Consider the following 230,686-nt stretch of genomic DNA (forward strand, 5'->3'; position numbering starts at 1 on the left):
GACAGCCACCTTGTCACAGATTGCCTGGATCACATGCATTTCGTGGGTTATCAGCAGAATCGTAATACCCAATTCCTTGTTCACTTTTTTTAGCAGCCGGAGAATATCCCCAGTCGTATCGGGATCAAGCGCCGAGGTGGCCTCATCACAGATCAGAATATCTGGTGAAGTAGCCAAAGCCCTGGCGATACCCACTCGCTGTTTCTGCCCTCCCGACAACTGCTCCGGGTAATTCTTTGCTTTCTCCGAAAGGCCGACGAACCGCAACAGTTCATCCACCCTTTCTTTAATTTTCTGTCGCGGCACTTTTGCCAGTTTCAAAGGATAAGCGATATTTCCAGCAACAGTACGCGAGGTTAGTAGATTGAAATTCTGAAAGATCATCCCGATGCCCCTGCGCACCTTCCGCACTTCTCTTGGAGAAAGTTTGGCTAAGTCGACTCCCTGTACCTCAATACTTCCTGCAGAAGGAATCTCCAGCACATTGACCAATCTCAGCAATGTACTCTTGCCGGCTCCGCTAAATCCGATGATGCCGAAGATCTCCCCTTGCTCTATCGTCAGATCCACATTTCGGACAGCGTGTACTTCACGTTTTCCAATTGTGAAGGTCTTTGATACATTCCTGAACGTAATCATCACTATTCCTCCCTTGCTACACAAAAAGCCCTCTTTTTCCTTATCCAGAAAAAGAGGGCTTCAATATGAAACTTCCTCATTCTCATCTTCCAAACACAGCTGTGTTTGCAGGAATTGGCACGGTATTTGTAATAAACCCGTTGCCGAGACGTCATAGGGCCTGATCCCTCGATCTCTCTGGATAAGAATAAATCAAGTATGTAGTTGTTAGATTTGATTACCATGTTATGGGTTTTCTAATTGAATGTCAAACTATTTTTTAAAAATTATCAATCACTTCTAAAAAGTCTATCACTCGTGCGCTCCGCCAAACTCTTTCTTGCTGGAACGCTGCAACTCGAATCAAGCACTCACCATTTAGTAAAAGAAAAAACGGCATAAACAGCCGTTTTCACTTTGTCATCTATTTATCATCTATCACGATATAAGCTGCTTTCACAGGACCATGGACCCCTACAACCAAGTTCATCTCAATATCAGCCGAGTTGCTTGGTCCGGTGATGAAATTGATACAAGAAGCGATGGATTTCCCTTCCTGTACTTGTTTGGATATTTGCTGCGCTGCCTGGGTCATGCGAGGGACAATGGTGCTTTTCGGTATAAGTGCGATATATTTATTCGGCAGCAAACTCACCGTGCGGCCTTTGCCTTCCCCTGAAAAGAGGACAACCGTCCCGGACTCCGCAAGCGTGATATCGCTGAACGTAATCCCGATATTGGATTTTTCCACAATACTGATATTGTCATAGCCGATGGAAGGATTCCATTCATGTACATCGATCCCTTGTTTCGGCCACGATTGAAGCTTTTCACGCAAGCCGAATGCTTCGTAGCGGGGATCCTGCCAAATGGCCAGTGGGCCGCCACCGTAGGCAGCCACGGCTTCTGCCAATACATTCGGCAAAGCAGCCGAATCAGTCTCAATCAGCTCGGTGTGGATAAGCCGGCATTGATCGCGGAGTATGTCCACTAGTTCATCCTGGGTTTTATCAGTCAGTGTTTTATCCTGCGGGCGATAATTCCAATTCCGTTCCGGCCGCTCTGTCAGCACCTTTGTGCGGCTTAGACGACTGGCGACATTTGCAAGGAATGCTTCCCTATTTTGTATCAAGCTTTGCCACTCTCCTTTTGATGCTGCTTGAACCAATCGCGGAAACGCTCTTTGTTCGGAGCCGGAAAATCTCGGATTTCCGTCCAAGCCTTCAACGGACCTGGTCCTTTTGAAATGGTCTCATCCTTTGTAAAAGGCTTCATGACCGAGCTTGCCACCTTTGATCCAGCTGCATAAAGCGGGTTGGATGAAGCTCCTATCCCGAATGCTTTCATCGCCATTTTCTCCGAAATCGGTGCCCGTCCTTCCTTTTCCACAATCACTTGTCGATGACGATGAAGCAGCTGATGCAATGGAATTTTTACCGGACAAGCATCCGTACAAGCCGCACACAGCGTCGAAGCATATGGCAGCTCTTTAAAATCATCATATCCACCCAACAGCGGAGTCAGCACGGCTCCGATCGGGCCAGGATAAATCGAATTATAGGAATGTCCGCCGATATGTCGGTAAACCGGGCAAACATTGATGCACGCCGCACACCGGATACATTGGAGGACAGATTGGAATTCGGTTCCAAGAATCCCGGAACGCCCATTATCAACGATGACTAAATGAAACTCTGATGGTCCATCCACTTCCCCTGCGGTCCGCGGACCTGTCAAAGCGGTAATGTAGCTCGTAAGCTTCTGACCGACAGCACTCCTTGTCAGCAGTCCTACAAGTACCTCAAATTCTTCAAATGTCGGTACAATCCGCTCCATCCCCATGACACAGATTTGTGTATCCGGTAAATCGGATACCATGCCAGCGTTTCCTTCATTCGTCACCAATCCTACCGAACCTGATTCGGCAATGGCAAAATTGCATCCTGTAATGCCGATGTCAGCCTGCAGGAATTCCTGACGGAGCTTTTCCCTTGCATGCAGAGCCAGTTCCTCTGGCTCGGAAGTCTGTTTGTATTCCAGCTTCTCGGCAAAGACATCCTTGATCTGCTCTTTATTTTTATGCAGTGCTGGTGTGACGATATGCGAAGGCGGATCATGATCATCCAGCTGCAGAATATATTCGCCAAGATCTGTCTCGATGACATCACAGCCTTCCTGCTCCAATACAGCATTCAAGCCGATTTCCTCTGTAACCATCGACTTCGCCTTCAAAATCTTCTTGGCCCGCTTCTCTTTCACGATACCTTTCACATAGTCATTCGCTTCTTCTGCAGTGGCGGCAAAAAATACATGACCACCGCGCTTTTGCAGATTCTCGGAAAGCTCCTGCAAGTAGTAATCCAGATGATCAAGTGTGTGCTGACGTATCTCTTCCCCATGGGAACGCCATTCCTCCCAGTTCCCGAGCTCCTCTGCTGCATCCAGTCTTCTCGTCCGAAGACGCTCCTGGGCCCCGGCAACTGCCCCGCGCATGAATGTGTCTTCCATTTGCTTATTCACATTATCCTTGAACTTCTCATTCCCGATCTTCATCGCCATGGTTGTTCCCCCTTACCGACTGTTTAGCACTTCAGCGATATGCATCACTTTGACTGGTTTGCCGCGCCGCTGCATTCTGCCTCCAATATTCATCAGACAGCCGCCATCCGCCCCAATCAGATAGCTGGCTTTCGTTTCGGTTACTGAATCCACTTTCTCATCAACCATCTGTTCTGAGATATTTCCCATCTTCACGGAGAACGTCCCGCCGAATCCGCAGCAATTTTGCGCATTCGGAAGCGGTTGCATTTCCAAGCCCTCCACATGCGAAAGCAGCTTCATCGGTGCATCCTTCACTCCAAGCAGCCGTGTCATATGGCAGGATGGGTGATAAGTGGCTATCCCCTCAAGCTTCGCCCCGACATCCTCTATTTTCAAAACATCCACGATAAACTCTGTCAGTTCATATGTCTTTTCGGCTAATCGCTCTGCACGTGAACGCCAATCGGGATCATCCTGGAAAACGTGCTGATAATCCTTGAACATGGTGGCACAGGATCCTGACGGAGTGACAATCACCTCGGCATCCTCGAATGCTGCAATCATCTTCTTCATCGCTTTTTTGGCATCTTCCACATAGCCGGAATTGTATGCCGGCTGCCCGCAGCACACCTGCTGTGCCGGAAATACAATCTCACAGCCGAGTCTTTCCAGCACTTCGACCGTAGCTATCCCCACATCGGACTGGAACATATCCACAATACATGTCGCAAATAGTGTAACCTTCATGCTGTCACCTCACAGATAAGGTCATCAGATGACCTGAATAATGTCTTACTCCATCATACTACAACCGCTTACATTTTCCAACTCCTGCATAGGAAGAAAAAGCCACCTCAGTTGGCGGCTTCTCCTAATCTAAATAGGCACGGATTACTCCTTCTACATATTGCAAATGTGTCACCATTGCCAGCCTTGCTTGTTCTGGCTGCTGCAAACGAATAGCATGCAATATCGCTTCATGCTGCTTGTTCAATTCCTCAGGAGCTGCTTCTTCACCAAATAAGCAAATCTGTCTCGTTTCGCGCATGGATTCCGCTGTCAAATCCGATACATGATGCATGAGACGCAGAAGCAGCTTATTATTCGCTGCGCCGGCGATAATCATGTGGAATGCCAGATCAGCTTTCTCCCCCTTCTCCGGTTCTCCTGTGTATGCCTTCATCTCCTGAAGCGCTTTTTCCATTTGTTCCAAATCCTCTTCAGACCGGTTCAGTGCGGCCGATGCTGCAATACCCGTTTCCAGTATATGACGAACCTCCATCAATTCTGCCCGGTCCTCTCCGCTCATGAGCAGTGCATGCTGAAGCGGATAAACGATTTCCTCTGGTTCGAATGCTTTCACATAAGTACCTTCGCCCTGCTTCATTTCCACCAAGCCCATAGCACGAAGCGTTGCCAGTGCTTCCCTTATTGCGGAACGACCGACTTGGAAGTTCTCAGCCAGCTGCGTGACGCTGGCCAATTTCTCCCCTGGCTTCAGATTGCCATCCCGTATCATCGAAAGCAGCTCATCCGCTACTTGTTCATATATTTTTTTCGGTTTGATTTGTTTGTATTTCATTGGGTTCTCACCTCCCCCTCATTATAAACGGAAATTTCCCAAAATTTCATTGCATTTTCAAAAAATCCCCCTTTATAATGTAAACAGGTCATCAGATGACCATATTTTTACTATCTGATTGAAAACGCTTACTAAAAGGGGATGGAAAGGACGATGAGTTTACTTATATTATCATTGATCGCTTTAGTACCAATCATGACGATTTTATTATTTCTTGTTATCTTAAACTGGCCCGCCAGCCGGGCAATGCCAGTTGCACTTGTTGTTACAGCATTGATTGCCATTTTCGTTTGGGGGACGAAAACCAATGTGGTGGCAGGTGCTGCTTTTAATGGCCTGATCACTGCTCTTGAAGTCATCTTTATTGTATTCGGCGCTGTTCTGTTGCTGAATACGGTGAAGGAGTCTGGTGCTATCCATACAATCCGCCGCGGCTTTATGACCATTTCACCTGACCGGCGTATCCAAGCCATTCTTATTGCTTGGCTGTTCGGATGCTTCATCGAAGGTGCAGCTGGCTATGGGACAGCTGCTGCCATTGCCGCACCGCTGCTTGTTGCTGTCGGATTTCCTGCCATGGCAGCCGTTCTTGTTTCCTTGATTATCCAAAGTACTCCGGTATCCTTTGGTGCCGTCGGAACACCGATTCTTATCGGAGTCAATACAGGGCTTACTGATCAGCAAACAGTTCTGTCTGGGTTGCAGCAGACTGATATGAGCTACTTTGAATACTTACTTTATATAACATCGGATGTGGTACTCGTCCATGCTATAGTCGGTTCCATCATTCCGCTTTTCGTCTCTGCCTGCCTTACGCGTTTCTTCGGTCCCAACAAGTCCTTCTTGGAAGGACTGCGAGCGTGGAAGTTCGCTTTGTTTGCCGGATTTGCTTTTACAATCCCGTATTACTTGATCGGCATACTGCTCGGACCTGAATTTCCTTCCCTGCTTGGCGCGCTCATTGCCCTGTTGATCGTTATCCCGGCAGCTCGCCAAGGCTGGTTTATGCCAAAAGATAATACCTTCGATTTCCCGGAGCAGAATCACTGGGAAGAAGAATGGATAGGCAAACTCAATCAAGTATCTCTAGAAGAAGAACCCATACGCACCATTCCGATGTGGATGTCCTGGCTTCCTTATGTTTTGGTCGCGGGTATACTTGTATTATCCCGCTCCTATGATCCATTCAAACAGTTACTTGAATCATGGAAGATTGTTTTCACGGACACTTTCGGTTCGGGAATAACTACTACCTCCACTCCGCTATATTTACCTGGATTCTTATTCATTGTTGTCTCTGCAATTTCTTTTTTCTTGCATCGAATGAAGTTAAATGAGTACAAAAATGCATGGAAAGATTCGTTTAAAACAGCTGTCGGTGCTGGGATTGCACTGCTGTTCGCCGTACCAATGATCAAGATTTTCCTTCATACCTCATTAGCCGCTGACAAAGTAAACGCTGCCACAGAAACACTCGCTGGGCAAAATATGCCGCTCATTCTGGCTGAATCCGTTGCTATGCTTACCGGAAGTCTATGGCCGATCGTTGCACCAACAGTTGGAGCATTGGGAGCCTTCATAGCAGGCAGTAACACATTCAGCAATATGATGTTTTCCCTGTTCCAATTCGGAGCTGCAGGAAATATCGGTCTGGATGTCCATCAGGCAGGAACAGTTGTCGCCCTACAGGCAGTGGGCGGGGCAGCCGGTAATATGATTTGCGTCCATAACATTGTTGCCGCTTCTGCCACTGTAGGATTGGTAGGCAAGGAAGGGTCGCTCATCAGAAAAGCAATATTGCCAATGTCCTATTACGTACTGGCAGCGGGATTCCTTGGCATGGCCATCATTCACGGCATCCTCAACATCTGGCTCTTCCTGTACGCAGTCATCGTAATGCTTTATATTCTGCGTCTTGTCACTGCTAAAAGCACGTTACAGCCCGCTAATTAAAAAAGCTTCCCACTCGGGAAGCTTTTTACTTAATCACAAGTCCAATCAATGATGCTAATTGGATTGCTTGATGAGGAGAAACGATACAGCCTTTCAGATTTTCAATAGATACGGTCAACTGCTGGAAACTACTTGTGCTCAGATCGATTCCTTTGAGAGATGTCTGCTCAAAATTCGCTTCATTCAAATCACAATCAGTAAATTCCAGCTTTTTCATCCGGTTCGCATAAAAGTCCGCTCCTTGCAGTCCGCAGGAGGAAAAAATCACTTTCTCCATCTTGGACCTACCGAAAGATACTAGATTCACTAATGAATCATGGAAATGGACATTGCCGAGGCTAGACTCGGTCATATCGGCTCCAAGCATTTTACAGCCTTGGAATTCTACTCGATGAATCGACGACTTGCTCATTTTTACATTCGAAAAATCACAATTCTCGAATCGAACATCCAGCAGATCCATTCCGGTAAAGTCTGTGTTGTTGAAACGGCTATTGCGAATCACTACTTTCGATAAGCGCAGCCGGTATACTGATTCATTAGCGAAATCAGCTTGCTGCACCTGACATACTTCCAATTCCGGTTCTTCTTCAAAGAAGATGTCGTGCATTCTCTTTTCAGGCAATTCCATCGCTAATTTTGGTTTATCAATCTGCATGAACTCTATCCTTTATTTTCAATTTGCTGCTTACAGTCTATCATACGGTGTCAATAGAAAAAGCAAGCCTGTGAGAATGTTTTTAAGGTAAAATCACGAAATCTCCTTCTTTTCGTTTGTATCACTACTTCCAACCAAAGTTATAGCTGTCTCACCATGTTTTAGAAACTTTTTGGATTCAGGTATGACTTCTTGGTAGTTTAATGCATTCGTTATCACAATCGGTGTCGTGCAGTCGAAGCCTTTTTTTCGAAGGGAATCCAGATCAAATTCCGCAATCAAGTCTCCTTTTGTCACGCTGTCACCTGTTTTCACGTAAGAGGTAAATCCTTCTCCTCCCAGCTTCACCGTATCCAGCCCAATGTGTATCAGCACTTCTCCGCCGTCAACTGTCCTAAAGCCGTAGGCATGCTTTGTCGGAAAGGCCATTTCCACTTTCCCGTCGATTGGTGCATACAGTTTTCCTTCTGATGGAATTATCGCAATCCCTTGTCCCATCCCTCCTGATGCGAACGCAGGATCATCCACTTCAGCAAGTCTCAATACTTCTCCAGTCATCGGACTTACAACAACTTCTCCCTTGTTTTTGTTGTAGGAAATTTCTTCATTTCTTTGCTTTTCCCGAGCAGGGTCTGCTTCTTCCTTGAATCCAAATAGGTAAGTAAGGACACATGCCAGAACCAGCGCAACAAAGTAACCAAGTACATATCCGATAAAACCTGGGCCAACAAAGATAGGAAATGTCAGGATACTTTTCGTTGCAGTTGCGATTGCGCTTGCTCCGAATGCACTTGAGATACCGCCGCCGATTGCCCCTGCTATACAAGCCAAAAGGAATGGACGCTTCAATTTTAAAGTAACCCCATAAACGGCTGGCTCCGTTATACCGAATAGACCTGTAACGAATGCTGGCAAAGACAACGCCTTCATACCTTTGTTTCGTGTTTTCAGGAAAACTCCCAGCGCTGCTCCGGCTTGTGCAGCCACAGCAGGGCCTGTCATGGCGCTTAATGTATCCCTTCCGTATACGGAGATATTGTTCAGCATGACCGGCACCAATCCCCAGTGCAGTCCAAAAATGACCAATACTTGCCACATCGCACCCATGATCAATCCGGATACAATAGGGCTGATTGTATAAATAGCCAGATATCCTGCTGCTATGGAACTGCTTGCAAATGTTGCAATCGGACCTACAACAAGCAATGTCAGAGGAACCATGATAACCAAGCAGAAGAAAGGCGCTAGTAAATTCCTGACACTCTCGTGGAATAGTTTTTTGAAAAAGCCCTCTACATAGGATAATACCCACACAGCTAAGATGATTGGTATGACCGTACTGCTATATTGGGCAAGGACAACCGGAATGGACATAAAATCGACGGAGATTCCTTCCTTGAATGCTGTGGCAAGATCGGGGTATATCAATGCTCCTGCTAAAGCAACAGCCAGGAATTGATTCACCTTGAACTTTCTAGCTGCCGTAAAGGCCAAAAAAATCGGCAGGAAATAGAAGAAACTGTCTCCGGCTGCATTCAGCACTTTATACGTTCCGCCGGTTTGATCAATCCAGCCGAAACTGACGAGTACAGCATTCAAACCTTTAAGTAAACCTGAAGCTGCCAGTACACCTAACAGCGGGCTGAAAATCCCCGAAATAAGATCGACAAAACGATTGAATAGATTCTCTTTCTGTCTTTCGGTTGCACTCTCCGTTGAAGAAGTGGACAGAGATGTGATTTGGAGCAGTTCATCGTAAACATCACTGACGTCATTTCCTATGACGACTTGAAACATCCCCCCGCTTTCTACAACAGTTACAACACCTGACAAGGATTCTATCGCCGACTTGTCAGCTGCAGAACGATCCAGCAGTGTAAAACGCATTCTTGTTGCACAATGGTACACGTCTTTTATATTTTTCTCGCCGCCTACTTGCTCCAATATGTTGGCGGCCAATTCCTTCTTATCCATTTTTACACCTCCATTGAAATAGAAAAGACTCAGATCATAGCAGAATAAAGCATTGCTACAATCTAAGTCTGGCCTCCTAAAAGAGTAACGAGCTTAGAAATCATCATTCAGTTTTCCTTTCCAAAAACCTTTGCAGATGCACTGTCAAATAGGTGACTTCAATATCACTGATTTCATAGTTATACTGATTACTGATATAATCCTTTACCTTTAGCGCCACCTCGAATGCTTTTTGATATTTCTCCCGGATGATGTCATACAGGACCGTATCTTCCCGCATCTCAGGAGGTTCTTTATTCACGACACGATGGGCAAAGAATTTGAGATGCGTCATAAACCGGAACCCATTCATGGAATGCTCATCAATACAAACTTGAAGATTGTAGGTGACTAAGTTCACGATCTCCTTCATGAACCTTGTTATCTTCGTGATGGCATTCATTTCACTATTCAGCTCGGCACTGACAAAATGAAAGGCGATGAACCCCATTTCATCTTCTCCTAAATCAACTCCGAATTGATCGTTAATATAAGCCACAGCTTTTTCTGCTATTTTGAACTCTTCTTTATACATTCGCTTGATTTCCCATAGGAGACCATTTTGCAGTTGGATTCCATCATCGTAACGCTTGATAGCTGCATGGATGTGATCCGGCAAAGATATATAAATACTTTCATTGAAATCCCGTTTCAGTTCCCTGCGTGCCATGCTGATAATATCGTCCGCTATGTGGATTTCCTCTAGCGATACTTCCTGCAGCATTTTCTTGAATTTCGCATAAAGCCCTTTATCCTCGAGATAGAATCTTTTTTCGACTCGCTTATCTTGAATTGAGTCGCCTCGCTTTAGTCCGAATGCAAGCCCCTTTCCAATCAGGATGACTTCATCTCCTTGCGAATCTTCACTTACGACAATATTGTTATTGATCACGCGATGTATCTCCATGTCTGCCCCCTTTCACGAAAAAAGAAAAAACTCCAACAAACGACTAAGAGAGCCAAGGATAGCCCTTCTGATCGGATGTTGAAGTCTTGCCTGATCTAATCAGTAACAACCTTCAATTAAGTAGGATGCAGTTATGTTTTCTCCTTACATTATAAGATGTTCCCATACCGAATGCAACCGCTTTCAATGTTGATTGACAAAAAGACCCGCTCCGCAGAACAGGTCTTTCCATCAAGCTGCTTCCAGCTCATCTTCTTTTTTCGGTCTGTGCTGCAGATGAGAAACAATCCATCCGATAACACCGACGACAACTAGATAAATCAACAGATCAACAAGCTGATTACCTAATATCGACCAGTCACCTAGTGTGATTGCTTCCTGCAAGCTATGCAAAGAATGCGCCATCGGCAAGTATTTGCCGACAGAAGCCAATGCGGAAACAGTCAGTTCGCTCGGGAATGTCCCGCCGCATGTTGCAAGCTGCAGAACCAGCAATACAATTGCGAGCAGTTTCCCTAGGTTTCCAAATAACGTCACGAGCGTTAGAATGATCGTCATGACTGTCATGGACACGATGATACTGGATAAGAAGAATAACGGAATACTCTTCACATCGACTTGGAATCCGAATAAGAAGATCAAATCGAGTATCACTGCTTGAACAATGGCCACGACATAAACCAATGTCAGTTTACTGAAGAATTGCACCGTTCCGGATACTTGCATATCCTGTCTTCTGCCAAGCGGCAGGATGTTGGCGGCCATCAAGCCCCCGACGAACAAGGCAAGTGACAAGAAGTACGGGGCAATACCAACACCATAATTCGGCACGTCCGACAGCTGTTTTTCTGTCAGCTTGACCGGATCAGCGAACATCGTGGTCAAAGCATCACTGGACTGGATGTCTGCTGTTTTGTCAGCTGCATCCTGCAAGCTAGTTGCAAGCTCATCCGAACCGTCAGAAAGCTTGGTCATACCATCACCTAGCTGAGTCGCTCCATCTGACAGCTTACCGGTCCCAGCAGCAAGTTGGGCCGCCCCACTCTGCACGGATCCAAAGCCTTCGGTGTAGTCAGCAAAACCGCTATCCAAATCGGACGCACCGCTAGCTAGTTTATTGGCCCCACTAACAGCTGAGCCGAATTTTTCGCTGAAGCTATCCATTCCATCCGCTATTTTTTCTTCACTTGATGCCAACTTATCGGCACCTTCTCCAAGCTGCTGCTGACCATCAGCCAATTTAGCTGATGAGTCCGCCAGCTGTTCGGAGGCTGCTGCGATTTGCTGGAATGTCTTATCATCCTTGAGTTCCGGATGCTCTTTCATATAGGAAGCAATCAGATCGCTCAGATCCTCAGATCCAGATGTGAAGCTATCCTGGCTTTCCGATAGTTTCTCACTTTGCTTATTCCAATCAGACAAGCCATCCGCAATTTTATCCGTATTGGATTTCAGTGTCGCTGCACCATCATCCAACTGGCCCAATCCGCTAGCCAAATCAGAGGCACCTGTATGCAGACTGCCGATGCCATCAGCTAGTTTGCCGTGAGCTGCAGCTAGCTGCTCTGTGCCATCCGCCAAATCGGAGGCACCACTATTCACATCACCAATTCCATTTTGCAAATCCTTCAATCCGCTCTGTTCATCGGTGATACCTTCGTGCAGATCGCCCGCACCATCACCAGCATCCTGCAACCCTGCAGCTACTTCATGGAAGCTGGTGAACACACTATCAGCATACGATTTCGTAATGCTGCTCGCGAGCTTGGATTTCATTTCCTCCATCGCTGAAGAACTGATTTGAGCTGCTACGAAGTTTTTACCCGGATTGACTTCATACGTCAATTCCGCTTGTTTTGGTTTATCGTCCATCAGCGTTGTCACTTTCTCGGAGAAGTCTTTCGGGATGGTCACTTTCATATAATACTTCCCATCATCCAGTCCAGCTTCTGCCTTCTCTTCTGATACAAAATCGAAGTCCAGCGCCTTGCTCTTCTTCAATTCCTTGATGAAATCATTCCCGGCATGCATTTCCTCTCCATCCATGGTGGCACCATCATCCTGGTTGACCACTGCCACCGGTAAATCTTCGATATGACCGTATGGATCCCAGTAGCCGCCAAGGAAAAGCGCGGCATACACGACCGGAATAATCAGCAAGAAAATAAGTGCAATTCGTCCGTGTATATGCTGCCACATCCGCTTTATGTCAAAAAAGCCTAATTTTAATCCTTTCATAATTTCCTCACCTTTACCTTTGTGAAATATTGAACATCTAAATAGCATAACGGCTTCAGTGCATAATGTATAATACATATATCATTATAAATAATAGTCTTTAATCTATCCGAAAGAAGGATGAACGTGGAATTATTACAGCTGCATTATTTCAAGAAAGTTGCTGAACTAGAGCACATGACACATGCTGCCGAAGCATTGAATATTGCCCAGCCTTCCCTTAGTAAGGCAATCAGTCGTTTGGAGGAGGATTTAGGTGTAAAGCTCTTTGAGCGATACAATCGACAAATAAAATTGAATGAAAACGGCAGGATATTCCTTAGGCGTGTGGAGGCTGTCCTTCATGAGCTGCGGGAAGCACGGCGTGAACTGGATGAATCGAATCAAAAAAACGACCACACGATTCGGCTTTCTGTCACGATTCCCCGGGTATTACCCGATTTGATCAGCGGCTTCTTAAAGGAAGAGCCACAGGTTCATTTCAAGCAATACGTACAGTCCGTCCCGAAAATGACGGAAAAACTGCGCAGCGGCGAACTCGATTTCTGCATTTCTTCTGTTCCGATTCAGGCTGAGGACATCAAATGGCGGCCGCTTATGACGGAAGAGATCCTGTTGATAGCCCCTCCGGGTCATTGGCTTGAGACAAAAAGTCATATCTCCCTTTATGAACTCCGCGATGAAGCATTCGTCAGCATGAACGAAGGCTATGGCATACGTAATTTGACCGATAAATATTGTCAGCTGGCAGGTTTTAAACCTCATATCGCATTTGAAGGAGATGAACCCGGTGTCATCGGGGAACTGGTTGACAAGGGGCTTGGAATTGCCTTCATACCCTCTGTATCATTAATCGGCAATAAAACAGCCCACTTACCGGTCATTCGCCTGCAGGATCCCATCTGTGAACGGACAATCGGCTTGGCTTGGTCCACCAGAAGGTACCTTAGCCCAATAGCTGAAAAGTTCCAGGGTTTCTTGTCTGATTACTTTAAGGTTCTAGAAGAAAAATTGCGAAAAACTGTCGCTCATCGAAGCAGCGAAACATAATTTGGAGGTTTTTAGGAGATCAACGCAGAAGTGTAGAATAAAGGGAGTGAAGACAATGGAAAAACGCCAGGAAATACTGCTCGGACAAATGAGAACGTATCGCAATGAACTGCTACAGTTAGCTAAGAGTTTCACCAAAGAAGAGGCTGATATTATTCCGCGAGGCTTCCGTAATAATGTCAGGTGGAATCTGGGGCACGTTTTTCTGGATCAATATTCTTGGATTCAAGCATTAACCAAAGAAGAAGCCCCCATCCCCGATGGTTTTAAGAATTGGTTTAGTTATGGCACCACTCCTGCAGATTTCACAAACAAAACCCCTGAATTCAATGAACTGCTTTCCTTGCTACAAGCACAGCCAGATCGAATTTTTGAAAGGTATGCTGACCGGATTGATGAAGAGTATCCGGCTATCGATCTTGGAATGCAAACTATCGAGCAAGTGCTCGTAAGGACAATATTTCATGAAGGGATGCACTTGCAGGCGATAATGGATATAAGGAAGGCTTTGAACAGTTAAGAATAGACTAACTCATTTCTTATGGTTGACTACGGCATCATTCACGTCTATTATAGACTCATCGAATCTATAATAAGGAGTATGGGATGATGAAATACACCAAAGCCACTAACTACGCACTTCATACTATCGCTTATTTGGGTTTACTACCATCAGGAAAGGCAATAGGTGTTAAACCTTTGGCCGAGATACAGAAGGTGTCTCCTACTTACCTTTCCAAAGTATTAACCACCCTTGTCAAAGCTGGTTTGATTATCTCTGCACCTGGTGTAAAAGGCGGCTATAGATTGATAAAGGATGTCGAGGACATTACCTTTTTGGATGTTATTCAAGCAGTAGAAGGCTTGAACCCGTTATTCCACTGCAGCTTGGATAATCATGTCCATGATAGGGAGAATTGCTTCATTCAGCAAACCATGAACGAAGCCGAGAAGAAGATGGAAGAACATTTGCACTCCCAAACGATAGCGCTAGTATTGCAAAAAATCGACCAACGCGTTTCGGATTATCTTAAATCTGAAGCAGGTTGATTTTTTCTACAACTATTGTAGATATAAACAGTCTTTAATATCTATTAAAATAAAAGGAGGAGTAATTATGTTGGATTGCGCTATTATCGGCGGTGGACCTGCGGGCTTGAATGCAGCACTTGTATTAGGAAGGGCCAGGAGGAATATCACAATATTTGACAATGATAAACCGAGAAACGCAGTAACACAGGAATCGCATGGGTTTATTACTAGAGATGGAATATCCCCGGCTGCGTTTCGGGAAATGGCCCATAAGGATTTGAACAAATATCCATCCATCGCCATTCAGAATGCCGAGGTTGTGGAGATAAAAAGATCAAACGGAACTGCTTTTCAATTAATGACTCGGGATGGCGGTGTGTATACAGCTAAAAAAGTCATTCTCGCAACAGGTCTGAAAGAAAACCTACCTGATGTACCGGATATCCATGATTATTACGGCAAAAGCCTATTCAGCTGTCCTTATTGCGATGGCTGGGAATTACGAGATAAACCCCTGATTGTAATATCCGAAAACAAAAATGCCGTTCATATGGCAAAAATACTCTCTCAATGGAGCAAGAATTTAATTGTTTGTACCAATGGTCATTCTGTTATTCCTGAAAGAGAGGCACAGCTGCTTATAAAGCATGGGATACGCATCATCGAAGAGAAAATCAGTCAATTGCACGGACAAGATGGCCACTTGGAAAAAGTGACCTTCACAGATGGAACTGAAATAGCACGATCAGGTGGTATTGTTACAACAGAATTGGGACAATCTCACAGATTTATCATTTCCCTCGGCTGTGATATGAAGCAAAATGGCGGTATCCTGGTTGACGAGTTAGGCAGAACGTCCGTCAAAGACGTATATGCAGCAGGAGAAGCATCTATTATCGCTCCATCTCAGCTGATCATAGCAGCAGCACATGGATCCCGAGCAGCTGCAGGCGTGAACAGTGATTTAACGATGGAGACGTTCCAGTAGTCTTAAAGCTCTCCTTACTTAATTGCTGTATCTTTTTATCTTTTACGTCAAAACAGTTGGGATTGCTCGGGCATGTCAGGGCATGGATGGCACAATATCTATAAGAAAAGGACTCAGCTCTTTTGATGAGCTGAGTCCTTCATTTTTTACAATGCGCGGATAATGCCGCCTTCTACACGCTGCGCGGTACCATTAATCGCAGATGCTTGTTTGGAAGCCAGAAATACGACAGTGTCCGCAACTTCCTCCACAGTCGCATAGCGCTGGATCAACGAAGTCGGTTCGCTATCCTTGAAATAATCAGCAGTGAACTTCTCCAGCTCTTGATTGGCAGCTTCTGCTGCTCCTTTCATGTAGCTCTCCACCCCTTCTGTCCATGTCGGACCAGGCAGTACACTATTCACCGTCACATTTGTCCCCTTCGCAAGCTCCGCCATCCCGCGGGAAAGGCTGATAAGCGCTGACTTGGAAACAGAGTATGGAATCATATGCGGCAGCGGCTTCACACCCGCTTCACTGGAAATCGTAAGAATACGACCGCTGTTTTGCTCCAGCATATCTGGCAGGAATGCACGAGACAGGCGAATGACACTCAGGACATTCATGTTGAAATAATGCATCCATTCTTCATCCGTTACGTTGGTGAAATCCATCACCTCAAAGATACCCATGTTATTCACCAAGACATCCACTGCCCCGTATCCCTTCACTTTACCGATAAAGACATCTGCTTGCTCCCCATTTGAGAGATCCGCTGCAATACCATGTACCTTCCCGATTGCAGACAGTTCTTCCGTTACTGATTGGACACGTTCTTCACTACGCCCATTGATGATCACTGTCGCACCTTCTCTTAAGAAAGACGTCGCAATTCCTTTCCCGATTCCGCCAGTCGACCCTGTGACCACGACCAATTTATCCTGTAGTTGTAAATCCATATGTAACTTCCTTTCTTACGGTTGTCTGCTGCATATTATACAAGTCATCCCCAAGAAGTGGTGCAGATATGCTTGAAATAAAAGAAACTGATTGGCTTTTACCGGTCAGTTTCCTCTAAATATCGCTTTTTATATGTAATTGAATCATCACCGTCATTACGCAACTAAATAATTTGTTAAAGTTGTAAGAATACCATGTCAAAAGACAGATTATTTTGCAAAATAATAGGTAATATTACTTACCAGGGAATTTGGAGGCCAACTAATGTTCAGACATACTGCTATCATCATTCTTATCTTCTTCCTCCTCGTCGGATGCAGCCATAAACAAGAACACGCTTCTGTCACCGCCCCCGAAAATGAAACGGTAAATTCTCTCATGTCCGCTTATTTAAGTGCACGGGAAACGTATAACGAGACTGCAAAAGAACAAGATGCTTCGTTCAGCTATGCTGATTATTACAAAATCCGAGATAGCTTCACATCGTAGCTTATGCTGCCGGCAGTGATGATTCTATACAATCACCTGATGAAATCCGCTCCATGACAGAAACACTGCATCAAGACCTGGAAGCGATGACTGAAGCAGAAACAAATGAAGCATCTAAACTGTTGGACACAGCACAGCCCTTATATCAGGCTGCCATCGGTCGCAATGTCCATGAACTTGTGGAAAAGATTCGCTTTCCCGGTAAAGAGAATAAACTTCGGGCTTTCATGTCAGCAAATGAAAACAAATCCAGCAAGCGAATCCTCACTCAATCCGATGTCACGATCCGCTCCATCAAAGAGGATGAATACGCGCAGCTTCACCAAGTCGAAAAGCTGCTCGATAAGTATCCGGATCACTTGACAAAATCCGATACAAACAGCGTCCCGTATATTACGAAGAAGCTGCGAACATCCCTCGATATGCAAGTAAGCACGCTAATCAACTATGCAACAACCAACAATCCTGAAAGCATGGATGAAAAGATAAGCAGTTTCGTAGAGGATTTCAACCAAGCAGAATGGAAGTTGGAGGAGTTGGATGACGCAATGAAAGAACAAGAAAACACACCAGGTTCCATTTAAGGAATCTGGTTCTAGTTGTGGAATATAGGGTCATCCAAGCCTAGTCATTCACTTCTATCAGAAAAACTTTATCTTCAAACCCTCCCCGTTCTTCCCGCTTTTGCTGGCGCACATGCTCTATATCCTCTAAAGATATACCTTTTGCATCGAGAAGAGCATATAGTACCTCCAACAGATCAGCTGCTTCCTCTGCTATTTCATTTTGTTCATCAGCTTTGAGGATTTCGTTTGCTTCCTCCAATAGCTTGACCTTTAATGCTTCTACATAGCGTATTTGATCAAGTATTGTTGTTTTAGGTACTTTCCCTGCTTGCTGAATGATGGTAGGAATATGATCTCGTACAAGCTTGTTGTAAGTTGGCATATTCTCTTCCTTTCCTAAAGATTAGGACTTTCCTGCCCGGATGGCGTAAGCATCCAGCAGTATTCTCGATATCACCTGAAGCGGAAGTCTCGACCTCACCTCATAATCAGGAAAATAAGACGTCTCGGATTTGTAGCCGATCAACGTCAACTCAGCCAGCGAGGCAAGCGGACTGTTTTTGTTACATGTCAGGGCAATTGTACCCGTCTCGTTTTGCTGACAGCTCCTCGCTGCATCTACCAGTTCTTCTGTATACCCATTCAGCGAAACAAAAATGACCAAATCCCCTTTTGCAAGTCGCTTGCTTTTCGTACGTATGATATTTGGATCATCATGTAGCTCTGCATACTTGTTCAGCAGCTGCAGCTTCACTTGCATCTCCTTTGCTATCAGTTCAGAGAATCCCCTTGCGAAAAGGATCACGCGCTGGCTATGCAACATTTTTTGTACAGTATCTTCAATCAATCCACTATTGAGCATTTCGATCGTTCTCATCACTTCTTGTTCATTTTTCAAAATCGCATCTTTTATTTCTTCGTCCACTTGCTCGATGATTGTAAAGTTTGGATTCTGATCATTCTCATCCTTAAGCCGAATTTTAAAATCGGTGAACCCATTATAACCAAGCTTCTTCATTGTACGAACAATGGTAGCAGTGGAAACATTCGCATCTTCACTTAAACGTACGATCGACAATTTAGGGATTGTATTGAGATTATCCCGTATATAACGAATCAAATACAGCTCTGCTTCACTCATCTTTTCTGTATATTGGCTGATCCGCGCCAGAAATGTTCCGTTCATGGTGATCCCCCGTGTAAACGTTTACCAATATTGTACCGAAATAAGCGGATGTTGAAAACATTTACAACACAGGGCGTGCCATAATGAGGTTGTAAGAAAAACACAGATAGGCAGTGATGCGGATGATTTATACATGTACGATGAATCCAGCGATCGATCTTTTTTCCGAGTTTGACTCTTTTGATCCTTTCGTCGTTAACAGAAGCATATTTGAAGAGTATCAGCCGAATGGGAAAGCCATCAATATCTCTTTCCTATTGGAGAAACTAGGCATTCCCAATAAGGCAACCGGATTCCTCGGTGGTTTTACCGGTAATTTCATTGAACAAGAGCTTGAAGCCGCCGGAATTGAAACCGCATTCATCAAAGTGGATGGCATTACCCGGATCAATACCTTTATCCGTGCAGAAACAATGGAATACAAAGCAGTAAATAGAGGCCCTGTCATTTCGGTGCAGGCCCAGGAACAGCTCCTGGAGCAATTACGCCGCCTAAAAAAAGAGGATTGGTTATTTGTCTCAGGCAGTCTGCCACGCGGCGTTGATGATCACATTTATATCGACATCGCCCGTATTGCGCATCGGCAAGGCGTCAAACTGGTGCTTGATATCAGCTCTCCAGTGCTGCTGGACTGTCTCGCGTATAAGCCTTATCTCATCAAGCCAAATGATGAGGAAGTGGCCAAATGGTTCGGTCTATCGGACCATACAAACTTAGCCGAACTCCAAACTGCTGCTCAACAGCTGCTCAAGCGCGGGGCTCAGCGAGTACTATTATCCCGCGGGGCTCAAGGTGCCTTGTATTGCGACACCAAACAAGAACTCGCCGTAAACGCTCCCGCTGGCAAGATTGTGAACACAGCCTGTGCTGGGGACACGATGCTGGCAGCTTTTGCAGGCAAGCTGATGCACGGTGCTCCAGAGGAAGAGGCTTTGGTTTTTGCAACCGCTGCCGGCTCATCGACAGCTTTTACTTCTGGATTGTCTGAACTGAAAGACGTTCCTTACTTGGCAGGTCAAATCCAATTAAAAAGAAATTGGGGTGTGAAACATGACGTATAGAATCATAGCCGCAACTGGCTGCCCTACAGGTATTGCCCATACTTTCATGGCAAAGGAAGCCTTGGAGGAAGCCGCTCGGAAACGCGGCATATCCATAAAAGTGGAAACCCACGGACAGGATGGTGTCCAAGGCGCACTCACACAAGCCGAAATTGATGCAGCCGACGGCGTCATCATCGCCGCGGATAAAGATGTAAACCGTGACCGCTTCATCGGCAAACGAGTTGTCAACGTGGCCGTCAGCAAAGGCATTAAAGAGCCAGATAAACTTATTGATGCCATCGTCAATCAAACAGCACCTATTTATAAGGATGGACAGCCGCACACTGCTTCTGCAGGCAGCTCCGAACCGCAGCAGAAAGATTCCATTTTACGCAGTATTTATGTATCGCTCATGAACGGCGTTTCCCACATGCTTCCAATCGTCGTAGCGGGCGGTGTCATGATTGCCATCTCCCTTATGTTCGGTATCCACTCTGCCGATCCAGAAAGCTCGCAATACAACGAATTCGCTTATTACATGAATACAATCGGCGGCATTGCGATGAATCTGATGGTTCCGGTGCTCTGTGCATATATTGCCGAATCCATAGCCAAACGCCCCGGCCTCATCATCGGCTTTATCGTCGGTATGATTGCTTTCACAAACGGAACTGGTTTCCTCGGCGGTATTATCGGTGGTTTTATGACAGGTTATATCATCCTTGGACTCGGTTATTTGTTCAAGGCATTGCCAAAACAGCTTGACGGCTTGAAATCCATCTTCTTATTCCCGGTCTTCGGTATTTTCATCGCCGGTTTCGCTATGTGGTTCATCTCGGCTCCAATGGGCTGGATCAACCAAGCCATGATGGATTTTCTGGCAAGCTTCCAAGATTCAAACCCAATCGTTTTAGGTCTTGTCGTAGGAATCATGTGTGCATTCGATATGGGCGGTCCAGTCAATAAAGCAGCTTACGTAACAGGAACAGCTTTGCTGTCGGATGGTAACTTCTTCTTTATGGCAGGTGTATCTGCTGCTTGTATCGTTCCGCCGATTGCTACTGGATTTGCAACATTATTTGCAGGCAAAGCTTACAGCACAAGCGAGCGCAGTGCCGGTCTGGTGAACTTCCTGCTTGGTTCGACTCATATTACGGAAGGAGCCATTCCATTCGCAGCCAAAAAGCCGCTGAAGGTCATTCCGTTTCTCATGATCGGTTCATCCATTGCAGCAATCCTTACCTATCTATTCAAAGTGCAAGTACCAGCTCCACATGGCGGATTCATCGTTCTGCCGATCGTGACACATCCATTCCTTTGGGTGCTGGCCATCCTGGCCGGTGCAGTCGTGAGCGGTTTTTTGATCGGTATGGATCAGAAGCGTACTGCTGCTAAAAGCAACACAGAACAAGCACCACTTGCAGAGACGGCAGCTGTAACAGAGCCTGTACACGATGTCAGTCAGATTATGTCTGTCGACACCATCAAGATAGATGTAAAAGCAGCTACTCAAACAGAGGTATTCCAGCAAATCGCTGCAACAGCAAAACAACATGGGATCATCACAGACCAAGCTGCTATTGTAGACGGCTTTATCCAGCGGGAAAAGGAGAGTACAACCGGAATGGAACAAGGCATCGCCATTCCTCATACAGAACGGAATGAAGTACAGAAACCAGCGATCATCATCTTCAAACTGGCTGACGGTGTCGAATGGAAAGCATTGGACGGACAGCCGATCAAAGTCGTCATTGCCATGCTTATCCCTAAAGGAACAGCATCCAACCATCTGTACTACTTATCGGAAGTATCCAAGATGCTCGTTCATCAAGAAACGATTGACCAGCTGCACCATGCGATGAAGCCAGAAGATATCCTCACCCTATTTTCTACCAAACTAACTGCTTAAAGGAGCTGCTACAATGCTTAATCTAACACCTGCTAAACGAGAAGCACTGGAAAGACTATCAGACGAAAACGGAATTATCGGAGCACTCGCCATCGACCAGCGAGGCTCCTTGAAAAAAATGCTGCAGCAGGAAAGTACAGCAAATCAAGGAGACGATATCATCATTTCCTTCAAAGAACTTATCTCCGAAGAGCTCACACCATATGCCACTTCCATTCTGCTGGATCCGGAATATGGTCTGCCTGCAGCAAAGAAACGGGATAAGAATGCCGGACTGCTTCTCGCCTATGAAAAAACTGGCTACGATGCGACACAACCAGGCCGCATGCCGGATATCCTGGACGATTGGTCTGTTCAGCGAATCAAGGCACAAGGCGCCGACGCCGTGAAATTCCTTCTGTACTACGATGTGGATGAGGATCCAATCATCAACGAGAAGAAACACATTTTCGTAGAACGGCTTGGATCTGAATGCCAGGCAGAAGACATTCTCTTCTTCTTGGAACTGGTATCCTATGATGCTGACAATGATGACGTTAAGAGTCGGGATTACGCTAAAGTCAAACCACATAAAGTGAACGAGATGATGAAGGAATTCTCCAAAGCCCAATACAAAGTTGATGTGCTGAAAGTGGAAGTACCAGTAAACATGACCTATGTAGAAGGGTTTTCTGAAGAAACACCTGTTTACTCGCAGGAAGAAGCAAAGCAATATTTCAAAGAACAAAGCGAAGCCACTGATCTGCCATTCATCTTCTTGAGTGCAGGCGTTAGTGCAGCACTGTTCCAGGACACCCTTCGTTTTGCAAAGGATGCAGGTTCAAACTTTAATGGTGTGTTGTGCGGCCGTGCGACTTGGAAAGATAGTGTAGCTATTTTTGGTCGTGACGGAGAAGCTGCCGGTAAACAATGGCTGCAGCAAAATGGAAAAAAAAACGTGGAAGACCTGAATGCATTATTGAAAAAAACGGCAACATCCTGGAAACAAGCAGAAATACTTGCATAAAAAGAGGAGCGTATGGGCTATCCCATATGCTCCTTTTCCTTATTGGTTCAATATAAACTGCTGAAATACCTTTATCGCATCCCCAAATACATCCTCATCGATATCGAATTTCGGATGGTGATGCGGATACTGGCTTTTCTCCCCTTGCATGCCGACTTTGACGAATACCCCTGGAATTTCCTGCAAGTAGTAAGAGAAATCTTCAGAGCCCATGACCGGATCCAATTGTTCGTAGTGCTCTTGGCCGAATGTCTTTTGCAGCAGCCCTTCCGCAAAAGCTGCTTCTTTTTCATCATTGATAAGCGGCGGTGTGCCAATGATGAAGTCTACTTCGGCTGTGGCGCCGAATGATTCACAAATGCCTTTGGTCAGCTTGGCAATCTGCTCTTGAATCGTCTGTACTGCTTCTGTAGAGAAGGAGCGCATTGTCCCGATGATTTTGGCTGAATCTGGAATGACATTATATGTGTTGCCAGCTTCGATTTTCCCAACAGAGATAACGCTGGCATCCATTGGATTGAGTTTACGGCTCACGATGCTTTGCAGCGCTTGAATGACATGTGTCGAGATATAAACCGGATCTACTGTCAGATGCGGTGTCGATGCATGACCGCCAGAGCCTTGGATTTTGATCTCAAAGTCATCGACAGAGGCCATCATCGCGCCGGGACGAGTACCGAATTGCCCCTTTTCCAATCCGGCATCGACATGGATGCCGTAGATGCTGTCGACACCTCTCAAAACACCTTCTTTGATCAGTTTATCGGCGCCGCTCGGAGAAGCTTCTTCGGAAGATTGGAAGATGAGTACAATATTCGGCTGTACTTCCTCTTTATGCAGGGTAATCCATTCTGCCACTGCAAGCAAGATAGCTGTATGGCCATCATGCCCGCACATATGGGAAATGCCAGGACGCTTGGAGATATAAGGCTTCTCTCCTTTCTCTATGATCGGGAGCGCGTCCATATCCGCCCGAAGCGCGATTGTCTTCTCCCCTTTTGTGCCTTTCACATACCCGACCACACTCGGCGGCTGAAAATCAAGAATCTCGATACCTAGCTTTTCCAGTCTGTTACGCACATATTTCCCGGTCTCGTATTCTTCCCCTGAAAGCTCAGGATACTGATGAAAATGCCGGCGATCCTGGATCGCCTGCTCTACTAATCTCTCTAATTCCATGTTACATTACTCCTTCTATTAAAACGGTCCGTATTGAATCAATTGTGCTACAATCAGCGCGATAATGGCAATGCCGATCTGGATAAGGAAGAATGGCAGGAACCACTTCACCCATTTACCGTAGCCGATGCCTGCAATCGCAAGCAGTGCGATGATATTACCCGTCGGCAAGATTGTGTTGGAGATACCATCGCCGAACTGATATGCCAGTACAGCTGTCTGTCGCGTTACACCGATCATATCAGATAACGGTGCCATCAACGGCATTGTCAAAGCAGCTTGTCCGCTTCCAGATGGTACGAAGAAATTGATGCCCATCTGCATAAATAACATGCCGACCGCAGACAGTGCAGCCGGAATTGCACCAAGCGCACCCGAAGCATAATGCAGCAATGTATCCATCATGCCTGAAGTATTGAAGATTACTAGAATCGCTTGTGCAAAACCGATAATCAGTGCACCGCCAAGCAAGTCTTTCGCTCCAAGGATGAAATTATCGGCAATACGAGAGAAAGAAATGCCGCCAAGGATACCCATCAGCACACCGAACAACAGGAACAATCCCGCAATCTCCGTAATATACCAGCCGTATTTCAATACACCAATGATCAATACAATGTAGTTGACCAAAAAAGCTGATAGAACAAGCTTATGACGAGTAGTCATCTTGTGGGACTGAAGTGCTGCTGTATCAGCTTTTCTGCCAAATTTCCCGTATACCCCAAGCTCTGGGTTCTTTTTCACTTTACTCGCATACCGCATCACGTAGAGGACAGCTGCTACATACAAGATAACGAAAATGATAATCCGGAAGCCGATTCCGGAGAAGGTCGGCAACTCGGAAATACCTTGCGCGACTCCTACTGTGAATGGATTCATTACCGCTGCCGTAAAACCGACACCAGCACCGAGTACGACAATCGCAAAACCGGTCAAGGCATCAAATCCAAGTGCTATCGCCATCGGAGCCAAGATTGCAACATAAACAATCGTTTCATCCGACATTCCCATCAATGCTCCTGCTGCCGCAAAGAACAGCATCAAGACAGGAATTAGTAACTTCTCCTTATTTGCCATCTTTCTGGACAACATATAAATAAAAGCATCCAATGCACCAGTCGCTGTGAAAATACCGAACGCACCGCCGACAATCAAGACGAAGAAAATGATATTGGCACCATTCACCATACCGGTGTGAATGCTATTGAATATGCCAAGCAATCCGACATTTTCTCCATCAATGTAATGGAATGTTTCCGGCAAGATGACACTCCGTCCATCCTGCTCCACGCGGTCATACGCACCGCCTGGGATGATATAGGTTAAAAGTGCCGCCACGACGATGAATGCAAAAATCATCACGTAGACGTTAAATTGCTTTGGTTTCTTTTTCTTGTTTGGCTGCTGCTGCAAATCTTGTAAGCTGTTCATCTGGTTGTACTCCTTCAGGGATGAATCCTCGTTGTATATTGTTTAATAAATATACAACGAAGGATATAAAAATACAACTGTATATGAATAAATTTTATAGATTAATTATACAAAACACATAATAATCAATCGGTAGACATAAGGAAGGAGAGGTTAACGCTAATGGAAAAACACTAGAAAAATAGTAGAGCCACTTATCGGGGCATAGCTTCACTAACATAAGCAACTTCTCTGTTTGTAAATCAATTCATCCTTGATTCACGACTGGCATAATGATCATTATCATTGCCTCAGGAGTCACTTTATGAGTTATTTTGCACTATAAATACAAAAATCCAATTTCTCAACATAAAATTAAGAAATTGGGTTTTTATCATTACTTCGGAATAGCGCCCTATAGCGGTACAATGAAATGTAAGTTGCCTCATTTAATCCCCATTAATATTTAGTTTTCCAGCTTTTTTGTAGCTTCCGAATGTAAACGATTTGCCCAATGTGGTAGGCGTTGTGCGTGGACAAGTTTCCTAGAACTGCCCACCACTTTGCGTTCTCAGGGAAACCATTCACATCATTTTCTACCTTTTCTTCAGTCAGTACGTCTTGCCATTGAAGCAGGACCACTATGAGGCACTTTTTTAAATCATCAAACGTTTTATGTTCTGGAATAATAAAGCTTTCATTATTGTCACTTATGGGCGCAACAGCATTCATATGAGATTTTTTGTATCTCTTTTGCCAAGTTTCATTCCAGTAAAGGAGATGTTGTGCAATTTCTGCAATACTGTTGCTTTCATCATTCGGTTTCCAAAATGCTTCTTCCTCTGATAAGTTTGCAACTGATTCTGAAAACGGAACGTACCAGCTAAGGTCGTTCGCATTTGCTAACAATTGATCTTCCAAAACATCTTTAGCGTGAGACATACCAATCACACTCCTTCTTATTATAAACTTTCTATTTCGACGCCCTTCTGAAATCTCCCGCATTATTCCGTTAAATGGCTAAGTGACACCTTAGGCTTTTTTATAGAAAAACTTGTAACCAAGGGGTTGTTTAAACGAGTAGACGTTTTCGAATTACTTTTGCCTTTCAACAATTAAAAAAGCTAGAATCCTAAGATTCTAGCTTTCCTTTCAGCTTCGGAAGAAATCTACCAACGGTTTGAAATCTTTACGCAAATCCACTTCATTCGGTTCTGCCTTCATCAACTTCTCTACCATTTGTTCCAACAACTCCACGTCTTTGGAATCTGTATACTCAACAAAGTTAATGGAATCCAGCCAGTCGCGGTAGGAATGTTTGGCTTTTCCGTAGCTGTTGCCGAATACAAGACACGGTGTCTTCGTAATGATGGAGAAGATCATCGTATGCAAGCGGTCCGTGATGATCAATTTCTTTGAGCCGATCAGATCCAGCATCTCGATGAAATGCCTCTCTCTGTCTGCATAATCAATGGTTGGAACGACATCCTCGTCCAAAACCGTATCGGTACGATCAACTGATCCAAATTTCTTCGTCCATTCCATCAGCTCGGAAACGAAGTCCTCCTCCATCACCTTTTCTTTATCAGCTCTCAGGAAGAACATGACACCTTCCCGCTCCTGCTCCCGAGGAACAACATCAAGTGACATCACCATATCGGGCGTATATATCACTTCCGTATCAAATGTATCCCTTACAACATCCAAGGTTTGCGATTCTCTGGCCGCAATCGTCAGTTTTTTATTCTGATGATACGCTTCTTGTGTTTTCTTCTTCTCCTGCTCACCATGTTCATTGTCTTCGAAAAACACCGATTGCGGCATGGAAATAGATTTATAATCCCTGAAAGCAGCGAAAACCTTGCGGCGATCTTCTTCAATATCCAAATACAAGCTACCAAGATTCCCACCCCCGGTGAACATGACAATATCATCTTCCCGGATGATGCCTTTTACGAATTCAATTCCCTCATCAGTCGCATAGTCCATGATTTCTATGTACTCATAATAAGGGAAGCGGCTCTTGATGAATTTCTCGATGCTATAGGCGATCGCCTGATCCCCGATATTTGTATAACTCGGCGAACCAAATAGGAAGACTTTACGTTTATCATTTGTGAAAACCTCCGGTGAAACATTTGGTCCAATGCCTTTTGCAATATTATTTGTATCAATTGTTTGTATCGTCATATGAAATGCCTCCTCAGCACAACTTTTTTCGGCTGTACTCTTCCATACCCCGATTCAAAAGATTGTATGCCTCAGGAAAGCGACAATTTCTTCCATGACTACAGAACTTCTGTGATGTCCTCCTTCTTATTCCAACGATACTGATAAACGAAATCCAACGCACCATCCGGCTCGGATACTTTATAAAGCTTGCCGGCAGCTTGCACAAATGTAGCATCTTCCATTAAAAAGACATCAACCGGGGTTTCGCCTGGGACCTCTTGATAATCATAATCAACTGCAACCTTCCATCTTATGACGGATTCCTCAGTCGAAACACGTGCAATTATAACCTGATCTTGATTGCGTTTTTCTTTATACATCAGCAGCATACTGCCATCTTTATTTGAGCCAGCAATCGGCTGAGCCTCGAGCAAATCCGGGTACAACTCCTGAACGGTCTGCTGCGCCAGGTCTGCTTCCCCGTTTTCTTCGTCACCAAAGAAACCTTTCTGTACTTCTTTCTCATAAGCCGGATCCTCTGTTAGTCGGCCATCGGCAATACGATAATACTTACCGTTCAATGCATATAAATAGATGCCGCCTTCTTCATCGATGAAATAATCAGCTTGCTCGTAGCTCAGATTATCGGTAAGCTCCGGGTACTTTTCTGTCCACTCCTCCTCTTTGAAATGGACTTCCCCAGTGGCAGCGTCAAGAAAATACAGTTCCTCAGCTTTTCTATTCATGATCATGATACCATCCTCCGTGCGCCCAAGAACATACACCTGCCAGCTGGCTTTCCGGCTCCATTGCATTTCTCCCGTATCCAAATCTACGGCTATGATCTGGAATCGCGAGTCGCTTAAGGAGATACCGTTTTCGTGTCCATTCGGTATCTTCATCCGGATTTTATTAATGGCCAAATTGCTATCTTTCGATATGATTGTGGGGGAATCAAGACTCATCGTCACCGAGCGGCCTGCTGCATGAAAGACAGTCATAACGAATGATCCAATGATGAATTCACCAACAAGCAGAAAAATAATCATACCGATTACCTTCTTTAACGAACTCGACCTTTTAATCCCACGCACAAGGAATAGCATACATAATACGACGAACAAACCACCAAGAATCCATAGCGTCAAATCATGCCAAAACCAGCCTGTAAACGTCCAATCATTAAAGAAATCGCCTCCCAGCAGCCAAAGAAGCAACGTTCCAAGCACTGCATGGACAAGCAAGAAACCTGCGAGTGAACCAATCGTCCTGTGCTTGTTTTGCTTGATCTTATCCACTGCCCATTTGCCGATAATGGTCAAAATCCAAATATAAATCAGTGTCAACATGGCATTATGTGCGAAATCATCATTGAAAAGCCAGTTACGAAAAATATCGGTCATGTTATCCTCCTCCTTTCATCAGCTGCCATTGTACAAATGAAATAGCCTACCTTGTTCGAGTGGTCCAACACGAATTGGCTTGCTTCATTTCCTTACGCATAAACTGCATTTTCGTTTCAATAATTTAGGACATCGGTTTGACTGTATTGCTCACTGGCAATACTGGAAAGTAAAAAGGAGCATCTTCATGCCTGAATTCATACATGACAATCTGATTGTCCTCGTTCGGATCATTACCATCATCCCGCTGATGCTCATCGTGACATTATTCATGGGAAAACGCGCAATCGGCGAGATGCCAGTATTCGATTTTCTGATTATCGTCATTTTAGGGGCGCTGGTCGGCGCTGATATTGCCGACCCCAACATTAAACATCTGCCTACAGCTTTTGCTATCATCGCCATCGGACTTTTTCAAAAAGCAATCGTAAAGTGGAAGATAGCTAACCGTAAAATTGGTAAGCTGCTTACACTCGATCCGACTATCGTGATCCAGGATGGAACTTTTCTGTATGATAATATGCGAAAAATCGAATATTCCATCGATAATATTTTATTCATGCTGCGACAGAAGGGCATATTTGATATATGTGATGTAGAAACTGCTGTCATTGAACCGAACGGTACACTGAGTGTCTTAAGAAAACCTGCCAAACTGCCAGTTACCAGGGAAGATCTCGAACTTCAGCAGCCAAGCTCCTCTATTGCTCTGCCTGTCATTTCAGATGGATTCATTCATTACGATACACTGTCCTATTTCGAACTGGATGAAGAATGGTTAAGAAAACAGCTAGCTGAGGAAAACATCGTCGGAATCAACCATGTATTCTTCGCATCCATTTCACATCAACAGAATCTCCACATCAATTTAAAGGATAGAAAACTGAACATTCCCCCGATCAAACATTAAAAAGAGCACTACCCTGTCAAGGTAGTGCTCGCTTCGTTTTAAGCCTCTGCCACTTTCATTTTTGGTTTCTTCTGCATCGCTTCTTTTTTCTCTTTGAAAGTCCAGCCGGTTAGACCATATAGCAAGGTGAACAGCGGCGTGATAAAGGCTAAGAAACAGAACGGCAAATAAGTGACTGTCGCAATGCCAAGCGCACCTGCAGTATAGATACCGCCGCCAGTCCAAGGAACCAAAGGTGCTCCCTGGGTTCCTGTATCCTCAAGGATACGCGATAGGTTTTCTGGCTCCAAATTCAATCGATCAAAGATCGGCCTCATCAGGGTACCACCCATGACCGTCGAGAAGTAGACCGAACCACCAACAGCAAGCATGACATAACTCACGATGATAGTCACTACAGTAAGTACACCTGTATGATTGATTTTCATCGCAAAGGAAGCAATCAATGCTTCAAGAACACCAGCATCAGCCAGCATGCCACCTACTCCGAGAGCGAATAGGAATAATGCTATCAGCTCAAGCATACTCGTCAATCCCCCCCGCTGCAGGAGTTCATCAACAACAGGAATACCAGATTCCACTGCATAACCGCTATAGAATGTAGATAATGTGTCCACAAAGCTGAAGCCTTGATAAAATACTGCAATGACTCCGCCTATGGCTGCCCCTGCAAAAATAGCCGGGATTGCCGGTTTCTTCATCGCGAGCAAAGCAATCAATACAACAATCGGAATCAACGGAATGATTCCCAAATTGAAGTTATCCGCCAAGTATGATGTCAGCTGATTCACATCATCCGATCCCGCTCCGCTACCATGGTAGCGCAAGCCGATGAAGGTGAAAATACCAGCAGTAATGAGATAGGACGGCACTGTCGACCAAAGCATATGCTTGATATGGCGGAATAGCTTTCCTCCCGTAACTGCCGGTGCCAGGTTTGTCGTATCTGACAGCGGGGACATCTTATCCCCGAAGAATGCACCACTGACAATTGCTCCTCCTGTCAAACCTACCGGAATGCCAAGTGCCGTACCCACCCCCATCATTGCCACACCTGCAGTACCTACCGTTCCCCAACTGGTACCTGTCGCAACGGATACAAGGGAACAGAACAATAATGTCGTCACCAAAAAGAACTGCGGTGTAATTGCCTGCACACCATAATAAATCAAAGTAGGCACAGTTCCAGATGCGATCCATGCACCGATTAAAATGCCGACGGTCAGCAAGATGATTCCCGGCATCAGCGCCTTGCTCATGGATTTGACCATGGACTTCTCTATCTGCTGATAGTTGAATCCAAGTCCCATCATATAAGGGATGATGACCAACATGCTAATGAACATCAGTATTTGAATCGGTGCATCAAATGCTAAAATTCCTACGGATACTACTGCCACGATTGACAAAAGCATCATCAATGCATAAATAAAAGACGGTTTCTTAATATCGGTTTCCAACCAACCACTCCTTCAACCCGAGGTTACTTATTTATTTTGCTGAACAACGCATAACTTTTATTTCTTACCCGTTCAGCCGTTTATCAAAACTCACCTTTATAATGGTACAGTAAATCGACATTGCACGAAAATAGCATCAGCAGCAGTTAAAAAGGATAAAAACGACTCAGCTTGGCAGACTCCAAGATAACTGGAGTGTTCTTAAATATGCTCCAATATGGTGCCTTATCATCCATATACAAAGCCTCGTCATTCCCCTGACGCTTTTGGGCACAAAAAAATGACCTGCAAACCTGCAGGTCATTCCTCTCATATCGAACAATTATCGTCTGTGCATACACCAGCGTCACCAGAACCAAAATTCTGGAACTTCGGCTGCTCGTTTTCTTCTTTCCATACCTGATTCAACGCACCGACGAATGTTTCCATCGGCTGTGCACCAGAGATGGTGTACTTATTATTGAAAATGAAGAAAGGAACACCTGTGATACCATACTGCTGTGCCAGCTGTTCATCTGCTCTTACCTCATCCAGATGTAACGTCTCATTCTCCAGAATCTCTCCTGCTTCGTTGCGATCCAAGCCTGACGCTTCTGCTATATCAAGCAGCGTTTCTCTCTCGCTGAGATTCTTGGATTCCGTGAAGTACGCATAAAGAAGATTCTCGGTGATCGCTTTTTCCTTGCCTTTTGTTTCAGCAAATTTAGCCAGCCGATGTGCATGTAATGTATTCGTCGGCTTCATCTCATCAAAGTTGAATGTAAGCCCAACTTCAGCTGCGTGCTGACCAATTTGCATGTTGTTCACCTTTGCTTGCCCAATTGTCATGCCGTATTTATCAGCCAGAGCTTCATGGATGTTTTTTCCATTGTACACCCCAGCATTCGGATCAAGCTCAAAGCTTTTGAACACCATCTCCACACTGTCCTTATGTTCAAATTGTTCCAACGCAAGCTCCAGCTTCCGTTTACCTATATAACAGAAAGGACAGACAAAATCTGACCATACTTCAATTTTCATCGTGACACCCCTTTTCACATTAAGATGATTTTAGCACAGACCCGACATTCCACAAAAAACGATGCCTGCATCCACCCATGACATATGCATGAGGACATCCATTACCCGCATAAGATATAGCGTTTTTACCTATTAAAGGAGCGATCAGCATGAATCAGCCTCAGCAAACAACCTACATCAGCACTGTCGACCCGCATATCTATCAAACATTACAAGGAATCCGGAACAAACAGATCATTGTGGAAACCGTTCGCGGATCCGTCACAGGGAAATTGACAACTGTCCGTCCGGATCATATTGTCGTCGAATCAGGGGGATCACCTTTCCACATTCGTACCGCGCAAATCGTTTGGGTCATTCCAAAAGGATAAGGAGGAAAACTGATGTTCAAACGGGAAAACAGACTCGCAATTGAATTACCCGTCCCAGAGCACGGGGATCCAAACGCTGCTGCGGCGGTCCAAGAACTGCTAGGTGGCAAGTTCGGTGAAATGTCGACTTTGAATAACTATATGTATCAATCATTCAATTTTCGCAACAAGAAAAAACTAAAGCCTTTTTATGATTTAGTCGCAAGTATCACCGCAGAGGAATTCGGACATGTGGAGCTTGTGGCCAATACCATAAACCTTTTATCCCGCGGCAATACATTTTACACCGGAGATCCTGACGCCACACCTCTTCGTACAGGCAAAGACAGCCGCAATACATATCACTTCATCGCTACCGCACAAACTGCATTAGCCGGAGACTCCATGGGGCGTGCCTGGACCGGAGATAATGTCTTTTCAAGCGGGAATCTCGTACTGGATCTCCTGCATAACTTCTTTCTCGAATGCGGCGCCCGGACACATAAGATGCGCGTCTATGAAATGACCGAACATGAAACAGCCCGGGAGATGATCGGCTATCTGCTTGTCCGCGGCGGTACACATGTACTCGCTTATGCCAAAGCGCTGGAAATTGCGACAGGAGTAGACGTCTCAAAATTGGTGCCTGTCCCTGATTTATCCAACACGAAGTTCGACCATGCCCGAAAATTTGAGAATCAAGGACTAGGCAATATTCTCTTCACTTGGAACGACACGGGCGAATATGCAGACATCCGAAAAATCTGGAAAGGGAAGAACCCCGAGAATGGCAGTCAACTTGTCGTAAAACAAGGCGCGCCATTGGGCGGACCAATCCCGGATTTGGAAGAGTTGCCCGAGGAATTTGCTCCTGGTATCGATCGGGATGATTATGAGCGAATTGCGAAAAGACTAATGGAAAATTTATGAGAAGCTGCCATCGTGCAGGGGAAGTATCTCTAGCCTGCACGGTATAAAATTTCCCTATAAGTCCTTTGACACAACGTTCTTCATAAAAGCACGATATAACCAATCTAAAGGACTATGAAATCCCCCCTTTTCTTTTCAAAAATAGCTGCTTCTATTACTAAACACTCCAGTAAAATCCAAACACACACCACATATTCAATAAAATGGTATTCGATATGCTATGTTATAATCCGCTGGAATGCTATAAAAGGGGCCATATGATGAAAAAAATCTTGTTCTTCTTATTATCATGTATCTTATTAACGGCATGCAATTCACATGAAAACGCAAATGAGGAAGGAGCTGTACAAAAAGAAGAAACAAATAATGAAACGACAGCAAACGAGACCAGCCAAGATGCACAGAAAGATGGACAGCAACGTTCCCCAAATCAAAATGCTTCCAGGTCAAATGCCAGTAAGGATCTGACTGAAATCATCATTCCCACCATCACCATTCCGTCACCATTTGGAGATGACGGAAATATCCGTTATAAGCATGACTCCATGGAAGAGTTCAGAAATGAGTACGGAGACGAAAATGACATGATCCACTTCAGCCTTGAGGACGGACCTATTCGCTCTGTTAGCACCGGGGATAATATGAAAAACATCGTAAATTACGGCGATGCTTATATCAATATGCTGGAGGCACAAGCTTTTGCATTGGAGAATGAGGCAGACATCCATGCTGCTTACGACCTTTTTATCTCCAATCCTCCCGAACAGCTGAAGGATTTGACTCCAGCTGATTACAGATCATGGGAAGAAGCAACGAATGTGGAAAAGGGAATTATGCAGATGGTATTTCTTATCGCTCCAGCTGTCGGAGACACAAAATACATAGTAGAAAACGACTTGTACGATGAGGAAGCATTACCAGCCTTACAGAAACAATTCGAGCGGCTTGGATCTCCGAATGTATTGATACCTGCTCCTCAAACCGCGCTCGACCTGCAGCTTTATGATAACGCTATGATGGTGCAGACTCTTTGGGGAGAGCTCGGTCAATTTGAAGATCCCCAAACCAACAAAGAAGAATTTGCCGCATTGTATAAACAAGTGAATCAGGAAACGAACAATCTGCTTGTCCGGGTAAACTATACATTAAGTGAACCAATCGAATAAATAATAATAGGCTGCCATTGTTCGGCAGCCCTTTTTATGCTTCATATATCCATACACGCATCTCCCCAGCATCATCTCGATTACACCATGCGTAATAAGGAATTGCCCGTAATCTGCAAGGCTCAAGCAGCGGCGCGTCTATCTGGTAAAGCTCTTCTGTCTCTGCCACTCGCCACCCTTTTGCCTCAAGTGCTACCACACCGTTCAGCAGATCCTCCTCAAATGCTGCGGTGATATCACTCTCCCGCGGAAGCCTCAAACTACCAAGGCCTTTACCATTATCCACTTCCTCCAGGCAGTAGACGACCGGTCCGCGCTGTAAAGCAACTTGCCCCTGATTCATTCCAATTTTGGAATTGCTATAGACACGCATCACCGAAATCGGCAGTTGCAGCTCAATTCGATCGCCAGTTTCCCATATTCGATCCAACACAAGATAACCATTGACCAAATCATCAATTACAGCAGCTTCTCCATTCACAGAAGCTGTCGCGCCCAGACACCAGCCTGGAATACGGAACGCCAGCTTGAATCGTCCTTTTCCTTCCACTGTAATCGAAATATTGCCATTCCACGGGTACTGGTGACTTTGTATCAATTTAACTGCCTTATCACCAATCATCGCTTGCACACTGCCTGCCACATATAGATGTGTGTACAATGCAGCTTCTGTTTGTGTATAGGCATAATCTTCAATGGATGCAATCAAACGTGCAAGATTCGGCGGGCAGCAGGCACACGCAAACCACTTCTGCCTCTCCTGTTTCACATGCTCCTGATCCTTACGCCCGGCTTGATACGCATTCACCTCTAGCGGATTCACATAGAAAAAACGCTTCCCATCCAAATCCATACCACTGATCGTCCCATTGTAAAGTGCCCGTTCGAGCACATCGGCATATTTCCTATCAGGTGAAAGCAACAGCATCTGCTTCGCCCAGAAAACCAGTCCGACAGATGCACATGTTTCACAATACATACTGTCATTGGGAAGATCATACGCATCTGTAAACGCCTCTCCGTTGACAGCCGATCCCAAGCCTCCGGTTACGTACATCTTCCGATTGGTTACATCCTCCCATAAAGTATCACACACCGTTTGCAGCTCGGTATCATTGGTCCGCCGGGCAAGATACGCCATCGCTGCATACAAATACATCGCCCGTACAGCATGACCGACCGCTTCCTGCTGTTGGCGAACTGGCAGATGTGCCTGCATATACGCATAGCCGAGCCCAAAATTCGTATGCTCATCGTTCCATGTCGGCGGAGCATGAAAAGATTTTCGCTGTTCTTTCTCCATGTCAAAATAATGAGGCTCCTGACCGCGCTGCTCAATGAAATATACCGCAAGCTCCAGATGCTCGCGTTTTCCCGTTGCATCAAATAGCCGCAGCAGTGCCAGCTCGATTTCCGGATGCCCCGGGTATCCTTGCAGCTTTCCATTCTCCACTCCAAACGTTTTGCGGATCAGTTCCACGTAGTTCTCCACGATACCCAGGAACGCACGCTTGCCTGTCGTTTCATAATAAGCAACTGCCGCTTCAATCAAATGGCCTGCACAATACAATTCATGGTTATCCCGCAAGTTCGTCCAACGATTATCAGCCTCCACGAGCATGTAATACGTATTCAAATATCCGTCTTCAGCTTGCGCTCTGCCCATTATCGAAATGACATCATCCGCCGCAGCTTCCAAGTCTGGATCTTTGAAGCTACGTAAGCTGTAAGCTACCGTTTCCAGCCATTTCGCTACATCACTATCCTGAAAGACCGTGCCATAATAATCACCAGCTGCTTCACCCGCTGCTATGCGGAAATTTTCAATGGCATGGCTTGGGGCAGTGTCAGGCAGCTGATCATTCAACGCCTTCCACTGGTAAGGAATGACTTGTTCAGCGACGAGCTTCTTATAATTCAACCAGAAAGCATCTTCTATCGTTACTTTTGGATGCACCTGCACATTTGGAAATCCCATCTTCCCACCCCTATATTAAGCGTTTTCAAAAGGTAGCTTAACATCTAAAATAGAAGTGATATAGTATCAGATTCAACTTCGATTTACACTATTTCACCCAAAAGGTGGCGACACAGACATGGAGACATCCTACCTATCATTTGCGGTTCCTCCTCTGCCCTATTTTGCAGAAGGAAACAGTACGACATTCCGCAAAGGACAACAGCACCCAGCACGAAGAAACCTAGGTTTCTTCGATATCATCCTCGTCCAGCAGGGTACTTTGTATATCGGGGAAGAAGCATTGCAATGGAACGTTTCCGCCGGCGAGGCATTGATCCTTGAGCCGGCGAAATTTCATTACCCGACAGCTCGCTGTACAGCTGATACCACATTTTATTGGCTGCATATGCAAAGTCCATCAACTTGGAGGGAACAGACTGTTTGTTCCTCTATTTCATCTGATGAAACCATACCGTCCCTGCATTATCACACAGCGAATGGAACGATACACCTGCCGAAATATCAACAGATAGCCTATCCGCAAGTTTTGTTTGATGCGGTGGAAAACCTGCTGCAATCAACGATCCAGCCACGCTCCTTTGCTTTTTGGGAAACACAGCAATCATTCATGCAAGTCCTGCAGCATCTGTCATATAACCCGGTGCCGCAGCAAGCCTCGTTACAATTAGCTGAACGTATCGAAATATACATCAAGCAGCACTACAATCAACGGATCACAAACAGCACCTTGGCCAAGCATTTCCATGTACACGAAAATTATATGGCCAGATGCATGAAACAAATCTATCATTGCACGCCACTCGCCTATTTGGCAGCTTATCGGTTGCATCAAGCCCGCCTGCTGCTTATAACCACCGACTGGTCACTGCAGCACATTGCCGAAGAAGTCGGTTTTACAAGGCAAAGCTACTTCTCGAAAAGCTTCAAAGCGAAATTCGGCATCTCACCGAGTGAGTACAGAATACGGGTGCAGTAAAACCTAGCTAACTCGTCTGCAGGTGCGCTATAATGCAGATAACAAATACACAGCTAGGCAGTGATAAGCATGACTGAAAAAAATACGGCATCCGAGATAGAAAACATCATGAGTTCCATCCTTGGTATCCAGCAGAAATCAAGGGCATTCATCAACCTGCTGACAGAAGGCGAGGCACTCTCTGAGAACCATTTACTTCTCCTGCTCCAACTGAAGCTTACAGACGGCATGAAGGTCACTGCCATCTCCGATCTTTTTCACATTACACCGGGAGCAGCCACTTCCATGTGTGACAAAATGGAGCAAATGGGGCTTGTGGAACGAAAGCGGGAAGCAAAAGACCGAAGGGTTGTAACGATGGTACTGACCGCGGCAGGCAGAGCCAAAGTGGAACATCTTTTCCTGAAATTCCAGTCAGAAAAACTACAGGATATCGCTTCCATCCTGACAGAAGTGAACACTTTATTAAAAAAGATCATTGTATGAAAAAAATCTCCCAACAGGGGATTTTTTTTGTGCCTATTGACAGGACAGCACATATTATACTTTAATTATAATATATTTTAATTATTAAAACATATTGTAATTAAAGTATAATCAAGATCAAGAAAGACCTGGGCCAGCAAAGCTCAATGATTCATTTCACATGGAAGGCAGTCCACAAAATGACAAGGAGATGAAACAGATGAAGTATCCTAAATCACTTCGTTTATTGTTATTGTCACCAGCAATACTTGTGTTGTCCATTCTTTATGGCGGATTTATCACCGTCATCGCCCTTGCCTTATTGGCTGGCATTTTGAACACATTTGGTTTCGAGCAATTCCAAATGTTCATCTGGCATAACATGGAACTACCTGCTGCATGGAGTATCCCTTTTGCGATTGTCGTGTCTGCCTTGCTTGCTTATCTGACCATGCACGTAAAACGTGCCTTATCTTATCTTCTGAGCTTGGTGAAATAAAATGGTCTATAACTATTTCTCCTATCCAATGTTTACAACAAATACGATACCTCCTAACACCAATGACATCTCCAAAGCACACGAAAACCAACAGCTGTTCCTGCAAAAAAACGCAACCAATGATAAAGCAGAAGGAAAAGAAATAACTGCTGAACAAAAAAGGAGCGACTAAAATCGCTCCCTCAAGACAATCACCTGTTCTCCCATTAAGTCTTCGTTAATTTCCCGTGCAAAACTAACCTTCCATCTTCGGGATCTTGTAATGTATTGCATGTCGATAAGGTAATGATGTTATCCTTCTTCGTCACTTCCATGTCCGTCGGTATTTTTGATTTTTCTTTTATTACATCTACATAATCCATGTATGCTTCATCAGTAGAAAAATCAGTTTCTATATAATTAAAGTCCGTAGTCGTGACATAAACCGAAAAAATTTCTACTTTATAGCTTTCAGCAACTGTATCAAATTGAAATTCTTTATTTTGAGAAAAGAAATCTTCATCTAAAAATCTATCCAGCTGCCCAAACATCGAACCATCTTTCATCTGATGACCGTATATAATCGTTTGTCTATCCAGCGATTCTGCATCATTTCGAAAATCCATAAAGATACTGCCTGACTTGGATTTATCCTCTTTATAATTCCGATTCAAATAATGGCTGTTATCAGAACTCTGTAATATGGGATAGTCTATTTTTGTATTCTCAATTGATAACCAGCCTACTATATTGGGATTAGTATGTAAGAGACTTTGGAACTGCGGGCGTACTGGGTATTTTGAAGTTACCGCATTGCTTTCTTGAACACTATCTTTATACTGCTCTTGGATTTCCTTCATGACTTGTTCACTTTGAACATATTCAAAACCAATTCCCCCTAGTTTTATCAGGGAAAATAAAAACACAGCTAAACATGCGAGGAGGACTATCTTTTGAATCCAACTCATTTTGTTGTTTTCCTTTTTCATGTTTTATCCGTACCTTTATGCGAAAGTATTGTCCTCCATAAATAAGATGCGCCCCCGAAAGCTTAAGACAATTGCTTGCCTTTTCACTGCAAGGGGCACATGGACAGATTCAGGTTATCTGCTGTTGAATTTCCTTTTCCAGATAACGATGGCAGCGGCAATGGCAGATGCCGCCAACAATCCAGCATACAAGATTATATTCGTGTCATCCCCTGTTTTAGGGTTTTCCACTGCCTCTCCATCACCCTTGCTCGATGTCACCGGCTTTACGGAGTTATTACTTTCTTTTGTCGTATCTTCCACTTTAGCCGGCGCTTTTTCCGTTTCGGTAGTTGAATCACCTGGATTTTCCTCTTTATCTGTTTCTGTTGGTTCTGTAGCAAACGCGTCATCGTCTTTTGGCTCCTTGTTGTTATCTCCCGTTTCCTCTGGTGGTGCCGCTGGAGAATTGCTTTCTTCATCCTCTTTGGCATCGCTGTCTACAACGTATAATGCATTTGCGCCATAAGAAACGTCGTAATTTTCCGGAAGACCTGTAATCTCCACTGCAGAAAAAGCGCTCTTATCAGCTAGTGCATCATAGGAGATGATCGGCGATTCTGGCTCAGGGATAAAACCATCTGTAAAGTTCAGCTTTAATGTCCCGCCAAATGTTGCATCCCCATTAATATCAAATACGTCTTCCTTATTTCCGATCGTCAGCTCAAGCGTACCCGCTTCCGACTGCGTAAAGTCACTGCCGATCGTTACGCCGCTTGGTACATTCTCCGTCAGGGTACCTTCGGTGTTTACAACTTCCCCTTCACCAAAAGCAGTTCCCGAACTTGCGGATAAAGTGCCTTCTTCCAACAGCGTGCCGCCGGAATAAGTATTATTTCCAGATAGCGTTAAGGAGCCTGTACCTGATTTAGTCAATTTTCCGGAGCCGCCGATAGCATTTTTCCAAGTGTCCGCTTCGTGATATCCACCTTGAGAAGCGTCCATTGTCACCGTTACATCATTCTCGAATGCTTCATAACCGCCTGCAGCAGCAAATAAGTTCAATCTTCCCCAGCCTTCCGTATCATCCAATACAGGATATCCAGAAGGCAAGCCTGTTGTATATAATATCCAGCGACGCTCTGTGTCATCCAAGTATGGGAAACGTGTCTCAAGCAGAACTTCGGCACCTTTTGGTACGACCATCGGCTTGGTAGTGTCGCCAGTTTGCGCAAAACCATAAGTCAAACGCTCTGTATAATTCTTTTTATTCGTTTCATAGTCACTGTAATCATCTACGGACGTGCCTTCCTGGGTAAGCAGCACTTCATGCGCTTGCGCATAAGCTGCTTCTTTCACACTTTTGTTTGCCGGATCATTCAAAGCAGACGCTGCCACAGCTGTTGCCATGACCCTTCCACCGATAACATCAAGCGGGGAATGCATGCCGGCCACGATTCTGCTATGACCCATTTCGGAAGCGCTTGTCATCAATTCTTCATAACGCTCCGGAACTGCATAAGCAAATCCATAGGACGCAAGATAAGCTGCATTGGTATGACCGCTTGGGAACCCGCCATCGCTGCTTGGATCTTCTTTGATTCTCGGGACAAGTGTAGGTATGACGCTAACCTCTTCACTCCAGCGAAACGGACGTTTATAGCCATAATAAGCTTTCGCATTGGAAGTGGAAGCTCCGCTATTGCGTATTGTATCAATTAGTCTCACCATGCTTCCGAGACTTGAATCCTGATCAGCCCAGACGCCATTATTATTACTTCCATCATCGTAACCAACACTTGTCGCATCTTCTGGAATCTCATCCGCAATGGTCGTCCCAGCGTTAGCACCAGCAATGAAGTTATCTGCATGAGAGCCAAGTCCTGCAATAGCGCTGTAATTTTGATGACGGCGATCAACTAAATAAGCCCTCTTTGCTTCTTCTTCTGTGCGATTTTCTGTGATGGAGATTGACTTCGCTATGTTCTGATTATGTATATCGGCATTTAACACGGTGCCATTATCCCATGAAGTTCCAGGTTCCCAAATGTCATGGAACTTGGAAAGCACACCGATCGAGGGATTTGATTCAGGGGTCATGTTGGCCTTGTCATTTTTTGCATAGTTATCGACATAATAGCCATAAGCTGCTTCTTGCGGAGCAATTGCGGAATCATCAAGATTGTTCGCCGCAAGAGCCGAACCAGTGCCTTGGAAACAAAAGAATCCGGCCAGTAATAAGACAGGTATTTTAGACTTTCTTTTTTTTAGCTTATTTTCATTACAGCTATTCAACACACAGTCACTCCTCATCATTAATACTACAAGTTAATTCTAATGAAGGTTTGTGACAGTAGTTTTATATTTTTGATAAGATATTGTATTTTTTGACACAGTCCAATAGATCTCCTGTCAATTCTTACAATAATCACTTCTTAACGACAAGAGACAAAAATGGAACCTGCCAAGCAAATAAAAAAAACTGTATCATACCGGCTCGCGTCTTCCGGAAACTAGTGCAGTCAGGACTATACCAGCCAATAACAAACCAATACCCAGCCAAGACAAGAGGGTGAGCTCCTCGCCGACTAAAACTACGCCCAATACGGCAGCTGTAAGCGGTTCAGCCAGGGAAAGTGTAACAGCAGAGGATGCAGGAACTTGCTGCAGACCTTTTGAGAACAAGAAATACGCAGCCGCTGTCGCGATAATTCCCAGATGCAGGCTTATCGCAAAACCCTTTGGCTGAAGAATCCAATCCATTTCGAATAGGAATAAAAATGGAAATAGGAGAATCCCGCCAATCCCAAAGATGACCGCTACTGCTTCAAGTGAACCTCTGCCTTGTACAATTTTGCCGCTCAGCAATGTGTAACCCGCAAAGGATAGACCAGCGCCCAGCGCAAGCAATATACCAGCGGGTTTGATAGTTACCGAATCCCCAGTCAGAAACAGCAGCACGCAGCCTATGATCGATAACACGGTTGCCATCCACCATATACGCGCAGGTCGCCGCTTGAAAAATAATAGCTCCAGCAGCCCAGACATTATCGGGGCACTCCCGATTGCGATAACTGTTCCGACAGCCACGCCTGTCTGCAAAACCGCTGAAAAGAACAATGGCTGATAGCACGCCATGCTTAAAGCAGCCAGGATTGTCAATCGAATTGGCCATCCTTTCCTTTCAAACCTGCCAAAGAACAGCACAACTAGCAACAAAAACATGCCCCCCACCATCAGTCTGGCCGCCCCAATCGCTATGGGGTGGGCACCTGCTGGCGCGAATGCCTGGGCCGCACCAGTTGTACCCCATAACATCGCAGCTAACAGGACGAATACAGGTGCTTTTTTAATGATCATCTCCCCCTGTTTGCATCTTTTTTTCATCATATTCGTCGGGATTTTGTAACGGATGACCGGATAGCAAAAGGACAGAAATAGGATAGATATGTTTGCTGCAAATCTATTCCTGACTCCTTACTTACAACGGTGCCATTAGCTATCCTGATTGCTTGCAGTCAACTACTTTTTCTCGAACGTAAATAAAGAATAATAGCCTCGGCGATTGCTACATTCACTATAATCGAACCATACACTCCGATAGTATAACTCCGTGTATAATCCACCCCTGTTTGGTAAAGGACCGAAGAAATCAAGTGAATGAACATATTGGTAAAACAAAACACATAACTCCGAATCATCCACTGCCAATGCTTGTCCAGCCTTCCTTTTTTGGCATGGATAATGGCGACAATAGTGATGATGGGCCAAAACAAATTCACCATATTGAATGGTACACTTACCAGCTTGCCACCAGTTGCATAAGGAGCCAGATAACCCGAAGTCAAGGACACCAGTATGACGGATACTACGTATATATAGCCATTGATCCGATGAAATTTCCGCTTCTGCCATGCCAATCCCCTCGAGAAATTCACAGCACCACTCAGTGTTGCTAGACAAGCAACAAACACATGTACATACATCACATCCAGCCAAACAGGCAAACGGAATGAATCGCGCAAATTGATTTTCTGTTCCAAGAAGAAAGAAGCTTGATGATCGAGGATGTAGTTATCTGTAAGGGTAAAAAGAATATAAATACCGATGAAGACCAAAAGCAGTTTATAAATGAATCGCAAAGACATGACACACCTCTTTTATACCTTGCTGTTAAAGCACGGGTTCCTGCGCCGCAAACAATATACATATGTCTAACATACAGGAATTACGATAATTCCCTTGAAAAGGACAATTATTTTTACATTCTATTCATCACGGCAGGGACGTTCATCTTTAAACAAGATGGATCTACTGCCGATACCGAGGAGAGAATTGTTCTTGGTTATACTACATCGACAAACACATCTTATCAATCCCTGACCGATTATCAAAAATACCTTAACACCATTGCAATGGATACTTACACTTTCCATCCAGAAGACACCTCTTAGGTGAAGCTCCAGAACAACAATCGGATTTTTTGCAAGGCCACATGAATCAGAATCTTTCTGGAAGGCAATCAACTAGGAACAAATAACAGAACCGCAACCGGCACATTTCACCTTGTTGCGGTTCCCTCTTGTTGTTTTGCTATCTTTATTAGCTTCACATACCAATTCGGATCAATCCTGCCATCGCAACACCGTATTCCCTGCTGACAAGTCTAAACAGTATTATTGTTTCATAGCCGGAAATTCCACAGGATACCAATCATTCCCCAATCAGCACAAAGACATTCCCATCTGGCGCCTGCATGACAGCAACATGCGCTTGAATCCATTTCACTCCAATATTTTTTGATAACTTACCATATAACGCCTGTACATCGTCTACCACTATTTCTGTTTCGGCAAAGGCTAAATCTGGATTATCCTTAAGAACCAGCTCCGTTTCTCCATTCGGAAACTTCATTCCGACAAGCCGCCATTGATCTTGTGATGTTTCCCATGCCTTGGTCAGTCCCATTTCCTCGTAAAACGCAATTGATTTCCCGATATCTTCCGTATACACAGCTAAACATTGTAGCCCTTTCTACATCTTCATTACGACCCGAACCTTTGTTCCCTTATTATATTATAATAAGGGAACAAAAAGCACCCCCGATAAAATATCAGAGATGCATTCAAGTTTATTTTGCTTTCTTCACTAGCTTCACCGCATCCTTCGAGACATAGAACTTACCACCGCTCTGGACCGTTACACTATCAAGCTCATATTCCCGGTCATTTACAATGACGATGTTCTTGTTCACTGGGAATTCTGCTTTCTTACGCCCTTTGTCCACTACCAATACAGGGTTGGCTGCATCGGAAGAATCAATGCTCACTTCTCCCCATTTGCCGAAGGCTTCTTCGGCTTCTATAAACATGTTTTTGCTAAGCTTATCAAGCTTGAAGCCCATCGCATCCGCCACGCTATGGGCGATATCCGTATTCTCGATCATGCCGGATGGTTTGCCTGGTCCATAGGAGTAAAGGAACAGATCCTCACCCGTATGTCCGCCAGTCGTGAATCCTAGATTAGCCCGCTGCGCCAGGAGATCAACCAATGTGCCTTCCAGATTCTCAGAATCAGTGATTGCCGCCTTCTCTTCATTAGTAGGGTTTGTAATACCGTATAGTTCTGCCACTTCCAATCTATTGGAGCCATCCTGATTTAATTGGGACATAGCGCCTTCAAGCGTCATTTTTGCTTCTTTCAGCGGATCCACATAAGCGGAGACAGGTGTAGACGGATAGCTGCTGTCTGTATTTTCATTACCGATGGAAATTCCGCTGTTGCCGTGGTCAGAAACAGCGATGACCATCGTGTGCTTATCCTTCTTGGCAAAATCCAGCGCTTCTTTCACCGCATCGTCAAACGACAGCGTATCGCTGATCATACCGACTGGATCATTCGCATGTGCGGCCCAGTCCGGCTTACTTCCTTCAACGAATAGGAAGAAACCATCCTTGTCTTTGGAAAGCGTTTGAATACTTTTCTTTGTCATGTCAGCCAGTGTTGGTTCTTCCGGCTGCGTCACTTCCCGGTCCATATCATAAGCGAGTGCAGCTGGCGCAAAAGAGCCCCAGATTTTTTTCGATTTGGAATCAAGCAAATCTTCCCGATTTTCGACGAAATCATAACCCTTGTCACCAATCACGTCCAGCAAGTTCTCTCCATCTTCCCTATTACCATTCTCAAGCGAATCCTTCCCGCCGCCTAGGACAACATCGATATTCTGATAGACTTGCTGTTCAGCGATGTTATCATACTGCTGGCGATGCTCTGCATGGGAAGAGAAGGCAGCAGGTGTCGCGTGCTGAATCTCGGATGTGGAAATAAGACCAGTAGCTTTTCCGTTCAGCTTGGCTCCTTCCAACACGTTCGTCACTGGACGATATGGGTCATCGGCAAGATCTTCATCCACTCCCGGGGAGGCAATCTTTTCTGGAAGGACACCGACAAATTTGTCATTCGTTTTATTTCCGGTTGCCATCGCTGTACCGGCTGGCGCTGAATCTGTAACTGCAGATTCAGCAGAATATGTCCGCACACCGCCTGATGCCATTTGGTCCATCGCCAAATCCTCACCCTTGTACCATCTGGAAAGCGTTGTAGTTGTCGAGCTTACCCCGTCCTTAACAAGGACGATGACATTCTTCACTTTCGGATCCTTCTTCGCCTCAGCCTCCTCCCGATCAAGACTCGTCAAACCAAGCGAACCAACCGCAAGCGTACTAGCCAATGTCACCCCAATTAATTTTTTACTCAGCCTCATTTCACATTCCTCCATTTCATCCATTTTAAAAAACAGCTGCCAATTCATAAAAAAGTTAATAGAATCAGGTCGTGTACGAAGGTAATTTTATAGGGTGATTGTTAATAGGATGTTAATACTCTATTAATCTATCGTTAATTAATATTTTGGTTACCTTGGAAGAAAAAGGGCGTTGGTGGAATAACAAATACTATAATACTAGGCGTTTTTAACTGCTTGCATATAAGTTTTCCATATGGATCATTCCTAAATAATTGACTGAACAGTCATCTTGCAGCCCATCTTACAAAGGTAGTATAAAATACCCACTTTATACTCTGCAGCTTATACTTAGTACTGTGTACCCTAAGCAAAATCCTTATAGTTATCCCTTGAATCTTTCTAAGTTCATTCGCCTATTTAGTAAAGTTCTATGAATCCTGCAAAAAAACCTCCCTTTTTCAGGAAGCTTTTCGATTTATAATATGAACCTTGTCCACACTTTTCGCTTTGCACTCTGAATGCTCCATACAAGCATGCTGCTAAAAGACAAAATAAGCTTACTTTCACTCGTAAACCGAAAGTCTTCCGTTACGCTTCAAAAAGCCCCCTGAATTTCTAAGCTGCAAATTGCTTCCTTTTATTTTTATCGGCAGACAAGGAGAAATATAGGGAATACTTAACGAAGTATTCAGATATCTCTCTTCTCAAAGAGATTTTACAACTGAAAAAATAGAAGCACACCAGCCAAGGTTCAACGTAAGTATGTCACATAATTTTAACCATCTCTTAAAACATCGTCTAAAAGGCGTCACTTCAGTATTTCCATTGTGACAGTTTTCACATATTCCCTTGACATGAAAGTCCTAGTATTCTACGCTTACTAATAAATATAAATTTAGAATTATTTTGTCTAAGTAATTCTAAGTTTCTAGTTATTAATATATTTTAGGAGGCTATTTATCTATGTCACTTATCGGCAAAGAAGTACAACCATTCACAGCACAAGCTTACAAAAACGGAGATTTCATCGAAGTAACAGAAGCGAATTTTAAAGGGCAATGGAGCGTTGTCTGCTTCTACCCTGCAGATTTCAGCTTTGTATGCCCTACAGAGCTTGAAGATCTTCAAGATCAATACAGCACACTTCAAGATCTTGGTGTGGAAGTATTCTCTGTATCCACTGATACACACTTCGTACATAAAGGCTGGCATGACAGCTCTGAAAAAATCGGTAAAATTACATATGCAATGATTGGTGATCCATCTCAAGCAATCTCTCGTCAATTCGATGTTTTGAACGAAGAGTCTGGTCTTGCTGACCGCGGTACGTTCATCATCGATCCAGACGGCGTGATCCAAACTGTTGAAATCAACGCTGACGGAATCGGCCGTGACGCAAGTACACTTGTGAACAAAATCAAAGCAGCACAATACGTGCGCCAAAACCCAGGTGAAGTTTGCCCGGCGAAATGGGAAGAAGGATCCGAAACACTAACACCTAGCTTGGATCTTGTAGGCAAAATCTAAGGAGTGCGTTGACTATGGTACTTGATGCAAACATAAAAGCTCAATTGAACCAGTACATGGCGCTTATGGAGAACCCTATCGTTCTGAAAGTGAGCGCTGGTGAAGACGACGTTTCTAAAGAAATGCTTGCCCTAGTCGAAGAACTATCGGCTATGTCGTCCAAAATCACAGTAGAAAAAGCAGAACTGACTCGTACACCAAGCTTCACCGTGAATCGCGTCGGTGAAGATACCGGCATTGCATTTGCCGGTATCCCGCTCGGACACGAATTCACATCGCTTGTCCTTGCATTATTGCAAGTAAGCGGACGTGCGCCGAAAGTTGATGAGAAACTAATCGCGCAGATCAAGAAAATCAAAGGCGAATTCCATTTTGAGTCTTATATCAGCTTGACTTGTCATAACTGCCCGGATGTCGTCCAAGCGCTGAACATGATGAGTGTGCTGAATCCGAACATCACACATACGATGATTGATGGCGCAGCCTTCAAGGAAGAAGTGGAAAGCAAGAACATCATGGCAGTTCCGACTGTTTATTTGAACGGCGAAAACTTCGGCAGCGGTCGGATGACGCTTGAAGAAATGCTCGCAAAAATGGGCTCAGGCGCCGACGCATCCGAGTTCGATAACAAAGATCCATATGACGTCCTTGTTGTCGGCGGCGGTCCAGCCGGCTCCAGTGCAGCAATCTATGCCGCCCGCAAAGGAATCCGCACGGGTATCGTAGCAGAGCGCTTCGGCGGTCAGGTATTGGATACAATGAGCATCGAGAACTTCATCACCGTCAAAGAAACAGAAGGTCCGAAGCTTGTCGCAAGTCTGGAAGAGCATGTGAAGGAATATAATATCGATGTGATGAACCTGCAGAAAGCAACGAAGATTGCCAAAAACGATCTATTCGAGCTGGAACTGGAAAACGGCGCAACACTGAAAAGTAAGAGCGTCATCATCTCCACGGGAGCACGCTGGCGTAATGTCAACGTTCCAGGCGAGCAGGAATTCAAGAACAAAGGTGTTGCCTACTGTGCACACTGTGACGGCCCGCTATTCGAAGGGAAAGATGTTGCTGTCATCGGCGGTGGTAACTCCGGTATCGAGGCAGCCATTGACCTGGCTGGTATCGTAAAACATGTCACTGTCCTTGAGTTCAACGATACACTGAAAGCAGATGAAGTGTTGCAGCAGCGTGCCTACAGCCTGCCGAACGTGACCATCATCACAAATGCTCAAACTACCGAGATCACCGGTGACGACAACGTCAACGGCATCACTTACGTAGAACGCGACACAAACGAAGAAAAACACATTGCCTTGCAAGGTGTCTTCGTCCAAATTGGTCTTGTACCGAATACAGAATTTCTCGCCGACGTCGTCGAGCGTACACCTATGGGTGAAATCATCGTCGACAAACATGGCCAAACAAATGTCCCCGGCCTGTTTGCTGCGGGAGATTGCGCAGATACTGCGTATAAACAAATCATTGTTTCCATGGGATCTGGAGCAACTGCATCACTTGGTGCTTTTGATTATTTGATCCGGAACTAATAATTTCAATCAAAAAGCGTTCACTCCAATTGAAGTGAACGCTTTTTTAAATTACTAGGATACTTTTTCTATTTTTATCCCTTCCTTCAGAGCATATCTGACTTTAGGATCCTTAATCGTAAAATAAAGAGCACCAGAGACCTGGTCAGTCTTTTCTATTAATCCTATTCTCTCCATTCCTACCACATAGTTATTTGTTGATCCACCTGTACCTGCTTTTATGTTAAGCTGATTTTTTGTAAATGTTGGTGAATCTAATTTTAATAAGTATGCAGTATAGGAATAGAAATCCATTGAGTTTTTATAAGCATTCTTTTTACGGGGATAATATTCATAGTAATTAAAACTACTTACAAACTTCTCTAGGGCTTTTTTTATAACCCTTGCTTGTAACTTCACAGCTTCTGAATTGCTTTCATAATTCTCTTTAAGAATTTTATCAAAGATATGCCACAAGTCTCTAGGATTATTATTTGCAAGAGTAAATATTTCTTCATCTAATTCCTCAGAGTATTGATCATCGAATATATCTTTATAATCTTTAATCTTTTCTTCCGAGAAGATCAACAGTCTTTTATTTAAAGCTTTTTTCAAATCCTCTTTACTCCATTGCAGTACCGGAACATAGTGTTTTTGAGTACGAATATTCTCTAGTAAAAAGTTATAAGGAATTATCCACATAGATATTACAATTTGAATATTTTCATTCAGAAGTAATTTATTATCTGTTACAATGGGTTCAACAAATTCAGCAATACTTTCTCCGTTATTATTTAGCCTAGAATCTTCATCAATTTTATCAAGTAACACAACAGTCTTTTTATAGCCTATTTTATTAATTAACTTTAAAACATCTAATAGTAATTGATATGTTACTTCTATATCCGCAAAATCCGCATCTATTTCAACAGGTAATTCTGGAAAATACTCTTTGAACACACCTTCACTATTGATAGGCGGCATTCCACTAACACGCTTCATGATGTAGTCATCAATAATAACAGCACCAGCTGAAGCTCCCCAATTAAACATATTCCTAAAGAGATTAAAAAATTTAATCGATTCTTTTTTAAACTTATTAACTTGTATATTTTCTATCCTTGTTTTAATCACTCTTTTAGAAACTTGCGGCACAAAATTAGCTAATAGATACGATAATAAAACTTTATCTTCTTGACTTAATTTTTTTCTAGCTTTTCTCTTATCTTCAGCAAGAGCGGTAAATAACTGAATCGATAGCTTACTAAGTAGGAAAGTATAAAACTCACCAGAACTAAATTTTTTTTCTAATTTATCATAATCATCTATAGTACATACAAAGTCATATTTATCATCTAAGGTTCTTTTAAAGTCATATAAAATCGCCGTCTTACCTGTACCTCTATTACCTACAAGAATCATAGAAAGTCTATTAGTAAAACTTTCAATAATGGGAGAGTACATATTAGGTCTAATAAAAAGTTCATTCTCAAGTCCCAATTCATTTTCTGTCGTATATAAGGCAAATGGATATCTACTCAATCCTAAATCTCTACAGTAATCGTCAAAACTTTTCATAAAATCCCCCTTACGTCTTGTTATTATACCAAAATTATGAAAAATTTACTCTTGTGCAAATTAATATAAGACCTATTTCTTTGCTTGTTTCGTATAAACCTTATATAAAAGTACACAATATTTTTATATTTCTTCCTAATCTTTTAAGTTAAAAATACATTTACCATTAAAAATACATTTACCATATATGGAATATAATTATACTGCAATTCTTAATTCAGATTATACAACTCACTTTTCATTTAAAAATTGGCTTTATTAGAAATAACCTCACATATAAAAAGAAGATGTATAAAAACATCTTCCAATCGTTAAACTATTATTTTTTCCAACACACTTACTATCTTTTCTTTTTTACGATATAGCATCTGCGCCTTATCGATGCTAACTTCCTCAAACCGAATCACAGCCCCCGGCGCAGCCTGTGCGAGGAACGGAATATCCGCCGCAATTACCGTTGCAATTCGTGTATATCCCCCAGTCGTCTGCCTGTCCGCCATCAGAATAATCGGCTGACCATTGGCCGGCACTTGGATTCCGCCAAGCGGGATGGCTTCGGAAATGATATCGGCAGTGGTTTTATGTGTCAGTTCCGGCCCATTCAAACGGTAGCCCATTCGATCTGATTGCGGTGTGATTTCATATGCCGAAGTCAGGAAAGTCTGAATCGCCTCGTCTGTAAAGGCATCCTGATGCGGTCCAAGGATGACGCGTACATGGATCTCTTTCTGATACTCCGGAATCTCATCGTAATGAAGGGAGCGCCCTGTGACGGCGTGTGTATCCCCCGCAGCATGCAGAATGTCTTCCTTCTCCAGTGCACGGCCGTTCAATCCACCGATCTTCGCCTTCAGGAATGTGGATTTGCTGCCCATGACCTCTGGCAAATCAAAGCCGCCAGCCACACTAATATAAGATCGAATCCCTTCCAGCGGCTGACCGAATTCAATCAACTGACCTTCTTTGACAGCGAAACTCTTCCACATCGGAGCAGGCTGGCCATTCACTCTCGGAGACAAATTGCCGCCCGTTATGGCAATGACAGCATCCTTCAGCACCTTGAGTGTCGGCCCCATCATTGTGACTTCCAGCCCTGCCTCGTCCCGGTTGTTTCCGACGAGCAAATTAGCGATTTGCAGGGAAAAGTCATCCATGGCACCCGCTACGACTACACCGTATTCCTGATAGCCAGTCCGGCCGAGGTCCTGAAAAGTTGTCAGCAGTCCGGGCTTAATCACTTGAAATAGCTTTTCACTCATGATACTCGTCTCCGAAATTCCGAATCGTGATTTGCTCTGCTTGAAGTCTTTCGCGAAGCTGTTGAACGAATCGGAGCGCTTCTGGTTCATCTCCATGCACACAAATTGTATCAGCTTGTATATCGATGTCCGCTCCATCAACAGCCGTCACTTTACCTTCTTGTATCATGCGAATAACACGATCAACTGCTACTGTCACATCATGAATCATCGCATTCGCCCGGGAACGAGGTGTCAGTGTCCCATCCGGCTGATATGTCCTGTCAGCAAAGACCTCCTGCGCCACACGAAGACCGATCCTTTCTCCTGCACGCACAAGTTCACTGCCTGCCAAGCCGAATAAAACCAAATCCGGATCGACCGCATATACTGCTTTTGCAATCGCTACTGCCATGGTCGAATCCTTCGAAGCCATATTATAAAGCGCCCCATGCGGCTTCACATGCTGGACGTTTGTATCGCAAGCCTTGGCTGCCGCTTGGATTGCCCCGACTTGATAGACCACCAAGTTATATATTTCTTCAGGAGACAATTTCATCTCACGGCGACCGAACCCAGCTAAATCAGGGAAGCCCGGATGAGCACCGATTCCTACTCCAAGGCTCGCTGCCGTTTTAACAGTATTCAACATGACATTATGATCTCCCGCATGGAATCCACACGCAATATTTGCCGAAGATATGTATTGGAGTACTTCCTCATCGTTACCGATTGAATAAGCACCAAAACTCTCGCCTAAATCACTGTTCAAATCGATTTTCTTCATGTCAGCCCCTCCTTACTTTTTACTGCTGTTAATCTTATATTCTCCCAGACGAACTGCTTCCGCAATATCGTCGTACTCTTTTTTCGAAATTGGTACGAAGCGCAGATAATGACCAGACGCCAATAAAATCGGCTGCTCACTTTCTGGATCATACAATCTCACCGGTGTCTGGCCGATGATCTGCCAGCCGCCCGGAGTTTCCAGCGGGTAAACACCTGTCTGTGACCCTGCAATACCAACAGAACCTGCCGCAATTTTCGGACGAGGATCCGAACGGCGCGGTGTGGCAATCTCCTCTGGCATTCCGCCAAGGTAAGGAAAGCCTGGGACAAACCCCATCATATAGATCAAATAATCCTGACTCGAATGGATACGGATGACCTCATCTGCAGACAGACGATTGTGATCCGCAACGAAATTCAAATCAGGACCTGTCTCCCCGCCATAATAGGTCGGAATCTCATAAACAAGAGAAGCGGCATCAGCCACTCCTCCTTGAATATTTTCATATAGACGCTCCAGTTGTTCCAGCAATGCTTGATAGCGGATCTTATCAGGACGATAAAAGATGGATAAGGTTGTATACGCCGGAACCCATTCGATAATCCCCTCGATCTGCTCCTGTTTCAACAGCTCCGCAAACATCCGGATTTCCTGATTTGTTTCCGCTGAGATCGTCTGTCCGAAAACGAGCTGAATGCCCGTATCCCCTAATGGATGATAGGTAAGCTTCATTTTTGGGACCCCCTTCTCGAATTAGAACAGCTTCGGTATTTGATCAATCAATGTAACAATCGCCAAATATGCAGTTGCGATAAATACAATCGCACCAAAGATCGTCAGCCACAACGGATGTTTATAATCACCGACAATCGATTTTTTATAAGCTGCAATCAACAATACCCCTAAACCAATCGGCAGAATCAAACCGTTCACTGCACCTGCAATCACAAGCAGTGTAGCCGGCTGGCCTACCAAGACCATAATTATTGTCGAAATGATGATAAAACCGATGGTCACCAGTTTCTGATGACGCTCCACGCTCTTGGACAGAGTTTTCAAGAAAGAAACAGATGTATAAGCAGCACCGATCACAGATGTAATACCTGCTGCCCATAAGATTAGACCGAACATCTTGTACCCGATTGTACCGGCAGCTTCCAAAAAGACCGTCGCTGCAGGGTTATTTGCATCAAGTGATACACCAGTGACCACCACACCCAATACAGCAAGGAATAGGAATATTCGCATGATGGAAGCAATCAAGACACCCGTAACAGAGCTTCGCGTTACATAACGGAGGTTTTCTTTCCCAGAAATACCCGCATCCAATAAACGGTGACCACCTGCAAAAGTGATGTAACCACCGACTGTACCACCTACAAGGGTGATGATAGCGAATACATCCAGCTCTGTCGGTGCAAATGTGCGTGTTATAGCTTCTCCGACAGGCGGATCACTCTGAAACGCTACGTACAATGTCAAAACAATCATAACTACACCGAGTATACGAGCAATCTGATCCATCGCTGCGCCGGCTTCTTTGGAAAGAAAAATACCAATCGCTATAATACCTGTAATAATAGCACCTATCCGCGCATCAAAACCAAAGATAACGTTCAACCCAAGACCAGCACCGCCGACGTTTCCGATATTAAAGGCAAGTCCGCCCAATGCCACTGCAAAAGCAAGGAAGTAGCCGAGACCAGGCAGCACTTTATTGGCAATATCCTGCCCGCGCATTCTGGAAACAGCAATGATACGCCATATATTCATCTGCACGCCAACATCCAAAATGATGGACATGAGAATAACAAAGCCGAAGCTAGCTAATAATTGATCTGTGAAGACAGCTGTCTGTGTCAAGAACCCTGGGCCGATTGCAGACGAACCCATCAAGAAAGCTGCTCCTAATAAGACACCCCATTTTCCTTTGGAAGGAGACTGCTGCTGTTGTAGATCTTTCTCTTTTGATGCCATGTAAATCCCCCTTATGTAACGATTTTTACAAATCATCTGTATTATGTACTGCTTTGCTTACATTATCACAAATATTTAATAAACAAGAATCATTATAACTCGAAAATTATTGCTCACACAAGACGTAAAATAACCTAACATATATATACAACTGACAATAACATTTAAAACAAGAAAAAAAGGCCCTGTAAATGGCCTTTTCAAAAAATCTATTGTTTATTCTCCAATTTCTTTATATAGATATTACTAAACTCTGCACTTCCACCTTCTGCAAACAAGCTGATTCCTTGATCCTGCACTTGCGGAAATACCAAATTACTATGCACAACTTTTCCGTCGTCTATAAACACTTCCACGCTTGTTTTGTCCACTAGAACAGTCACATGCGCTTGCTTCTTCCCCGCATCAAACGGCGCTTTACTTTCCAGGTAAGAGCCTTCGTGATCGGGATTGGACGTATTACTTCTATTCACATAGGAATAACCGCCAGCAACTGCAATCCCCACGTCCAAATGGCGCGTTCGATCATCAGATTCCCGCAAACGCAACCCAACATTCGGGCTTTCGGTCCATGAAATATCAGCATCCAATCGATATGCCTCGGCCGATATATTCAGGCTTCGATTTTCATTCTGAAGGGCGCTATCCTCGACTGTATCCGTGGATTGTACAAGCTCATCAAGCTCTGCAGTCGGTTGGGAAGCCAGATAATAGCCTTCTTGATCCTGCTTCAAAGTGATTTCCCTGACAACAGAATCCACTCCATTGAATCCATCCGATTCCATCGTAGGTGTGTGGTCGGCATAAGACCAGTTATTCATCCAAGCCAGTGCATACCGCTTCGTTTGTTTATCCTCTGCCGACCCGTCCTCAAAGGTGACACCGCCGTACCAGTCAAATCCATGATCAAGCCAATTAGGGTCTTCATGATCCGGCTTAAAGTTCGTGCCATCAAAATCCCCGATCCAGTATGCGTATGTTTTCGGATCTCCTTTACCTTCTCCGTTCGCACTCATACCAAGTACATATTTGAGCGTACCGTCTGGTGCACGCAGTTGGAATAGATCCGGACATTCGAGTACACCGATTCCATCCGTTTGAAAATCTCCAGTGAATGTCCAGGTTTTCAAGTCAGCTGATTCATAAAATCCGATCTTTCCCCCTTCTGCTAGCAGCATGATCCAATTATGTTTTTGTTCATTCCATATCACTTTTGGATCCCGAAAATCCTCTGCACCTGGGTTTGCAAGCACCGGCTCCTCACTTTCCTGCTTGAAGGTATCCCCGCCATCTGTACTGTACCAGAGATACTGTTCCTGCTCTCCAGTCTCTCCTGTCGGCTGGGTAACAATTGCAATAAGTGCATCCTCACCAAAACCAGCTGTATCGTGCTTATCATGGATAACAGATCCAGTCCATGGATCGCCATTTTCCGTTGTGTACTTCGGTATAGCAACTCCGTGATCCTGCCAATGAATCAAATCCTCTGAGGTCGCATGCCGCCATTCGGTGCCATTGCCATCGGGGTAGTCTTTGTTGTAGAGATAATAATAGTGGTATTTCCCTTGGTAATAAATCGGCTGCTGCGGATCATTCTTCCACTTCTCTGGCGAACCGAAGTGAAAAACCGGACGGTACGAGTTAGTCTGCGCTTTCCCCGAATTCTTATTTTCCACCTTACCCTGGTTCAAAAACACCAAAGCCGCAACCACCAACACAACAAGCAACACGAGCAATCCAAACACCGTCCACCTCTTTCTTGTCATACTGTCCACCACGCTTTTACTTAAATGAATGAAAAGGAAATGCCATATGATGACATTTCCTTTTTTTGCAAATGCTTTATTCTTCTTCGTACGTTATTTGCCCTTGTTCCAAGATGCCATCTTCTACAACAGAAGATTTTTTGCCTTTGATATCAAGCAGGAATGAAGGAGCGAATGTGGCCTTATGATCCTGGAAGAAACCGCGATTCGTCATATAGCTTGTTACAACGAAATCATCTGTTTCTTTTTGCGGAATCACGTAATGGGCATATGTCCAAGTCAAATCATTCGGATCCAAGTCCTGATGCAGGACGATACCTGTTTTGTTCATTGGTTTGTATGGACCAGTCAAGCTGTTCGATACGTACCCAAGCATATAAATGTCTTCATCATCGATACCATCGATTGTCATTTTGGATCCGCGTGTGCTTGTGAACAAGTAGAATTTGCCGTCTTTCTTAAAGATGTTCGGGCGTTCGATCTCATCTGTTACCGTATTGGAAACGATTAGCGGCTTCATCTCTTTTTTCAGTGTGTAATCGTCATTGATTTCCACAATTCCGATGGCACCGTTAGCAAGCTCGGCTGTCTCTTTTTTGCCGCCGTTTTGCAGCTGTTTGAATTCGTCACGGAAGAATTTCATGCCACCTTTGCCATAGTACGCACGGTTATACAAAGATTCTTCTCCAGAGTAACCATATTCCGTACCTGTATTCGCTTCGAATACTAAGTACTTCTTGCCTTTATCTTCAATATAGTGCGGATCCCGGAGTGTGTGGTTATTGGCGAAGTTGCGATCTTCGAAAGCCTTATCCATGTTTTCGTATGTCTTGCTGTCGCCACCGTCATAAATTGTTTTATGATCTTCCACTCCGTCTACCTGCAATGTGCCTTCACCCTTCTCGGACACATTCACTTGGGCTGTAGTGAGGGATTGCTTTCCGAAGATGCCTTCCGCGTCATTCCAGCCTCCGCGATTCGTATAGAATAGACGCACTTTGCCATCTTCTGTGAAAGTAGCAGAACCAGACCATTCTTCTTCCTGACCTGCTAATGTCTTGTCCCCTTTGAATTTATCTTCGTCATCGAAAACTCGTCCAGCATTTTTCCATGCACCGACAGAGTTGTCATCAGCCTTTTTATAGAAAAGGTAGATGAAGGTATCACTAGCATCTTTCGGATCACCCGCCAAACCGAATACAAGATGGTATCCATTATACTCTGCTACTGTACCATCTGCATTTTGCAGTGGCCATGTGTCCCAGACGTCCATTTTAATCTCATTACCATTTTCATCGATCTTCGTAGCCGACTCGATATTCTTGATAGAAGAAGCATCAAACTCAGGAACGGTAAACCGTTCGTTACCGTGCTGCCCGATCATTTCCTTCATGTCGTGACGCGTGATTTGTGATGTACCATACGTTTCTTTATATGGCTTCACATTTCCATCTGCTCCTGTTTTAGCCGAAGCCACCGTCAGGCTGCTTCCAAGTATCAATGCTGCACTCAATGAAACGACACTTGTTTTCAATACCCGTTTCCGAAATTTCATCCCGCATTCCTCCTATGTATGATTGCTATTCCTGTAAGACAGACCTTGGCAAACCCGCCTTACGAGCACAGTATAGGACAGTGAAGCTAAATCGGGGATGGCTTATCTTGATCTCCTTTTTGTCTAATATTGATATCCACACAAAAAGTCCCTCGTACAAGAGGGACTTCAACACTAGGGAGATGATGCAAACTGCTTCCATGCATGATCCAAGTCCTGCAACGTATCCCGCTTGGACATTTCCTCGTTGACGTATTGCTTTAGGATTCGGCCAAATGCGTCTTTCATCGGTGGTGAATAAGAGGACCAATTGAAGTTCCGGCGATCTTGTTGTTCATATTGCCTCCAAGCATCCCCGTTGATCCCAGCAGCAGGCGGCTGGATGGAACGGAATGCGGAGATGAAGTGCAGCTGCTCGGTTTGGAACTTTTGCGCCTCATCTGATTCCGCCAACCAGTTCAGAAAACGCTTTGCTTCCCGTTTTTCGGCAGATTCGGATTGTTTGTTCACGACCCAGTAGCTCGGTACACCGGTGACAAGCTGCGTGTCTCCTTTATCATCCAGCGGGATCGGAAACATCCCCACATCCAACTTATGTTCCCCCAGCAGCGGTTCCACCCAATTCCCTTGGACAATCATGGCAGCTTCTCCATTCCGGAACGCGTCCATTTCCGTGTAATAGTCCGTGGTTGCTGCATGCGGCTTCCCATAAGAAAGCGTCAAATCAATGAAGCGCAACAGGTTCTGGAAGCCTTCATTCTCCGTAAAACTCGCCCGATTGCCCGCCAGCTCCGCCATGAATGCCTCCGGATCTGTTTGTTCCGCAAAAGCCAGACTGGTCAAATGATGACCCAGTTTCCATTCCTCGTAATACCCATTCGCAAATGGCGTTACACCGCTTTTATCAAGCTTTTGCGCCGCCGCTTCCATCTCGGCGAATGTTGTCGGAAGTTTATCAATTCCTGCTTTTTCGAATAATGTCTTATTATAAATGATGCCAAAACCTTCGATATTCATCGGCATGCCATATACCTTCCCATCTTGGGTGATCGGAGAGAGTGTATCTTCGCGTGCATCCCCCACCCACTGCTCCTCACTCAAGTCCTCCAAATAATGCAGCCATTCGCCTGTTGCTTCATAACCGACATTCGTGAAGATATCCGGACCTTCGCCAACTGCCATCTGTGTTTTCAGATCTGAAAAATCATCCGAGATACCGCCAACTGTTTCCACTCGGATGCGAACGTGAGGGTGTGACTTTTCATATAGCTTTGCCATGCTTTCAAATGGAGCAGCAATTTCCACTTTCGGATTACGGATCGTAACGGTGACCACCTTTTCCGCATCGTTCTTGGTGTTTTTTTGCAGCTTCATGCTGCTGGACGGCAGAAATATCAGCAAGAGGACTATCACGACAATTGCTTTCTTTCCTATCATCTCAATTTCTCCTCCTGCTCACGCAGTTTAGCTCGATATGCAGTCGGAGTTAGGGTCGTCTCCTTTTTAAACAGCTTCGAGAAATATTTTTCATCCTGATACCCGAGCAAAAGAGCAATATCGTACAATGTTTTATCGGTCTCTTCCAGCCATTGTTTTGCCTGTTCCATCCGGCAATTTGTTACAAACCTGGAAAGTGTCATGCCGGTTTCTTGTTTGAATTTGCGTGATATATGCTCTTTCGTCAGGAAGAAGAGCTTTGACAGCCGCTCCAAGCTCACATCTTCCATATAATAGTTCCTTACATATGTAACGATATCTTGACCACGTTGTTCACTCTCCAGCTCCTCAAGCCTTCTGATCGTACGATATTGATGCTGGGCAAGTTTTTTCCGGAGCAGGCCGAATGCAGCCGGTATGCCCTCCAATGCAGGAAGTGGTTTCTGTACGAGGCGTACTGGTATATCCAGATGCTGCCGGAGCCAATTTTCAACTTGCAGCCAATGGCCCGCAGCTGTCAGCACGATATACATATGCTCCTCCTGCTGGAAACGGAAAACATCACCGATTGCCGAACGCTGCAATTCATCAGCCAATGCATCCATGAACGAAGCAGGCTGGTGTTTCTGGTAAAAGGATAATAAAGTAAAGTCAAGACGCTCTATCTGCGGCAAGGCTTCGCGTAATAGAGATGTATTTCCCGCTTCTTTCGTACATAGAGCTGTCACTTGCTGTTCCAGTCGCATTCGTTTGGCATCTTCCAGCACAGCTGCCTCTCTTTCCTCATATCGTCTGGCTGATCGTACCGCTTGCGTCACTTTTTCAAGCACTTCTGCAAACGCCTCCGGCTCGATTGGTTTCAGTAAATAATCAAAGCTATTGAACTGGATGGCCTTGCGCATGAATTGGTAGTCATCATACCCTGTGACAAGCACATATTTTCCCATGTATCCAATTGCGTGAAGCCGTTCAATCAATTGAACGCCATCCATACGAGGCATTCTAATATCGGTGAAAATGATTTCCGGCTGCTCCATTTCAATCAGCTGAAGGGCCCCTTCTCCGTCACTAGCCTCCAGAAGACAACTTATGCCATTTTTCTCCCATTCTCCAAGCATCCGGAGCACGTCTCGTCCATTTTTTTCATCATCGACAAGTAATGCCTTCATACTAAACCTCCCCTCTCCTCTATCGGAATACAAATCGTAACTTTAAAACCCTTGCCATCAAGATTATCTAAATGAAAACCTGCAGCACCTCCGTGGTGCAGGCGCAGTCGCTCCGCTATATTCCGCAGACCCGTTCCGCCGGCAGCTTCCTGCTGCAGCAATTGCAGCCTTTGCCTGCTGACCGAGGGACCATAACTAATCGCCTGGAATACCAAAAATCCGTCTCTCAGCATCCCCTTCAGAAGGAAACGGCTTTCGTTGCGCATCTGCTCGAAACCATGCTTGAAATAATTCTCCACAAGCGGCTGCAGCAGCATGCTCGGTATCGGATATGACTTTACCTTCTCTTCTACTTCAATAGCGACAGTCAATTCTGCCCCAAAGCGCTCATTCTGCAGCCTCACGTAAGCATCGATGTAGGCAAGCTCCTCCTGTACTGGTACAAGCTGATCAGCTTGCAGGGCATACCGCATCATTTTTGATAAGGATACGAGCAGCTTGTACACTTCTCGATCATTTGAACGGAGCGCGACTGCCCCGATGGATTGAAGCGCATTGAAAAGGAAATGCGGGTTCACCTGTGACTTGAGCAGACGCAGCTGGCTCTCTCTTACTTCTAACTCCAGTCTGTATTCGCGCGCAATATGGGAATCGATTCGATCCAGCATATCCTGCATATGCGCCGCCAAATGACCGATTTCATCCTTCCGTTCCATTATTAAATCGACATCCATCTGCCCGCCTTCAATGGAGCGCACCTTATCACTTAATGTGATGATCGGTTTGGTAAACACCTGCGATATAACCAATATCAAAACAATTCCGAGCACCACTACTACAATTCCGAGCCAGACATTCGTCCACGCTGTATCTCTTGCATCGCGGAATAACGCATCCTTTGATGTAATCTTGATCAGTTCCCAGCCGGGCAAAGGATCTCCCAGTTCCTCGCGCAGAACGAGATGATCATCCGAATCAGCCAGATTCTCTTCATTCAGTTTATCTCCGAGCTGCCCGGATTCCTCGCTATACATAATCCTGCCGCTATCATTGACAAGCAGAACCTGCGTACCAGCTTCTCTCGTTACTGCCTCCAGCAATGGAGCAAAAGACGAGAGCTCTACATCAGTCGTCAAAAAGCCAAGGAATTCCCCGCTCAACACGTCAGTGATCTTGTGATGAATCGGCAGTACCATCGTATTGTCCGATTCCGGCACAATCGCCACATTATCTTCATTTTCCAGCACATGGGGTACCTCCAGCATGTAAGCTTCCTTCGAATTATACAACGCTTGAAATGGCGAGTTGTCCATGTATCCCGGTGCAGGCTTCGGCGCACTGACATTTGCCTGATAAACTGTCATTGTCTGCTGATCCCGCTGGAAATAAAATCGCAGCTGCCGAATATCCGGCCGTGTTGCCGCATACGTCTCAACGCTGTTCTCAAAGGCAAGGATTTGCTCTGTACTTTCTTCTAACATGCCATTTTCCAGCACTTGCTGTACTTCAGGCATATTGAACAAACGATACGGCAGCCGCACCATCTCTTTTGCATACTGTTCCAAATCGCCCCCGCTCTCCCGCAGCTCTTCCCGACTCTTGGCCAAATTTTGTTCTTCGATGCTGGATTTGCTATTTACATATATAAGAATGACCGATAGGAAATAAGGCAGGATGATGAACAATAGCAGCATGATGAATAACCGAACCCGAATGCTCATTGATACCTTCCTTCCGCACAAACCGATAAATTGTCAAACTAACCCTATAACAAGCCCAAGAGACCGTCAATCCAACTTAAGTTACACCAAAAATTTCCGGTATAAAGCGAACGATGCTATTTTCAATAGTGAAACCTGTTTCATCGGCATGTCATCCCGAAATGAAAACCCTATCAAACATTTAATGTTAAAAACCTGGATAAAAGGGAACAGTGAACATGGAGTATTTTTTTATGAAATAAACGGACCAAAGGAGTGGAACTTATGAATGAAAAGCAATATGATATCATCAAAAACGGTAAAGGCTTCATTGCAGCATTGGACCAAAGCGGCGGCAGTACACCCAAAGCGCTGGCAGAGTATGGCGTATCCGAGGATTCCTATTCCACAGAAGATGAGATGTTCAAGCTTGTCCACGACATGCGTACGCGTATCATCACTTCTCCATCCTTCAATAAGGATAAAATCCTCGGCGCCATCTTATTTGAACAAACAATGGATCGTGAAATAGAGGGAAAACATACCGGCGATTACTTGTGGGAAGAAAAAGGTATCGTCCCATTCCTGAAAGTTGATAAAGGATTGGCGGAAGAAAAAGACGGCGTTCAGCTCATGAAGCCGATCGATGACCTTAACGAAACACTCGGCCGCGCATCCGAACGAAACATTTTTGGTACAAAAATGCGCTCCGTGATCAAAGAACCAAATGTCAGCGGCATCAAAGCCGTCGTCGATCAGCAATTCGAAATTGGAAAAAGCATCATCGCGGCTGGTCTTGTCCCAATCATTGAACCAGAAGTGAATATTCACAGCGAAGATAAAGCAAAATGCGAGGAAATCCTCCGGGATGAAATTTTCCGCCATCTGAACGACCTGACCGAGGAAGAGAACGTCATGCTCAAGCTCTCTATCCCCACGCAAGCAAATCTATACAAAGAGCTTACGGAGCACCCTCGTGTCGTCCGTGTTGTCGTCTTATCAGGCGGCTACTCCCGTGAGGAAGCGAATGAAAAACTGAAAAAGAATGAAGGTTTAATTGCCAGCTTCTCCAGAGCATTGGCTGCGGACCTGAATGCGAATCAGTCCGAGGAAGCGTTCGATGCAGCCTTGAAGGATGCAGTGGATACCATTTACGAGGCATCTGTTAATAAGAAATAAGAAGTAAAAAGGCGAGCTTGCAGCAGAAGCTCGCCTTTTTCTTTATCTACTGTCCAACACCTTTGCCTGTTCCCGCACTAGCTCTTGAAAATGACGAAACGGCTCGCTAAACCATAAATCACGGTGATAAACGAAAAATATCCTCCGCTCCAAACTCGAATCATGCAGTTCTTTATAGGATAGATTTAGTTCTTTTTCTATGAGCCGCTTGGAAATAAGGGCTACTGATTTCCCAAAAGAGAGCATTTTCGTAATGGTCGACACCGAATCCAGCTCAATTTTCTCCATTTCCATTTCCTTTTCTACCAGCCATGTCCGGGAGAAGTGTCCAGTGGAACTGGAAAGATTATGCACCAGCAAGGTCTCCCGATGTAAGTCGTCAATCCCCCAGTCAGCCTTATCTTTCAAATGATGCTCTTTACTAAAAGCAAGCACCAGCTTATCACTCGTCAGCTCTTCATAAGTCAGCTCTTCCTGCTTATGCTCCGTTTCCATCACCAAACCGAAATCCAGTTCCTGGGTAGCTAATCTAGCTTCTATCTCAGGAGCTGTTTTTACATCCAGCGAAACCTTCACACGCGGATATCGTTCCGTAAGCCGGTGAATCAGATCCGGCATATAAAGCTGCGCCGGAACACCACTGGCTCCAAGTCGGATAGAACCTGACATCCCTTCCCTGATATCCCGCATCGATCGCTCCATCGCCCGATTTGTTTGAATAAGCTGCTTTGCATAATGATAAAGCACTTCTCCGCCAGAGGTCAGACGATAACCACCAGCATTTGTCCGGAATAACCGCATATGATATTCCTTTTCCAGAGACCGAATATGAAAAGATACAGTTGGTGCTGTCAATTGCAATTTAGCTGCTGTTTCTGTCATTTTTCGCGTTTCCACCAGCGTCACAAAAACGGATAGTTTTTGAAGATTCATTTTATCACCCTAAAGGATATTAGATAAAATCTTTTACTATATTGATTTTCGCATACTTTTTTTAATTCAACGTTAACAGCACGTTAATATTCTCCATACATTTCCTTTCTATACTGAAAGCAAGGAGAGGATATCATGCGCATTACACTACAAGGAATCGAGAAGCGTTTTGGTTCTGTACAAGCAGTCGGCCAGACTGATCTGACCATCACCGATCAGTTTGTCACCATATTAGGGCAGTCAGGATGCGGCAAGACGACGCTTCTGAAGATGCTGGCTGGCTTGACTGACCCTACAGCCGGGGAGCTTCGCTTCGATGATCAAGTCATTTTCTCATCGAAAGATAGTGTCAATATCAAGCCCAGCAAACGCGGAATCGGCATGGTCTTTCAGGATTTCGGTCTTTGGCCGCATATGAGTGTATTTGACAACATTGCATTCGGACTCCGAGATAAGCGCTCAAAAGCTGAACGGCATGAGATCGTCATGGACGCGTTACAAAAAGTACAGCTGGAAGACAAAGCGAAACGCAAGCCCGGGGAGCTCTCTGGCGGTCAGCAGCAGCGTGTCGCTTTAGCCAGAGCCATCGCTGTCAATCCGCGATTGATTTTATTCGATGAAGCTCTCAGCGCCTTGGATTCCATTCTGCGGGAGCAAATGCGGGAGGAGATTTTATCCATTATCCAGACTATCGATTCTCAAGCCATCTTTGTAACGCATGATCAAACAGAGGCGATGGCAATGTCAGATTGCATGATTATCATGGAAGCAGGAAAAGTAATCCAGAACGGACCGCCGGAGCAAGTTTATCACGCTCCAGCTGATAATTATGTTGCCAACCTGATTGGCAGAGCCAACTGGACAGCTGACAGGGACTTGATTCGCCCTGAAGCAATTCATCTGCAGCCGCAAGCAGCCGGGATAACCCACACCGGCATCGTCCGCAAGAGCCTATTTGAAGGTGACAGATACATCATCCACGCAGAAGTGGACGGACAGCTTTGGAAATTTTATGATTCCCGTCCGCACGAAGCCCGTTCCATCGTAAAACTGTACGTGCAAGAAGATACAACTTATTCCCTTTACAAACAGGAGGTTTAATGCAATGAAAAAGACAGTTAGCACCGTCATCACCGGCCTTGTCATGTCCACTCTATTGTTGAGCGCCTGCAGCTCCGACACAGGCACAAAGGCGAATGCCTCGGAAACATCCAAGGATACCATCACGGTCTATTCAGCTGGTCCAGAAGGCTTGGCTGATGAGATAAATGCAAAGTTCGAAGAAGAAACAGGCATTAAGGTAGAAATGTTCCAAGGAACTACCGGCAAGATTCTTTCCCGAATGGAAGCCGAAGCAAATAACCCTGTCGCCGATGTTGTTGTCCTAGCTTCCATCCCATCCATGGAAGGTTTGAAAGCAGAGGATAAGCTGCAGTCATATGAAGCGGAAAATGGCGCCAGCATGAACGAAGACTGGAGCGACCCGGAACACTATTATTATGGCTACAGCGCATCTGCTTTAGGTGTTGCTTATAACACAAATAATGTATCAGCACTCGACGCTGACTGGAAAGAGTTTGGCGAGGAGGAATGGAAAGGCCGTGTTACGATGCCAGATCCGACTTCCTCAGGATCTGCCGTCGATTTCCTCTACGGACTGACTAGTACGGAAAAAGACGGATGGGACACGCTCCAGAGCTGGAACGATAATGAGTTGCTTGTGGCCGGCGCAAATAAAGAAAGCTTGGAATCTGTCATCACAGGAAATAAAGATGTGGTCGTATCTGCAGTAGATTATATGGCTTATAAATCCAAAGCCAAAGGCGAACCAATCGATATCTATTATCCTGAAAGCGGAACAGTAATCAGTCCGCGTGCGGCCGGGATTCTAAAGGATGCAAAAAATAAAGAAGGTGCCGAGAAATTCATTGATTTCCTAACATCCGATGAAGCACAGGAACTCGTGGCGGATGCATACTTGCTCCCTGGCAATGAAGATATTCCATTGCAAGACCGCGCGGCTTTAAGCGAGATTCCAGCACTGCCAGTTTCGTGGGATGGTGCAGAAGAAAAACAAGTGGATACCCTTACCAAATTCACGGAAATGATGCAATAAGTATGGAGGAATGACTTATGTATGCAAGCAAACAACTACCTTTTTGGATGCTGTTTGCCCTACTGGGTTTGTTGGCTGCAGCGCCGCTTCTAGCGGTGCTGGGCTATACATTCATGGAGGATGGATCCTTATCTTTCACTGCTTTTTCAGAAGCTTTGAAGAATGACCGCATCCTCACCACAATGGAGCACTCTTTTGTTCTCGGGTTGCTTGTCATTTTCGGCACGACGATCATCGCCTTACCGCTTGCCATCATCCGGACAAAAACACAGTTCGCCAATAAGCATTGGCTTGATATTGTCTTTACCATCCCTTTCATGACACCGCCTTATATCGGGTCAATGGGATGGATGCAATTCATGCAGCATAACGGCTACTACGAAAGCTTGTTTTCAACGACTGCACCCGCATCATTTTTCAGTCTGGCCGGAATGGTTTTCATCATGAGCATGCATCTGTATCCATTTTTATATTTAATGCTGCGCAATACACTCGTACGGATCAATGGTTCCTTCCAGGAAGCTGCCGACATATATGGACACAGCCCCCTGATGAACTGGATCCGGATTGTCCTGCCGCTGCTGCTATCGACTTACGCCATGGCTTCCTTGCTCATTTTCATCAAGACACTTGCAGAATTCGGGACACCAGCCACGTTCGGTAAACAAATCGGGTTTTATGTATTCACTACCGAGATCCATCAATATCTGTCTCGTTGGCCAGTCAATATCTCAGCTGCCACTTCCTTATCGTTGATTTTGCTTAGTGTCTGCATGGTCATCTGGTATTTGCAGAATATCATAAGCCGGAAATATACATATGGCATTCATTCCGGACGCTCCGGTATTTCTGCCAATAAGCAGGATAGTATGTCCGTACGTTTATTTTCCTGGCTCTTTGTATCCGTCGTTCTGCTGCTTTCCATTGGGGTTCCTTACTTTTCCATCATCGCTACGTCGCTCTTGCAAGTCCGAGGCGATGGATTGCATTGGGACAATCTTACCTTCTCCCATTATGCGGAGTTGTTCAGCCTGCATTCGGAAGGCTTTTCCGCCCTGATGAATAGTCTTGGTTTTGCCTTCACAGCTGCTACGATTGCGGCGGTCATTGGATTGTTTACAGCACTTTCGATCAAGAATGCTGCTACGAAACCGCAGCAGCTGATGGATTTCACCAGCATGATGCCAAACATCATTCCTGGCATTGTGTTTGTCGTCGGACTGATTCTATTCTGGAACATGTCTTGGCTGCCTGCGACAGTTTATAACACAACGTGGATGCCGATCGTGACTTATATCGTGCTGTTCCTGCCGTATGCCGTTCAGTACACAAAAGGTTCTTTAAGCCAGCTTCACCAATCGATTCACCATTCCAATGCAGTCTATGGTACGAGTAACTTTATCATCTTTGTGCGTATATGGCTGCCTTTACTGGCACAAGGAATCCTAGCTGGCTGGATCATGACATTCATCATCTCCATGCGGGAACTAGTCGGGTCGCTGCTGATCCTGCCGCCTTCTGTCTCTACCAGCGCCACGTTCATTTACAGCCAGTTTGAACAAGGGGACGCAGGAGTCGGCATGGCGATGGCTGTTATCACCGTACTTTTAACCATTTCATTCATCACGATTATGAACTGGTTACAACGAAGGGCTCTGACACATTCATGATCAGCATGCAAATTTTAGGAGGCTTTCAGGAGTATGGAAAGAACTGTTTCCTGATCGAGCACCTAGAAACCAGCACACGCATCATGCTCGATTGCGGTGTCCAGAATGGCCAGCCCGAGGTGTATCCCCCCCTTACACCGGAGATTGCCCAATCAGTGGACGCCGTCTTCCTTTCGCATGTGCATAACGACCATGTCGGAGCACTGCCATTGCTGGCCGACAACGGATATGAAGGAGAGATTTGGTTAAGTGAAGCAAGCTACGCTCAAATTGGTCCGATTCAGCAGCGCTGGAGACAAAAATCCGCTGCCCCTTACCAAGCAGCAGCGGTAGATACGCTGAACTTCACCCCCTTTTCGCCTGCAACAAAAGGCCAAAAGATCCATATAACAAATGATTTATCTTTCGAGTGGGGTCACAGCGGTCATATGCTGGGGAGTGTTTGGTACATCGTCCATCTAGGAGATGCTTCACTCTTTTATTCAGGGGATATGGTACTGGATTCCGTCACTTTCCAAACTGAAGCGCCCGCCCAGTCATCTTTTCAGCTGGCTATCATAGACTCCGGACATGGCGGACAGGTTACATCCCGCCAAAAAAGCGAGCAGGCACTGTTGAAAGCACTGGAAAACCCAGACAGATGCTACCAGATTCCTGTTTCCCTATCAGGTAAAGCATGCGATCTGATCCTAACTGTATACAAACGTTTTCCTGACCGTCAGCTCTTTTTGGAACCTGCTTTGCGGGAGCATTTATCAGATTGCTTATCTTATGCCGCCAATCTCCACACCGGCATGAAGGAACAGCTGACGAACCTGCTAGCTGATGGACGCATCGCCTGTATAACAAGTAACCAAGCATCCGTATCAGGAATTTATTTCACAAACCGCCGCTTGGAAGACATGAAGATAATCCCGATTGATTCTCCTGCACATCCAGAGTTTTTCTATAAAGCACATCCAGACTTGAAAGATGTTGAAAAACTTCTGGGCGGAATCCAAGCCGAACAACTCGTATTCTTTCACAGCAGACCGAAGGACTTCACAAAACTTATCGCTCATATACCGAAGGAACTTATTCTAAACGGAGGTGTCTATCAATGAAAAAGCTATCCATTGCCGTTCTTATTGCCCTATTGCTAATAACTGTATTCCCAACCATGTCGTTCGCCGAAGACAGTCCTATCAATCCCGGCCATGAAGTGAAATTCATGTTGGATGTCAGTCAATTCGCTACTACAGATGATCTGGTCAATGCCTTTCACGCCAGCCATGACGAAGATTTGAAAGTCTATTATTTCGATACACCTGATCAAATCTTCCGCAAGCTGAATTACGTTCACCGTTTGCGCATCTATGATGGTGACAAGAAAACGGATATCACCTACAAAAAGACTTTTCCTGATCAAGCTCCATCTGACGCAATTGCAGAAGCTGCCGAGCATGACTTCCATGGAGATATGTCCAATTACAAATATGAAATAGATAAGAAGCCAGGTAAGGACAGCTTTTCCATCAGCAGGAAAGAAAAGTTTAACAAAAATGATAAGCTTAATTACGATAATGGTATAGACATAAAATATGCTCTTGATTTGTTCCGTGAAGAAGCGCCTAAAAAATACCGCAATTGGGATGACCAGGACTGGTACTATGACACCTTGGAACAAGCCGTGCCTTATGGACCAGCCGCCGTCTCTAAATTCGAAGGAAATTATGAAGACATCGATGCTGATCTTGAGATTTGGCATTACAAAGGAGAAACAATTGCCGAAATTTCAACCAAAACAGATGATGCAGATGACGCAGATGTTATCCAAGAAAAATGGTCTGAAGCTCTGGCAAATGAAGGTTGGCTAAGTACCAACCAGCAATCGAAAACGAGTTTTGTTATGGATCGTTGAAGCTGTGAAATTGTTTTAGCTAGAAGAAAACCTGAACTTTGACGTGAATCTCCAAACTAAGATTCCGTAAGTTCAGGTTTTTTGATATCTATCTATACTAGCGCAGGCAGAATACAGTACCGGGTAATTCCCTTTCCCAATGAAAAATTCCAACGGGAACAGCACGAGAGTATTTACACACGAAAGTGATAGCTCCCCTGCTTTTTTGTGTTCGTTTTATTCATAATTATCATAATGGAGAGATACGACTTAATATAACTTCAAGCCTATTTTCACACGAAATGGAGTTCGAATACACTCTTTTCCGTTTTATGAGTGCTCTTCAGCCTGTCCTGCATGTGCTTTGATAGTATCAGAATTGACGGTACAGCAGTTTTTCATTACACTAAACGACATACATAAATTGGAAAATCGACAGACTTAGAGCCAAAGGAGAAAATAATGAAGAAATCAAAAACCCTTACACTTCACATCATACTAGCTGCCCTGGCTATAGCAGGCGTGATGGGTATTACAGCTGAAGCCAAATCTCTGTATACGCTGGTTCATACACATCAGGAAGAAAAAGAAGCAGTAACGGTAGAGGGGAAGACCATCTCTAGTGATCTATTTGGCAATATGTATTACTACGCTGTTCTAAAAGCAGGTGAGGAGTTAAAAGTAACACATTTGGCGGCTGATGGAGCACTGACCGAAGTGACACTAGAAGAATTCGATCAGCTGGATATCGGCGATACAATTGAGATCGCAAAGACAGATTCCGCCGAGAATAAAGCATATCGCTCCGCAAAAAATAAATCGATATTCTTCATCGCACTTTACGCTATTGGACTCATACATTATATTAGCTTTCTCATCGCCTGCAAGCGCCGCATTAAAGGGTGGGACTGGCTGGCATGGCCAATCGCATACACCATCCAGCTTCTGTTTTTCGGTGTCCTCGCAGCGATTTTGATTTATGGATATTCCTCGATGGGGAAATTGGTTTATAATGCTGCCCAATCTTATACCGGTGCACAGCATGAAACCGAAGCAATTATAACTGATAAAGATGAAGATATTAATGGCGGGCGCTACGAAACCAATTATCATTATATTGCATTTATGTATAAGGATGCAGACGGAAATACAATCCACATGTCAAAAGAAGTCAGGCCAAGTGTGTATGCCAACTGCACGTCCGCCACAACGATCGGTTTTCCTCAAGATGAGCCTTTTCGCGTTCATACAAACGGCCTTACCCTTTCCGATATCATCTTTTATGGTACGAAATTAGTTCCGGAACTCATCACCCTCTTCCTTACCGGCATGTTAATATTAATAATGCGTTATATGTTCAGAAACTATGACACTTGGAAACAAAGATGGAAGAAGAAAAAGCAGTCCAGGGAACAAAGCAAACGGGATCGAAAAAAACATCGATTAAAAAAGAAAAATAGACGCAGATATGAGAAATCACGCAGCAAAAGAGCTAAATAAAATGCCAGCAGCTTAAGAACTGACTGGCTTTTTTCATTTTTCCATATGAAATCAGGAGCATTTTTATTTAAAATACAATTCCTCTAATCTCTCTCGTTCTCGGTCTTTTGATAAATCCACAAAGAAATGCTGCTGCCATTTTTGCGTTTGGGCAGCTGTTTTATTTAACCCTTTTACCCAGGACGGATATACTCGTATACCCATTTTCCCTTTGGAAGTTTCATCACTTAAAATCCCTTTCTCTAATAGTTTAGATTTCGGGAATATAAATTGACCTCTCAAATCGTTATCTATGATGGTGATTATAATTTTATCGGGACTATCCGCATAACGATAAGGTTGGTTCTTATCATTCTCATCTTTTTCCCAAAACACAACAAAATAGCCGCTTTTTTTAGGCGTTACTTTGGCTAAACGACTTCGATACATATTGTTCTCGATTTGAATCAACATACCCTCGTAGTCTTTATTTTGATCTTCTGTAATCACTTTGGAAATCGTGGAATTGTTAATACCGGAAACAATGTTCTCTATAAGCATCTTTGATGTTTGCAATTCAATCCCCCTTTTTTGTTTTTAACAATCTCTTACAAGCAAAATGGCTTTATAGTCTTATCCTCCCCATAAAAATACCAGAGACTTAATAAGATCTCTGGCATTTCATTATGTTAATCCTTCGACATGATGCCAAGGAAACGCAGTATATTCATGAACAAGTTGATAAAGTCCAGATACAGATTCAACGCCATTAACGGAATCATTTCCTCTGTAATCTGCTCCCTCGCCATCTGATTGAAGTCATAAAGAATATAAAGGGAAAAAACAACCGAACCAATTCCTGAGAAAGCAAGCATTGTTGCATCACTGTACGGAACAAAGATTCCGATCAAGCCTGTTACGATCAAGGCAATCAAAGCCACAAACAAAAACCCGCCAAGGAAAGAGAAGTCCCTCTTCGATTTGACCCCCACCAGCGCCATCGCTCCAAAAATGACAAACGTTGTCGTGAAAGCATACAGCACAATATTCGCTCCGCCAATAGACGCATAATAGGCTACTGCCGGGTACGTCGTAATACCCGAAATGATGGCGAAGATATAGATGAACGTGTAGCTGACAGCCTTTTTCCTCCTGAGCCAGAATGCCGCAATCAGCATACCTAATTCCACTACAATTAACGGCAGAATAAGCACAGGCGGCACGAAATGACCAACATATATACCGATAGTCGCCAACAATAGCGTCATAAGGAATGTCTGCAGCACCTTCTGCATGATTGTTTTTTGATTTGATATTGCGTATTCCAAATTTCATCGCTCCTACAGTTTCTAAAAATATTGTTAAGTTATATACGCTACAGAGCTGAAAAGGTTTCAACCTTATGCTGGTCTTCTTGGTAAGCAAGGCTGTATCCATCCCTTGCTTGACCTTGTGTAGATACTCGAATATATCCGATAACATTCATGATAGTTTCCCCCTCCGTTACGCTAATCTCAATTAACGTAACGCTTAGACGCTATATTAAGTACAAATTTATTGTATGCGGCTTTAGCGATACATTCAACCCATTTACCGATACAAATTTGTATTGTATCGTAAAAGGTAACATAATAAGAGGAAGGGAATTACCATGCCAATATCAATTAAACTCAAGGAAATCCTTAAAGAACGTGACCTTTCACAACGTGAATTGGCACGAATGACAAGGCTGCGGCCCAATACAATTAGTCATCTTTGCTCAGACAACGTGGACAGGGTTTATTTATCAACATTAGAAACGGTATGCAAAGTGTTAGACATCGACATTCAGGAGTTAATCGAGGTGGAGTAGTCCTCTTGCTATAGTCATCGTTCTATGTACGTAAAAGTTGCGAAAAAATTAAAAAGGCAGGAAGAAAGCGAAGAGCGAAGGTAAGGTTTAGAAGAATAGGAATGTTGATAACTGATGATATTATGGTTATTTGCTTAATAAAATAATGAGTAGATAGGGCATACGTTTTATAAGTGTTGTACGTACTAAAGGATTTATTAATCGGAACTGTTCGACACTGGGTAGCCCCACATAAAAAAAGAAACCTTGAAGTAAATAGCCCTTCAAGGTTCTACTAAGGGTATTCTAAATACAATTATTTTTCTTCTTTATATGCTAATGCAATCTCCACTACTTCCTCTGGTGATAAATCCTCATCGTTCCAAAAATTAAGTCACTGGGATTAGGGTGAGGAACATTTTCTTCTAAGATTTCTATATATTCACTTACCTCTTCATCAGATAGCTTAGGATTACATATTTTATTTACTAGTTCTTTAAAGGTTAGTTTCTGATACATAATTGTGTACTTATCCTTGTTGAAATATTTGACACTAAATAAAATGCTATCTTTTAAGTCTCAAATTCCCTATTAATTCTTGGATATTCTCAGCAATATGCTCAAATGTCCCTCTTTCAAAATCTTCTAATTGTATTATTCCACTATTGTTCTCAATAACCACCAACAAACCATTCCCTTCAATCCCAATAGGTATCTTCTTTAAACTATCCCCATGATTTTCTTTATATCCTTTCAGTGACTCTCGGAATGAACTTATCTCGCTATTCGGTAGCACAGGCTCTAATGCAATATAGTGTTCCTGATAAAATCCATCTAAATCTGCAAACCAATATGAGTTAAAATATTCAACTATTGACTTATGCAATTTTATATCAAATTCATCTTCTAAACTTGTAAAGTCCTGTGAAACGGTCTTTTCTACAGGTTTCCATGAGATATATTCTTCCTCATCAACTTCACCATCATAAATTATTAGGTTATCTTCACTACTAATTGGTGTTTTAAATAAAAAATCTAAACCTTCATTAGCTATCTCTTTTCTCATTTGAAAGTATATCTGCATTGCTTCTTTTATTGACAAAGTTATCATCCTTTACTTATTTAAAAATTTTTCAAGTAATTCAGCATACTCACTGTCATTTCCCCAAACACCTGCAGCTTTTTCCGCATTATGTATACCACCTGTTCCTGGGTGTAGCTTGGAAGGCACTGCAACTGCTTGACCACCCCCACCTACATGATGATGGATTAATTTATCATTATATAATTCCTTTATATCATATTGAGGGAAGTGTTCTCTAAATGTTTTATCATTTATCGGAGAGAAACCCAATTGAATTTTTTGTTTATTTGCCTTACTTAAACTTTCTGGATGTTTATTCATTATTTCTTTCCAATAAAAGTCTTTATCACGTAACCAACCTTCTGAATTGGTTCCGGCTTTACCCTTACCCACATAAGGCATTTCTACTGTAATTCTTGGGTCTGCAGTATATTTTTCTTCTAATTTTTTTAAATCAGCATTCCTATAAGTTCTTATAGGATGATTAGCATTATCTATACCCTTACCAACCACCCCAAAACTACCCGGCGCCCTTACCTCAACACCACCAGATTCAATCCTTCCTGATCCATACGTCACCGAGCCCGGGTTTCCGCTATGTTTAGACATAGTCGGCATACCATCAGTTCCGGTAGCCCTTAACGGTTGATCCAATGTACTATACTGTGCGTCTTGGGATTGCTTCAGGTATTTAGCTTCTTTATGATCCATTAAACTGATTACGTTGTCTACGGTGTTGTTACGCAGCACGGTGTCAGTTTGTTTCGTTAATTGTCCCGCTTCATTGGACATAATGGCTTGGTTCCCCATTATATCTGACAGGCTTTTTCCGGACGTTTTTGATAAGGTGGCTATATCTTTTACACTCGGTGTCGACAAGCTGCTGCCAAATGATCGGACAGCACTTGCACCTGTCCGCGAATTTGTAAATTATGTAACGCTTTTTAACGAATAGCGAGTATTATATGGGTCTTTCTCAGAAAAACACAACCCTATTTTTATTTATTTGTTTTCGTTATTGCCTTTTTGGTTATCCACTGTTTATACGCCATGGATTGTCATTCTCGTTAGTTTAAGAGCTTTGCAGTGAGTATTCCTGCCTTATAAAATGCCATCTCTTTCGTTTCTCGCACTTTTTTCGATGAAGAGAGTTTACAATTTACTCCATACATTATAGAAATAAGCACTTGTTGCCCAATATGCAATCAAGTGCTTAAGTCACAAAAACGTATACTATTATTAATCCCCGAATATACCTGCTATTTTCTCTTTCCATATTAACATTAACTCTAAAAATCCCTCGGTTTCTATTGTACTCTCAAAGGGTTCATCAATCCGATAATGATGCTTAGCTATTGTTAAATCTTTCTTTATACTTACACTCGTAGCATTTAACGTGATTTCAAAGTCTTGATATTCTCCATCTAGCACCTTCTTAACGTAACCGACATATTCATCCGCTTCTTCTTCTGTTGAAATATCCTCGAAAACATCCGAGAAAACACTTAATTCTTCCGATAGTTTTATCCTAGTTATACCAAATGGATCCTTTTTAAATTCATAAGAATATTTCATAATCTTTACAATTTCTGACCTCCATAATCGGCTTGTATTCAGCACAACCACATAATCTATTTGGACAGACGAAAGGTGAGCCAACATCTTTGTAAGCCCACCCTGTCTATTTCCAATGCTTCTTCATTCAGTTTGGCACCGCTAATTCCTTCATCTCTAAAAATATGTATATCCATCTCTTGCCTGCCCTTGAGTTGAGACTCGTATATACCCAACAACGTTCAACTGTTCACCCTCCCGTTACATAAATTTTAATTTGTGTAACGCTTTTTAACGAATAGCGAGTATTATACGACCCTCTCTAGTAAAAATACAACCCAATTTTTGTCTGCCTGATGCTAAACTAGTAACCTTCTTACGTAACCTACCTTTTATCGCCAAGAGCTTTGTCATTCTCGTTAGTTTTTTAACCATTCCCTGTCATAACTACCCCTGCCATATAAAATGTCATCTCGCCTATTTATCGTACTTTTCTTACTATCCAAGTATTAAAACGATACTCCTTGATGGTACAACCATCATGAGCTTTCGATTTTCATGTAAATCATTTTCTTTTTGTCTCACTCAAAAATTCTCACTTTCTTTTTATTCACTAGATTTATGTATCTGTATCGTTACCCCTTTATCATTACGAGTTTTGTCATTACCATTAGTTTGTGTGTTTTGCAGTATCATAAGTCCTCTTGGAATGTAAAATGTCATCTCGTCTGGTTATCGTGCTTCTCGCAAAATCCAAATATTAAATCAATACTCCATTATGGTACTACCTTCATGAGCTTTGAATTTCAAACTGGTCTCATTCATGTTGTTCTTACTTCACCAAAAACAAAAGCACCTGTTGCCTAAAAGGCAACCAAGTGCTTTATAGTTTACTTTTCTTCAAATTCCTTCATTCTCTCTAATAAATCAAAATCTAGCTGTTCTTTGTTTTGACTTATATATTTATATTCAAAATACTTAATTCTATCTGTTGGACCAAATTCACTTTCATGCCAATTTGTATAATCAAAATGTACGTTTAATTTACCTGTATCATTTAATATTAATGTCACTGAAAACCAAGGTTCTTGGTCATTATCAGTAAAAACTTTTTGGAGTTCAACAGTAAGTTGAAATAATTTATGTAGTTCTTTATTATAAGCCCTCTTATCTACACTATATAATTTTGGAATATAATGTGAAAAAATGTGTTGTTCCTCACCTTTTGGCGTAAAAAAGAAGAAAACTCCTCCTTCTCCTTCCTTAACTTCACCATTAAAATAGAAATTATCCCATTCAGTTGGAATCATATCATTAACCTGTTGTGCAATTTCTTTATATAACTCGTTTAATTCTGTTTCAAAACTCATCAATATCAGCCTCCTGATTTATTTGCAATCTCGCGAATCACTGGAAATTGGCCTTCAATTTCATATTCGACCATAAAGGAATCTGGTCGCATTGAATTATTAGAATAGATCGGTTCAATACTAACAGAGACTTTCTTGGGTGGTACCTCTTTCAATGCATTGGCCCATTCAGTCTCCATTTCGTACCAAACTCCACCCCTCCTATTAATTTGACTATTTTGTGGTACAAGATTATCAATATCAGGAGGACCATTAAATTGTGCTCCTATTAAATGTCCGCCATCATCATCTGGTAATCTGTCTCTTCCCCCTACATTTGCCTGAGCGTATTTATTTCTATTAGCCTTTTTCAATACAAGTTCGGGAGCATCTACATTTACAATACGTCCAAGTTCATCGGTAGTATATTTGTAGTTATCATTGGTTACGTACTTAGTATTTGGGAGTAGTTGTTTCTTACCATTTTCACCTTTTATTATGTGCTTTCCAAAATCAATTTCTTTAACTTCGTTGACTATATTACCATTACCCGTACCCTTACCAACCACCCCAAAACTACCCGACGTCCTTACCTCAACACCACCAGATTTAATCCTTCCTGATCCATACGTCACCGAGCCCGGGTTTCCGCTATGTTTAGACATAGTCGGCATACCATCAGTTCCGGTAGCCTTTAACAGTTGATCCAATGTACTATACTGTGCGTCTTGGGATTGCTTCAGGTATTTTGCTTCTTTATGATCCATTAAACTGATTACGTTGTCTACGGTGTTGTTACGCAGCACGGTGTCAGTTTGTTTCGTTAATTGTCCCGCTTCATTGGACATAATGGCTTGGTTCCCCATTATATCTGACAGGTTTTTTCCGGACGTTTTTGATAAGGTGGCTATATCTTTTACACTCGGTGTCGACATGCTGCTGCCAAATGATGCTGTTTATGCAAGTCTACACCCACATAAATATGTTTCTGCTTTTGAGCATCTTTTTTAAGTACATTTTTAAATTATTGCTTCATGTTTGCCATTTGATTGTATTTTCCCGTATGTATATATCCACTGATAAAAACTTTCTCGGTCTAAAATACGTTTCACTTGTACTTTCGTAAATGCTTTCCCTTGCGTTGTTTTATAACCTTCCTCATTTAATGCTTCTGCTAACCTAGACAGTGACCATTTCATATGTATCTGTCTAAGCTCAAACAATCGTTTCACTACTTCTGCATGATGACTGTTATGTATCTTTAGTTCTTTATCACCCTTTTGTTTCATATAGCCAAATGTTGCCCTTCCTCCTGCATAACCACCTTCCTTCGCCTTTTTATTTCTCCCTTTCGTTAGTTTGGGAGCAATTTCAAGCCGTTGATATTGGTCTAATAACTCCATTAAACCATTTACCAAAAAATCATTTGGGTCTTTCTTATGGATACTGTAAAAGGGTTGTTCAATACTTTTAATGTCACAACCATATTTCTTAAGCTCTCGTTGTATCAGTACCTTCACAATATCTGACCGCCATAATCGGCTTGTATTGAGCACCACCACATAATCAATTTGGACAGACGAAAGGTGAACCAACATCTCCTGTAAGCCCACCCTGTCTATTTCTAATGCTTCTTCATTTAGTTTTGCGCCACTAATTCCTTCATCTCTAAAAAATATGTATCAAGTTCAAGTTATTCTCTTCACAATATGCTTTAATTTCATCTTCTTGATATTTCAAGCTATATCTATCTCTTGTCTGCCCTTGAGTTGAGACTCGTATATACCCAACAACGTTCAACTGTTCACCCTCCCGTTACATAAATTTTAATTTGTGTAACGCTTTTTAACGAATAGCGATTATTATACGACCGTCTTTAGTAAAAATACAACCCAGTATTTGTCTACCCTGTTAAGAAACTAGTAACCTTCTTATGTAAGCTACCGTTTTTCACCACGAGCTTTCTCAATCTCGTTAGCTTGTCAGCCATTCCTTATCATGACTACCCCTGCCATGTAAAATGTCATCTCGCCTATTTATCGTACTTGTCACTCTATCAAAGTATTAAAACCAAACTGCATAATGGTACTACCATCATGAGCTCTCGATTCTCAAACAAATCATTCTCTAATTTTCGCACTCAAATATCAGCTGGTTTAAGTAAAAAACCTTGAGAGGCATTTAGCCAATCAAGGTCCTTATATTGTGCTATATCTCTTAAATACCTATATCTAATAAAAAATTTATAAAATCATAAGCAGGCAATTAAAATTCAATAGTTGTTCGATCAACAAAATTTTGATTTTCATTAATAATCATTCTTGAAAGTCGTCTTCCTGCTCTCTTAAAGAAGAATTCATCAGCGAACTCTTGTGACTCAATTTGCGATAGTTGGTTGATAACTCCATTTATTTTATCATATTCAATTCGTCCCATTAAATCTTCATTCGGTCCATATTGATAAACCACCCTCTCTTCATCCTCAAATTTCTTCAACATTAAAACAAAAACTGCCATGAATCTTCACTCCTCATAGTTTTTCTCCCAATTCCATTATCTTCCAGATTCTATTGTTTTGTCATGAGCTGTTCTATAATTGGTCTGGAATATACCCTCAAATTTTGACTCAAAAATTTCGTGATGTAATAATTGTATATCAGAATCTACTTGTTTCCCATCTATCAATCCTTGCCATGCTTGAGCTAGTTCGTAGTCCGGATCAAATCTCCCAACTCCATGTTCCTTTATATGAGAGTTATTAAAAACATGATCTTTAATCCTTTGTATTCTAGCAACAGAAAAGCCTGTATTTTTAGCAATTGCATTCACATCTTCTGTTCCTAGATTTCTAAATTTTTCATACATTAGATAAGGTGACAGTTGAATTACACCGCCACCTTTATCCATTAACTAGCCTTCGTTTCTACTTGTTTAGGCATGACATATGCTGTCTTATTCTTCATCATGCCATAGATGATTTTCACTAGCCTTCTCATTATAGATATGAGGGCTTGTTTATTCGTTTTCCCCCTCTGATTGCTTCTCCTGATAATACTTGTAAAAAAAGAGTGATAGTTGGGATGCCGAGTGTATTACAGAAATTCTAGCAAGAAGAATTACACAACTTCCTGATGCAGCCCCATCGGATATTTATTGGACAATCTCTACATTATTTGGTCGTAGAGATACCCTAGTGAAACAATTGAGTTCGCTAAAAAATCAATTACATTTACAGCATTCCCACCACTATCCAAGCTATCGTCATTTCTTTTCACAAGTAGAGGGCAAAAACCTTGAAAGGCACTTTGCCCATCAAGGTTTCAAATAAATTACATTATATCTTAGGTATATCAATCTCTTTGCCTGGAGACTTACTAATTTGAACGTCAGGAAGGTCTGGATTATTCTTTTTCATCTTATACTTTTGAATTTTTGTTAATTCAGGGTCAAAAGAAATGTCTTGTGATTTAAAGTCTAGGCTTAGTAGTTTATTATAATTCTTCCTCAAAAAAACTTTCCATTCCTCTAACGAAGAACTTGAAATTTCTTCTGAACTCTCTAACAAACGATAGCCATCTGCATAATGAAACATTAGCAAACCAGTCCCTAAATCACAAGTCTCATTATCTAAGATAACTGTTGGTACTTCAAACCCACTATTCCAATTATAATTGGCAGCAAAGTAATGGAGTATTAGTGGATTATCTACTTTTTTTAAACTGGCTGATTAAAATATTTTTATCTGTATTATAAAGCAACCCCACTAGATAAGTAATTTCTGAGTTAACCATCAACTAAATCAATTCTCCATACCTTTAAGATTTCTCTTACTCATAATTTGTAGCAGCAATAAAATCAAAAGTACCTGTTGAACTAATTTCATTTTTATATTCAAAATTATATATTAAAATTACTGCATTATATGATTTCTTTAGGTTTATACTTTTCTGGATTTTTGGGATGACAATTTCTTCATACGAACACCCATCTAATAATGTTGAAATATCACTACTACTATTCTTATAGACCGCTTTTTCTATAGTATCTTCATCTGTTTCATCCATATCAATATTAAAATCGATAAAGAATTGGGATGGGACAGACTCGCCATCCTCATCATACGTTAAATCAACATACTCTCCTATTGAGTCCTCATCGTTAATATTCCCTAACCAAATTGAAACCCATCCTTGTTTTTCCATTATAGTATCCTCCTATTTTAATCTTAGACCTTGTGGTAAAGACGATACTCCACCCTCTAATCTATAATTAGCCCAATTATTAAGTCGTCTAACAAATGTATTATAGTCGCTAGAAGTATCTATTATTGCTAACAATTCATTATGTGCTTTAGTTGAGCCTAACCCTCCATGAACACCGTTTGGATTGACAAATTTGACATCGGATATAGCTGTTCTTAAATCTTTAATCTCTTCAGCACCAATATTCCAATACTTAAATTGAGGAGCCCTTGAAACTAAGTGCCACTCATGTAAGCCTCCAGGTTCTCTAAGTTGACGTTCAATTTTCTTTCTAATCTTTTTATCTTTCCAAAGTTCGTCTAGTTCACTACTTGTAAGGGAATTGAAGAATTTATTAAAATTCCCACTCTTTGCAGTTGGTATATCATCAACAGTTAATTTTGTTATATCTTTAGCATTATCTATACCCTTACCAACCACCCCAAAACTACCCGGCGCCCTTACCTCAACACCACCAGATTCAATCCTTCCTGATCCATACGTCACCGAGCCCGGGTTTCCGCTATGTTTAGACATAGTCGGCATACCATCAGTTCCGGTAGCCCTTAACGGTTGATCCAATGTACTGTACTGTGCGTCTTGGGATTGCTTCAGGTATTTAGCTTCTTTATGATCCATTAAACTGATTACGTTGTCTACGGTGTTGTTACGCAGCACGGTGTCAGTTTGTTTCGTTAATTGTCCCGCTTCATTGGACATAATGGCTTGGTTCCCCATTATATCTGACAGGTTTTTTCCGGACGTTTTTGATAAGGTGGCTATATCTTTTACACTCGGTGTCGACATGCTGCTGCCAAATGATCGGACAGCACTTGCACCTGTCCGCATAGGGATGGCACCTAATGCAGATAAACCTCCCCGCATCCATCTTTCTGGTCCGTCCAATTCCCTTTGTGTCAGCCAGTCTTTCCCTGTCACAGCACTGGTGGCTTCGAGAGTTCCCATTCCTATCCCAGTTACTAACGCTACTCCTGAGGGCGGAAAGATTAAAGTTGCAACGCCTGCCGTACCGGCAATACCTAGATTTACCCAGAATTCAGTGGACATCTGCCCATCTTCAATGGATTTATACTGAAAAGCACCGCTATTCGTCTTTCCATCTCTATAATCATTATACGAGATATCAGTGCCTGATTGCTCTTTCCATGTGACATATTCCTGCATCATTTTTTTCATATAGTGCGTATCGCTATTGAAAAGATCATTGATGTTTACTTCTTTCTTATCCAGCTCGAATGTGTGTGTACCTGTTTCATCTTTATACTCTCTTGAATCCTTTGCGCCAATCCGATTTGTCGTCGTGTAGTTGGAAATGGTGGCATCACGCATCGTCATGACGAATTCATCCATATCTTCATAGAAAGGCTGATCCATCTTCTCTTCTATTAGATCGCCGACTTTCTTACCATATTCCTGAAGGACAGCATAATCTTCATTCAATGCTCTATACTTACTCTTATTATTTGTATGAGAAAAAGAGATGACGCCGTCAGAATCATATTTTGCTATTTTATCCTGCGCCTTTTCCATATTTTCGCTGATATCCTCCAGGGAAGAGAAGATGCCATGTCCACTTTGCAGCATACCGGATTGCGTCAGCTCTTTTATACTGCTTTCTACCTTCTTCCATTGGTCCGCGTGATATTTCACATCCATTGCTTACACCTCCAAAGCTGCCATGATGCGCACTGCCGCAAATGTATCTGTCTGCATCATTTGATAGAGTGTATCGTTCACCAGGGTAGAGATGCGAGAGTAGTGTTCCATGAGCTCCAGAAACTTCTCATTTGCTTCTGGATATGCTGCAATGGCATCGATTGCTTTTCCTTCTTTATAAAACTCCAAGCCCATGATTTCCTGGATGGCAGGTATCGCATTTGTTTGCAGCTCTGTCGCAATGGAGAGCAGACGGTTATATACATCGGTCATTTGTTCCGGATTGATCGTAATGGTTGAACCAGCCATTTAAGCACCCTCCTTTTTTCGGTAAGGAAAATCCAAGGCATCGAAGATTATTTTCATGAAGTAATGCTGGCTGGTGTGATAGAACTTTTTGCGGAGACAATCAATCATAATCAATTTATCCCCTTCTATCAGCACAATCCAGCTTTGCAGAAAGTCTGGGTTACTCAATGAGCGCGGCTCTTTGGTTTTATGGCAGATATCCAAGCTAAGGAAGTCGTCTCGGACTCCGATTCTCTGGATATATTCTTTTTCATCTCCATCGAGTTCCTTCATCAAGAACTCTTTCTCCTCAGGCAGCGCTTCCCTGCTCATCACAGGCATTCGTTCAACTAGCAGCTGAAGGACTAGGGGCTTTTCGATCAGATATAGCTGATAGCTGGTTTCTTTCTCCACTTCAACCAGCATGACGAGATTATCGGCATCTTGTTCTCCGAAAGCGAACATGAAATGATTACACTGCACATATTTTTTACTGAGCACATACTGACGGATCACTTCCACTACAAACCCGCCTTCATCTGTGAAGGCTCCTTCATCCGTCAAATAGCCTCTCGCAATCAAGCGTTCGTGTGCTTGTCTGAAAGGTTCTTCGCCTTGCAGCTGATACAGCTTCTTATCAGGTAACCCATAAAGTATATTGGCCCCGAATGAAGATGCAAGCAGGTATAGCTCCGCTGCTTGGAAACTGTCATTCATACATGACGTACCTCCTTTACAAGAGAGCTGTTCAGGAAGTCGTATTTATAATCACGCAGATTCTCCAAAGCTTTTTGCTGCAAATCTGCTGCTTCCTTCAAGTCAGCGTGATACTGCTTAATCAACTCCAGGTACGTTAGAAAACTATCATGGGACTTCCCTTCCCATCCATCAACATCAGCTGCTTTAAGCAAAGCCTCACATTGTTCGTAAGACTTTTCCAAAGAGGCTGCCAGCTTTTTTGCCGCCTTCTGTGCTTGCTGCAGTTCACTGGATTTTATTTGCACGTCTTCTGCCATCGTAATCCCTCCTCACTCAATCTTTTTCTTCCTTCGCTTCCGCAATAGCTTTGTTCTTATAATGAATGTAGCGGTTGTACGCCTCATTGCTGGCCCTGACCAGCTTCACCCGATGTTCCTTCTCCTTGTCCAGATAATCATTCAGTTTCTTATCCAGTCTTTCTTGAGCCGGGATAAAATCAGTACATGGAATAGCATCCTCAGCCATACATGGGATACCGCTTTTATAAGCCGAATAAGCCGACTCTGCTTCGCTGATCAGCTTGTCATGCTCGGACTTTATAGTTTCTATTTCACGGTACAGCTTCAAGTACTCATCCCGCTTTTTCTCTGTTTCCGTATCCAGCCAGCCAAACAGATTCATCCTATCATTCCCTTCATACAACGTAAGCAGTGTCTCTGTATGACGTAATACCAGTGCTTAAGTACTCACTGGCACTGCGTTATCTTTCATTCAATTCTTCCGTTTCCAAAGAACTTCATTACTACTACAGTAAAGGATTTCCAGCAAAAAATCAGTGAGGATTCTGCCTTATTTCACCATACGGCTACCGATTAAAAGTGGTAAAAAGGGTCCGTGTCACTTGCACTATAAAACGCTAAGTTTCAAGGGCAAACTTATGCACGCAGCAAAAAAGCCGGATAGTCTTCCTCACCCAGCTATCTGACTCACGCTTGTTTCTTCTGTAAACTTATAAATACTTCAATCATGGAGGGTTAGACTCTCCAAAACCTCACATCCATATCTGATGCAGAATGCATTTCTCTGCCTTTCACCGCGAATACTAGTATGCTACTCAACCTTTATTAATTGGAACCAGTTTTTCGAACTATAAATGATACAAACTATTAGGAGTACGCCTGCCACTGCGGTAAGGAACGGAGCAATCATAACACCAAGGATCAAGCAGACCATCGCAGCTAAAAGAAAGAACAATGCCGTCATATTGATTCTTACCTCTACATTTGCATCATCATATACCTCTAATTCCTTGCTGCCAAAGAACCATTGCTTTGCCTGTAGCTTTACTGCGCCTTCACCCGGACTGACAGTTGTACCTTCACTATCAGCCAGCTTAGCAGTACGCTGACCATTCACAATCAAATCCACCTTAGATAATCCGCCCATCATGCCTGTATTGCGTTTTACAGTAATCGACATCTAATAATTGCTCCCATCTTATTGTAAGATACCTATAGTCTCAGCCGCTGCCCGCTCCGCCTTCTCCAGGGAATCGACTGTGTCACTGCTCGCTTCCACATGCTGCAAGGCCATTTGCCGATACTCCTGGATAAGGCTATTCAGCGAAACATTAATACCATTAATCTTTGCTTGCACATCGAGCATTTCGCGCCCGCTGCCTGAATCTGGTTCTCCAGTACAGAAGTCAGCCAGCGACTTTTGGAGATCTGTCAGTTTCTGCTGGACGAGATCTGCTTTTAACTTAATTTCGCTCATGACTGGAGTTCCTTCTTTCTATCCATGCGCAGACGATCCAGTGAGCTCTGCTTCGATGCCATTTGCATTTGACATGTATCAATCTCAGCTACCAGCATGCCTTTCGCCTGCTCCAAAGCATCCAGTACCCGCTGCACTTCATCATGAGACACATCACGAAAGCTGGCTAACATTTCGCCATTACGAAATGAATCGAATTCATCAGCCAGTTTCCCATTCCACGTTTTTGCAGTCAAATCAATGTCTTGCCAGTACTTTCTGCTCTCTTCGTAATCCCCTTGCAATCCCGAAATCTCCGCAATTGCACGCTCTAGCTGTCTAACTTCCTCTTGCTTTCGGATTACTTGGGAGCTTAAACCGTCGATTGAACTCTGCACACTGCGGATCTGACTATCTATAGAAGTTAAAGACATTCTCATCATCCTCCTTCCTTTACACCGCACAAAACCATATCACTACTACAGTAAAGGATATCCAGCAAAAAATCTGTAAGACTTCTGCCTTGTTTTTCCATAAAGTGACTGAATTGTAATGGTAAAAAGGTTGGGGATTCTTACAAGAGGCACTCGTAATGGAACAAATACCTTTACAGCTAACTTGATTTCCCTTCTAGGACCACTTAAATCAAAAGTATGTAATTATATGGCATACAAATAAGACAATAAGGGTATTTATTTAGCAATTCCAATACAGATACGCGTACATAAAACTATTTGCCTAGTCACAAAGAAAATTACGCAAGGAAAAAGGTACTTAATACTCTATAAAATGGAAAACGGATTCGTTAGGGTGAAACTAACAGTATTATTGGAAAGGGGCCCTTTCATGAGCGGAGAAATAAAAATCAACCAAGCCGAGGCTCAAAAAGGCATCCAAGAAATGAGCGATAGCTTGCAAGCATTGCAAAAACAGCTCGGCGAAACAATGGATGGTAATAAAGACATACGCATGAGCGATGTGTACAACGAAATCAAACAGGAATACGAAAACCTTCTCGATCAGTTCATCACGCTGTTTCAAGATAACATAGCAGCGACAGAAACAGCAGTACAGGAGTTAGTTGAATTAGATCAAGCACTTGGCGATAACATCGCTATAAAATAATCAAGTGAGGAGGAAATACGTTGAAAGAGTTCTCGGTAAAAGAAATCCACAAAGGCACAGAAACGTCCAAGCTAGACTTAGACACGCTTTCTGAACAACTATCAAACCTTCAGCAGAAAATCAGAAATCTCTATAACTTGGATGACGCCTTAAAAGGAGAAACAGGCAAGGCCATCCGTTCTTTCTACAACGAAATTCATACCCCTTTTCTCACCTTCCTGCTTCAATCCATGGAAGATTATAAAAACAGACTGGAAAACATGAAGAATGATGTGCTATCCTTCGAACCCAGCCATCAGGGTTACATAAGCGAAAGCTTCTTGGACGATGAACTACATCCTGGTCTGGATGAAGCGAAATCCAAGGTTGCCAGTGTCACCGAGAATATCAATTCCGTATTATCCGGCGTGGCGGATATTACATATGTAGCAAAAATCAGTTATTCCGACTTTCAATCGAATATTGAAGAAGGCAAACGCCAAATAGATGATGTCATTTCTGATCTGGGCGAACTCGATAGCAAACATGCATCCCATCTGCAAGAAACACAAAGTGATCTGGAAACAATGAAAAAGTACCTGTCCGAAATGACTACCGGATTAAGCAGCGGAGCTATCTCGATCAGTGAATTCGATACGGCCTCCCTGCAGGATATGAATGCTTATAATAATGTCATTCAGCAAAGCTATGGGAACGGGAATGTTGAGATAACTGAAGAAAATATTGAATATCTTCCGATGGCCGCGATTGCTTCTGCAACGAAAAATGCAGAGAAAGGGATGGATGAAGGTCCTCTTACTATTTTACAGCACGCCTATAAGAGCCTTGTGAAAGGTGAAATAACTAGAAAAGAATATAATGATATTCTTTCGACTGCTAGCAAGAAAAATGGTTCCAATACAGAGAAGACCGATACATTTATCGAATACACTAATAAAAACTGGGATAAAATTGGCCTTGATGTTGCCAAGGATGGTGTAGCCAATGGAATTGAACAACTTGGTATATTTATAGAAAAATCCGCTCACTCCGATGGTATGAAATTAGTTAGAGATATTTCATCAGGAGCAGTCGGAATAACAACTAGAACTGCTAGAGGCAGAGCTAGTAGAATTAACAATAAGTTTGATCTAGGCAGTAAGCTAGCTAGCGGGGGCAAGTTTCTCGGAAGGTATGGTCTCCCTGCGGCAACTGCTGTGTATGGTACCTATGAAGATGTTACTAAGAAAGATAAGACTGGTGGCGAGGCAATTACTCATAATGGTGCTTCCTTTCTTGCAGGAGCAGCTGGTTCAACTCTAGGTACAATAGCTCTCACTGCAGTAGTATCTAATCCTGGAGGTTGGGTAATTGGGGCAGTAATTGGAGGTGCCGCATTAGGTTCCAATATATTTAACTATATGTACGACAATAACGTTTGGGGACTTCAAGATGGCTTAGATTCAATTGGCGGAAAATTAGATGGTGCTTGGAACGCAACAGTTGATCATGTGAATGAAACCGTAGACTCTATAGGAGGAGCTATAAAGGATGGTATAGAATCTCTAAGTAATCCTATAAGCTGGGGAAGGTGGATTTACTAATGAATGGAGAAATTAGAAGAGTAAAAGGGAATATGAGGTATAGAGTCTTAACTAGTAATGAAGCTTATTATCTTATAGATATGGGGAATTCTCCTTGGAAGATACTGTTTCCTCATTTCTTTTGGATATTTCCTAACCTTGGTTATAAACTGGATAAAGATTCTGCCTTAAAACTCACATTGGAGAACACTAGTCAGATTAAGACCGGCAGATATGCCCTGCTAGGGGGGGGACTTTCTATACCTTTAACAACACTTTTAGCTCCGTTAGTGGAAAGTCTGGATGTAGTTAGTTCGGTCTTATTTAACTCATTACTTGCTATCATATTGGTAAGTATTATGACCTTCCTAACATTTATTGTATTTAAAAATAAAAAACAAGGATTAAAAAATACCATAAATTATACTGAATTGCCGAAGACGAAAATTAAAATTACTCGATCAAAATTCTCTGAGATAATTAAATTTACATTTGTATACTTAACTTCAATAGCTGCTTCGCTTATTCCAATAATAGTATTCATTCAATATAGCAATCTTTTTATGTTATTTTCGGGGTTAATATTCTTAGTAATTTTCATTATTATTAGCGGAACAATATTAAGTGATGGCAAGTACAAGGTAAAAATGGAATAGGAGAGTTTACTATGCTACCAATTGGCTCAATCGTCTATTTAAATGAAGGAACAAGTAAGCTAATGATCCTCAACCGCGGCCCTATAATAAAGCTAGACGGAGAACAAAAAATGTTTGACTACTCTGCTTGTGTATACCCACAAGGGTTAGTAGCTGATAGTGTCTTCTACTTTAATGAAGAAAACATTGATGAAGTTATTTTTGAAGGATTTAAGGATAGCGATGAGGCTCGTTTCTACTCCTTGTATAATCAATGGCTTGAGGAGAACAATATCAAAAAGGGTGTTGTTAGCGGTCCATCGAAATAAAAAATAGAAAAAGCATCAAGATTATCTCATTTATCTTGGTGCTTTATTCTGTTACTCGAATCATTGGGGTTACCTTTCCTTAACTTTCTAACAGAAAAATAAAGAACTTAAGGTGCTGATTTTGTGAGACGGACAAAAAGCGGAGAAATCAGAAGACTGAAGGGAAATTTAAGGTATAGAGTATTGAATATTAATGAAGATTATTACCTTATAGATACGGGGTATTCCCCGTGGAAAGCAATTTCCCCTTTCTTTTTTTGGTTATTTAGTAATCCAGGTTATAAATTAAATAAAGAAACTGCAACGGAGCTAATAACAAATCAAAAAGCCAGACCGGGAAAAAGTGCTATGTACGGTACGATAGGAGGAGGCATTGCAATAACATTCTCGGGTTTTCTAACTTCATTAACAGATCGGTTACACATTGATAGCAACATACCGATTAATACTATTATCACCCTTTTATCAGCAGTTTTGATCATTCTAACTTTTGGATTTATATTAAGGAAATTAAAACAAAATGTAGAGACAACAATAAATTATACTGAACTACCAAAACATAATATTAGATTATACATGCCAAAATTTTCGCATATCATAGGCATTACATTTGCAAGTCTGTTTTCTTTGACCATGTCATTTGCTTTTCTAGTAGCCTTTATTCAAGATAATAATATTTTCATTCTTTGTATGGGATTAGTCATGTTATTATTATTCCTCCTAGTAGGTGGAGTTGCAATAGATCACGGTAAATATAAGATTAAATTCAAATAGGAGGAATTGCTATGCTCCCCATCGGATCAATCGTCTACTTAAATGAAGGAACAAGTAAATTAATGATCTTAAACCGCGGTCCTATCATAGAGCTTGACGGAGAACAAAAAATGTTTGATTACTCAGCTTGTGTTTATCCTCAAGGATTGGTAGCCGATAGTGTCCTCTACTTTAATGAAGAAAATATTGATGAAGTGATTTTTGAAGGATTCAAAGATAGTGACGAGGACCGATTCCATTCCTTATTTAAGCAATGGCTTGAGGAGAACGAGATCCAAAAAGGCGTTGTTGGCGGTCCATTGACATAACACAAGACAAAGCATCAAAATTATTTCATTTACCTTGGTGCTTTATTCTATTATTTCACTTCGTTCTTTTAACTTACCTTTATTAACTTTCTAACAGAAATATGAAGAACTTAAGGTGCTGATCTTATGAGACGGACAAAAAGCGGGGAAATCAGAAGATTAAAGGGAAATTTAAGGTATAGAATATTAAATATCAATGAAGATTATTACTTAATAGACACTGGGGCATCTCCTTGGAAAGCTATATCTCCTTTCCTTTTTCTATTATTTAGTAACCCAGGTTATAAGATTGATAAAGAAACCGCCTTACAGCTCTTAACTAATGAAAAAGTTCAAACAAGAAAATTTGCTCAGTACAGCTTGATCCCAGGAGGAATTGCAATTACGTTTTCCGGTTTTCTAACATCAATTACAGATCGGATGCACATCAGCAGCACCATTCCAATTAATATTATTATCACTATTATATCATTAGTATTGATCCTTTTGACTTTTGGGTTTATCTTAAAAAAATTAAAACTAAACATCGAGAATACTATTGACTATAATGAGCTACCAAAGCAAGAGATTAAGATATACATGCCCAAGATATCACATATTACAAAGATTTCATTTTTTAGTCTTTTTTTCATAACTGTATCGGTCTGTGCTCTGATAATATTTATTCAAAATAATTATCTCTTTGCACTTTTAATTGGATTAATAATGTTACTTTTATTTCTTTTCTTAGGTGGAATTGCACTAGATCACGGCAAATATAAAATTAAATTTAAATAGGAGGAATAGTTATGCTCCCCATTGGATCAATTATCTACTTAAACGAAGGAACAAGCAAATTAATGATCTTAAACCGCGGCCCAATCATAGAGCACAACGGAGAACAAAAGATGTTTGATTACTCAGCTTGTGTTTATCCTCAGGGGCTTGTTGCAGATAGTGTCCTCTACTTTAATGAAGAGAACATTGATGAAGTAATTTTTGAAGGATTTAAAGATAGTGACGAGGATCGATTCCATTCCTTATATAAGCAATGGCTTGAGGAAAACGAGATTCAAAAAGGCGTTGTTAGCGGTCCATTGACATAACACAATAGACAAAGCATCAAGATTATTTCATTTATCTTGGTGCTTTAATCTGTTATTCCAATATTCTTCTAAAGAACTTAAGGTGCTGATTTTATGAGACGGACGAAAAGCGGAAAAATCAGAGGAAACTTTTGGGTGGATTAGGACTAGACCATGGTAAATATATGGTGAACTTTAAATAAGAGGAACTAGAATTATCTTTTTTAAGCAATCCAAGAGTGGAGTTGAGATTAATATAAATGAATACAGAAGTGTTTCTTATATTGAAGAATTTTAGATATCAACTTATCAAATTAGAAAATAGTTTCTACATCATAGATAAAGATAAGCCATATCTGCTCGTCTTTCTTTTTCCTTTTCTTTATTGGATATTCCCTAAGAGGGTAGTGCAGATTAGTGAAGAGTCCGCAAATCTTTTACAAACTATCCCAAATAAAGATACAAAAGCAGGTAAAATAAATCTTTTTGCTGTCGGGATATCTATGACCATAGTAAACTTAACAGAACCTATATTAGACTACTTCTATATACCAATTTCTCCATTGATCGCTAGTATGATTGTTATATTATCTTCAGCCACTCTACTTTATTTCAGATTTTTAATAAGTATACGGAATAAGAGATCTATTCAAAGGAAGTTACATTTTAACAACACCAATTATCTGAAAATATGGCTATTTCCAAGACCTTTGAAGAAGATGATCTCTATTACTTTTATGAGTCTATTTGCTGTGGTAGTAGTTGCAATAGCTATGTATGGCTTTATTTTTTACGGCAATGCATTTATATTACTCTGCGGCATTCTATTCCAATTCATGCTATTGATCTTCAATATTTCAACTATACCCCACGGGAAAAATACTGTTAAGATTATTGTAAAGTCATAGTTTTACTACCAAATTCTCTTCTCTTGAAACATTGTGAAGTGAACTCGAGTCAATAAATGAATATGATATTTCAAAACTTAATTGGAGCTGGTGTTCCTAGCGGGTACCATGGGTCAAAGATATCGTCATTTCCAAAGCTGACGTTGATTCCTGCTTCCTGAAGCTCTTTCACTCTAGTGATCCCTCTTCGTTTCGATTATGTGTCACGGTTTGCTTCGATAAATTGCGCGATTCTTTCAATCATTCCTTCTGTGATTAATATTTGCCAGAGGCCTTCTCTATTTCTTAGTTTCGCATCATCTCCTGTTTTAGTTAGACTAAAACTGGTACCGAGGAAAAAAAAGAAAAGAGGCATCCTGCCATCACTGACAGGATGCCTCTTTAAACATGAGGTTGTAATGGTATAGCTATCCCATTACTCCGCATAATGGACTGAATTAAAGGTACCAGTATTCAAATTAAAGATATTATTACAATGGTTTTGAGTAAATTCAATATGCAATCCATCTTACCGGTGAAGCAGAAGAAGTAATTTAATGAGTCCGACAACTACTATTACTATATTCACCAGCAGATCAAAAATCATTCTTTACCGCCTTATTTATGACTAAGTAAGCTATGATAAATCCGATAATGCCAAGCACAATTGGTATCGCAGTGTAAGAGAACAAGTTCATCATTCCATTGTTGACCGAAGATGATAAGACAGAAACAATCAGAATGGAAGAGGTGATTGTGGCGGGTACGGAATACTTCCTCATCCCGAAGACTAATGGAATAAGAGACATCCCTGCCACAGCAATCCCAGTGACGAACAAATGCATCATGTTTTCCCGTAAAATATCTATCGGGAAAGAAAACCACAATATGCCAAATGCGTTATTCAGCACGCTGAATATGGCGGTCAGCACGCTTATTGACACAAGAAACATTACGAAGGTCAACAAGCTTATGACAAGGACTTTAGCTAACAGCAGCTTCTTCCGGCTAACAGGTGTGGTGAACAGGACTGTGATCGTTTTGCTTTTGAATTCCTCAATGACCATGTTTGATAACAAAACCGAGGCATAAATAACAAATGCGGCTACAACGAGCGTCTTGATCAATATCATGATTTGTTCCGCATTGTTAAAATCCTCAGCAGTTATTTCCGGATCAACTCCGAGCAATAACAGAATGCCGAGAATTCCAGCATTAATAGAGAGGAAGCACACAGCAATCGTATGGAAGTTCATCCTCTTCATCTCCAGCTTCATCAGATTAAGCATGTTTTTTGCTCCCTTCCATCCGCTGTAGGAAATAACTTTCCAGTGACAGGTTTTTATTGTTGATTCTCCCGATTTCCACTCCATTGCGCACCATGGCTTGTATAATATCATTCTGGGAAATTGCGGGATCATAGACATTGATCAGACCTTCTTCTTTCACTAAGAAGTTGGTCGCTTGCAGTTCGTGCTCCAATACATAGGCCGCTTTCGGATAATCGGATACCGAAAGTTCGATATGCTCCGTGTTATTACCGCGGATTTCTGCCATGGAAGTTTCTTCGATCAACTTGCCTTCACGGATAATCCCGATTGTATCGGCAATTTGCTCGATTTCTCCAAGAATGTGACTGGAAATCAGCAGCGTGATGCCGTACTGTCTGCTGAGCTTGTAAAATAAATCCCGCAGCTCCTGCATACCGATTGGATCCAAGCCATTCACCGGCTCATCCAGGATCAAGAGTTCCGGCTTCGTCACGATGGCTCTGGCTATTCCCAATCTTTGTTTCATACCAAGCGAAAATTCCCGGACAGGTATGTCATCTACAACCCTCAAGTTCACTAACTCCAGCGCTTCAGGAATCGCATCTTTCTTGTAGTAACCCATATATTCGCAATAGATTTCCAGGTTCTTTCTGGCCGATAGCTTATCATAAAGAATCGGATATTCGATGATGCAGCCTATCCGTTTGAGAATGTCATGGGAATTGGCTTGCAGCCTCGTCCCCAGCACCTCTATTTCCCCGCTTGTTGGTTTGGTGAGGTTGGTCATCATTTTCATGATCGTCGTTTTCCCAGCACCATTCGGACCGAGAAATCCATAAATCTCACCCCGTCTTACATTCATATTGACGCCCGAAACTACTTCCTTACCCCGATATCCCTTCGTCAGCTGATGCGTTCTGATTGCATATGTCATACGCTAACCCCTTTTTTCGTTGATTTCCTTCACTTTACTAAAGGAAACTGTCATTCCGCTTACGGAATCCTTACGACTTTCTTAAGTTTGGCGTAATTGTCTATTTTAGGTTTCGGGAATGTAAGTGTAAAAGTTGTTTTCGTATACGGAATACTGGTGAAGTGGATCTGCCCCTGCATTTGCTCTGTCAACCGCTTGGCAATCATCAAACCAAGACCACTGCCCTGTAACGAGGAGGTCCTGCTATCTTCTGCTGTATAAAGCCGCTCAAAGATCCGATCATTATCCGTCTCCTGTATGCCCTTTCCTTTATCCCACACCTCTATATAGACGTTTTCCTCATCCTGCCATAGGGTCATGCCAACTGTTTTGCCATCCTTTCCGTACCGTATTGCGTTCGACAGGAGATTCTCTAAAATCCGCGTAAGCGCAGCTGCATCTGCATCCATATGTAGCGACACTTCCGGCAAATCAATATGAACAGCAAACCCTTTAGTTGTTAACGTATCATAATAGCCAAGTATCACTTTTCTGCATAACTCGTTCAGCTGGATCCGTTCCATCTCCAGCTGCCAATCCTCAGCTTCCAGCTTTGCCAAGTCGAAGAAGGTATTGATCAATCCCGCAACGTCCATCACCTTTACTTGCACCTTTTTCAGAAGCAATTCTTTCTCTTCGTCACTAAACTGTTTGTCATGCTGAATCGTTTCTATATACCCAGAAATCACGGTGAGCGGTGTTTTCAAATCATGTGAAACATTTGAAAGCATCCGATTCGTGGATATACGGAGACGCGCTAAATCCGCCATTGATTCCTGATGATAATCCAGTAAACTATTAATCTCGTTTAGCAGATCACGCAGCTGCTGATCATCCGTCACTAGCAATAACCTTTCCGTGGAGTCTTCTGCAGTGATAGCATTGAGTTTCTCGGTCATATACTGAAGATGACGGTTCATCTTCCTCTTCGCACGAAAATACAGCAACAGCAAAATGCTTACGCACATTATCAAAGAAGCTACCAGATAAATCATGTGTGCATCTCCATCTTATAGCCAATTCCCCATACCGTTTTTATATACATAGGGGCTGACGCATCATCCTCAATTTTCCCCCGCAGCCTGCGGATATGGACATTGATGACATTATCATCCCCGTAATACGCTTCCTTCCACACGCTTTCAAATAACTGTCCCTTTGTGAATACTTGATTCGGACTTGTTGCAAGCAAACGCAGAATCTGGAATTCCTTGGCCGTCAGGTTGATCTTTTCCCCTCTTTTGCTGACAGAGAAGTTATTTAAATCAATAATCAAATCTCGCACCTGAACCAGCTGCTCTTTCTCTTCAACCGGCAGACTATACTGTTTCGACCTGCGCAGTACCGCTTTTACTCTTGCAGTCAGTTCAATAAGCGAAAATGGCTTCCCTATGTAATCATCCGCTCCAAACCCAAGCCCCAGTGCCTTATCCACATCACTATCCTTTGCCGACATGATCAGAATCGGCAGCATGCTCTTTCGCCTGATCAGCTGCAGCATATCCAGCCCATTTACAGAAGGCAGCATCAAGTCAAGAATGATCAGATCCACGCTCTTTCGCGCAAACAAATCCAACGCCGCTTGCCCATCAAATACAGAAAAAACTTCATAGCCTTCCTTCTTCAAATGATCGGATACCATCTCATTGATTTGTGCATCATCTTCGACCAGCATGATGGATTCATTCATTTTTCAACCTCCACTTCCCAAACATTGACACATGTATATACCTACAGTATACGGGAAAATCAAATTGGTTTTGTTTATTTCCAATAAAACCTCCTCCTTTCACAGGGGCTCTTTTAAGGGAACGCAAAGATTTCTATACTCTGCCAAAGGAGCTGCCAGCTGCATGAATTAAAGTAAGAAAAGGTCGGCTGAAGGAAGCTCATCAGTTAATGATGAGCTTTTACTATGTATTGATTTAATCGCCCTTTCAAGATAAGCCATATTTAATAGAAATCTGCTCAATCAGAGAAAGCACTGCAGAACTTAGTTCTCTTATAAGGAAGGAATAAATTTGAGAAAAAATACTTTTAGCATGATATTAGCTGTCACTATTCTTGTAAGCTGTATTATCGGTGTATCCAACAGTAGCTTGATTGCAGAGAAAAAAGGAGATCCAGGTGGCGCATCGACTCGGCTGGAATGGCTATAAAAAGAAGACCTGCCAAGGGTCTTCTTTTTATGTCCCATCACGTTCTGTGTTCGCCCATATATTATCCATGTTCACTGTATGACATGCCGAATACAGACAAGATGAATCTGCATACCTTAATGAGGAAAGTAAATTAAACCTGTTATTATTTAACATAAACCTGCATGACTCAAACAAATAGCATGTGCGGATTCCCCAACAGAGTTGCAGTGCAGCGATTAAGGTTATTGAATTCCGCTTCAGCAATTGCTATATTAAATTATAAATACGCAATCGATGATGTGATCAAGTAGATAAGAATCGTGAAACAGAAAATATAGCCTTGGCTGAGAGCTATATCACCCCTTCTTATTGAAACCTGCCACGGAGATGTTAGGCAAACCTAACCGAGTCGTTTCGTTACAAACGCGATGAGGGCTTAATTCATGATTAAGCCGAATGAAGGTGGTACCACGTCTATCAAGCATAAAGACGTCCTTTTCGGACGCTTTATGCTTTTTTATATTATTTAGGAGGAAACAACAATGTCTCAGAATACAAATGATTTTACCAAGTGGTATATCGATACCATTCAAAAAGCTGATCTGGTTGATTATACGCCAGTTCGCGGAAGTATTGCTTTCAAGCCTGATGGCTATGAAATCTGGGAGCATATTAAAGAAGAGATGGATAAGCGTTTCAAGGAAACCGGACACCGTAATGCCTACTTCCCTATGCTGATTCCGGAATCATTCTTCCAAAAGGAAAAGGATCATATCGAAGGCTTCTCGCCGGAACTTCCTTGGGTGACAGAAGCTGCCGGAGAGAAACTGGAAGAACGATTAGCGCTGCGTCCGACATCAGAGACGATGATTGGTCATTTGTACTCCAACTGGATCAAGAGCTATCGAGATCTTCCCGTATTGATCAATCAGTGGGCGAATGTTTTCCGCTGGGAAAAGAAAACTCTCCCATTCATCCGTACTTCTGAGTTCCTCTGGCAGGAAGGTCATACTGCTCATGTGGATGAAGAGGATGCGCGCAAGGAAACGATGCAAATGCTGAATATATACAAGGAAGTCGTGGAGGATTTGCTTGCGATTCCAGTTTATGACGGCCAAAAGACACCTTCCGAACGCTTTGCCGGTGCGGTTGATACATTTTCCATTGAGGCGATGATGAAGGATGGCAAAGCCGTCCAAGCAGGTACTTCCCACTACATGGGTACGAAATTCGCCGAAGCATTCGATATCAAGTATCTGAACAAAGAAAACAAGCACACACATGTGCATACCACTTCATGGGGTACATCCACGCGTCTGATCGGTTCCGTGATCATGGTGCATGGTGATGAACAAGGACTCGTTTTACCGCCTAAGATAGCACCAACACAAGTCGTTTTGATTCCTGTTGGTCCATGGAAAAAGAACCCTGCCATCATCGAGAAATTGGACGAAATCTTTGCAGCCCTGAAAGCACAAGGCATCCGCGTTCGTCTCGACGATTCCGATCAATCACCAGGCTTTAAATTCAATGAATGGGAGCTAAAAGGCGTACCAGTGCGCATTGAGCTTGGACCGCGTGACCTGGAAAACAACCAAGCGTTGATGAAAGCCCGTGATGCAGACGAAAAAGTATCCGTAGCTTTGGGAGCAATTGTAGAAAACATCCAAAAAGAATTGGGAACAATGCAAACACGCTTACTCGAAAAAGCAAAAGCCTTCCGTGCAGAGAACTCGCATACACATATCGATACAATGGAACAGCTGAAACAACATCTTGCCGAGTCGGAACAAAACGGCCAAATTTCTGGCTGGGTCCTGGCAGGCTGGTGCGGCGATGACGCTTGTGAAGAAGGCGTAAAAGAAGAAACGAAATTCACAACGCGAAATATCCCATTCAACCCGCCAACTGAAAAGCACACTTGCCTGCATTGCGGCAAAGAAGCAAAACATACCGTTTGGTTTGCCCGTGCTTATTGATTAAATACCAAGAAGGATTGATCCCAACCAGATCAATCCTTTTTTCATTTCACCCTATAATAGCTGCCTAGTTTTAACAACTTTCATTGTTGCCGCAATGTTTCTTGCCGTTCTTTCCATATACTCTGCAGCGTGTTCAAACGCATCTGGTAACGTCACCACACCCGGAACGATGCTGAAAAGCGCATCAATCCCGTGTTCATACACGACGTCGCTGTCGTCGGATAGGGAACCCGCGAGCCCGATTACCGGTACGTCATATTTTTTAGCTGCTTTTGCTACGCCGATTGGTGTCTTTCCGTAAATTGTTTGACTATCAATCCGCCCCTCACCCGTGATAACAAGATCCGCATCCTTGACTGCCTCGTCAAAATTCACCGCATCCAGGACGATATCAATCCCTCTTTTCAAATCTGCATCAAGAAAGGACAGCAAACTTGCCCCAAGGCCTCCAGCTGCCCCGACGCCTTCTATCTCCCGAAAAGACCTCCCAAGCGCTTTTTCTGCGATGTCAGCAAAGTGGGACAGGTTCTTATCCAGCAATTCGACCATTTCCGGTGTGGCGCCCTTTTGAGGTCCGAAGATCGCTGAAGCACCCCGAGGCCCCGTCAACGGATTATCCACATCACATGCCACTTCTATGTGGACATCTCTCAATCTGTCATCCAAATCAGCCAAATCGATTGCAGCCAGCTCAGAGAGTGCACCGCCGCCTTCATCGATTTCTCGTCCAGCTTCATCAAGCAGTCTTCCTCCGAGGGCCTGAATCATTCCGGCCCCGCCATCATTTGTGGCACTGCCGCCGAGCCCGATGATAATATGATGCACACCAAGATCAAGAGCTGCGGATATCAATTCTCCAGTTCCTCTAGTAGAAGTGATCAATGGGTTCCTGTTTTCCGTTGGTACAAGATGTAAACCTGATGCAGCCGCCATCTCAATGACGGCTGTTTTCCCACCCCCCATCAAACCAAAGAATGCTTTGACTTGCTTACCCAAAGGACCAGTTACAAATCGTTCTTCGATTTTACCGTTGGTTGCGTCCACGAGTGACTGAACGGTTCCTTCCCCGCCGTCTGCCATTGGCATTTTCTTGTACTCAGCCTCTGGAAAGACCGATTTGAAACCTTTCTCCATGGCATCAGCAGCCGCCAGAGCTGATAAACTTTCTTTATAAGAGTCAGGGGCGATTACAATTTTCATCGTTATACATCCTCTCTATTAGTCTTAGCCAAAGAGCTTAAAGACACCGAATATAAGTGTTGAAATAATCGCAAGCGTCAGACCCACCAAAGACTCGTAAGGCATCATCTTTAGACGTTCTTTGATGGCCATATTGACGCTGCCCGCCGTGGCGTGGAAGAAGCTTCCGTGCGGCAAGTGGTCCAGCACCGTTGCACCTGCATGAATCATGGCAGCCCCAGCTAATGCTGATACACCCAAATCTAAAATGGTACCGCTGAAAACGCTGCTTGCAACTGCCGTACCAGCCGTTGTGGAAGCAGTTGCCGCTGACATGAAGATCCCGGATACAGGCGCCAGTACATAAGCTGGCAGACCTGTGGCATTTAACGCATTGATCAAGACATCCTTCAATGCAGAGTTAGCAATGATCCCTGCCAATGTTCCAGTCCCCAGCAGCATGATGGCTACGCCAGACATCTTATTTAAACCAGAAATGGCATATTCATTGATCTTCCTCGTCTTTTTCATCGCAATGGCTCCGATGATGCCCCCAATCGGCAGCGCAACCATCGGATCAATGTTGATATCAAATAGAGGTCGTAAAGAGAGAAGAATGATGGTTACTAGCGGCGCAATCAATGCAGTTATGAATATTGGAAGCTTTGTGTTATCTGTCATTTCTACATCCTGGTTCGCTACCGCAGTACCCTTTTTAACAAGTCTTTTAGCCAAAAGATACGTAACAGCAACACCGAAAACAGCTGGGATGATTCCGGCAGCCATAACTGATGTAAGCGGAACGCCAAATGCATCAGAAGCAGCAATCGCATTCGGATTAGGCGACATGATATTTCCCGCCTTGCCTCCCCCGATCATCGCCAAAAGAATGGCCGTTTTCGATAGATTTGCTCGTTTGGCTATCGCTAAAGCGATTGGAGATACAGTGATGACAGCCACATCCACGAACACCCCGACCGTTGTCAGGATCATCGTAGCAATGGTTAATGCCAGCAGGGCACGTGTTTCCCCGATTTTTTTGACAATCGTTTCCGCAATCGAGGAAGCCGCCCCAGATTCAATCAAGACACCTGCCAGGATACCCGCAGCCAAAATTCGTAATACCGCCGGAATGATGTCTTGGGCTCCTTCCATCATCAACGCCACAGTATCTGTAATATTCACACCGCCAATCAATCCACCGATCAAGGCTCCGGCAACCATGCCATAAGCTGGCGGCACTTTGTTCAAGATAAGTACAATTGCTATGACTAAGGCACATATCGCCCCTAAAGCGCTTACAGTTACATCCATGCTGTTCCCTCCACACTATGTAATCTTTATACTTGTTATTGTAAGCGTTTTCCTAGCTGGTTACATTGTGAAAAGAGATGAAATAATCGTGGGGAATATTTATCATAGTTGTGCATTTGCACAATTAGCTAATATCATGCAGCAGATTTGCCATATATAGTTCCATTAAGTCCTTTGCGTTCCGCGGATCCTTGCCCGTCAGTTCGGTAATCTTATCAAGGCGGTACCTCAGCGTATTCCGGTGAATGAATAAGCTTTCTGCAATTTTGTTTAATTCTCCACCCTCATTTATATATGCTTCCAAGGTATGGATCATTTCACCCTTCTTCCCTTGATCCAAGAGTCTATCATAAAAAGAAAAGGCGGTCTTATCCACGTTCTGGATCACTTTCGACAGCATTATTTCCAATTGATATGTTTCGTATAGGAAAAAGCTTGTGCCAGGATGTAACTTACGACCTATCATCATCGCTCTTTTCGCCCGATAAAAAGAGGCCTTTAACTGATTTAATTGTGTTGCTATACTACCACTTCCAATAAGGGCTTTACCGGTTGAAATCTTTTGCAATCGCTCTAAAAAAAGAGTTATTTCTTTTTTGTTCTCACAAACTTTCAATATGACAATCTCATCATTATAAGTAACACCAATCAAATCATTTTTACTCATCTCGGATTGAACCGCTCTCATCAGCTTTTGCGCTGTAACCTGTGCATCGTCCGTTATTTCCATCACGATAGCAGCTCTGGACTGTTCTAAACCTATCCCAATAAAGCCAGCACGCTGCTTTAAGGCTTCTTCATTCAAATCGCCTTCTAAGATAAGCTGATTCACAATCTCATTCTGGAGTCTTTGCTTCCATTGCACCCGCTCCAGCAAAAATGACTGCTCCAGTACTAATTCTGCCGCCATTTTCACAAGCTGGGCATAATTTCGGATTTGCTTGGGCTCACCTGTAATACCGATAACGCCGACGACTTGATCATTAAAGAGTATCGGTAAATTTATGCCCGGCCTTGATCCTTTCATACCCACGGCACTGGTATCATCTATTTCAATACTTTCGCCTTTTTCAAGGACAAGAAGAGCCCCATCGTGAAGCTGGTTAATCCTCTCGCTTTCTCCGGAACCTATGATTACCCCTGCCTCATTCATCACATTTATATTTTGATTCAATATCTTCATTGTACGCTCCACAATTTCCTGAGCCAGTTCATACGTCAAGAATTGCATATTTTTTTACCTGCCTTTCCGTTCATTCATTTAGAATCTATCATAGTAAGGAATGGAAAAATAATATTTACCAATATCTTGTTGAAACTTTTTCAATACATAACTGCTCTAACAAAGGGAAAGGAGGTTTTCGCTTGGACAATCATATAAAACTTGTCAAAAAGGCAATACGAGGCAATGATAAAGCTTTTGAAAAGCTAGTTGAAATTGAAAGTGAGAAATTATATAGAACTGCCCTTCTGTATGCAGGGAATAAAGAGGACGCCCTGGATGTACTTCAGGAAACAATCTATAAGGCTTATATATCAATAGACCAAGTAAAACAACCTGAGTTCTTTTCGACTTGGTTAACAAAGATATTAATCCGTACTTCCTATGACTTTCTTAAAAAGAAAAAGAAAATTATATTAGATGAAAATTATTTGTCCGCCCAGCATGCAAAAAACAACTCGGATATCGAAGGAAAACTTGACCTACTGCATGTAATATCAAAGTTAAATAGGGATTACCAGACAGTCATTATTTTATTTTACTATCACGATTTACCTATTCGCTGTATTGGCGAAACACTTAATATGGCCGAGAATACAGTTAAAACCAATCTTCGGCGTGCAAAAATCGAGCTTAAAAGATTATTGGGAGGGATGGAATATGAGCAAACAGCATTTCAATGAGGAGATCAATAAATTAGAGTTCCCCCGTGAGGAGGTTATGGCTGCAATAAGTAATGGAATCGAACAAGGACGGAAAGAAAAAAGACCAAGAAATAAAGCCAGTTTCAAAATTGCCGTCACTGTATCCGCTATTGCTGCGTCCGTCTTTCTTGTATCGGGGTTACTATTTGCACCGGTGACGAATGTTCTTGCTTCCGTCCCGATAATCGGTGCAATCTATGATAGATTCAGTATGCAAATCGGATATGAACTGTTTGAGAGCAATTTAATTACTCAATTAAATGAAGAAGCAAAAAGTAATGGAATAGAGATGACTGTAACAAGCGCTTATTACGATGGGAATGTCATCGGGCTCACGTTTAAGGCTGAAGGAAACAGGGTCTCTTTGGATAGGATCGGCGAGCAAGAAGAACCTGATGTAGGATATAGTTTTCACTTATCTGATAGTGACGAACAAAAACAATGGTCATCCAGTACGATGACAGATTTGGAAAAGACATCGAACGGCTACGTTGGTGCAATGGAATTTGATAATCCAAATGCTGATTTACCCGATAATTATACTTTACCATTAACCTTCACCTCTGTTACAGGAGTAAAAGGTACCTGGAAATTCGACGTTCCAGTTAAACGTATCCCTGCAGAAACAATCGCCGCAGATGATGAAAGTTCCTTTGAGGAATATGCCATTCATATAGATTCAATCACGAAAGGAAAAGCTACTACATTATTGAATTACAGAACAACTCTGCCGTTAACAGGAAAAGATGATGAAATTAATATAATAGTATTTGATAATAAGGGTAATCGGCTAACGAAAAGTCACACAGATGTAATGTCATCGGAACAAAATGACAGCATAGTGAAAAATGACGTTCGAGAATTATTCAGCAGTAAAATCCCAGAAAACGCGCAGTATTTAACGATCCAACCTGTAATTAATCAATACGAACAAGAAACGGTAAGTTCCTTGGAAAATCGCGCTCCCTTTACTGTAACCAGTCCGCGTTTAGATTATCAGATACAAGTGAATGATATCAAACAGAATGGGGATCAGCTAATTTTAGACTACAATATCCAGAATGTTGATACGGAAGCACTCGGAAAGGATATCATTCAAAACTTCGCTGATTTCATCACGCTGATAGAAACTAATGATATAGTCAAAGATAAAAACGGACAGCTTGATATGAATCAAATGATTAATCATCAAATCCGCAGCAAGCAAGCAAAGGAACTAGAGAATGATAATCTGCATTTCCAATCTGTCTTTACCATCGCCGGGAGCGACTTTGCTACAGACGACTACTCATTATTGATTCCATTCGGAACCTTAAGCAGCAACAATCCTGTAGAAATGGAACCAATCAAAGTTGAACTGAAATAACAGTGATTTTGGGGACTATACCAAGATAGTCCCCTTCACATGGTACATCATGTTATTTCCTTTCTTCCTCTACCCCAATACAACCCAAACAACAATACAAACCACAAAGGCGTCAACAGCAGCGCCGGCCGTGTCTCATCTGCCACCAGCATAATAACGAGAACCCCTGCAAACAACGTCAGGACAGCATAATTCACAAATGGTGTAAACGGTGCCTTGAATGTTGATTTTGCCTGCAATGCAGGACGGGTTTTCTTATATTTGATATGACAAATAAGAATGATGCTCCAAACCCAAATAAAGCAGATGGCACTGATAGTCGTGACAATGCTGAATGCCTGGTCAGGTATGAGTTTGCTTAAGAGTGCCCCTGCAGACACAACAATTGCCGACAGCCATAAAGCATTCGCCGGGACATGCTTTTTATTCAGTTTGGCAAGCTGCGATGGCCCTTGTCCTTGTTTGCTTAAATTATACAAAGTCCGGCTAGTCGAGAACATGCCGCTGTTTCCGGCAGATGCAGCTGATGTTAATACGACAAAGTTGATGATGCCTGCTGCAATTGGAATACCAACCAGACTGAATGTCTTCACGAAAGGACTTTCCGCTGCATTAAGCTCGGTCCATGGGTTTATCATTAACAGAACAAGCAGTGCTCCAACATAGAAAAATAGAATTCGTAATGGTATCTTATTTATCGCTGATGGGATGTTCTTAGCAGGGTTAGCAGTTTCAGCTGCTGATACCCCGATTAGTTCCACTCCGACATATGCAAAGACGACCATTTGGAAAGCAAGCAAGAAACCGGAGATTCCATTCGGAAATAGTCCTCCATGCTCCCACAAGTTCATAACCGAAACAGTCCCCGTGTCTGTCTGGAACCCGATCACCAGCAGCACAATGCCGATTCCGATCAATGCCAAGATCGTAACCACCTTGATTAACGCAAACCAAAACTCCAATTCCCCAAACAGCTTGACCGTCAATAAGTTAAGTCCTAATAAAACGACGACACAGATAAGTGCAGGTACCCATTGCGGGATATCAAACCAATAATTCACATACACCCCGACAGCAATCACATCCGCCATCGCTGTCATGATCCAGCAAAACCAATACGTCCAGCCCGTTACAAATGATGCCCACGGTCCAAGATACTCTTCGGCGATGTCGGTGATGGACTGATAGCCTGCATTTGATAAAAGCAATTCCCCAAGCGCCCTCATCACAAAAAACAACGCCATACCGACGATCAAATAAGCAAAGATAATCGAGGGTCCAGCCAACTGGATCGCTTTTCCGGATCCTAGGAATAACCCGGTGCCAATCGTACCGCCAATGGCAATCAGTTGTACATGTCTATTGGATAAGTCCCTCTTTAACCCTTGTTGTGCCAAATCTAACTCCTCCTTCAATCAACCCAATAAAAAAAGAGATTGGAAGCTCTCCAATCTCTCGATCACAAGAATAACAAATACTATTGGTCATGCGCGCACAGCAAAACACAAATACATATCCGATACTCTTCTGTCCTTTTGCCTGAGATTGTGAACCCTTCGGCGCCGTCCAAATGGCGGTCTCTCCAGAAGCTGCTCCTGCTATAGTGTCATCCATAGCATTCATAGCTTTATTATTAAGTTATTTAGATTCTAATGTTTGTTTGATTTTTTGTCAAACCCCCAAGACTTTCACCAGCTGCCAAGATTCCGCGAAACACCTGAGATATGTGTACCCTGCGATATTTTAAGCGGGACATATAATACCCTGAATCCTAATATTATGGGGGTGAAAGTATGTCAGTTGGACAATATCGTTCATTATGTCAAAAATACAACGGTAAAGCAGTTGAAATCCGATGTCATGATGGCAAAATTCATAGAGGAATCATCCAGCGTGTAGGACGCAATCGTGTTTACTTGCAGCCACTCGGCCGTTCCAGGAATCTAGGCGGCTTCGGTTATGGCGGTTATGGTTATGGCGGTGGCTGGGGATTTGGATGGGGAGTAGCCTTAGGAGCTATCGCAGGTATAGCCTTGCTTTCTCTATTCTGGATCTAATAAGACACCCGGTTCATGGAGAAGTGGGTATGACAGTGGTCATGACGATCCAGGAATTGGCTCCTTCATACCCGCACATACTCCATCCCATCAACGAACACGCAGCACATGGAATGTTATACCCTTAATAATCACCGGCAATGACGCTTGCTTCAACAGACAGCAATTCTTTACTTGATATACCGTGTCTTTCCATATATCTTTTCACTACATGATAACCGATACAATATCCCAGCATCCTCGGGTATTTTCGCTGACCAAATAGAATAGCCTGAAATTCCTGATCCTTTGGCAAAAGTTCCTGATTTGGCAGAATATAATCGGACCACATTTTTCCGATTTTCTTCTCGGAATAAGAGGATGCCCACCTTGCAGTCAGCTCTTCGCCAAATCTTTCCCTGACGGCATTTTCCGCTATCCCTTCTAATACAATGGTATCCAGTAACGTGTACATCTCCTCTTTTTTATCAAAACGATTCAGCCGGCATACATGGTTATACTCATGCGTAAATAGTGCTTTTATTTCCTCTTCTGCATTGGCTGGGGAGATAAATAAAAAAAGCTTATCCCTGAAAGCAAGCCCCGACTTCCCACCCAATTGCTTGCGGAGCCATTTATTTTGTTCATCGGATGGGAAAATATAGATAGGTATGTCCGGACTTTCCCACTCCTTTCGCAGGAAATCCTCATCCTGCTGTACGACCTTCCACACTTTATCATCCAGCTGTTTACTCCTCTTTTTCAGCGGGCGATACATGCCATGCCGCACGAAGTAATCATATATTTCAGCAGCAGAAGCGTCAGCAAAATGTTCTGTTAGCTTCTCGCACATCCCGACTGGATCTTCATATTCCCGAAACAGCCACTCATCCGTTCTGATTACGCTCATTTCACCCCCCCTAACATCATCACTTTATTCATCAGGAGTGCGTCCTGCCTTTTTAGCAGCACAAATCTTTTGTGTATTCATAGCATATTGCAATGATGTCATACCAAAGGCAGGGGTTACATTTGAATTACACATATCTTGATTGTTTGGCGCTATTTGGCGTAGGCGGCGCCCATCCAGGGGGATTGCAGCTAACAAAGGAAATTGTGTCCGAGGAAAAAATCAATGAACAAACAGCACTTTTGGAGATCGGCTGCGGTACCGGGCAAACTGCCGCTTATCTTGCACAGCAGTTCGGCAGCACAGTCAGTGCTGTAGACAGCAATAACATCATGGTGGACAAAGCCCGACAAAGATTTTCATCCTTGGATTTACCGATTGATATCAAACTCGGGGACACGGAAAATCTTCCCTTCCCAGACGCAAATTTCGACATCGTCCTTTCAGAATCCGTGCTAGCGTTTACCAACGTCTTTTCCACCATTCCCGAGCTCAAAAGAGTCCTGAAACCAAACGGCATTTTACTTGCAGTCGAAACGGTATTGGAGCAGCCAATCCCTAATGCGGAACGGGATAATATCGTGGATTTTTACCGTTTCCCACAATTATTAACAGAAGACGAATGGCTTGCAGCCTTCAAAAAAGCTGGATTTCAACGAATAGACAGCACGAAATACCAAGCCTCCTTGGAACAAATCGATGAGCAGCATGCTTCGGACTTCTCCCTATCGGAATATATCGATGACGAATTATTAGAGATATTGGAAACGCATGAAGAAATCACAAAGCAAAACATAGATAAATTAGGCTTTCGGGTCTTTCGATGCAGTTAAACAAAAAGAGATTGGATATCTCCAATCTCTTACTTATTAAAAACAGTATCGCCCTGGATAGGTTCATAACCATCCCTGAATTGGATTCGAATGGATTTCCCCTTCTCCAAATCGTCAGAATCCATGATGTGAAAATGCAAATGAGGTTCGGAAGAGTTTCCAGAATTACCACAGGTTCCGATACATTGTCCTTCCTTCACATCGTCCCCTACCTTCACTGTTATCGAATCCTTCTTCAAATGAGCCAGCAAACTATATTCTTCGTTTGCATGCTCGATCATGACATAATTCCCTGCTGGATGATCAGGATCCATTTCGCCAGGGATATTATCCGTCATCCCATCAACCACCATCACAACTTTGCCATTTGCCGGTGCTACAATTTCTCCGCCGAACGCATAGTAGTTTTCATTATCGGTTGGAGTATCTTGATAAGATAGACCATCTTTCACCTTCACTAAATCATACGCATAGCGCTGATTCTCATAAACGTAATGATAGTTCATGAACTCATTTGTACCGCCCCAAAAGATGAACCATTCACCCTTTACCGGCATCATGTACTTATTCTGCGTGAGGATATTGTCACTATCTCTGTACTTTATATAAGGCTTTAAAAATAGACCTTGGATTTGATGATCCTTATCAAAAATCACATTGATCGCTTTCTCTCTTTGATCATCTATCCAGACATAGTTATCGAAGTTTAAAAAAGCATTTTTGAATTCTAGGTCATAATGTTCGACACCTTCATTAAAGGATGCTGATAAGTCTACGAATTCGCTCAAGGACACCAACTGCTGAAAATCATCTGATGTAATCCGGTAAATATCTTCAAACTGCCCGCTTCTGAATATCTCACCAAATTTTTCAGGAATGATGGAGCTGACTGGCAATTACATGACCTCCTAAATTGTCATTTGTGTTCATTGGGACTGGAGCAAGGCTTATGCTGCCTTTGAGTTTATTAAAATGAAATAGCAACTGTCATTGTATTTAACCATGAACAAATGTAACTATTATTTCCGTTCCTTTATTACATTCGCTCCTCACTTCCATCTTCCCTTTATGCAAATCGATTATTTTCTTCACTATAGATAGTCCCAGACCATTACCGCCAGCATTGCGGGTTCTGGATTTATCAGCTTTGTAAAATCGCTCGAACATATGCATGACGGCTTCTTCATCCATGCCAATTCCGCTATCTTTTATCTGGACCATTGGTTGACCGTTTGGTAATTTATCTACTGTAACGGTAATGGTTCCTGCGTTTGGGGTGAATTTTATACTGTTATGAATGAGGTTGATCCATACTTGATCCATTAGATCTTCATTCGCAGTAAGGCTTACATTTTCGAGGGAAATATCCATCTCTATGTCTTTCTCGGCCCACTGCGGTTCATTGGCAAGGATGATCCGGCGGAGCTGATGGTCCAATCGGTAGGTTTTTCGCTCAAGGGTTAAATCATCGGATTCCAAGGAAGTCAGCTTCAATAGGTTTTCGCTCAATTTAGACAGCCTGATACTTTCCATTTCGATTATCTCCAGGTAGTGTTTCCGCTCCTCGGGGCTTAAGTCATCTCTTTTTAAAGCATGGGCAAATCCGCTGATACTAGTCAAGGGAGACTGGATTTCATGGGATACATTCGAGATGAATTCCTGTCTCATTTCTTCCATTTTCCCAAGCTTATCTGCCATGTTATTGATGTTTTCGATAATTTTATAATAAGGATGCTCTGTGCGCCCCTTGAACTGACTCATATAAAAAGAAAGATCTATATTAAAGTTTCCTTCCGCCATCATCCTCATTGCCTGGATCATTGGATGCAAGAACTTGTCCTGTCTTTCTCTTACCCACTTGATTCTTGTGACGAAAAATACACCCAAGCCAAATAAAAGAAACCCCAATATCGAATTAATGAGCTGTTTAGTCAATGCATGCGGGTGGAATTGAATAACATCATACAAGAAAGAGGTTAGCCAATAAGCGAAAGCCCAGCTTATGAGTAAAGAACCTATAACGGCAAACATACCTATAAGACGTTTCAGGAATTCACGCTGTTTCAATTCAATACCTCCAGACGATAGCCTAGGCCGCGAATGGTTGTGATTTTAAACGGACAGCCTTCGCAGGAAAACCGCTGGCGCAGTCGTTTGATATGGACATCGACAGTGCGTTCATCTCCTTCGTAATCAAAGCCCCAAATATCTTCAATCAATTGTTCCCGCGAGAATGTTTTCTGCGGGTTTGCTGCCAGTTTGAACAGCAATTCAAATTCTTTGAGCGGCAGTGTAACATGCTCATCCTCAATCATCACTTTAAAAGAGGCGCGATCGATCAGTACATTCCCTATCCTGATTTGATTGGAGACGGATATCTGGTGGTGCCGGAGCTGCGCTTTTACACGAGCGACTAGTTCAGGCGCGGCAAATGGTTTCACCATATAATCGTCTGCCCCGAGATCAAACCCTTTCACTTTTTGCATTGTTTCCCCTTTTGCCGTTAACATGATAATCGGCATAGTATCGGAGTAATAAGTTCGTACTTCCTGACAAAATGCCCAGCCATCCATATTCGGCATCATGATATCCAGGATGATCATGTCGATTTTATCTGTTTCTAAAATCGCTAATGCAGCTTCCCCATCTTCCGCTTCTGCCATGGAAAAACCTTCTTTTGAAAGAATCAAATGAATCAACTCTCGAATATGTGCGTCATCATCTACGATTAAGATTTTTGGCATATCATCCATTCCCTTTATAAAGTAGAGAGAACCGCCGCATGACGATTCTCCTTGTACTTTTACTATTTTACCATTAGACCCTTCTCATATAAGCACGAACCGTGATAGGCGCAAAGATTGCTACGATCACAGCAGCCCCAATAAGCGAAATGGTCATATCCACGCCCACGGTTCCAGAATTGGTTAAATCCCTTACTGCAGTGACAAGATGTGAAATTGGATTGATATTCACAAACCATTGAAGCCAATTAGGCATTGTATTCGCTGGTACGAATGCATTGGAAAGGAACGTGAGCGGAAATAACACGAGCATGGATATCCCCTGCACGCTTGAAGCTGTTCGGGCAATCACACCAAAGAAAGCAAAGATCCAGCTGACAGCCCAGGCACAGACGACAACGAGAATACCAGCAATGATGATACTGCTGAGCCCACCTTCTGGATGATAGCCCATGATATAGCCCATCACAAAAGTAAGGATCGTTGCGATCGTGTATCGAATCGTATCTGCCATCAATGCTCCTGCCAACGGGGCAATTCGGGCAATCGGCAACGACTTGAACCTGTCGAATACCCCTTTATCCATATCCTCCCGCAGCTGGACACCGGTGACAACGGAGGTGCTGATAACCGTTTGAACTAAGATACCCGGAATAATAACTGGCAAATAGCTTTTCACATCCCCCGCTATAGCACCGCCGAAGATGTAAGTGAACATCAGCGTAAAGATGATTGGCTGTAATGTCACATCAAACAATTGCTCCGGGGTACGCTTTATCTTCAGCAGACCTCTGAAAGCCATGGTGAAACTGTTCATCAACGCTTGACGGAAACTTGATTTATTCTTGAGCTGTCTGTCGACAATATGTGTATCTAAATAACTGTTCATGATTCTACCTCTTTCTTTGCACCTTTTCCTGTAATGGTCAAGAATACCTCATCCAAGGTTGGCTTCTGTATACTCAATTCTGCTGATTGGATTCCTTCTTTCCGCAATGCAAGGAGCAGATCCGAGACCGCATCAGCATCCGCCAGCGGAACGGTTATTTTTCTCCCTTCAGCTGAAACTGCGGCCTGTACGTTAAGTATCCTTTCGACCAATTCTTTGGCAGCTCCTATTTGATCGGCATTCTGAATACTTACATGCAAGGAAGAACTGCCAACAGACTGTTTCAATTCATCCACTGTCCCCTCGGCTACAACTCTTCCTCGATCGATTACCGCAACCCGGTCAGCCAGTTCATCAGCCTCTTGCAGATATTGCGTCGTCAGCAATACTGTCGAACCTGATTTCACCAATTTTCGAATCGTATCCCACATTTGATTTCGTGTTCGCGGATCCAATCCAGTAGTTGGTTCATCCAAAAAGATTAGCGGCGGCCTTGCAATCAAACTTGCTGCCAAATCGAGACGCCGGCGCATCCCGCCAGAAAAATGCTTCAATGGACGCTTGGCCGCTTCTGTGAGTCCAAACTCCTCCAGCAGCTCTTCCGCTTTCACCCGCGCTTCTTTGCGGCTCAAACCTAGCAGCCGTGAAAATATAATCAAATTCTCCGTTGCACTCAGCGACTCATCAACAGAAGCATACTGACCAGTCACCCCTATCAATTGCCGCACAATCTGCGGATCCTTCGCAATGTCATATCCGAAAATACGGGCTGACCCAGCATCTGCTTTCAGTAAAGTAGCCAGCATCCTGATTGTGGTTGTCTTGCCAGCTCCGTTTGGTCCCAGTACACCATAAATCGTACCCGCCTTCACCCTCAGATTCACTCCGTCAACAGCCCGATTCTCACCGAACGTCTTCACAAGCCCGCTCGCATCGACTGCCCATTCGCTATTTGTATCAACAGTTTTCATCTTTGTTATCCTCCCGATAAATAGTTGAATCGTTGTTTTATTAGAAGCACTTCTAAGCTCTGAATGAAGTATAGGTGATTTATGTGAACTGAATATGAACGGGAGAGTAAATGCCTATAAATTGCTGCTCGACTAACTTATATATGTATGAACAAATAACCTTAATCTCCTGATAGCAATGTGGTGAAAAAGGGGATCTAGGAAGATAAAAAGAAGATCACCATAAGAGATGATCTTCTTTTCTTTTTACTTATTAAAGGTTTTTGGAGTGAAAATTATAGTTCCAGCGTCTCCTTCTTTTGCTGCGATATTTTTCATATCTTCAGACCAAAGTAATCCACTAACCACAATTGCACCGACAAGTACCAGTGAAAAAATAAGCTTCTTCATTTAAAAACCCTCCTTATTGTAGTAGAGCCAATGAATAATATTTAGTTGCAAGTTCATACTGACTATTTTCATTATAATACTGTGCTAGCTCCGTTGAAAACCGCTTTACATTGTAAATATCGTTAATTCTTCTGAAATACTCTATGCCTTCCTGCCATACGCTTTCAAAATTCAGCCTATCTTCGTATTTTTTGTGAAGCATCGCAAATTCCCACTTTTTCGCCATATCATCTTTTTCGATACTTTCTTTAAAGCCAGCAGTATACGTTTCAAGTGCTTTTGAAGTCTGATCAGTTTTCCAATAACAATCTGCCAATAAGTACAAGATTTTCAAGCCTTGATTAAGTTTTAGTGCCTCTTTAAGATATCGAAGTGCAGCAGCCGGCAGGTTATTTTTCACATAAAGTACGCCGAGGTTGAGATTGGTTGAAGCAATAAAATTGTTATTTCCGAGAGTTTTAAATGATGTTAAAGCACTATGAAGATATTCTTCTGCTTTGTCAAAGTTGCGGAGATCTATACAATTCAATCCTTGCAGCATGTACCATTATCCGCGACCGCAACAGCAGTTAATACTTTCTCTGCGCCGATCGTAACACCTGTACTTGTTATTTTATTTCTTAGCGAATGCTTTAGAAGCTGATAAACGAAACTTATTGGGGTTATATACAGACAAGATAACAAAAAAGAAGCCCAACGTTAGAATTTATTGAGCTTCTTTTTTGTTATCAGAAGGGAAATCCCTGAGTTTTCACTTGTAATAAAAACCCACTGCTTCTCCATAAATTTATCACAATCCAATAATCATCAACTGGCTTATTCATGCCTTTCTTGATAGTCGCCTCCATTCAGTACTCCTTCTTGTGGTATTTCAAGCTTGAAGTGCGTACCATCCGGCGAACTTTCAACTATATTTATATCTCCTAAGTGTTCAATCATCATTTTTTTCACAAAAGGTAGACCCAGTCCCATTCCCCGCTTTTTATTTCCTAATGAAATAAAGGGATCAAATACGCTCACCCAGTTCTCTCTGGGTATGCCCTTACCAGTGTCGATAAAGTGTATGATGATATTTTTATCATCAATTTCTGTACTGATCTTTATCTTATTTACCGACCTGTTTTCCGGCATTGCTTCGACGCTATTCTTGATCAGATTGATAAAGACTTGTTCTAAGTTTGTCTTATTCAAATAAACATTCAGTGGTGAATATATATTTGTGAACGCCAACTCGACCTTGTTTTCTTGGAGCATCCCAGCTGAAAAATCAATAGACTCTTGAATAATCTCCGCAAGATCCTCCGTTTTAAAGATTAATGCCGAGGACTTCATATACGAACTATAATTATCTGTCAGTTGATCTAGATGTTCTGAGGATTTACCTATCATCTCCAATGTTCGCTTGTCTCTTTCATTTAAAGTATGGCTTTTTTCCAACATGCCTGAAAAACTTTTAATAATAGAGTTTGTGTTTTTCACTTCATGAATTAAACTGCCAGCCAGCTGTCCTGTATAGTCTAGTTTTTTCTGTTTTTCCATTAATTCATAAGAGTGAATTTTCAAGTCCACATTGAACTTAACGAATATGTGTAAGCTTCCCACCGAAAACACGATGACGCCAATGCTGCTTGTAAGGAGGCCAGTTAAAGGAATGAAGTTCAGAACTCCAGGTACGATAAGCAGCAATGCGTTGAATGAAAAACCCATAAGGAAGTTCTTAAAGTGTGAGTTCCGAATTCTCAATGACAATACACACACAACCAACAAGAAAAATACAATACCAGCCATGTGCATGAAATACACCCATAATAGCGGTCCATACTCAGGAAAATAGTGATTACCAGTAAACCTTTCATTGGCAACGACCAATCCTTTTACTCCTAAGTTCGACCAACTTATTAGATAAACGACGGTGCTCCATATAGTGAAGCCAATAAGTGCCTTTTTGGTGAAAAGAGCATAAGCAATTCTCGTTAGCCAATTCGTTTTCTTCATCACGGATGGTTGGTTGTTGATAATCCAGTAAGCCATATATAATACCATGGGGAGGCTGAAAGTCGGTCCCGCACGAAACAGCTTGAACAGGAATAGAACCGTATCCTCTGACAGAACATCTCTAAAATAAAGAACTCCGATATCCAACTGCCAAATTGTGATTAGGATCATAGATATGGTCATTCCTACCGACAACTTTGTTTCATTGTAAACTTTATTAATGCTCAATGCTAAAAACAATGGCAGTAAACCAATGGCACATATTAATATACCAATAATCATACCGACTAACCCCTAACTGCTCGAAACCCACATCGTGGATTGTAATTTTTATGTATGCACATATGTTATTTCCGCCATGTCCATGTTTTGTAATAGCAACGCAAAAACCAATAGACCCGATGAGTTACTTGATCTATTGTTTCTACCCTATTACCCGTCGCTGCTATTCTCATATATTCTCTAATGGATACTTGTACCTATACATTATATCAGATGCTTTCTATATAGCTGTTGATTGGAATATGTTACCTTTCAATAATTTGGAAGCCGGTGTTTTGGCGCATGGAGAAGTAACTCATCCATTCATAACAAACTCCACCATATAATATCAGAAAAATTTAAATATTGAATTTCTTTATAAATTGTTATACAATCTCACAAACAGTTAAGAAGAGGTGGATGATGAAAACGTTAGAACGATTTAGTCAGTTTGTCGGAAATACCTTTGCGTATTGGGTCATTTTATTTGCGGTAGTAGCCTTCTTGCTGCCGTCAGGATTCACATGGATCGTTCCGCTGATTACCCCGCTTTTAGGTATCATCATGTTTGGAATGGGGCTGACTATGTCTGCAAGTGACTTTAAAGGAGTTATCAAACGTCCTTTTGAAGTGTTTGTTGTAGTAGCTGGACAATTTTTGATCATGCCGCTGCTTGCCTTTGCTTTGGCAAAAGGGCTGCAATTGTCTCCAGAAGTGGCAGTCGGTGTCATTCTCGTAGGCTGCTGCCCGGGCGGAACATCTTCTAACGTCATGACTTTCCTGGCCAAAGGTGATGTCCCATTATCCGTGACCGCAACAGCAGTAACCACTGTTCTCGCGCCAATTGTAACACCAGCACTTATTCTATTATTTGCGAGCGAATGGATTGAAGTCAGTCCTGTCTCCCTATTTATCTCTATCGTGAATGTCGTTATCATCCCAATTGTATTAGGCTTGCTCGTGAAGCGCTTCTTTAACAGACAAGCTACTGCAAGTGTAAAAGTTCTGCCGCTTGTTTCAGCCGTTGCCATCATCGGCATCGTAGCAGCTGTCGTATCCAATAGCCAGGCACAGATCGCCCAGACCGGGCTGGCAATCTTCGGAGTAGTGATTCTCCATAATATACTCGGTTACCTGCTCGGCTTCGCCTTTGCCAAGCTCCTGCGCATGGACCTGCCAAAAGTGAAGACAGCTTCCATCGAAGTCGGCATGCAAAATTCAGGATTAGGCGCACAGCTTGCAACAGCGCACTTCTCCCCGCTAGCTGCTGTGCCAAGTGCTATTTTTAGTGTTTGGCATAATATTTCGGGGTCTATTTTGGCTAATATTTTTGCGAAGATGGGGAGCAGTGAAAAGGAAGCGGCAGATATCTTAAAAGAAAAAACACTCTAACCACCCGCTTGAAGATGTGACATACTGAATTATAAAACGTTTATAGTACTTTAAAGGAGTCCTTAAATGGACTCCTTTAATACCCTGCTATTTACTACGATACAATGTTTAGATCATCTGAGAAGATTCACAGTAAATTAGTTACTTAAATTCAACAAACCCATTACTTGTTACTGATTCTCATTGAAATTCCACTAATCAAGAGAACAATTATGAGCAATATATTAAATATAAAAGTTGATCGCTCCATTTCTATCTTTAAAAAGAAAGCGGTAACGTTTGTTAATAATAATACTATTGCGATAATAATAAATATATTAGCAGTCGAATTAGATTTTTCCTCCAAGTTAAGCACCCTTTTATTTAAACTGATTTAAATATACATATATATATCTAGTATTTCCATATTTTATTATATGATGTAAACATAATCTACACGCTATTAAAATTAAATAAATAAAGTAATGGGAAACATTATCAAAAAAGGAACAAGGTTGACTGTAAATTAATTTCCACCCCAAATTGTTCTATAATTAAATTGGCTCTAACCCAAACTTGAAATTCTTACAGAGTATCAATATGAACAGAGACTACGAAAAAATGGAGGTACAAGAGTTAATATTATGGAGGAAATTGCTAATTATTTTAATAACAATACTGCAGATTTAATAAAAGATACTATTTTTATGTTTTTAGGAGCACTATTAGGATTGTTTATTACTCCAAGAAATAATTCAAATCAACAAGAAGAAGTAAATATTAAGAAGTACAATAAATATGTAATAAATGAATATATAACAATTCAAAGAACAAAATTTCAGCAGAAAGAAGGTAACGATGGATATTTTCCATGGATGATAATTTTGGGGTTAACTTTGCTTACTTACCTTTTCATTAAATATAATGCTCAAATTCTCAATTATTTCAATGCCATGTTCTTCTTCTGTTTAGCCAGTGTAGCTACAATTATTATCAGATTAATTTTCAGTGGCCTGTATAATAAGTTAAACATACTTTGGACGGTTATTTCTCTTATCATTTTATCTTGTGACATCTTTACTCTTCATTTTCTTAAACAACAAGCTCTTCATAAATATTCATCCTATTCTCTTAGTACCTTGTTTCAAGAACTAGGGATAGATGGTTTTATACCTATACTTTATACTTTCTTAGGATTCATTCTAATTATTTTTCTTAACGTTTTATTACTACTATTATTAATCCATTTATATTGTTTTAATTTCTATATAACAAAAGGAGTAGTTTTCTCGAATATAATTATTAAGAAAACCTCGATGTTCTTATATCAGCCAATTCAATTCTCTTTATTTATATTATTCACGTGTGTTCTTACAATTTTGTTTAGTTCAGGTACATTCTATGAGCTAGTACAAAGATATTTTATATAATTTATGTTAATAAGTTTTTTTAGTAATACAAGTTAAATGGTGAACTGAGATATTTTTATGGTTTAAGGTAATAATGGGTACATAATCAAACCTGATGCAATCAAAGGGACAGAGGATGTGCCTAACTTGGATTTTCTACATAGCCAACATACACTTACCACAATGGAATGGGTTCTACGTGCAGTCGTTTCTTTCATCTTTTTATTGATCGTCGCTAAAGTACTTGGCCAGCGCTCCATCTCGCAGCTAAGGCTGCTTGATTTCGTTATTGCTTTGGTCGTTGGAAATATTATTGCTCACCCGCTCTCAGATGAGGAGCTCGGTCTGAAAGGGTCCATCATAACGACTGTGGTACTGGTTCTCTTATACCTTGGCGGGATTTTCCTTATTTTAAGATGGCCGTGGTTTCGGAATCTAATCAATCATAAGCCTATTCCAGTTGTTCAGGATGGAGAGATCCTTTATGAGGGGCTGCGCCACGCCAGGATATCGATCGATGTGTTATTGGAAGAGCTGCGCAAAGGGAAAGTGGCGGATGTGGAGAAGGTGGCTTTAGCGCTGTGGGAAGCGGAAGGGAAGATATCGTTCTTTCTTGATCCCAAATATGAAGCGGTCACGCCTGAGATAATGCAAATAGATATGCCGCCTTTTGATTTGCCGCAGACAATCATAAAAGATGGGCGAATCCTCCATAAAGGGCTGAAAGAAACAAGTAAGAATGAAGCATGGGTCGTGTCTCACTTACGGGATAATTATCAGACTGAGGTTAGAAATGTCCTGCTTGCGACAATTGATAAGAATGAGAAACTGAATGTGTTCTTGTATAAGTGACTTTTCATAACTCACTATAGCCAAACAGCCAATTGCTCATCCTAACGGCAAGACTGTTTTGTGTTTTGATTTTGAACCTATTCAGCTGACAATTCACTTTCTGTTACCCATTTATGGTTTTTGACTTCTTGTCCGTCTGTTGTCGATGTGTAATCCACAGTATAGACTGTTGTATCCACTGCGGAATCGGTTACTGCTTAAGCACCGTTCATACCTGCCATATGATCGGCGGTCACATTATAGCATACGGTTGGGTATTGAATTGAATAAGCGATAAGAGGCGATTGATTGAATAAAACAACTTTTAATATGAATGATAATAGGAAATATAAGCTCCTAAAACCGCATTCTACTCCCATTCCGTGTATACACATTCACAATCCACAAAAACGACAAAAAATGGTAAAATTAATTAAATAACTATTTTGAAGGAGCGTTGCACTATACCATGGGACAGAATATCACCAAGCCAGTTGACGATATTACAGCTCAATTGGACAATTGGTCTATCAGCATTCGACTGGATAAAAGAGAAGCAGCTGCTACTATCCATGAATACCTAAAAAGCTTCATTAACGACTTCAGCACCGATACTCTTATTAAATATACCTTGCTGGAAAGTCGTTTCTACTTAATGCAAAAAGACCTCGTGAATAGCGCTGTTGCGATTGACAATGCTAAAACATATCTTGACCACTTCCATGATATCCACCGACATTACTTACACTTAGCAGAAGGAATTCTATTCTATGATGAAAAACGCTACCAAGATGCTCTTCACTGCTTTGAGAAAGCCGAAAAGTATCTAAATCAATTACAAGATTCTGTAGAGATAGGTGAATTTCACCTTCGTAAAGCCATGACTTATTATTTCCTTGATATTACCACTTTATCAGCTTTACATGCAGAGCGAGCTATAGAAGCCCTAAAACCATATAAGACATTCGAGTTTCTTCTTGCCCGTGCAGAAATGCTACAAGGTATGAATTACATGGATCTTCAGGATTTCGAATTGTCAGAAGAACATCTCCACAAAGCATTAATTTCTTACAAAAATATAGATAACCAGTATTTCATAACCACTACCAACCTCAACCTTGGACTTCTATATGTGCAACGTGAACTGCCGGAAGCAGCTATTCGTTATCTGGAAGAAGCACGTAAAAACAAACAAGAACGGATCCATTTGAAGATTTTATACCTGTTAGCCGATTCTTATTGGAAAACCAATCATCCTTCCAAAGCTATGGAGGCTTATACGGAAGGTTTCCAGAAAAGTATTGATACAGATGATTTAACAATGAAGTGGGAATTTGCCATGTTGCACAAAAAATTCGAGGATAGGGTGAACTATGAAAGCGTATGGCAAGAAGGTATAGAATATTTTAGAAAAGTTAACGATTTATTTAACGTAAGGCTCTATTCAAAAGAGCTAGCCCTGCATTATACTGAAACTAAGCAATACGAGCTTGCAACAAGATACTATCTTTTAGCTTCTATCTAAATAAGGAGGAGATATTATGAAGAAAGTTGTTTTCTCGTTGATATTAATAGGAACGATTATCGTAAGCAGTGTGGTTGGATATGCAGAAGATAACAAGACAGCAGAAAAGAAAGGCGATCTTGGAACTGTAATATTTTCACTAAATTTAACTAAATAGACTGGGACAAAAGCGTTTGAAGGAAGCAACCTCTATACAGACCCTTTTAAATGGAGTCGTTCTGCACTTCCCCCTTTGCCGAATTCACATGAAGGTGTGGACCAGTAGAATGACCTGTAAACCCAGATAAAAACAGTATGTATTTCCGTTACAGTTTTCTGCATAGCAGATAGCCAGAAACGAAAAATTAGATTCCTAAATATATAACTGGAGCCGGCGTTTGCTGACTCCAGTTTCTTTCGTACATGCGAGTGCATCATCAATTACTTCAAGTTCTTAACCCCAGTCTCCAGCATTTCCATCTGCAGCACTGTCTGCTCATCCGTAATGGTTTTCTCTTTACCATTAACAATGGCTTCATATACGTCATCGTATACTCTTCCATAATCCCCATCCACGGATTTCACTTTTTCTTCGTGTACTGTGCCGTCTTCATCGATATAGGTCAGTACACCATAATGGTCTAGTGTATCGACACCAAAATCCTGTTTATCCGGCATATAAAATAGCTTTAAATGTTCTTCCTGGCGATCTTTCGTTTGTTTCACAAAGCTTCCCTTATTGCCATAAACAACAAAGCTTGGTCTTTCTTTCAGCCTGAAGTAACTGGATTTCACCGATACTTTCAATCTGCCGTAATATAAATCCAGATCAAAATAATCGTTCATTCTTCCTTGTCCTAATAATTGCCTCACATCATAATGGACATGATCGGGCTTGCCGAAATAACTGATGACTTGATCCAAGGTATGGCAGCCGTGGCCGTATAAATAGGACTCCGCCGGATCAAAGGAAGTAGCAGATTCGGGTACTTCGGGACGATAATAATCATAATGCATTTCCACTTCAAGCAAGTCTCCTAGTTTGCCTTCTTCGATGACCTTTTGCACAGTTAAGAAATCACTGTCAAAGCGCCGATTTTGATACGCTTGCACAAGTAAGCCTTTTTCTTTTGCCAATGCAAATATTTCTTTTGCTTGTTCCGAGGTTTCCATAAATGGCTTTTCCACCAGACAATGTTTATTATGTTCCAATACTTTTTTTGCGTACTCATAATGGCTGTCATGTTTTGTGCAAATAACGATGAGCTGAATGTCATTGTCGTTCAATAATTCATCTAAATCAGAAGTATAATTCACTCCTGCAATCTTATCCCAATTATCACGATCAGGGTTTCTTCGATAAATTGTTTTCACTGTGATATTCTCTCTTTGCAAAACAAATGGCAGATGATATCTGTTCGTGCTTTTCCCATTTCCGATATAACCGATAGTAAGCATAGCAGCCCCCTAAGATAATCTTTTTGATTCGAAGTACCTTAAGAAAAAGTACCTCCTCGTTGATAAGTTCATCATACCAGGAGGTACTTCTCAAGTGTTTATCGAATTACTTATTACATCAAACCGATGGAGTGGAAGACAATACCGATCACGAACAATCCTAGGATCATCACAATCGGAGAAACTTTCTTCCGAAGCAGCCACATGCAAAGCAGTGTGATCAATAGTCCCGCCAAACCTGGAATCAAGCTATCCAAGTTATCTTGTAAAGTCGTTACACTCGTGTCGCTTAATGATCGGCCGGCGGCTTGCTGTTCCAGCGCCGTTTTTATTCCTTCCGATCCAGCAGGCAATTCATCCCAGTCGATATAAGCACCTTCGTCGAGCTGCACTTCCGATACAGTTGGCGCGAATGCGACGGATACCCACCTATTTACCAGTGATCCTAATATGAACATCCCGAGTATCGAGGCGCCCTTGGTGATATCCTGCAGCAGTCCGCCAGATAAGTCTTCGGTAATTTTGGAACCAGCTTTGTAACCAAGCTCCTGTGTATACCATGTGAATCCCATACGAATGAGGTTCCATAAAACGAAGTAAAGAATTGGGCCGAGAATGTTACCAGTCAAAGCAAGAGATGCAGCCAATGCACCAAGGATCGGTTTCACTGTGAACCAGAAGGTTGGATCCCCGATACCTGCCAATGGTCCCATCATTCCGACTTTAACCCCTTGAATGGCCTTGTCGTCAACAGGCGCTCCATTGGCACGTTCTTCTTCGAGTGCCAGCGTTACCCCGATGATCGGGGAAGCAACATATGGGTGTGTATTGAAAAATTCCAAGTGACGCTGCAATGCTGCAGCACGGTCTTCTTTTGTTTTATATAATCTTTTGATTGCGGGAATCATGGAAAATGCCCAGCCGCCGTTTTGCATACGCTCATAGTTCCAGGAGCCTTGAATGAAAGTGGAACGCCACCAAATAGCAACGCGATCTTTTTTGGATAACTTCAATTGTTCTGCCATTTTTTCTCCTCCTCCTTTTTAATAGTCGTCGATGATTTTGCCTAACGGATCACCAGTGTTTCCGTTTCCGCCATTACCAGAACCGCCTTGTTTCGTAAGAGCCAGATAAATAAGTGCAAGCGCTACGCCGATACCGCCAAGACCTAGAAGTGTGATGGACGGGATTGTAGCTAATACAAAACCAATTGCGAAGAATGGCCATACTTCTCTTGTCGCCATCATGTTGATAACCATCGCATAACCTACGGCTACTACCATTCCCCCGCCGACTGCCAAACCGTCTGTCAGCCAAGCTGGCATCGCTTGCAGCAAATCTCTAACCGGTGCTGCGCCAATCGCTACAATCAATGCAGCTGGAATGGCAATACGCAGACCTTGCATGATGATCGCGATAATATGCCACATGTCCACTCTTCTGAAGTTCCCTTCTCTAGCTGCAGCATCCATTAAGTGCACGATCCCTGTTGCAAGCGTACGGACAATGATTGTCAAAAGCAGACCTGCAACTGCGAGCGGCACTGCAATTGCGATTGCAGAAGTAACACCTTCTTCACCTTGACCGCCTAAAACTAAAATGATTGCAGATGCCACGGACGCCAATGCCGCATCCGGTGCTACAGCCGCACCGATATTTGCCCATCCCAAAGCGATTAACTGCAAGGTTCCGCCCAAGATAAGACAAGGCACCAGTTCTCCCGTAACCAAACCGATCAACGTACAGGCAATGATTGGCTGATGGAAGTGGAATTCATCCAGGATTCCTTCGACACCGGCTAAAAATGCCACGATAACAACTAATATGATTTGAATCATCGTCAAATCCATGATTATTAATCCTCCTTTTTATCTGATAGTCAGGATTATCTCTGTTTATTTAACTCTGCTTGCGCTCTTCTCAAAATGTCTTCCATATTGCCTTTTGAATCGCCCGGCACTTTGCGGACATCGAAATTGAGACCATGTTCTTTCAGCTTAGCGAACGTATCGATATCATCCTGGCTGAAGGCAAGTACCTTATTCGGCTGCACTTTACCAGGTGAATGTGCCATCGAACCAACGTTGATCGTCTTTAGTGGTACCCCGCCTTCCACCGCTCTGAGTGCATCTTGCGGGTTTTCGAAGAGAAGCAGCGCGCGCTGACCGCCAAAATGCTGATCATCTTTTGCAAGTTCGATCATTTTATGGACAGGAACAACGTGGGCCTTTACGCCTGATGGAGCAGCCTGCTGAATCAGTTTCTTACGAAGGTCATCCTTGGCTACTTCATCCGATACAACGATGATACGTGTAGGTCTTGTATTCTTTGTCCAAGCAGTCGCTACTTGACCGTGAAGCAAACGCGTATCGATACGTGCCAATACGTATTCAAATGTACCCGGGGCGCCAGTATTGGATGGCCCGTTAGCAGCTGCAGCAGGAGCTGCTGGTTCCAATTCTTCCGGCTTCACTTTAACTGCTTCTTTAGCTGTGCCTAGAATATGCGCAGCAATTTCATGCGCTGTGTTCATGGCAAAGCGCGATGCAAAAGTTTCGATCAGCATGGCCAAATTCAAGCCAGCAACAATTGCCCATTTGTCCTTGTGGTCTTCCAACAAGCTGTTGGCTTGGTTGAAAGGCGTTCCGCCCCAAAGATCGACTAAGAATAATACTTCATCTTCGTTGTCGAAAGAGGCGATTGCTTTTTCCATTTTTAACTTTACGTCTGCAGGTCCTTCGCTCGGCATTAATGTAACAGCTCTTACATTCTCTTGTTCACCAAAGATCATCGTCCCGGATTGCAAGATACCAGTGGCAAATTCACCGTGAGTGGCAATAACAATTCCTACCATCTTTTTACCTCCTATTAGTTTTACTGTGAAAGCTTTACTGAACATGTTCAGCTTCACTAAAGCGGTTACATTTTCGACAAAAAATAAAGGCATGAGCGAAAAGTAGATTAAATGAAAGCATAGGTATAGATGTACCCTTATACTTCGTTTTAATCAATACTTTTTCACTCATGCCTGATCGAATCAGTAACACGTAAAAAAATAATTGCAAAGACTATTTAATTATATTTTGCAAGCGCTTTATTTATGAGCTAAAAAAATGAGCGCTTAAAATCGCTTTAGTGAACTTTCAAAAGTATTGTAGCACAGCAATTTTTCCCTTTCAAGAAAAAAATGCAATTCTGTAACCTGTCCTTAAAAGACATATTCCAGCCTGTCTTGTTTTGTATTACTTGCTTGTTTTACTCCTTAAACCGCGTTTGACTACATCAAAGACTCCTAATGATTTTACCAAGTGATTCGGATCGACGTATTCACGAATTGCCCGGAAAACTCTTTTTGGATCTTTAGAAGAAAATGAATATGTCCCATTCCGCTTCGTTTGGATCGCATAACGCGGAATCCATTTCCCTTTGAACATGACGGAAGCAATTACTAGATCTACTTCTTCCCACGGAATCTGAATGAACTTGCGTGCATCACGATTATTGAAGAATTCAAACCCTTTATTCCCAATCATGATCTTGCCATACGCCGCCATCCCTACATGTGAGGTCGCATCAATTACCAAATCGACTTTTGTATTGATTGACTGTACCATTTGATCTCCCCCATTTCTTGCTTTTCTTAAAAATTATTATACACGTATAACCACTTTATGCAAAAAAGTACTTGGTACAAAAGTGTTCATTGGAAAAATCCCTTCAGCCTGCGATTGAAATCATTTAACCTATAGGGATGTTATCATTTATTTTTGCACATTGTTTCATGATACGCATAGTGGTATGGTAAAATAAACCAATAAGTGGAGGAACTTTATGAAAATATCATGGATGGCTTGGTGGACCGTTAATGTTATTTTGTTCATCGCTTTCATAGCAAGTTCGATTTTTGTTTGGATGAGAAGTGTAGATGCAGCTGGAGTGGAACAAACATACACAGTGAAAATGATTAGCTTTTTCGTACTGCTTCTAGCCTTTCTTATCCCATTAGCAATTCAAATCATTTGGATGATAATTAATCTTGTCATTGCAAATAACCAAAAGAAACAATTAGCAAACCGACAGTGATTATATAATTTAAGGAGACTTATAAAAATCCATATTTCTTAGTGGGTAATTTATCCTCTGATTATGATTTTATTTGAAACGCAAATCATAACATTTTTTTTGAGTAAACTTTACCAGGGCTTCCGATTGGATTAGTGAAATCACCCCGGCTTTGTTTGCGCTTCTGGCACATCAATTAAAGCTGACCCTTCATTCATGACTGTTTCCAAGGCTGCTGTAAGCTGCATAACCTTTTACCGTTTCTCCTGCTTTCCCTTCATAATTGCGTGTAAAGCTGACCATCTTCTGGTGTAAGATCTCCATTACCCGGACATATTCCGTACCACTGCTATAATTCATATCAAGAGAAGGAGAATAATATCAGTTTGAGCTAAGCTACTGTCAGGCGGAACGGTTAACGCGATTCATCTCAGATATGCTTTTGTTTAACTTCTGCGATTGGATCTATTCGTTATACCCTCATATTTCCTACAGTAAGTAATGATAAGCAGTCTCTCCAGGTTGACTATTCCTTTCAGCTTTATCACTACATATATAACCCTCTTATAGTTCCTAAGGCTTCTGTAGCGTTTTTCCAAAAAACGACTATTTAGAGCTGGTAAAAAAGAAGTATTTTTGCCATTCCCCCTTTCACCAAAATTTTCCTTTATTATAATTACAAGTAATGAACAGCTAACGGATATATCAGGTGGTGAAGACAATTAAAAATTTAGATGTACAGGACATCCATCAGCAGATTAAAAGCACAAAGAAATTTATCAAACAAACAAAGGAAAGCGTCGAACAAGTCAAACAAGCCCTCAATGGCGTTACGGCACTTCACGATGGATTTGAAGGCAATACCGCCGATTCCATCCGCTCCTTTTTTGAAGAAACACACAAGCCTTTCCTCGAGTTCATGAACAGCTTTTTGATACAATATGAAGAGACACTATCGTCTGTTAATGAAGAAGTTCTTTCCTTCGAATCGGACGAGCATGGATTTATTCGGGAAGAATTTTTAGTAGATGAACTAAAGAACAGGCTGGTGAAAGCTTCCACAAGTTTAACCTCAACATCAATCGACATTAACCAACAGCTTTTATATGTCAAAGACATTGTGAATATACCTTCTATAGATAGTGAGCCTTTCATCAATTCCATCAACAAGGGAAAAGAGAAACTATCAGAAACACTGTCGAATATGTATGACATGGACGCCAATGCTGCTAAGAAGCTTGATAAACCCCAACAGGATATTGAGCAGATGAAGACTTATTTAGCTAAGATAAAGGATGTAATTGATAAGAATAATATTACTGTCGATAGTTACAGCTCGGAACAGCTGACGAAGCAGAATTTCTATAAAGACTTCAAATTACAAGCTGAAGGCAGACAAGCGTTAACAAGCGACAAACCAATTCCCCTCACGGAACAAGAGTACAAAGCTCTGCAAGATCAAATCGAAGACAGCAAAACCGTTCAAGATGACCGATTTGAATGGGATGGCGAGTACTTTACTTTAGAAGATGGCCGAATCATCAGAGCCTACACTGATCCAAACTCTCACTCAGCTGTATCAAAAATGGCCTTTGAATTTGTTTCCAGTATTCCGGAGGATCGGGAGGCTTTGAAGGAGTATAAGCAAGAAGAAGGAAAAAATATGTTTGCTGGTGCCGTAAAAGGCACAGTTGATTTTTTCTTCGGAGACGCTATTACATTATTTGGACCTGATGCCACCCTCGAAGAAAGAGCCTGGGCCGGAGTATTTCTGTTCGTTAAACCAGCAAAAGTGCTTGATAAGGTAGGAAGTCCTTTTCTTAGCTCTACCAAGAAATACATTGATGATCTTGCTGAGAGTAAGGGACTGCCGGATGCGAAAACAAAGAAAGCAGATAAACCAGATAATTATGATGGAGCTCCCAAAAAGAATACTAGTAGCGTTATCAAAGACGGAAGTCATTTCTTAGATGAACTTAAATTAAAACCGAACGTAAAGTATGAGTCGAACGGCTATCAGTATCAAACAGATGAACTTGGTAGAATAGTTAGGGCAAAGGGAGAGTTAAAATTAGAAAAAGGTACTCGTAACTCTAAGCATCAGTTAGCAGCTGGAAATGAAGATAGAATACATGCCCCAAGTACTAAGGGGGACCATGGTGGTCATTTAATAGGTACTCAATTCAATGGCTCTCCACTAATTGACAATATAGTAGCAATGAATGGTAACGTTAATGTAAGTGCCTACAAAAAGCTCGAATACTCATGGGCCAACGCTTTAAAAAATGATCAGAAGGTTACTGTGGATATCAAGCCTATATTTGAAGGTAATATTGAACGACCAAGTAGATTTGAAATAAAATACAGAATAGATGACAGGAAATTCGTTGAAATATTAGAAAATGTTTATGGAGGGAAATAGGTGAATACAAAAAGAATGGAAGAAATCTACCAAAGTATCGGCCAACAATTAAACACTATTATTCCTGAGGATTGGGATAAAATAATATTGTATTCAGAAGTTACTGAATGGAGTAACAGGACTTACTTTTATTACTACGCACTCAATAAAAATAAACCGGTTTTTAGTCTAGATATTGAAGATATAGACAATGTTGATGAAGATGAAGTTGATGAGCAATTACAACAGTTATATCATTATTTTAGAGAACTATGGCGTGAATTTAAAATTCAAAATCAAGAACCCTGGACCAATCTAACACTTGAATTATCTTCAAATGGAAAGCTAAATATTGATTACAGTTATAACAGTTTGCAAAATGTAGACAGCTATGAGCAACAAGTAATTTGGGAATATGAAAGATTGGGTATTAAACCGAATGAGAATAGTAAAAGAGATTTAAAAATAATTGAAGAGTATCTAAAGAATAATAGAGAATCATCGTCTAAATAAAATATTGAAACAGTAAAGATGAATTATAGTTTATAGGCTCTTTGACGTAATCGATATAGAATATAATAAAGACAATATATATAATGAAAGTGATAAGTAAATTAAAACTCACGAAGAAGCAATCGCCTCAGGATGTAAACATAATTATTGCTAATGACGATACAGATACAGAAACTCAAATTCAAATATTTGAAAATGATTGTAATAATATATCGGGATTTGGGTTGTTTATTACTAAAAGTTCTAATATTTGCAATGCATATTTGAATTTTGAAAATGTCAGTTTCGATGTTTTTTTCTAAGGATAAATGCCAAATGGATATATATGACTATTGCCCGATCAAATGTATTCTTCATCCATTCCTAAAAAAGATTGCTCAATGGCATTGTTGAGCAATCTTTTTAACACAAGAAAAACCACCCTTGCCTTCATCAAAACCGAAAACCCACTGCATCTTCGTAGAACGCTTATAACCCAAAGTTTACCGTAGTTTGCTGTAATAGCATTTTTTTGATAATTAGTTCAACACTCTCTCCCTCCGAACAGAAATACTAGATCAACTTTTAAGGGTGCATTGATAAACTTATACTAAGTTTCAGTTAGCTATCTCTAAAGCCAGAAAAAATGTTGATTGCTAATAAGTTGGAGAGTCTATACGAGTCAGAATGATGAAATCACTGCCTTCTATTAATAATATAAAAGAGATGAATTAATAAATGAATACCAATAAGACAATGGGCAAACTTTATAATTTACCCTCTCCAGACTTAAATTCTGAAGATAGACTAGGTATGTGGTACATCGAGTTTTATAACAAACAATATGATGATATTGCTGTATTAGATATTATTAGAATGTTAAACCAGGGTTTTTTAGTAGAGGTAGCAGTTGAAATAGCTGTTGAGCATTTGTATAAAGAGCCACTAGCAGGAGAAATGTATGATGGTCAATTAATGGAAGCTCTATTCTCAATTGACCTAAATCAATATAATAATTTGCTTGAAGATGTTAAAAAAATGATTGCCGATATTTCTTTAAAGCTTGATGAATTGGATTGGAATAGTACAGATGATAAGGAAGAATTCTCTCGATTATTGCAGGCTTTTCAGACAAAGATAAGCAAAACAGGATAAGCTGTGTATCATCCCCTATTTGATTGCTTGATGATGTTCCACAATATTATTTTCTTTTCATATTAGATATTAATGAAGTAATTCTTTCGCACTCTAAATTATAAATAATCCACTTCATATTGAACATCCAAACCAAGGTCATACGAGAAACCATGCGAGGCGGAACACAATATGTTAGAGATCAAATCTATAGTTAAAGATATTGAAGATTGGGGTGAGGACGCGGACGATTTTATCGTTTCTTTTGAAATTGACGTAGGAGAACAGGATATACCAGCAGCGTCAGATATGCTTACCTTTAGTGTTATAAGCCCAAAAAGATTAAGTAAGGTGTTGGATAAAGTTGATATAGAAATAGGACATGGCTATCTTCTAATGAAAGATTTTAATATTAGAAACATGCAATTATATCTAGAGAATATTATGAATAAATGTAAAGACGAGGATTATGATATATATCTGAATAACCTAGCAAGATATTTTAAACTGCACGATTAAACAGAAAAAGTATACCTTGTTTATATCAAATAATATCCATATGAACTACACATATATTATTTGATAGGAATCATTACACTATACCCCGAATAATAGACACATATAAAGAATAAGGTTTTTTAAATTTATGTTAATTAGGTGTTAATAGTAATCCTACTTACATCACATTATAATCAAAAAACTCTGAGGGATTAGGAAGATATTGTATGCATTTTGAAATAAAATGTACGTTAAATGAGGAACAAATAATTTTATTAAATGAATTAAAAGGAGCAACACTAATAAATCTCTTTATTGAAGACTGTGGAGATTTTGCTCTAAATGTTGCATTAGAAACCGAAACTCAAAAATTATTGATTAGCAATAAAACTATCACAGCTAGCGATGATGATGACTACCCACGCTTTGTTATACAAAAGATAGAAACTATAGACGATGATTACATCATTAAAAAGATAAACAAGGTAATAAACAGTATCAGCATCATCCGAGATAACTCAACTTGGCATAACAGTGACCATCATTGGGATACAACTTGCGACGCAGCAATTAAGTTAACTCTAGAAGATGAGTTTCTATATCTTATAGCTCACGACTCCATTGCTGGATTTATTAAGTTGGAAAAAATCAACGATGAGAATAAAGAAGGTTTAGTACTCAAGGATTACTGGGCTATGAAAACTGATAACATTGATTCTCAGAATTGGATTTTTGTTTAACTATATTAACAGTATCGCTTTTTGAAGGTATATTTTTATAATGACTCTTATTAATTTTTGATACGTAGTGATAAGATAAGTACTTAGTTAGATGAAGGACCACTAATAAGCCCACTGTTATTGCTAGTACAAGAACAAATCCAGGAGATATAATATGCATTTTGATGAATTCAAAAAAAGAGTAGCAATGGGTGAAGAGTTTCAATTTTACTATAAGAATGAAAGTTATTGGATTAGCAGAAATAACTATCCGTGAATTATGGGAAGAGCTAGAGGTTTGATCCACTAATGGCCATAAATATAGTAAAGGAGTTATCCTGAAAGGCACTAAAATAAAAAATGCTCAGCGACATAGCCGCTGAGCATTCTTATTGGAATAGTTTAAGTTAATTAAGCTTGGTATTCTTTATCAATAATTAAAATTGGTTTGATAGTAGACCCATTCGCTGAATCCTCGAATGCTTGCTGGATATCATCCATTTCATAGAATTTCACCAATTTATCGAATGGGAACTGACCGTTTTGGTAGAACTTCACTAGTTTTGGAATGATCAATTGCGGTACAGCATCGCCTTCTACAACACCTTTCAGTGTTACAGCTTTTGTCATGATTTCATTGGTAACGTTGATTGTCAGGTCACGTTTACCCACGGCAACTGTCGCACATTCACCTTTGACACGTAAGCAGCGGATTGCGGCTAGTGTTACTTCTGGAACACCTGTTGTTTCCAAAGAATAATGCGCACCTTTGCCAGTGATTTCTTTGATTTTCTCCGCAGCATCTTCGTTTTTGCTGTTGATTGTATGTGTTGCGCCAAGCTCTTTTGCTAATTCCAAACGGCTGTCATGGATATCTACAGCGATGATTGGGTAGCAGCCAGCGATTTTCGCAGCCATCATACCAGATAGACCTACAGCTCCTGTACCGAATACGACAAAGCTTGTACCAGCTTCTGGAGCAAGGGAATTTAAGACAGTACCACTGCCTGTCATAAGTCCGCAGCCAAGTGGTCCCAATAGACGAAGATCTGCCTCTTTATCGATTTTCACCACGTTCTTCTCATCTACTGTGCTGTACGTAGCGAAAGAAGATTGGCCAAAGAACTGTGATACCTCTTGTTCCTCTTTATGAATTGGTGATACACCATATTTGTTTTTACCTGCGAAGTTAAGCTCCATCATGTTTTCACAGCCGCCTGCATTACCTTCCAGGCAGTTATCACAATGACCGCAATAGCTAAATCCAAGTACGACATGATCCCCTGGTTCAACAGTAGTAACATTGCTGCCTACTCTTTCTACAATCCCTGAACCTTCATGTCCTAGTACAGCCGGATATGGTACTGGCAGCGAGCCATCCAGTACAGTTGCATCTGTATGACAAACACCCGAAGCAACAATTCGTACCAACACCTCATCAGCTTTTGGCTCATCCAACTGCAGTGTCCGCTTGTTAAAATCGCTTTCTTCAGTAGTTAACATTGCTTGGATTTCCATCCTAATTCCCCCAGTTATACATTTTTCAATTATATTAAAGAGGTTTATAATATAATTAACCTAAGTATAAAGAATCAGAAAGCAGCGTTTCAATCACTGAAAAATTGAAAATGTATGGGTTTTCAACTATGAGGATAGTACTGTATAGTTTTTCAACAAAAAAATTAAAGTGTCTAAAATCATATATCATAGAGAAAGTATTTAGCGAGGGAAAATCATGCCGAAAACAGACCGAAGAATTGAGCGAACAAAAGCCACGCTAATAGCAACGTTTCAACAACTAGTTTTAGAGAGAGGCTATGCCAAAGTTAAAGTAAAAGATATTGTAGATGAAGCCAATTACAACCGCACCACCTTTTACGTCCATTATGACAGCAAAGAGCAATTGGCCAAAGAAATGATCGAACTGGAAATGGACCGTTTCTGTTATGAATTCTGCAAACCAGTTCGTGATAATCCTATCCTTGATTTAACAAAGATGAACCCGAATGAAACAGATGTTTTTCAGTATATGAAGGATAACAGCCATTACTATGACTTGCTTGTTATTCAAGATCCTATACCAGGAATCCGTGAAGCTTTGTTAGAGGTGCTGAAGGATATGTTTCAGAATAAATTCTCCTTTATAGGCGATAAGGCATCTGAGATTAATGCAGATTATTTCACTCATTATAGAGCTTACGGTATATATGGCTGGATATTAGAGTGGATTAGGGCTGAGTATGATGCAACGCCTTCCGAGATGGCAAGGAGAATTATTAATTTGTTGCATTATCATTCAGCATTAATGAAAGAAGCTAATAGGTAATAATAATTATTGAAGAATAAAAATTCCTATCTTGTTATCTACTCCCTATTTTTCGGGTAATAAATATTGATATAGATATATTCACGTCTTGAAGGTGAAATATATTATATCTAATGAGGAGGATTTAAATGTCTGATGTACACAATAAAGAGCAGCGAAGTAAAAATATGAGAGCAATCAATCCCAATCAAAACTAGAAAATCGAGTAACAAAGGAACTTTGGAACAAAGGCTTGCGATTTCGAAAGAATGTAAAAGACCTCTTTGGCAAGCCGGATATAGCAATCAAGAAATATAAGGTTGTTGTATTTATAGATAGTTGTTTTTGGCATAGTTGTCCAATACACGGTAATCGCCCTAAAAGCAACTCAGTTTTTTGGGAAAATAAACTAAACAGAAATATTCAACGAGATAAAGAAGTGACCAATTTCTATTTAAAAGAAGGTTGGAGCATACTTAGAATCTGGGAACATGATATAAATGAAGATCTATATAACGTAACTAACAGAATACTAGACCTAGTGGAGCAAAAAAAAACAGAATCTCTTCCTCTAAGGGAAGGAGTCTGCTTGTATAATAAATCTTTATAGTAATTTTAAACACTATAACTTACTTCTTTTTCATCTGACAGGGTTAGTGAATAATCAGAATCTCTAATAACATAATTTCTTTCAATGGCTTGGATCATCTTATCAGCTATTAAGCGAACCACTGGTACTGCTACACTATTACCAAATTGTTTATATGCTGCCGTATTACTTACAACAATCTTGAATTCATCAGGAAATCCTTGTAAACGAGCACATTCACGTGGAGTTAATCTCCTAGGATTTTTATTGGGTCCTTGAGGAATCAGGATTTCACTACCATCTTTATAATACCTGGCACTTAATGTTCTACTGTACGAACTTACATCAGCCAGACCAAATCCAAAGCCGTTCCCCTTTTTGGCATGTTTTTCTTTATATGCTTGCAAATAACTCCATAATTTGTCAGACAAAGTGTATTTATCATCTACTTCATCTTCTAAAATAGTACTTAAAGCTGGTCCCTTACTAGGGACTTCCGGAAAATCAAACTTAAGAGGTTTTTTAAATCCCACAATATATATACGTTCTCTATTCTGGGGTACCAAGCCTTTTGCATTAATTACCTCTGTATAAATTGTATAACCTAATTCTTCTTCAAGTACCTTTTTAATCACATTAAATGTTTTGCCTTTATCGTGACTTCGCAAATTTTTAACATTTTCTAATAAGAAAGCTTGAGGCTGCTTCGCTTTAATTATTCTTGCTATATCAAAAAAAAGAGTACCTTGAGTCTCATCAAGAAAACCGTGCTCTCGACCTAGGCTCTTTTTCTTACTCACTCCAGCTATCGAAAATGGTTGGCAGGGAAAACCAGCGAGAAGTATATCATGGTCAGGAACTTCCCTTTCATTGACACCCCTAATATCTCCCACAGGCCTTTCCCCGAAATTAGCTTCATATGTTTCTTGCGCTTTAACATCCCATTCACAGCTAAAGACACAGTTTCCATAGGGTTCAAAAGCTGTTCTTATACCACCTATACCTGCAAACAAGTCAATAAAATTGTATAGCATACATTCCACCTCCAAACTTGTTGCCTATGATGATTATAACAAAGTTCCTATACGATTTGTTATGATTGTGCTATAATAGCAGAACTACTTTTACCATTTTTTCTTTGAGGTGAATATTTTTGGCTAACGCCATTGTCTATTATAGATTATCTCCAAAAGAAGAGATTAATGATGCGGTTGCGACACTCAAAAAGAGCATTAAACATTTTGAAGATAAATTTAATATTTTAAGAGTTTATTTTGAAAGTCCACAGGACAGTAACGAACTTTTAGATCTTAGTAATTCATCGCTTGAGTTAGTTGATTTGTTAATAGTCAATTCTGAAATAAAAGATGATTTTAACAATAAATTAATTGTCCAATTATCAAAGGCTTATTGTTTTGAAGTGAAATTTTTATCAGAATTAATAAATTTAGATTGAAAAAAATACTCACAGAAATGTGAGTATTTTTTATTGAAAACACTATTAGATGCAAAGAAGGCAACTTTTTAATCAAATAGGTCTTCTACTCCATACTACCATAAGCTACACACAACTTCTATCTTATCTTAAGATATATAAACAGAAATATATTGAAATAACTTTTTTAAAGATTCGTCTTTCAATGATGGAATCTCACTACTTAGAATCCAAATCTGTTTGTTTTCAACAGTATCAAAAATCTTAAAAAGATTATCTCTTTTTATCATTGATACAGATAATACAATAAATCTAGGATAATACATACAACTACCTGAATGTAATATATTGAACAGAGACCTAGTAAGAAAATGATCCTTAATTTTTTTACATCTCCTCAGTTGTAGTAACAGCTAAATTAGACTTAATAAAACTTTTCAGTTCTTGCACTGTATAAGGTGGGTTTCTTTTATGAACCATAGCATGACAATTTGGGCAAAGTGGAATCAGGTCTGTTGCAGGATTAACCTTGTAATTTTCTCCTAAATTAGAAACCGGTACAACGTGATGTACATGAATAAATCCTTTTCCTATCTGTCCATATCTTTCTTCAAAATTAAAACCGCAAGCCTTACAAACATGGCCATGTAGTAATAAACATACTTGTCTATTATACGAACTTCTCTCATATCTGTTAACTTCAATCCTTGTAAGCGCACCCTCAGGAAGTCCTTCTGATGCTTCATCAGTACTTCTCTCTTCCAATGGTAAAAGAGTCAATAACATTCCTAGTAAACTACTAGCTATTTCAAAGATATCATTCTGTAATTTTACACCATCCAGATTATCATCAGGGATATGCAATATCTTCGACAATTTTATATAGCAGTGTTTCCACTCTCTAATGTTAGCATCAGCATCAAAAGAATCAACCTCCGAACCGTTTATCTCCATATATACCTTGTTAGTTGTGCTAGACCACTTCTGTAATAAAAGTTTGAACATTTCTTTTTTATCAGTATCTGCAATACTCATGGCTTCAATCAGTTTTAGAGAAAAATTGTCCGGGATAAATTCTGCAGTAAGGTTTCTCCAGTCTTGTTTTATTCGTATGTGAAAACCAATACCATAATCTAATTCAACAGGTCTAATCTCAATTCTATCCGTTGATATTTCACCTTTTAAACTTATTCCATAATCATTTGATAATCTCGCTGTAATGTAACTTAAATTAATATTCTTCATGATTATCTAATTCCGGCTCAGGGAGATCCTCAACAAGTCTTCTCAGAATTCTGGAAACTTCATATCTGAGCTCCTTTAAATGATGCTTAGTATCTTCACTAATAGTACCTAATTCTGCCTCACTTAATGCCCAAAGCAGCGAATCCATACCTTGAACAATTACACTAGAATTTAAATTTGGTATATATACCTTACGATAGTATGAATGATTCGTGTTTATTGTAACCGCATGTTTGGTATCTATCAATGCAGGTTCCCACAATAATCCATCTTCTATTGAATCAACAGGAGATACATATAACTCACCGGCTTTGGCAGGTTTCAGTATTGGTAATTTTATACGCACTTTCCCCTTTTTATTTGTCACTTGTACATCATTCGTATCTTCATTCACTTCAAGATCTGACATTTTCAAATCTTTTTCTCGATTTCCGATACCCTTATTAGATGTATCATGTGCTCCTTTTGATGCCTTCTGTACGCTTTTCTTTTGGCCTTTACGGTATCGCTCATTGGCTGCTCTTCTTGGAGCAGGTAGGAATTGTTCTCTTAACCAATTGTATAATTCGGTACTTAAAGATATATTAGATTTCTTAATATCTACATTAAATGCTTCATCCATTAAATATTCAAAAGAAAATTCAACCCTTAATAACGTACCATGAGGCTCATTGGTGTACATACCCAACCAATTTCCATAGTGAATAAGACGATTCTCTCTATATATATAAAACCCTTGTAAGTCATTAGATAATTTTGCATTTTTTCTCATTTCATCTGAAGAGAATTCTTCTTTTCTTGGTAACACATATGCTTTTATAGAAAATTCTGTTTGCGTTCCATCTTCAAATTCTACTTCTTGCAACTCCTCAGCTACCACCTCAGTATTTGTTTCATCAGTGCAGAAGGGGTCCCATGGTTCAATTAACTCATTATTAATTTTTATATTTACATCAGGTGCTTCTACAAATCTAGGATCTAAGAATCGCTGGTAAACCATAGCTACATGTTCCTTTAGGTTATCAACGATTTTCTCTAAAGCTCTACGAGCATAGGTCCCACTAGGATCTTGATAATCTTTAAGTAATCTGTCTACCTTTTCCCACGTCACGATTGTACCTGAACCATTATTAGATATATCATCTAACATATCTATTTCTTGTTTAATGGGATCCAGTAGTAGCAATTCCCAATCATCAGCTTCAGCCACGTGGTCAAGATCCCATCGAGCTTTATAGATTTGAGAATCTCCACTGTCTCTTGTTGTTACTGTTAGAGAACGACAAAATGCAGTAGAAGCAGTTTTTAAACCCAAGCCAAACTTGCCTAAACTCTTCTGATTTTCTCTCTTAGGCGAACCATAAGTCATGGCTGCTTCGATGCCCTGCTCGTTCATGCCGATACCATTGTCAGCAATGAATATGTTGATATCTCCCATAAAATCCATTTCAATCGTCACATTAATTTTCGAAGCATTGGCTGCAATTGAATTATCGATTATATCTGCCATAGCAGTATTAAATTCATATCCAGTATCTCTAAGTCCCTCAATAGTTCTTATTGCATGAGGAGGTACTACTTTTTTGTTTATTACTGTCATATTTTAACCACCTTCCAAGAGCTTCCTAACTTAAGAACATTTTTTGTTTCCTCTGTTTTGGCACGCTCGTGTTTGATTGTTCTTGTTCCATCTCTTTCACATGATAATATAATCTTGTCTCCAGCTTTTAGGTTATTCTGTCTGATAAATTTTGTCATCCCAGTTAATCTAAATTCATTTCTAGTACCATTAAAAAATTTATTGTTATAGTAGATAAACATAAATTTCCACTCATCATTTGAACTATCTATAAATTTTAGACTAGCTCTAGGATTTTTTTCATCCTTTTCAAGTAAAGGGAAGAATGAAAGTACACCACCAGTCTTAGGGATTAGCATTCCGGCTTGGTGTCCGCCAGTTTCACCTGTATCATTCGCACTAAGAACTTTACTAATTGACATTGCATTTTCTAGTTGCTTGTAACTCAAAATCTCTCCCCCTAAATCAAAGGTGATCTATGTAATGCTTCTAATATATCTGCTTGATCATTCTCACTGCCGTCAATACCAATCACTGCCGCCTGAGATAGTTGCCTTTTTCTTTCTAATCTTTCATTTATAGCATCTTCAACAGTATCCAAGTAAAATAACTTGTATATAGTTACTGGCCTAGTTTGTCCTCTTCTGTGCGCTCGTGCTGATGCTTGATCCTCTATTGCCGGATTCCATTCTAAATTATAATGAACAACGTGATTAGCAGCCGTTATATTCAAGCCCGCGCCAGCAGCTCTTGGATTTAATACAAGAATAGCAGGACCATTAGTTGAACTAAATTTATCAATCTTAGGTTGCCGTTCACCTACTTCAACTCTGCCATCTATAAAGTCACAAAAGATATTAAATCTAGAGGTTAAGTCCTTGACAAGGATATTAGACATTCCAGTATAAGACGTAAAAATAATAACTTTCTCATTGTTAGAAATAATTTCTTCAAGGATTTCAACTAACCGCATATACTTGCCAAACACCGCTGGATCCTCATTGTCTGTAGAGCAAACTAAAAAGGGATGCGTACAGAACATTCTTAGTTTTATTAATGACACCAAAGAAGCGTGTTTTCCATATTCGTCGATTAATTGCTTTCTTAAAGAATCGTAAACCAGAGCTTCCTTGTCGGATAATTTTAGACCTTGTGGAATATCTAGTCTTTCTGGTAAATCATCTGCTACTTCTTTTACTTTTCTTCTTAATATTATTGGAGATACAATTGGCTCTAATTCTTCCGCACCGTCTAAACTATCCGGAAACACTTTCTCAAACTCATTCAAATTACCTAGGTAACTAGGAAAAACGAAATCTGTTATCGACCACAAATCCATCAACTTGTTTTCAATAGGGGTACCAGTAACTGCAATAGTAGATGCTCTTTTAATTTGTTTTAGGGCCTTAGTTCTTTTCGCAAAAGGATTTTTTATGTTCTGCGCTTCATCAGCAACCACTATATTCCATTGTAACATTTGAAATAATGAAAGATCTCTTACAATAGTTTCATATGAAGTTATTATTAAGTCGTATTTTTTAAACTCAGCATGAAAACCAGTACGATCATTTCCTTGGTGTAGCTTAACCGTCAAAGATGGAGCAAATTTAAGAATCTCTCTTCTCCAGTTCTCTAGCAATGAAACTGGTGCAACAACTAACGAAGGTGTTTTTGCCTGTACGGATTCCGAAGCGAGAACTGCTATTATCTGGGCTGTTTTTCCAAGCCCCATTTCATCTGCAAGAATACAGCCAGCATTCTCACCAATAATCATTTTTAACCATCTAAAACCCTGGTTTTGATATGGATACAAATTTCCGATAAATCGCTGAATATCAATATCACTTTTAGAGATGTATTCCTCTTTATTCAACGAAGCTTCTGATAATTTATCTATTAATAATGAATTTTCCATTTTCTTTAGAATCATGTATTGCTTAAGTGAGATAGGACCTAACTTTTCAATCCCAGCTTCTTTTAAATATTGCCAAATCTCACTAACCGTTCCCCTAATAAACGGATACCAAGTATCTTTGATTATCATATGTTCTACATGTGATCGCAATATATTTCCTATATATATATATTCACCATCTATTTCTACTACGACATTAGCATTCATGTATACATCTTCATCGTTTGTATTTGGCTCTATCAAGATTTTTAAATTTATAGGATACTTCGAGAAATTGATTGAAGGTAAATTATCTGATGGCTTTGGTAATTTAATGTTTTTCACATTATAATTTTTGAATTCTGAAAGAAATACCTCTTCAGCCGTAGGAATGATAGTATTATTATCCTCATCTTTCATAACAAGAAAATGATTATCTTTTATGTACCATTCTCCATTCATCTAATCACCCCTACTATATAACTACTAACTTATAATCCATAATTTAGTATATTATAAAATCAGCCAATAGTCACTATTTCCCTTGGAAAATACACCAATATAAAGAAATTGATACTAAGAGGTAGGTCTAATGTTATCTGAAAATAATTATACATTCTATATCCTTTACTATAAAATAATCATTTATGGTAAGGTTCCCCTTTAATAATCCTAAACGCCCGATAAACCTGCTCCACCAACACCAACTTCATCAACTGATGCGGGAATGTCATCTTTGAAAACGACAACGCATAATCACTCCGTTGCATAACCTCTTCACTCAATCCCAACGATCCACCAATCACAAACACAATCTTACTCTTCCCATACGTCGCCAAGCTGTCAATTTTCGACGCGAGTTGTTCGGATGTGATCATTTGGCCTTTTATTTCCAGGGAAATGACGTAGTCGTCGGGACCGATTTTCGACAGGATGCGGTCGCCTTCTTTTTGTTTGACGATTTGCATGTCGGCTTCGCTTAGGTTCTCTGGGGCTTTTTCGTCGGGTACTTCAATTAGATCGACTTTGGCGTAGGCGCCGAGGCGTTTGGTGTATTCTTCTATGCCTTGCTTGAGGTATTTCTCCTTTAGTTTACCGACGCTGATGATGGTGATTTTCATGTTTTTGCCTTCTTTCCGTCCAATTTGTCTCTATCTGTCATTATATAGCTGATTGACGGAGTTTACACAGTGTTTTATGAAGAATGATGGAGTAGATTTCGTGTATGTTGAAGGATGGTCTTCCCATTTCAGTATTATTTCTTCCGATAGTTATTCACTTCTCTGCCATATACGACCATGCCTATGACAAATAAGATAGTGGAAAGCCAGGTCACCATGCCGCTCCATTCTCCATCCAAGAGCGTTACGTTGATAAGGTTACTAATGTGTAGTGTTTTCATACGGAAATACCTCCTGTATATAACACTTAAAATCAGTGAGAGTTTTCATCAAATTAGAGTTTCTTTTAATTACGTATACCCTACACATAAGTTCCATCAAAAACAGCCCCTCCTGCTCGCACAGAAGGAGCTGCTCTTATAAGCTTTGTTTTCTTTTCCATAACCCTCCTCTTCTTAAAGCATAAATATAATTATCACTGAGGTAAGAATGGAGCTACTTCCTACTATAAAAGTACTTTGCGTAATACGAGCAGCTAAATTAGCTTTAAAAGCCTTCATATTAGGATCATCTTTTATTTGGCTATCTGCACGTTCTGCAGAGCGCGATTTCCGGACCACACGTTCTCCAATTATTTGAAAGCCTTGGATCAATGGAGTTAGGAATCCTGTATGTAGTATGAGTGCTATTGCTGCGATAATGATTAAAATGAGGCCGATTAAGAATGCGATATTAGATACATCTGCTAGCGAAAATGGAGCAACGAATGTTGCGATGTACCAGCCGAGGATAGTTATGAAGAATAAAGAGACTTTCCACTTCATTTTACGTGCTCCTTTCCTATGTAACGGAAAGCGAAATCTGCCAGAGATCCCGCTTTCCATCAGTTCATTATGTTACTCAGATACTTTTTCTGCCCATTTCAGGTAAGGATAACGGTTTACCGGATAGACAATGTTTTCGAAGTTTTGTGAAGTCAGGTAGTTGTTTGTATAATGGTAGATTGGGTTGAATGGCAGATCTTCCATTAATACTGCTTCCGCTTGGTGCAATAATTCGTAACGTTTGTCTGGGTCTTGTTCGACTTTGGCATCGGCCATCAGCTGGTCGTACTCTTCATTCACCCAGTTTGTGCGGTTGTTCGGGCTGTCACCTAGGTAGTAATCCAGGATGACAACTGGATCTACCAGTACGCCAATCCAGCCCATACGAGCCATTTGGAAGTTGCCTTGCTTTGTTGTATCCAGGTATGTTTTCCACTCTTGGTTTTCAAGCTTTACATCGACACCAAGATTGTCTTTGTACATCGCTTGTACTGCTTCCGCAATTTTCTTGTTGTTTTCTGCTGTGTTATAAGTGATAGATACTTCCGGAAGCTCTGTCCAGCCTTCTTCTTCCATTCCTTCTTCTAGAAGTCGTTTCGCTTCTGCTGCATTTTCTTCAAAGTATTCGCCGCCAGCTTCACGGAAATCGCCTTCTGGTGTTTCCACACCTGGTGGTACAAATGCATATGCTGGTGTTTCACCTGATTTGGTCACGTTTTGTGTCAGTGTTTCGCGATCCACTGCAAGCGTGAATGCTCTTCTGATTTTTTCATTCGTGAATGGTTCTTTTTCTACATTGAACATGTACATGTACGTACCGAAGTATGGTACTTCGCTATATTCTTCTGATTCCTTCTCTTGCTCAATCACATCAGATGGCAATGTTTGAATTAGATCCAGCTCTTTTGTTTTGAACATTTGATAGTAAGTTGTTGCATCGTTGACGATCTTGTAGGTTACTTTGTCGAGTTTTACGACACTGTTATCCCAATAGTTTTCATTCTTCTCAATGACAACTTCACTGTCATGCGCCCATTTTGTCAGCTTGAATGGTCCGTTACTTACATACGTATCTGCTTCTGCAGACCACGCGCTATTTTCTTCCACAAGCTCTTGTTTTACAGGATAGAATGTCCACATGGTTAATAGTTCGTCAAAGTAGCCAAGCGGTGCGCCTAGTTCTACTACAAGTGTCTTATCATCCTGTGCTGTGATACCAACGTCTTCTACCGCGCCATCACCTTTGTTATAAGCTTCTGCACCTTTGATATAGTACATGTAGAAGGCGAAGGAGCTGCCTGTGTCCGGATTCAAAACGCGTTTCCAGCCGTACTCGAAGTCTTGTGCTGTTACGTTGCTGCCATCGGACCATTTTGCATCGTCACGAAGCGTGAATGTATACGTTTTTCCGTCTTCGGAGACGTCTACATTTTCAGCTGCCCCTAGAACTGGATTTCCATTTTCATCTTTTGTATAAAGACCTTCAAATACGTGGTCTAGAACCCAGCCGGATGTCGTATCTGTTGCAAGTGCTGGATCCAGATCTGGCGGCTCACTCATTGCATTGACTGTGATTTCCTGTGGAATGTCTGCTGCGCTTCCTCCTGAGCTGCCATTGCTGCAACCTGCAGCAACGATTACAAGTATCAGCATACCTACTAGCCATTTTTTCATAACATCTTCCCCCTTCAAATTTTACTTATTGTAAAGATGACACGCAGTCCAGTGCTTCTCTTTCACTTCGCGCCACTCCGGCACTTCCTTGGCACACACATCCATGGCAAATGGACATCGTGTCCGGAAGCGACAGCCGCTTGGCGGGTCGACTGGACTTGGCGGATCGCCGTCCAACACGATTCTTTCACGTCTTTCAGCTTCGGGATTTGCAATAGGAATAGCAGATAATAGCGCTTTTGTATAAGGATGAAGCGGATCGCGGAACAGCTCATCGCTGTCGGATAGCTCCATCATTTTCCCTAAGTACATGACACCAATGCGGTCACTGATGTGCTTGACCATGCCTAAATCATGGGCAATGAATAAGTATGTCAGATCCTCTTGTTCTTTTAGATCTTCCAGCAGATTGATTACCTGTGCCTGAATTGATACATCCAATGCTGATATCGGTTCATCGGCTACGATGAATTTTGGTTCGACTGCAAGCGCACGGGCAATCCCGATCCGCTGCCGCTGTCCGCCACTGAATTCATGCGGGTAGCGTTTGGCATGCTCTGGCTGCAGCCCAACTCTTTCTAATAGCTCATACACACGATCTTGCCGGTTTTTGCCTGTCGCTAATTTATGCGCATCAATCCCTTCTGCAATAATGTCGCCAACACGCATCCGCGGATTCAACGAGGCGTGCGGATCCTGGAAGATGACTTGAATTTCCCGGTTTATCTGTCGCTTTTGCTTCTTATTTAATTGACTCAAATCCAGGTCATTGTAGACGATCTTGCCTGAGGTCGGGTCTTCCAAGCCGACTATCGTTTTACCAAGCGTTGATTTCCCGCTGCCGCTTTCTCCTACCAGACCGAATGTTTCGCCGCGTTTTATTTCGATGGAGATATCATCGACAGATTTAACGGTTTTTTCTTTGCCGATCGGGAAATATTTCTTCATTTGCTCGATCTGGATGATCGTTTCTGTCATGACAACTGCCTCCCTGCTGCAACTAATTCTTTGAGGGCTGGTGATCTGGAATCGTTCAGCCAGCATTTCGCTTCATGTCCACTATCGATCGAAAAAGCAGGAGGCATTTCTTCGACACACACGTCCATCGCATATTTACAACGTGGAGCAAATGGACAGCCCTTTGGTGGAGAAAATAAATCCGGCGGTGCACCTTCGATAGGTACCAGGCGCTTTTTATCTGCCGCATCTATATCTGGAATCGACTCCAGCAGACCCCATGTGTATGGGTGCTTTGGATTATGGAATAATTCATTAACCGGAGCTGTTTCGACAATCATGCCGCCGTACATGACAGCAACCCGTTCCGCTGTCTCTGCAACAACTCCAAGATCGTGGGTAATCAATATAATAGAAGTATCCATTTCGTCTTTTAGATTTTTCATTAAATCCAGTACCTGTGCTTGGATAGTTACATCCAATGCTGTCGTCGGTTCATCAGCCAGAAGTACCTTTGGATGACAAGCCAGCGCAATAGCAATCATGATCCGCTGGCGCATCCCGCCGCTGAATTCATGCGGATACTGCTCATAGCGTTCGGCAGGGTTTGAAATGCCGACACGCCGGATCATGTCGATTGCACGTTCCTTCGCTTCCTGCCCTTTTATGTTTTGATGGGTCGTAATACTTTCTGCGATTTGTTTGCCGACCTTCATCGTAGGGTTCAAGGAAGTCATCGGATCCTGAAAGACCATACTGATCTTCGAGCCCTTCACCTTTTGCATATCCCGTTTGGATAGCTTTAAGAGATCCTGCCCTTCTAAAAGCACTTCTCCGTTTTTTATTTTGCCTGGCGGAGTTGGGATCAGGCCCATGATGGATTGCACGGTCACACTCTTCCCGCTGCCGCTTTCCCCGACTATGGCTAGGATTTCTCCCTTATCGACATGAAAGGAAACATCCCGTACAGCTTGTACTTCTCCTCCATATGTCTTAAAACTCACTTCCAAATTGTTCACTTCCAGTAAGCGTTCCAACATCCCACCTCCTATTTAGTTGCTTTCGGATCAAGTGCGTCTTGCAGGCCGTCCCCGAATGCGTTAAACGCAAACATGGTGAGGGCAATCATGAAGCCTGGGAAGAAGAGTCGCCACCACTGCCCGCTGAGAATAACGCCTAAAGAATCGTTCGCCATCGTTCCCCAGCTAGCAAAAGGAGCCTGAACTCCTAATCCGAGAAAGCTTAAGAATGACTCCGCGAAAATGGCGGATGGTATCGTAAAGGTTAGGTTCACGATGATGATACCCGCTGTATTTGGAATCAAATGCCGCCAAATGATTTTAGGGTGGGAGGTCCCCATCTTTTGGGCAGCCAGCACATATTCCTGTGACTTCAGCTGGAGTATCTGACCGCGTATAATCCTCGCCATCCCGACCCAGCCGGTAACCGACAGCGCAATGATGATCGATGTAATACCTGGCTCCATAATCACCATCAGCAGGATGACAATCAGCAGGTAAGGAATACCGTACAGAATTTCAACGATTCGCATTAAGATACTATCAATCCGGTCACCGAACTTGCTTCGGCCGGCCATGTAACCAGAGATTCCTCCGATTGTTACCCCGAGGATGATATCGATTGCTGCGGCAATGAGCCCGATGGTTAAGGAAACCCGGGCGCCATACCACGTTCTCGACCATACATCCCGCCCTAGGTCATCGGTTCCGAACCAATGCTCACTGTTTGGTGCAACATTGGTGTTTACCAGATCCTGTTTGGCCGGATCGAATGGAACCATATGCGGACCAGCTATTGCCAGAAATCCAATCACGAGCAGTAAGGTGAACCCAAGCACCGCCATCTTGTTTTTCAGAACCGAAAGGATTGTTTCCTTCCACACGCTCATGCTCGGGCGCTGGATAGGGTCATGTCCTCTTTTTTCTGGTGATAAGGGGCGAAAAAGGGAATCATCCACGCGTTTAGCTTCCATCTTACTCCCCTCCACTCGTTAGTTTTATTCTTGGGTCGATATAGCGGTAAGATAAATCGATGATGAATAATGTCACGACCAGCAATACACTGAAGAAAATCGTTGTTCCCATGATGACTGGATAGTCCCGGTTGAAGATACTATCTACGAAATAACGTCCGATGCCCGGAATTGCGAATATTTTCTCAATAACGAATGTTCCGGTAATTAAGGACACAAATAAAGGACCTATGAAAGAAATAACCGGCAGGATAGCATTTCGGATACCGTGCCTGATGACTAGCTGTGTTTTTGACAGCCCTTTGGCGTCTGCTGTCTTGATATAGTTCTGGTTTGTCACTTCAAGCATGCTGGAACGCATAAATCGTGCGATAACAGCAAGCGGCGTAGCAGCTAATGCTAAGGTTGGTAAAATCGAATGCTGCCATGTTCCCCATGAAGCAACAGGCAGCATGCCCCACTCTACCGCAAAATACTTGATTAGCAGCGGAGCCAGGATAAAGCTCGGAACAGATATACCGATTATCGCGATGAACATCGATGCGTAATCGAGCACTTTGTTATGATTCAAGGCTGCTACGATCCCTAACAGCAATCCTAGAGCCAAGGCGATGACCAATGCCTGTAAGCCTAGTAAGGCGGATGCTGGTGCACCATCGGCGATGATGGAATTTACGGATCTTGTTTCGGATTGAATGGAGAATCCTAAATCAAAAGTCACCAAATCCCTCATATACAGCACATATTGCACCGCTATTGGTTCGTCCAAGTTGTATTTCGCTCTGATGTTTTGCAATACTTCTTCTGGAAGCACGTCTGCATCTGACGCAAATGGATCACCTGGTATAAACTTCATGATCAAAAATGTCAAACTCGCAATGACCCATATTGTCAGCAGCATGATAAGCAGTCGTTTTACAATATACACGGATTCACCTCCACAATTTTTCTAGCTTGTACACTTACGCATTCACACTGCCAAGCACGCCATTTGTCGCTGTCATCGCAATAATCACACAGCCCCACATATGCTTGTAAGCTGTGACAATATCATCACACGTAAAGCGGATGCTTCGCGGACCAGTCAGTTCCACTGTAGGAAGTGTTGTCGTCATCATGGCCTGCTGCGGTCCTTTAAACTCGATGTTAAAGGTGACAGGTCCTTCTACCGTTTGCGGCTTAAAGCTCTTGATTTCTTTCACTGCTAGTTCTGCTTTTTCACGGATTTCTTTGCGGGCAACCTCTGGGTGAAGCAGCTCGGCTGCAAACCGGTCAACAGCCCGTTTTGTCACTGCACCTTTTACATCAGGCAATGTTTCTTGCACCTCTTTTACATACGCATCATCACCGCTGATGAAAATTGCCGGAACGTTAAAGCCGCCTGCAACTAGTGTGTTCATTTCCGTCTCGCCAACAACTCTGTCATTGACCTTCATTTCATTCACGCAGATACCTGCCAGCGTATGACTAATGACTGTACGTTCCGATCCAGCTTCACGTCCGTGATGTCCAACGAACATAATCCCATCGAAGGTGTCATCCAAGCCTTCCAGCTGACACATGACGCGGTTATTACCCGACACCAGCCTTGCACGCGGATCAAGCTCTTCTACTAGTATGTTGGACATATTGCCATGCCCATCAGCAACGACAACCTCTTTTGCTCCGCCGTTAAAGGCTCCTTCTATGGCAGCATTCACATCAGCTGTCATCAGCTTTCTGAAACGCTGGTATTCGGAATTCGTTTTTAACTGCTGATTGGTTGCAACACCTGATATACCTTCCATATCTGCCGAAATAAATACTTTCATCATGACCCACCTTTGATTAATAATTATAAATTTTCTAACTAATTAACTTAAAAAAACACACTGCTCAAAAAGGAAACGACGATTGTTCATCGACACTCTTCACAAAGGCTTTTACTAGATCCTTTGTTGCAATCAAATCGCCCACGTCTACAAGTTCGATGCTGGAATGAGTGTAACGGGAAGGAATCGATAATACGCCTGTCGGAATACCTTTGTTGGCGTACATGACTGCACCGCCGTCTGTCCCAATCCCAGTGAATACTTCTAGTTGATAAGGAATGTGATTTTCCTTTGCCAGTTGAACGAGCAGCTTCTTCATCGTGTTTGGCACAATCAAACTAGCATCCATCACTTTAATGCCTGTCCCTTTTCCTAAGCTAAGGGTCTGATCCATTGTTTGCTCAAACGTATCGCTCACTGCCGTTGTATCGATTGCGATAGCGACGTCGGCATCAATATGTTCGGAGGCTGTTTTTGCCCCTCGTAATCCGACTTCTTCCTGGACAGTGAACAAGCAAGTGAGCTCGCCTGCGAAATCCTGTTCTATTTCTTCTAAGACTTGCAGGATCACAGCACACCCTGCCCGATCATCCAGTGACTTGGCACGGATTTTAGGTTTTTCAGAACTTCCGAGAATCTGCAGTTCAGAACCCCAAGTGACAGGAGTTCCAACCTCTATGCCCATTTCCACTGCTTCTTGATAAGAACTTGCTCCAACATCTATGTATAGCTGACTATGCTTTCTCACCTTTTGCGCATCATCAAATTTAGCAAAGTGCGCCGAAAGCGTTCCAATCACCCCATTGATATGCCCTTCCTCGCCTAGCACCTTTACCGGCTGGGCAATGAGATTGCGATCATCGTTGCCGCCCAGCTTTTCAAAGCGAAGAAATCCATTAGCTTCTATCTTCTTCACAATAAAGCCGACTTCATCCATATGAGCTGTCAACAGAATGACTGGTCCTGGCTTTGTCCCTTTCTTCTTGGCGATGACATTACCGATAGGATCTATTACCACTTCATCTACTTTATCCTTTAGATAATCTCTTAGAAAATAACTAACTTCCTGTTCATAGCCACTTGGGCCGTGCAGACTTGTCAGCTTCTTTACTAATTCAATCAAGTGAGCAGCTCCTTTCTAGAGATATTCGAACGTATTCTTGTAGTTTTCTAATTGAATGATCGTATTAATTTCTATAATGCCTTCGATGCCGTCTAGCTTGAGCATACAGTCCTTTATATCCTCCTGGCTCCGGACATTGATCTGAATCAGCAGCTGATAGCTACCGCTAGTCATCGTGATATAGCGAACTTCTTTTATCAAGCTGAGTGCTTCCCTTACCTTCGTAATCGTTCCTTGCTTTGTTTTTATTTGAATAATCGCTCCTGCTTTTAAACCAAGTGCGATTGGATTCACTACGCCTACTACTTCAATGATGTTGTGCTGCACTAAATTTTTGTAACGCAGTCTGATTGTTTTCTCCGTCACCTTTAATTCACTTGCTATTTCTGAAAAAGCTAAGCGTCCATCCTTGGACAACATTCGGATAATACCACGGTCTAACTCATCGATTTGATACTCCACTAATCTTCCTACTTTCGGACTTTTCGCATTTTTATTTTCCCTTTTTTGATACATTATCTTACATAGAAGTACATTTACAATATTTATAAATTGATTTAATATCGTAATTAGGAATCAGGTATAGAGGGTATTATAGTAGATTAATTTTCAGAAATCAATGATAATTTGTATTTTTTGGAGGTTATTATATGAAGGCCATAACAAATGTATCTGGAGTAGACGGAACAGGACAAACATTAAGCAATACAACGATTTTGATAAAGGACGGGAAATTCACTTCTATCGGAGCATCCAGCATCCCTGAGGGCTATGAAATCATCGATGCGAGTGGTACATACTTCACCCCGGGATTAATTGATGTCCATACCCATTTGGGTGTGCATGAAGAAGGAATCGGAAAAGAAGGACATGACTTTAATGAAACAAGTGCAGCAGCAACGCCACAGGTACGCGCCATTGATGGGATAAATCCACTGGATCGAGGCTTTGAGGATGCCAGACGTTCTGGTGTTACGACGGTCCAAGTGATGCCGGGCAGTGCCAATGTCATTGGCGGAGAAATGTGTGTGTTAAAAACAACAGGCACAATTGTGGATGAAATGGTCATCCGTAATCCTTCCGGTCTGAAAGCTGCCACAGGTGAAAATCCAAAACGGTTCCATGGTGATAAAGGTAGAATGCCGACAACCAGAATGGGAATCGCAGCCATTCTTCGCGAGAAATTGATTGAGGCACAAACATATAAGGAAGATCGCAAAGCTGGAAAAGCAGCTAGAAACTTAGGCTTAGAGCATATCGTCAAAGTATTGAACAAAGAAATACCGCTCCGCGTCCATGCCCACCGCGCGGATGACATTGTCACTGTCTTACGGTTAAAAAAGGAATTTGATATTGATTTAACCATCGAGCATTGTACCGAAGGACATCAGATCGCGCCATTCATCGCTAAACAAGCTATCCGTGTATCAGTAGGACCTACAATGACACCTCGCTCCAAAATAGAGCTTGCTGATAAAGGCTGGAATACACTGCTGGCACTGGCAGAGGAATCTGTAGCTTTCTCCATCACGACTGATCATCCCGTCATTGCAATTGAGCACTTAATGACAAGCGCAATCTTAGCTGTTAAACATGGTCTGCCAGAGGAAGAAGCTCTTAAAGCTATTACGCTAAATGCGGCCAAGCATCTAGGCGTAGAAGATCGAGTAGGTTCTGTTGAAATCGGCAAGGATGCTGATTTTGTTCTCTGGACTGGTAATCCCTTCGATTTGAGAAATAAAGCTGTACAAACCTATATAAATGGTGAATTAGTATAAGAGAATGCGGACAGGTTTCTTCGTTGTCCTGCTCCTTTTTGGGTACAGGATAAGAAAAACTTGTCCCATATCAAAACAAATAAATAGATGTCCCTGGACAGGAGGCAGCAAATTATGACAACAAACGGTCTATCAGTACAAGATTTGTTCGAATTTTCATTTTTATCTGATCCGCAGCTATCACCTGATGGTAAGTGGGTTGTTTTTGTTAAAAAAGTGATTAACGAGAAAGAAAAATATCAGTCAAATTTATTCCTAATGGATGTGGATTCGAAGGAAATCACCCAATTCACTCAAGGTAATTTCTCCGATGTTCAGCCGAGATGGTCATCTAATGGACGATATATATTCTTTGTTTCTAATCGCTCCGGAGAGCAGCAAATATGGAATATTGCTTTTAACGGTGGTGAAGCAAGTCAGGTTACCACTTTTAAAAGAGGTGCTTCTCAGCCTGTTTTGTCACCAGACGGGAAGAAGCTTATTGTTACCGTACCGCTATCCGCAGCAGACAGCCTGGAAGAAAAGGAAACAAAAAAGGAAAAGACAGAGGAAAAACTAAAACCATATATCACAACGAACCTGCAATACAAGTCCGATGCAAAGGGTTTTTCAGACGAAACCTTTGATCATCTCGTATTAATAGATTTGGAAACTGGTACACAATCCTTACTAACAGACGGGCAATACGATCATCATTCTCCTGCATTTTCACCAAATGGAATGCATGTCGCATATAGTGCCAATCGATCAGAGGATCCGGAGCAGACATTCTTCTCAGATATCTATCAAGTAGATTTAACTACGAATGGGACAGAAAAACTTACAAGCAGCGACAAAAGATTCTACACGCCAAACTACTCCCCAGATGGAACAAAGCTATCCCTGCTGGGGGATGATTTGGAATACACAGGAGCCACCCTTACGAGAGTATGGATACTGGATTTTGCAACAAAGGAACTCTCCTGTTTAACGAGTGAATGGGATGTGGAGTGCAATGATGTTGCGATTAATGATATGGGCTCAGGAGCTGCAAGTGCTGGCGCCGTCTGGAGCAAGACCAATGACGCCCTGTTCTTCTTAGCAAGCGAACTAGGATCCACTAGCTTATATCAGGTGACATTAAATAAAAACATCACCAAAGTTGTTGGCGGAAAACGCCAGGTTTACGCGTTTAGTACAGATAAGAATCAAGAGCGGTTTGTGTACGCCGTCAGTCAATCAGCCACTATTCCTGGCGACTTGTTTGTGTCGACCTTATCAGGCGGTGACGAGCAGCGTTTAACAGCTGTGAACGAGCACTTGCTTCAAACAAAAACATTATCGGTTCCAGAGGATTTTCATTTTAAAGCGAATGATGGAACCGAGCTGCAAGGCTGGATTATGAAACCAGTTGGCTTCAAGGAGGGTGAAACGTATCCACTTGTCCTAGAGATTCATGGCGGTCCGCACGCCATGTACAGTCATGCGTTTATGCACGAGTTTCAGGTACTTGCTGAAAAAGGTTATGGTGTCCTATTCATGAATCCAAGAGGAAGTCATGGCTATGGGCAGCAGTTTGTCGATGCCGTACGCGGTGACTATGGGGGCATTGACTATGACGATGTGATGGTAGCCGTGGATTACGCCTTGGAGAATTATGACTGGATTGATTCTTCCCGCTTGGGTGTTACTGGCGGCAGCTATGGCGGCTTCATGACGAACTGGATTGTCGGCCATACGAACAAGTTTAAAGCAGCAGTTACACAGCGTTCGATCAGTAACTGGCTCAGTTTCTATGGTGTGAGTGATATCGGCTACTTCTTTACCGAATGGGAGCACAAAACGACCGTTATAGAAGACCCTGAGGAGCTATGGCGAATCTCTCCGCTCCGTTATGCGAAAAATATCCAAACACCATTGCTGATTCTGCATAGCGAGCACGATTATCGCTGCCCGATTGAACAAGCCGAGCAGCTGTATGTTGCATTGAAACAGCAAAAGAAACCAACTCGTTTCGTTCGGTTCCCAGAATCGAACCATGAGCTGTCCCGAAGCGGAGATCCTGGTTTACGTATTATTCGTCTTGATGAAATAACAAACTGGTTCGATGCGTATTTAAAATAAAGGGAGTTGTAGAATTGAGCATATTACTAACTGGATTTGAAGCTTTTCTAGGGATGACATCCAACCCTACAGAAGTGATTGTCCGCAGCTTGGATGGAGAAACGATAAATGGGAAAAAGATAATCGGCAAGGTACTCCCAGTCGATTTCAAAAAAACGTCCAGCATCATATTAGAACATATCAATGATTACCAGCCCTCTGCTGTTATCTCTTTAGGACTAGCTGCTGGCAGAAATAGAATCACCCCGGAAAGAATCGCGATAAACTGCATGGATGGAGAACCCGACAATAGCGGAAATCAATATGACGGTCAAAAGATACTAGAGGATGCACCTGATGCCTACTTCTCGACATTGCCAATTAAAAATATGACAGCAAAGCTGCTGGAACATAATCTGCCTGCAAAGATTTCCAACACTGCCGGCACTTACCTGTGCAACCAAACGATGTTCACCGTCAGACACCACATCGAAACAAATAAGCTGGACATGATCTCAGGCTTCGTACATATACCAGCACATCATGAATTAGCATTAAGCAATCCCAAGCTGCCGTCTTGGTCAGTGAAGGATTTGGAAGAAGCTGTGCGGGTTATTATTGGGGAAATTTAAAATTCGTTTTGGAAGGCTAAGAAGTATTAACAGATAAGGCCCCTCTTGTAATACAGGGGGGGCCTTATCTTATTCCAACTGTCTTTAACATATGCCCTATTCAGCTGTCCCTTTTCTATAATGTTATTTTTTAAAATTATCTGTCCATTAAGCTGTAATTATGCTACTATTCTCCTATTAATATTGTTTGAAATGAATAGGAGTTGCATAATGTCACAGGAACACTGGAAATCAAAATTAGGTTTTATCTTGGCAGCTGCTGGTTCTGCCATCGGCTTGGGAGCCATTTGGAAATTCCCTTATATCGCAGGTACTGGCGGAGGCGGTGCTTTCTTTCTAATCTTTTTACTTTTTACTGTTATACTTGGCGCGCCGCTTTTGATAGGGGAATTTGTCATTGGTCGCAGAACAAAGCTTGATGCTGTATCTGCTTATCAAAAGATCGCACCTGGTTCATTCTGGACTGTCATCGGAAGACTCGGTGTTGTCACTTGCTTTATTTTATTATCATTTTATAGCGTTGTTGGCGGCTGGATTATTATTTATCTATTTGAAGCAATCCGCGGCAACCTCAATGGGCTATCACAGGATGGATATGGCACGTTGTTTAACGACATCATCGCCAACCCTGGCCCGACACTCTTCGCTCAGTTTCTTTTCGTGCTGATTACCATCCTTGTGGTTGCTAAAGGGGTGCAAAAAGGAATTGAAGTAACAAGTAAAATCATGATGCCGGCGTTATTTCTCTTATTCCTTGTCTTAGTCATTCGATCTGTCAGCTTGGATGGCTCAATGGAAGGCATTAAGTTCATGCTGGTTCCTGATTTTTCAAATCTGACATCGGAGTCCGTATTATTCGCACTTGGGCAAGCATTTTTCACCCTATCTGTCGGTGTATCCGTCATGGTTACTTATGCTTCCTATCTGCCAAAGACGCAGCATTTGCCGCAAGCGGCTTTTTCCATCATCATTATTAATATTTTTGTAGCGCTTTTAGCAGGCTTAGCTATTTTCCCTGGAGTCTTCTCCTTTGGGATGGAACCTGATGCTGGTCCGGTACTGATATTTGCTGTCTTGCCAGCAGTATTCGGCAATATGCAGTTTGGTACCATATTCTTCATCATCTTCCTGCTATTATTCTTATTTGCAGCTTTAACCTCCGCTTTCTCTATGCTGGAGATCTTTGTGGCTGCCACGACAAAAAAAGACAACACTAAGCGCACAAAACGAACATGGCTCCTCGGCCTGTTGATCTTTTTGGTCGGAATTCCGTCCTGCCTGTCATACGGCGTGCTTTCTGACTTCCTTATATTCGATAAGACGATATTTGACTTATTCGATTACACGGTTAGCAATATATTAATGCCATTGGGAGCATTGCTTATTTCGCTCTTTGTCCCGCTAAAAATGAACAAAAGTGAGCTTTTTGAAGAATTGGCACTTGGATCGAATGTTGGTAGGGTGTTCTTCAATGTCTGGTATTATTTATTAAAATATGTCACCCCAGTCGCTATCATTATTGTCTTTTTAGATGTGCTTGGACTTTGGGATTTGATTTTTGGATTATTTTCATAAGTGGACGGTTGAGAGGACGGGGTTTACGTCCTCTTTTATTTTGGTTTACGTATCCAACCAACCGTTTGATGATCTCACATCCTATGAAATAGAATTTAATGAAGCCCACCAAGACAAGAACATTATTATTCATAAAAAATAAGCCCCTTCTGCTCCCTCAGAAAAGGCCTATTTTCATAAGCTCTAATTATTTTCCTTTTTAAGGATTTCCTCTTTTTTAAGAGTTTAGTATTTCACCTTCAACCAACTATTCTTTTCCCATGAACTTCTCTGATATTTAATTCAGATGTAATGAAGTGACTATTTTTACTAGAAATCCCTCCACCAGGAAGGATAATGATTCTGCCATTTGCATAGTCTATATATTCCTTCAACCTGACAAGGTTGTCTTCAATCTTTGTATCTAGCTGACCTCCATGGGTTAAGATTCATTTTACACCATGTTCCACCAGCCAATCAATCGCTTTAAGCTGACTTTCAGGGCATATATGGTCAAATGCCATGTGAAAGGTTACCTCCAGCCCTTTGGCTATATCCAGTAAGATGATCATAGCCTCTTCATCAATCCAGCCAGTGTCAGTTAAGCAACCTAGCACTACGCCATCTGTTCCTAATTCCTTTAAATGGACAAGATCTCGCTTCATCATGTCCACTTCTTCTTTACTAAAAACAAAATCCCCGCCTCTTGGCCTTACCATGCTCATAACCTTAATGTTTTTATCGTGGCAATAGTTAATCGTCACTTCTGCTACACCGTGACTCACTGTGGTGCCTCCTGCTGCAAGGTTGTCACACAGTTCAATTCGGTCAGCACCTTTAGCAATGACGTCGGGGACATTCGTGAAATTTTCTACACAGACTTCTTTCAGCATATGTATATCCACCTTACTTATGATATGGCTTGCTGTGTTTCCATCGTATTATCTCAATCTTATTGGTAATTAACAAACGCAGGTGCAGGATCAAGTTCCAGAACCTCTTCCGGTGTCATGACAGGTTCGTCTTTCTGATAAAATACCTTAAATCCTCCATATTGGATAGGCTGATTATGTACAAGCTGATGATACCCTGATCGTTTTAAAGCCGCCATGCCATGGCCGTCATTATTCAGCACCACTTCCACATTCTCTGTGGGATGGATGGCTTCTTTGTTGTTGATGATCATGTCTGCAAATTGATGAACGACGACTACCTTGTCAGGAAGTCCATTCTCAGATGCTAGATTTGATACATAGTCAATTGCTTCCTGTACATTCTCACCATCAACACGCCCCAAATCTTCGCCGGGAACTTGTCCCTCTTTTACATGAAATTCTGTATCAATGGCTAAGTGAACATAAGGCAATTTCAAATATTTCTCCAATGATTTTACTTGATTCATTATAGTGTCTCGGCCTAATTGCACATCGAGGATCAGCAGTGCATTATTCTCTTCGGCTAGCTTCGCATATGTTTCAATGTCCTCATCAGCTGTCGCATGCATATAAAGCCTATCCTCTCCAGGATTTCGCTGAGCAACCGTTGCGATCAATTCAATTGCTGGGATAGCCGGTCTCTCCGGGTCCAGTTCGGAATAAGCCTTGGTTTGGTCCTTCAATTTCTCCATTAATTCCTCTGGGCTGTACTCTCCCAGAATCCCCATGCTGGTTGAATCAGGATGACCATAATAAGAAACGATTCTATTTTTCTGAAGCGGTCCATCTGATTTATCTTCCGTTCCTTTTTCCAAGGTTTGACCTAAAGGAACACTTCTTTCCGTGTCATCTCCATGCGCTTCTGTTTTGGGCATTTCCGCCAGCTGCGTTTCCGTATAATGACTTTCCATCGGCTCGGCTGCCTCAGAAGGTTCAATAGCTTGATAGCTTGATTGAGACGCAGGTTCCGAAGAAGTTGCTGCCTGCTCATCCGAGCTCATTTCTGATTTTTCTTTTGACTTCGGCTCTTGATCCTGTGAAGTTGTTTCCTGCGAACAGCCCGCTAACAAAAAAGCCGAAATGACTGCAAGGCTAGCGCCTGCCCTAATTAGTTTTTTCACTTTATCCCACCTGTAGTTTAAGAGTATTTCATATGTTGAAAGTGGTCCTGCATCAAACAAATGAATAGTATAAATCTAACATAGATCAAAAGTCGCTTTTTTAGCTTACCACCTAGAAGATTCAGATAAACCTTCTGCAGGAGTCCTCGTTTTAAAGTTAAGATCTGATCATGTGAGTTAAATTACTACTAAACTTAACCCATACCCCCTTTAAGCGTAGGTACTGTATAAAAGCAGCACCTCAGAGGAAACTCCGAGGGGCTTTTCTTATCATTATTAAACTTTGAGCACATAAAAAAAGCCTCATTCATTTATGTTACAGTTCTCCGGATTTAATCTAAGTGAGATTTTTAAGTCTGTATAATTTTAGATTTGTATTAATTGAGCCATTATGAGATTCCCGAAAAATTTAATAAAGCTTATATGAACACCCTCCCCCACAGCCATACCCAATAACCCTAGGCTACTAGAAACAAGTATAAGCATAGGTTTATTTTTCCCTTCATCACTCTTCTAAAAAATTTATCTCTACTAAATAATTCCAAAATAACAATTGACAAGATTTTACTTAAATAATACAATTATTTTAAATTATCTAAATACCATACAATTAAGATAATTTAATCTATTTAAGGAAAGGTGTGGTAATATGAAAAATCCTGTACTTGAACTACAAAAATCTACTAGAAGTAAGAATATGGACCAAGGCGGCGGCGGCAGTAGTAGTAGTAGTAGCAGTTCTTATTTTGGTCATAGTAGTATAAGTATTTTTTGCATAGGAAAATAAAAAATTATCATTATTGACTTAGGGTGAATTGACATACTTCGCCCTAAGTTAATTAAAGTGTAAAGGAACAATATAATTATATGAAAAATAAATTATTTAATTTAGTTGTTATTAATTCCAAGATAAAATTTGGAATTATTATTAACATCTTAGGAATTATCTTTAATACGATAGTCCCTCTAGCAGTTAAGAACTTTATTGATAATAACGCTCATGGGGAGATTAATCTTAATTGGGCTTATGTAATCTTCACTTTATTATTATTTCAAGCTATATTAACTTCAATTGGTACATACATTATTACTCGTGAAGGTGACAACCAAATAGCTAAAATTAGGCTTAAGATAAAAGAGCATCTTTTAAAATTACCAACTAGTTATTTTGATAACAATAACAGTGGAGAAATTTCGAGTAGAGTAGTAAATGATGCCACTTCTTTAAGAACCTTTTTAACACTACATATCCCTCAAATGGTTAACGGAGTAATTGCAATATCTATATCATTAATAATTTTATTCCTATTGGATTGGAAACTAGCACTATTATTACTTCTAATTTTCCCTTTAGATGCGCTCATAACATATCCTATCGGTAAAATAAATAAGAATATTGCTAATCAAACGCAAAATAGTATAAGCAAATTAATAGGATTATCATCAGAAAATCTTAGTAATATTAGAACTGTAAAATTAAATAATGCAGAAAGGAATGTATATAATAAATTCAAATTAGAGAATAGTGAATTACTTAAATTATCTATCAAATCTGATAAGGTTTATGCTATCACTCAACCAATACAAAAACTGTTTGCTATTACCCTAATAATCGTAGTTATTCTTTATGGAGGATTTAGAGTTAGTCAGGGTACATTAACTGCAGGAACATTAATTTCTTTTATGATATTTTTGTTCCAGCTTATAGGACCAATAAACAGTGTAGCTGATTTTTATACCCACTATGCGCGGGTAAAAGGTTCTACTGAAAAACTATTTTCTATTATGAACACACGAATAGAAAATGAAAATTCAGCATATTTAAGTGTTCAATCTATTCCACAACCATATAGTTTGTCATTGAAAGATGCAACATTTGCATACAATGACATTGATATTTTAAAGGGTGTAACTATGTTCTTTAATCCCGGAGAAAAAATAGCTATTGTTGGGGCAACAGGAGCTGGCAAGAGCACTATTATCAATTTAATTACTAGATTGTACCCATTAAAAAAAGGAATGCTACTTCTAAATCAAAATGACGCTAAAGAGGTAAAATTAGATGATTGGAGAAGTTTATTTGGTGTTGTCTCTCAAGAAAATACAATTTTTACTGGAAGTATATTAGATAACTTAACTTTTGGTTTAAATTATCAACCTTCAGATGAAAATATTCAAAAAGCGTTACATGTTGCAAATTTAGTTTCAGATATTGAAAGGTTTTCTGAAGGTGTACATACTCAAATAGGTGAACGTGGATTGAAACTATCAGGGGGGCAAAAACAAAGGTTACAAATAGCTCGTGCATATTTAAAGAAAGCACCTTTTTTAATTTTAGATGAAGCTACTTCTAGTTTAGACTCAGATACAGAAAAGGTAATTGCAGACAATTTAAAAACCATAATGAGCGAAAAAACTATTATCTCAATTGCCCATCGTCTCTCTACTATAGTTGATGCTGATAGGATATATTTTATTGAGAATAATAGAATTAAAGACTTTGGAACTCATTTTGAACTTTTACAAAGGGTTCCTAAATACAGAAAATTCGTTGATAACCAAATAATTGATACTGAAAGAAGTATTTAATGATTCTTAAGTTTTAATTCTTTAGGTGACAACTACTAAAAAGAATAGGAGAATAGCAATGGAAATGACAGATTACCTGAGATATTCAACAAATAGGGCATCGTTATTTTACTCCCAATCACAAAAAGAAAATGAGTTTAATAAACCATTTGATATTCCAGGTTTTGACGTCTTGAAATGGGGAGTATATTCTGATGACCATTGGACTAATCTAATATTTAAAGAAAAAGATTTCCCAGATCAAGGATGGAAAATACATATCACTGCAGATATAAATGAAGCAGCAAATTTATTATACGATGTCGCAAAATATCTTATTGAAGAAGAAATATCATTTAAATATGTTCCAAATTTAAGAACTCTAGAAAGTAAAAATGTAAAATACGCTAACAGAAGCGCTTCCGGTAAATTCATTACAGTCTATCCAGAAAATAATAATGTCTTTTTTAAACTTTTGAATGATTTAAAAGATATAACTGATTCCTATAAGTTAGGACCTTATATTTTAAATGATCAACAGTGGCAGCAAAGTAACGTATTTTTTAGGTACGGAGGATTAAAAAGAATAACCGCTGATATAGACGGGGAAAAAGTTTTAGCAGTTAGACGACCTGATGGTACATTAATACCTGATGAAAGAGTACCATATTACCAATTACCTGATTTTGTAGAAGAACCAGATTACATTATAAATAATAACACCTTCCCCTCAGAAAAATTATTTAGTAGAATAAATGATTTTAAAATTATTGAAGCATTACATCACAGTAATGCTGGAGGAGTTTATTTAGCAGAATTAGAAGGAAGACGAGTAATTCTCAAAGAGGGAAGAGATAATGCTGGTATTGATGGAAATGGTAAAGACGCGTTTCAGAGAAATAAGAATGAATATCACATTCTCAAACGTCTTGAAAATGTTGCAGGAGTAGTAAATGCGCATGAATATTTTACTGCTTGGCGTCATAATTATTTTACTGAGGACTTTCATAATGGTAGAAATCTAAGAGAATTTATTTCTCAAGAGTTTCCTTTTACATATACTAATGATAGTAATTCAGAATATGTAGAGAAATGTATAATAATTATAAATCAACTAATGGGAATCATTGAAGAAATACACGAAAATGGTATTGCCATGGGAGATCTAAGTCTTACAAATATCATGTTATCTGATAACGATTTGAAGGTAACTTTAATAGATTTTGAAGCAGCTACATCTCCTGGAAAAAGTTTCATACCGGGTCTTGCTACACCTGGTTTAATTTCTAGTGAAGCTAAAAAGTTTGAAGAAGCAGACTGGTTTGCTTTTTATCGCATAGCAAGGAATCTCTTTTTACCTATTCTCTCCGTTTACGATATTGCACCGCAAATCACCTATATTCACGACAAAAGAATTGAGGAGAAATTCGGAGCCAAAGCCATTGATTTTTTGAAGAAAATTGAAAATAAAGTATCTAAATATACGAATCTACAACCACAGTCTCCATTCTTGAATCAGAAATTGAGTATACCAACTAAAGAACTTAGTGTGGACAACATTGATTATATAATAAGAGGCTTACAAAAAGGTATTATTAACAATCTGGAAATTGATTCATTCTCTTTAATTAAAGGAAATATTGAACAATATATTGACCCTATAAACAAATATAATATTAGTTATGGTTCCTTTGGGGTTGTATTGGCTTTAATACGCTCAAATGCCAATTACGTTGATGTTATAAAAAACCATCTTAGTGATTGGTTTGATTTAATTGTACCCTATATTAAAAAAATGTCTAAAAACCCGGAAATTAAGATGGGCCTCTTTAATGGCTATTCCGGAATAATATCAGTTCTTTACGAACTGGGCTATGAAAAAAACGCTCTATTAATACTTAGAAATTTAGTGGAAAATTTTACTGAAGAAAAAATAAATAATACTGATAATATTTCGCTTTACTCTGGTTTGTCTGGGATTGGCTTACTTTATCTTTCTTTTAATAATATTCTTGGTGATGAAACTCTACTAAAAAATATGAGAATAATCTACGATAGAATAATCTCCATATACAAATATAATATAGATAAAAAGGAAGATATTTCTGATTTTGGACTTTTAACTGGTTGGTCTGGAGCTGCTTTATTCTTATTAAAATTTAGTTTGATTATTAATGAGAATGAAGGAAAAAAAATTGCTTTCGAGCTTGTAGATAAATCTTTTGAGCCTGCTTTAGAAGATGATAAGTATGATGACTTATTTATCGTTGATAATTCTCGTGGATTTAAAAGACTAATACCATATATAGAAAATGGATCAAGTGGTATAGCATTGACTATGTTGGAGTTTCAAAAAGAAGATAAAGATTATTTAAATGATTCAAGAAAAAAGATATTGGAGAAATTTATTAATAGTAATTATCTATTTTGTTCAGCTAATGGTGGGTTAATGAGCGGATATGCAGGTCTTTTACCTTTAGCAAATGCTATTAGCAGTACGTATAATCAAACAGATATGACTAAATTGCTTTTAAATAATCTAAATAGTTATTTAGTTAGAAATGATAATGATGAGTTACTTTTCCCTGGGGAATATGGTTATAAATGTTCAATGGATGTCTCTACAGGTGCTGCTGGTGTTTTACTAGTCTTAAGTGATTTGAAAAGTAATAAATGGGGATCCTGGATACCACTTCCGCAAAACGGTATAAAATTATTTGAACCCTAACTCTTCACGTTATAACTATTTTAGTAATATGAAAAGACCTAATTTTTACTATGAGTTTAAAATTAATAATATCAAAAGTTAAGAAAGGAAATTAAAATGCAACTATTTTTAAAGGGATTAATTAGAGGATTAATCCCTTTTATTTTCCTACTAATAATTTCATTCTGGAATAAAACAGAGGAATTTCCAACTAATTCAAACATTTTCTTTAATTATGGTTTAATATTTTTTTTCTTAGGATTGTCGAGCGTAATTTATGAAATTAAACATTGGAAATTCTCCAGAAAAATTATTGTTCATTATCTGGTAATGCTGATTACTGTTTTTCCGACTCTAATTCTGAGCGGTTATTACCCAACAGATTCTTTTAAAAACGTGTTGGAAGTTTATTTCCAGTTTAATAAAGTAGGAATCGTATTATTTTTAACAACATATTTAATCATTTATTTTCGAAATAGATTTATAAAAAATCAAAAATCCAATTAAAGGCTTATGTCCTTCCTGTTACAATGTCTCAACCTTCTTTAATTTTTACTCATTCACCTTAAAATACGGTATTAATATAGAACACCTCTTAATCAATTCATTAGGAGGTGTTTATGACAAGACTTAGGATATGTTAGATAATGCCGAATCCCTAAAAGTAAATATTGTTATGGAAATCTCATTTACTTATGGTACGGTTCACCTTTTATAATCCGAAAACCCCGAAGAACCTGCTCACCAACAGGCCTGTCACTTATAAAAGAAATTAGCTTAAAAAGAAATCAGCCTTCCCGAAAACTGAGGGAGGACTATTTCTTTATGCATCATTATAATTATAATCCTGAGTTACTTATCAAGCTCCAACATTTCCTTCTCATAAGACTGAAAAGCATTTTCCATACCCATAATAACATCCTTAATTTTCATATACCCGTTTGTGTATGGAATCGAGTCTCGAATTTCTTCCCACATAAAATGATAAAATTTCATATCCTCTGTTTCGCAAATTACAAAGTCTGTGTAGTCCATGTTCTGGAACATACAATATGGATCTGTTGTTTCATCCAAGAATTGGCACTCTCCATTTTCTATATAATCTTTCTACTATCAGCATAATTCAAGTATCAAACAGCCCCCTCTGCTCTCACAGAAGGGCTCTGTTTAGTATTGATTTTCGATAGGATGTGACCAGCTTCTTTTGATTGACGATTTGCATATCAGCTGCACTCAATCTTTTGAAACAATACCTGTCATTTGGACAGCTATACAGACAGGAGTTAATTATTACGGTTTTTTTCTCCCCATTCACATAATTGCTCCAAAACAGGTAATAGCGTTTCTGCTTTAGGTGTGAGACTGTACTCCACTTTAGGGGGGATTTGAGGATATTCTTTACGCCTGACCATCCCATCCGCTTCCAATTCTTTAAGCTGGGAACTTAACATCTTGTAAGTGATTGGCTCTAGCTTTCTTTTCATTTCATTAAAACGAACGGGTTGATTTTCTGCCAATAGATAAAGGATGAGCATTTTCCACTTACCTCCAACAACGGAAAGCGTATAACCAAAAGACGTCTCTTGGATATTTCCCTTCCCTTTATAATCAGCCATCCCCATATGAACACTATCCTTTCTGGTAGTATCTATAAAAAAAGTGCGTACTATTTTCCTTTTTCTATTCATTTTATACTTACCTTAATTTAAATAAAAGGAGAGAAAAACATGAAGGATATCAAAATTTATAACCATGACCTTTGGGATCATGGTATCAGTCAAGGCTACAGCGTGAACGGTACGATTTACGTTTCAGGCCAATTTTCACATAATGAGGACGGCGCATTCATCGGCGTGGATAATATCGAAGCCCAGACGCGACAAACGCTCGAAAATCTTGATCATGTACTGAAGGAATTGGGTGCCACAAAGTCCAATCTTGCTTATGTGGAAGTCTATTTAACTAATCCCCAGGAGCATACCGAGTCCGTTATTAACCTCTTCAAGGAATACCTAGATACTCATCGGCCAGCAGGCAGCCTCATCGGCGTCACCTACCTGGCATTTCCAGAGCAGTTGATTGAAATCTCAGCTATCGCACACACCGAATAAAAAAGACGCATTGTATTCTACGAATCGCACTACCATTATAATGTGTGTGACGAAAAGCACTTTAATATGGAATCAAAAAATTAAAATTAAATTCGTGAGTTATACATTACTTTTACATCAATAAGAGAATGGGACAAAAGCATGCCAACTAAAAGAAAACCCGACCTATGTTACAAATCTGTATGGGAAGATTTGCATTTGATCGGGTTTCTCTGCTCTTTTTTATTTCAACTGCTGATATGATGTCAATCGACGCCTTTATTCCGCTTCACTACCTAACATCCAAACTCTCTTAATTGGTATCTCTTTTTTGATATCGTCACTTAATTTTTCATAGTTCTCGAAGATTTGTTGAATAACCGTTTTAGAATCCCACAGACGTACTTTGAAAAATTGTTTAGGAATTTCTCTAGTGACAGATGACTTATAACCGCTCCACGAAACTAACAAGCCATAATCAGCACTGTAATTGCTCATTGTACCTATCAATTGATCTAATGTTGGTCTATCAAGTGGTGTATCAGATGTCTTTACTTGTACACAAATTCGCGGAGCCCCGAAGCCCAGTGTATCGGATGCTGCTAATATATCCACACCGTTATCAGCGCCCTCAGGGCTTCTGTATGTTGTAAACCCTTTTGCTTTTAATATCTCTTCAATTAGGGTTTCCATCTTATGACCCTTAAAACGCTGGATGATTCGTTCAGAGATTTGATCATAAATATATTCTTCTAGATCAATAGATGCAGTTTCTTCATTCTCTTCCACTAATTCTGTAACATTTTTATTTTCAGGTACATACCAATCATTTTTACGCATTTCATTGATACGTTCTTCTGCATTATTTCTATGTATTTTGCAGACAGTCATAAATGCACCTAATGAATATAAAATATCTTGATCAAATCTATCCCTGGGGATATCCTTAGCAAACCAATTTACTTTGCGATAATGAAAGTAAGGACTCCCTAATGATTCCTCGTAAACTAATCACCGGTTACTTCGCCAACATGAATTGTACGGTTAAACTTTGATGGCAATACAACTAGATTACCAATCTCCATAGCATTGGCAATTGGCCAAATCTGAGAGGCCCAGTTTATTGCTGTTTTCTCTTTATCTAATTCATAGTGCTCAACTAAACGCTTATACAGTGCTTCTTTGGAGGCAATTTCTTTCAAATTAATATTCAAATCATCCCAAGTCAAATAAATTCTTTCATCTTCCAAAAACTTGTTTTCATACTCCCCCTGTTTACCAGCACGAAATAACCAAACTGTCATAACTTGACCCCTTTTTACTAAAATATGTAGTTAAACTATTGTTTCCATATAACTTTAGCTTCTAAGAAACATCTATATTTTACCATTTAAATCAATTAAGTTAATTTATATCTATTTATTACCTCTTCTAATAGAAATAGCCCCTCCTACTTTCACAGAAGGGGCTGCTCTCATTTCAACTGCTGATAAGACGCCAACCGATAAATATGCACTGCCAAATACGCCAGCTCTTCTTTCGGCAGCATACTGCCGTGCACCTGCGAGATGTAGTTTTCGATCTTGAAGGCGATGTCCATGGCTTGCGGGTACAGGTTGGCGATTTGTTCGAACAAAAGATTTTCCGGGTCGTCGAGCATGCTGTCTGCGTAGAAGCGCTCGACGAAGAATTTCACGTGCGTGATGAAGCGGCCATAATGGATGTTGTCGGTGTCCATTTTGATTTGCAGGGCGTAGCGGACGAGGTTGACGATGCCGCCGATCATTTTGGCGTATTTCATCCCGTCGTTGGATTCCTGCTTTTCGCCTTGGGCGTTGATTAGGTGAAAAGCGATATTGGCTGCTTCCTCTTTCGGCAGCTCGATTTGGAACTGCTTGTTGATCAGCTCCAACGCATACGTGCCGATTTCGAATTCCTCCTGGTAGAAATTCTTGATTTCCCAGAACACGCGATTCGTAATATTAATATTCTTTTTATGGCGTTCCACTGCGAAATGCAAATGGTCCATCAATGTGAAATAGATGCCGGTGTTCAGCTTGGTGCCAAGTTGCTGCTCGGCGTGCTGGACGATCTGCTGCGTCAGGTCAATATATGCTTGTGGGATGGAGTCCAGCAGACGCAGGAACTCCTTAGTTTTGATATTTTCAATCGGCATGAATGTTTGGTCAGCTTGGTCCTCTTTGATGATGCTGCCGGCTTTTTGCCCATAGCCGATTCCTTTGCCGAATAAGATATATTCTTGCTTTTCCTCGCCCTCTACCAGCACAACGCTGGAATTGAGCACTTTTTTGATCTTAATCATCGGCCTCACCTATCCTCTGCTGTGTATCTATCAGTCGAGGTCTTCCCCATTGCTTTCAATCACTTTTTTGTACCAGTAGAAGGAATCCTTGCGGGTACGCGCGAGTGTGCCGTTGCCATCGTCATCTTGGTCGACGTAAATGAAGCCATAGCGCTTCGACATTTGGGACGTGCCGGCACTGATAATATCGATAGGGCCCCAGCTAGTGTAGCCAAACAGCTCCACGCCTTCTTCGACTGCTTCCTTCATTTGACGGAAATGCTCACGGAAGTAATTGACGCGGTAATCATCATGAATGCTGCCATCGCTTTCCACTTCGTCCTTGGCACCCATTCCGTTTTCCACGATGATAAGCGGTATTCTGTAGCGATCATACAGCTCCAGCAAACTGATCTTCAATCCAATCGGGTCTATCTGCCAACCCCAGTCAGTAGCTGGTAGATAAGGGTTTTTGACTCCCTTAACTGTGTTACCGGCTGTTTTTTCCAAGCCATCTTCCATAGACTCTGTCAGGGACATGTAGTAGCTGAAGGATAGATAGTCGACTGTGTTTTCCTTCAGGATCTCCAAGTCACCCTCTTCCATTTTGATATGGATGCCTTTGCGCTCGAGCTTTTTCTGTGTCAGGCGCGGGTACTCCCCGAATACCTGAACATCAGCATAAAAGTAGTTTTGCAGATTCTTCTTCAACGTGATTTCCACATCTTCCGGCTTACAAGTATTCGGATATGTTGTAAGCTTTGTCAGCATACAGCCGACCTGGCTGCCTGGGATGATTTCGTGGCAGTCTTTTGTGACAAGGGCTGAAGCGACAAACTGATGATGCAGCGCTTGATATACCTGTTCTTCTTCTTTGCCTTTTGGGCACTTGTCTGGAATGATGCCTGCTGTTGTAAACGGATGGCGGTTAATACTGTCAATTTCGTTGAATGTGAGCCAGTATTTGACGTAGTCCTTATAGCGATGGAAACACACATTGGAAAAGCGGACAAAATCATCAATTACTTTGCGCTCGACCCAGCCGTTGTATTTTACGCTGAGTGCCAATGGCATTTCATAGTGGGACAGCGTCACAATCGGCTCAATGTTGTGCTTTTTCATTTCCTTGAACAGATCATCATAGAACTGGAGACCTTTTTCGTTTGGCTCTTGTTCTTCTCCTGTTGGGAATATGCGGCTCCAGGCAATGGAGACACGCAATGCTTTAAAGCCCATTTCAGCGAATAATGCCAGATCTTCCTTGTAATGATGGTAGAAATCGATACCACGGCGTTTTGGATAATATTTATCGGTCGGATCGTCCATCGCTTTTTGGACGACCTCGGAGGAAATTGCTACATGGCCTTCGTAATCATCAAGACTCAGATCGGAACGGTAGCTCGCTACATCGGCAACACTCATACCTCTGCCGTCTACATTCCAAGCACCCTCTGCCTGATTGGCGGCAATGGCGCCGCCCCATAAGAAATTCTTTGAAAATGTCATCTGATTCAGCCTCCTAGTTGGGTAATGACCATCAGCTTGTCCTGATGGGTAACGTTTTCTTGTTTGTTGATTTGAACATCATATTTGTCGGTATTCGTAATGATTGCGAGTGTGACTGGATCAAAGCCGGCTGCTTTGATTTTCTCGAGATCGAATGTGAGCAGCACATCGCCTGCTTTCACTTGATCGCCAACCTGGACCCGTGGCGTAAAATGCTCCCCGCCAAGCTGTACCGTATTGAGTCCGACGTGGAACAATATTTCCGCTCCTGTTGCTGTCTTCATGCCGAGCGCATGGTTTGTTTCAAAAATCATCGAGATTTCGCCGTCTACTGGTGCGTATAGCTCTCCTTTGGAAGGGATCACTGCGATACCATCACCCATTGCTTTGGATGAGAATACTTCATCATCCACTTTTGACAGCGGTATCATTTTACCTGCTACTGGGCTGGTGAATGTTTCACCTTTCCCGATTTTCTCCGCGAACTTTTCTTCTTCTGGCTGCACTTGTTCTTTGTCTTTGCCCAGTATGAAGGCAGCAACGAAGGCGACGACGAACGATAAGACGAACCCGATCGCTGCGTATACGATGTTTCGCGGCAAGTCCTCCGACAGGAACATACTCATGCTGGCTAGTCCTGGACCTACGAGGACATATGCCTGCAACCCAATGATTCCGACAAATGTACCGCCTACGAATGCTCCTATCATAACACTCGCGAGTACTTTTTTGTTTTGCAATGTAACACCGTAAAGTGCAGGCTCTGTGATTCCGAAGAATGCTGAGATACCAGCAGATACAGCTGTTGTACGAAGTCGTTTATCCTTCGTGCGCAATGCGATGGCAAAGCAGGCGCCGCTTTCGGCAATATTATGTGCTAGGGATGCCGGCATATAAAGTGCTTCGCGGCCAAGACTTCCCATAGTTGTAACAGCGTATGGGATCATTGCTTTGTGCATGCCAGTTGCAACCATGAAAGGAAGAACACATGCGAGCAATGCTACTGCCAGCCAGCCAGCATACTCAAATACCCAAAGAATTACACCGGCGAAGCCTTGACCAAATGTGTAACCTGCTGGACCGAGGAGGAGTAAGGCAATCGGAACAGTGATAAGCAGAGACATCATTGGTACGAAGAAAATCCGAATCGGTTTCGGCGAAATGCGTGTAAACAGCTTTTCCATCTGTGCATATAACAGGACCGTCAAGATAGCTGGGAAGACTTGATACGCATACGCTATATTCTTCAGATCAAATGTAAACAGCTGCGCTCCTTCAGCAAGCATCGTAGCCATATTCGGTAAGAGTAAAGCTCCGACAGCTGATAAAGCAACGAGTGCGTTTACTTTCAGCTTATTAGCTGCTGTGACTGCAACTAGCAATGGCAGGAAGTATAATGGTGCATCGCCGACCATGTTCAAGATCTGGTACGTCTGACTATCGGAATCCATGACTCCGAACAAAGCAAGCAAGAGTAGAAGTGACTTCAAGATACCGCCGCCGGCTATTGCTGGTACAAGCGGCTGGAACACACCGACGATGAAATCAAGAATGGCAGCGCCAATCTTTTTTTTCTCTTTCGGCTGTTCAGCAGCTTCTTCCCCGCCAACATCCCCAACAAGCTTCTGCAGCTCATTGTAAACTTCAATCACATCATTCCCGATTACAACCTGACACTGTGCTGTCATTCGGACAGCGATGATACCTGGTGTACTCTCCAGCGCCTTTATATCCACCTTCTTGTTATCGGCGAGCGAGAAACGAAGACGCGTCGAGCAATGACCAAGGTGGGCGATATTCTCCTTGCCCCCAATATGCTGCAGAACATCTCTTGCGACCTGTTTGTAATCCATTCCTAACCCTCTCTTCCTCGATGCGACGGGTAGAAAGAAAACAAAAAAGGACCTAATACGGCAAATGAAATATCTTGCCGAATTAGATCCTGCCTGCATTACCAGTCACATGTCTAATGGTTTATATTTAACTGACTTCAGTATAGGCGATAAAAATGTAAGCGTCAACATTTTTTATTCGATTAATATGAAAAGGCTTAAAGTTTTCTACGGAGAATTAAAACAGCCCAGCTTATTCGCCTTTTGACATTTGATTTGGATTAAGGGAAGTTGTCAAAAGTGATAATCTACGTTTGATCATAAAAAAACAGACCCATATTATAGGTCTGGTTAAATTTCGCGCTCCTCCATTAGTGAAGGATGTAAAGTCTTTGCAACTTACGACCTTGAGCGCAGATCATCAAGCGATTTCACAACTGTATGAGGTATCGGCTTCCATTCAATTTTCTTGAATAGCGCTACGATGGATATTGGCAAATACGTAAATAGGAAAAGCGGAAAAGTGAATAGATAAACTATCTTTTTCCAGCCTGGGCAGCGGATTTTTTTCCACTCCATGATTGTTGTGACTAGGCCGATTCCGAATAGGAGGCAATAAACCCACAAAATGCCGGTCAATCCCCCTATCAGATACGTCTGGATCAGTCCTTTTCCTTCGAATGGAACGAGTAAAAATATCAATGCGTTTCCGATGAGGCTGAGCATGGATACAATCACTATCGGCAAGATCGTCATCATCATGTCAAAGCAGGAGAAGCGATATCCTTTACCGCGGATCATACCAAGGAACAGCTCTTTCCCATAATTCATGAACACCTGATAAAATCCCTTTGCCCAGCGTAATCGCTGCTTCCAGGACTGACTGAATGTAGTCGGCTGCTCATCATAGAATACGGCATGCCCGCAGTATCCTATCTTTACACCCTTGATGATCTGGGAGACGGTAAATTCGATGTCTTCGGTAAGAAGATGATGCACCCAGCCGCCATTTTCTTTAATGATATCCGAATGAACCAAGAACCCCGTTCCTGAAATGACGCAACTCGTGTCGAGATACATTCTTGGCCGGTTAAGAAATTCCGCTTCATACAAGAACCAGAGTGCATATCCAGAAGTGATCCAATTCTGGTCATAGTTTTTGGAATTCCGATAACTTGTAATGATCTTATAGCCTTGATCAAAGGTTTTGTTCATTTCCACTATATAGTTTTCGTCCAGAAGATTATCTGCATCAAATACAAAGTATCCATCATAGCGTTTGGAAGCATAATCCGTCTCAATGACGTTCAGTAAATGGTTCAGTGCGTACCCCTTCCCGACCTGCTTCTGGTTAAAGCGCTCTGCGACGATCGCTCCTGCTTCCCTGGCAAACTGGGCTGTGCGATCCGTGCAGTTGTCAGCTATCACATAGATATCAAACAATTCCTTCGGATAATTCTGGTTTTTAATACTTTTGATCAGCTGCCCAATGACAAGTTCCTCATTCCGAGCCGGAATTAAAAAAGCATATTTACGAAGCGGAACTTCCTTCCCTTCTTGGTGTTTTTCCCTTCTTGCTCTGAACGCAATAAGGATGTACACCACTTTATAGACAAAAATCAGCGAAAATAATATTCCTATGTAAAGAACAAATTGACTTAAAATATCTAACACGTCTCTGACCATCATACACCCCACATCTCAGAATCTAGCCCGGTAGTATAGTTTTTTATTTTTCTGCTTTGCAAAAACAATTTGTTTCTTAAATATTTAATTAAGAATCTGTAAAAAACATATGAGCCCCAGACTCATCCCTTACCTTGTGACTGCTTCCGATGCTGCGAGTGAAGTCCTCCATCCTGCTCAGTAGATACACCAACTTCGGATACCTAATGAACTGCCTTTCTTATTAATCATTTTGAAATAAGCTGATAGCAAGTACGATAACCATCTTATAAAATTCTTTTCTCTGTACCTACATACAGAATGTAACAAACTTGGCTTGTGTTCTTAAAGGCTATTTCTATTAAGATTTTATTAAATGTTCAATAAAAAACGCAGCATGCCTCAATAAGCAGCCTAATGATGGCTGCTGTACAAAGTTCGGTGTTCTAAAGCACTTTTCCAATGACTAGGCAGGGCAGCTTATGGTAAAAAACAACGTGCATATGATCTTCCTTGAAAACGTGAAAAACCCGAGGGATACTTGGTATTTTTTTAATTCTTCTTCAGTTTATACTCAAAGGAAAAACAAAATAAGGCGTACTTGGATTTATAAAGCAGGCGCCTATCAATCTTATTTAGAAAAAGTCCCCTGTAACGATACTGTGACAACCGTCGTTCTGCTATAAAATAACTTTCCGAATACATATCTTCCAGTTAGGACCTGATTGCACGTGATACGCTTGTGCAAATGAGCCTTGATTCAAGGCAACACCGATTTTATCTAGGGAATTCACGTAAAGCAGCGGTTCGCCCAAATGGCTGTCTGCAAATGAACGGCCGAAGGTCATAATGTTTTTATATACCTGTCTTGTGCCATTTTCAATTTTCACTTCAAATGATTGCCCATATTCTGCATGTAATTGCTTAAACAGCTCACGATCAATATTCGTCCATGGATTGCCAAATCGAATATCAAGAATATCGATATTACCCGTAATAACTTCTTCGGAGATGACCGCCTCCGTTACCGGCAGTTCGATAATTTCCTTTACAGCAATCACTGGTCCCACTTCTTCGAACGATATCACGCCTGCAGCCAGCCGTGCGCCTGTGAAGGCGTAAATGTCACGGCCATGGAATGTGTACGATTCTCCTGATTTTGGCAGACGATTTCTTTCTTCATCGATCAATCTAGCCTCTTTAATGCCAATATGTTTCTTTATTTGTGTCAGTGTTCCATTATCGGGTGTTACGATGTAATGATTGGATTGAGTTTTTACGACGATACTCTTCCGTTCAGTTCCCACACCGGGATCAACGACAGAGACGAATACCGAATTCTCCGGCCAATACGCTATCACTTGATAAAGACGATAGGCGCCTTCCCAAATATTGTACGGCGGAATATCATGTGTAAGGTCAAAAATCCTTATTGAGGGATCTACTGATAATGACACCCCATACATTGCGTTGACAGCCCCATCACCCAATCCGAAATCTGTTTGTAAAACTAGAAATTCACCCATGTTTACTCCCCCATTCTCATTCATCACAATTTTATTTACCGAATAATCAATTGGTTACGGTTGAATAAAACAAAAAAACCACGTCCTTATCCAATTGGATAAGGACGTGGTTCTGCACACGTGGTACCACCTTACTTTACTGCATGCTTACGCATGACAGCCTCATCAAGCACAAAGGAATAGTCCCCTTTTATACTGTGGTGTGGATAACGAGTACCAACCCTCGCCGGAACCTACTGGCACAAAAATAGTGTTTTCAGCACGGAACTCCGAGACCATTGTTCAGATCCGCATAATCGCTTCTTTTCAGCTGCCGAAGCTCTCTGTGTAGAATGCCTGAATCTTACTTTTTCTCTTCATCATCTTTTAAATATTCTTTCAATTACTAATTTATTGATTATTATAATTTGATGGGAATTAGTATGCAAGTCTTTTCTTTAAGATGTTAAACTGTTTCCATGCCTGAACCGCAAATTGACTTATTTGTTCCTTTCTTCCGTTAAGCAAACGGAAGAATTTCCCGAACCCCAGCACAAAAATACTAAACTCACATAAACATTGAAAAAATCCACTTCGCTAACAACCGACAAAAACTGGTAGAATTGTTTTCATACTAACTTTTTAAAGGGGCTTTGCTTGATGGAACGGAACATCTCGAATCACCTTACTATTGCAGCTGTAATGAATGAATGGGCTGTCAGTATTCGATTTGATCATAAAGAATCTGCCGAAAGTATCCATAAAGAGCTTAAGAACCATATTAATGCGTTTGATGTCGAAACACTTATCACATATTATCTGCTTGAAAGCCATCATTATTTGACAAGGAGAGACACCGAGCATAGCATGCTCTCGCTTGAGAATGCCAAGGAATACGCTATTCACTTCAATGATACCCATCGATACTTCCTGCACCTGGCAGAAGGTATTTTTTTCTACGATAAAAGAGATTATCAAAGTGCACTTCTTTACTTTGAGAAAGCCGAAAATTACATAGAGCAGCTGGAAGATCCAGTATGGATAGGTGAGTTCCACCTTCGGAAAGCTATGACTTTCTATTTTCTTGATGTTACCAATCTATCGGTTCTTCACGCTGCAAGAGCCGCTAAAGAGTTCAGTTCTTCTGATAGTCTGGAATTTTTGCTGGCTCGCACAGAGATGCTGCAGGGTGCAAACCATATGGATCAACTTAACTACGAACCAGCTGAAGCATTTCTGCTGAAGGCTTTAGCAACTTTTAAAAAAATCGGTAATCAAAACTACCTATCTTCTGCGAACCTTAATCTCGGTGTGCTGTATACAGAGCGTGATCTGCCTGCTGCAGCCATTCCCTACCTCAACGCCGCCTTACAAGGAAAACAAGACCGTATCAAATTGAAAATCCTATACTTATTAGCTGATTGTTATTGGAAAACCAATCAACCTTCCAAAGCGATGGAAATCTATAAAGAAGGATTTCGAATCAGCATTGAAGAAGATAATATGATAAAGAAATGGGAATTCGCAATGCTCCATAAAAAGCATGAAGACAGATTGAATTTTGAAAGCGTCTGGCAGGAGGGAATAGATTATTTCCATCATGTGGAGGACTTTTACAATGTCAGGGTATTCTCAAAAGAGTTAGCACACTATTACACGGAAAAGAAGGAATACGAACTTGCATTAAAGTATTATCTGCTGACTCTTAAGTAAAAGAGGAGAAGAAAGTATTTTTCATCGTAGGATATGCAAATCATCATGATACTGCGGAAATGCAAACGGAACTTGGAAGCATCAATTTTTCTTGAATCTATTGAATAAATCATCCCTAACAGATGGGAATAAGCCTTTGAGTAAACGTTCCACTTACTATAACTCATCTTCCTGTGCAGGTATGTTACTGCAGCCAAGGTTAACATTAAAAAACGGAAATTAACTCGTTTCTTCAGCTATTTAATAAGAAAATTGTATACACCCCAGAGAGGATGTGGACGCAGATTGATCAATTTTGGCGTTGTTGGAACAAATTGGATAACCGAGAGGTTCATTGCAGCTGGCAGACAGCATGGTGATTTCAATGTCACAGCTGTTTACTCCCGTTCGGAAGAAAAAGGACAAGCATTTTCCAAGAAGCATCAGCTTCCTTTATCGTTTACTGATATCTGGGAGATGGCAAGGCATGAAGAAATTGATGCCGTCTATATCGCGACACCAAATGCTTTGCATGCAAAGCAGGCAATCTTGTTTATGGAAAACAGAAAACATGTACTTTGCGAAAAGCCATTTGCCTCCAACAGTACGGAAGTATCATCCATGATCAAGAAAGCAGAAGAAGAAGGCGTCGTTCTCATGGAAGCCATGAAGTCAACATGTATGCCGAACTTTCTGGCAGTCAGGGAACATCTGCATAAAATCGGCCCTGTACGATCTTACTTTTCTTCAAGCTGCCGATACGCTGCATTTTACGATGATCTGAAGAAGGGATCACTGCCAAATCTATTCAATCCAGCATTATCCGGCGGCGCTTTAATGGATCTTGGCGTGTACACGATTGCCCCCTTGGTTGCGCTGTTCGGCAGACCAACCTCCATTCAGGCGATCGGAACCGTCCTTGAGTCGGGTGTCGACGGTCATGGGCATATGCAGCTTGAATATGAAGAAGTCAAAGCAAGTGTCATGTTTTCGTGTATCACGAATTCCTATCTGCCCACCGAGATCATCGGCGAAAAAGGTACGATAGTCGTTCATCATATAAGCAGCCCCAAGGGTACGGAAATACATTGGCCTGACGGAACGAAAGAAGATATCAGCAATCCGCAGGAATACGATCCGATGTACTACGAAATAGCTGAATTCATTCAGCTCATCCAAACGAACAAACAGCAGTCTTCGATCAATACATGGGAGAATTCCATCATAACAATGGAGATACTTGACCAGGCAAGGCAACAAATGAATGTCAATATAAACTAAAATAAAAGGACACTTCTTAAACGCGAAGTGTCCTTTTTATCATTATTGGTTCCCTTTTTTAACCCATTCTGCAACAGAAACTGTACGTTTTGCCTGATGTTTCACCGCAGCTTCCACGTCTTCGATCATCTTGCCGTCTTGGCCGACAGTCACGCTTGTGCCGTAAGGGTTTCCTCCAGCTGCGAATAGAACCGGATCTGTATAGCCTGGTGTCGCGATGATGGCGCCCCAATGCATCATGGATGTGTAAAGGGAAAGCAATGTTGCTTCCTGTCCACCATGGGGGTTTTGTGCGGATGTCATGGCGCTGACTACTTTATTCACTGTTTTGCCATTTGCCCATAGACCGCCTTGGATATCAAGGAATTGTTTCATTTGGGATGGCATGTTACCGAAGCGTGTCGGTACGCTGAAGATGATAGCATCTGCCCATTCCAAGTCATCAGAAGCTGCCACTGGTACGTCTTTTGTTGCTTCTACTTGCGCTTTCCACGTTGGGTTTGCATCAATGACGGATTGTGGCGCAAGCTCTTGTACTTGCAGTACTCTTACTTCTGCACCTGCTTCTTTTGCTGCTTCTGCTGCCCATTTTGCCATTTGATAGTTCGTGCCACCCATGCTGTAATAAACTATTGCCAATTTAACGTTTTCCATCGTTTCATTCTCCTTTGTTTTTCCGAATAATTTATCCAAAAATCCCATGTATATTTACACTCCTCTTATATAGTTTGCTTCTATTCGTTAATTTATAAGAACCACCCCCATTGATTGCTTCAATAGTTCAACATGTAATTCTTATGTTAATCATCTCTATTTCGAGATATCAGGGTGAACTTCCTTCATCAGAAGATATGCGCGGTTAATCCAGTTCCCTCACTTCAAACGGCAGCACATGGTTCTCAATTTTTTCTCTATGCTGTTCATATTGCAGCGGCAGCATCAAGTTCTCACCCATTGTGTCCCCCGATTCATCAATCGCGAATCCTGGTGGGTCCGTTGCAATCTCAAAAAGAATCTGGCCGTGCTCCCGGAAATAGATAGCATTGAAATAGTTACGGTCCTGGACGGGTGTCACGCCATAACCCAAGCTCGATACATATTCACTCCAATCAAGCTGGTCTTGATCATCACTTGCGCGCCATGCGATGTGGTGGACAGTTCCGACACCCATTTGGCTCCTGCCGCTCGTTGTCTGTTTGATATCAATTATGTTGCCGATGTCACCAGCTGCCTGATAACGGATATAGCTGCCTTCTTCGCCGACTTTTTCAAGACCCATTTGTTCGAGCAGCTCCCCTGTTTCACTAGGTCTTCTGGAATAAAGGATGGCGCCCCCGAATCCTTTGATCGCAACATCCGGCGTCACACCGCCAAATGTCCATGTGTTTGCATCGCCTGCTTCTCTTTCCACGATTTCCAAATGTAACCCGTGTACATCATCAAACTGCAAATACACCTCACCAAAGCGTTCCTTTTTCCTATAAACTATCCCGAATTTTGTCAGTCTGTTCTCCCAGAAAGTCAGTGCACCTTTTGGTACGACATAGGAAGTAACTCCGACTTGTCCATCGCCGATTTTACCTTGATAGGCGTTCGGCCACGGGAAGAAAGTGATGATCGTTCCTGGTTTACCTTTTTCATCGCCAAAGTAAAGATGATATGTTCCCGGATCATCGAAATTCACTGTCTTTTTCACGAGGCGGAGTCCAAGGACTCCAGCATAGAAATCGGTGTTTTCCTGCGGGTGGCCAACAATTGCGGTGATATGATGAATGCCTTGCGTTTGTTTTGTCATTTATAATCCCTCCCTAATCCTTTATTGATAACTGACAAATTCACTGACGGGCCTGCGATATCCTCTTGGTTTTCTACTTGCTGTTTTCTCTTTGCCGACAGTGATCATGAGTACAGCTTCATATTGTTCAGGGACATGCAATATTTCTTTTACTTTGCTGGCATCAAAGCCGATCATCGGACAAGTGTCCCAACCTTTTTCTTTGGCCGCCAGCATGAATAGCATGGCAGACAGGGAAGCATTTCGAATTGCTTCGTCCCGGTGAAATTCCTCTCCCCGCTTTTCATAGAAGGAGACTGTATCGTTCACCATCAGATCATATTCCTGTTTATTGATGACACCTAACAGGTTCAAGCCTTTATATATGTCGGCAGCTTGATGGAAGGCTTGTTTATCTCCTAGTACAAGAATGACTGCCGAGGCACTTTCGACCTTGTACTGTCCATTTGCGGCGTCTTTTATTTTTTGTTTCTTATCTTGGTCCAATACAACGACGTAATTCGTATGCTGCAGATTGAATGCTGATGGTCCCAGCTTTACTAAGTTGAAAATATCATCAAGTTCATTTTTCGAAATTGGGTGATCCGGAAGAAAGTTGCTTGCAGATCTCCTCTGGTTGATTAACTCGGTAAATTGCGCCATTTTTTCTCATCTCCTCAATTACCTCGAATTCGAGATATAACAGATAAAGCATTTGTTTCGAATTCGAGATATTAGGCTAAAAAAATATGATGTTGCTAGAAGATGTTTATCTCGAATTCGAGATAATTATATATCATTTAAAATCACTCTGTCAACAAGTTATTATCAATATTTTTTTGTATGCAAAAAGACCGGCACCATACGCCGGCCTTTCCCCCTTTTATATAGATTCCCTTCTCAACGCTACATCCGGACGATTCCAATTCTGCATCCAATTGCGAACAGCTGTCACCATGATGACGAGCCCTAGGATCAGCATAATGATCGACAGAACGCCGTTCAATACATTATAGCCTGCTGTATCTGCATTCAAGTAGACATTCGTTACCATCCAGTAACCAGCGTAGTTAACCGTTACGTATAAGTACGCAAGCGGGATCAAGCAAGTTAGCATATAACGGCGCTTATCCGCAATTTTCAAAATGATGGTTGCCCCGATGATCAAACCGATGGAAGCCATCAGCTGGTTGGATACGCCGAATAGTGCCCAGACAGAGCTGATATCCCCGGAAAACAGCAAGTATCCCCACAGGAAGCAAGCTAGCGCACTGGCGAATATATTACCTGGCAGCCAGTCGACGCGTTTGAGCGGCTTGTAGAACACGCTGCCGAAATCCTGAATCAGATAGCGGGCGACACGCGTACCGGAGTCGATTGCTGTCAGGATGAACAATGCCTCGAACATGATCACAAATTGGAAGAAGAACGATGCCAAATTGTCGAACCATGAGATTGACGTGAAGATAAACGTCATCCCGACCGCCAATGTAACGGCTCCTCCAGTCCTGCCTTCCAGATCAAGTCCGATGGATTCGCTCAAGCTTGCCAGGTTTACCGTACTCATATTGAGTGTCTGGAATACAGCTGGCGTGGAGTTGATCGCGAAATAGTCTCCCGGATGAAGAGCTGTCGCTGCGATCAAGGCCATGATACCGACCACACACTCTACTAGCATCGCACCGAAACCGACCGGCTTGATATCACTCCAGCGATTGATCATCTTCGGCGTCGTACCGGAACCAACAAATGCGTGGAAACCTGAAATCGCACCGCATGCAATCGTGATCGAAATGAACGGCCATACAGGACCATTCATCACTGGTCCTCCCCCGCCTATGAACTCTGTGAAAGCAGGCATTTGAATTCCGGGGTTCACCACGAATACCCCAAGGATCAAAGCCAGGAACACCCCGATTTTCAGGAAACTGCTCAAATAATCACGCGGTGCCAGCAATAGCCATACCGGCAGTGCTGCCGCAAAGAATGCGTAAATCGGTAAAAGAATGGATAATGTCTTTACATCTAATGTCAAAAAGTCCCCTAGTGGCGTATCGACGATAAGCGGTCCCACGAATACGCCTGCCATGATCAGCGCAAAACCAACTATGGTAGCAAGCTTCAGATTACCCGTTTTGCGGTGATACAATCCAACAGCCATGGCAATCGGAATCGTGATACCAACCGAGAATGTCCCCCACGGATTCTCTTCCAATGCATGCAAAACAACCAAGGATAAGCCTGCCATCGTAATCGTGATGATGAACAGCATCGCCAGTCCTGTACAAAATCCCGCCACAGGACCAAGTTCCCGTTTGGCAATTTCCGCAACGGATTCTCCCTTTTGCCGCATGGATGCGAACAAAACGACCATATCATGGACAGCTCCCCCGATAACTGCACCAATCAATAGCCACAGCAAACCAGGCAAGTAGCCGAACTGCGCAGCCAAAATCGGACCGACAAGCGGACCCGCTGCCGCAATTGCCGCAAAATGGTGCCCGAATGATACCCATTTGTTTGTCGGCACATAATCCTTGCCATCCTCCAGCTCATGCGCTGGTGTCTTTTTCGAATCATCCAGCTTGAGCACCTTTACCGCCATGAATGTTCCATAAAGGCGGTAGACAATCATCAAAATACAGATCGATCCGATCACCATTGTAATCGCATTCATTTTGTTCCCCCCCCCTCAAAGCAGAAGTTATCTACCACACCACTATACGGGATAAAGTTGTTATTGATAACGTTTACATTCAGAAGGCGGAAATATGGGGATGAGTTGCAGGATCGGCAGGATGAAATGCAAAAGAGGGCGACTAATTATCGTAGTATCAAAAAACACCAGCCAGCTAAACATTCCTATATGCTAGAAAAAATAGATTGTTAAATGTTGCTCTGCTTCTTAGAGAATGTGTATCCTGGCTGTATTGTTTATGCAAGAAAGGCTTCAAACACTAAAGGATGGGAGAGCTGGACAGGGCTGCATTTATCCTTTACGACGTGTCCTCAAAACGATGACCCGATAAGAAACATATAGAAAGTAAATAGGCGTAACCAGGTAGGAAATGGCGAGTGGTAAATATGGACTTATATCAATTAATAGCACTCCAAAACCGATGAGAACTGTCACTAACGTACCATAGTTGGGAAGGGAGAGATTCTTAAAACTTGGAACTCTGATACGACTTACCATCATATAACTGAGTATACTGATGATAAGGATATTAACTGCCGCTGGAATGTGCGAGTAGAACAAAGTCGTTAAAGCTAGTATGCCTCCCGCAGCCGTGATCGGCACCCCGACGAAATAAGAATTATCCTCTGTTGACTCAGAATTAAATCGTGCCAGGCGATATGCACCGCAAAGCAGAAACAGTCCCGCTAATGCAAAATCAAAATAGTTGCCATCAATTCTATTTGTATGTGAAAAGAGAATACTTGGAGCAATACCAAATGTCACTAGATCTGCTAGTGAATCCAGTTGTTCACCAATATCGCTTTTTACCTGGAGCATACGGGCGATACGCCCATCCAATCCATCTAGGATCATACCAAAAAATATCAGGAATGCTGCGCTTTTATAATAATCCCCGATTGTCAATCCAATTGACAAAAAGCCGCAATATAAGTTTCCTAGTGTTATTCCATTTGGTATATGTTTTTTGATGTTCATCCTTGTTCACACCTTTTACAAATTGATAATTTTATATTACAGTTCCAGTTAGACTATTAAAATTTAATGTTAGGGGTTACCTTATCGTGTTAAAACTATGCTTGAAATCACTCGTAGAGTTAACTGGAAACAAATATATTTCAAAAGGGATTGCTGCTTTTACCAGCTCCAAGTTCAGCCGGTTCCTCATACCTATTTTCACTTCCGTTTATAAGCTGAATAAGGAGGATATGCGCTATCCGCCAGCTTCCTATGAAAGTCTGCAAGCACTCTTCACTAGACAATTAAAACCCGGTATTCGCACAATTGACAATCATCCCTCCAGTGCCGTCAGCCCTGTTGATGGCATAATCAATGATTACGGCTCAATTAGGGATGGGATGACCATTTCCGTCAAGAACCAGCAGCTATCCATCTCGGAGCTGCTTGGTGGGGAAAGCCATGCTGCTGACTATAATAATGGTAGTTATATAGTAGTCTATCTTTCTCCACACCATTACCACCGGATACACAGTCCAGTAAATGGACAAATAAGCGACAGCCGGACATTAGGCGGTAAATCATATCCTGTTAACAACTTCGGATTAAAATATGGGACACGCCCCCTGACTACTAACTACCGCAAGATTACAGAAATCGATACGCACGGCAAAAATAAATGCGCTGTCATCAAAGTCGGCGCTTTAAACGTAAATAGTATCCATGTGACTTATCAATCAGATAAGCTGGAGAAAGGAGAAGAAATGGGTTTCTTCTCCTTCGGGTCCACTGTTATTCTATTATTCACACAGCTATCTTTCTCAATGATTTCTCTCAATCAATCAATTAAGGTAGGAGAAAGAATCGGACATTTTGGTTAGTCCGTTTTCTTTTTCCTGAACTTGAAATAGAAGAATAATAATGCTGCCACACTTATCCCAATAACAACAATCTTGGTAGTATCATGCAATATTGTCTCCATGACAGTCCAATTGTCTCCCAACAAAATTCCGAGCAGGATAAAGATGTTAACCCATAACACGGCTCCTAAATAAGCAAAAATGGCGAATTTGCCAAAGCGAAAGTCCGCAATACCTGCAATGTATGCCGTTATATGACGAATACCTGGCAAAAAGTAACCGAACATCAATAACAAACCACCGTGTTTTTCAAAATAAGACTGCGTCCAATCAATTTTTTTGTCTGAGATATGTACTTTAGGACCAAAACGACGAAGAAATGGCAGTCCAAGCTTCCTCCCAAGCAAATAACTGATTGATATACCTATCAGAGCTCCAGCTAAAGCAGCTGATATCGCCCCAATCCAGCTCATCCTTCCGATAAAGATATTATAACCAACATAAGTCAAAAGCACTTCATCCGGTATAGGCAAGCCTACTATTCCTAGCACTAAGATGATAAAGATCCCAATATATCCATAATTCACTATCAAATTACCTAAATCATTCATTCTATCACTCGATTCTACCAGAATATCATAACTTGGTTAAACCTTTTTCAGGTTAAAGATTCTGATAGAATTTGTCAAATCCATCAGAAATTTGCTTGTTTTCTCTACATCATGCTTCCATATCAACTGGCTGTTCACTCTGCCCCCTCAAAGCAGAAGTTATCCATCCTCTACTATATGGCACGGATATAAAGGTGATTACATTAAAAAAGCGACAAAGTCAGCTGATCTGCAGGATTAGCCGGATAAATTGCAAAAGATGCCCCGCAGTGAACTCCATGCTCAAAGTTCTGTTGTCGGAGGTACATTAGAAGAAAGAACATCCCCAATATATGTAGTGATGAAACAAGGTACAAAAGCATATCTGGCATCATTGCTGTCAAAATTGTATCCATTTGACGAAGCACGACTAGCAGTAAAGTACCTAAAATGATACAGAATACATAGCATTATTAGTTTTTAATAGTAATTTCCGGCCGCATTCATCCTGTCCCTCTAAACTCGAGTTGATCCCATAATCATATCAGTGACTACAAAATACTACCGCAAGAAATAAAAGTTCCAGAAACATCATCTTTAGATTTCTTCCTATAAGAATGATGACTTCTTCTTAAGACCCAGAAACAAGAGCAACTATTTTCTGTTGTACAAACAAAAACACCAGCCAGCTAATCACCCCTATCAGCAATGCAAAAGCTAAATTGCCGGTCAGCCGTAAAGCTATATACAGACAGACAAGCATTACGATGGTCGCTGGCAGACCTGTCACGACTCCCCAGACAAAGCGGGATAGTTGTGGTGCAGTTTGTCCTTGAATGAATAGCCAGAATATACTCAGTAAGCTCACAAGCGGAAGCGCTGCAATGATTCCTCCATAAGTCGGGAATCGTTTTGCAACTTCGGTAACTCCCCCAATGATGACGGCACTGACGAGAATCTTTAGGATGAAAAACATTTTCTCGCCTGCTTCTCCAATAACCGGAATCCAGCCTGGATTGTCTCCTGGTCTTCCAGTGAAAGTGACTGCATCACGACAGCCAGTTTCCCTTCATCCAATTCTGTATGCTGTTTTACAGTCGTCGTCCCACGCTCGGTCAGCTGGAGATAGACCTTTCGTTCATCGGCTGCATCCCGCTGTTTTAAGATGTATCCCTTCTGTATGAGACGCTTCACATGCTCCGATGCTGTATTATGGGAAACTCCCAAGGCCGCAGCAATCCTGGATACATGCACTTTTTCCTCCATCCTGATCGTCTGGAGAATCCGTACAGCTTGGTGGGTCAGTTTATCCTGATAGGTAAAGCGAAGCTGATGGTATATATTCATATATAGCTCATTTAATTGTTGAATAGACAAATCATCACTCCCTTCCCGCAATTATATCGCAATATACGATATAATTAAACTGTATGAATAGGAAGCAAGAAACAATAATCAGCATTTGCTCACCATAAGTAAATCTCCACTTGACTTCCATTCATTTGGAAATGTTACCATGGAGATATGAGAAACTTGATTAGCAAGCTATTGTTCATCCTCGCCGGATTAAGTATGCTGACGCTTGGAATGTTAATGAATTATCCATTGACTGGTTTTATCGTGACATTTCTTTTATTTACTGCTGCTATAATCACAGGTTATGGTAAATCAACAAACCAAGCCCGGACAGATTGATTGCCCGGGCTTGGTTTTCATTATTGCGCAGAAAAAGCTGGATAACTTATAGGGAGTCATGCTGGCGGCGATATATACTGCGCTGCCAGTTTGCTTTTAAAAGATAATTGCCGCTGGGATTACATAAATGAGTACAGAAACAATCAGGAAACCGAGCAGTACATACCCATTGACTATCCAGAACTTCTTCTTCTCCGTTTTTGATTGACCCCGCGGTGCACCGATCCAAGAGAAAAAAACATAAGACAGCCCAATCAGGAATATGAATCCAGCACCCATGAACAGGAACATCCGAAGAATTGCTTCAGCAACTTCCTCAATCTCTTGCATAAATTCATCAATTGATTGCCATATTTCGCCTAAACCATAGTCTTCCTCCGTTGTTACAGAGGCTTGAAGCAAAATTAATTCATCCGATAATTTCATCTTGGTAACCTCTCTTCTCTTATAGCTTGAAACATTTTTGAAAGCAATAGCTTGAAGAGCCTTGCCGCCAGTAATGCTAAAACTCCAATCAACAGAGAAACCCTTCCGATAAGCAAATGATACCAAAGATCAATAAAACCTTTGTCATCCACATTCAAATTTTTCCTTTTTATACCGTAAATACGTTTCCAATCAAAAAAATTGTTATGTAACGCTTATTGTTCTTAAATATGCCTGATGACGACAAGGTGAGTCGGTAGAAGGAGAAAACGAAGATAAGAGCGTATATAGAATTAAGGAGGAAAGAACATGAACACCCTACATATCGGATTTAAAGTCAGTGGTGCGTCTTTATGACAAAACCATCCTTTTCCCATTTACTGCAGATATTCCCCTGTCCCGATTTGCATGTGACGGCTGATTTTTATAGAAAAATTGGTTTTCAGGCTATACCTTATCTCCAAAGCACAGAGCCGCACATATGCCTCTATCGGGATAATATCGAACTTGTTCTGACGCAATCTGTTCTTGAAAGATTTTTCCCGAATCGCTTGCAGTATGGCTATGGTTATGATGCATATTTCATCACGGAGAAGCAGGCGGCGATGCAGCAGGAACTTGTGGATGCGGGTATAACCATTGTGCGTCCTTTGATGACGACCGACTATGGCAATAAGGAGTTTGTATTTGAAGATATTGATGGCCGGTGGATTGCAGTTGGAAATAAACTATCGTAAAAAAGACCGTTTTCCATGCAGAAAACGGTCTTTCCTTTGATTTATAACTATGCATGAGTTTTGATACCGTCGCTTGCTTGCTCCGGTTTTATCGTTTTTATCTTTTTTATGAAGTAATAATGCTTAATCAGACCAAGTACAATCAACAATATCTTCACAAGCCAAATATCAATATAAAATACCGAAAACAGGATGAAAGCATCCGCGATTATGTTGATGCGGATTTTTTCTTTCAGGGTCATGCCCTTCTTTTCTTTGATTGCGAGTACATATTTTGTATAGAAAGTGGTGCTTTTAAACCAATCGTCAATTCGTTTGGAGCTTTTCGCGTAACAAAATGTGGCTACCATTAAAAAAGGACCTCCAGGCAATACAGGCAGAACGATTCCCGCTATACCAAAGCCCAAGAAAATAGTCCCAAGCAGGAAGAATAGAGCATTTTTAAGCTTTTTTATGATTATCACCTTACTTTTATTTAACTTGGATTACCTCGCATTATAACAAAAATTCAAGAAACAAAGTAAGCAGTTAGATGGCGATTATGAGAGAAACCAGACAACTGTAAGAAATCTGTCAATAAACTGGGAAAGGTTAGAAAAAAGGTTCCCCGCATTGTGAAAACTCTCTTCTGACTCATTTTTTCTTACTCTGATCTCTTTCCTCTTCAAAACCTCATTCTGGAATTTCTACCGTTTATTCATAATAAACGGTACTCCCTCTCGGCTTTCCGACAGCTCCTGTTTCACTCAAAAATTTCACCTAGCTACGCAACATTATCTACAAATTTCGACGAAAATGGTAAAATATAACGAAAGACTATAACAAAGGGGACACGTATGGACAGGAGTTTGCTCGTTTTAGACCAGAATTTGACAGCGTCTTTGGAAGATTGGTATCGTTCCATCCGGCTAGGAAAGCGGCAGGAAGCATCGGATATGTATCATGCATTATCAGGACGAATCGAGGAACTCAAACAGGAGGATACGCTCTATGTCGTGTATTTACTGCTCTCCTGCCGGTTTCATGTACTTGTATCCGATTTGGACAAAAGCAAAATATACCATAGGGAAGCAGACAAGTATAAACATGCCTTTGTACCAGCATTGCATTATTATTATCACCTTGCAGAAGGAATGCGTTTGTGTGAGGAGAATGAATATATGTGTGCACTGGCCTCTTTTGAAAAAGCAGAGGAGTACCTCTCTTCCATGGATGATGAAGTGGAGCATGGAGATTTCCACTTCCGCAAAGCAATGACATATCATCATTTGGATATCACATCCCTCGCTGTTTTCCACACGGAATATGCAGTGAAAATCTTTGAGAGATATCCTGCTTATCGCTATCTGCTTGCTCGCAGCGAATTGATGCGAGGGCTGAATTTCATCGAGCAAAAGGAATTCACTTTAGCAGAAAATACGCTGAATGATGCTTTATCACATACCGATTTTGAGCGTGAAGGTCACTTGGCCGCATTGATCCAGCATAATATTGGTTATCTGTATTCTGTCCAGCAAACGCCATTGGCAGCTATTCCATATTTAACGGCGGCTAGGAAATACCGGACATATAATGCTTATTTGCAGACACTATTCCTACTGGCTGACTCCTATTGGAAGACAGGACAGCAGGATTTGGCAATGGATGCCTATCAGGAAGGATTCCAGCTCAGCATCGATGAAAAGGATGAAATATTCAAGTGGGAATTTGCCATGCTGCACAAAAAGTATGTCGATCGTGCTAATTTCGAATCAGTATGGATAGAGGGTATCGATTTATTCCGGCAAAAAGGCGACCATTACAACGTCCGTACTTACGCCAATGAATTGGCTGCTTATTATACAGAAACAGGACAGAATGACCTGGCCATCTATTATTACAAACTTTCTTTGCAATCTTAGCGATGGTGGCGAGAACAGGCAGACGTATAACGATAAGGAGGAAAAAATGTCTCATAAATTAGTTTCACTTAAGCCGATCTCCCAGGAGGATGCCCATGCATTGCTTCCAATCTGGTCAGATCCTGTCGTAACCAAATGGACGCGGTACAGTATCTTGCTATCACTGTCAGAAGTGAAAGCCCGAATCAAGCAGTTGGAACAGACCAAGCACGCAAGCAGGTAATACTATCCGGAAACATGATGAGCAGACTGTCATCGGCACATGCGGGTTCAAGCGTTTGAACTTCCTGCATGAGACAGGCGAAATCGAATTCGAGCTGGGAAGCGCTTATTGGCGTCAAGGGTTCATGACGGCCGCCTTACACGAACTTTTGCACATCGGTTTTGACAGACTGGAATTGAACCGGCTGGAGGTCAAAGTGAATGCCGATAACATTGCATCCCAGCGATTGGTCAAACGCGCAGGCTTCCGCCAAGAGGGCATCAACCGCCAAGGACGAAAATGGGAAGGGAAATTTCAGGATGTCCTCCTTTTCAGCTTGCTTCAAAGTGAATTCCGCTCTTCCACTATAGCTGAGTCGATTGGCCAGCTTGAGCTGCTGCAATTGACGCAGCTTACGAAAGATTCCGCTTTATATATGAATGAAATCGTTAGTGAAGTAAACGATCATGTTGTTCGTCTCGCGGTGATTGATGGGGAATATCATTGGCATAAGCATGATGATTGTGATGAAGCTTTCTTCATCCTGGAAGGTGAGCTACACATAGATCTGGAGGATCGGACAGTCAGCTTACTGCCTGGCGACCTATTTACCATTCCTGCCGGTGTCATGCATCGGACTCGTTCCAATCAGCGAACCGTGAATATTTGCTTCGAGAAGGCCGTTAACGAAATAACGGGAAGTTAAAAAAGGAGGCATCTGTATCAGATGCCTCCTTTTTTCATTCAATTATTTATAAGTGCACTTAGTTCAGCTTGAAATACTTTGCTGTCATCTTGATTATATGTACTCAGCTGTACCGTGACAATACCATTGCCACGACGTTTTGGCACAGTTTCGATCACTTCCGCGACCACCCTCAGTTCATCATCGGGGAATACCGGCTTGATGAATTGGACATTGTTCATACCGGTGCCAGCTACGACTTCTTCACCATAAATCCCTTCCTCGACCCACAGCTTGAATGATGTACTCATCGTCTGCATCCCTGATGCAATCAGATTGCCAAAGCGTCCCTGTTTCGCTTTTTCTTCATCTATGTGCATATATTGCGGATCATATACTTGTGCGAAGTCGATGATATCTTGTTTGGATAGTTTGATCGTTTTTGTTTCATAGCGCTGCCCTATTTCAAATTCACTGAATTTCATTCCAGCACCTCTTTTTCGTCTGTTCTGCTGCATTTTTGCTTATCATCCACAGTCCATGGAAATATATGTTCTTCTTCATCCTGAGCCAGAAAGATGACATTGCCAAAAATACTTATAGGACAGCTTACCATACAAATTAGATAAATTGTATCATTTGATGTTTATACTGCTGCTCATCAGGGTATTTCATATAAGTTGAAAAGAGCGGTAATACAAGGGAAATCCTTTGCCTAGCTGTTAATTCAAGGGTGAATGGACGGACCCGTGGTGAAAAGAAGGATAATATCTCTTGCTAACTGATTTATTTAGATTGAATAATTTCACTAAATAAAAAGCCTTTTCATAGCAATTTGAAAAGCTTTTTTGGGTTGAATTATTATCCTATTGCAGTTATGCTTCGTTTCCTTTTCTTTATTGGCGGCTTTCGCCGTATGGCTAAGAAGCTTTTGGTGCACAATAACTTCACATACGAAGAAGATGAACAATAAATCAAAAATGTGGAGGATTATCCCTATACCCCGAATGATGGAGACATCTTCCTACAGCTTTGCTGAATTTTATGCAGCTTGCGAAAACTGCTTCTAACCCATTCGACAGTATTTTCCTTGTATAACCGTATAACATGGAGTTGACAAAAAATGAAATTCAACAAGAAGAAGATTAACGTTGTGGATATCCAAACAGCGAAGAAAAGTGTGTTTGCTACAGGTGTAGGAAACGCGATGGAATGGTTCGATTTTGGTTTATATTCCTACTTAGCTGTTATTATCAGTCAGAACTTTTTTAGTGCGGTTCAAAATGATGAATTGAAATTAGTATTTACCTTCGCTACATTCGCGATTGCCTTTTTAATGCGGCCTTTAGGCGGTATTATCTTTGGTAAAATCGGAGATAGAGCAGGGAGAAAAGTCGTTTTAACCACCACGATTATTTTAATGGCTTTTTCAACATTACTGATTGGGTTACTACCCACTTATGATCAAATCGGGATATGGGCACCGATATTATTATTAGTCGCACGAATCATCCAAGGTTTTTCTACTGGCGGCGAATACGCTGGTGCAATGGTATATATTGCTGAATCTTCTCCGGATAATAAGCGTCATATACTGGGAAGCGGATTGGAAATCGGGACCTTGACAGGGTATATTTTGGCTTCACTTGTTGCCAGCATACTCTTTATCGCCTTGTCGGATGATCAGATGGCCACATGGGGATGGAGAATCCCGTTCTTGCTCGGATTGCCACTTGGACTTATCGGATTATATCTGAGAAAGAGCTTAGAGGAATCACCGATTTTTGAAAATGAGCTTTCTAATAATAATGAAGATCAGGAACAAGAAGAAGAAGGCTTCCTGTCCATTTTAAAGAACCACAAAAAAGATATCATTGTTTGTTTCGTCGCTGTAGCATTCTTTAACGTGACAAACTATATGCTGTTATCTTACATGCCGTCCTATTTAGATGAAATCATTGGCTTATCCAGCACAGTAGGTACCGTACTGATTACTCTCGTCATGATCATCATGGTGCCACTTACATTAATGTTCGGGAAGCTCAGTGATAAAATCGGAAACAAAACCGTTTTCTTGATTGGATTAGGCGGATTGACGCTTCTTTCTGCGCTTGCCTTTTATTTAGTAAACTTGAATGGATTGGTATATGTTTCGTTAGGCATCCTCATTCTGGGTGTGCTGCTTGCAACGTATGAAGGCTCCATCCCTGGATCTTTGCCAACGATGTTTTACACAGATATAAGGTATCGAACACTATCTGTGACCTTTAATGTCTCGGTATCCATATTCGGTGGTACTACGCCATTGATTTCCACATGGCTCGTCCACCAAACGGGGAATAACCTAGCACCTGCATGGTATTTGACAATCGTTAGCATTATCGGGTTCCTGGTGATTTTGCTCTTGTTCAAGAGTACATCAGGAAAATCTTTAAAAGGATCCTATCCAACCGTCTCCACCAAATCCGAATATAAAGAAGCTGTTGAGAATCCTGAAGATGCATTATGGTGGAAAGCAGAGGAAGAAGAAGAAAATAAACCTGTCTGATAAACATTCATGTAAAAAGCTCAGTCTCCCTTTCATTTGATGAGGCTGAGCTTTTTTTACTCTAGTTTGTCCTAACGCCCAATATATTTAACGGATTGAATATGCGTTTGCGATAACTCGATAACGTCCTGTGCGAACTGTTCCTCTGGTGTTTGAAAATCCTCTGCAATCAAGTCGCGTATCAACCCATAAAAACCTATCGCTGTATAGACTTTGAAGTAATCCATATTTACCTGCAAATCATTTATTGTTTTGAATTCGAATTGCTCCTTATAAATTTTCCGGATCACATTCGGCAATCGCGTATGCATGCTTGGAAGCGTGTCCTCATAATTAATCAGTTCAAAGAAGCTTTTGTTTTCATAAAAATAAGCAATGATAGAGAATGAGGAGTTATTTAGATCCTTTGTAAATGTTTCTTTTTCTACGGTATAAGTAATACCCGCGGACTGTTCAAGTCCCGTAAGCATCCTGTCGAGCAGATCTTCTGCCAATTCTGCTTTATCTTGATAATGGAAATAAAAAGTACTGCGGTTATATGCTGCTTCTTCGACAATATCTTTAACTGTGACCGCATGATACCCCTTTTTCTTGATCAGTTTGATCAACGCTTCGCGAAAATGCATTTTTGTCCGATTACGCCGGTTAGATGTCGAATCCTGTTCATGTACCATTAAAAAATCCCCCATTTTGTCAAACAGTATTGGATTATCTGTCCAATACTTAGACATCTTCTTTTCAGCTACTGATTGAGATATGTGTCCAAAGTATTACAATTAAATTGTAACCGATTTTATTCCATTATACTGGGAGGAAACAAAATGGGGAAATTAGAAAATAAAGTTGCACTGATCACAGGGGGAGCATCGGGGATTGGCGCCGCTACAGCTCGTCTTTTCGCAGCAGAGGGCGCTAAGCTTGTGTTAGTCGACTTGAACGAAGAAAAAGGAAAAACAGTGGAAGAAGAGCTGAAAGCAAATGGTGCAGAAGCAGTCTTCATCCAAACGAATATTACAAGTGAACAAGAAGTAGCAAATCTTTTCAAGCAAGCAGTTGCTGCTTACGGCAAAGTCGATATCGTATTCAACAATGCCGGCATCGGTCGTGTTCATCCTTCGCATGAATTGGATTATGCTGAATGGCGCAACACAGTAAACGTGGACTTGGACGGTGTGTTCCTTGTTGCCCGCGAAGCGCTTCGCGTGATGCTTCTAAACGGCAGCGGCAATATTGTCAACACCGCTTCCATGTATGGCTGGGTCGGCTCACCAGGATCCGCTGCATATAATGCGGCAAAAGGCGGCGTTGTAAATCTTACGCGCTCCCTTGCACTTGAATATGCGGACAAAAACATTCGCATAAATGCACTGTGCCCAGGCTTCATCGACACACCGATCATCCCGGAAGTCGATAAAGCGACACTTTCCACGATGACACCGATGAAACGACTCGGAAGAGCAGAGGAAATGGCGAAAGCTGTTCTGTTCCTGGCCTCTGATGATTCTTCTTACATGACCGGCAATAGCTTGATTGTCGATGGCGGTTATACGGCTCAATAATTAACAAATCCCCACTCTTTCAAAGAATGGGGATTTGTTATTAGGAGACATTTTCTTTTTGGACGATGGACTTCCGGCTGACCGCTACGTCGTATGTGGTAATGACTGATGATTGGATGAAATCCGGCTGCTTCTTTCCATGCTTATGCTTTTGACGGAATTCATCACTTCCAAGCCATCGTGAAAAGTCTTCAAATGTTTCCCAACGTGTGCTGATGATCACTTCATCCGTGTCGCCTTCTTTCCGATTGATCAGCACATCCAGATCGATGAACCCTGGGAAGCTGTCAATCAAACCAGTTTGCTGGAAACGATCTGTCAGTTTGTGCGCTTCCCCTTTTGTGATTTTTACTGTATTTTTCACTATAATCATTTTTCATCTCTCCTTTTATAAGTAAACGCCTATTGGATTGATCCATAGCTTATCGGACTCATTTGAAATAGTGGCTTGTATCTGAAAGACATCCTTCAATAACTCGCTTGTCACAATATGCTCTGGCTCGCCGGTCTGATAGATGGCTCCTTTTCGCATGACGACCAGATGATCGCAATATTGCATCGCTTGGTTCAAATCATGCAAAACCAGAACGATGGAAATGCCATGATTTTTATGCAGCCTCTGTAGAAGATGCAGCAAGTCGAGCTGATGCGCCACATCCAGATATGTTGTCGGTTCATCCAGTAATAATATGTCGGTCTGCTGGACAAGTGCCATGGCAATCAACACCCGCTGCCTTTCTCCTCCAGACAGCGTATCCACCTGCCGGTCAGCCAGATGGCTGATGCGGCACTCTTCCATTGCCCAATCTATCAATTGATTGCCTTCCGATGACTCTTTCTGCCAATTATTCTGATACGGAAGCCGTCCGAATTGGACGATATCCTGCACAAGAAAATCCATTGGCATCAGCTCACTTTGTTTCAATAAAGTCACTTGCTTTGCGAGCTCTTTCCGCTTCAGTGTCTGTACGTCATGTCCCTTTATTTCCACTTTTCCTGAAGAAAGCTTCAGCAAATTGCTGATGCTATGCAATAATGTCGATTTACCAGATCCATTAGGGCCGATGATACCCGTTATCTTCCCCTCCGGAATTTCCAATGAGGCTTGTAAAGTTACCCGGTCTCCACGCTGTATCGTTATATCCTGCAAACTAGCAATTGCCATCTATCTCAATCCCCCTTTTCTTAACAGCATCAAGAAGAACGGTGCTCCGATACAGGCCATCAAGATGCCGACCGGCAACTCGACAGCTCCAAACCAACTTCTGGCTCCTGTATCCGCAAATACAACAAGAGCTGCTCCGCTGATAGCCGACAGAGGGTGCAGGAATCGGTAATCACCCCCTATCAGTAAGCGTATGATATGCGGAACGACCAATCCGACAAAGCCGATCAGCCCCCCGACACTGACAGCAGCTCCTGCCAGGAGGGCCGCCACAAGGATCAGATAAAAACGCTGCCTTTCCACATGAAATCCCAACAACTTGCCTCTGTCTTCTCCCAGCAGTGAGATGTTGGCTGATCGTATCAGCAGCATGGCAGCCGTCAATCCGATTACTGCATACGGGAAAAAGAACCTGACCTCGTACCATCCCTTTCCATTCAAGCCTCCGGAAAGCCATGGCAGCACACTTTGGACGCTATCGCTGTAGAGCAGCATAATTCCCGAAGTGATCGCTCCGAGCAGCGCATTGACCGCCACTCCCGCCAAGATCATCCGGAATACCGACACACCTTCTTTCCAAGCCATTACATAAATCAGGAAGGCAGCACTCAATGCACCGATAAACGCTGCCACCGGCAGCAAGTAGCTATAGGCAGGAAAGACGAGCATCGTGATAACCGCCGCCAGACCACCTCCTGCCGATATACCGATAATACCTGGATCAGCCAATGGATTGCGCGTGACACCTTGCAGAATACCTCCTGAAACTGCAAGACACGCCCCCACCAGCGCCCCTAAGATGACACGCGGCAGGCGCAAGTTCCAGACGATATTCTCTGTCAGCGGATCGGCATTCCCACTCAAAAGTTGGGTGAAATCCTGCAAAGATACAGAAACGGAACCACTTACTATGCCATATACAGAAGCAAGGAGGAGCAAAAAGATGGAGAGAAAAAGAATGAGAAGGCGCCGATGCTTCCTTTTGACTCGCCAATCAACTTGTTTCAGCTCTTTATCCTGTGCGGTTGCTGCATTCAATCTTGTTTCTCCCCTTCCAGGTAATCCTGCATCAGATCGATTGAATCGGTAATTCGTGTCCCTGGATTTGTTCCAAACAAGTCATTTGGCAGGACAAACACGTTCCCCTCCTTCACGGCACTGATGCTGCTCCAAGCAGCATTGCGCTCCATCTCCCGCTCGAAGCCTTGCTGCACTTCTTCCGATTTGCCGTGTGTGATCAGCATGACAATATCCGGATCGGCATTCACAATCTCTTCTGCATTCAGCTGGGCGTATTGTGGAAATTCTTCCAATGCAGGAAAATCGGCAGCAATGTTATATCCACCCGCTTTAGCAAGGATGTCCCCGCTCAAGGAATTCGGCAGCGCTACCATGTAGGTTCCTGGCGTGCCATAAACGATGACTGCTTTTTTATCCTTGTATTTATCTGTATTAAGCTCTGCAAGCTTTTCGTCTATTTTCGCTTCCAATTCTTCTGCTTGCTCAGTCCTATCAAGCATTTCTCCAAGCAGTGTTATTTGCTTCTTGATATCTTCAACCGAATCAGCATTGGTATAAACAACTTCCGTGCCCAGACTTTCCAGCATCTGCTCATCTTTTTGATTAAAGTCCGCATTTGCCAGAACGACGTCACTTTTCACGCTGGCTAACATCTCATGGTTCATTTCATGGACTGTTCCAACCTCGGGTATACTCTTCCAATCGGACTGTGTCACATCCTCTGCGGTCGGCCTTCCGACAATAGTGGCTCCGAGTGAGGACGCGATATCCAAATCACCATAACTCACCGATGCGACGCTATCGGGAACCTCACTGAAACTCACTTCCCGGCCGGCGAAATCCGTTATCGTCAAAGCCGCTCTTTCTTGATCCTGATCGGCTTGCGTGGTGGCACATCCCGTACAAAAGCAGACAAGCAGGGTTATCATCATGATTTTTTTCATCTATTATTCTCCTTCCCATACAGGATTACTGTTTGGTCAGCTTGGCGTGGACTACTAACCTGTTCTGTTTTGGCTGCCAAATGGAATCACAGGTGGAAAGAGTGAGGATTCGATCATCTGCATCTACCTTTACATCGGTACGATAGATAGCTTTCTCCTGTATTTCCTGTATTAGATTCTCGTAATCTGAAGCGTCAGTGAAATCCGTTTGGATGTAGTTGAAATCTGTATCCGTCTGGTAAACCGCAAAGATCTCTGCCTTATAACTGCCATAGATCGTATCGAATTGAATATAACGGTGAGCTTGATAGAATGATTCGTCCCCGTACTTTTTTAAGCTTCCAAACATGCTATTGTCTTTCATCCGGTGGCCATACACTACTGTATTTGCCGACATATCTTCCAGGTCGTTCCGATAATCCATGAAGATACTGCCTGCATCGGCCTGCTCTTCTTTATAATTCCTGTCCAAGTAATAGTCGTTATCCGAAGCTTGTAAAATTGGGTAATTAATTGGTGTGTCCTCAATACGGATCCAGCCGATCATATCCTGATTAATTTCCTGCAAGTGGTCGAACGAACTGCGTATCTCTGTTTCTGACTCCGCTGCTTGTGCCGATCCGGAGAGCTTTGTTTGATACTCCCTATGGATTTCTTGCACTTCTGCCAGCACTTTTTGATTGTCATAATAACCAAGGACAATTTGACCGATTTGAAAGGCAGCATATAAAAAGACAGATAGGAGCAGGACAGTAATGATTCTTTCTGCCAGTTTCCGCTTTTTCTTCATGTAGCAGCTGCTCCTTCCTTTAGCGTCGTTGGCAGGATATACATGCCGGCAGTGTCATCAAAAGCCACTTTTGCATCGACTCCATATACCCCACGAATCAACTCACGCGTGATAATCCGATCGGGCCGTCCGGTTTCATAGACTTCCCCCTGCTTCATGACAATCAGTTCATCACTGTACTGGATTGCTTGATTGATATCATGGAGCACCATCAAAATCGTAATGCCGTAATCCCTGTTCAATTTTTTGACCAGCTCAAGTATTTCCAGCTGATAAAAGATATCCAGATAAGTTGTCGGTTCATCCAGGAACAACATATCGGTTTTTTGCGCAAGCGCCATAGCGATCCAGACCCGCTGCCTTTCGCCTCCTGATAATTGAATGATTGGCGTATTTCTGAAATCATCCAGATTCGTGCTTTCGATTGCCCATTCAATCGCCTCTTGATCTTGTTTATTTTCGTTGCGGAATACATTGCGATGCGGCATTCTGCCGAACGAAACCAAACGTTCCACTGTCATATCTGATGGCGATATATTCTGCTGATGTACAACTGCTAAACGCCGAGCAAGTTCCTTCGGCTTGAATTGGGTGATTTTTTCGTTATCCAGCAGCACTTCGCCTGTTTCTGGCTGCAGATTATTTGCCATCACATGCAGCAGCGTCGATTTTCCGCTGCCATTCGGACCTAGTATGGTTGTCATCTTGCCTGACGGGATGCTGATAGTCACCTTGTTCAGTACACGGGGCTGATTGTAAGAAAAGCCAATATCTTTAGTCTGCATGCACTTTGTCACTCCTTTTCAGCAAGAAGATAAGGAAAGGCCCTCCAATGATTGCCATGATGGTAGAAGCAGGTATTTCAGAAGGCGCGATGATCGTTCGCCCGAAAGTATCAGCGAGCAATATCAATAATGCGCCGCTTAACGCACTGAAGGGCAAGAGCAGCCGATGATCGGTTCCGACTATATTCCGCGAGATATGCGGAATCAAAAGACCAATAAAGGCGATGACCCCCCCAACAGCTGTGGCGATGGCCGCAAGCAGCACTGCCACAGCCGAGATGATGATTCTTGCCATCCCGACATTCAGCCCCAAGTTCCTTGCTGTCTTATCCTGCAGCAGGAGCATATTGCACCAAGGGTATAAAAAGAATGCCAATACAATGCCTGCCAGCCCGTATGTAGTTACAATTTGGACATCATCCCACGTTCGCATCGATAAATTCGATGAGGTGGACTGATCCGGTATTTTGCCTAGATAGCTGCAAACGGTTATAAAAGCCTGCGTCAGCCCTACGAACATGGCATTGATCGCAATCCCAATCAGCAGTATACGGATGGGGTGCAAACCTGATTTCCAAGAGAGCATATAAATGAGGAAACAGGAAACGGTACCGCCTATGAACGCGAATAAAGGTGTCCAGAAAAAATATTGCGGCAATAACGTGACAAGCAAGAGGGAGAAGAAGCTTGCTCCGGACGATACGCCAATGACACCAGCGTCTGCAAGCGGATTTCGCAGAACCGATTGTAGTAGCGCCCCCGACAGTGCCAGTGCCGCTCCGCTGAACAGCGAAACGATGATGCGGGGCAGACGCAAATCCTTCACGATTTCGACTTGTTCATTGGAACCGGTGAACAAGCCTGTCACGAAGTCCCAAGCACCGACTTTTATACTTCCGGTGATAGCAGAGTACACAATGGTGATGACCAGTAATAAGCTGACCGTCACAAAACTGAAAATCGTTTTCTTCATTTTTTTCTCCTTACTCATTCCTCATAAAGCATGCTGTATAGTTCATCCAAAGCTTTATCCGCTGCAATATTCCCTGTCGTACCAAACAATGTTTCTTCCAGGTCGTACACACGATCGTTCTGAACTGCAGCAAAATGCTTCCAAATGTCATTGGTCTTAAATTCATCATCAAACATGTCCACCACTTCCTCCGGCATACCATGCGCAGCGCGCAGGATGACATCCGGATTGGATTGCTGCAGGTACTCTGTGTTGGAAGCAAGATATTCCACGTTTTCCCCTTGCACGACGTTTTCGCCGCCAGCCTGGTTCACCAGATCACCAATATAGGATTTGTCCGTCGCAACCAGATAACTGCCCGGGACACCTAGCAAAATCAAGACTTTCGGCCTCTCTTTATCTGCTGTTCTCGCTTTGATTTCGTCTATCTTTTCTTTGAACCGGCTGTTCAAAGCTGCCGCCTGTTCCGTTCTGTCGTATTTCTCTCCCAACTCGGCAATCTCTTCCTGCATGGCAGAAAGACTAGTAAAGTCCAAGTAATCAGCCGGAAGCCCTGCTTCGTCAAAGACTGGCTTCAAGTCATATTCCAGCGTTGTCACCGACAGTATATCTGTTGGATCAAGAGATGCGATCAATTCTAAATCCGGATTCATCGGATTGCCTGTCTCCACTGCATCTGCATAGCGTTCCGGCAGCTCTTTGTAGCTAGTAGGCTTACCCACCACTCCGTCCACTTCCAAGGCATCCAGTATTTCCGTGATGGCAACAGTGGTGGAAACAATCCGCGACTCGGCAGCCTCTGCTGTCGGTTCTTCTTTAGAACGGGAACAGCCGGCAGCAATAACAACCAAACATATAGAAAGGACAATAAGTAATCGTCTCATAGAGATTTCTCTCCTTTTCAAAAATAAAAGCAATTCCGGTACACAGTCGTGCACCGGCTGCTTGATTAAGTCCGGCGGAATCGTCTGTAAAGCAGTAGTCCGGAGCCTAAAAGTAATCCTGCATACAAGGCAATATGCGAGCTATCGAATGTTTTTGGATTGTTCTGTATATTTAGGCTTGTATCTTTGCCATTTACATTGGGAGTACCCGACTTGTTATCGTCATTCGGGTCATAGTTCAGATTTGTTGTATTACCAGATGGCGTTTTGCCGTCGTCATTGCCACTTGGTGTATTATCACTGCCGCTTCCTCCAGGAGTATTTGGCGTTACATTACCAGGATTTTCTCCATTATTATTGCCGGAATGGTTATTGTTGCCTGGGTTTACGTCTTCATCCAGCAGCTGCATACTAGCTGTGTCGTAAGCAAATTGTACTGTGTAAGTGTGATAGTAGCTGTATTCTGGTATCTCCACTTGAACACGGACATTTTGCTTATTGTTAATGTCCTCGATAGGGAAAGTTACAACTCTCGTATCTGCTGCTGCATCTTCGCTTACCACTTCTGCATCAACGAATTCCCCATTTTGTTCTGTTTGGAAAGAGGTGATCCAAGCACTGCTGTTTACACCGATTTCCAATTGGTATTTTCCATCTTTGATTGTTAATTTACCAGGACTCACCACGTAATTACTCATCATGGAATCTTCCTCGGTGCCATCCTTCAGCACTTTGTAGTCGATACTGTAAATGCCATCCTTATAGCCGTCTTGGTTCACATCCGTATTGTCATTTCCTGGGTCCGGAGTTTCACCGTTATCTGGATCTTCTGTCCCTTGATCTGGTGTTTCGGAACTATTATCTGGATCCTCAGTTCCTAGATCAGGGGTTTCGCCGTTATCCGGTTCTTCTGTTCCTGGATCAGGGGTTTCTGTATCTTGCTCTGTGTCATATTGGAACTGCACAGTGTATGTTTGTTTGTAATTGAAAGCTGGCACTTCAACCTGGAAACGGATATTCTGCTTGGCATTTATATCATCGATCGGGAATGCCACTACTCTCGTATCCGCTTCCTTGTCTTCACTCACAATCTGTGCATCTACATATTGTCCACCCTGTTCTGCTTGGAAAGATGTAATCGTAGCACTGCTATTAACTCCGATTTCCATTTGATATTTTCCATCAGCAACCGTCAGCTTCCCCGGGCTGACCACATAACTGCTCATTCTGGATTCTTCATCAGTTCCGTCTTTTAGTACTTTGTAGCCAAGACTGTAAACACCGTCTTTGTAGCCATCTTCATTTACTGCATTATCTGGATCTTCCGTTCCTTGATCTGGTGTTTCAGACCCGTTATCTGGATCTTCCGTTCCTTGATCCGGTGTTTCAGATCCGTTATCTGGATTCGGTGTTTCGGTTCCATCATCTGGACTTTCTGTCCCCTCGTCTGGGGTGTCAGTTGGACTTTCGGGTTCTGCTTGTGGTAGGTTGCTTATGTCATACACAATCTGAGCAGGGTATTCGTGATGGTAGTTCAATGCATCAATATCTACGCGTACACGAACGTTTTGTGCAGCTTCCAAATCGCCTAGAGTGAATCGAATGGTACGCGTATCATTTGCCTCATCGCTTGCAACCACTGGTGGAGAAACATAGCTGCCGTTTTCCTCTACTTTGAAATCGGTAATCCAATCACTATGCAGCAGCGTCATGTCGATGGTTGCGACGCCATCTTTTACTGTCAAGTTCGCAGGATGCTGAGTGTATGTATCTAACATGGAGGTTTCTTCCGTTCCATCCTTCAATACCCTGAAATCAATTGTGTAATTGCCATCAGCAATTGCCGCGGCGGCGTTCACAGGATTAACCTGCCAGGCAGACACGAAATAGAAAGCAACCAAGACAGCTGCTAGCAGTACTTTAAAAGACTTGGTCATTAATTCTCGCTTCCTCTCGTTTTAGACGTAACATATTTAAAACCGATAAATAGACCGAGTGCAGCTAAAGCGACGATTCCCCATATAACAAGCGAGGTATTATCACTTGTTTGCGGATTCTCGATATTCTCTCCGTTTTGACCATCTTTTTGATTTTTCTGAGCGGCAGCCTCAGTATCTGTCTCTTTATCATCACGCTCTCCAGAGGTGGTGATTTCTTCCGTATCGCCGCCGTTCCCTGCGGAGGTTGTGGTGCTGCCGCTTGCATTTCCCTCTGCAGCAGCGCTGGTTTCTGCTCCTCCTGTCGATGTAAGACTAGCTTCATCGAAGCGGAAACGAATCGTGTAGTCATGATCATAATTAATATCTGGAACAGTGACATGAATCTTGGATTCCAAAGGGGAAGTTAAATCTGCCACAGAAAATTCTGTCACCCGCGTATCCGATGATGTATCTTCGCTGACTACCGTCGTATCTGCAAATCCACTTCCACTAGGTACTTTGAATTCCGTCACCCAAGAGCTGTGATTTACGGTCATCTGGATTTGCATTTTTCCGTCCTCCACATCCAACCTAGCCGGCTTGTCCCAATAGTCATTGGCCATTGAAACTGAATCGTTATCACCTTGAATGACAGTGTAGTCCAATGTGTACGCGCCATCTTCCGGAACAGCTGCCGAAGCCGTTGTGTTGAATGAAACAAACGAGATAAGTAAAGCCAATAACATAATGCCTATTTGCTTATGCCTGCTCACAACTTCTCCACCTTCCCCTTATTGATACTGATATTCATTCTCAATTGAGGCTGAAAGAAAAAGCGCTTATGCGCTCATTATTGATTATCATTCTCAATGTTTATAGAGCTATCAAATTCCCTAAAAAGGCTATTTTATAGCATTAATAAATATAAATGATTATCATTCTCAATAATAAAATGTAAAATTTTTTTACCAAATAAGTTTATCTGGTAATACCTACATAATATAAAGCATCTGATTTTCCGTCAAGACCTTTTTCCTAATTCTATTCCCACATGTCTTATAACAGCATATTTTTTTAATCAAAAAGACCGTCTGTCATGCAACAGATGGCCTTTCGATATTCCAAAATATCCTCATCTGCCAACAGCCGGAAAAGTATTCGCAAGGCTTCACTATGTCTTTGCCCCAGTACGTCAAAGCTCCATGCACATTGGTATTATATTTCAGCATCCTCTGGATGGGCCCCCATCAGTTGACCGATTGTTCATTTGCTTCCGCAAATTTACCTTTAATTGGCTCTGACGGCTTCTCTCATAATCCAAATCTCTCCTTCACTTCTTTTACATATGTTCTGCTAACCGGCACTTTTGAGCCATCTTCCATAACTAGGTTATAAGTGGAATTGAACCACGGTTCTAGTGCGGTCACATGTTCAAGATGAACGATATAACTGCGGTGAATCCGCATGAAACTACTTGAATTTGTCAGCTTCTTTTCCACAGACGCAAGCGGCTCATTCAAATGGAAGAGCTTCTGAAGTGTCTTGATCTGGGTTTTGCCTCCTTGGGTAGTGATATAGAGGATGGTCCGGATATCAAGCAGAGAAATTCGCTCATTCTCCATTATCGGCAGTTTTTTGATTTGCGATTTCGATCCCATTGCTGAAGGGATCATCCGTTGAAGCTTTTCGATACATTGATTGATCCGCTGTTCATCGAATGGCTTTAGCAGATAATCGGTCGCATGGAGCTCAAAGGCCTGTAATGCGTACTCATCATACGCAGTAGCAAATACAAAAGAAGGCGCTTTTGGCAGCTCTTGCAGCTTTTCCGCCAGATGTAATCCAGTTCCTTCGGCAAGTTCAATGTCCAAAAAGACGACATCAGGCGCTGCGTTCCGGATAGCCTCATAACTCTTGGTCAAGGTCGATCCTTCTCCGACAACCTCCACTTCTCTGCTGTTTTCCAATAGGAAGGCAAGCTCCTGGCGAGCGAGCGGCTCATCCTCGACGATAAAGGCTGTCATCATATGGTATCTCCCCTTTCTGATTGCTCGGCAGCTGAATACGAATAGTCGTGCCTTCGTCCTGCTTACTGGTAATAAGCAATTTGGCTTCGTGATTATAAATGCCTCCCAGGCGTTCCCGTATGTTCATCAGTGCCGTTCCAGTTCCTGTCACCGAATCCACCGTTTGCTGACCCGCTTGATCCAGCTTATCCTGTTCCATTCCATGCCCATTGTCTTTCACAGTGATACTGACATATTGGTCTTTTCTTTTGATGCCTACCATGATTGTCCCGTACGCTTCCGTATCACGGAATCCATGCTTTACACTATTCTCGACCAATGGCTGCAGCAAAAATGGCGGAACGAGTGTCTGCTCCGAGCCTGGTTCTATCTCCATCTGCAATGTGAATTTTTCTGGAAATCTTGCCTGCTCCAGCGAGACATAGGCCCTAATATGCTCAAGTTCCTTCTCAAGTGGAATCAGCATATGCCTTGCCCCCTGCAGGTTGCTGCGGAAAAAACGGCTAAGCTCCTGCAGCAGGCGGCGTGCTTGATTTGGGTCTGTTCTGCACAGAATGGATATTGTATTAATGCTGTTGAATAGAAAATGAGGGTGAACCTGTGCTTGCAAGGCTTTAATCTCCGCATCCTTCAGCAGTTTGCTCTGCTGCTCAGCTTCTGCCAGCTCGAGCTGCGTGGAAAATAGATTGGCCAAACCTTCTGCCAGCTCCTGTTCCACGCGAGTAAGGTCATTTGGATTTGTAAAATACAGTTTCAGCGTCCCCACTGTGTCTTCCCCAACCCGAAGCGGCAGGACCACCGCTGCCTGCAACGGACAACTCGGATGAGAGCAGACGATCTCTTCCTGCGACTTGGCTGTCAGCACACGCCCTTCGCGGAGCGAGCGCTTTGTCAGTTCGGTGGCGAAACCATTTGTCGGCACATGATGAGCAGAGCCGACGCCAACATGCGTCAACACACCATGTTTATCCGTAATCGCGATGGCGTCAGCCTCTGTCCATTCCAGCATGATTTCAGCCACTTTATTACAAGAATCCGTGTTCAAGCCTTGGCGGAAGTACGGCAGTGTCCGGTCAGCAATAGCAAAAGCTGCATTCGTCTGCAGCGCCCGCATCCGCTCCTGCTCGCGAAGGATGATTTGGATGATCAGCATGAACAAAAGCATGCCGATACCATTAATGACAATCATGGGCAGTCCGATAATTTGTACAAGCTGCCACGCTGGTTCCAACTCGGTTGCCAAAAGCAGAATCAATGCCATCTGGATGATCTCCATGGAAACGCCGATCAGAATGGCATATCCTGCTGTCAACTGCTTCCGCTGTTTGCGCCGTCTTCCGAGAATGCCCGCTGCCAATCCTGCCAGGACGGTGGATATTGCACAAGCCTCTGCTGTGAAGCCGCCCAGGAACAGCCGATGCACACCTGCAATCAATCCAATGCCCAGTCCGACAAAAGGACCGCCAAGCAGCCCGCCGATGGTTACGCCAAGAATCCTTGTATTCGCAATCGCACTATCCGGCTCAATATCCAGTAGCCACGTATTGGCCATCCTGCTGTCTCCATGTATTTCCACACTAGTATAATTACTCAACACACCAAAGAAGCCAAAAATCAGCAGTAATAGCATTTTTTCTTTCATGGATTGGTTATGGAGAATCAATCGTCGAAACGCTTTCAATTGTGAAAAAAGGAAAACGGTTATGAGGATGATCCCCACTCGTTCGATCATCAATGGAACCAAGCTCAGCATGCTGTCACACCTCGCTGTTTGTATTACTACCATTTTATCGGAAAGTCTGTCAGTTTAACAGATAACACATAAAAATCAAAGCCGCTTTCTGTTATAATAGTACAAGTTTAACCGCTTATTAGGAGGCTGTTTACTTATGTTGATGAAGAACGCCCTTTACATCCTCTTCCTTGGATTACTTTGTATCCTTGCAGGGATGGGTGTCATGATTTGGGCTGGCGATAAATTTTATTTAGGGATTGCTTTATTCGTGCTCGGCCTAGTTTATGGCTTGGCAGGGACATTACTATACCGGAGAGCGAAAAAACGCGCTGCAACACAAACTGACTCCAAAGAATAATCGATGCCGGTTTATATTTCGTGGGGACACTTTTTGATATTTTGCACCGATTATATAGGGAGAGGCTGAAGCTGGCAATCACTTTGAGCGGCAGCATGTTTCTTCCTCATAAGAATATGCAGTTACTGATCCCAGACCGTCTTGCTTTCCCGAGCTTGGCGGTTTTTATTTCTCCCAGGTAAGGGAATAGTCCAAAAAAGAAAATTTTGAGGACAGGTGATCAGATGGAGAGGAAATATTGGAAAGAAAGTGTCATCTATGAATTATATACCCGCAGTTTCATGGACAGTGATGGGGATGGTATAGGCGACATGGGCGGCATCTTGAAAAAGATAGAATACTTGGAATACCTTGGTGTCGATACTGTGTGGCTTCCTCCGATTTATGTTTCACCCAATGTTGACCATGGCTACGATGTGAAGGAATTCCGGGCCATACAGCCGGAATATGGGACAATGGCACAATTTGATAGTTTGCTGGCAGAACTTCATCGCAGGGGCATAAAACTTATACTGGATATTGTCCCGAATCATACCTCGATCGAACATGAATGGTTCCAGCAAGCGAAAACTTCCAAGGATAACCCTTACCATGATTATTATATTTGGGAAACGGCAAACGCTGATGACAGCCCACCGTCGAATTGGACGAGCCATTTAGGACGCAGTGCCTGGACATGGAACGAGCAGACGGAAGAATATTATTTGCATCTTTATAGCGAGGAACAGCCGGACTTGAATTGGGATAATCCGCGAGTGCGCAATATATGCTATCATGCGGTTTTGGCTTGAAAAAGGGATTGACGGTTTCCGCATCGATGCAGTGAATGTCCTTTCAAAAGATCGGCGCTTTCCTGATGCTGACCGGGATAAATTACAGGCTAAAGGGGAGGAATATTTCAGAATGGCCCGCACATTCATGATTACTTGCATGAAATGAATAACGTGCTGAAAAAGGATTTTGAATTTTTTACAGCTGGCGAAACCTCTGCCGTGCATGATCACGATGTACTGCACTACACGAAACCGGAACGAAATGAACTTGATATGGTGTTATCCGCTGAAGCTTCGGAGCTCGCCGATAGGGATGATGATAAATATAAAAGCAAGGAATGGACAGTGCATGATTTCCGCGAGATACTTCGCAAATGGCAAAAAGATGTAGGTGACGATGGAGGCTGGTTCGGCTTATATCTCAGCCATCATGATGCACCGCGTATGGTTTCCACCTTTGCGGATGATGGAAAGTATCGGATACCTTCTGCTAAACTGCTGGCTACCCTGCTGCATACCTTGCGCGGTACGCCATTCATTTTCCAGGGAGAAGAACTTGGGATGACTAACTACCCTGATTTTGAAACAATCGATACAATAAAAGAACAAGAGGCCCATAGCTATCATGAATTGAAAGTAGATGAACAGGATGCCTCTGAAACTACGATCATGGACCGGATCCATGATAAAACGCGTGACCATTCCAGAACGCCGATGCAATGGGATGCATCTGACCAAGCTGGGTTTACTACGGGCATACCTTGGCTCCCCGTCAACCCTAACTATAAAGAAATCAATGTGCAAGATGGAATGAAAAATCCGGATTCAGTCTTGCAGTTTTACCGCAAGCTCATTAGATTGCGTAAAGAAAATTCAATTATGGTGTACGGTGATTTCGAAACCATACTCCATGATCATGATCAAATTTTTGGTTACTTGCGTCGGCTGGATGAAGAAGAATGGGTCATTTTGCTGAATATGACAAATCAAGAAGCTTTATACGATATCCCCAGCGAGTGTGTGGATGATTGGGATAAAAAGCATTGTGTCATCAGCAATTATCCACATGTGGATAATCAGCGTGTCATGCGACCTTATGAAGCAATTGTGTATAAGTATGTGAAATGAACCGAGGATCACCTATCAGGTGATCTTTTTTATTGATATTTTAAGATTGTGTCAATTTCTTGACTTGTTTCCACAATAAGTTCATCATAAAGTTGTAGGTTAAATTACCTAATACAATGGGGGTAGAGAACAATGGCAACAATCGAAGGAAAAGTAGCAATCGTCACTGGAGCAGCATCTGGTATTGGTCTTGCCACTGCTGAAGCTTATGTGAATAAAGGCGGGAAAGTAGTCATTGCGGACTATAATGCAGAAGCAGGACAAAGAGAAACCGACAGATTGAAAGCGGCTGGCGGTGATGTTTTATTCATCCAGTTCAATGCTGCAGAAGAAGATTCTATTAAAAACTTGATCGATCAGACAGTAGCACACTACGGACAAGTTGATATTCTTGTCAATAATGCTGGTATCGGCGGCATGGGTGCGACTCATGAGTTGTCTTATGAAGAATATCGTAAAGTAATCGCAATCAACCAAGATGGTATCTTCCTAGCTTCCAAATTCGCGATTCAGGAAATGCTGAAATCAGGCGGCGGCGTCATTATCAACACGTCTTCTGTACTAGGTTTCGTTGCACAGCCTGGCGCATTCTCTTACAACGCCAGCAAAGGTGCAGTCAACACATTGACTAAATCCCTGGCTGTTGAATACGGTGATAAAGGCATCCGTGTAAATGCGGTAAATCCAGGTTTCGTGGAATCTGGCATGGTAAACAAAGAAGCGCTTGGGGACTTCTATGATGGACTTGTCGCAAAACACCCAATCGGACGTCTCGGTAAAGCGAGCGAAATTGCACACGCTATCGTATTCTTGACTGAAAATGATTTTGTAACTGGCGAAACGTTGGTAGTGGATGGCGGTTACCTAGCTCAATAAATCCAAAAAAAGCCTGCAAAACGCATTGCAGGCTTTTTCATTTGTTCAGTTCACTTTTTCAAAAAACTGATAGGCATATGTGTTTCGTACAGACATGACTATCCCCAAAAGGATCATATTAGAGAACAAGGAGCTGCCTCCATATGTCAAGAAAGGAAGCGATATGCCCTTGACCGGCAGCATTCCTTCCACCATACCGATATTCTGTACGATCTGAATTGTCAGACTCAATGCAAGCCCTGCACATATATAGGTTCCAAAGGTATCACTCGTCTTTGATCCTATCTCAACCATCCTCCCTATCAAGAGGAAGAAGAGAAGAATAACTGTCGCCCCGATAAGAAACCCACCTTCCTCCGCAATGGATGCAAAGATGAAATCAGTATGCTTCTCCGGTACATACACGTTTCCTCCTTCTATCCCTTTCCCTGTCAAACCACCTGTTCCGACTGCCAAGACAGATCTTGTGCTTTGAAAAGCTTGGTTGCGATTATCACTTGGATCCAGCCAACCAATAATCCGTTCCTGCTGATGGGGTTTTAGCTTCGGTATGACATCCTCATAAATTATCTCTGGTTTAAAGAGGAAGAAACAAACAATGATGCTGACAAGCAATAACGGTCCCAAGATGCCTATGATTACTACAACCTTATTCAGTTTTATCATTCCCAGCATCGCTGCTATTGCAAACATATAGAGCATCACCATACCTGTATCAGGCTGCTGGTAAACTAGCAGACTAGGGGGAATGGCAATCAGTAGTATCTTGCCTAGGAGCAGCAAATCTTCCTGGATTGCGTTGTTGGGGTATTTCTCCTTATGGTCGAATATCAATTTGGCTGCCAACAAAATCAATGCTATCCGGAAAAATTCCGATGGCTGAACAGAACCCACAAGCGGGATGCTGAACCATCTTTTGGCACCCAGTATGTTAGGAGCTATCGACTCAGGAGCGATAGTCAGGAAAAATAAAACTAACACGGAAACAATATAGAATGGCCAAGCCAGTAATCGAAGTTGATTCAAATCCAATAGCCTGAACAATAACAATAAGCTAAAGCCTATCATATAGTTGATGGATTGCCTCAACGCAAAGTTCTGGCTGCCAAATTGACCTCCGGATTGCGTACTGTAAATGAATAAAATACTGATTCCGCATAGCAAACATACTATGGTCAGGATTACCTTATCGATTTCGCCTAAGCGCAATCTCTTTACAAACATATTTAACGCCTTCTTTCCGCCAGGGAAATGCTATATTGCTTTGAATGCCGTGATATCTGTAAAATAATGCCCATCGTAAACAGATTCACTATCAAAGAGGAACCTCCATAGCTTATAAAGGGTAATGGGATCCCTGTTATGGGCAAAAGACCAGAAACCGCCCCCAAGTTGAAAACTACTTGTACCATTATCTGAAATAAAAATCCGATAGTAAGCAGGGTCCCAAAAGAATCCTCAGCCCGTAAAGCTATGTATACCCCTTTTACTAAAAGACTGAAATATAGGAAGAACACCGCTGCCAATCCTAATGTACCCAACTCTTCCAGGACCACCGCCATGATGAAGTCTGTGTGGGCTTCAGGAAGAAAACCCAGCTTTTGCACGCCTCCCCCTATTCCTTTTCCCAACACTCCTCCTGAAGCAATGGCTTCATATCCATTGATCAGCTGGTAGCCTTTTCCCTCAGCATCACTGAATGGATCCCGGAAGGATAAGATACGCGCTAACCGGTAAGGTGCAGAGACCGCTAAATAAACGACAGCGCCAGTACCGACCATCGCTATTGCAAGCAGATGACGCAGTTTGATTCCCGCACAAAGCAGGATAAAGAAACAGGGGATCGCGATGGAAGTAGCAGTCCCTAAGTCCGGCTGCATGAGTATGAGCAGGAATACCGCACCTAGCAGCAAGAGCGGCGGCAGAACTTCATCTTTAAAACTAGTAAGCTTTTTTTGTTTTTTTCCGTATACAGATGCAAAATAAACGACCATCGTAAACTTAACGAGTTCAGCTGGCTGCAGAATGATAGGACCTAACTCCAGCCACCGCTGGGAATTATTCCTCGATTCTCCAAACCAAGGCGTGAGGACGAGCATCAAAACCAGTATCGACCCGATGACCAGAAGCGGACTCCATTGGCGGTATAACTTGTAAGGTAAGAAAAAACCGACAGACATAGCAAACAGACCGATCAAAAAAGATAGCCACTGCCGGTGGAAAAAATAGGTTGATATGTCATATTCAACAGAACTCAGTGGGTAACTGGCACTATATACCATGATCAATCCGAATAAACAGATACATATGATGAAAAACAATAATGTTTTATCCATCTCTTTGATCTTAGATAACACACAAAGCATCTCCAATTTAAAACATTGGCCAGAAGAACACCGGCTTCCGTAATCATATCGGTAGTGTTGACATTTTGTCAACACTACCGATATGAACTCGCCAATTCATTGACAAAACTTCAACATTTCTATATCGTAGGCAAGTAGAAAACAAAGCCGGATAAATAATGGAGAGGAAATTTAAATATGGATTTTTGGATCATGCTAGGGAAATATATCGTGTTAGGCATCATACAAGGAATATCTGAACCGATTCCCATCAGTTCAAGCGGTCACTTAATCATTGCACAGCATCTGTTGGGGATAAAAGTAGAGGATTTAAGTTTTGAAGTAATCGTCAACACAGCATCTCTTATCGCAGTGATAATTGTTTATAAAACACAAATTGCCAGGTTGGCTTCGTCATCTTATCTATATGTAGTAAAGCAAGATAAAGCAAAGAAAGATGATTTTAACCTTGTCATCTACCTTATCATAGGAACGATACCAGCTGCTTTATTAGGGCTTTTATTCAACGATTTCATTGGAAAAAATCTTAAAAGTACTTTTACCGTTGGTGTTGCACTTCTTCTAACAGCAATATCTTTGTTCCTGATCAGAAACATTAAAGGTACGAAGAATACACAAAAAATAAGCTGGAAAGAGGCGCTATTAATCGGAATCGGACAATCAATTGCACTTATTCCCGGTGTCAGCCGCTCGGGTGCAACAGTGGTGGCAGGAATGCTGACAGGGTTGAATCGGGATACTGCATTATTATTCTCCTTTTTACTCTATATACCAGTAAGCTTAGGAGCCAGCATTCTAGAGATTCCCGAATTTTTCAACCAAACTATCACAACAGATCTCTTGATCGCTTATGCACTAGCTTTCGTTGCCTCACTCATGGGTACTTACTTTGCATTGAAATGGTTCATTGATATCATGAAGAAGGGCAAGTTGATTTATTTCTCCATCTATTGCTTATTCTTAGCGATTATCACTTTGTTTATATTATAAAAACAACACCCCGCCAAGGACCCAAGGACGGGGTGTTGTTTTCGTATTATTTTAAATGAAGATATCAAGAATCATTGTGAACACTAAACCTGAGACAGCAACGACTGTCGAAAGCACTGTATACGTACCGAAGGCTTCTTTCAAAGTCATTCCGAGGGACTCTTTTACCATCCAGAATCCAGCGTCGTTGACGTGAGATGCAATCGCGCTGCCGGCACCTGTTGCAAGAGCTACTAGCTCCAGGTTTACATCTGGCATCGTACCTAGTGATGGAATGACCAAGCCCGCCGTTGTCAGTGTCGCAACCGTACCGGAGCCAAGGCAGATACGCAGGATAGCAGCGACCATCCAAGCGAAGAACACGGGTGACATGGATGTATCGGCAAAGATGGATGCTACGTAATCACCAACACCACCATCGATAAGAACCTGCTTCAAGGCCCCGCCTCCACCGATGATCAACAGCAGCATACCAAGCGCATTGATGGCTGATCCGCAGGAATCCATGAGTTTCTTGATTGGAATGTTTCTTCTTATCCCCATTGTGTATATCGCAACTAATAGAGAGATGACCATTGCTGTAGAGGAGTTACCCACAAAACGGATGATATCTATCAACAGATTGTTATCAAACTTCAGTTCTGCTTGCAGGATATCCACAGCAGCACCGATTGCCATGAGGATAACTGGAAATAATGCAGTGAACACACTGATTCCGAAACCTGGCATTTCTTCTTCTTTAAAAGTTTTTGCAACGCCAAAGGATTCACTGCCCTCGCGCGTCCAAGCTGTCGGAACGATTCGTTTTGCAAGCTTAGGATACAGAATGCCTGCAAGGATTACGGTAGGAATTGCGACGATGATTCCATAAATCAGCATAAGTCCAATATTTGCCCCATATTCCGCAGCTACTGCAGTCGGTCCAGGATGCGGCGGAAGGAAAGCATGGGTTGCAAGTGCAGCTGTAACCATTGGCAACCCGAGATGGACGATGGATACTTTCAATTCTTTCGCGATGGAGAAGATGATCGGGATAAGCAAGACAATGGTTACTTCAAGGAACAAAGCGATACCAACGATGAAAGAAGCAAACAGGACGGCCCATTGAATACGTTTTTCACCGAATTTATCGATAAGCGTTGTCGCAATCCGGTTGGCACCACCAGCATCAGCAATCAGACGGCCAAGCATGGCACCCATACCAAAAATCAGCGCAATATGCCCGAGTGTTCCGCCTAAACCGCTTTCAATTGAACCAACAACATCTGACATCGGCATGCCAAGCAGCAATGCAACGATAAAGGAAACGATGATCAAGGACACAAATGTATTGAGCTTGAGACCCATGATCATGATAAGCAATAATAGTACACCTAAAGCTATGATCAGTAATGGCATGATGATTTCCCCCAAATATCTTTGTAAGTGTTTTCATTGTTGTCCGCTAGAAAGGAAGGATTAACGTATCCTTCCTTTCTGGCAGTATGTTGTCTTGCTTACAGCGTCGTACGTGTGAAATTTGGTGCGTATTGAGCTGCAACTTTGATGCATTCTTCCATGCTGATGCTTTCCGCAATGTTCTTCCCTGCAATATCGAATGCCGTCCCGTGGTCAACGGATGTGCGCAGGAATGGCAGGCCATTTGTGATGGACACAGTACGATGGAAGTCTGTCATTTTTGCTGCGATATGTCCTTGGTCATGGTACAGGGAAAGAACTGCATCGTACTTACCGTTAAGTGCTTGGAAAAAGACAGAGTCAGCAGGAACAGGTCCAACTGCGTCGATGCCATCTTTAACAGCAAGCTCGATACCAGGTTTGATCTGTTCTACTTCCTCCCAGCCGAACAAGCCGCCTTCTCCGCTATGCGGGTTCAAACCTGCCACTGCAAAGCGGCGAGTCTGCACACCTAGTCGTTGAAGTGCTTTGTCACAGCGGATCAAGTAATCTAGCACTCTTTCTTTTGTCATCTGTCCAATAGCATCTTTTAAAGAAAGGTGACGTGTAAGGAAGAAGATGCGCATGCCGTTCACTTCGAACATTGTTAGCGGATCATCAGAACCAGCTAGATCTTCCAGCATTTCTGTATGTCCGATGTAAGGAACTTTGGCTGCTTTTAAGGACTCTTTGTTGATTGGTGTTGTTGCAAGAGCCTGCACTTGGCCATCCATCGCAAGCTCAACTGATTTCTTGATATATTCGAAAGCTCCCTGACCGCCTTGCGCGGAAACTTGACCATACTCTAGCTTTTCTATATCGATGTTATCCAAATTGATTACATCGACAGTGCCGAGTTCATATTTACCTTCTGAAGGTGCAGATACTTCGTTCACTTCCAGATTCGCATCAACGATTTCAATCGCTTTTTTAATAACCGCAGCGTCGCCGATGACTAATGGTTTGCACACATCATAGATTTCTTGCTTTGCTAATGACTTCATCGTGATTTCCGGCCCGATACCTGCTGGATCTCCCATTGGAATTGCGATAATAGCTCTTTCTGACATAATGTTTTCCTCCTTAAAATTTAGCTTCCAAATATTTCACACTCGTATAAATCGCCTTCGTTCCGCCAGCAGTTCCGCCTTTGGTCACGATTGGAATGCCATCCAGATAGCCGCCGATGAACTTTCCATAAGCAACTAGCGGCAAGATCTCATCCATCAGCTGAATTCCTTCCGCTCTGCTGATCGAACAGAGTGAAGCGGTTACATCTCCGCCACTGGAAAAACACCCGCCAATTTCAAACTCGCTTTCTTGCACCACTACTCTCGTAATTTTTCCTAAACCGTCAGCAATTCGCTTTGCTAATGCGTCCTGACTCACACCTTGCTTCTTTGCGAGCGTTTTCAAATCAAGGATCTCAGCACCCGGTGCATCAGTCGTAATCAGTAAGATGTCCTGTTTCTCTATCTCCTGCTTCGCCAAGGCAATGACCCGATCGACTTCTTTATCCCACACGCCATCTACGGTCGCCAGCTGCTTAGAATCCACGTAGATAGGTCGCAAATTCGCCTTGTCAATCAAGTATTGGAGCTGTTTCGAGCTGTTTGAAGTTACACTGCCGACTGTGACGATAATTTTCTTATCTTTCATTCTCTTACGGCTGAACGCTCTTGCGAATGCTGCTGTCAGCGGACCAGGATCAGCCGGCACCATCCGGTACGTCTCCAGCTCAGCCATGGCCCCTGCCACTGCGTCAATGTCTTCATTCGTGATGACATCCGGCACAAGAATTCTGGCACCTGCATCAATTGCTTCCTGCATCTTTTGCTCGATAGCTTCCTTGCCCGCGAGTATTGTTTCCAGACCAATGCCTGCCACTGTGTATTTACTCTGTTTTTCTACCAGCTTCGGTACATGCGATTCTGTCACTGGCTTGACTGGATCCTTACCGACATCCGAAAGCTGAACCGGTACACCGTGAACAAGCAAGTACCCGCCGGACACGATTCGTCCGGAATCCGGATAAGCTGGTACGACAACGGCAACTGCCTGCGTTCCCAGTTCATCGAGCAGGGTATCAAGTTCGACACCGATATTTCCTCGGACTGTACTGTCAATCCGCTTGCAGACAATATCCGTCTCCCATTTCTTCAAATTCTCCGCGACCGTTTTCACCCGACGATGCGCGACCTCCTCTTTCACGTAGCGACTATCCGTATCGACAATAACCCCATTGATCTGCTCCGAGGAAGGCAGATGGTCGTAAAAGACCATCGTCGCAACGTTATATCCAAGCTTCGTCAGCTTAACACCAGTTCCATTTCCACCAGTCAGATCATCTGCAATTACACCAATCTTCATCAGGCTTCCTCCTCTGCTGTCACGACCTCCAAAAGTTCCGGTAATTCTCTCGGATGATAAGCCTTTATACCGCTATCCGAAATGACACCGGATAATGCCTCCAAATCACAAACCTTAGCCAACGCCTTCTGATCCAGCTTACTCGAATCGGCCACCAGCCAAGTCGCTTGCGCTGATTCAACCATCAATTTCTTAATGGAAGCCTTCTCGAAAGTAGGCGCTGTCACACCGACTTGAAGATGGACAGCATGCGCCCCAAGGAAAAACAAATCTACATGCAGGTTGCGCAATGTCTGCTCCGTGAGCGGACCAAATAGAGCCCCGATATTGTTCTGCATCTCTCCGCCAGTCAAAATCACTTTGACCTCACTATCCATCAGTTCAGCCGCGATTTTGATGTCATTCGTTACGACTGTCAAATTGCGTTTTTGATTCAGCAGCTTTGCGATTTCAAGTGTCGTCGTCCCTGAATCAAGCAGGATGGTAAAGTGTTCCTGGACCAACTCAACAGCACGTCTGGCAATCAAGCGCTTCTCTGCCGCATGCTTTCCTTCTTTTGTCTGGAAGGAAGACTCCATTACCAGCGGCTTATTCAGGATCGCACCGCCAAGTGTCCGAATGATCTGCTCTTGTTCCTCCAGGTAGTTCAAATCACGACGGATCGTCATGGCTGATACATTCAGCTCTGCTGCGAGTGCATCAATATCTATTTTCTCTTTTTTATTCAATTGTTCTAAAATCACATTTCTGCGTTCATTTGGATGCATTTGTTATCACCTTTTGTTAATCATGAACATCTTATGTGTCCATGATATGCTTATTTATGTTAATTGTCAACAAAAATACGTTAATAATTTTCATCATCAACATCACAATTGTTAATAAATCACAAAATCCACTATCTTGATGGTTAAGGGAAACGATTTGCCGATAAAAATATTAACTATACCATGCTTATACTTATTTATTAAACTATTACTTCTGCTGCACTCTCCAATAAAAAAATAATAATTATCTACTAAAGAAAATATTTGTTTATATATCGGGATGGCGAGGTCCCTTGAAAGTGGTTTACTATGTGATTCTGACATTAATATCAGCGGAAGAAAACATATATTTATCAGACTGTGAAATAATTAATCAGATGATCATTAAGTTCTTATTGGATACGTGTTATTACTATCTATTTATACCAAAAGGCCATGTTAAAAAAAGTGAACATATTTGCCCATTGGATTCTCTAATATGTGGAAAGGGGGCAGTGAAGTGAAAATAGCAATTTTAAAAGATATGCAAATGGAGAGAAAAATGGATTTAACACTTTTAGCAATAAATGGTGATAAAGAGGCATTTTCATCACTGATTCAAGAAAACAAACGGAACTTATATCGTGTAGCGAAAGGAATATTACATCATGAAGCCGATGTCGAAGACGCCATTCAGATGACTATCTTAAGAGCTTATGAAAATATAGGAAAGTTAAGAGTGGCTGATTACTTTCGAACCTGGCTCATTCGAATACTCATCAATGAATGCAAGAGTATGTTAAAGAAAAAAAACAGAACGGTTTATTTAGAAAACATGAACCAAGAAGCAGTTTCTTATACGGATACATATGAAAATCTGGAGTTACAGGAAGCTCTCTATTCACTCAAAGATAAACTGAGAATTGTCACCGTACTCTTTTATTATGAGGATCTCTCCACAAAGGAAATTGCAAGATTATTATCCATACCTGATGGAACGGTTCGCTCCAGATTATCGAAAGCGAGAGAACTTTTACAAAAGAAATTAAACGAAAATAGAAAGGAGCAGTAAAATGACAAATAAATTTGATGAAAACTTCAAACGCAAATTGAAGGAGTATCCTAATCAAATACCTGAACGCCTTCAGACAAAGATAGACGATACTTTGGCGAATCTACCTGAAAAAACGCTACGCAGAAGAAGAAATAAGACAGTAATCTCATGGGTTGCTGCTGCTATTCTCGTGATCGCTTTGGTGAGTATTCAATTGAATCCATCTTTAGCAAGCAGTATTGGTGTTCCTAATTCGCTTATAAATAAACTCTCACTAGGTGATGATTTTGAGAAAGTGGCTAATGAGACTAACATCATGCAAGAAAGTAATGGTGTAAAAGTATCTATCACCAATGCGATTTTTGATGGCTATTACTTACTGGTGTCCTATCATGCGGAAAGTGAGCAGCCTTTTTCAGTAACACCAAGCCTCTTCCCGGAAGAAGCCAAAATTGTATATGACGATTTTGAGTCGAGCATCTCTCCCTCAAATGAAACAGGTGAGTTCCTGGATAAAAATAAGAAAGCTTATGATGGTATGGTGGCTTTCCCTTTAAATACAGAGACATTCACTGTCAGTGACGATGATATACATATAGATCGTGACGCAAGTCTTGTAGAAGGTAATCAAATCAACATATCAGATCTGCCAAAACAATTTGAGCTGCAAATGAAAGCAACCTCTTTAGGCCAAGAAGAGGCTGCACAGATAAAAGGGGAATGGCAATTTGCCATTCGAGTGGATACGAAGAAAGCAGCAAATAATAGCAAGACTGTGGAAGTGCATAAAAATCTGCCTGAGCTAGGAACGGATGTAAAAGTAGAGAAATTAGTAATAACTCCTATTAGAATTCACTTGCAAGGCGTACAGCATGAAGAATCCGGCAAAATCGAATACCTGCTGGAAGACAACCATGGAGAGTCAAAACATTGGTTAAGCGGGTCAGTTGGAGTCGGTAAAAACGGTACCGAAAGAATGTTGAGCGACTTTGAGAATAATAATCCTTTAATGGGATCCTTAAAAATCACCCCATATAAAATGGATATGAACGTCAAATTGACAGCAGAAAATTCTACTGTATTCCAGCCAAATGGAGAAACAAAGCTACCTATAAGTGAAAGCCACGACATTACCATTTCTAAAGTAGAAGTGAAGGATGGCAAAACATATATTTCCTATCAAGCTGATGTACCGGTAAATGAATATCTGCCTTTCATCCTCAAAGATAAAAACGGAGAAGACCATATCCGAATATTAGAGGAAAGTGTTGGTTCCCACGCAAATAAAGATGCAATTGCAGTTTTGGAGGGAAATCTATTGGATGGAGAGTATACTATCTATAATCCAAATACGTATTACTTTGATGAAGCATTTACGGTAGATTTGGATCAGTAGCGGATAAGAAAAATGTAAATTGGCATAGGATACCACATCATGTAAATTTGTGGTATCCCGATAGTTATGTAGCATAAAACGAGAATTCTCAGGCAATACTTCCAGCAGCAAAAGACGCCGCCCCTTCCTTCGGGCGGCGCCTTTTTAATTGGAGATGCTTTCTTCCAGTTGTTCAACCTGGGTTTGCTTGCGCATTTCCACTTCGACGATTTGGTGATTTTGCATTTCGATTATTTCCCACTCGTAGCCATGAGCTTCAATTACACGATGCTCCTCGATATTGCGCAGATTGGTGAACATCCAGCCGCCGATTGTATCGACTTCTGCTTCGTTTACAAAACGGATGTTGAACTGCTCCTCCACTTCTTCCAGCAATACCCGGCCATTGAGACGGTACTTATTCTCGGTCACTTGTTGGATATCCGGCTTTTCATTGCCATCGAATTCGTCACGGATTTCCCCGACGATTTCCTCAAGCATATCCTCCATCGTCACGATACCAGCAGTTCCTCCGTATTCATCAACGACAAGCGCGATATGGACACGCTTTTTCTGCATTATCAGCAGCGTGTCATTAAGACTCGTTCCTTCATGCACTGTCGGAATTGGGTGAATGAAGGCATCCAGTTTCTTATCCTCTTTTGAAGTGAAGTCGGTTAGCATTTCTTTGACGTTCACAAAGCCGTAAATCCTGTCTTTATCACCGTCTTCCGAAACAGGGTAACGCGTATATTGATGCTCGACCATTACTTCCTGGATTTCCTGGCGAGTCATGGTGTCAGAGATGGCAATGACCTGTGTCCGCGGTACAAGGATATCCTTCACGACGCGATCGTTGAATGTGAAAATATTCTCCATATAATCCAGCTCAGTCTTGTTGATTTCACCGCTCTGGAAGCTTTGTGCCATGATGATCTTCAGTTCCTCTTCGGAGTGGGCCTGCTCATGCGCAACTGGCTTGACACCGAACATGCGCAAGAATACGCGCGCAGATCCATTCAGTGTGTAGATGAAAGGTGCCATCAGCTTTCCGAACCAGTACAGCGGACGCGCCAAGATAAGCGTCATCTTTTCGGTGTACTGAATAGCCAATGTTTTCGGGGCCAGCTCGCCGATAACGACGTGCAAGAATGTCACGACCGCAAAGGCAATGGCGAATGAAAGAATGGTAGAAAGAGAATCTGATAAACCGAAGTACTCGAATACTGGGTGTAATATCTTCTCAACAGTCGGCTCACCGAGTGCACCAAGCACTAGTGCAGTGACAGTGATTCCAAGCTGACAAGCAGATAGATAGTAATCAAGATCACGGACAAGCTTCTGTACGACTAAGGCGGTCTTGTTCCCTTCCTCGATGAGCTGCTCGATTCGTGACATACGTACCTTCACGACCGCGAACTCAGCACCGACGAAGAATGCCGTCAGAATGATGAACAAGGCGACTAAAGCTAAATTAAGTGCTAATAATGGGTCCAAATTTTCCCCCTATACAGGGGTTCACCTCCGTAAAATGTGTTTACTGTCTATATTGGTGTCTTCTTCCGCAGCGGCAATATTTTCAATACCTTCATCTTCCCAAGGGAATCGCCTCCTTTCAATCTTTGAAAAACGGCCTCCATCTCGTTACCGGGATGGAGGCCTTCTTCTCCGTTCTTTTATTAGTTTATCGAGATTATAAGGTATATATGCAGTATTTTCAATCAAATCAGCGTGAATTAATTTCGAACTTTATTACATTCAGGTAGAATAATAGTAAGCGTTACCAATATAGGGGGATTGTATGCTCTATCTATTATTTATCACACTTTGTTTCAGTTTTGGGGTCATGCTGCTGTTAGGCATTAGCTTTTATAAGCTGATTCGCTACAAAGCTGTCCCGGATAATAGCTATACCCCGTTTGATTACATTACCTCTGCCTCACGGGATGAATTTCATGAAGAAAAGCAGGAAACAATCACAGAAGCCAAACAAGGAGGAGACGTATGAAGAAATTAAAGATAGCAAGCTTACCAGGAGATGGGGTTGGTAAAGAAGTAGTTCCGGCCGCACAAACCGTTTTGAAGGCGATTTCCGATGTGCATGGCGGATTGCGGTTCGACTTTACCGAATATCCATGGAGCTGCGAACATTACTTGAAGCATGACCAGATGATGCCAGATGATGCATTGGACAAACTGAAGGATGCAGATGCCATCTTCCTCGGAGCTGTCGGGAATCAAAAGCTTGTCCCGGACCATATCTCCCTATGGGGCATGCTGATTAAAATACGTCGTGAATTCGAGCAAGTGATCAACATCCGTCCCGCCAAGCTGTTGAAGGGCATCACTTCCCCGCTTGCCAACCCGAAAGATTTCGACTTGCTTGTGGTACGGGAAAACAGTGAAGGCGAATACAGTGAAGTAGGCGGACGGATTTTCCGCGGTGAAGATGAAGTAGCGATCCAAAACGCAGTCTTCTCAAGGCGTGGTTCCGAAAGAGCGATGCGCTATGCGTTTGAGCTGGCTGCCAAGCGCAAAAAGCATGTCACAAGCGCGACGAAGTCCAATGGAATCGTTCATTCCATGCCGTTTTGGGATGAAGTCTTTCAATCCGTAAAAACAGATTATCCGGACATCGGGACAGACAGTCAGCACATCGATGCTCTTGCTGCCTTTTTTGTCACGCAGCCGCAGCGCTTCGATGTCATTGTCGCCAGCAATTTATTCGGCGATGTATTAACTGATATCGGCGCCGCTATTATGGGAAGTATCGGGATTGCACCAGCAGCCAATATCAATGTGAATGGTAAGTACCCTTCCATGTTCGAACCAGTGCACGGCTCTGCACCGGATATCGTGGGTAAAGGAATTGCCAATCCGATCGGTCAGATTTGGACGGCAAAGCTAATGCTTGATCATTTTGGAGAAGAAGAGCTCGGCAATAAACTGCTGGATATTATTGAAGATGTGACAGCAGCTGGTATCCTGACGCCTGATCTTGGCGGAAAATATGGAACGAAGGAAGTAACGGGAGCAATCGCGGAGAGGATTCTTAAACTGTAAAAAACGCCCCAGGCTGTGGTAGGTGCCTGGGGCGTTTTTCATCTTCCCTTATGCTTCGCTTTTCTCTTCATGATCTTTAGCTGACGCTTGTGAGTCTTTTGTTGCTCCATGAATTCTCTTTTGTTCATTTGCTTCTTCTTTTTCTTTTCTTCATAGCTTTGTTTCAAGGCCAGCTCTGCCTTCGTAGACAAGCTTGTTTTTTGGGATTCTTTAGCAGCTAGCCGTTGCAATCGTTTTGGGTTAATAGGCCTCTGCTTTACTTCACTAGATCGAGTAGCAGATCCGCTTTTATTTTCTATTAATCCCAATAATTCGTGGTTAACAAAATACAAAACCTCTTCATTCTTAGGTTCTTTACCGAATAAGTGTCTATACGCGTAATAGCAATCAGATGTTTCTATTTCGACAAGCCCTGCATAAAATTGCCCGTCAAAATATATTGTCAACTTCATACTTATCCTCCTCTGTGCACATACTGGCATGATGGACATCCCGAGGAGGGAAGGCTACTAGCAAAAAATGCATCCGGACTACCAACCGGATTGTGATTTTTCATACCGTGCAAACTTTCTTAGTTCAAGCTTAGCATCATCGTATACGCAGGAAAATCCTTATAAAAACAATTTATACTCTCCCTCATCGCCATTGCTAACAGGTTAATATCTCTCACTTAAAAGGGCAGCCAAATAGGCAGCTCTCTAAACATCACTTTTACTCGTGAATGAAATGCATTTCAAGACTGATTGGAAAACTCCCTTTATCCCAATTATCAGGTAAACGGGGAAATCATCAATTCTTCAGACAGCCTAAGGGCTTTTGCCTTTCTCGGAAACTCAATCGGGATTCCTTTTCTCGTTCTTGTGCATTTATCTTAGTATATGCAAAAAAAGAAGCATAATAATGCTCCTTTACACTAATTTCTTCGCCAACTCTCGATTCCTCTGTTTGAACAGTACGTTATGAGAAGAAACCATACCAAATCCTTCTGCAGCAGGTTCAATGAATTGTTTTGCTTTGTTGACGGCATTGGCTGCATCCTGGAAGCAGCCGGCGATGAGATGGACTTTACCATCATGCTTCAGGATATCTCCTGCAGCAAACAGACCTGGTACGGAGGATTCCCCGCTTGGTGTTCCTGCGATATAGTAATTATCCATTAGCTCGATATCCACTTCACTGTTTTGAATCAAATCCATATCTCGTTCATAGCCGTGATTAACAATTACTTCATCAATCGGCAAGAATGTCGTTTCGTTCGTTTCGTGATTCGTCAATTCCACTCGTTCAATATGCTGCTGGTTCGGACATGCCACGAGTTTCGTAATGGAAGTACAAAGGAAACACTTGGCACCACTGCACATCAAACGCTCCACAGATGCTTCATGACCCTTCAGCGCCTCATTGCGATATGTAACGTATACCTTTTTCGCGATCGGCTCCAGCTCATTTGCCCAATCGACAGCGGAGTTGCCGCCGCCGGAGATGATGACGGTCTTATCCTTGAAACGCTGCATGTCTTTCACTGTATAGTTAAGATTTGCTACCTCAAACCTTTCACAGCCTTCGATAGACAGCTTTTGGGGATTTAGTATTCCGCCGCCGACTGCTACAATGATCGTCTTCGAATAGTGGACTGTACCACTTGCGGCGTGAAGCTCAAAGATGTCATCATCATTCCGTTTGATACTTGTTACCTTCTCATTCAATACCACTTCCGGATCGAAGGTGAGTGCCTGCTCTGTCAGCTGGTCAATCAGCTTGCCTGCTGGAAGCGGCGGTAATCCGCCCACGTCCCAAATCATCTTTTCCGGATAAACATGCAGCTTACCACCCAAGTAAGGCTGAAACTCGATGATTTTCGTCTTCATTTGCCGTAACCCACTATAGAAAGCAGAATATAATCCTGCTGGACCTCCACCAATGATCGTTACATCATAGAGCAATTCTTCCTGCACACTGATTCCTCCTTTGATCCGATAGTGATAATCATTCTCATTAAAATATACCGGAAATAATTCTCAAAATCAATGTTGACATCCGAATTTTCTGCCTTTATGATGGAATTAAGCGAGATTGATAATCATTCTCATTCTCATCGTATGACCCTGTGCCCTGTCCCCCTAACAGGGCACTCCCCCCATATAGTACGAGGAGTGACATACATAATGAAAAAGCTATTCCCGATATTATTCATTTTATTGCTTGTTTTGGCTGCGTGTGGCAGCAATGATTCCGATGGGAAGGCGTCTTCATCGGATAATGGGAACGAAACAATTACATATGAATCTGAAGATGGTCCGGTTAAAGTACCTGCTGATCCGCAGCGTGTTGTCGTCCTTTCTTCATATGCTGGTGATTTGATTGATTTGGATATACCGATTGTCGGCGCGGATGCCTGGTCCATGCAGAACCCTCGTTTTAAAGATAGCTTGAAGGATGCAGAGGAAGTCACTGAAGATGACTTAGAAAAAATCATCGAGCTCAAACCGGACTTGATCATCGGACTTTCCGGCTTGAAAAATCTAGATAAACTAAAAGAAATTGCCCCTACGGTAACTTTCACTTATGGCAAACTGAATTATCTTGATCAGCATGTGGAAATCGGCAAGCTAGTCAACAAAGAAGATGACGCGCAGAATTGGGTCGATGACTTCACAAAGCGTGCAGCAGATGCTGGTGAACAGATCAAGGAGAAAATTGGAGCTGATGCAACGGTATCCGTGGTGGAGAATTTCGATAAACAGTTATATATATATGGCGATAATTGGGGACGCGGAACCGAAGTGCTTTACCAGGCAATGGGCTTGAATATGCCACAGAAGGTGAAAGAGGATGCACTGGAAGCTGGCTACCTGGCATTATCGACCGAGGTATTGCCAGAGTATATGGGCGATTACGTGATCCTCAGTAAATTCGATGATACAGACACATCTGTTGAAGAATCCGAGTCCTTCCAAAACACTGATGCCGCAAAAAACAATCAGGTATACGTTGTAGACGGAGATGCCTTTTACTTTAACGACTCCAATACATTGGATTACCAGTTAGAGTTTATCAAAGAGAGCTTCCTAGGAAATTAGGAAGCTTTTTCCCTTATCCTTACATAGAAAGATGCGTGGCTGATGAAGAACATACCATTTGCTTGGAAACTTTTTGTTGGATTGATTTTATCTATTGCAGCATTCGTTTTAGCTTTATCTCTTGGAGCGGCTGATATTTCCTTACGTGATGTATGGAATGCGTTATTCAGCAGTCAGACCAATGATGACATCCTGATTATCCGTGAAAATCGGCTGCCACGTGAAGTCGGGGCCTTCTTTGTCGGGGCGGCTCTAGCGGTGGCAGGCGCCATCATGCAAGGCTTGACCCGCAACCCGCTGGCAGATCCGGGACTACTCGGTTTGACAGCTGGAGCAAATGCAGCACTCGCAGCTGCCATGGCATTTATACCTGGTGTGAATTATATCATTATCATCATTGCCTGCTTTATCGGTGCTGCCATTGGAGCTGGTCTTGTATTCGGGATCGGTTCCCTTCGCCTGGGCGGTCTTTCCCCGGTCAAGGTCGTGCTGGCTGGTGCCGCTGTATCCGCCCTATTATATGCGGTGTCTGAAGCAATCGGCTTGAGCTTTGAACTATCCAAGCAAGTCTCTGCCTGGACTGCAGGCGGCTTAGTCGGCGTCAACTGGAAACAACTGCAGCTTGTCATACCGATCATACTGGCAGGTATTCTATTGTCGTTATTCCTTTCCCATCAACTGACACTGCTCAGTTTAAGTGATGAAGTTGCAGTCGGGCTTGGTCAGAAGACATTCACAATCAAAGCGCTGTTATTCCTTGTAACGATCCTCTTGGCAGGAGCATCTGTCGCATTGGTCGGCAACATGACGTTCATTGGCTTGATGATCCCACATATCGTCCGCTTTTTTGCCGGAACGGATTATCGCTATATATTGCCGCTGTCCTTCTTTGCCGGCGGAACCTTCATGCTTTTGGCCGATACAGCTGCCCGGACGATAAATGCACCATATGAAACACCGCTTGTGGCCATCGTAGCCGCACTCGGTCTGCCATTCTTCTTATTCATCGTTCATCGGGGAGGTCGGTCTTATTCATGAAAACAGCTAAAAAAAGCAGACAGGCAATCCTGATGATATCCCTGACTGTTTTAATTCTGATCACAATCATCATCGGGATGGGACTTGGCCCTGCCTCCCTTTCCTATGATCGTTTATTGCCGACATTGCTCGGTAACGGGACCTTTCCCGAATCATTTGTTCTGTTTGATGTGCGGCTTCCACGCATCGCAGTCACCCTGCTTGCAGGGATGGCACTGGCGTTGGCCGGTACAATCCTTCAAGGTATCACCCGAAATGACTTGACCGACCCTGGTATCATCGGAATCAATTCAGGAGCTGGGTTGGGCATAGCAGTATTCTTCCTGTTCATGCCGATTGACGCCGGAAGCTTTGCATATGCCCTGCCTCTTGTCGGCTTTGCCAGCGCACTGGTGACTGCCATGTTAATTTATCTGTTTTCCTATAGTAAGAGATATGGATTGCAGCCAGTTCGACTTGTATTAGTCGGAGTCGGTTTTTCCATGGCGCTCTCAGGCTTGATGATCGTCTTGATATCCTCAGCTGATAGGGAAAAGGTCGATTTCATAGCCAAATGGCTGGCGGGGAATATTTGGGGAACGGACTGGCCTTTTGTCCTTGCATTGCTTCCATGGATAATCATCATTTTGCCGTTTACCCTTTATATGGCGAACCGACTGAATATATTGGCACTTAGCGAAGAAGTCGGAGTCGGAATAGGCGTCCAGCTTACCCGCGATCGTATCATATTGCTGGTGGCAGCAGTAGCCATTGCGGCAGCAGCCGTTTCAGTTTCTGGCGGTATCAGCTTTGTGGGGCTGATGGCGCCCCATATTGCACGGTCGCTTGTTGGCGCAAGACATCAATATGTCCTTCCTGTTGCCTCGCTGATCGGCGGCTGGCTCTTATTATTGGCTGATACGATCGGACGGAATATCGCAACAGCCGATGGACTTCCTGCCGGTATCGTCGTTGCCTTCATCGGCGCCCCCTACTTCCTTTATCTGCTGCTGAAAAAGTAATTACAGGATGCCAATGGCTAAGAAAAAAGAACTCTCTCACCTGATACAGGGGACAGAGTTCTTTTTTCTGTCTTTCGTTCCAAGGACTTGGACAAAGAAATTTGACAGAGGAATGCTTAATTTTACCCTCCGACATTCGTCTCAGCCGCAACCAGTAAAATCCATCACTATTTTCGTCCTGTAGTGCAAATCTCCTTCAAAATAGTTAGTTTACATGCACATGAACCACTTTTTCCCATATTATGTGTTGGGAATTCCCGCTTTATAAAAGGAATCATAATACAGGCTGAGATTCTGAGTTTCCTGATTTAATGCATGTTAGAAAGGATTTCAGGACATGCCAACTTGGAAAAGGAGTAATTAAATTACCGACTCTTCCAGTATTTAGTTAATTTATACTATGCTATTCATCCTGTCAGAAGAATGGGGGGAAACATCTGATTTTTTACTACTTTTTGCTGATATTGTAAGAATATAGAACATGGTAACTTATAATTATAAGATTTGAATGGAGGATGAAAAATTGAATAAGAAATTAATGCTGCTCCTTGGAGCAATGCTTTCCATCTTCGTTATCACTGGCTGCGGGATGGGTAACAAAGAAGCCAGCAAAGATGAGAAACCAGCTGCTTCGGAGGAAAGTAAATCAGAGGATAAAGCTGCTGCAAGCGAAGATAACACAGCAGATACAACAACTGAAGCGGATACCGAGTCATCTGCCGATCAATCATCAACTACAAGCACTTCTTCAGATAATGATACCTTTAATGAATTGATTGATTACATGAAAACAACTACAGAAGCTGCCGATGCGACAGTGTTTTATGAAAATTTAGAGCCGCAAACACACGACATGGATGGAGTTACTGCTTCTCTTGATGCATATTCGATTGTCGGTCTTAACGACTTCCACACAGATTATAGCATCCCATTTAATGACGAGACCAACGGCGGCGTTGTCCTGGCTCAATTCACAATTACGAATGACACCGACCAAGATGTTCATTATATGCCATCTATGTACATGAGTATCCCTGGAGCACCAAAACAATACAACAACTATAGAAATATCCTTCCGGAAGAAGATCAACTGCCTACAAAACTAAGTCCGGATAATGAGTTTTTACTTAAAGCCGGAGAGTCTGTAACGGGTACTTATACGTATCCAATCGGTGAATCGCATCTATACGGAGCCATCGCGGCTGGTGAAGGTACTATAGAAGTGCCAACAGCGCAAACCGATCCTGATGATATCAAAACAGCTATCGGGCGAAAAGGTTCGTTCTCAATCGATTTCAGCAGTATAGGTGCAGAAGAAACCGAAACCACTGGCTCTGAATCAGAGACAACCAGCTCAACAGATATCAATGAAGGCTTCTACGAGGATTCCGCTACCCTTGAAAATATGGGCGACAAAAAGATGCTGGATCAAAAGGAAGGTATCGGAGAGAGCCAGCAGCTTGGAGACACTACCGTAACGCTAGAAGGGTATCAATTTACCGAGTTCACTCCGAATATGGAGCAAGCGCCACGTTTTGAAGATTTTAACGGGGTAGTCTTGCTGACAGTCAAGTACACGCTGGATAATCAAACCGACGACAATATTGGGTTAAGCGGCTTAGGGTCGACGTTGACAGTCGATGACTCCTGGTGGCAGTTAAACGAAGGCATGCTGACCAACTATAGGGTTTCAGAAATAATTAAAAGCGGCGAATCAGGTGAATTGCTCCAAGTATATGTGCTGGATAAAGAAGAATACGATAAACTCTGGAAAGATAAATCCTTCGAGATAGAGCTTGGTCCGATTAGAAACGAAGACGCAGAGGATATTTCCAAAGGAAAAGAAGCAGTATTCCAGCTTAAGTAAATATCTACTAACCGATTTAAAACTATATCCCGAATGATTGACACGTAAAATACGTGCCCTCATTCGGGTTTTTCGTGTTTTATCGCCTCGGATAAAAAAAAGAGAAGGAACACTATCCTAATGCACTGCTTCACGAGCAATTACATTTTGACAGCTTCCTTCTCTTGGAAAACTTTATTTGGTTACAGTTCCTGCATCCGCTGGATGAACTCCATGGCGATAGAAATCGGCATAAATTGGCTCCAGTGGTTTTCGTCCAAGGATGAGGTCTGCAGCCTTTTCCGCCAACATCAATACAGGTGCATGGATATTGCCATTCGTAACATAAGGCATGGCAGATGCATCTACCACTCGTACATTCTCCAGCCCATGGACTTTCATTGTTTGCGGATCAACGACAGCCATCGGGTCTGAAGCTGGT

At 42.1% G+C, this 230,686-nt stretch carries 222 protein-coding genes, 9 pseudogenes, 2 riboswitches and 2 other annotated features (2 of these 235 cut by a window edge); of the genes and pseudogenes, 86 read left to right on the forward strand and 145 right to left on the reverse strand.

The window, feature by feature from the left end; genetic code table 11:
* From BLQ53_RS03820 to BLQ53_RS03840, 5 genes are all read right to left on the reverse strand, one after another.
* On the reverse strand, positions 1-639 hold the 5' portion of the coding sequence (locus BLQ53_RS03820; RefSeq protein ID WP_093725975.1) for a methionine ABC transporter ATP-binding protein. It extends 387 nt beyond the left edge of the window; 639 of the gene's 1,026 nt are visible here — the first part of the coding sequence; its start codon is at positions 637-639; the stop codon falls past the left edge of the window.
* A 79-nt stretch (positions 640-718) separates the two neighbouring features.
* Positions 719-827, reverse strand: a riboswitch (SAM riboswitch).
* Between the two features lie 215 nt (positions 828-1,042).
* Complete coding sequence (locus BLQ53_RS03825) at positions 1,043-1,750, reverse strand: LutC/YkgG family protein (protein ID WP_093725976.1); 708 nt, start codon at positions 1,748-1,750, stop codon at positions 1,043-1,045.
* On the reverse strand, positions 1,747-3,177 hold the full coding sequence (locus BLQ53_RS03830) for a LutB/LldF family L-lactate oxidation iron-sulfur protein (RefSeq protein ID WP_093725977.1): 1,431 nt from the start codon (positions 3,175-3,177) through the stop codon (positions 1,747-1,749). The genes BLQ53_RS03825 and BLQ53_RS03830 overlap by 4 nt, the downstream gene beginning before the upstream one ends.
* A 12-nt stretch (positions 3,178-3,189) precedes the next feature.
* A complete protein-coding gene (locus BLQ53_RS03835; RefSeq protein ID WP_093725978.1) occupies positions 3,190-3,906 on the reverse strand; it encodes a (Fe-S)-binding protein in 717 nt (238 codons plus the stop codon).
* A gap of 124 nt (positions 3,907-4,030) precedes the next feature.
* Positions 4,031-4,741, reverse strand: coding sequence for a FadR/GntR family transcriptional regulator (locus tag BLQ53_RS03840; RefSeq protein WP_093725979.1), 711 nt, complete (start codon positions 4,739-4,741; stop codon positions 4,031-4,033).
* A 153-nt stretch (positions 4,742-4,894) separates the two neighbouring features.
* Here BLQ53_RS03840 and BLQ53_RS03845 point away from each other — a divergent pair, with 153 nt between their 5' ends.
* Complete coding sequence (locus BLQ53_RS03845) at positions 4,895-6,694, forward strand: L-lactate permease (RefSeq protein ID WP_093725980.1); 1,800 nt, start codon at positions 4,895-4,897, stop codon at positions 6,692-6,694.
* A gap of 25 nt (positions 6,695-6,719) precedes the next feature.
* On the opposite strand, the gene BLQ53_RS03850 is transcribed toward BLQ53_RS03845, so the two are convergent.
* From BLQ53_RS03850 to BLQ53_RS03865, 4 genes are all read right to left on the reverse strand, one after another.
* Positions 6,720-7,352 (reverse strand): pentapeptide repeat-containing protein, encoded by a 633-nt coding sequence (locus BLQ53_RS03850; RefSeq protein WP_093725981.1) that lies wholly within the window; start codon positions 7,350-7,352, stop codon positions 6,720-6,722.
* A 93-nt stretch (positions 7,353-7,445) separates the two neighbouring features.
* Positions 7,446-9,326, reverse strand: coding sequence for a beta-glucoside-specific PTS transporter subunit IIABC (locus BLQ53_RS03855; RefSeq protein WP_093725982.1), 1,881 nt, complete (start codon positions 9,324-9,326; stop codon positions 7,446-7,448).
* Between the two features lie 103 nt (positions 9,327-9,429).
* Positions 9,430-10,272, reverse strand: coding sequence for a BglG family transcription antiterminator LicT (licT, locus tag BLQ53_RS03860; protein WP_093725983.1), 843 nt, complete (start codon positions 10,270-10,272; stop codon positions 9,430-9,432).
* A gap of 231 nt (positions 10,273-10,503) precedes the next feature.
* Entirely contained in the window at positions 10,504-12,510 is a 2,007-nt protein-coding gene (locus BLQ53_RS03865; protein WP_093725984.1) for a YhgE/Pip domain-containing protein, read from the reverse strand.
* A 126-nt stretch (positions 12,511-12,636) separates the two neighbouring features.
* Between BLQ53_RS03865 and BLQ53_RS03870 the strand changes: the two genes are divergently transcribed.
* From BLQ53_RS03870 to BLQ53_RS03885, 4 genes are all read left to right on the forward strand, one after another.
* Entirely contained in the window at positions 12,637-13,560 is a 924-nt protein-coding gene (locus tag BLQ53_RS03870) for a LysR family transcriptional regulator (RefSeq protein WP_093725985.1), read from the forward strand.
* Between the two features lie 55 nt (positions 13,561-13,615).
* Positions 13,616-14,080: a DinB family protein gene (locus BLQ53_RS03875; protein ID WP_093725986.1), complete on the forward strand. Its 465-nt coding sequence runs from the start codon at positions 13,616-13,618 to the stop codon at positions 14,078-14,080.
* 89 nt (positions 14,081-14,169) lie between these two features.
* Complete coding sequence (locus BLQ53_RS03880; protein WP_093725987.1) at positions 14,170-14,610, forward strand: Rrf2 family transcriptional regulator; 441 nt, start codon at positions 14,170-14,172, stop codon at positions 14,608-14,610.
* A 67-nt stretch (positions 14,611-14,677) separates the two neighbouring features.
* Complete coding sequence (locus tag BLQ53_RS03885) at positions 14,678-15,580, forward strand: NAD(P)/FAD-dependent oxidoreductase (protein ID WP_342005076.1); 903 nt, start codon at positions 14,678-14,680, stop codon at positions 15,578-15,580.
* 146 nt (positions 15,581-15,726) lie between these two features.
* Here the strand turns inward: BLQ53_RS03885 and BLQ53_RS03890 are convergent, their stop codons facing one another.
* The gene (locus tag BLQ53_RS03890) at positions 15,727-16,518 is read right to left on the reverse strand and encodes an SDR family NAD(P)-dependent oxidoreductase (RefSeq protein WP_093725989.1); all 792 of its coding nucleotides are present in this window, start codon (positions 16,516-16,518) and stop codon (positions 15,727-15,729) included.
* 265 nt (positions 16,519-16,783) lie between these two features.
* Between BLQ53_RS03890 and BLQ53_RS03895 the strand changes: the two genes are divergently transcribed.
* Both BLQ53_RS03895 and BLQ53_RS03900 read left to right on the forward strand, forming a co-directional pair.
* A complete protein-coding gene (locus BLQ53_RS03895) occupies positions 16,784-17,008 on the forward strand; it encodes a hypothetical protein (RefSeq protein WP_093725990.1) in 225 nt (74 codons plus the stop codon).
* Between the two features lie 53 nt (positions 17,009-17,061).
* Positions 17,062-17,592: a hypothetical protein gene (locus BLQ53_RS03900; protein ID WP_093725991.1), complete on the forward strand. Its 531-nt coding sequence runs from the start codon at positions 17,062-17,064 to the stop codon at positions 17,590-17,592.
* Positions 17,593-17,632: 40 nt separating this feature from the next.
* On the opposite strand, the gene BLQ53_RS03905 is transcribed toward BLQ53_RS03900, so the two are convergent.
* Positions 17,633-17,956 (reverse strand): nucleoside triphosphate pyrophosphohydrolase, encoded by a 324-nt coding sequence (locus BLQ53_RS03905; RefSeq protein ID WP_093725992.1) that lies wholly within the window; start codon positions 17,954-17,956, stop codon positions 17,633-17,635.
* Between the two features lie 21 nt (positions 17,957-17,977).
* On the reverse strand, positions 17,978-18,760 hold the full coding sequence (locus BLQ53_RS03910; protein ID WP_093725993.1) for a MurR/RpiR family transcriptional regulator: 783 nt from the start codon (positions 18,758-18,760) through the stop codon (positions 17,978-17,980).
* A 122-nt stretch (positions 18,761-18,882) separates the two neighbouring features.
* Here BLQ53_RS03910 and pfkB point away from each other — a divergent pair, with 122 nt between their 5' ends.
* The 3 genes from pfkB to lacD are packed head-to-tail and all read left to right on the forward strand — an operon-like array spanning position 18,883 to position 22,718.
* Complete coding sequence (pfkB, locus tag BLQ53_RS03915) at positions 18,883-19,821, forward strand: 1-phosphofructokinase (RefSeq protein ID WP_093725994.1); 939 nt, start codon at positions 18,883-18,885, stop codon at positions 19,819-19,821.
* On the forward strand, positions 19,811-21,712 hold the full coding sequence (locus BLQ53_RS03920) for a fructose-specific PTS transporter subunit EIIC (protein WP_093725995.1): 1,902 nt from the start codon (positions 19,811-19,813) through the stop codon (positions 21,710-21,712). The genes pfkB and BLQ53_RS03920 overlap by 11 nt, the downstream gene beginning before the upstream one ends.
* 13 nt (positions 21,713-21,725) lie before the next feature.
* Positions 21,726-22,718 (forward strand): tagatose-bisphosphate aldolase, encoded by a 993-nt coding sequence (gene lacD, locus BLQ53_RS03925; protein ID WP_093725996.1) that lies wholly within the window; start codon positions 21,726-21,728, stop codon positions 22,716-22,718.
* Positions 22,719-22,757: 39 nt separating this feature from the next.
* On the opposite strand, the gene BLQ53_RS03930 is transcribed toward lacD, so the two are convergent.
* From BLQ53_RS03930 to BLQ53_RS03950, 5 genes are all read right to left on the reverse strand, one after another.
* A complete protein-coding gene (locus BLQ53_RS03930; protein ID WP_093725997.1) occupies positions 22,758-23,897 on the reverse strand; it encodes a M20 metallopeptidase family protein in 1,140 nt (379 codons plus the stop codon).
* Positions 23,898-23,915: 18 nt separating this feature from the next.
* Positions 23,916-25,328 (reverse strand): YfcC family protein, encoded by a 1,413-nt coding sequence (locus BLQ53_RS03935; protein WP_093725998.1) that lies wholly within the window; start codon positions 25,326-25,328, stop codon positions 23,916-23,918.
* A gap of 438 nt (positions 25,329-25,766) precedes the next feature.
* The gene (locus BLQ53_RS03940) at positions 25,767-26,249 is read right to left on the reverse strand and encodes a DinB family protein (protein ID WP_093725999.1); all 483 of its coding nucleotides are present in this window, start codon (positions 26,247-26,249) and stop codon (positions 25,767-25,769) included.
* 210 nt (positions 26,250-26,459) lie between these two features.
* On the reverse strand, positions 26,460-27,497 hold the full coding sequence (locus tag BLQ53_RS03945) for a polysaccharide pyruvyl transferase family protein (RefSeq protein WP_093726000.1): 1,038 nt from the start codon (positions 27,495-27,497) through the stop codon (positions 26,460-26,462).
* Between the two features lie 98 nt (positions 27,498-27,595).
* Entirely contained in the window at positions 27,596-28,882 is a 1,287-nt protein-coding gene (locus tag BLQ53_RS03950) for a PA2928 family protein (RefSeq protein ID WP_093726001.1), read from the reverse strand.
* A gap of 187 nt (positions 28,883-29,069) precedes the next feature.
* On the opposite strand from BLQ53_RS03950, the gene BLQ53_RS03955 reads away from it, so the two are divergent.
* Complete coding sequence (locus tag BLQ53_RS03955) at positions 29,070-29,792, forward strand: DUF421 domain-containing protein (RefSeq protein ID WP_093726002.1); 723 nt, start codon at positions 29,070-29,072, stop codon at positions 29,790-29,792.
* 38 nt (positions 29,793-29,830) lie between these two features.
* On the opposite strand, the gene nhaC is transcribed toward BLQ53_RS03955, so the two are convergent.
* Both nhaC and BLQ53_RS03965 read right to left on the reverse strand, forming a co-directional pair.
* Positions 29,831-31,252: a Na+/H+ antiporter NhaC gene (gene nhaC, locus BLQ53_RS03960; RefSeq protein ID WP_244499237.1), complete on the reverse strand. Its 1,422-nt coding sequence runs from the start codon at positions 31,250-31,252 to the stop codon at positions 29,831-29,833.
* Between the two features lie 309 nt (positions 31,253-31,561).
* Positions 31,562-32,272: a DsbA family oxidoreductase gene (locus tag BLQ53_RS03965; RefSeq protein WP_093726003.1), complete on the reverse strand. Its 711-nt coding sequence runs from the start codon at positions 32,270-32,272 to the stop codon at positions 31,562-31,564.
* 149 nt (positions 32,273-32,421) lie between these two features.
* Between BLQ53_RS03965 and BLQ53_RS03970 the strand changes: the two genes are divergently transcribed.
* The 3 genes from BLQ53_RS03970 (at position 32,422) to BLQ53_RS03980 (ending at position 34,718) form a co-directional block, all read left to right on the forward strand.
* Positions 32,422-32,643, forward strand: a complete 222-nt coding sequence (locus tag BLQ53_RS03970) for a YuzF family protein (RefSeq protein WP_093726004.1) — start codon at positions 32,422-32,424, stop codon at positions 32,641-32,643.
* Between the two features lie 12 nt (positions 32,644-32,655).
* A complete protein-coding gene (locus tag BLQ53_RS03975) occupies positions 32,656-33,552 on the forward strand; it encodes a manganese catalase family protein (RefSeq protein WP_093726005.1) in 897 nt (298 codons plus the stop codon).
* A 260-nt stretch (positions 33,553-33,812) separates the two neighbouring features.
* On the forward strand, positions 33,813-34,718 hold the full coding sequence (locus BLQ53_RS03980) for a hypothetical protein (protein ID WP_093726006.1): 906 nt from the start codon (positions 33,813-33,815) through the stop codon (positions 34,716-34,718).
* Between the two features lie 34 nt (positions 34,719-34,752).
* Here BLQ53_RS03980 and BLQ53_RS03985 read toward each other — a convergent pair whose 3' ends face one another.
* Positions 34,753-36,696, reverse strand: a complete 1,944-nt coding sequence (locus BLQ53_RS03985; protein WP_093726007.1) for a glycoside hydrolase family 127 protein — start codon at positions 36,694-36,696, stop codon at positions 34,753-34,755.
* Positions 36,697-36,814: 118 nt separating this feature from the next.
* Between BLQ53_RS03985 and BLQ53_RS03990 the strand changes: the two genes are divergently transcribed.
* The 3 genes from BLQ53_RS03990 (at position 36,815) to BLQ53_RS04000 (ending at position 38,639) form a co-directional block, all read left to right on the forward strand.
* The gene (locus tag BLQ53_RS03990; protein WP_093726008.1) at positions 36,815-37,675 is read left to right on the forward strand and encodes a helix-turn-helix transcriptional regulator; all 861 of its coding nucleotides are present in this window, start codon (positions 36,815-36,817) and stop codon (positions 37,673-37,675) included.
* Positions 37,676-37,744: 69 nt separating this feature from the next.
* Positions 37,745-38,161: a MarR family winged helix-turn-helix transcriptional regulator gene (locus BLQ53_RS03995; RefSeq protein ID WP_093726009.1), complete on the forward strand. Its 417-nt coding sequence runs from the start codon at positions 37,745-37,747 to the stop codon at positions 38,159-38,161.
* A 199-nt stretch (positions 38,162-38,360) separates the two neighbouring features.
* Entirely contained in the window at positions 38,361-38,639 is a 279-nt protein-coding gene (locus tag BLQ53_RS04000) for a hypothetical protein (RefSeq protein ID WP_093726010.1), read from the forward strand.
* Between the two features lie 206 nt (positions 38,640-38,845).
* Here the strand turns inward: BLQ53_RS04000 and srtB (BLQ53_RS04005) are convergent, their stop codons facing one another.
* The 6 genes from srtB (BLQ53_RS04005) to BLQ53_RS04030 form a co-directional block, all read right to left on the reverse strand.
* Positions 38,846-39,586 carry a class B sortase gene (srtB, locus tag BLQ53_RS04005; protein WP_244499238.1) on the reverse strand — a complete coding sequence of 247 codons (741 nt, stop codon included), beginning with the start codon at positions 39,584-39,586 and terminating at the stop codon, positions 38,846-38,848.
* Positions 39,587-39,721: 135 nt separating this feature from the next.
* Positions 39,722-41,884, reverse strand: coding sequence for an acid phosphatase (locus BLQ53_RS19285; protein ID WP_280137055.1), 2,163 nt, complete (start codon positions 41,882-41,884; stop codon positions 39,722-39,724).
* Positions 41,885-42,073: 189 nt separating this feature from the next.
* Complete coding sequence (locus BLQ53_RS04015; protein ID WP_093726012.1) at positions 42,074-42,946, reverse strand: EamA family transporter; 873 nt, start codon at positions 42,944-42,946, stop codon at positions 42,074-42,076.
* Positions 42,947-43,104: 158 nt separating this feature from the next.
* The gene (locus BLQ53_RS04020; protein ID WP_093726013.1) at positions 43,105-43,734 is read right to left on the reverse strand and encodes a DUF2306 domain-containing protein; all 630 of its coding nucleotides are present in this window, start codon (positions 43,732-43,734) and stop codon (positions 43,105-43,107) included.
* Positions 43,735-44,299: 565 nt separating this feature from the next.
* Positions 44,300-44,599, reverse strand: coding sequence for a VOC family protein (locus tag BLQ53_RS04025; RefSeq protein WP_244499239.1), 300 nt, complete (start codon positions 44,597-44,599; stop codon positions 44,300-44,302).
* 118 nt (positions 44,600-44,717) lie between these two features.
* Positions 44,718-46,349, reverse strand: coding sequence for an alkaline phosphatase (locus tag BLQ53_RS04030; protein ID WP_093726014.1), 1,632 nt, complete (start codon positions 46,347-46,349; stop codon positions 44,718-44,720).
* Positions 46,350-47,294: 945 nt separating this feature from the next.
* On the opposite strand from BLQ53_RS04030, the gene ahpC reads away from it, so the two are divergent.
* Both ahpC and ahpF read left to right on the forward strand, forming a co-directional pair.
* A complete protein-coding gene (ahpC, locus tag BLQ53_RS04035) occupies positions 47,295-47,858 on the forward strand; it encodes an alkyl hydroperoxide reductase subunit C (RefSeq protein ID WP_093726015.1) in 564 nt (187 codons plus the stop codon).
* Between the two features lie 14 nt (positions 47,859-47,872).
* The gene (gene ahpF, locus BLQ53_RS04040) at positions 47,873-49,402 is read left to right on the forward strand and encodes an alkyl hydroperoxide reductase subunit F (RefSeq protein ID WP_093726016.1); all 1,530 of its coding nucleotides are present in this window, start codon (positions 47,873-47,875) and stop codon (positions 49,400-49,402) included.
* Between the two features lie 54 nt (positions 49,403-49,456).
* Here the strand turns inward: ahpF and BLQ53_RS04045 are convergent, their stop codons facing one another.
* The 10 genes from BLQ53_RS04045 to BLQ53_RS04090 all read right to left on the reverse strand — a co-directional run bounded on the left by BLQ53_RS04045 (position 49,457) and on the right by BLQ53_RS04090 (position 62,612).
* Positions 49,457-50,959: an anti-phage protein gene (locus BLQ53_RS04045; RefSeq protein ID WP_093726017.1), complete on the reverse strand. Its 1,503-nt coding sequence runs from the start codon at positions 50,957-50,959 to the stop codon at positions 49,457-49,459.
* A gap of 311 nt (positions 50,960-51,270) precedes the next feature.
* Positions 51,271-52,218: a 5-oxoprolinase subunit C family protein gene (locus BLQ53_RS04050; RefSeq protein WP_093726018.1), complete on the reverse strand. Its 948-nt coding sequence runs from the start codon at positions 52,216-52,218 to the stop codon at positions 51,271-51,273.
* Positions 52,211-52,984, reverse strand: coding sequence for a LamB/YcsF family protein (locus BLQ53_RS04055; RefSeq protein WP_093726019.1), 774 nt, complete (start codon positions 52,982-52,984; stop codon positions 52,211-52,213). Before BLQ53_RS04055 ends, BLQ53_RS04050 begins: the two co-directional genes overlap by 8 nt.
* 12 nt (positions 52,985-52,996) lie before the next feature.
* Complete coding sequence (gene pxpB, locus BLQ53_RS04060) at positions 52,997-53,719, reverse strand: 5-oxoprolinase subunit PxpB (protein WP_093726020.1); 723 nt, start codon at positions 53,717-53,719, stop codon at positions 52,997-52,999.
* A gap of 21 nt (positions 53,720-53,740) precedes the next feature.
* Entirely contained in the window at positions 53,741-54,964 is a 1,224-nt protein-coding gene (locus BLQ53_RS04065) for an NRAMP family divalent metal transporter (protein ID WP_093726021.1), read from the reverse strand.
* A 209-nt stretch (positions 54,965-55,173) separates the two neighbouring features.
* Positions 55,174-56,730, reverse strand: a complete 1,557-nt coding sequence (locus tag BLQ53_RS04070) for a glycoside hydrolase family 32 protein (protein ID WP_093726022.1) — start codon at positions 56,728-56,730, stop codon at positions 55,174-55,176.
* 76 nt (positions 56,731-56,806) lie between these two features.
* Entirely contained in the window at positions 56,807-58,285 is a 1,479-nt protein-coding gene (locus BLQ53_RS04075; protein WP_093726023.1) for a glycoside hydrolase family 68 protein, read from the reverse strand.
* Between the two features lie 174 nt (positions 58,286-58,459).
* Entirely contained in the window at positions 58,460-59,722 is a 1,263-nt protein-coding gene (locus BLQ53_RS04080; RefSeq protein WP_093726024.1) for an ABC transporter substrate-binding protein, read from the reverse strand.
* A complete protein-coding gene (locus tag BLQ53_RS04085; RefSeq protein ID WP_093726025.1) occupies positions 59,719-60,891 on the reverse strand; it encodes a response regulator in 1,173 nt (390 codons plus the stop codon). Before BLQ53_RS04085 ends, BLQ53_RS04080 begins: the two co-directional genes overlap by 4 nt.
* Positions 60,888-62,612, reverse strand: a complete 1,725-nt coding sequence (locus BLQ53_RS04090) for a cache domain-containing sensor histidine kinase (protein ID WP_093726026.1) — start codon at positions 62,610-62,612, stop codon at positions 60,888-60,890. Before BLQ53_RS04090 ends, BLQ53_RS04085 begins: the two co-directional genes overlap by 4 nt.
* Positions 62,613-62,876: 264 nt before the next feature.
* Between BLQ53_RS04090 and BLQ53_RS04095 the strand changes: the two genes are divergently transcribed.
* Positions 62,877-63,770, forward strand: coding sequence for a fructose bisphosphate aldolase (locus BLQ53_RS04095; protein ID WP_093726027.1), 894 nt, complete (start codon positions 62,877-62,879; stop codon positions 63,768-63,770).
* A 42-nt stretch (positions 63,771-63,812) separates the two neighbouring features.
* Here BLQ53_RS04095 and BLQ53_RS04100 read toward each other — a convergent pair whose 3' ends face one another.
* Entirely contained in the window at positions 63,813-64,703 is an 891-nt protein-coding gene (locus BLQ53_RS04100; protein ID WP_093726028.1) for a LysR family transcriptional regulator, read from the reverse strand.
* A 135-nt stretch (positions 64,704-64,838) separates the two neighbouring features.
* Between BLQ53_RS04100 and BLQ53_RS04105 the strand changes: the two genes are divergently transcribed.
* The 6 genes from BLQ53_RS04105 to BLQ53_RS04130 all read left to right on the forward strand — a co-directional run bounded on the left by BLQ53_RS04105 (position 64,839) and on the right by BLQ53_RS04130 (position 71,868).
* Positions 64,839-65,804 (forward strand): ABC transporter ATP-binding protein, encoded by a 966-nt coding sequence (locus tag BLQ53_RS04105; RefSeq protein WP_093726029.1) that lies wholly within the window; start codon positions 64,839-64,841, stop codon positions 65,802-65,804.
* A 4-nt stretch (positions 65,805-65,808) separates the two neighbouring features.
* Positions 65,809-66,819, forward strand: a complete 1,011-nt coding sequence (locus tag BLQ53_RS04110) for an ABC transporter substrate-binding protein (RefSeq protein WP_093726030.1) — start codon at positions 65,809-65,811, stop codon at positions 66,817-66,819.
* 17 nt (positions 66,820-66,836) lie between these two features.
* Entirely contained in the window at positions 66,837-68,489 is a 1,653-nt protein-coding gene (locus BLQ53_RS04115; protein WP_093726031.1) for an ABC transporter permease, read from the forward strand.
* Positions 68,486-69,592: an MBL fold metallo-hydrolase gene (locus BLQ53_RS04120; protein ID WP_093726032.1), complete on the forward strand. Its 1,107-nt coding sequence runs from the start codon at positions 68,486-68,488 to the stop codon at positions 69,590-69,592. Before BLQ53_RS04115 ends, BLQ53_RS04120 begins: the two co-directional genes overlap by 4 nt.
* The gene (locus tag BLQ53_RS04125; protein WP_093726033.1) at positions 69,589-70,389 is read left to right on the forward strand and encodes a CYTH domain-containing protein; all 801 of its coding nucleotides are present in this window, start codon (positions 69,589-69,591) and stop codon (positions 70,387-70,389) included. Before BLQ53_RS04120 ends, BLQ53_RS04125 begins: the two co-directional genes overlap by 4 nt.
* A 441-nt stretch (positions 70,390-70,830) precedes the next feature.
* Complete coding sequence (locus tag BLQ53_RS04130; protein WP_093726034.1) at positions 70,831-71,868, forward strand: hypothetical protein; 1,038 nt, start codon at positions 70,831-70,833, stop codon at positions 71,866-71,868.
* 63 nt (positions 71,869-71,931) lie between these two features.
* Here the strand turns inward: BLQ53_RS04130 and BLQ53_RS04135 are convergent, their stop codons facing one another.
* The 3 genes and pseudogenes from BLQ53_RS04135 to BLQ53_RS18705 form a co-directional block, all read right to left on the reverse strand.
* Positions 71,932-72,423 (reverse strand): MepB family protein, encoded by a 492-nt coding sequence (locus tag BLQ53_RS04135; protein WP_244499240.1) that lies wholly within the window; start codon positions 72,421-72,423, stop codon positions 71,932-71,934.
* Between the two features lie 113 nt (positions 72,424-72,536).
* Positions 72,537-73,142, reverse strand: coding sequence for a Bax inhibitor-1/YccA family protein (locus BLQ53_RS04140; protein WP_093726387.1), 606 nt, complete (start codon positions 73,140-73,142; stop codon positions 72,537-72,539).
* Between the two features lie 104 nt (positions 73,143-73,246).
* A pseudogene (locus BLQ53_RS18705) lies at positions 73,247-73,333 on the reverse strand (recombinase family protein); the annotation flags it as partial.
* Between the two features lie 165 nt (positions 73,334-73,498).
* Between BLQ53_RS18705 and BLQ53_RS04145 the strand changes: the two are divergent.
* Complete coding sequence (locus BLQ53_RS04145; RefSeq protein ID WP_093726035.1) at positions 73,499-73,699, forward strand: helix-turn-helix domain-containing protein; 201 nt, start codon at positions 73,499-73,501, stop codon at positions 73,697-73,699.
* A 295-nt stretch (positions 73,700-73,994) separates the two neighbouring features.
* Here BLQ53_RS04145 and BLQ53_RS19125 read toward each other — a convergent pair.
* The 19 genes and pseudogenes from BLQ53_RS19125 to BLQ53_RS04240 all read right to left on the reverse strand — a co-directional run bounded on the left by BLQ53_RS19125 (position 73,995) and on the right by BLQ53_RS04240 (position 86,759).
* Positions 73,995-74,197, reverse strand: a pseudogene (locus BLQ53_RS19125) (bacteriocin immunity protein).
* Positions 74,198-74,243: 46 nt separating this feature from the next.
* Positions 74,244-74,762, reverse strand: a complete 519-nt coding sequence (locus tag BLQ53_RS04155; RefSeq protein ID WP_093726388.1) for a SecY-interacting protein Syd — start codon at positions 74,760-74,762, stop codon at positions 74,244-74,246.
* A 30-nt stretch (positions 74,763-74,792) separates the two neighbouring features.
* On the reverse strand, positions 74,793-75,554 hold the full coding sequence (locus tag BLQ53_RS18845; RefSeq protein ID WP_244499241.1) for a hypothetical protein: 762 nt from the start codon (positions 75,552-75,554) through the stop codon (positions 74,793-74,795).
* 447 nt (positions 75,555-76,001) lie between these two features.
* Positions 76,002-76,337, reverse strand: coding sequence for a tRNA-Val4 (locus BLQ53_RS04165; RefSeq protein ID WP_093726390.1), 336 nt, complete (start codon positions 76,335-76,337; stop codon positions 76,002-76,004).
* A gap of 869 nt (positions 76,338-77,206) precedes the next feature.
* On the reverse strand, positions 77,207-77,686 hold the full coding sequence (locus BLQ53_RS04170) for an immunity protein YezG family protein (RefSeq protein WP_093726036.1): 480 nt from the start codon (positions 77,684-77,686) through the stop codon (positions 77,207-77,209).
* A 5-nt stretch (positions 77,687-77,691) separates the two neighbouring features.
* Positions 77,692-78,513, reverse strand: a complete 822-nt coding sequence (locus BLQ53_RS04175; RefSeq protein WP_244499242.1) for a DNA/RNA non-specific endonuclease — start codon at positions 78,511-78,513, stop codon at positions 77,692-77,694.
* Between the two features lie 171 nt (positions 78,514-78,684).
* Positions 78,685-79,465: pseudogene (locus tag BLQ53_RS04180) on the reverse strand (recombinase family protein).
* A gap of 465 nt (positions 79,466-79,930) precedes the next feature.
* A complete protein-coding gene (locus BLQ53_RS04185) occupies positions 79,931-80,182 on the reverse strand; it encodes a hypothetical protein (RefSeq protein WP_093726037.1) in 252 nt (83 codons plus the stop codon).
* Positions 80,183-80,218: 36 nt separating this feature from the next.
* Positions 80,219-80,572, reverse strand: coding sequence for a hypothetical protein (locus tag BLQ53_RS04190; protein WP_244499243.1), 354 nt, complete (start codon positions 80,570-80,572; stop codon positions 80,219-80,221).
* Positions 80,573-80,999: 427 nt separating this feature from the next.
* Positions 81,000-81,456, reverse strand: a pseudogene (locus BLQ53_RS04195) (DUF4274 domain-containing protein).
* Positions 81,457-81,492: 36 nt separating this feature from the next.
* Positions 81,493-81,867: an immunity 22 family protein gene (locus BLQ53_RS04200; RefSeq protein WP_093726038.1), complete on the reverse strand. Its 375-nt coding sequence runs from the start codon at positions 81,865-81,867 to the stop codon at positions 81,493-81,495.
* Between the two features lie 12 nt (positions 81,868-81,879).
* Positions 81,880-83,583 carry a hypothetical protein gene (locus tag BLQ53_RS19130; RefSeq protein WP_244499244.1) on the reverse strand — a complete coding sequence of 568 codons (1,704 nt, stop codon included), beginning with the start codon at positions 83,581-83,583 and terminating at the stop codon, positions 81,880-81,882.
* 3 nt (positions 83,584-83,586) lie between these two features.
* Positions 83,587-83,892, reverse strand: a complete 306-nt coding sequence (locus tag BLQ53_RS04210; RefSeq protein WP_093726039.1) for a hypothetical protein — start codon at positions 83,890-83,892, stop codon at positions 83,587-83,589.
* The gene (locus BLQ53_RS04215) at positions 83,893-84,588 is read right to left on the reverse strand and encodes a DUF5081 family protein (RefSeq protein ID WP_093726040.1); all 696 of its coding nucleotides are present in this window, start codon (positions 84,586-84,588) and stop codon (positions 83,893-83,895) included.
* Entirely contained in the window at positions 84,585-84,887 is a 303-nt protein-coding gene (locus tag BLQ53_RS04220) for a WXG100 family type VII secretion target (RefSeq protein WP_093726041.1), read from the reverse strand. Before BLQ53_RS04220 ends, BLQ53_RS04215 begins: the two co-directional genes overlap by 4 nt.
* A gap of 16 nt (positions 84,888-84,903) precedes the next feature.
* A complete protein-coding gene (locus BLQ53_RS04225) occupies positions 84,904-85,251 on the reverse strand; it encodes a hypothetical protein (protein ID WP_093726042.1) in 348 nt (115 codons plus the stop codon).
* 429 nt (positions 85,252-85,680) lie between these two features.
* On the reverse strand, positions 85,681-86,049 hold the full coding sequence (locus BLQ53_RS04230) for a hypothetical protein (RefSeq protein WP_093726043.1): 369 nt from the start codon (positions 86,047-86,049) through the stop codon (positions 85,681-85,683).
* A gap of 18 nt (positions 86,050-86,067) precedes the next feature.
* Complete coding sequence (locus BLQ53_RS04235) at positions 86,068-86,346, reverse strand: YwqI/YxiC family protein (RefSeq protein WP_093726044.1); 279 nt, start codon at positions 86,344-86,346, stop codon at positions 86,068-86,070.
* Positions 86,343-86,759: a YwqH-like family protein gene (locus BLQ53_RS04240; protein WP_170829569.1), complete on the reverse strand. Its 417-nt coding sequence runs from the start codon at positions 86,757-86,759 to the stop codon at positions 86,343-86,345. Before BLQ53_RS04240 ends, BLQ53_RS04235 begins: the two co-directional genes overlap by 4 nt.
* Before the next feature lie 412 nt (positions 86,760-87,171).
* On the opposite strand from BLQ53_RS04240, the gene BLQ53_RS04245 reads away from it, so the two are divergent.
* The 9 genes from BLQ53_RS04245 (at position 87,172) to BLQ53_RS19405 (ending at position 93,030) form a co-directional block, all read left to right on the forward strand.
* Positions 87,172-87,450, forward strand: a complete 279-nt coding sequence (locus BLQ53_RS04245; protein WP_093726046.1) for a YwqI/YxiC family protein — start codon at positions 87,172-87,174, stop codon at positions 87,448-87,450.
* 20 nt (positions 87,451-87,470) lie between these two features.
* The gene (locus tag BLQ53_RS04250) at positions 87,471-89,033 is read left to right on the forward strand and encodes a ribonuclease YeeF family protein (RefSeq protein WP_093726047.1); all 1,563 of its coding nucleotides are present in this window, start codon (positions 87,471-87,473) and stop codon (positions 89,031-89,033) included.
* Positions 89,033-89,668 carry a DUF443 family protein gene (locus BLQ53_RS04255; RefSeq protein ID WP_093726048.1) on the forward strand — a complete coding sequence of 212 codons (636 nt, stop codon included), beginning with the start codon at positions 89,033-89,035 and terminating at the stop codon, positions 89,666-89,668. Before BLQ53_RS04250 ends, BLQ53_RS04255 begins: the two co-directional genes overlap by 1 nt.
* Before the next feature lie 11 nt (positions 89,669-89,679).
* Positions 89,680-89,976, forward strand: coding sequence for a DUF4176 domain-containing protein (locus BLQ53_RS04260; protein ID WP_093726049.1), 297 nt, complete (start codon positions 89,680-89,682; stop codon positions 89,974-89,976).
* Positions 89,977-90,099: 123 nt separating this feature from the next.
* A complete protein-coding gene (locus tag BLQ53_RS04265; protein WP_093726050.1) occupies positions 90,100-90,750 on the forward strand; it encodes a DUF443 family protein in 651 nt (216 codons plus the stop codon).
* Positions 90,751-90,761: 11 nt separating this feature from the next.
* Complete coding sequence (locus tag BLQ53_RS04270; protein ID WP_093726051.1) at positions 90,762-91,058, forward strand: DUF4176 domain-containing protein; 297 nt, start codon at positions 90,762-90,764, stop codon at positions 91,056-91,058.
* Between the two features lie 126 nt (positions 91,059-91,184).
* A complete protein-coding gene (locus BLQ53_RS04275) occupies positions 91,185-91,835 on the forward strand; it encodes a DUF443 family protein (RefSeq protein ID WP_093726052.1) in 651 nt (216 codons plus the stop codon).
* An 11-nt stretch (positions 91,836-91,846) separates the two neighbouring features.
* Positions 91,847-92,143: a DUF4176 domain-containing protein gene (locus BLQ53_RS04280; protein WP_093726053.1), complete on the forward strand. Its 297-nt coding sequence runs from the start codon at positions 91,847-91,849 to the stop codon at positions 92,141-92,143.
* Between the two features lie 239 nt (positions 92,144-92,382).
* Entirely contained in the window at positions 92,383-93,030 is a 648-nt protein-coding gene (locus BLQ53_RS19405) for a DUF443 family protein (RefSeq protein ID WP_093726054.1), read from the forward strand.
* Between the two features lie 91 nt (positions 93,031-93,121).
* Here BLQ53_RS19405 and BLQ53_RS19350 read toward each other — a convergent pair.
* From BLQ53_RS19350 to BLQ53_RS04310, 5 genes and pseudogenes are all read right to left on the reverse strand, one after another.
* Positions 93,122-93,223: pseudogene (locus tag BLQ53_RS19350) on the reverse strand (amidohydrolase family protein); the annotation flags it as partial.
* A gap of 382 nt (positions 93,224-93,605) precedes the next feature.
* Complete coding sequence (locus BLQ53_RS04295; protein WP_170829570.1) at positions 93,606-94,298, reverse strand: ABC transporter permease; 693 nt, start codon at positions 94,296-94,298, stop codon at positions 93,606-93,608.
* On the reverse strand, positions 94,291-95,214 hold the full coding sequence (locus BLQ53_RS04300; protein WP_093726056.1) for an ABC transporter ATP-binding protein: 924 nt from the start codon (positions 95,212-95,214) through the stop codon (positions 94,291-94,293). The genes BLQ53_RS04295 and BLQ53_RS04300 overlap by 8 nt, the downstream gene beginning before the upstream one ends.
* A gap of 59 nt (positions 95,215-95,273) precedes the next feature.
* Positions 95,274-96,248, reverse strand: coding sequence for a sensor histidine kinase (locus BLQ53_RS04305; RefSeq protein ID WP_093726057.1), 975 nt, complete (start codon positions 96,246-96,248; stop codon positions 95,274-95,276).
* On the reverse strand, positions 96,245-96,943 hold the full coding sequence (locus BLQ53_RS04310; protein WP_093726058.1) for a response regulator transcription factor: 699 nt from the start codon (positions 96,941-96,943) through the stop codon (positions 96,245-96,247). Before BLQ53_RS04310 ends, BLQ53_RS04305 begins: the two co-directional genes overlap by 4 nt.
* A 736-nt stretch (positions 96,944-97,679) precedes the next feature.
* Positions 97,680-97,894: a binding site (T-box leader), on the forward strand.
* Positions 97,895-97,936: 42 nt separating this feature from the next.
* On the opposite strand from BLQ53_RS04310, the gene proS reads away from it, so the two are divergent.
* Positions 97,937-99,373, forward strand: a complete 1,437-nt coding sequence (proS, locus tag BLQ53_RS04315) for a proline--tRNA ligase (protein WP_093726059.1) — start codon at positions 97,937-97,939, stop codon at positions 99,371-99,373.
* A gap of 54 nt (positions 99,374-99,427) precedes the next feature.
* On the opposite strand, the gene BLQ53_RS04320 is transcribed toward proS, so the two are convergent.
* The 3 genes from BLQ53_RS04320 to BLQ53_RS04330 all read right to left on the reverse strand — a co-directional run bounded on the left by BLQ53_RS04320 (position 99,428) and on the right by BLQ53_RS04330 (position 103,100).
* A complete protein-coding gene (locus BLQ53_RS04320) occupies positions 99,428-100,576 on the reverse strand; it encodes a glycerate kinase (RefSeq protein ID WP_093726060.1) in 1,149 nt (382 codons plus the stop codon).
* A 24-nt stretch (positions 100,577-100,600) separates the two neighbouring features.
* Positions 100,601-101,869 carry a GntP family permease gene (locus BLQ53_RS04325; RefSeq protein ID WP_093726061.1) on the reverse strand — a complete coding sequence of 423 codons (1,269 nt, stop codon included), beginning with the start codon at positions 101,867-101,869 and terminating at the stop codon, positions 100,601-100,603.
* Between the two features lie 124 nt (positions 101,870-101,993).
* Positions 101,994-103,100: a CdaR family transcriptional regulator gene (locus BLQ53_RS04330; RefSeq protein ID WP_093726062.1), complete on the reverse strand. Its 1,107-nt coding sequence runs from the start codon at positions 103,098-103,100 to the stop codon at positions 101,994-101,996.
* Positions 103,101-103,234: 134 nt separating this feature from the next.
* Between BLQ53_RS04330 and BLQ53_RS04335 the strand changes: the two genes are divergently transcribed.
* Both BLQ53_RS04335 and BLQ53_RS04340 read left to right on the forward strand, forming a co-directional pair.
* The gene (locus BLQ53_RS04335) at positions 103,235-103,774 is read left to right on the forward strand and encodes a sigma-70 family RNA polymerase sigma factor (RefSeq protein WP_093726063.1); all 540 of its coding nucleotides are present in this window, start codon (positions 103,235-103,237) and stop codon (positions 103,772-103,774) included.
* A complete protein-coding gene (locus tag BLQ53_RS04340; protein WP_093726064.1) occupies positions 103,752-105,161 on the forward strand; it encodes a DUF4179 domain-containing protein in 1,410 nt (469 codons plus the stop codon). The genes BLQ53_RS04335 and BLQ53_RS04340 overlap by 23 nt, the downstream gene beginning before the upstream one ends.
* 47 nt (positions 105,162-105,208) lie before the next feature.
* Here the strand turns inward: BLQ53_RS04340 and BLQ53_RS04345 are convergent, their stop codons facing one another.
* Positions 105,209-106,558, reverse strand: a complete 1,350-nt coding sequence (locus BLQ53_RS04345) for an amino acid permease (RefSeq protein WP_093726065.1) — start codon at positions 106,556-106,558, stop codon at positions 105,209-105,211.
* A gap of 120 nt (positions 106,559-106,678) precedes the next feature.
* A riboswitch (glycine riboswitch) is annotated at positions 106,679-106,757 on the reverse strand.
* A gap of 197 nt (positions 106,758-106,954) precedes the next feature.
* On the opposite strand from BLQ53_RS04345, the gene BLQ53_RS04350 reads away from it, so the two are divergent.
* The gene (locus BLQ53_RS04350; protein WP_093726066.1) at positions 106,955-107,218 is read left to right on the forward strand and encodes a hypothetical protein; all 264 of its coding nucleotides are present in this window, start codon (positions 106,955-106,957) and stop codon (positions 107,216-107,218) included.
* Between the two features lie 124 nt (positions 107,219-107,342).
* On the opposite strand, the gene BLQ53_RS04355 is transcribed toward BLQ53_RS04350, so the two are convergent.
* Positions 107,343-108,107 carry a DUF2268 domain-containing putative Zn-dependent protease gene (locus BLQ53_RS04355; RefSeq protein ID WP_093726067.1) on the reverse strand — a complete coding sequence of 255 codons (765 nt, stop codon included), beginning with the start codon at positions 108,105-108,107 and terminating at the stop codon, positions 107,343-107,345.
* A gap of 122 nt (positions 108,108-108,229) precedes the next feature.
* On the opposite strand from BLQ53_RS04355, the gene BLQ53_RS04360 reads away from it, so the two are divergent.
* Positions 108,230-108,940 (forward strand): class I SAM-dependent methyltransferase, encoded by a 711-nt coding sequence (locus tag BLQ53_RS04360; protein ID WP_244499245.1) that lies wholly within the window; start codon positions 108,230-108,232, stop codon positions 108,938-108,940.
* A 29-nt stretch (positions 108,941-108,969) separates the two neighbouring features.
* Here BLQ53_RS04360 and BLQ53_RS04365 read toward each other — a convergent pair whose 3' ends face one another.
* The 8 genes from BLQ53_RS04365 to BLQ53_RS04395 form a co-directional block, all read right to left on the reverse strand.
* Positions 108,970-109,836: a M23 family metallopeptidase gene (locus BLQ53_RS04365; protein WP_093726069.1), complete on the reverse strand. Its 867-nt coding sequence runs from the start codon at positions 109,834-109,836 to the stop codon at positions 108,970-108,972.
* Positions 109,837-109,936: 100 nt separating this feature from the next.
* Positions 109,937-111,007, reverse strand: a complete 1,071-nt coding sequence (locus BLQ53_RS04370) for a sensor histidine kinase (RefSeq protein WP_093726070.1) — start codon at positions 111,005-111,007, stop codon at positions 109,937-109,939.
* Complete coding sequence (locus tag BLQ53_RS04375) at positions 111,004-111,684, reverse strand: response regulator transcription factor (protein ID WP_093726071.1); 681 nt, start codon at positions 111,682-111,684, stop codon at positions 111,004-111,006. The genes BLQ53_RS04370 and BLQ53_RS04375 overlap by 4 nt, the downstream gene beginning before the upstream one ends.
* 73 nt (positions 111,685-111,757) lie before the next feature.
* Positions 111,758-112,573: an ABC transporter permease gene (locus tag BLQ53_RS04380; RefSeq protein WP_093726072.1), complete on the reverse strand. Its 816-nt coding sequence runs from the start codon at positions 112,571-112,573 to the stop codon at positions 111,758-111,760.
* Positions 112,570-113,544: an ATP-binding cassette domain-containing protein gene (locus BLQ53_RS04385; RefSeq protein ID WP_093726073.1), complete on the reverse strand. Its 975-nt coding sequence runs from the start codon at positions 113,542-113,544 to the stop codon at positions 112,570-112,572. The genes BLQ53_RS04380 and BLQ53_RS04385 overlap by 4 nt, the downstream gene beginning before the upstream one ends.
* 246 nt (positions 113,545-113,790) lie before the next feature.
* Positions 113,791-113,934, reverse strand: a complete 144-nt coding sequence (locus tag BLQ53_RS18850) for a hypothetical protein (RefSeq protein ID WP_170829571.1) — start codon at positions 113,932-113,934, stop codon at positions 113,791-113,793.
* Positions 113,935-113,947: 13 nt separating this feature from the next.
* Complete coding sequence (locus BLQ53_RS04390) at positions 113,948-114,475, reverse strand: tetratricopeptide repeat protein (protein WP_093726074.1); 528 nt, start codon at positions 114,473-114,475, stop codon at positions 113,948-113,950.
* 275 nt (positions 114,476-114,750) lie between these two features.
* Complete coding sequence (locus tag BLQ53_RS04395; RefSeq protein ID WP_244499246.1) at positions 114,751-116,211, reverse strand: sensor histidine kinase; 1,461 nt, start codon at positions 116,209-116,211, stop codon at positions 114,751-114,753.
* A 402-nt stretch (positions 116,212-116,613) separates the two neighbouring features.
* Here BLQ53_RS04395 and BLQ53_RS04400 point away from each other — a divergent pair, with 402 nt between their 5' ends.
* The 3 genes from BLQ53_RS04400 (at position 116,614) to BLQ53_RS04410 (ending at position 119,822) form a co-directional block, all read left to right on the forward strand.
* A complete protein-coding gene (locus tag BLQ53_RS04400) occupies positions 116,614-117,582 on the forward strand; it encodes a bile acid:sodium symporter family protein (RefSeq protein ID WP_093726075.1) in 969 nt (322 codons plus the stop codon).
* A 623-nt stretch (positions 117,583-118,205) separates the two neighbouring features.
* A complete protein-coding gene (locus tag BLQ53_RS04405) occupies positions 118,206-118,991 on the forward strand; it encodes a hypothetical protein (protein ID WP_093726076.1) in 786 nt (261 codons plus the stop codon).
* A gap of 126 nt (positions 118,992-119,117) precedes the next feature.
* Complete coding sequence (locus tag BLQ53_RS04410; RefSeq protein ID WP_093726077.1) at positions 119,118-119,822, forward strand: DUF421 domain-containing protein; 705 nt, start codon at positions 119,118-119,120, stop codon at positions 119,820-119,822.
* A 77-nt stretch (positions 119,823-119,899) separates the two neighbouring features.
* Here the strand turns inward: BLQ53_RS04410 and BLQ53_RS19135 are convergent.
* A pseudogene (locus tag BLQ53_RS19135) lies at positions 119,900-120,052 on the reverse strand (DUF1541 domain-containing protein); the annotation flags it as partial.
* 218 nt (positions 120,053-120,270) lie between these two features.
* Here BLQ53_RS19135 and BLQ53_RS04420 point away from each other — a divergent pair.
* Together BLQ53_RS04420 and BLQ53_RS18855 are read left to right on the forward strand one after the other, a co-directional pair.
* A complete protein-coding gene (locus BLQ53_RS04420; RefSeq protein WP_093726078.1) occupies positions 120,271-121,326 on the forward strand; it encodes a tetratricopeptide repeat protein in 1,056 nt (351 codons plus the stop codon).
* 16 nt (positions 121,327-121,342) lie between these two features.
* Positions 121,343-121,483, forward strand: a complete 141-nt coding sequence (locus BLQ53_RS18855; protein WP_170829572.1) for a hypothetical protein — start codon at positions 121,343-121,345, stop codon at positions 121,481-121,483.
* A gap of 263 nt (positions 121,484-121,746) precedes the next feature.
* On the opposite strand, the gene BLQ53_RS04425 is transcribed toward BLQ53_RS18855, so the two are convergent.
* From BLQ53_RS04425 to BLQ53_RS04445, 5 genes are all read right to left on the reverse strand, one after another.
* The gene (locus BLQ53_RS04425; protein WP_093726079.1) at positions 121,747-122,763 is read right to left on the reverse strand and encodes an oxidoreductase; all 1,017 of its coding nucleotides are present in this window, start codon (positions 122,761-122,763) and stop codon (positions 121,747-121,749) included.
* Positions 122,764-122,876: 113 nt separating this feature from the next.
* Positions 122,877-123,788 carry a PTS system mannose/fructose/sorbose family transporter subunit IID gene (locus BLQ53_RS04430; protein WP_093726080.1) on the reverse strand — a complete coding sequence of 304 codons (912 nt, stop codon included), beginning with the start codon at positions 123,786-123,788 and terminating at the stop codon, positions 122,877-122,879.
* An 18-nt stretch (positions 123,789-123,806) separates the two neighbouring features.
* On the reverse strand, positions 123,807-124,613 hold the full coding sequence (locus BLQ53_RS04435) for a PTS mannose/fructose/sorbose transporter subunit IIC (RefSeq protein WP_093726081.1): 807 nt from the start codon (positions 124,611-124,613) through the stop codon (positions 123,807-123,809).
* Positions 124,614-124,648: 35 nt separating this feature from the next.
* Positions 124,649-125,617: a mannose/fructose/sorbose PTS transporter subunit IIA gene (locus BLQ53_RS04440; protein ID WP_093726082.1), complete on the reverse strand. Its 969-nt coding sequence runs from the start codon at positions 125,615-125,617 to the stop codon at positions 124,649-124,651.
* A gap of 388 nt (positions 125,618-126,005) precedes the next feature.
* The gene (locus BLQ53_RS04445) at positions 126,006-126,377 is read right to left on the reverse strand and encodes a DUF956 family protein (protein ID WP_093726083.1); all 372 of its coding nucleotides are present in this window, start codon (positions 126,375-126,377) and stop codon (positions 126,006-126,008) included.
* 217 nt (positions 126,378-126,594) lie between these two features.
* Between BLQ53_RS04445 and BLQ53_RS04450 the strand changes: the two genes are divergently transcribed.
* The 6 genes from BLQ53_RS04450 (at position 126,595) to BLQ53_RS04480 (ending at position 132,090) form a co-directional block, all read left to right on the forward strand.
* Positions 126,595-126,846, forward strand: coding sequence for a DUF3923 family protein (locus BLQ53_RS04450; protein ID WP_093726084.1), 252 nt, complete (start codon positions 126,595-126,597; stop codon positions 126,844-126,846).
* A 691-nt stretch (positions 126,847-127,537) separates the two neighbouring features.
* Positions 127,538-129,247, forward strand: coding sequence for a T7SS effector LXG polymorphic toxin (locus BLQ53_RS04455; protein WP_139180841.1), 1,710 nt, complete (start codon positions 127,538-127,540; stop codon positions 129,245-129,247).
* Complete coding sequence (locus BLQ53_RS04460; RefSeq protein WP_093726086.1) at positions 129,248-129,739, forward strand: immunity protein YezG family protein; 492 nt, start codon at positions 129,248-129,250, stop codon at positions 129,737-129,739.
* 717 nt (positions 129,740-130,456) lie between these two features.
* Positions 130,457-130,873 (forward strand): contact-dependent growth inhibition system immunity protein, encoded by a 417-nt coding sequence (locus BLQ53_RS04470; RefSeq protein ID WP_093726087.1) that lies wholly within the window; start codon positions 130,457-130,459, stop codon positions 130,871-130,873.
* 171 nt (positions 130,874-131,044) lie between these two features.
* Entirely contained in the window at positions 131,045-131,371 is a 327-nt protein-coding gene (locus BLQ53_RS04475; RefSeq protein WP_093726088.1) for an Imm8 family immunity protein, read from the forward strand.
* Between the two features lie 206 nt (positions 131,372-131,577).
* Entirely contained in the window at positions 131,578-132,090 is a 513-nt protein-coding gene (locus BLQ53_RS04480) for a hypothetical protein (RefSeq protein ID WP_093726089.1), read from the forward strand.
* Between the two features lie 390 nt (positions 132,091-132,480).
* Here the strand turns inward: BLQ53_RS04480 and BLQ53_RS04485 are convergent, their stop codons facing one another.
* Positions 132,481-133,587, reverse strand: a complete 1,107-nt coding sequence (locus BLQ53_RS04485; protein ID WP_093726090.1) for an NAD(P)-dependent alcohol dehydrogenase — start codon at positions 133,585-133,587, stop codon at positions 132,481-132,483.
* A 217-nt stretch (positions 133,588-133,804) separates the two neighbouring features.
* On the opposite strand from BLQ53_RS04485, the gene BLQ53_RS04490 reads away from it, so the two are divergent.
* Both BLQ53_RS04490 and BLQ53_RS04495 read left to right on the forward strand, forming a co-directional pair.
* Complete coding sequence (locus BLQ53_RS04490) at positions 133,805-134,395, forward strand: TetR/AcrR family transcriptional regulator (RefSeq protein WP_244499247.1); 591 nt, start codon at positions 133,805-133,807, stop codon at positions 134,393-134,395.
* Positions 134,396-134,627: 232 nt separating this feature from the next.
* The gene (locus tag BLQ53_RS04495) at positions 134,628-134,984 is read left to right on the forward strand and encodes a very short patch repair endonuclease (RefSeq protein ID WP_342005079.1); all 357 of its coding nucleotides are present in this window, start codon (positions 134,628-134,630) and stop codon (positions 134,982-134,984) included.
* A 5-nt stretch (positions 134,985-134,989) separates the two neighbouring features.
* Here the strand turns inward: BLQ53_RS04495 and dcm are convergent, their stop codons facing one another.
* Complete coding sequence (gene dcm / locus BLQ53_RS04500; RefSeq protein WP_093726092.1) at positions 134,990-135,997, reverse strand: DNA (cytosine-5-)-methyltransferase; 1,008 nt, start codon at positions 135,995-135,997, stop codon at positions 134,990-134,992.
* Between the two features lie 119 nt (positions 135,998-136,116).
* Between dcm and BLQ53_RS04505 the strand changes: the two genes are divergently transcribed.
* Positions 136,117-136,419 carry a hypothetical protein gene (locus BLQ53_RS04505; RefSeq protein WP_093726093.1) on the forward strand — a complete coding sequence of 101 codons (303 nt, stop codon included), beginning with the start codon at positions 136,117-136,119 and terminating at the stop codon, positions 136,417-136,419.
* Positions 136,420-136,785: 366 nt separating this feature from the next.
* Here BLQ53_RS04505 and BLQ53_RS04510 read toward each other — a convergent pair whose 3' ends face one another.
* The 15 genes from BLQ53_RS04510 to BLQ53_RS04575 form a co-directional block, all read right to left on the reverse strand.
* The gene (locus tag BLQ53_RS04510) at positions 136,786-137,643 is read right to left on the reverse strand and encodes an HNH endonuclease (RefSeq protein WP_093726094.1); all 858 of its coding nucleotides are present in this window, start codon (positions 137,641-137,643) and stop codon (positions 136,786-136,788) included.
* Entirely contained in the window at positions 137,630-139,243 is a 1,614-nt protein-coding gene (locus BLQ53_RS04515; protein WP_093726095.1) for an ATP-binding protein, read from the reverse strand. The genes BLQ53_RS04510 and BLQ53_RS04515 overlap by 14 nt, the downstream gene beginning before the upstream one ends.
* Positions 139,240-139,671, reverse strand: a complete 432-nt coding sequence (locus tag BLQ53_RS04520; protein ID WP_212733355.1) for an EcoRII N-terminal effector-binding domain-containing protein — start codon at positions 139,669-139,671, stop codon at positions 139,240-139,242. The genes BLQ53_RS04515 and BLQ53_RS04520 overlap by 4 nt, the downstream gene beginning before the upstream one ends.
* An 11-nt stretch (positions 139,672-139,682) precedes the next feature.
* Positions 139,683-141,578 carry a DEAD/DEAH box helicase gene (locus BLQ53_RS04525; protein ID WP_093726096.1) on the reverse strand — a complete coding sequence of 632 codons (1,896 nt, stop codon included), beginning with the start codon at positions 141,576-141,578 and terminating at the stop codon, positions 139,683-139,685.
* A 179-nt stretch (positions 141,579-141,757) separates the two neighbouring features.
* Positions 141,758-142,237 carry a 23S rRNA (pseudouridine(1915)-N(3))-methyltransferase RlmH gene (gene rlmH, locus BLQ53_RS04530; RefSeq protein WP_093726097.1) on the reverse strand — a complete coding sequence of 160 codons (480 nt, stop codon included), beginning with the start codon at positions 142,235-142,237 and terminating at the stop codon, positions 141,758-141,760.
* Positions 142,238-142,371: 134 nt separating this feature from the next.
* Positions 142,372-142,518 (reverse strand): hypothetical protein, encoded by a 147-nt coding sequence (locus tag BLQ53_RS18860; RefSeq protein WP_170829573.1) that lies wholly within the window; start codon positions 142,516-142,518, stop codon positions 142,372-142,374.
* A 174-nt stretch (positions 142,519-142,692) separates the two neighbouring features.
* Positions 142,693-143,061, reverse strand: a complete 369-nt coding sequence (locus BLQ53_RS04535; RefSeq protein ID WP_170829574.1) for a DUF3899 domain-containing protein — start codon at positions 143,059-143,061, stop codon at positions 142,693-142,695.
* A 72-nt stretch (positions 143,062-143,133) separates the two neighbouring features.
* Positions 143,134-144,735: a peptide ABC transporter substrate-binding protein gene (locus tag BLQ53_RS04540; protein WP_093726099.1), complete on the reverse strand. Its 1,602-nt coding sequence runs from the start codon at positions 144,733-144,735 to the stop codon at positions 143,134-143,136.
* A gap of 21 nt (positions 144,736-144,756) precedes the next feature.
* Positions 144,757-145,713, reverse strand: coding sequence for an ABC transporter ATP-binding protein (locus tag BLQ53_RS04545; RefSeq protein WP_093726100.1), 957 nt, complete (start codon positions 145,711-145,713; stop codon positions 144,757-144,759).
* Positions 145,710-146,732 (reverse strand): ABC transporter ATP-binding protein, encoded by a 1,023-nt coding sequence (locus BLQ53_RS04550; RefSeq protein WP_170829575.1) that lies wholly within the window; start codon positions 146,730-146,732, stop codon positions 145,710-145,712. Before BLQ53_RS04550 ends, BLQ53_RS04545 begins: the two co-directional genes overlap by 4 nt.
* Positions 146,733-146,740: 8 nt before the next feature.
* Positions 146,741-147,685 carry an ABC transporter permease gene (locus tag BLQ53_RS04555; protein WP_093726101.1) on the reverse strand — a complete coding sequence of 315 codons (945 nt, stop codon included), beginning with the start codon at positions 147,683-147,685 and terminating at the stop codon, positions 146,741-146,743.
* Between the two features lies 1 nt (position 147,686).
* Complete coding sequence (locus BLQ53_RS04560) at positions 147,687-148,613, reverse strand: ABC transporter permease (RefSeq protein ID WP_093726102.1); 927 nt, start codon at positions 148,611-148,613, stop codon at positions 147,687-147,689.
* A gap of 34 nt (positions 148,614-148,647) precedes the next feature.
* Positions 148,648-149,496, reverse strand: a complete 849-nt coding sequence (locus BLQ53_RS04565; protein ID WP_093726103.1) for a M55 family metallopeptidase — start codon at positions 149,494-149,496, stop codon at positions 148,648-148,650.
* A gap of 64 nt (positions 149,497-149,560) precedes the next feature.
* The gene (locus BLQ53_RS04570; RefSeq protein WP_093726104.1) at positions 149,561-150,619 is read right to left on the reverse strand and encodes a M42 family metallopeptidase; all 1,059 of its coding nucleotides are present in this window, start codon (positions 150,617-150,619) and stop codon (positions 149,561-149,563) included.
* Positions 150,620-150,634: 15 nt separating this feature from the next.
* Positions 150,635-151,081 (reverse strand): Lrp/AsnC family transcriptional regulator, encoded by a 447-nt coding sequence (locus BLQ53_RS04575; RefSeq protein ID WP_093726395.1) that lies wholly within the window; start codon positions 151,079-151,081, stop codon positions 150,635-150,637.
* 188 nt (positions 151,082-151,269) lie between these two features.
* On the opposite strand from BLQ53_RS04575, the gene BLQ53_RS04580 reads away from it, so the two are divergent.
* From BLQ53_RS04580 to BLQ53_RS04595, 4 genes are all read left to right on the forward strand, one after another.
* On the forward strand, positions 151,270-152,397 hold the full coding sequence (locus tag BLQ53_RS04580) for an amidohydrolase (RefSeq protein WP_093726105.1): 1,128 nt from the start codon (positions 151,270-151,272) through the stop codon (positions 152,395-152,397).
* A 114-nt stretch (positions 152,398-152,511) separates the two neighbouring features.
* Complete coding sequence (locus BLQ53_RS04585) at positions 152,512-154,500, forward strand: S9 family peptidase (RefSeq protein ID WP_244499248.1); 1,989 nt, start codon at positions 152,512-152,514, stop codon at positions 154,498-154,500.
* Between the two features lie 14 nt (positions 154,501-154,514).
* The gene (locus tag BLQ53_RS04590) at positions 154,515-155,111 is read left to right on the forward strand and encodes a pyroglutamyl-peptidase I (protein WP_280137056.1); all 597 of its coding nucleotides are present in this window, start codon (positions 154,515-154,517) and stop codon (positions 155,109-155,111) included.
* A 210-nt stretch (positions 155,112-155,321) separates the two neighbouring features.
* Positions 155,322-156,686, forward strand: coding sequence for a sodium-dependent transporter (locus BLQ53_RS04595; RefSeq protein WP_093726107.1), 1,365 nt, complete (start codon positions 155,322-155,324; stop codon positions 156,684-156,686).
* A 239-nt stretch (positions 156,687-156,925) separates the two neighbouring features.
* Here BLQ53_RS04595 and BLQ53_RS04600 read toward each other — a convergent pair.
* Positions 156,926-157,558: pseudogene (locus tag BLQ53_RS04600) on the reverse strand (copper homeostasis protein CutC).
* Positions 157,559-157,617: 59 nt separating this feature from the next.
* A complete protein-coding gene (locus BLQ53_RS04605; RefSeq protein ID WP_244499249.1) occupies positions 157,618-158,721 on the reverse strand; it encodes a hypothetical protein in 1,104 nt (367 codons plus the stop codon).
* A gap of 867 nt (positions 158,722-159,588) precedes the next feature.
* On the opposite strand from BLQ53_RS04605, the gene BLQ53_RS04610 reads away from it, so the two are divergent.
* The 3 genes from BLQ53_RS04610 (at position 159,589) to BLQ53_RS19410 (ending at position 164,503) form a co-directional block, all read left to right on the forward strand.
* Positions 159,589-161,310 carry an ABC transporter ATP-binding protein gene (locus tag BLQ53_RS04610; RefSeq protein WP_093726108.1) on the forward strand — a complete coding sequence of 574 codons (1,722 nt, stop codon included), beginning with the start codon at positions 159,589-159,591 and terminating at the stop codon, positions 161,308-161,310.
* Positions 161,311-161,368: 58 nt separating this feature from the next.
* Positions 161,369-164,017, forward strand: coding sequence for a class III lanthionine synthetase LanKC (lanKC, locus tag BLQ53_RS04615; RefSeq protein WP_093726109.1), 2,649 nt, complete (start codon positions 161,369-161,371; stop codon positions 164,015-164,017).
* A 96-nt stretch (positions 164,018-164,113) separates the two neighbouring features.
* Positions 164,114-164,503: a DUF3021 family protein gene (locus tag BLQ53_RS19410; protein ID WP_093726110.1), complete on the forward strand. Its 390-nt coding sequence runs from the start codon at positions 164,114-164,116 to the stop codon at positions 164,501-164,503.
* Between the two features lie 345 nt (positions 164,504-164,848).
* On the opposite strand, the pseudogene BLQ53_RS04625 reads toward BLQ53_RS19410, so the two are convergent.
* A pseudogene (locus BLQ53_RS04625) lies at positions 164,849-165,031 on the reverse strand (darcynin family protein); the annotation flags it as partial.
* 248 nt (positions 165,032-165,279) lie between these two features.
* On the reverse strand, positions 165,280-165,618 hold the full coding sequence (locus BLQ53_RS04630; protein ID WP_093726111.1) for a winged helix-turn-helix transcriptional regulator: 339 nt from the start codon (positions 165,616-165,618) through the stop codon (positions 165,280-165,282).
* A 105-nt stretch (positions 165,619-165,723) separates the two neighbouring features.
* Here BLQ53_RS04630 and BLQ53_RS04635 point away from each other — a divergent pair, with 105 nt between their 5' ends.
* A complete protein-coding gene (locus BLQ53_RS04635; protein ID WP_093726112.1) occupies positions 165,724-166,107 on the forward strand; it encodes a RidA family protein in 384 nt (127 codons plus the stop codon).
* A gap of 258 nt (positions 166,108-166,365) precedes the next feature.
* On the opposite strand, the gene BLQ53_RS19140 is transcribed toward BLQ53_RS04635, so the two are convergent.
* The 7 genes from BLQ53_RS19140 to BLQ53_RS04670 all read right to left on the reverse strand — a co-directional run bounded on the left by BLQ53_RS19140 (position 166,366) and on the right by BLQ53_RS04670 (position 174,917).
* Positions 166,366-166,977, reverse strand: coding sequence for a restriction endonuclease (locus BLQ53_RS19140; RefSeq protein ID WP_244499250.1), 612 nt, complete (start codon positions 166,975-166,977; stop codon positions 166,366-166,368).
* A 116-nt stretch (positions 166,978-167,093) separates the two neighbouring features.
* On the reverse strand, positions 167,094-167,390 hold the full coding sequence (locus tag BLQ53_RS19145; protein ID WP_244499251.1) for a hypothetical protein: 297 nt from the start codon (positions 167,388-167,390) through the stop codon (positions 167,094-167,096).
* A gap of 170 nt (positions 167,391-167,560) precedes the next feature.
* The gene (locus BLQ53_RS04645; RefSeq protein ID WP_093726113.1) at positions 167,561-168,409 is read right to left on the reverse strand and encodes a PRD domain-containing protein; all 849 of its coding nucleotides are present in this window, start codon (positions 168,407-168,409) and stop codon (positions 167,561-167,563) included.
* Between the two features lie 30 nt (positions 168,410-168,439).
* On the reverse strand, positions 168,440-169,894 hold the full coding sequence (locus BLQ53_RS04650; RefSeq protein ID WP_093726114.1) for a glycoside hydrolase family 1 protein: 1,455 nt from the start codon (positions 169,892-169,894) through the stop codon (positions 168,440-168,442).
* Positions 169,895-169,899: 5 nt separating this feature from the next.
* The gene (locus BLQ53_RS04655) at positions 169,900-171,747 is read right to left on the reverse strand and encodes a beta-glucoside-specific PTS transporter subunit IIABC (RefSeq protein ID WP_093726115.1); all 1,848 of its coding nucleotides are present in this window, start codon (positions 171,745-171,747) and stop codon (positions 169,900-169,902) included.
* Between the two features lie 378 nt (positions 171,748-172,125).
* Positions 172,126-173,400 (reverse strand): glycosyltransferase family 2 protein, encoded by a 1,275-nt coding sequence (locus BLQ53_RS04660; RefSeq protein WP_244499252.1) that lies wholly within the window; start codon positions 173,398-173,400, stop codon positions 172,126-172,128.
* A 671-nt stretch (positions 173,401-174,071) separates the two neighbouring features.
* Positions 174,072-174,917 (reverse strand): SAM hydrolase/SAM-dependent halogenase family protein, encoded by an 846-nt coding sequence (locus BLQ53_RS04670; protein ID WP_093726118.1) that lies wholly within the window; start codon positions 174,915-174,917, stop codon positions 174,072-174,074.
* A gap of 97 nt (positions 174,918-175,014) precedes the next feature.
* Positions 175,015-175,286, reverse strand: a binding site (T-box leader).
* Positions 175,287-175,556: 270 nt separating this feature from the next.
* Here BLQ53_RS04670 and BLQ53_RS04675 point away from each other — a divergent pair.
* Positions 175,557-176,609, forward strand: a complete 1,053-nt coding sequence (locus BLQ53_RS04675; RefSeq protein WP_093726119.1) for a tetratricopeptide repeat protein — start codon at positions 175,557-175,559, stop codon at positions 176,607-176,609.
* Between the two features lie 285 nt (positions 176,610-176,894).
* On the forward strand, positions 176,895-177,869 hold the full coding sequence (locus BLQ53_RS04680; protein ID WP_093726120.1) for a Gfo/Idh/MocA family protein: 975 nt from the start codon (positions 176,895-176,897) through the stop codon (positions 177,867-177,869).
* A 42-nt stretch (positions 177,870-177,911) separates the two neighbouring features.
* Here the strand turns inward: BLQ53_RS04680 and wrbA are convergent, their stop codons facing one another.
* From wrbA to pssA, 5 genes are all read right to left on the reverse strand, one after another.
* Positions 177,912-178,523, reverse strand: a complete 612-nt coding sequence (wrbA, locus tag BLQ53_RS04685; RefSeq protein WP_093726398.1) for an NAD(P)H:quinone oxidoreductase — start codon at positions 178,521-178,523, stop codon at positions 177,912-177,914.
* 205 nt (positions 178,524-178,728) lie between these two features.
* Entirely contained in the window at positions 178,729-179,664 is a 936-nt protein-coding gene (locus BLQ53_RS04690; RefSeq protein WP_093726121.1) for a ring-cleaving dioxygenase, read from the reverse strand.
* Positions 179,665-179,685: 21 nt separating this feature from the next.
* Positions 179,686-180,306, reverse strand: a complete 621-nt coding sequence (locus BLQ53_RS04695; RefSeq protein ID WP_093726122.1) for a nitroreductase family protein — start codon at positions 180,304-180,306, stop codon at positions 179,686-179,688.
* A gap of 220 nt (positions 180,307-180,526) precedes the next feature.
* Positions 180,527-182,320, reverse strand: coding sequence for a carbon starvation protein CstA (gene cstA, locus BLQ53_RS04700; RefSeq protein WP_093726123.1), 1,794 nt, complete (start codon positions 182,318-182,320; stop codon positions 180,527-180,529).
* Positions 182,321-182,632: 312 nt separating this feature from the next.
* Positions 182,633-183,319 (reverse strand): CDP-diacylglycerol--serine O-phosphatidyltransferase, encoded by a 687-nt coding sequence (gene pssA, locus BLQ53_RS04705; protein ID WP_093726124.1) that lies wholly within the window; start codon positions 183,317-183,319, stop codon positions 182,633-182,635.
* Positions 183,320-183,405: 86 nt separating this feature from the next.
* Here pssA and BLQ53_RS04710 point away from each other — a divergent pair, with 86 nt between their 5' ends.
* Positions 183,406-184,179 carry a phosphatidylserine decarboxylase gene (locus BLQ53_RS04710; protein WP_093726125.1) on the forward strand — a complete coding sequence of 258 codons (774 nt, stop codon included), beginning with the start codon at positions 183,406-183,408 and terminating at the stop codon, positions 184,177-184,179.
* On the opposite strand, the gene BLQ53_RS04715 is transcribed toward BLQ53_RS04710, so the two are convergent.
* The 3 genes from BLQ53_RS04715 to BLQ53_RS04725 all read right to left on the reverse strand — a co-directional run bounded on the left by BLQ53_RS04715 (position 184,176) and on the right by BLQ53_RS04725 (position 186,125).
* The gene (locus tag BLQ53_RS04715; RefSeq protein WP_093726126.1) at positions 184,176-184,769 is read right to left on the reverse strand and encodes a DedA family protein; all 594 of its coding nucleotides are present in this window, start codon (positions 184,767-184,769) and stop codon (positions 184,176-184,178) included. The two genes, BLQ53_RS04710 and BLQ53_RS04715, sit on opposite strands and share 4 nt — an antisense overlap.
* Before the next feature lie 610 nt (positions 184,770-185,379).
* Positions 185,380-185,724 (reverse strand): DUF3147 family protein, encoded by a 345-nt coding sequence (locus tag BLQ53_RS04720; RefSeq protein WP_093726127.1) that lies wholly within the window; start codon positions 185,722-185,724, stop codon positions 185,380-185,382.
* Positions 185,709-186,125 carry a MarR family winged helix-turn-helix transcriptional regulator gene (locus BLQ53_RS04725; protein ID WP_244499253.1) on the reverse strand — a complete coding sequence of 139 codons (417 nt, stop codon included), beginning with the start codon at positions 186,123-186,125 and terminating at the stop codon, positions 185,709-185,711. The genes BLQ53_RS04720 and BLQ53_RS04725 overlap by 16 nt, the downstream gene beginning before the upstream one ends.
* A gap of 156 nt (positions 186,126-186,281) precedes the next feature.
* Between BLQ53_RS04725 and BLQ53_RS18865 the strand changes: the two genes are divergently transcribed.
* Positions 186,282-186,443 (forward strand): hypothetical protein, encoded by a 162-nt coding sequence (locus BLQ53_RS18865; protein WP_170829576.1) that lies wholly within the window; start codon positions 186,282-186,284, stop codon positions 186,441-186,443.
* A 96-nt stretch (positions 186,444-186,539) separates the two neighbouring features.
* Here the strand turns inward: BLQ53_RS18865 and BLQ53_RS04730 are convergent, their stop codons facing one another.
* Positions 186,540-186,869, reverse strand: coding sequence for a hypothetical protein (locus tag BLQ53_RS04730; RefSeq protein WP_093726128.1), 330 nt, complete (start codon positions 186,867-186,869; stop codon positions 186,540-186,542).
* Between the two features lie 353 nt (positions 186,870-187,222).
* Here BLQ53_RS04730 and BLQ53_RS04735 point away from each other — a divergent pair, with 353 nt between their 5' ends.
* A complete protein-coding gene (locus BLQ53_RS04735; protein ID WP_093726129.1) occupies positions 187,223-187,606 on the forward strand; it encodes a VOC family protein in 384 nt (127 codons plus the stop codon).
* Between the two features lie 47 nt (positions 187,607-187,653).
* Here BLQ53_RS04735 and BLQ53_RS04740 read toward each other — a convergent pair whose 3' ends face one another.
* Positions 187,654-188,070 (reverse strand): YbaN family protein, encoded by a 417-nt coding sequence (locus tag BLQ53_RS04740; RefSeq protein ID WP_244499254.1) that lies wholly within the window; start codon positions 188,068-188,070, stop codon positions 187,654-187,656.
* A gap of 372 nt (positions 188,071-188,442) precedes the next feature.
* Between BLQ53_RS04740 and BLQ53_RS04745 the strand changes: the two genes are divergently transcribed.
* From BLQ53_RS04745 to BLQ53_RS19415, 3 genes are read left to right on the forward strand one after another with little or no spacing between them, the layout of a single operon-like run.
* Complete coding sequence (locus tag BLQ53_RS04745; protein WP_093726130.1) at positions 188,443-189,507, forward strand: tetratricopeptide repeat protein; 1,065 nt, start codon at positions 188,443-188,445, stop codon at positions 189,505-189,507.
* A 46-nt stretch (positions 189,508-189,553) separates the two neighbouring features.
* Positions 189,554-189,730: a GNAT family N-acetyltransferase gene (locus tag BLQ53_RS18870; protein ID WP_170829577.1), complete on the forward strand. Its 177-nt coding sequence runs from the start codon at positions 189,554-189,556 to the stop codon at positions 189,728-189,730.
* 4 nt (positions 189,731-189,734) lie between these two features.
* Positions 189,735-190,415 (forward strand): GNAT family N-acetyltransferase, encoded by a 681-nt coding sequence (locus BLQ53_RS19415; protein ID WP_425288282.1) that lies wholly within the window; start codon positions 189,735-189,737, stop codon positions 190,413-190,415.
* Positions 190,416-190,453: 38 nt separating this feature from the next.
* On the opposite strand, the gene BLQ53_RS04755 is transcribed toward BLQ53_RS19415, so the two are convergent.
* A complete protein-coding gene (locus tag BLQ53_RS04755) occupies positions 190,454-190,879 on the reverse strand; it encodes a MaoC family dehydratase (protein WP_093726132.1) in 426 nt (141 codons plus the stop codon).
* A 638-nt stretch (positions 190,880-191,517) separates the two neighbouring features.
* On the opposite strand from BLQ53_RS04755, the gene BLQ53_RS04760 reads away from it, so the two are divergent.
* Positions 191,518-192,942 carry an MFS transporter gene (locus tag BLQ53_RS04760; RefSeq protein ID WP_093726133.1) on the forward strand — a complete coding sequence of 475 codons (1,425 nt, stop codon included), beginning with the start codon at positions 191,518-191,520 and terminating at the stop codon, positions 192,940-192,942.
* A gap of 71 nt (positions 192,943-193,013) precedes the next feature.
* Here the strand turns inward: BLQ53_RS04760 and BLQ53_RS04765 are convergent, their stop codons facing one another.
* A complete protein-coding gene (locus tag BLQ53_RS04765) occupies positions 193,014-193,616 on the reverse strand; it encodes a TetR/AcrR family transcriptional regulator (protein ID WP_093726134.1) in 603 nt (200 codons plus the stop codon).
* A gap of 147 nt (positions 193,617-193,763) precedes the next feature.
* On the opposite strand from BLQ53_RS04765, the gene BLQ53_RS04770 reads away from it, so the two are divergent.
* Positions 193,764-194,501 (forward strand): SDR family NAD(P)-dependent oxidoreductase, encoded by a 738-nt coding sequence (locus BLQ53_RS04770; RefSeq protein WP_093726135.1) that lies wholly within the window; start codon positions 193,764-193,766, stop codon positions 194,499-194,501.
* 40 nt (positions 194,502-194,541) lie between these two features.
* Here the strand turns inward: BLQ53_RS04770 and BLQ53_RS04775 are convergent, their stop codons facing one another.
* The 12 genes from BLQ53_RS04775 to BLQ53_RS04830 all read right to left on the reverse strand — a co-directional run bounded on the left by BLQ53_RS04775 (position 194,542) and on the right by BLQ53_RS04830 (position 206,761).
* A complete protein-coding gene (locus tag BLQ53_RS04775; protein ID WP_093726136.1) occupies positions 194,542-194,874 on the reverse strand; it encodes an antibiotic biosynthesis monooxygenase in 333 nt (110 codons plus the stop codon).
* 15 nt (positions 194,875-194,889) lie between these two features.
* Positions 194,890-195,666 carry an ABC transporter ATP-binding protein gene (locus tag BLQ53_RS04780; RefSeq protein WP_093726137.1) on the reverse strand — a complete coding sequence of 259 codons (777 nt, stop codon included), beginning with the start codon at positions 195,664-195,666 and terminating at the stop codon, positions 194,890-194,892.
* Complete coding sequence (locus BLQ53_RS04785; protein WP_244499255.1) at positions 195,667-196,704, reverse strand: FecCD family ABC transporter permease; 1,038 nt, start codon at positions 196,702-196,704, stop codon at positions 195,667-195,669. It abuts the gene before it with no gap.
* Positions 196,701-197,630, reverse strand: coding sequence for an ABC transporter substrate-binding protein (locus BLQ53_RS04790; RefSeq protein ID WP_244499256.1), 930 nt, complete (start codon positions 197,628-197,630; stop codon positions 196,701-196,703). The genes BLQ53_RS04785 and BLQ53_RS04790 overlap by 4 nt, the downstream gene beginning before the upstream one ends.
* A gap of 25 nt (positions 197,631-197,655) precedes the next feature.
* Positions 197,656-198,420: a class B sortase gene (gene srtB / locus BLQ53_RS04795; RefSeq protein ID WP_093726138.1), complete on the reverse strand. Its 765-nt coding sequence runs from the start codon at positions 198,418-198,420 to the stop codon at positions 197,656-197,658.
* On the reverse strand, positions 198,417-199,205 hold the full coding sequence (locus tag BLQ53_RS04800; RefSeq protein WP_093726139.1) for an ABC transporter ATP-binding protein: 789 nt from the start codon (positions 199,203-199,205) through the stop codon (positions 198,417-198,419). Before BLQ53_RS04800 ends, srtB (BLQ53_RS04795) begins: the two co-directional genes overlap by 4 nt.
* Complete coding sequence (locus BLQ53_RS04805) at positions 199,195-200,178, reverse strand: FecCD family ABC transporter permease (RefSeq protein ID WP_093726140.1); 984 nt, start codon at positions 200,176-200,178, stop codon at positions 199,195-199,197. The genes BLQ53_RS04800 and BLQ53_RS04805 overlap by 11 nt, the downstream gene beginning before the upstream one ends.
* A gap of 14 nt (positions 200,179-200,192) precedes the next feature.
* Complete coding sequence (gene isdE / locus BLQ53_RS04810; RefSeq protein WP_093726141.1) at positions 200,193-201,062, reverse strand: heme ABC transporter substrate-binding protein IsdE; 870 nt, start codon at positions 201,060-201,062, stop codon at positions 200,193-200,195.
* A gap of 65 nt (positions 201,063-201,127) precedes the next feature.
* The gene (locus tag BLQ53_RS04815) at positions 201,128-202,999 is read right to left on the reverse strand and encodes an NEAT domain-containing protein (protein ID WP_093726142.1); all 1,872 of its coding nucleotides are present in this window, start codon (positions 202,997-202,999) and stop codon (positions 201,128-201,130) included.
* Positions 202,999-203,754 carry a heme uptake protein IsdC gene (isdC, locus tag BLQ53_RS04820; RefSeq protein ID WP_093726143.1) on the reverse strand — a complete coding sequence of 252 codons (756 nt, stop codon included), beginning with the start codon at positions 203,752-203,754 and terminating at the stop codon, positions 202,999-203,001. Before isdC ends, BLQ53_RS04815 begins: the two co-directional genes overlap by 1 nt.
* Before the next feature lie 537 nt (positions 203,755-204,291).
* On the reverse strand, positions 204,292-205,008 hold the full coding sequence (locus tag BLQ53_RS04825; protein ID WP_093726144.1) for a LytR/AlgR family response regulator transcription factor: 717 nt from the start codon (positions 205,006-205,008) through the stop codon (positions 204,292-204,294).
* Positions 204,980-206,761: a sensor histidine kinase gene (locus BLQ53_RS04830; RefSeq protein WP_093726145.1), complete on the reverse strand. Its 1,782-nt coding sequence runs from the start codon at positions 206,759-206,761 to the stop codon at positions 204,980-204,982. Before BLQ53_RS04830 ends, BLQ53_RS04825 begins: the two co-directional genes overlap by 29 nt.
* Before the next feature lie 136 nt (positions 206,762-206,897).
* Between BLQ53_RS04830 and BLQ53_RS04835 the strand changes: the two genes are divergently transcribed.
* The 4 genes and pseudogenes from BLQ53_RS04835 to BLQ53_RS04855 all read left to right on the forward strand — a co-directional run bounded on the left by BLQ53_RS04835 (position 206,898) and on the right by BLQ53_RS04855 (position 209,878).
* On the forward strand, positions 206,898-207,101 hold the full coding sequence (locus BLQ53_RS04835) for a hypothetical protein (RefSeq protein ID WP_093726146.1): 204 nt from the start codon (positions 206,898-206,900) through the stop codon (positions 207,099-207,101).
* A 311-nt stretch (positions 207,102-207,412) separates the two neighbouring features.
* Positions 207,413-208,040, forward strand: a pseudogene (locus BLQ53_RS19290) (alpha-amylase family glycosyl hydrolase).
* The gene (locus BLQ53_RS19295; RefSeq protein ID WP_280137059.1) at positions 207,995-209,002 is read left to right on the forward strand and encodes an alpha-amylase family glycosyl hydrolase; all 1,008 of its coding nucleotides are present in this window, start codon (positions 207,995-207,997) and stop codon (positions 209,000-209,002) included. Before BLQ53_RS19290 ends, BLQ53_RS19295 begins: the two are co-directional and overlap by 46 nt.
* A gap of 132 nt (positions 209,003-209,134) precedes the next feature.
* A complete protein-coding gene (locus BLQ53_RS04855; protein WP_093726150.1) occupies positions 209,135-209,878 on the forward strand; it encodes an SDR family NAD(P)-dependent oxidoreductase in 744 nt (247 codons plus the stop codon).
* A gap of 45 nt (positions 209,879-209,923) precedes the next feature.
* Here BLQ53_RS04855 and BLQ53_RS04860 read toward each other — a convergent pair whose 3' ends face one another.
* Both BLQ53_RS04860 and ftsW read right to left on the reverse strand, forming a co-directional pair.
* Positions 209,924-211,102 carry an FtsW/RodA/SpoVE family cell cycle protein gene (locus BLQ53_RS04860; protein WP_093726151.1) on the reverse strand — a complete coding sequence of 393 codons (1,179 nt, stop codon included), beginning with the start codon at positions 211,100-211,102 and terminating at the stop codon, positions 209,924-209,926.
* Positions 211,103-211,104: 2 nt separating this feature from the next.
* On the reverse strand, positions 211,105-212,244 hold the full coding sequence (gene ftsW / locus BLQ53_RS04865) for a putative lipid II flippase FtsW (protein ID WP_093726152.1): 1,140 nt from the start codon (positions 212,242-212,244) through the stop codon (positions 211,105-211,107).
* 177 nt (positions 212,245-212,421) lie between these two features.
* On the opposite strand from ftsW, the gene BLQ53_RS04870 reads away from it, so the two are divergent.
* The gene (locus BLQ53_RS04870; RefSeq protein WP_093726153.1) at positions 212,422-213,234 is read left to right on the forward strand and encodes an undecaprenyl-diphosphate phosphatase; all 813 of its coding nucleotides are present in this window, start codon (positions 212,422-212,424) and stop codon (positions 213,232-213,234) included.
* Between the two features lie 51 nt (positions 213,235-213,285).
* Here the strand turns inward: BLQ53_RS04870 and BLQ53_RS04875 are convergent, their stop codons facing one another.
* The 4 genes from BLQ53_RS04875 to BLQ53_RS04890 all read right to left on the reverse strand — a co-directional run bounded on the left by BLQ53_RS04875 (position 213,286) and on the right by BLQ53_RS04890 (position 217,808).
* Positions 213,286-214,632, reverse strand: coding sequence for a gluconate:H+ symporter (locus BLQ53_RS04875; RefSeq protein ID WP_093726154.1), 1,347 nt, complete (start codon positions 214,630-214,632; stop codon positions 213,286-213,288).
* Positions 214,633-214,730: 98 nt separating this feature from the next.
* The gene (gene pdxA, locus BLQ53_RS04880; protein WP_093726155.1) at positions 214,731-215,741 is read right to left on the reverse strand and encodes a 4-hydroxythreonine-4-phosphate dehydrogenase PdxA; all 1,011 of its coding nucleotides are present in this window, start codon (positions 215,739-215,741) and stop codon (positions 214,731-214,733) included.
* 13 nt (positions 215,742-215,754) lie between these two features.
* Positions 215,755-217,041 (reverse strand): four-carbon acid sugar kinase family protein, encoded by a 1,287-nt coding sequence (locus BLQ53_RS04885; RefSeq protein ID WP_093726156.1) that lies wholly within the window; start codon positions 217,039-217,041, stop codon positions 215,755-215,757.
* On the reverse strand, positions 217,041-217,808 hold the full coding sequence (locus tag BLQ53_RS04890) for a DeoR/GlpR family DNA-binding transcription regulator (protein ID WP_093726157.1): 768 nt from the start codon (positions 217,806-217,808) through the stop codon (positions 217,041-217,043). Before BLQ53_RS04890 ends, BLQ53_RS04885 begins: the two co-directional genes overlap by 1 nt.
* Positions 217,809-218,337: 529 nt before the next feature.
* On the opposite strand from BLQ53_RS04890, the gene BLQ53_RS04895 reads away from it, so the two are divergent.
* Entirely contained in the window at positions 218,338-218,859 is a 522-nt protein-coding gene (locus tag BLQ53_RS04895) for a sigma-70 family RNA polymerase sigma factor (RefSeq protein WP_093726403.1), read from the forward strand.
* Between the two features lies 1 nt (position 218,860).
* Positions 218,861-220,237: a DUF4179 domain-containing protein gene (locus tag BLQ53_RS04900; RefSeq protein WP_093726158.1), complete on the forward strand. Its 1,377-nt coding sequence runs from the start codon at positions 218,861-218,863 to the stop codon at positions 220,235-220,237.
* A 144-nt stretch (positions 220,238-220,381) separates the two neighbouring features.
* Here the strand turns inward: BLQ53_RS04900 and BLQ53_RS04905 are convergent, their stop codons facing one another.
* Positions 220,382-221,713, reverse strand: a complete 1,332-nt coding sequence (locus BLQ53_RS04905; protein WP_093726159.1) for a hemolysin family protein — start codon at positions 221,711-221,713, stop codon at positions 220,382-220,384.
* 304 nt (positions 221,714-222,017) lie between these two features.
* On the opposite strand from BLQ53_RS04905, the gene BLQ53_RS04910 reads away from it, so the two are divergent.
* Both BLQ53_RS04910 and BLQ53_RS04915 read left to right on the forward strand, forming a co-directional pair.
* On the forward strand, positions 222,018-222,224 hold the full coding sequence (locus BLQ53_RS04910; RefSeq protein WP_093726160.1) for a DUF3951 domain-containing protein: 207 nt from the start codon (positions 222,018-222,020) through the stop codon (positions 222,222-222,224).
* Positions 222,221-223,279 (forward strand): tartrate dehydrogenase, encoded by a 1,059-nt coding sequence (locus BLQ53_RS04915; protein WP_093726161.1) that lies wholly within the window; start codon positions 222,221-222,223, stop codon positions 223,277-223,279. The genes BLQ53_RS04910 and BLQ53_RS04915 overlap by 4 nt, the downstream gene beginning before the upstream one ends.
* A 38-nt stretch (positions 223,280-223,317) precedes the next feature.
* On the opposite strand, the gene BLQ53_RS04920 is transcribed toward BLQ53_RS04915, so the two are convergent.
* Together BLQ53_RS04920 and BLQ53_RS04925 are read right to left on the reverse strand one after the other, a co-directional pair.
* Positions 223,318-223,731 carry a YjdF family protein gene (locus tag BLQ53_RS04920; RefSeq protein WP_170829578.1) on the reverse strand — a complete coding sequence of 138 codons (414 nt, stop codon included), beginning with the start codon at positions 223,729-223,731 and terminating at the stop codon, positions 223,318-223,320.
* Between the two features lie 456 nt (positions 223,732-224,187).
* Complete coding sequence (locus BLQ53_RS04925; RefSeq protein WP_093726163.1) at positions 224,188-225,234, reverse strand: NAD(P)/FAD-dependent oxidoreductase; 1,047 nt, start codon at positions 225,232-225,234, stop codon at positions 224,188-224,190.
* Positions 225,235-225,444: 210 nt separating this feature from the next.
* Between BLQ53_RS04925 and BLQ53_RS04930 the strand changes: the two genes are divergently transcribed.
* From BLQ53_RS04930 to BLQ53_RS04945, 4 genes are all read left to right on the forward strand, one after another.
* Positions 225,445-226,359, forward strand: coding sequence for an iron-hydroxamate ABC transporter substrate-binding protein (locus tag BLQ53_RS04930; protein ID WP_093726164.1), 915 nt, complete (start codon positions 225,445-225,447; stop codon positions 226,357-226,359).
* Positions 226,360-226,401: 42 nt separating this feature from the next.
* Positions 226,402-227,397: a FecCD family ABC transporter permease gene (locus BLQ53_RS04935; RefSeq protein WP_093726165.1), complete on the forward strand. Its 996-nt coding sequence runs from the start codon at positions 226,402-226,404 to the stop codon at positions 227,395-227,397.
* Complete coding sequence (locus BLQ53_RS04940; protein ID WP_093726166.1) at positions 227,394-228,398, forward strand: FecCD family ABC transporter permease; 1,005 nt, start codon at positions 227,394-227,396, stop codon at positions 228,396-228,398. The genes BLQ53_RS04935 and BLQ53_RS04940 overlap by 4 nt, the downstream gene beginning before the upstream one ends.
* A 523-nt stretch (positions 228,399-228,921) precedes the next feature.
* Complete coding sequence (locus BLQ53_RS04945) at positions 228,922-230,265, forward strand: DUF5068 domain-containing protein (RefSeq protein WP_244499258.1); 1,344 nt, start codon at positions 228,922-228,924, stop codon at positions 230,263-230,265.
* 174 nt (positions 230,266-230,439) lie between these two features.
* On the opposite strand, the gene betA is transcribed toward BLQ53_RS04945, so the two are convergent.
* On the reverse strand, positions 230,440-230,686 hold the end of the coding sequence (gene betA / locus BLQ53_RS04950) for a choline dehydrogenase (protein ID WP_093726167.1). The gene runs 1,436 nt beyond the window's last position; only the last 247 of its 1,683 coding nucleotides appear in the window; the start codon falls outside the window, past its right edge — the gene reads right to left on this strand; its stop codon occupies positions 230,440-230,442.

Source organism: Terribacillus halophilus, from assembly GCF_900101385.1.
Classification (GTDB): domain Bacteria; phylum Bacillota; class Bacilli; order Bacillales; family Amphibacillaceae; genus Terribacillus; species Terribacillus halophilus.

Bases quoted from the DNA above. Each gene is read 5' to 3' on its own strand.
- BLQ53_RS03830 (WP_093725977.1), bottom strand. From the start codon at position 3,177: ATGGCGATGAAGATCGGGAATGAGAAGTTCAAGGATAATGTGAATAAG.
- BLQ53_RS03835 (WP_093725978.1), bottom strand. From the start codon at position 3,906: ATGAAGGTTACACTATTTGCGACATGTATTGTGGATATGTTCCAGTCC.
- BLQ53_RS03840 (WP_093725979.1), bottom strand. From the start codon at position 4,741: ATGAAATACAAACAAATCAAACCGAAAAAAATATATGAACAAGTAGCG.
- BLQ53_RS03845 (WP_093725980.1), top strand. From the start codon at position 4,895: ATGAGTTTACTTATATTATCATTGATCGCTTTAGTACCAATCATGACG.
- BLQ53_RS03850 (WP_093725981.1), bottom strand. From the start codon at position 7,352: ATGCAGATTGATAAACCAAAATTAGCGATGGAATTGCCTGAAAAGAGA.
- BLQ53_RS03855 (WP_093725982.1), bottom strand. From the start codon at position 9,326: ATGGATAAGAAGGAATTGGCCGCCAACATATTGGAGCAAGTAGGCGGC.
- licT (WP_093725983.1), bottom strand. From the start codon at position 10,272: ATGGAGATACATCGCGTGATCAATAACAATATTGTCGTAAGTGAAGAT.
- BLQ53_RS03865 (WP_093725984.1), bottom strand. From the start codon at position 12,510: ATGAAAGGATTAAAATTAGGCTTTTTTGACATAAAGCGGATGTGGCAG.
- BLQ53_RS03875 (WP_093725986.1), top strand. From the start codon at position 13,616: ATGGAAAAACGCCAGGAAATACTGCTCGGACAAATGAGAACGTATCGC.
- BLQ53_RS03880 (WP_093725987.1), top strand. From the start codon at position 14,170: ATGAAATACACCAAAGCCACTAACTACGCACTTCATACTATCGCTTAT.
- BLQ53_RS03885 (WP_342005076.1), top strand. From the start codon at position 14,678: ATGTTGGATTGCGCTATTATCGGCGGTGGACCTGCGGGCTTGAATGCA.
- BLQ53_RS03890 (WP_093725989.1), bottom strand. From the start codon at position 16,518: ATGGATTTACAACTACAGGATAAATTGGTCGTGGTCACAGGGTCGACT.
- BLQ53_RS03895 (WP_093725990.1), top strand. From the start codon at position 16,784: ATGTTCAGACATACTGCTATCATCATTCTTATCTTCTTCCTCCTCGTC.
- BLQ53_RS03900 (WP_093725991.1), top strand. From the start codon at position 17,062: ATGACAGAAACACTGCATCAAGACCTGGAAGCGATGACTGAAGCAGAA.
- BLQ53_RS03905 (WP_093725992.1), bottom strand. From the start codon at position 17,956: ATGCCAACTTACAACAAGCTTGTACGAGATCATATTCCTACCATCATT.
- BLQ53_RS03910 (WP_093725993.1), bottom strand. From the start codon at position 18,760: ATGAACGGAACATTTCTGGCGCGGATCAGCCAATATACAGAAAAGATG.
- pfkB (WP_093725994.1), top strand. From the start codon at position 18,883: ATGATTTATACATGTACGATGAATCCAGCGATCGATCTTTTTTCCGAG.
- BLQ53_RS03920 (WP_093725995.1), top strand. From the start codon at position 19,811: ATGACGTATAGAATCATAGCCGCAACTGGCTGCCCTACAGGTATTGCC.
- lacD (WP_093725996.1), top strand. From the start codon at position 21,726: ATGCTTAATCTAACACCTGCTAAACGAGAAGCACTGGAAAGACTATCA.
- BLQ53_RS03930 (WP_093725997.1), bottom strand. From the start codon at position 23,897: ATGGAATTAGAGAGATTAGTAGAGCAGGCGATCCAGGATCGCCGGCAT.
- BLQ53_RS03935 (WP_093725998.1), bottom strand. From the start codon at position 25,328: ATGAACAGCTTACAAGATTTGCAGCAGCAGCCAAACAAGAAAAAGAAA.
- BLQ53_RS03940 (WP_093725999.1), bottom strand. From the start codon at position 26,249: ATGTCTCACGCTAAAGATGTTTTGGAAGATCAATTGTTAGCAAATGCG.
- BLQ53_RS03945 (WP_093726000.1), bottom strand. From the start codon at position 27,497: ATGACGATACAAACAATTGATACAAATAATATTGCAAAAGGCATTGGA.
- BLQ53_RS03950 (WP_093726001.1), bottom strand. From the start codon at position 28,882: ATGACCGATATTTTTCGTAACTGGCTTTTCAATGATGATTTCGCACAT.
- BLQ53_RS03955 (WP_093726002.1), top strand. From the start codon at position 29,070: ATGCCTGAATTCATACATGACAATCTGATTGTCCTCGTTCGGATCATT.
- BLQ53_RS03965 (WP_093726003.1), bottom strand. From the start codon at position 32,272: ATGAAAATTGAAGTATGGTCAGATTTTGTCTGTCCTTTCTGTTATATA.
- BLQ53_RS03970 (WP_093726004.1), top strand. From the start codon at position 32,422: ATGAATCAGCCTCAGCAAACAACCTACATCAGCACTGTCGACCCGCAT.
- BLQ53_RS03975 (WP_093726005.1), top strand. From the start codon at position 32,656: ATGTTCAAACGGGAAAACAGACTCGCAATTGAATTACCCGTCCCAGAG.
- BLQ53_RS03980 (WP_093726006.1), top strand. From the start codon at position 33,813: ATGAAAAAAATCTTGTTCTTCTTATTATCATGTATCTTATTAACGGCA.
- BLQ53_RS03985 (WP_093726007.1), bottom strand. From the start codon at position 36,696: ATGGGATTTCCAAATGTGCAGGTGCATCCAAAAGTAACGATAGAAGAT.
- BLQ53_RS03990 (WP_093726008.1), top strand. From the start codon at position 36,815: ATGGAGACATCCTACCTATCATTTGCGGTTCCTCCTCTGCCCTATTTT.
- BLQ53_RS03995 (WP_093726009.1), top strand. From the start codon at position 37,745: ATGACTGAAAAAAATACGGCATCCGAGATAGAAAACATCATGAGTTCC.
- BLQ53_RS04000 (WP_093726010.1), top strand. From the start codon at position 38,361: ATGAAGTATCCTAAATCACTTCGTTTATTGTTATTGTCACCAGCAATA.
- srtB (WP_244499238.1), bottom strand. From the start codon at position 39,586: ATGAGTTGGATTCAAAAGATAGTCCTCCTCGCATGTTTAGCTGTGTTT.
- BLQ53_RS04015 (WP_093726012.1), bottom strand. From the start codon at position 42,946: ATGATCATTAAAAAAGCACCTGTATTCGTCCTGTTAGCTGCGATGTTA.
- BLQ53_RS04020 (WP_093726013.1), bottom strand. From the start codon at position 43,734: ATGTCTTTGCGATTCATTTATAAACTGCTTTTGGTCTTCATCGGTATT.
- BLQ53_RS04030 (WP_093726014.1), bottom strand. From the start codon at position 46,349: ATGAGGCTGAGTAAAAAATTAATTGGGGTGACATTGGCTAGTACGCTT.
- ahpC (WP_093726015.1), top strand. From the start codon at position 47,295: ATGTCACTTATCGGCAAAGAAGTACAACCATTCACAGCACAAGCTTAC.
- ahpF (WP_093726016.1), top strand. From the start codon at position 47,873: ATGGTACTTGATGCAAACATAAAAGCTCAATTGAACCAGTACATGGCG.
- BLQ53_RS04045 (WP_093726017.1), bottom strand. From the start codon at position 50,959: ATGAAAAGTTTTGACGATTACTGTAGAGATTTAGGATTGAGTAGATAT.
- BLQ53_RS04050 (WP_093726018.1), bottom strand. From the start codon at position 52,218: ATGAGTGAAAAGCTATTTCAAGTGATTAAGCCCGGACTGCTGACAACT.
- BLQ53_RS04055 (WP_093726019.1), bottom strand. From the start codon at position 52,984: ATGAAGAAAATCGATTTGAACAGTGATTTAGGCGAGAGTTTTGGTGCT.
- pxpB (WP_093726020.1), bottom strand. From the start codon at position 53,719: ATGAAGCTTACCTATCATCCATTAGGGGATACGGGCATTCAGCTCGTT.
- BLQ53_RS04065 (WP_093726021.1), bottom strand. From the start codon at position 54,964: ATGGCATCAAAAGAGAAAGATCTACAACAGCAGCAGTCTCCTTCCAAA.
- BLQ53_RS04070 (WP_093726022.1), bottom strand. From the start codon at position 56,730: ATGACAAGAAAGAGGTGGACGGTGTTTGGATTGCTCGTGTTGCTTGTT.
- BLQ53_RS04075 (WP_093726023.1), bottom strand. From the start codon at position 58,285: ATGAAATTTCGGAAACGGGTATTGAAAACAAGTGTCGTTTCATTGAGT.
- BLQ53_RS04080 (WP_093726024.1), bottom strand. From the start codon at position 59,722: ATGATAGGAAAGAAAGCAATTGTCGTGATAGTCCTCTTGCTGATATTT.
- BLQ53_RS04085 (WP_093726025.1), bottom strand. From the start codon at position 60,891: ATGAAGGCATTACTTGTCGATGATGAAAAAAATGGACGAGACGTGCTC.
- BLQ53_RS04090 (WP_093726026.1), bottom strand. From the start codon at position 62,612: ATGAGCATTCGGGTTCGGTTATTCATCATGCTGCTATTGTTCATCATC.
- BLQ53_RS04095 (WP_093726027.1), top strand. From the start codon at position 62,877: ATGAATGAAAAGCAATATGATATCATCAAAAACGGTAAAGGCTTCATT.
- BLQ53_RS04100 (WP_093726028.1), bottom strand. From the start codon at position 64,703: ATGAATCTTCAAAAACTATCCGTTTTTGTGACGCTGGTGGAAACGCGA.
- BLQ53_RS04105 (WP_093726029.1), top strand. From the start codon at position 64,839: ATGCGCATTACACTACAAGGAATCGAGAAGCGTTTTGGTTCTGTACAA.
- BLQ53_RS04110 (WP_093726030.1), top strand. From the start codon at position 65,809: ATGAAAAAGACAGTTAGCACCGTCATCACCGGCCTTGTCATGTCCACT.
- BLQ53_RS04115 (WP_093726031.1), top strand. From the start codon at position 66,837: ATGTATGCAAGCAAACAACTACCTTTTTGGATGCTGTTTGCCCTACTG.
- BLQ53_RS04120 (WP_093726032.1), top strand. From the start codon at position 68,486: ATGATCAGCATGCAAATTTTAGGAGGCTTTCAGGAGTATGGAAAGAAC.
- BLQ53_RS04125 (WP_093726033.1), top strand. From the start codon at position 69,589: ATGAAAAAGCTATCCATTGCCGTTCTTATTGCCCTATTGCTAATAACT.
- BLQ53_RS04130 (WP_093726034.1), top strand. From the start codon at position 70,831: ATGAAGAAATCAAAAACCCTTACACTTCACATCATACTAGCTGCCCTG.
- BLQ53_RS04140 (WP_093726387.1), bottom strand. From the start codon at position 73,142: ATGCAGAAGGTGCTGCAGACATTCCTTATGACGCTATTGTTGGCGACT.
- BLQ53_RS04145 (WP_093726035.1), top strand. From the start codon at position 73,499: ATGCCAATATCAATTAAACTCAAGGAAATCCTTAAAGAACGTGACCTT.
- BLQ53_RS04155 (WP_093726388.1), bottom strand. From the start codon at position 74,762: ATGCAGATATACTTTCAAATGAGAAAAGAGATAGCTAATGAAGGTTTA.
- BLQ53_RS18845 (WP_244499241.1), bottom strand. From the start codon at position 75,554: ATGTCCAATGAAGCGGGACAATTAACGAAACAAACTGACACCGTGCTG.
- BLQ53_RS04165 (WP_093726390.1), bottom strand. From the start codon at position 76,337: ATGAAATATTCTTATGAATTTAAAAAGGATCCATTTGGTATAACTAGG.
- BLQ53_RS04170 (WP_093726036.1), bottom strand. From the start codon at position 77,686: ATGAGTTTTGAAACAGAATTAAACGAGTTATATAAAGAAATTGCACAA.
- BLQ53_RS04175 (WP_244499242.1), bottom strand. From the start codon at position 78,513: ATGTCCAATGAAGCGGGACAATTAACGAAACAAACTGACACCGTGCTG.
- BLQ53_RS04185 (WP_093726037.1), bottom strand. From the start codon at position 80,182: ATGGCAGTTTTTGTTTTAATGTTGAAGAAATTTGAGGATGAAGAGAGG.
- BLQ53_RS04190 (WP_244499243.1), bottom strand. From the start codon at position 80,572: ATGGATAAAGGTGGCGGTGTAATTCAACTGTCACCTTATCTAATGTAT.
- BLQ53_RS04200 (WP_093726038.1), bottom strand. From the start codon at position 81,867: ATGGAAAAACAAGGATGGGTTTCAATTTGGTTAGGGAATATTAACGAT.
- BLQ53_RS19130 (WP_244499244.1), bottom strand. From the start codon at position 83,583: ATGGATGTGAAATATCACGCGGACCAATGGAAGAAGGTAGAAAGCAGT.
- BLQ53_RS04210 (WP_093726039.1), bottom strand. From the start codon at position 83,892: ATGGCTGGTTCAACCATTACGATCAATCCGGAACAAATGACCGATGTA.
- BLQ53_RS04215 (WP_093726040.1), bottom strand. From the start codon at position 84,588: ATGAATGACAGTTTCCAAGCAGCGGAGCTATACCTGCTTGCATCTTCA.
- BLQ53_RS04220 (WP_093726041.1), bottom strand. From the start codon at position 84,887: ATGGCAGAAGACGTGCAAATAAAATCCAGTGAACTGCAGCAAGCACAG.
- BLQ53_RS04225 (WP_093726042.1), bottom strand. From the start codon at position 85,251: ATGAATCTGTTTGGCTGGCTGGATACGGAAACAGAGAAAAAGCGGGAT.
- BLQ53_RS04230 (WP_093726043.1), bottom strand. From the start codon at position 86,049: ATGTCGATTACTGTAAAACGCAATACAGGCATGATGGGCGGATTATCT.
- BLQ53_RS04235 (WP_093726044.1), bottom strand. From the start codon at position 86,346: ATGAGCGAAATTAAGTTAAAAGCAGATCTCGTCCAGCAGAAACTGACA.
- BLQ53_RS04240 (WP_170829569.1), bottom strand. From the start codon at position 86,759: ATGTCTTTAACTTCTATAGATAGTCAGATCCGCAGTGTGCAGAGTTCA.
- BLQ53_RS04245 (WP_093726046.1), top strand. From the start codon at position 87,172: ATGAGCGGAGAAATAAAAATCAACCAAGCCGAGGCTCAAAAAGGCATC.
- BLQ53_RS04255 (WP_093726048.1), top strand. From the start codon at position 89,033: ATGAATGGAGAAATTAGAAGAGTAAAAGGGAATATGAGGTATAGAGTC.
- BLQ53_RS04260 (WP_093726049.1), top strand. From the start codon at position 89,680: ATGCTACCAATTGGCTCAATCGTCTATTTAAATGAAGGAACAAGTAAG.
- BLQ53_RS04270 (WP_093726051.1), top strand. From the start codon at position 90,762: ATGCTCCCCATCGGATCAATCGTCTACTTAAATGAAGGAACAAGTAAA.
- BLQ53_RS04275 (WP_093726052.1), top strand. From the start codon at position 91,185: ATGAGACGGACAAAAAGCGGGGAAATCAGAAGATTAAAGGGAAATTTA.
- BLQ53_RS04280 (WP_093726053.1), top strand. From the start codon at position 91,847: ATGCTCCCCATTGGATCAATTATCTACTTAAACGAAGGAACAAGCAAA.
- BLQ53_RS19405 (WP_093726054.1), top strand. From the start codon at position 92,383: ATGAATACAGAAGTGTTTCTTATATTGAAGAATTTTAGATATCAACTT.
- BLQ53_RS04295 (WP_170829570.1), bottom strand. From the start codon at position 94,298: ATGCTTAATCTGATGAAGCTGGAGATGAAGAGGATGAACTTCCATACG.
- BLQ53_RS04300 (WP_093726056.1), bottom strand. From the start codon at position 95,214: ATGACATATGCAATCAGAACGCATCAGCTGACGAAGGGATATCGGGGT.
- BLQ53_RS04305 (WP_093726057.1), bottom strand. From the start codon at position 96,248: ATGATTTATCTGGTAGCTTCTTTGATAATGTGCGTAAGCATTTTGCTG.
- BLQ53_RS04310 (WP_093726058.1), bottom strand. From the start codon at position 96,943: ATGAATGAATCCATCATGCTGGTCGAAGATGATGCACAAATCAATGAG.
- proS (WP_093726059.1), top strand. From the start codon at position 97,937: ATGTCTCAGAATACAAATGATTTTACCAAGTGGTATATCGATACCATT.
- BLQ53_RS04320 (WP_093726060.1), bottom strand. From the start codon at position 100,576: ATGAAAATTGTAATCGCCCCTGACTCTTATAAAGAAAGTTTATCAGCT.
- BLQ53_RS04325 (WP_093726061.1), bottom strand. From the start codon at position 101,869: ATGGATGTAACTGTAAGCGCTTTAGGGGCGATATGTGCCTTAGTCATA.
- BLQ53_RS04330 (WP_093726062.1), bottom strand. From the start codon at position 103,100: ATGCAATTCTTGACGTATGAACTGGCTCAGGAAATTGTGGAGCGTACA.
- BLQ53_RS04340 (WP_093726064.1), top strand. From the start codon at position 103,752: ATGAGCAAACAGCATTTCAATGAGGAGATCAATAAATTAGAGTTCCCC.
- BLQ53_RS04350 (WP_093726066.1), top strand. From the start codon at position 106,955: ATGTCAGTTGGACAATATCGTTCATTATGTCAAAAATACAACGGTAAA.
- BLQ53_RS04355 (WP_093726067.1), bottom strand. From the start codon at position 108,107: ATGAGCGTAATCAGAACGGATGAGTGGCTGTTTCGGGAATATGAAGAT.
- BLQ53_RS04375 (WP_093726071.1), bottom strand. From the start codon at position 111,684: ATGCCAAAAATCTTAATCGTAGATGATGACGCACATATTCGAGAGTTG.
- BLQ53_RS04380 (WP_093726072.1), bottom strand. From the start codon at position 112,573: ATGAACAGTTATTTAGATACACATATTGTCGACAGACAGCTCAAGAAT.
- BLQ53_RS04385 (WP_093726073.1), bottom strand. From the start codon at position 113,544: ATGAAAACTGTTGATACAAATAGCGAATGGGCAGTCGATGCGAGCGGG.
- BLQ53_RS18850 (WP_170829571.1), bottom strand. From the start codon at position 113,934: ATGAAGAAGCTTATTTTTTCACTGGTACTTGTCGGTGCAATTGTGGTT.
- BLQ53_RS04390 (WP_093726074.1), bottom strand. From the start codon at position 114,475: ATGCTGCAAGGATTGAATTGTATAGATCTCCGCAACTTTGACAAAGCA.
- BLQ53_RS04395 (WP_244499246.1), bottom strand. From the start codon at position 116,211: ATGATTATTGGTATATTAATATGTGCCATTGGTTTACTGCCATTGTTT.
- BLQ53_RS04400 (WP_093726075.1), top strand. From the start codon at position 116,614: ATGAAAACGTTAGAACGATTTAGTCAGTTTGTCGGAAATACCTTTGCG.
- BLQ53_RS04405 (WP_093726076.1), top strand. From the start codon at position 118,206: ATGGAGGAAATTGCTAATTATTTTAATAACAATACTGCAGATTTAATA.
- BLQ53_RS04420 (WP_093726078.1), top strand. From the start codon at position 120,271: ATGGGACAGAATATCACCAAGCCAGTTGACGATATTACAGCTCAATTG.
- BLQ53_RS18855 (WP_170829572.1), top strand. From the start codon at position 121,343: ATGAAGAAAGTTGTTTTCTCGTTGATATTAATAGGAACGATTATCGTA.
- BLQ53_RS04425 (WP_093726079.1), bottom strand. From the start codon at position 122,763: ATGCTTACTATCGGTTATATCGGAAATGGGAAAAGCACGAACAGATAT.
- BLQ53_RS04430 (WP_093726080.1), bottom strand. From the start codon at position 123,788: ATGGCAGAACAATTGAAGTTATCCAAAAAAGATCGCGTTGCTATTTGG.
- BLQ53_RS04435 (WP_093726081.1), bottom strand. From the start codon at position 124,613: ATGGATTTGACGATGATTCAAATCATATTAGTTGTTATCGTGGCATTT.
- BLQ53_RS04440 (WP_093726082.1), bottom strand. From the start codon at position 125,617: ATGGTAGGAATTGTTATTGCCACTCACGGTGAATTTGCCACTGGTATC.
- BLQ53_RS04445 (WP_093726083.1), bottom strand. From the start codon at position 126,377: ATGGTACAGTCAATCAATACAAAAGTCGATTTGGTAATTGATGCGACC.
- BLQ53_RS04450 (WP_093726084.1), top strand. From the start codon at position 126,595: ATGAAAATATCATGGATGGCTTGGTGGACCGTTAATGTTATTTTGTTC.
- BLQ53_RS04470 (WP_093726087.1), top strand. From the start codon at position 130,457: ATGAATACCAATAAGACAATGGGCAAACTTTATAATTTACCCTCTCCA.
- BLQ53_RS04475 (WP_093726088.1), top strand. From the start codon at position 131,045: ATGTTAGAGATCAAATCTATAGTTAAAGATATTGAAGATTGGGGTGAG.
- BLQ53_RS04480 (WP_093726089.1), top strand. From the start codon at position 131,578: ATGCATTTTGAAATAAAATGTACGTTAAATGAGGAACAAATAATTTTA.
- BLQ53_RS04485 (WP_093726090.1), bottom strand. From the start codon at position 133,587: ATGGAAATCCAAGCAATGTTAACTACTGAAGAAAGCGATTTTAACAAG.
- BLQ53_RS04490 (WP_244499247.1), top strand. From the start codon at position 133,805: ATGCCGAAAACAGACCGAAGAATTGAGCGAACAAAAGCCACGCTAATA.
- dcm (WP_093726092.1), bottom strand. From the start codon at position 135,997: ATGCTATACAATTTTATTGACTTGTTTGCAGGTATAGGTGGTATAAGA.
- BLQ53_RS04510 (WP_093726094.1), bottom strand. From the start codon at position 137,643: ATGAAGAATATTAATTTAAGTTACATTACAGCGAGATTATCAAATGAT.
- BLQ53_RS04515 (WP_093726095.1), bottom strand. From the start codon at position 139,243: ATGACAGTAATAAACAAAAAAGTAGTACCTCCTCATGCAATAAGAACT.
- BLQ53_RS04525 (WP_093726096.1), bottom strand. From the start codon at position 141,578: ATGAATGGAGAATGGTACATAAAAGATAATCATTTTCTTGTTATGAAA.
- rlmH (WP_093726097.1), bottom strand. From the start codon at position 142,237: ATGAAAATCACCATCATCAGCGTCGGTAAACTAAAGGAGAAATACCTC.
- BLQ53_RS18860 (WP_170829573.1), bottom strand. From the start codon at position 142,518: ATGAAAACACTACACATTAGTAACCTTATCAACGTAACGCTCTTGGAT.
- BLQ53_RS04535 (WP_170829574.1), bottom strand. From the start codon at position 143,061: ATGAAGTGGAAAGTCTCTTTATTCTTCATAACTATCCTCGGCTGGTAC.
- BLQ53_RS04540 (WP_093726099.1), bottom strand. From the start codon at position 144,735: ATGAAAAAATGGCTAGTAGGTATGCTGATACTTGTAATCGTTGCTGCA.
- BLQ53_RS04545 (WP_093726100.1), bottom strand. From the start codon at position 145,713: ATGACAGAAACGATCATCCAGATCGAGCAAATGAAGAAATATTTCCCG.
- BLQ53_RS04550 (WP_170829575.1), bottom strand. From the start codon at position 146,732: ATGTTGGAACGCTTACTGGAAGTGAACAATTTGGAAGTGAGTTTTAAG.
- BLQ53_RS04555 (WP_093726101.1), bottom strand. From the start codon at position 147,685: ATGGAAGCTAAACGCGTGGATGATTCCCTTTTTCGCCCCTTATCACCA.
- BLQ53_RS04565 (WP_093726103.1), bottom strand. From the start codon at position 149,496: ATGAAAGTATTTATTTCGGCAGATATGGAAGGTATATCAGGTGTTGCA.
- BLQ53_RS04580 (WP_093726105.1), top strand. From the start codon at position 151,270: ATGAAGGCCATAACAAATGTATCTGGAGTAGACGGAACAGGACAAACA.
- BLQ53_RS04585 (WP_244499248.1), top strand. From the start codon at position 152,512: ATGACAACAAACGGTCTATCAGTACAAGATTTGTTCGAATTTTCATTT.
- BLQ53_RS04595 (WP_093726107.1), top strand. From the start codon at position 155,322: ATGTCACAGGAACACTGGAAATCAAAATTAGGTTTTATCTTGGCAGCT.
- BLQ53_RS04610 (WP_093726108.1), top strand. From the start codon at position 159,589: ATGAAAAATAAATTATTTAATTTAGTTGTTATTAATTCCAAGATAAAA.
- lanKC (WP_093726109.1), top strand. From the start codon at position 161,369: ATGGAAATGACAGATTACCTGAGATATTCAACAAATAGGGCATCGTTA.
- BLQ53_RS19410 (WP_093726110.1), top strand. From the start codon at position 164,114: ATGCAACTATTTTTAAAGGGATTAATTAGAGGATTAATCCCTTTTATT.
- BLQ53_RS04630 (WP_093726111.1), bottom strand. From the start codon at position 165,618: ATGGGGATGGCTGATTATAAAGGGAAGGGAAATATCCAAGAGACGTCT.
- BLQ53_RS04635 (WP_093726112.1), top strand. From the start codon at position 165,724: ATGAAGGATATCAAAATTTATAACCATGACCTTTGGGATCATGGTATC.
- BLQ53_RS19140 (WP_244499250.1), bottom strand. From the start codon at position 166,977: ATGACTGTCTGCAAAATACATAGAAATAATGCAGAAGAACGTATCAAT.
- BLQ53_RS19145 (WP_244499251.1), bottom strand. From the start codon at position 167,390: ATGACAGTTTGGTTATTTCGTGCTGGTAAACAGGGGGAGTATGAAAAC.
- BLQ53_RS04645 (WP_093726113.1), bottom strand. From the start codon at position 168,409: ATGATTAAGATCAAAAAAGTGCTCAATTCCAGCGTTGTGCTGGTAGAG.
- BLQ53_RS04650 (WP_093726114.1), bottom strand. From the start codon at position 169,894: ATGACATTTTCAAAGAATTTCTTATGGGGCGGCGCCATTGCCGCCAAT.
- BLQ53_RS04655 (WP_093726115.1), bottom strand. From the start codon at position 171,747: ATGGATTACAAACAGGTCGCAAGAGATGTTCTGCAGCATATTGGGGGC.
- BLQ53_RS04670 (WP_093726118.1), bottom strand. From the start codon at position 174,917: ATGGGTGAATTTCTAGTTTTACAAACAGATTTCGGATTGGGTGATGGG.
- BLQ53_RS04675 (WP_093726119.1), top strand. From the start codon at position 175,557: ATGGAACGGAACATCTCGAATCACCTTACTATTGCAGCTGTAATGAAT.
- wrbA (WP_093726398.1), bottom strand. From the start codon at position 178,523: ATGGAAAACGTTAAATTGGCAATAGTTTATTACAGCATGGGTGGCACG.
- BLQ53_RS04690 (WP_093726121.1), bottom strand. From the start codon at position 179,664: ATGACAAAACAAACGCAAGGCATTCATCATATCACCGCAATTGTTGGC.
- BLQ53_RS04695 (WP_093726122.1), bottom strand. From the start codon at position 180,306: ATGGCGCAATTTACCGAGTTAATCAACCAGAGGAGATCTGCAAGCAAC.
- cstA (WP_093726123.1), bottom strand. From the start codon at position 182,320: ATGAATGCGATTACAATGGTGATCGGATCGATCTGTATTTTGATGATT.
- pssA (WP_093726124.1), bottom strand. From the start codon at position 183,319: ATGAACATCAAAAAACATATACCAAATGGAATAACACTAGGAAACTTA.
- BLQ53_RS04715 (WP_093726126.1), bottom strand. From the start codon at position 184,769: ATGAATGATTTAGGTAATTTGATAGTGAATTATGGATATATTGGGATC.
- BLQ53_RS04720 (WP_093726127.1), bottom strand. From the start codon at position 185,724: ATGTTTTTCATCCTAAAGATTCTCGTCAGTGCCGTCATCATTGGGGGA.
- BLQ53_RS04730 (WP_093726128.1), bottom strand. From the start codon at position 186,869: ATGAAATTATCGGATGAATTAATTTTGCTTCAAGCCTCTGTAACAACG.
- BLQ53_RS04735 (WP_093726129.1), top strand. From the start codon at position 187,223: ATGACAAAACCATCCTTTTCCCATTTACTGCAGATATTCCCCTGTCCC.
- BLQ53_RS04745 (WP_093726130.1), top strand. From the start codon at position 188,443: ATGGACAGGAGTTTGCTCGTTTTAGACCAGAATTTGACAGCGTCTTTG.
- BLQ53_RS18870 (WP_170829577.1), top strand. From the start codon at position 189,554: ATGTCTCATAAATTAGTTTCACTTAAGCCGATCTCCCAGGAGGATGCC.
- BLQ53_RS04755 (WP_093726132.1), bottom strand. From the start codon at position 190,879: ATGAAATTCAGTGAATTTGAAATAGGGCAGCGCTATGAAACAAAAACG.
- BLQ53_RS04760 (WP_093726133.1), top strand. From the start codon at position 191,518: ATGAAATTCAACAAGAAGAAGATTAACGTTGTGGATATCCAAACAGCG.
- BLQ53_RS04765 (WP_093726134.1), bottom strand. From the start codon at position 193,616: ATGGTACATGAACAGGATTCGACATCTAACCGGCGTAATCGGACAAAA.
- BLQ53_RS04770 (WP_093726135.1), top strand. From the start codon at position 193,764: ATGGGGAAATTAGAAAATAAAGTTGCACTGATCACAGGGGGAGCATCG.
- BLQ53_RS04775 (WP_093726136.1), bottom strand. From the start codon at position 194,874: ATGATTATAGTGAAAAATACAGTAAAAATCACAAAAGGGGAAGCGCAC.
- BLQ53_RS04780 (WP_093726137.1), bottom strand. From the start codon at position 195,666: ATGGCAATTGCTAGTTTGCAGGATATAACGATACAGCGTGGAGACCGG.
- BLQ53_RS04790 (WP_244499256.1), bottom strand. From the start codon at position 197,630: ATGAAAAAAATCATGATGATAACCCTGCTTGTCTGCTTTTGTACGGGA.
- srtB (WP_093726138.1), bottom strand. From the start codon at position 198,420: ATGAAGAAAAAGCGGAAACTGGCAGAAAGAATCATTACTGTCCTGCTC.
- BLQ53_RS04800 (WP_093726139.1), bottom strand. From the start codon at position 199,205: ATGCAGACTAAAGATATTGGCTTTTCTTACAATCAGCCCCGTGTACTG.
- BLQ53_RS04805 (WP_093726140.1), bottom strand. From the start codon at position 200,178: ATGAAGAAAACGATTTTCAGTTTTGTGACGGTCAGCTTATTACTGGTC.
- isdE (WP_093726141.1), bottom strand. From the start codon at position 201,062: ATGAGACGATTACTTATTGTCCTTTCTATATGTTTGGTTGTTATTGCT.
- BLQ53_RS04815 (WP_093726142.1), bottom strand. From the start codon at position 202,999: ATGACCAAGTCTTTTAAAGTACTGCTAGCAGCTGTCTTGGTTGCTTTC.
- BLQ53_RS04825 (WP_093726144.1), bottom strand. From the start codon at position 205,008: ATGATGACAGCCTTTATCGTCGAGGATGAGCCGCTCGCTCGCCAGGAG.
- BLQ53_RS04830 (WP_093726145.1), bottom strand. From the start codon at position 206,761: ATGCTGAGCTTGGTTCCATTGATGATCGAACGAGTGGGGATCATCCTC.
- BLQ53_RS04835 (WP_093726146.1), top strand. From the start codon at position 206,898: ATGTTGATGAAGAACGCCCTTTACATCCTCTTCCTTGGATTACTTTGT.
- BLQ53_RS04855 (WP_093726150.1), top strand. From the start codon at position 209,135: ATGGCAACAATCGAAGGAAAAGTAGCAATCGTCACTGGAGCAGCATCT.
- BLQ53_RS04860 (WP_093726151.1), bottom strand. From the start codon at position 211,102: ATGTTTGTAAAGAGATTGCGCTTAGGCGAAATCGATAAGGTAATCCTG.
- ftsW (WP_093726152.1), bottom strand. From the start codon at position 212,244: ATGCTTTGTGTGTTATCTAAGATCAAAGAGATGGATAAAACATTATTG.
- BLQ53_RS04870 (WP_093726153.1), top strand. From the start codon at position 212,422: ATGGATTTTTGGATCATGCTAGGGAAATATATCGTGTTAGGCATCATA.
- BLQ53_RS04875 (WP_093726154.1), bottom strand. From the start codon at position 214,632: ATGCCATTACTGATCATAGCTTTAGGTGTACTATTATTGCTTATCATG.
- pdxA (WP_093726155.1), bottom strand. From the start codon at position 215,741: ATGTCAGAAAGAGCTATTATCGCAATTCCAATGGGAGATCCAGCAGGT.
- BLQ53_RS04885 (WP_093726156.1), bottom strand. From the start codon at position 217,041: ATGAAGATTGGTGTAATTGCAGATGATCTGACTGGTGGAAATGGAACT.
- BLQ53_RS04890 (WP_093726157.1), bottom strand. From the start codon at position 217,808: ATGCATCCAAATGAACGCAGAAATGTGATTTTAGAACAATTGAATAAA.
- BLQ53_RS04895 (WP_093726403.1), top strand. From the start codon at position 218,338: ATGGAGAGAAAAATGGATTTAACACTTTTAGCAATAAATGGTGATAAA.
- BLQ53_RS04900 (WP_093726158.1), top strand. From the start codon at position 218,861: ATGACAAATAAATTTGATGAAAACTTCAAACGCAAATTGAAGGAGTAT.
- BLQ53_RS04910 (WP_093726160.1), top strand. From the start codon at position 222,018: ATGCTCTATCTATTATTTATCACACTTTGTTTCAGTTTTGGGGTCATG.
- BLQ53_RS04915 (WP_093726161.1), top strand. From the start codon at position 222,221: ATGAAGAAATTAAAGATAGCAAGCTTACCAGGAGATGGGGTTGGTAAA.
- BLQ53_RS04920 (WP_170829578.1), bottom strand. From the start codon at position 223,731: ATGAAGTTGACAATATATTTTGACGGGCAATTTTATGCAGGGCTTGTC.
- BLQ53_RS04930 (WP_093726164.1), top strand. From the start codon at position 225,445: ATGAAAAAGCTATTCCCGATATTATTCATTTTATTGCTTGTTTTGGCT.
- BLQ53_RS04935 (WP_093726165.1), top strand. From the start codon at position 226,402: ATGAAGAACATACCATTTGCTTGGAAACTTTTTGTTGGATTGATTTTA.
- BLQ53_RS04940 (WP_093726166.1), top strand. From the start codon at position 227,394: ATGAAAACAGCTAAAAAAAGCAGACAGGCAATCCTGATGATATCCCTG.